Origin of the sequence: Staphylococcus kloosii (assembly GCF_003019255.1) — a bacterium.
GTDB classification, from domain to species: domain Bacteria; phylum Bacillota; class Bacilli; order Staphylococcales; family Staphylococcaceae; genus Staphylococcus; species Staphylococcus kloosii.
Genome location: NZ_CP027846.1, coordinates 576,716 through 807,401 on the forward strand (window position 1 = coordinate 576,716; position 230,686 = coordinate 807,401).

Here is a 230,686-nt window from a genome sequence, read left to right on the forward strand (position 1 = left end):
GTAGCAGCGCAAAATGAGTTTATGACAGATGGCAAATAATAGTAGCTAGAATAACAACCATACAATCTAACCGTTTTATCAAGGTGAATCGGGTGGATAACATAGGGAAAATGTTCTTAGTAACTTAAATTGCCATACAAACTCAAGTTGTAATGAAGCCGACAATTGTAATAGATGATTTCCATTTATTGCAAATTGTTGGCTTCTTTTTTATTGTGTGAAATGAATGGATCAGTCACGATATTACTTTTTAAAGGAGACAATTATATGTTCACATCGACTGCATTATTTACGCTTATGCTCGTCTTTATTATTACGCTTATCATCGCAAGCGCTAGTGGATTCATTTTTATTAATAAACGTGTGCCACTCTCTTATATACATATACATTTAATATTAGGAACTTTGCCAATTATTGTGTCTTTAATCGCACTTATACAAACGCGACAAAGCGTATTAATGGGGCCATTTCACTTTGATATTTTAGCGTGGTTGATGGCATTTTTTGTACTAGTTATTGGCTTGATTATTCAACGTTTTTCTATGCAATATTTAAAAGGTGATTTTAATTACAGAAAATATTTTGTCTTGTTTCAAGCAGTAACAAGTTTTGCATCTATTGCTTGGTTAAGTGACGATTTACGCCTTATGACCTTGTTCTGGGGTCTCACGTTAGTCTGTTTAACGTTATTAATGCGTTTGAATAGACGTTGGAAAGTTACGAAAGCGGCAGCTAAAGTTACTGACCGCTATTTCTTTTTAGGTTGGTTAGCATTGGCAGTTGCAGTGCTATGGTGCTACGTTATTACAGGTGAATGGAAATTTTCGACAGTGTTAACCGTATCACATTTATCTGCGATATCAGATTGGCAATATTTTGGTTTATCTATGTTAATTATTTTGGCAGTCATCGTTCCGGCAGCGCAGTGGCCGTTTCAACGATGGTTGATTGAATCTGTAGCAGCGCCAACGCCGGTTTCAGCGATTATGCACGCTGGTATTGTAAATGCTGGGGGCATCATGTTGACTCGTTTTTCACCAATATTTACGAGCGATGTAGCGGCAGTTATTTTGATTATTATTGCATGCTTCTCAGTGTTAGTGGGCTCAGGTATTAGTTTGGTACATGTGGATTATAAGCGCCAACTCGTAGGCTCAACGATGGGGCAAATGGGCTTTATGTTGATTCAATGTGCGTTAGGTGCTTATATTGCGGCAATTATACATTTAATATTACATGGATTGTTTAAAGCAACTTTATTCTTAAGATCGGGTTCGGCTGTGCAACATTTTGATGTACCAGCAAGAGCACGTGAACGCTTATCTTATATTTGGATTTTAATCGGACGTTTATTAGCTTGTGTGTTGGCTATAATCTTTTGGTGGACATCGCCAGAACAAGGTTATGGCATTGTAAGTGCACTTATTTTAGCATGGTCATTATCTGTATCGTGGACACAGCTCGTTGCATTCGGTGAAGGTGTTATTGGCCGTTTAATAGGATTAGGCGCATTAGTTATTATCGGTATTGTTTATTTAGGGGTACATCATTACTTCTATAGTTGGTTAACAGGTATTACAATTCATCAAAATCATCCGTCGCTTGCCGTCTTTATTGTAGTTGCTATTATTTTAATGCTAGGTAGTATTGCTAGTACTTGGGTGGCGCGCCATCGTTCATCGAAACTCTTTGCAAAAATTTATTTATGGCTCGTTCATGTTGGAGATGCTAAGACGCAAGCTATTGAACGACATCCTAACTATTTAAAGAAATTCTTATCGTAAAGGAGACGCAAATATGGTTAATACGAAAACGCAATCTCAAACAAATCAATCATCTTTAACTGATGCGGATATTGCACAGCTAATAGAGCAAGCGAGTAATGTGATAGTACCATTGTCTCCAATTTCTATTTTTGCGGCACGTCATCCGTGGGTGAATTTAGAAGATAAGAACTTTAAGCATGTAGTGCGTTGGCTAGATAATACAAGAGATGTTGATATTTATCCAGGTACTAAAACAATAAAACAAGCTTATCATAATGGTGAAATCAGTGACGCTATATTAGAAGATAAGTTATCTCAATGGTTAAACACTAATGATAGTAAGCTATCAACAGCAGAAAAGTATCGTTATTGTACTGGTGCTTTGAAATTTGAAGATTTATCAAAAGATATAGTGCAAACAGTAAAACAAAGTGAAATAGCTCCAGTGTCATTAAGTGAATTAATGGATGAAACGCATATAGTGCGTTCTATGCCACCAAGAAGTAAGCATATTAAATATAAAAATCCTCATACGTATTTACAATTACTCGACTATCATGTCATCAAATGGTGCAAATTATATCTAGATGAAAATCAATCTAGTTGGACGTTGCCTAACCGTGAACAAGGTTTCTTTTATGCGTGGAAAAAATTAGTCGTGCATGATCCCGCATTATCTAAAACAGAACGCCAAACTTTAGCAGCCTTACCGAATAATCCGTATGAAGTTATTGCTGAGGCGTTAACGTCGTTAGACATACCAGAAGCATCGAGACAAGGATATTTAGAAAGTCATTTGTTAGCATTACCGGGATGGGCTGGTATGTTGTTATGGCAAATGGAACAAACGCACAAAAAATCTCGTTTAATTACTGAATATTTAGCGATTCGACTTGCTTTAGAATGGTCGTTTATTAATCCATACCTACCAGTTGAAACGACACGTCCGCTTCCACGACGTTCGTTGCAAACTTTAGTAAGTGAATGGTGTGAATGGGGCGGCTTAGCCGTAACAGACTGGCAACAAATGTCATTGGAACAGCAACAAGAATATCTTAAATTTGCGCTCGCATTTGATGATAAAACACGACGACAAATGTGGTTAGAAGCGTGGGAAGAAACATATGAAAACCAATTAAAAGAGCAACTTTTAACGGATAATCAAGATCAACTAAAGAACCAAGTTAAAGCGCAGTTAGCGTTTTGTATCGATGTACGTTCTGAACAATTTCGTAGTCAATTGGAGAATGCGGGGCCATTCGAAACGATTGGTATTGCAGGTTTTTATGGCTTGCCGATTGCGAGTGCTAAGTTAGGAAGCAATCATAGTCATGCATCTTTACCTGTGATGAATGCGCCACAACATAAGATTAAAGAGTATGCACGTCCGCACGAAATGAAAACGTATCATGAACGTAAAAATTCCATTAGTGCGCTTATTTATACATTTAAGAAGATGAAACAAAACGTGTTACCTAGTTTATTATTACCGGAGTTAACTGGGTCATGGTTAAGTGCGCAAATGTTGTCACGTACATTTTTACCAAGACCTATCGGGAGATTTATTCATAAGTTCTATGCCCGTTGGTTGCAAAAACCAAAAACGTCATTAACGTTATCTCACGACAAGTTTGGCGTAGAAGAGGGACTACCTGTTGGTTTCTCTACACAAGAACAAATTGAATACGTTCATCAAGCCTTAAAATTGATGGGCTTAACAGAATCGTTTGCACCGTTAGTCGTTTTCTGTGGTCATGGGAGTCAAAGCGCTAATAATCCATATGCTTCATCATTAGACTGTGGTGCTTGTGGTGGTGCAGCAAGTGGATTTAACGCTAAAGTGTTAGCAATGTTATGTAATTTACCTGAAGTTAGAAAAGGTTTGAGTGAAGCGGGTGTCAATATTCCGACAGAAACAGTATTTACAGCAGCTGAACATAACACGTCTGTAGATAATTTGACGTGGATATATTTACCAACATTATCACGTGAAGCGAAAGCCTCTTATGAACATATAGAACAAGTAATGCCACAAGTGAGTAAACAAGCGAATAAACAACGTATGTTGACATTACCAACGTTAAAAAATAATATTGCACATCCAGAAGAGGAGGCGCATCGTTTAGCTAACGATTGGAGTGAAGTTAGGCCTGAATGGGGATTAGCACGTAATGCTTCATTTATTATTGCGCCTCGTAAATTGACTCAAAATAAAGATTTAGCAGGCAGAGCGTTTTTACACAATTATGATTGGCAACAAGATAAAGATGGTTCGATTTTAGGTAATATTATTGCAGGCCCAGCTACGGTTGCACAATGGATTAATTTACAGTATTACGCGTCGACAGTAGCGCCACATTATTATGGTAGTGGTAGTAAAACGACTCAAACTGTTACTGGTGGCATAGGCGTCATGCAAGGGAATGCAAGTGACTTATTAACTGGACTACCTTGGCAGTCGGTTATGAAATCAGACTTTGAAGCTTATCACGCGCCGTTGAGATTATTAATCGTTATTCAAGCACCCAATGCTTATATTGAACAATTATTAGATGCTAATAGTGACTTTCAACAAAAGGTTACTAACGGTTGGCTACAATTAGCGAGTATAGATAGTGACGGTACATGGCAACATTGGTCGTAATTTATAATTTGAAGCATTGTTTATACATTTAATGAATGAACATGTATAATGAAAGTGCATAGATTATTATAAGTTTTAAAGCCATAGGAGTTGTTTCTAAATGCCATTAACGAAAGGTGCTTGTGAATCTGATATCAGTAAAGCTATTACACAATGGGAAAAAGAATATTTAGGTAGAGGCTCATTGTCGGTAAAAACAGATATCGTAAAAGATATGATTATTGTTGATTTACAAGGTGTGTTAACCCCAGCTGAGTATACAGTATGTGAAACACAAGAAGGTTTAATTTCAATAAAAAGAACGAGAAATAAATTAGTCGAATCAGGTTCAGAAGATTTAAAAGACATCATTTTGCAACTGACTGGTGAAACTGTTAAAAGTGTGCATACTGATTTGAGCGCACGTACAGGTGAACGTGTCATCGTTTTTAAATTGAACAATGATCTAGCACAACAATTTAACAAAGAATAATTAGCAATTTAAAATTGAAATGTTATTATCAGTAAAACCATTTTCGTTTGCTCTAATGAGCTTAGCGAGAATGGTTTTTGATTATTCAAAGTGTAAGATTAAAAATATTGATAGTTAGTATTAAAAACAATCATTTTTATTAATGTTATTGTAGTATTATAATCATTTTATACAAAAAGAAAGGTGTGATTGTTTGGCTAAGCACGCTTATCGACAACTTGTGTTAGGAATGATTGCGTTATTTATAGTTATGGCAATTGGTCGTTTTGCTTATACGCCTATTTTGCCGTTTATGAAACATACTGGAATGATGAATGATCAAAGTGCAGGTTTGTTAGCAACTATAAATTATTTAGGTTATTTAATAGGAGCGATAATTCCTCTAGGTTTTATTTTTAAAAGTAAGGTTATTGATTTAAAGATTTATTTAATCATAAATATTTTGACGACGATATTAATGGGCTTTACAGAACAATATATTATTTGGTCTGTGTACCGTGTACTATCTGGTATTACGAGTGGAGCTGTATTCGTTTTAGCATCTAATGTTGTATTAGAAGCATTGAAACAAGGACGTCGTGAGAGTATCTCAGGTTTATTGTATAGTGCTGTTGGAATTGGGATATTTTCAAGTAGTATTTTTATTTACTTCTTTACAACAGATGCACGTTGGCAGGCGACTTGGATAATTTTAGGAATTTGTTCATTAATAGGTGGATTGCTTGTAGTGATAGGTATGACGGAGAATCAAACAGCGAAGCAAGACAATGATGGTCATAAGCATATACAGCAACAAGAACAAAGATTTCCGAAATTTATGCGTTATTTTTCTATTGCATATTTTTGTGAAGGCGCGGGCTATATAATTACGGGTACGTTTTTAGTTGCCATCGTTAAATCAATCCCTGCATTGGCTGATTATGCAGCGTTAAGTTGGATGTTTGTTGGCTTAGGTGCCATACCATCTACGGTAATATGGTCGATGGTTGCAGAAAGAATAGGTTATGATAAGGCGATATATGGTGGTTTTATATTACAGATTATTGGTATAAGTATGCCTATTTTCTCTCACAATAGCATTAGTTTAATTATGAGTTCTTTATTATTTGGTGCAACGTTTCTTGGGTTAACGACGTTATTTATGTCGAAAGGGCAACAATTAATGTATAAGGCGAACGGTAAAGCCAATTATGTGGCAACACTAACGGTTATTTATAGTGTTGGTCAAATGATTGCGCCATCTATTTCGGGGTTGTCAATCGGAGACTCTGGGAATTATAATGCAGCATTAATTTTTGCGACAATTATATTAGTAGTAGGTTTAATAAGTGCCTTAGTAAGTTTTAAAGTCACTGAACAGAAAGGTGATGTTAATGAATATTGATGATTTAAAAGCATTTAAAAAAGTATGCGAAGTAAAAAGTTTTACACGTGCAGCGGAAGAAATGAATTTTGTACAGTCTAATATTACGGCCAAGGTTAAAAGGCTTGAAAAACATTATCAAGCGCAGTTAATTTATAGAGATAAAAAGGCGATAACAGCGACGCCAGCAGGTCATGCCTTGCTAAATTATATTAATCAAATCTTAACGTTAGTCGACGCGGCCGACGCTGAATTAATCGATAATCCATATAGTGAATTACACATCGGTTCAATCGAAACAATTGCTGCTACACGTTTACCTAATGTACTAGAAAAATTTAGACAAACTAATAAACAAGCAAAGTTAAAAATAACTACAGCTTCAACTAATCAATTATTATCTAAAATTAAGTTACGTGAAATTGAAGGTGCTTTTCTTTCAGGTCCAGTTAATGATGAATCTATTGAGGCAGTGCCATTGTATAATGAACAAATGGTTGTTATTACACAGAAAGGCTATGGCGATCCTGCATATGAAACTAAAGGTCAAGCAATTATCGTCTTTGGAGAAGGTTGTTTTTACCGTAGTTATTTTGAAGAATGGTTAACTTACCATCAGATTACGATCGATAGTTTAATGACATTAAACACACTCGATGGAATCGTTGGCTGTGTTCAAGCAGGTTTAGGTATTGCCATGTTACCTCAATCAGTTACGCCAAAATTAGATTATGATAAATTAGATTTTTATCAAGTGACTACACCTTTTGAACATGTGCCAGTTAGTTTTATATATCGTAAAGATAGTGTGCAAACTTCAGTCTTTAACCAATTTAAAACGGTTATGTCAGCAATAAATAAATAACTTATGTTGAGTCTAAAATAAAAAAGCCTAGCAATACGTGAAATAACGTACTGCTAGGCTTTTTAGTTGTGTCGATAATTTATCTTGCTTTGATTGTTAAGGAAATAATAAATGCGATAACCATAAATAATACAATCATTAAAACAACGCCAGGCCAATAAATTAAACTATAGAAATAACCTGCCAATGTACCACCGACAGATGAGCCCATGTAATAGAATAATAAATAAAGGCTTGAGGCTTGTGCATTATGATGTTCGGACCGTCTTGCAACCACTGCACTTGCGATAGCATGTCCACTAAAGAAGGCATAAATACTAATAGCTAAACCAAGAATTTTAAACGTTAAAAATGGTAATAGCGTAACACAAATACCAACGGCTAACATGATAATACTGAATTTTAGTGCGTTTATAGAGCCTAATTTTTCACGTAATTTAGCATTTAACATAGAAGAAAGCATACCGATTAAAAATAGGAGATACACAAAACTAATCACACTTGGATGTAAGTGATAAGGTGCAGACTTTAATTCAAACGAAATATAATTAAATGCTGCGATATTGCTTCCTAAAAATAAAAAGCCTAGCATAAATGGTTTTAAGAGTCGGATGTTTCGTAAATGACTCCAGTAACTCATAATGAGTTCTTTAAATGAAAATTTTTGTTGTTCAAAATGCTGTGACTTAGGTAATAATATAGTGAATAAAACTGCGGCAATAACACTTAATACAGCAATAGATAATAAACCAGTTTGATAACCAAAAACACTGGAAATATAGCCGGTGAAAATACGACCAAATGCACCGCCAAATGCGTTACCACCTATATAAATGCCCATCGCTTCAGGTAAACTACTTGGTGAAATTTCTTCCCCGATATAAGCCATTGCTATAGAAGGAAGCCCCGCTAAACAAATGCCTTGTATTAATCTAACGATAAGAAAAGCACCGAAGTCAGTAATAAATGGTTGGACGATAGCCAATAATGACACTGATATAACTGAAAAAATCATTACTGGTTTACGTCCTACAACTTCAGAAATAGCACCGAAAAATAACATCGCAAAGGCTAAAGTTAAAGTCGTAGTCGATAACGGTAAACTGGCTGTAGTTTTATCGACGTGGAACGTTTCTGAAAAGTGAGGTATTAATGGTTGAACACTGTATAAAATCGAAAAGATTGTAAAGCCAGCAATAAATAAAGCGATATTAATTTTTAAATATGCTGGTGTCCCTTTTTCTACAAAGTCGTTGGTAATAGTTTGCATTGGTGAAATACCTCTCTTTTAAGTAATGATTTTATGTTAGCATGTAAATAACAAGAAATAAAATGCATAATTTTCATATAATTAATGCGTTAAACGCATAAGGGAGAGCTGAAAAATGGAGTGGCACCACTTAGAATATTTTAAGCTATTAGCAAAGTTACAAAATGTCTCATTATCAGCAAAACAATTAAATGTTAGCCAGTCTGCTTTAAGTCGTGCAATTAAACAATTAGAAGAAGAAGTGGGTGCGCCATTATTTAATAGAGTAGGGAGATCGCTGAAATTAAACAAATATGGCCAATCATTTTTAGTAACTGTTAATATGATTACCCAGGAAATGGATATGTTTAAAAGTGAAGTTACACAATCCATCGATATGTTAAATGGTGACATCACCATCGGTTTTTTACATTCTGTAGGGCCAACCTATTTATCCGACTTTTTAAAAACATTTAATTCACAATATCCTAATATTAGAGTGAAACTGTTACAAGACCATGCCAAAGGATTAATCTCTAAATTAGAGAGTGGGGATATAGATGTAGCTATTACAATGGTCGCACCTGCGAGTAATAGTGTATGCTTTATTCCGTTATTACAAGAACAATTGTTTATAACTCTAAATAGCACACACCCTTTAGCCAACGAACAAAGTTTAAATATTGCCGACTTAGTAAATGAACAGTTTATATTACTTAAAGAAAATTTTGTTTTAAGAGAACAAGTGGATCAAATTTTTTATGAACATAATATAAATAATGTGGAAATTAATTTTGAGAGTGATGAAACATTGACGATAGCAAGTTTCGTAAGTGCAGGCTTAGGTATTTCTATCTTGCCTAAATTAAAAAATATCCAGTTGCCTAACCTTACTCAAATTCCAATCAATAATTATAAAGCACAACGTACGATAGGTTTATGTTATTTAACTCAAGCCGATCAGTTACCTATTGTTAAAGTTACTAAAGAAACCTTATTGAATTATTTTAGTAATTACAATGAAGGGAAAGATTACAATAATAATTAATATAAAATATAAATTTTTAAGTCAACTGTAATCTTTTATTTATAATTGACATTAGCAAGACAAAAATAGATAATTGTTACATATAAAATAGAATTATCAAAATATTCACACATCATGATAGGGATGATAGATTATTGAAAATGTTACTGACATTTGTAAAAACTACACGACATTATCGCAAGAAGAAATAGCAGAAATTGTACAATTAGCTACACAATTACGGCGTATTGCAGATTTAAATAGGTCATATGTCTTTATCGATTGTTTTTTAAAAGAATCAAACCACCTTATCGTGGTTGCTGAAGCAGTGCCCTCAAGCGAAGCGACTTTATACCAAAATTCAGTAGTAACACAAAATGTGTATGAGAAATTTGAGCCTGCCGTTTTTCGTGCTTTACGCACTGATACAGATGTTCACCATCATAAGGCTGTAACTCAAGAAGGCCAAGTCGTTGAGCAAAATGTGACGCCTATTAAGGTGAAAGGCAACGTTATTGGCGCTTTAATCATGGAAAAAGACATAACACGACAAATTAAAAATGAAGAGAAGTTATATGTACTTTCAAGGGCGACCGAAACGATAAGTGAATTATTCAAATATCCAAGTAGTGAACAAATATTTGTGCCAGACATGATTGAAGAAGCGTTGTTTTATCTCGATACGTCATTCGTCGTACAGTATTACAATTTAAAAGGTGAGAAAATTGTTCAAGATTTAACCGACAAACAATGTGATTTGAACATCTCTATTTTAGATATTTTCCCGGATTTTGATTACATATTAAATGATGATAGAGTGATTGTGATTGAAAATAGGGCAATCCGCAATAAACACTTTCAAATCAAATGCGTTAAATTATTCACTGACCAACAACTCACTGGTTATCTGATGATGTTAAAAGATATTACAGATGCTAAAGAAAAAGAAAAAGCGTTAATTTCCAAAACGGTCGCAATTCGAGAAGTGCATCATCGTGTTAAAAATAACTTACAAACAGTGGCTAGTTTATTAAGGCTGCAAATGAGGATGGACGTACCAGAGGAAAGTAAACATTATTTTCAAGAAAGCTTGAATAGAATATTGTGTATTGCCTCGGTATATGAAGTTATCTTGAGTGAATCAGATTCGGATCACGTAAATATTGCTACACTTATCGAAAAAATAGGTAATGCCCTCGTCTATAGCGAAACTGCAGAGCAAGAGGTTAACATTAGTTACGATATAGATAAGCAATTATATTTACCGTCGCATTTAGCGATATCAGTGGCTTTAATAGGGAATGAAGTAATAACCAATAGTTTACAACATGCATTTAAACAATCTGCCCAAGGTAATATCGTAGTCACTTTATGCTATGAACAAAGAGCAGCATTATACACGTTAAAAGTTCAAGATAATGGCATTGGGCATGGTCATTATCCAAGTTCATTTGGTTTAAATATTGTAAGTACTATCGCTGAAAATGACTTAGATGGTAATTTTAATATTACTCAAAATGATACTGGCACATTGGCGCAACTCGTATTTCAATACAAAGGGGAGTAATTGAATATGAATAAAATTATGGTCGTTGAAGACGAATCCATCGTCAGACTTGATATAGTCGAAACGTTAAAAGAAGCTCAGTACAATGTTGTTGCTGCCGTGGGGAATGGAGAAAAGGCAATAGAATATACAGAAAAGACACAACCAGATTTAATTATAATGGATATTAAGATGCCTAAATTAGATGGTTTAAAAGCAAGCAAAATTATTAGTAAACGGTATGATATACCTATTTTAATACTGACAGCTTATAGCCAAAGTGAGTTTGTACAAGAGGCTAAACAATCCAATATTGTTGGCTATATCATTAAACCTATTTCAGAATCACAATTATTACCAGCCGTAGAGATTGCAATGGCGCAATCAGAACAAATGCGTAACTTAAAGCAACAAGTAACAGAGTCGTATGAAGCAATCGAACAACGTAAGCAAGTTGAAAAAGCGAAAGGCTTATTAATGCATAGACAAAATATAAGCGAGGAAGCGGCTTACAAGAAATTAAGAAAGTTAAGTATGAACCATCATACGAATATTCAACAAATAGCTATAAAGGTGATTGAACAATTAGGTTCATAGTTTTACCACTATACAAGTGAATACGCTCGAGCAAAGGTGCTTATTTGACAATCAAATAGGCATCTTTTTGCTTTCTATGAGGTTAATAAAAGGGGGACATTATCATGGAACATATAGGTACGGTAATTATATATATCATTATGATTTGTGCTGTTATTGGTGCGTTTGGTGCTATACGTAATCCCGAAATAGGAGTAGGTAAAGAATTTATGGAAGGTATCTTCACTATAGGACCGATATTTGCCAATTCAGCAGGTATTATGGCATCTATTCCATTTATTTCAAAATTTATCGAAAATGTTTTTGGACCGTTTTTTAATAAAATTGGTGCTGATCCGGCAATTGCGGCGACTTCAATATTGGCGACTGATATGGGTGGTTACCAATTAGCAGATGTGTTGAAGCATAGTTACGAAGGTTGGATTATGGCAATGATTGTAGGATTTATGGCGGGCGCGACAATCGTGTTTTCCATACCCTTGGGGTTACCTATGTTAGATAAAAGGGACCATAAATATATGGCTTTAGGTATTTTGTCGGGGTTATTAGCCATACCGTTTGGTGTGTTTATATCAACGTTTATCATCTTGATGAGTCATATGAAAATACGAACTGTAGTTGAAACGACTGGTGCTGCGACGCATGTCTTTTCCATTAGTCTGTCAACGGTATTTGTAAACTTGTTACCATTAATTATCTTTGTAGTTATTACGGCAATCGGATTATATTTCTTCTCAGACATTATGATCAAAATATTTATAATTTTTGGTAAGGTTTTAGACGTTTGTATTAAGCTCGTATTCGTATTTTCAGTAGTTCAAATCTTTACTGGATTCTTTACAAATGTATTTGGCGTTTGGGGCTTCGACCCAATCATGGCTGACAAAAAAGATAACTTTAGAGCATTAGAAAATGCAGGTAACATTGCAATTATGTTATCCGGGGCATTCCCGATGGTTTACTTAATACGTAAATACTTCTCTAATGGCTTAACTAAAATTGGAAGTAAGATTGGCTTGAGTGAAGTAGGGAGTGCAGGGATTATTGCTACGGTAGCGAATATTTTAGCGATGTTTAAGTTAGTAAAAGATATGCCACCTAAAGATAAAGTAATTAATATCGCATTTGGTGTATGTTCCGCCTTTCTACTCGGAGATCACTTGTCCTATACGGCTAACTTCCAACCAACATTAATTCCAGCAGTCATGATTGGTAAGTTTAGTGCTGGTGTATTAGCCGTTATATTTGCATACTTCTTATGTATACCGAAAGCTAGAAAATTAGAAGACATAGATAGAAGAGCGGGAATCATTGGGCCTGATGAATACTTAGAAAAAGAACGATTAGCAAATCCTCATCACGAACAGAAGCATGGTTAAACATAAAAAATCGACAAAGCCATCATTGGTTTTGTCGATTTTTTATATATAGCAAAATAAGTTAGAGCCTGAGACATAGTATGGTCTTCAGGCTCATTTATTAACGTTAGTGATGAGATTGATATTATTTTAGAAGTAATTTGCAGTAATACCGCCGTCAACATTAATGTTAGCACCATTAGTCCAGTCAGATTCATCAGAAGCTAAATACAATGCGCAATTTACAATGTCTTCAGGCTTACCAAATCTACCAGTAGGCTGTCTGTCTAAACGTTCTTTCTTAGCGGCTTCGTCAGATACAAGCCATTCCATTAATAATGGCGTTTCAATTGGGCCTGGGCTAATCGCATTTGTACGAATGCCTTTAGGTCTAAATTGAATCGCTAATGATTTTGTCAGTGATACTACCGCTCCTTTTGAAGCAGTGTAAGCATCTTGTGGTACTGAACATCCCATTTCTGCAACGAATGATGCGATATTAATAATTGATCCTGATTCATTTTTCTCCATTTCAGGGATTACATATTTTGTCATAAAGAATATACCTTTAACGTTAATATTCATTACTAAATCCCAAACTTCTTCAGAGGTATTGACGACAGAATTATCGGCAGAAGGCATAACGCCAGCATTGTTGTATAATACGTCGATCTTACCAAAAGTCTCTACAGTTTGTTCGACTGCTTCTTTAACTTGTTGTTCATTTGAAATATCAACTTGGAAAAATTTAGCTTCTCCACCGTTATGAACAATGTCATTAGCCGCTGTTTGACCAGCCAACTCGTCTCTTTCGAAAACTGCTACTTTAGCACCTTCAGCTGCAAATTTTTGTGCCGCAACGAGACCCATGCCTCCACCAGCACCTGTGATGATACATACTTTGTCTTTTAATCTCATAAATGTTACCTCCTAAATATCGATGAATTAGCTTTGTTCGAAATAGCGTGAACGTTCCCAAGTTGTTACAAAGGAATCAAAATCATTTTGTTCAGAACGTGCTGCATGTAGATAGTGTTTTGCTACATCTTCGCCTAATACTTCTTTTACTACATCACTATTTTTCCAATGATAAATAGCTTCATGTAAAGAAGAAGGGATGCGATCTACACTATCTTGTTCATAAGCATTACCTTTTAATTCGTCTTCAAGTGGGATTTTATGTTCGATACCATAAAGTCCAGCACCAATTAATGCAGAATATGCTAAGTACGGGTTCATATCTGCACCAGAAATACGAGATTCGAAGCGTAGTGCATTACCATGCCCAACCGTTCTATAACCAGCAGAGCGGTTATCGCGACTCCAAGCAATACTTACTGGTGCCCAAGAATTTGGCGCGAAACGTTTGTAAGAATTAACATAAGGCGCATACATTAAAGCAAAATCTTTAGTGTATTTGATAACACCTGCTAGGAAATGTTGCATTGTTTCAGACATTGGATTTTCTGCATCGTCGCCAGCGTAAAAGGCATTGTTAGAAGTACCTTTTTCCATCATACTAAGATGAATATGCCCACTTGAACCTGTCCATTCTGCATAAGGTTTAGCCATAAATGTTACGGCTTTGTCGTTTTGGATACAAATTTCTTTCATGCCGTGTTTAAACATAATATGTTGGTCAGCGGCTTTTAATGCATGATCATATTTTAGGTTGATTTCGTGTTGTCCTTTATAAGCTTCACCTTTGGAAGATTCAATAACGATACCCATACGATGCATTTGATGTCGGATTTCTTGGTAGATTGGTTCGTTTTTTGTACCTTGTAACAAGTTATAATCTTCGTTAAGGTGTCCTGCAGCTTCTAAATTGGCATAACCTTTTTTATCAATATTTTCGAATGAATCATTAAATAAATAAAATTCTAATTCACTCGCAAGGTGAGGAGATAAGCCATGTGCTTCTGCTTTTTTAATTTGACGTTGTAAAATTGATCGTGGTGCAATACAGATTTGTTCGCTACCATCTTCGGTAAATACGTCACAGAAAACCATTGCTGTTTTATCTAACCATGGCACAACTTTTAATGTGTCCCAGTCAGGTTTAGCTAAATAATCACCATAACCTTTATCCCAGTTCATATATTCATAGCCTTCATTTGTATCCATCTCGAAGTTAGTACCTAATAAATAGTTACAAAAATGAGTGCCTTCTGAAATATCATTTTCTAAAATAAAATCGCCAGTAATTCGTTTCCCCATTAAACGACCTTGCATATCACAAAAACCGAGTACTACAGTGTTAATTTTGTCTTCCTCGATAAGTTGTAGTAATTCATCTTTATCGATATTACCAGCTTTATCGTTAGGATTAATTTCTTTAAACATAACTTCCAACCCCTTAATTTATTTATTCATTTAATGTTAATGAAATATATTTTAATTCTAAGAAGCCATCTAAACCGTGATGTCCACCTTCTCTGCCCATACCGCTTTCTTTAATACCTCCAAATGGTGCTTGAGGTACGCTAAGTTGAGTGCCATTCACACCAATCATACCGAACTCGAGTTGTTCGCTAACTTTATGAATTGTATTCACATTGTTAGAGAAGAAGTAAGCAGCTAAACCATATGGAGAAGCATTAGCAATTTCGATTGCTTCTTGTTCGTCTGCAAATTCGATAATAGGTGCGACTGGGCCAAAAATTTCTTCTTGGGCGATAGACATATCTGGCGTAACGTTTGTTACTACTGTTGGTTCGTAAAATAGACCGAAATCAGAAATTGGGAGCTTCTTACCACCTGTAGCAATTGTTGCGCCACTATTTTGAGCTTCATTAACTAATTGTTCTACTTTGTTAATCGCGTCTGCGTTAATTAGTGGACCGACTTGAGCATTGTCATCAGTTGCTGGACCAACTTTAAGTTGTTTAACTCTATCGATGACTTTGTCCGTAAATTCGGCTTTAACATCTTTATGCACTAAAACAGTATTGATGCCGTTACACATTTGGCCTGTGTTTTCAAATTTATTGTCGACGATGGCATCTGCTGCTGCTTCTAAGTCTGCATCAGGTAAGACGATTGCAGGAGCATTACCACCTAGTTCAAGTGAAATGCGCGTAATGTGATTTGCGGCTTTTTGCATTAATGACTTACCGATATTAGTAGAACCTGTAAACGACATTTTCTTAACACGATGATCATTAAATAGTGTGTCTGATATTAAAGATGCACTACCAGTTAAAATGTTAGCTACGCCATCATCAATATCAGTTGCCATTAATTCATCGAATATTGCGATTGCAATTCTTGGTGTTTCGCTTGAAGGTTTAACAATTACAGTACAACCTGCTGCTAAAGCAGGTGCAACCTTTCTCGCTACCATGGCACCTGGGAAATTCCACGGTGTAATTAAGCCACAGACCCCAACAGGTTGTTTTAATACGGAAATACGTTGTTGAGGTGAGGAAGGTGGAATGATTTCTCCGTAAATGCGTTTGCCTTCAGCGGCATACCATCTAATGAATTTAGCACAGACACCAATTTCACCGTATGCTTCTGCGTATGGTTTACCTTGTTCTTCACACATGATTAAAGCTAAGTCGTGTTGTTTTGCTAATAGATTATTAGCCCATTGTTCTAAAATTTCACCACGATAATCTGCAGTATATTTAGACCATTGTTGGAATGCACCATGTGCAGCTTCTATACTTTGCTGAATATTTGCTTCGGTAACTTTCGGTACTTGGCCGACGATATCACCATTAGCAGGGTTAACAACTTCTAACGTATCAGTCGTTTGTAATTGTTGCCCATTAATCCAGTTATGATTTAAATCTTCACTCATAAAAGTGCCCCCTTTACATACAAAAAAGACGCCCAAGTAACTCACTTCGACATGAAGTTAAGAGTTACATAAGCGCCTTTGCTTAGTATATTCACTTAAAATTAATTGTAAAAATATTGGAGTTATACTCCAAGTTAACTTTATTGTATTAAATTATCTAAACCTTGTCAATATTCAGAAAATGACTTATACTTTTTTTCAAAATTAATAGACGGAGGGGTATAAGATGAGCAAAACAATAGAGTTACTACAACAATTAATTAAATACGATAGTTCTGATAAAACCGTCGCTAATGAAACAATCGACTTTTGTAAGCAGTGGTTGGCAAACGAAGGGCTCACTGCTGAGATCGTAACGAATAATGGTTTTAATATGCTAATTTGTGAAGTAGGACAAGGGGATAAAACATTAGTATTAAATGGACATGTCGATGTCGTAAGTGGTAAAGAAACGCAATTCGACCCTGTAATTGAAGATGGTAAGCTATATGGGCGTGGTAGTGCAGATATGAAAGCCGGTGTTGCGGCAATTATGGTTGCCATTTCCGAATTAAATAAACTGAATTTAAAACAAACTAAAGTCCAATTGCAGCTCGTAACTGATGAAGAAGTTGGTGGCGGTAATTGCGCTAATTATTTAACTAACGAAGGTTATTTAGGCGATTTCGTTATTTGTCCTGAACCAACGCAAATCGATATTGGTTTTCAGGCAAAAGGTATTTTGCAAATCGATATTGAATTGTCAGGTTCATCGGCACATGGTAGTCGTCCGTGGGAAGGTGTAAACGCTATTGCTAAAGCGTTTGAAGTTTATAACCAATTGTTAACATTACCGTTTGCGAGTGAAAGTACGGAATTTTACGACGGTCCGTCTATTAATTTAGCTAAAATACACGGTGGAGACGTTTATAATAAAGTGCCTGACGCATGTACATTATCTTTTGATATTCGTTATTTACCGACGCAAAATAAAGCACAAATATTAAAAGAAATAGAAAGCATTACCGATGGAAAAATACATATAAATCTTGAAGGACCACCGGTTATGAATGATAAAAATGAACCATATATTCAACAATTAGTCACTGCCATTAAACAACATACAAATAAAGATGAAGTGAAATTATTTGGACAACATGGTTTTGCAGATACGCGTTATTTCTCTCGATTTAATGTGCCTGCCGTCGAATTTGGACCAAGTGGTAACCATTGGCATGGAGATGGAGAATACGTTGAAGTTGAATCTGTCGACAATTATAAAGATATTATTGTCACATTCGCTCAAAATATTTAATTTAGAGGTACGTTAGACTGAGGGAATGCTATAAATAAAACGATGATGTAAATAAGTGTAAATATTTTAGAAATAAGCCAGTTTAAAATTAATGTAATTAAATTATATTATTTTGGAAATAAAAAGTGTTTATTTTTTGATTAATATAGATGCTTACATCATCGTGTTTATAGCCTTTTTATGCGCTTTTATATAGGGTTTAGCTTTTAAATTTGTATTGACATGTATATGTGCATCGGGTATGGTAATTAGCATAATTATTATTTTCTAAAAATTCTAAATTAGAGTTTTTGCTAGAGCCAATAATGTAGTAATTTAATAATGCGAGGGGGCCTATAATTTTATGACAGAAACAAAGGTTACCTATAATAATTTTACTTCCGACGTGTTTCAAGACATCGATATAGATAATGAAACTAAAGGCGCTTATGAAGTATTAAAATGGGCGTATGACAGTTACGGAGATAACATTATTTATTCTTGTAGCTTTGGTGCAGAGGGTATGATTTTAATAGATTTAATATCAAAAGTAAGACCCGACGCTAAGATAGTTTTTCTAGACACAGATTTACACTTTCAAGAAACATACGATCTCATTGACCGAGTGAAAGAAAGATACCCTGAGTTAAATATTGAACTTAAAAAACCGGATTTAACGTTAGATGAGCAATCTGAACAATATGGTCCAGCATTATGGAAAAAAGATCCTAATCAATGTTGCTATATACGAAAGATTAAGCCATTAGAAGAAGTGTTATCTGGTGCGACAGCTTGGGTTTCAGGATTACGACGCGAACAATCCCCAAGTCGACAAAACACTAACTTTTTAAATAAAGATGAGCGTTTTAAATCAATCAAAGTTTGTCCGTTAATCCATTGGACATGGGATGATGTATGGCAATACATTGAACGACATGATTTAACTTATAATGAACTACATGATTTTAATTATCCAAGTATCGGATGCATACCATGTACTTCAGCCGTTTCAGCCTCTGGAGATTCACGTGAGGGCAGATGGTCTGGCTTTGGTAAGACAGAGTGTGGGCTTCATACAGTAGATAATAATTCTAAGTAACAGACAGTGCTATTTTAAGATAGCTTATTTTTAAAAGCATAAAACCTAGTATTCTAATTGGAATTATACGTTTATAAATTTATAATATAAACATACCTATTTCTTAAGCAGTTTTTATAAGAATATTATATATTATATTTATAAAGCGAAATGACTAGAATTGATAGTTTTTTCGCACTATTCCAATTACAGTACTAGTCAAATATTAATATATGAGGTGAAATTCCCTTGCAATTTAGCGTAACGAACAGTCCATTTAATGAAGAACAAGCAGCACAATTAAATCAACTATTACAATCGTTGACACCTGAACAACGTCTGTGGTTGAGCGGTTATTTAGCTGCAAATCAACAAGCATCTACGACAAGTGATAATACACAACAGATACAACAAGTACCCGAAGCAGCACCAAGTGCTGAAGCCGTAAAACCAAGAGATATTACAGTGCTTTATGGTTCGGAAACAGGCAATGCACAAAGTCTTGCTGAATTATTAGACCAAAGGCTAACTGAAAATGGTTATACAGTAACACTATCTTCAATGGATGCCTTTAAAACGAAAGATCTGAAAAAAGTTGAAGATTTATTTATCGTTTCAGCGACCCACGGTGAAGGAGACCCACCAGATAACGCTATAACATTCCATGAATTTTTACATAGTAGAAAAGCGCCTAAATTAGAAGGGGTACGTTATTCAGTATTAGCCTTAGGTGATGAATCATATGAATTCTTCTGTCAAACAGGGAAAGACTTCGATGCACGCTTAGCTGAATTAGGCGGCGAACGTTTAACACATAGAGTTGATTGTGATTTAGACTTTGATGAACCAGCAGAAAATTGGATGCAAAATGTTTTAGAAGCATTGAGCGGTCCAAATGATAACCGTGCTACAGTGGCAGAAACTACTGAAACTGTACAATCTGCAAAAGAGAAAAAATATTCTAAATCAAACCCTTATGAAGCGGAAGTATTAGAAAACATTAACTTAACAGGACGCGGTTCTAATAAAGAAGTAAGACACGTTGAATTATTATTAGATAATTATGGTGAAGGATTTGAACCGGGAGATTGTTTAGCGATAATTCCTGAAAATGATCCAGTCATAGTTACACAACTTATCAGCTTACTTGGTTGGGATCCAGAACTGACAGTTGAAATAGATAACAAAGGAAACACGGCTTCCTTAACTGAAGCATTTACTGAGCATTTTGAGATTACTAAATTAACAATTCCTTTAGTGAAAAAATTAGCGGAATTAGTTGACGATGAATCATTAAATGCCAAATTAGCCGAAGATGGTTGGGTTCAAACTTACGTTGAAGGACGTGACTTAATCGATTTCTTCAAAGCGTATAATGCTTCAAATATTCAACCAAGCGACTTGCTAGAAGCGCTAAGAAAATTACCAGCTAGAGAATACTCAATCGCAAGCAGTTATAAGGCGAATCCTGATGAAGTGCATATAACAGTAGGTGCTGTAAGATATAACGCTCACGATAGAGACCGCGAAGGCGTTTGTTCAATTCAATTAGCTGAACGCGTGCAACCGGGTGATACTGTGAAAATGTATCTAAAGAAAAACCCGAATTTTAAATTCCCATTTGAGGAAGATAAAAAAGTAATTATGATTGGTCCGGGAACAGGCGTAGCACCATTCAGAAGTTATCTTGAAGAACGTGAAGAATTAGACTTAAAAGGTAACACTTGGTTATTTTTCGGAGAACAACATTTTACGACAGACTTCTTATATCAAACAGATTGGCAAACGTGGTTAAATGATGGCATATTAAGCAAATTAGACGTTGCCTTTTCTCGTGACACTGATGAAAAAGTATATGTTCAACACCGTATCGAAGAGAACAGCGAATTATTCTTCCAATGGTTAGAAGAAGGAGCTGCCATTTACGTATGTGGCGATGAAAAATATATGGCTAAAGATGTTAATGAAGCTATTCTTCGCGTCATCGCAAAAGAAGGTAACATGAGCGAAGCAGATGCAGAAGCATACTTGAATCAAATGAAAACAGAAAAGAGATATCAACGCGATATTTATTAAGATTAGAAAGGGATGAAAGCATGGCTGATTTTAATTCAGAGTTATTAGAAAAACTCGATGAAATGGAACGAATTAAAGCAGAGAGTAATTACCTTAGAGGAACTATCGCTGAAGGTTTAGAAGATCCAATAACTGGGTCAATTGTCGAAGATGATACAAAATTATTAAAATTCCACGGTAGTTACATGCAAGATGATAGAGACTTACGTGATGAGCGACGTAAACAAAAATTAGAACCGGCATATAGTTTTATGATTAGAGTCCGTGTACCTGGAGGTACTGCTACACCTGAACAATGGATCGCAATGGATGATATTTCAGACGCTTATGCTAATCACACAATTAAATTAACAACAAGACAAGCGTTCCAATTCCACGGCATATTAAAACGTAATCTTAAATCATCCATGCAAAGTATAAATAACGCACTAATGGATTCACTTGCAGCTTGTGGTGACGTAAACCGTAACGTTATGTGTAATCCAAACCCTTACCAATCTGGAGTACATGAGGAGGTAAATGAATACGCATCACAAATTAGTAATCATTTATCGCCACAAACAGGTGCTTACCATGAAATTTGGTTAGATGGTGAAAAAGTATTAAGCACGAGTGAAGAAGTAGAACCAATGTATGGTCACACATACTTACCACGTAAATTTAAAATTGGTATTTCGGTACCACCATCTAATGATGTAGATGTCTATTCACAAGACATTGGATTAATTGCCATAACAGATGAAGATGAAAAATTAATAGGCTTCAATATCTCCGTTGGTGGAGGTATGGGTATGAAACATGGTATGCCAGAAACTTACCCACAAGTAGGTAAATTGTTAGGCTATGTACCTAAAGATAAAATTATCGATGTATGTGAAAAGATATTAACAATACAACGTGACTATGGTAATCGTAAAGACCGTACAAACGCACGTTTCAAATATACAGTTGATAGAGTTGGCTTAGAGTGGGTACGAGAAGAACTTAACAGACGTCTAGGGTATGAAATTGAAGCAACACGTGATTTCCATTTTGAGCACAATGGTGACCGTTATGGTTGGACAGAAGGAAGCGGTAAATGGCATTTTACATTATTTATTCAAAATGGCCGTGTCAAAGATACAAAAGACTATAAATTAAAAACTGCGTTAAGAGCTATCGCTGAAATACACACTGGTGATTTCAGACTTTCTCCTAACCAAAATTTAGTTATAGCAAACGTTTCTGAAGAACAAAAACCAGCTATTCAAGAAATTATTGATGAATATGGAATTACTGATGGCGAAAATTATTCAGGTCTACGTCGTAACTCAATGGCATGTGTAGCATTCCCTACATGTGGTTTAGCAATGGCCGAATCTGAACGTTATTTACCATCATTATTAAATAAAATCGAAGGTTTATTAGACGAAGCAGGTTTACAAGAAGAAGAAATTACGATTCGTATGACTGGTTGTCCTAACGGTTGTGCGAGACCAGCATTAGCAGAAATTGCATTTATTGGTAAAGCACCAGGTAAGTATAATTTATATCTTGGTGGGGGCTTTATTGGAGATAGATTAAATAAATTATATAAAGAAAATATTGGCGAAGAAGAAATTTTAGAAACATTAGGTCCAATTTTCCTTCAATATGCGAAAGAAAGAGAAGAAGGCGAGCACTTTGGTGACTTCGTTGTTCGCGCAGGTATTGTTGAAAAAGTTACAGATGGCCAAAAATTTCATAGCTAATATATTTCAAAAATGAGGTGGCATAATGGGAAAAGTATTTTTAGTTGGAGCCGGGCCTGGTGACCCAGATTTAATCACGGTCAAAGGCGTAAAAGCAATAGAACAAGCAGATGTAATATTATATGATCGTCTCGTTAATCAATCACTATTAGATTACGCATCATCTGAAGCAAAGTTAGTGTATTGCGGTAAACATCCAAACCATCATTCATTGCCACAAGAAGAAATAAATGATTTACTCGTTGACTTAGCACAAAATGGTAATACTGTTACGAGGCTTAAAGGCGGAGACCCATTTATCTTTGGAAGAGGTGGGGAAGAAGCTGAACAACTAGCGGCAGCGGATATACAATTTGAAATTGTTCCTGGTATTACATCAGGCGTTGCTGCTCCAGCTTATGCTGGTATTCCAGTAACACATCGTGATTATAGTTCGTCCGTAGCCTTTGTTACAGGTGTAATTAAAGATAGTGTCGATGCTGATGATTATTGGAAAAGTTTAGTGCACGGTCCTGATACGTTATGTATTTACATGGGCGTTAAAAAATTACCAGATATTTGTAGCCTATTATTAAAGCACGGTAAAAACGAAGATACACCCGTAGCGCTTGTTCATTATGGCACTACAGACAATCAACAAACAGTTACCGGAACTTTAACAGATATAGTGAAACGTGCAGAAGGCATTAAAAATCCAGCAATGATTATCGTTGGAGAGGTTGTTAAATTAAGAGATAAAATTAGTTGGTTTGAATCAACGCAACTTCAAGATAATTTGTTAGAAGCAATAAGTTATTAAATATTGGAGGTAGCGTTATGCGTGGAGTATTATATGTCAGCCATGGAAGTCGAATTGCTGAAGCAACTGCTGAGGCAATTCAATTTATTGAAGCTGTACAACACAAGGTAGATATCCCATTACAAGAGATATGCTTTTTAGAATTAGCTGAACCTACAGTAGCTCAAGGTATTGAAACATTAGTAGAAAAAGGCGCTACTGAAATTTCAGTTATACCTGTCTTGTTACTTAGCGCAGGTCATTACTTTAAAGACATTCCAGCCGAACTAGATGAAGCTAAACAGCACCATCCAGAACTTACGTTTACTTATGGGCAACCATTAGGCGTGCAATCTAGACTTACACATATACTAAAAGAACGTATAGATGAAACAAACGTCGTCCCACATGATGACGCTAAAATTTTAGTCGTTGGTCGTGGAAGTTATAATCCACAAACCAAGATTGATATTGAGGCTATTGCACATGAACTAGGTAATATAACTGGTTTTAAAGATATCGATGTATGTTATCTTGCAGCATGTAAACCATCTTTTGAAGATGCACTTTCATCTGCATTAGATTCAGAATATTCTCGAATTTTCATTGTACCCTATATATGGTTCACAGGCGTATTAGAGAAACATATTAGGCAAACAGTAGATGATTCAAAAGAACACGGAGATATTATATTGTGTGATCATTTAGGACATCACGAAGCGATGAAAGAGGCATTAAAAGATCGCGTCTATGAAACATTAACAACAGCACCACAACAATAAAGAAAGGGGTAATGATAATGTCATTCATGCCGTTATTAATAGATTTGTCAGCAAAACATGTCGTAGTTATTGGTGGCGGTAAAATTGCAGAACGTAGAGTTAAAACGTTACTGCAGTATATCTCACATCTCGACATTGTCAGCCCTCATTTAACAGAAACGTTGGCATACTATAATGAACAAGGTTTCGTAACTTGGCATGCAAAAAAATATGAGTTATCTGATATAAATAATGCGGATTTTATCATTATAGCCACGAATAACAGAACAGTGAATAATGAGATTAAAGCACAAGCACCGGCACATGCGCTAGTTAATATGTCTAGTGAAGCTAATTCAGGTAATACAGTGTTTCCTGCAATCATTCAACGAAGCAAATTATCTATCGCCATATCTACGAGTGGCGCCAGTCCAAAACTTACTGCTGATATAGTTCGACAATTAAAGGAACAATATACAGAAGATTATGGAGCTTACGTAGATTTTTTATATGAATATCGACAAGCGGTAAAGCAACTTAATGTTAATGAACAGAAAAAGAATCAATTGTTAAAAGAAGTGTTAGCCGACGAATATAAACAACCGGCGCAGCAACAAAAAGCATTAAGTTGGCTCAATTCACAAATATGATAGACGAAAGGAAGACAGTGCTAAATGAAAAAATTATTAATATTTGCACTCGCTGGATTCTTTGCACAAATGATTGATGGATCATTAGGTATGGGCTTCGGTGCAACGTCATCTTCTATATTATTAACAGCAGGTATTACGCCAGCTATTGTTTCTGCGACTATCCATTTTTCTGAAATTGCAACTACAGCAGCTTCAGGCGTCTCACATTATAAATTTAAAAATGTAGATAAGAAGATGGTTGTGAAGTTAGCACTTCCAGGTTCGATAGCAGCATTTATTGGTGCAGCCGTATTGAGTAAGTTAGACAGTGGCCTAATTAAACCCTTTATTTCAATATTTCTACTAACGATGGGCTTGTTTATTATTTATCAATTCGTCTTTAGGAAGCAACATGAAAGAAAATTAAAAGGCGGCACATTTTCTAAATGGCAAATTATACCTCAAGGAATTATCGCAGGATTTCTAGATACTATAGGCGGTGGTGGTTGGGGACCAGTCAACACCCCATTGTTTTTATCACGTAACAAAATTGAACCACGTTACGTAATTGGTACAGTATCTGCAAGTGAATTTTTCATTACTTTATCGGCATCAATTGGATTCATTATTTTCTTAGGATGGCATCTTATTGATATTGGTTTAGTCATTGCATTAGCTGTCGGTGGTGCCATAGCAGCGCCATTTGCAGCATGGATTGTGAAAATTTTGCCTGTGTATTTATTAGCAGTTTGCGTTGGAGGTATTATTATTTTCACAAATATTAATACATTATTAAGTACTTTTGTAGACGATCCTGTAGTGGGTAACATCGTGAAAATTGTAGTTATCGCTTTATGGTTTGCTTTAGCAATATTTACGTTATACCAAAACAAACAACTACCATTCCTGTCCCCTAAAAAACAAACTAACAAAATTGATCAAGCCAATTAACTAAAAAGGAGTAGACAAAATGACATTATCAAAAGAATTACTTGAAAATACGATTAAGCCACACGGTGGCGAACTTGTTAATAGACAAGTTGAAGGAACACGTAAAGAACAACTTATTTCACAAGCACAGACATTTCCAGCGCTTACTTTAAATCCTTGGAGTTTATCTGACCTAGAGTTAATCGCTATCGGTGGTTTCAGTCCACTAACTGGATTCATGGGTGAAGATGATTATACGAATGTCGTTGAAAATCTACATCTTGCCAATGGTTTAGTGTGGAGTATTCCTATCACATTACCAGTTACTGAAGCTGAAGCCGATGCTTTTGAAATTGGGCAACAAATTGCACTATACGGTGAAGATAACCATTTATATGGTGTATTAACGCTTGAAGAAAAATATACTTATGATAAAAAGAATGAAGCTCAAAAAGTTTATGGAACTACTGAAGTTGCGCACCCTGGTGTTCAAAAAGTATTTGAAAAAGGTAATGTTTATTTAGCAGGTCCTATCGAACTTGTAGACCGTCCTAAACATGATGAGTTTGTTGACTTTCATTTAGATCCATCTGAAACAAGACAATTATTTGCAGATTTAGGTTGGAAAACAGTAGTAGGCTTCCAAACTAGAAATCCAGTTCACCGTGCACATGAATATATTCAAAAAGCAGCTTTAGAATCTGTAGATGGACTATTGTTAAATCCTTTAGTTGGTGAAACAAAATCTGATGATATTCCTGCCGATGTACGTATGGAAAGTTACCAAGTCATTTTGAAACATTACTATCCTGCAGAACGCAATAGATTAGTAATTTATCCTGCGGCAATGCGCTATGCGGGTCCAAGAGAAGCTATTTTACATGCGACAGTACGTAAAAACTATGGCTGTACACATTTTATCGTGGGTAGAGATCACGCAGGAGTAGGCGATTATTATGGTACATATGACGCACAAGAGTTGATTGCACAATACGAAGACGAATTAGGTATTCAAATATTCAAATTTGAACATGCGTTTTACTGCACGAAATGTGACAACATGGCGACTGCTAAAACTTGTCCTCACGATCAGTCTTATCACGTTCATTTAAGCGGTACAAAAGTACGTGAGAAACTACGTAATGGCGAACAACTCCCAAAAGAATTCTCAAGACCAGAAGTTGCGGATGTATTGATTAAAGGATTACAAGAGACAAAGGCATAATTTAGGAGTGAAACGAATGAGCGAAGCGACAAATATAACATGGCATGATTCGGAAGTAACGAAACAACAACGACAACAACGTAACAACCACAAAAGTGCTGTAGTGTGGTTTACTGGATTATCGGGTTCAGGTAAATCAACGGTTTCAGTAGCGTTAGAAAAAGCACTTTTTGAGCAACAAGTGCATACTTATCGACTAGATGGTGACAACATTCGACACGGTTTGAATAATAATCTTGGTTTTAGTCCAGAAGACCGTAAAGAAAATATTCGACGTATTGGTGAAGTAGGAAAATTAATGGTTGATGCAGGATTATTAACGATGACTGCTTTTATTTCACCTTATGAAGAAGACAGAGAGCAAGTACGTGCAACATTAGATGATGGTGAATTTATCGAAGTTTATACAAAATGTAGTCTAGAAGGTTGTGAATCACGCGATCCTAAAGGCTTATATCAAAAAGCACGTGCAGGAGAAATACAAGGTTTTACAGGTATCAATGCACCGTATGAAGAGCCTACAAATCCGGAAATTGTTATCGATACAGAACAATTGTCGGTTGAGGATGCTGTAGAACAAATTATAAATTACCTGAAGGAAAATAAATACTTATAAAAGTATAAAAAATAGAGTCTAAAGGCATAATATTGTCTTCAGACTCTATTTTTAATCCTGAGATTTTGCCGTGCATGCTTGCCTTGATTTAGGATAGTATGGTTCGAGCCTGTAGTCTCTCACTCATACAATTCCCCAAGGCGCGTCAGCACGGTGCAACATCTTTGCCGGAGCGGGACTATAAAATCTGCTTTTAACAATCAGATTTTTGTCCCGCTCCGTTTTCATTTTAAAGAAGTTGTTAAAGGAATTTGTATTTAGTTTTTAAATATTTTGGTAAAAGTATTTAAACTATAATTGATCGTTTTATTATGAGGTTTTGTTAAGAATATTATACTGCGAAACTTAATCTTGGTACGAATGTTTCGAAGTGAATTTTACTTTCAGGAACATTTAGAGTTTGTAAGTTCACAATCATAGAGTTAATAAATGATTGACCACCACATACATAAATTTCTGTATTTTCATCGATAAGTTGTTTTAAATCTTCTGCTTTAATATAACCGTCTGTATCGCGATAGTGTAATTGTAAGTTGCTGTTATCATCTTGTTGTTCAATTGTTTTTAACACTTCTTCAAATGCAACGTTATCGCTATCAGAAGTTACTTGAACGAAAGTTGAAGGTGTATGTTCAGAAACTGCTTGTCTAAACATAGATACTAATGGTGTTACACCTACACCAGAACCTAGGAATAGTTGGTTGTTTTCATTGTTTACAATGCCGAAGCCGCCAACAGGTGCTGAAAGTGAAATAGTATCTCCAATTTCGACGTCATCGTGAAGAATAGTTGATACTTCACCTTCATGACCTTCTGAAACGTCTCTACGTACGCCAAATGTTAAATAATCTTTGCCGCCGTCAACGATTGAATAGTGTCTTTTCGCATTATAAGGTAATTTAGGACTATCGATATCTACTGTAATATATTGACCTGGTGTAAATTGACTTAAATCGATATCGTCAGATTTTACTGTGAATGATTTAATAATGCTAGTTTCTTGGTTGATATTAGTAACTTCAAATGGTTTGAAACCTGACCAAGCCATTTGTTCGTATACTTGTTTTTCTAATCCTATGAATGCGTCAGCTATCTCTTGATAAGCTTTACCCCAAGTTTGGATAACTTCACTATCGTCAGTTAAACCAGTAACTTCTTTAATAGCCCATAATAAATTTTCACCAACGATAGGATAGTGTTCTGGAAGTACTTGTAACGCACAGTGTTTGTAAACTACTGGCATAATTACAGGTACGATTGGTGATAAATCGTCAATGTGTTCTGCAGCTGCTAATACTGCCATGGCTAAAGCTGATGATTGTAAACCTTTTTTTTGGTTTGTTTGGTTAAAGATATTTTTTAATTCAGGATGTTCAATAAACAATCTATTATAGAATTTTGAAGTGATTGTTTGACCGTGTTCTTTTAGTAGTGGTACCGTTTCTCTAATTGTCTGTATTTCTTTTTCTGTTAACATTTTGAATACCTCCTCATTGATTACAACTACATTATCAACCTAAATTATTTTATATACAACAATAATAAATTAATGTCACAAAAGGTTCAAAATAATTTGACAAAATTAAAAACTTAATAAATATTTCATCGAAGTAGTATAAATATTTAACTAATAAAATGGATTTATTGTGAATGAAATAAATTACTTAATCGTTAATATATTAATGATTAAATTGAGCTATATGGCACTAAAGTATGATTGTTAAAAGGGAGTAAATTTGTTTAACTGATGATACTACTCAATTTTTAACAACAATATATGTTTTACAGTCGACTTGCATGGTAATATAAACTTTTAGATGAGTTTACTACAATTTAATTAGAAATAAAGGAGCTCCACATAATGAAAAAGATTTTCGGGATGATTATCCTATATGTACTGTTGATTGCCTTATTAATTGCGATAATTACTGGTGGCATTAGTGGCATTGATCAAGCAGTATATCAAGCGTTACATAAGTATTTAGATAATGACTTTTTAAATCTTATTTTAAGTATGTTATCTGCTATATTTGAACCATTTAATTGTTTAATTATGGTCCTTATAATTTTAGCTATACTATTCTTCGTTAATAGAGCTAAATTTTGGTTACTAGGATTTTGGAGTTTTTGTGTATTCTTAATTGGTACTATTATGAAATATGCAATTGAAAGACCTAGACCATCTACACATTTTGATGGTTATAGTTTCCCTAGTATGCACGTATTAAGTGTTTGCTTAGTAGTTAGTTTAGTTATTTTAGTTACGCGTAGTAGCTGGGCTAAAGTGATTGGTGTGATACTAATTGCAGGTATTATCGTATCAAGAATCTTCGTACATGCGCATTATTTCTCAGACACAATCGGTAGTTTACTTGTTATCGGGGTTATGTTGTTAACGTTAAATCATCAACATTTAAATGCATTATCACGTAATAAAAATACCGAACCTGAGACCGACACTTATATTGAAAGATAATGTTATATTTTAAAAGAACAAATTAATAATAGTTAATAGCGGGACTGAAATCTTGATGGTTTTAGTTCCGCTTTTGCTATGTCTAATACAATATAAATCTACTGACTAAAGTGCTATGTAAACATGTTAGAATATTTATATGTAAAAAATATATGTTCATGTTTATGAAAGGTGTGTAACTATGACAATTGTAGTGTTAATCCTGATTGGGATGATATCAGCTATAATAGGTTCATTAATCGGTGTAGGTGGCGGTATCATTATCGTTCCGACATTGGTTTATTTAGGTTCTAAAACAGATTTGCTTACAGGTATTACGACACAAACAGCAGTCGGCATTTCATCGTTAACTTTAGTCTTTACAGGTCTGTTTTCGATCATAGCTTATCGTAAGAAAGGTAAAAATACGATTGATCTTAAAAATGGTTTTTTATTTTCAATTGGAATTATACCGGGTTCATTGGTAGGCGCGTATTTAAGTCGCTTTTTAAATGATGTCTACTTTAATATTATTTTTGGTATTTTTCTATTTATCATTTCAATCGTATTAATAGTGAAGGATTATTTAGCGGCTAAAAAATCTTCGGATGCTGAAAAAAAGGTCAACACACCGGTAGCAATAATCTTTTCATTCTTTGTCGGTATTAGTGCAGGGCTCTTCGGTATAGGTGGAGGCGTTTTAATGACGCCATTAATGATTATTGCATTTAATTTTTCACCACACGTGGCAGTGGCTACCAGCATGATTATTATCTTTACTTCAAGTTTGGCAAGTACGTTAGGGCACGTCGTTCAAGGACATGTTATCTGGCATTATGGTTTAGTATTAATCATTGCAAGTTATATCGGTACTAAAATCGGTGTGACGATTAACCGCAGTATTGATTCGGCCAAGCTTTCAAACTTACTTAAAATAGTATTGATATTAATGAGTATTTATTTAATTTATAAAGGTTTTAGCAGTTTATAAAAGATCAAGAGTATATGTAAAATAAAAAAAATAATTAAAGTGAGCTTAAATCATTGCAATATTTGCATGATATAATTATTATACTCTATGTGGAATTAAATTAAGTGTAATTTATTATTAGAAAGAAGGAAGTAAAGTGACTGTAAATAATAGTTTTAGTGAAGTGTTAAACGGAAGAAAATCAATTAAATTATTTGATGAAAATTATAAAATCCCCCACGAAGAAATGGAAGAAATGATTCGTAAAGCAACAATGGCGCCATCTTCTGTTAACTTACAACCATGGAGATTTGTAGTGGTTGAAAGTGACGAAGGTAAAGACAAATTACGTCCATTAGTTCAATTTAATACTAACCAAAATGATACTTCATCAGCGATGATCGTTATTTTTGGAGACAAAGAAAGTCATGAAAACAGTGAATTTATTTATTCACAAGCAGTTGAAAATGATTTGATGCCTGCAGATGTAAAAGAGCAATTATTATCTAAAATTAATGAAGTGTATCAAACATATTCAGAACAAAAAATTAACGATGTTGTAAAAATTGATAGCAGTTTAGCAGCTATGCAATTTATGTTAGTTGCGAAAGAACATGGCTATGATACAAACCCAATTGGTGGCTTTGAAGAAGATCAAATCGCCGAAGCATTAGGTTTAGATTCTGAACGCTATGTGCCAGTAGTTATCATTGCAGTTGGTAAAGCAGCAAGAGAAGCACGTGCTTCTTATAGAATGCCTGTTGATAAAGTTATGCAATACGTATAAATAATTAAATAATAAGGCTATAACCTCAATTAAGAGGCTATAGCCTTATTTTTATTGCAATCTATCTAAAGCGATATCTGTAAGAGATTTTGCAGCTACAAGTAGACAGTCTTCATTAACATCAAATTTTGGATGATGATTCATATAAGGGTCTTCAACGTCATAGGGCTTACTACCGACAATATAAAATGTGCCAGGTATTTTTTGAAGATAGTATGCAAAATCTTCAGAGCCAGTAACAGGGGGGATTTCCATTAAATGTTGGAAGTAATCTCCTTTACTTTCTGATAATACACGAGCAACATTATCTGTTTCAGTAGGGTGATTGTATAACACAGGATAACCAAATGTATAATCCAAATCATAAGTAACATCAAAACCAAGCGCTACACTTTGCGCTATTTTATCGATTTCTTGATACATAAACTGTTCTAGTTCAGCATCTAAATAACGTGCAGTTCCCTTAATCGTTACTGAATCTTGAATAACATTGCTCGCACCAGGTGCTTCAAATGCACCGATAGTTACGACACCCATTTGTAATGGGTCAATTCTACGAGAAACTATAGTTTGAATGGAATTGACAAAATTTGTACCGGCAACAATCGCATCGTGCGTTTTATGAGGGCTCGAAGCATGTCCACCTAAACCGTTGATTTTAAGTGTGAACGTTGAACTTCCAGAAAATGCATTGTTTTTATTGTAGAGAATTGTATCTGGTGTAACGGCAGGGACGATATGAATGCCGTATACTTCATCTAAATCATCTAAGGCACCCGACTCTATGATTTGCTTTGCGCCACCAGGTGGTTGTTCTTCAGCGTGTTGATGGATTATTTTAATCTTACCAATAAGTTGATCTTTAACTTCGATTAAAGCGTCTGCTACACCTAGTAGATAGGCTGTATGTGCATCATGCCCACAAGCATGCATAACGCCTTCGTTTTCAGATTTGAAAGGTACATCTGTTTCTTCATTAATTGGTAAAGCATCAAAATCAGCGCGTAGTCCAATCGTTTTACCAGGTTTACCACTGTCAATTTCTACGATGATTGCGTGCGCACCTTGCACTGGTTGTGTCAATGTTACATCTTTACCTTCATAGAATGACTTAATATACTTTGCAGTATTTTCCTCTTCAAATGATAATTCAGGATGACGATGTAGATGACGACGATGCCCAATCATCTCTTGCTCTTTAGCTTCTAAAATTTGAAATAACTGCTCTTTTAGACTCATAAACATACACTTCTTTCTTAATTATAAATTGAAGCCCTCTAATATAGATGAATCATAGTGTTCATGTTATAAAATTAACCTCATTTAAAGAATTTTAGATTAATTAAATATACAATTCAAATTAAATAGTAAATAATAGGAAAATAAAGTGGTAGCAATTTAAAAATTAAATCATTTTGAATAGAGAAGGATATAAGTTTTATTGGGAATTGATAGGAAATACTAACTTTATTTTTACTTAAATAAGATAAGTTAAATATAAAAATCCTCCTTACTATTTGTTCAACAGTAAGAGGATTAAAAAAGATGTTACAGAGAATATTTTAGTTGTCTAAATTTAATAATCTTATTAACTAAAAAAGTTTTGCATCTCAAATTGATGAACTTCATTATATAATATTAAATCATTATTACTATCTCGGTCTAAACTTACGTCATTACAGTATTTTAATAAAGTAGCAATAACACCATCATGAGTAACAAATAAATGGTCGTATTGTTCATCTACGTAATTTTTTATAAAATTTTTAAAAATATTCATAAATGCTTCATCAGTGAAATCATTCGGATGTACATTATTTAAAAGTTTAATAATCGATATATTTATATTACTTAGATCAAAATTTAATTGGTCGCAGTTATGCATACTACAAATTTTATGAGGAAAGGTTCTAGGGCCAAGAATATCTAAAATATTTAATTGTGCTGTACCACTGATTAACTGCGCAGATTCGATGGTTCTTACAGTAGGACTACACCAAATTTTAGTATTATTATTAAAAAGCATTCTCAATTTCTTAATTTGATTGATGCCATGTTTTGTTAATTTTGGATTTTTAAGATCAAAATTATGTGGTTCATTTAAATTATGTTCTGCTTGTCCGTGCCTAATAAAATACAACATTGTTATAACTCCTAAAATTATAAAGTTATGTATTAAATTCTATATCGTTATAAGCATTCGTCCAATGAAAGGGTTGTAGATCCAATAATGTTTTATATAATAAATCATTTTTTTCTGCAGTTACGCCAACTTTTACATTGTGTCCCCAATATAAAAGTCTTTCTTGACACGTACCACAAGGAGTGAGAATTTTAAAATCACTATTTTCATCATCTCTAACAACACATATAGAATGAGTGATAATATCATCATATTTATGTGCTTCTAAAATTGCACCTGTTTCAATACATAAAGCACTAGAAGCATTTATAATTTCTGGAGCAACTGATGTATAAATATTATGCTTTTTTGAATACATAGCAGCTGCGCCACCCCAGCCTATAGGATATCTTTTTTCTATTAGTGACTTTGCCTCTTCAAATAATTTTTGTTCAATATTCATAATATCCCCCATAAATTAATATTAATTTAAATTATCTATCTGGCTCATTACATGATGGTAAATTTGTTGTAACGGTAATTGTGTTCTATCAGCAATAGCTTGTAGATCACTAAATTCAGGTTTGGCTTTTATAACTTCGCCATTTAATATTCCTAATTTAATCGATACTTTACCATAATCCGTATTAATCGTTGTAAAATCGCGGTCTAAAATCGTTCTGCGTACGCTATAGCTTCTAACGCCTAAAGAACTTGTTTGGCGTAATATGTAATTTTCAAAAAAGCTTGCCTTTGATAATGGACAAATCACAGAAAGTTGTACTGCCGGTCTGCTTTTTTTCATCGTAATCGGCGTGTAGTAAACATCGAGGGCACCTTGAGAGAGTGCGTTTTCAATAATATGTCCAAGCATTTCGGCAGGCATATCATCTAATTGTGTTTCTAGTACTTGCACGTAATCTTGCGTATTTTGGTTTTCTTCAAATTGAATAATACGTAAGACGTTCGGAAAATCAAAGTCTTTTGTGCCAGCCCCATATCCAATTTCAGTCATCGTGCATGGTGGTAGCGGGCCAAATTGAGTAGCTAAACTTTTAGCAAATCCTGCTCCTGTCGGCGTGGTCATTTCACTAGCTACGTCTAATGAAACGAGCGGTATGCCCTTTAAGATTTCAGCTGTGGCAGGTGCTGGAACGGGATAAAGTCCGTGTGCAATATTAACTTTGCCGTGTCCGGTTGGAATAGGAGAACAATAAATATTATCAACATTTAAATCTTCAAGCGCTAAGCAACTACCGATAATATCGATAATTGAATCCATTGCGCCAACTTCATGAAAGTGAACATCGGCAACGGTCATGCCATGTATTTTAGCCTCAGCTTCGGCGATAACGTTAAAAATAGCAGTACTGCGTGATTTCACACGTTGGGGTAATGTACTATTTTCAATCATGCTAAAAATGTGTTGCGCAGTACGATGGTGATGACTTTCTTCTATATTAATTGATAAATGCTGAGCATTAATACCTTGTTTATTTACATGATTAAAAGATAAATCGAATGTATCTAGTGGTAATTTAGATAATTCTTCTGTGATGTAATTTGGATTAGCTCCTAAATCGATTAATCCTGCTAAAATCATATCGCCAGCTATGCCTGCGTGGCAATCTAAATAAATGGCTTGTGACATTTCAATCTCTCCAGTCTAGTTTGTTTCGAGCATGTTGATGACTTGAGCTGCATTATAACCACCGCCAAAGCCATTATCAATATTTAATACGCTTGTCCCAGGAGCACACGAATTAATCATTGATAACAGGGTACTGACACCTGCTAAATTAGCGCCATAGCCAATGCTCGTTGGAATAGCATAAACAGGATGATTCACTAATCCTGAGATTACGCTACATAATGCGCCCTCCATGCCTGCAACGACTACTGAAACTTTACTCTCTCTAATGTCATCTATATTCTCAAATAGACGATGGATGCCTGAGACGCCAACATCGTAAAAGCGTTTGACAGTAACGCCCATAACTTCAGCTGTTATTGCTGCTTCTTCTGCAATATGGATGTCTGAAGTACCAGCACTAATAATAGAAGCAGCATAGTTAGATTTTTTAATGTTAGCGATAGGCGAACAAACGATTTGTGCAGTAGGATGATGTTCTAAATTAGGATATATAGACATTATGTGGTTAGCCTTAGCATCGTCAATACGTGTTACTAATATTGTCTGATTACTATGGTTTAAACTATTAATAATCGAAACGATTTGTTCAGGGGTCTTGCCCTCACCAAAAACAACTTCTGGGAAACCTTGTCTTTGGGGGCGATGTAAATCAATTTTAGCAAAACCCAAATCATCATAATGTTTTAGTTTATCCTGAGCAGCTGCGATAGATAGCTCATTTTGTTGTACCTTAGTTAGTATTTCTTCAATATCGTTATTACTGTCTGACATTCTAAACACTGTCCTTCACTATTTAATTTGTTGCTTCAGCTGTAAGTACTTCATTCATACTTCCTGTACGGTAACCTTCAAGATCTATAGTTACATAGTCGAAATCTAGTGTTTTTAAATGCTCTATAATTTGTCTACGCTGTTGTACTAATTGGGCGATATCATCTTCAGCTACTTCTATACGAGCAATATTATTGTGGTAACGTACACGAACGTTAGTAATATCTAAACTTAAAATAAACTTTTCAGCTTCGTTAATTTTGTTAATTTTCGTTTCGTCTAAAGTTTCGCCATAAGGCACACGAGAGGCCAAACTACATAGGGCAGGTTTGTTCCATACTGGTAAGTCTAATTGCTTACTTAATTGACGTACATCTTCTTTAAATAATTCAACTTCTTGTAAAATACTTCTAACACCTAGTTCATCGCGTGCTTGTAATCCAGGACGGAAGTCTTCATTGTCATCCATAATCATACCGTCTAACACATGATTAAAGTGATAGGCTTCTTTAACACTTTCTAATTTTTTATATAATAATAGTTTGCTGTAGTACCAACTTTTTGGAGTGTTTTGAACAATGTGACGGTCTTCTAATTCTAAAATTTTAGTTTTAAGAATATGCGCACCCATTTGATGTCCTAAGTTAACAGCTTGATCGAATTCTTCGCTTCTAAATAATTCAGACTCTACAACGACACCAATAACGTTGTTTTCTCCTAATACGTCAATCGCCTTTTTTAATACTAGCGTACTATCAACGCCACCTGAAAATGCTACAACGACTTTCTTCATTTCTTTTAAAGTTTTTTCGAGTTGTTGTTCTTTTTCTTTTAATGTCAACATAATTAATCATTCTCCTTTTTAAGATTCAACGTAAGGTATTGTTAATGGACCTTGTGGCATAACGCCTATAGTTAAAGGTCTACCATATGATTTTTCTAATGATTTGAGTGTTTCTTCTATATTTGATGTAGGGTTTAACATAGCTTCTTCTAATTGTTGGTCAGTTAGTTTGGAATATACATAGACGTTCGCAAATACTTGGATGCTAGCTTGTTTTTGTACTTGCCATTGATCCATTTCTGCAAAATCGGGATCATGAATCATATCTAATAGTGCTTGTGGTGATTTAGCGCGTTTAAATATGTCGGCGAATTTGCCGTGATCAGGTAAACCGTCAGCACATTCGGAAACCATTATGATGGCGCCGCCTTCTTTAACGATCTTATGTGCAGCGCTCATGCCTTTTACTGTTTGATATAAATTTTGGTCAAGTGGATAACCTGAGTTAGAAGCTATAACAACATCGAAGCGGTCATCGCATCGGAACATGGCATGTTCTTTTACATAGGCACATCCAACATCATGCGCCTCATATAATTCGCCTGCAAAGACTTGTGTAATTAGTTTGTTTTTGTTTAATGCTACGTTGAGCATAAAGTCTGGCTTACACATGGCGTTGATTTCCCGCGTCATATTTTGCAATGGATTATCTTCCATATTTCCCCAAGTCGACCGTATGTCACCGATCATGCGTGCATTATGGAACGTCATTATTGTTTCAATGCCTGCAATTCCCGGCATAATGCCTTTAGGACCACCTGAAAAACCAGCGAAGAAATGTGGCTCTATAAAGCCAGTAACGATTTTAAAATCTGATTCGACGTAATCTTTATTTAAATAGACGTCGCAACCATATTCACTGTGACCGACTTTTACTAAGGAATCTTTATCGTGACAATGATTATGCACAATTTTAACTGTATCTACGATATCTTCACCCAACATTTGAATCAATTCCTCACGAGTCTGGTCTCTATGTGTACCTGTACCATTGATAATGACAAAATTTTCGCGAGGTACATGAGGTAGTGCATTTAAAATACAAGGTACTAAAATATGGTTTGGTGTAGGACGGGTAATGTCACTAATGACGATAGATACAGTATCATCCGATTTAACCATTTCCTTTAATGGTGGCGTGCCTATAGGGTTTTCTAATGCAGAATTTATTGCGGCTACATCATTATCTAGTGGCTCAATGTCTTGTGGCTCTATTAACGTACTACTATCTGGAACTTCAATCTCGATATTTGATTTACCGTATAAAATTTCTGTTTTCAAAAATAATCACTCCAGTAACAATTGGCAACTTATTTAATATTAATTTGTAAGCACTTTCATTATAATACGAAATACACGATTTTAAAAATATAGTAATGATTTGATAATGTTTAAGGAAAAGTAATTTTCAATATTTGAGTTTATAAAAGTAATTGTGTTCAATTTTTTTAAATAGTTTTATTGAATCACAGTACATGTTGCATTATACTGGTTGAGATTATTAAATGAAGGCGCTTAAAATTTTAGCGCTAAATATAAAGAGTAATGTGTGGTCTAAAAGGAGATAGTGACGTGGAATTTTCAAAAAAGCAGTGGCAAAATATAGATAGCTCAGTAGATATAAATTTGGAAGATCTCGATTTTGAAAGTTTATTAAGTTTAAATGACTATGCTACCAAACAAGAAATTAAAGCATTGTACTTTCCTTTAATAGAGATGTTAAGTGAAAAAACGCGTAGACATAAAGAATATATTAACTATATTCAACAAAAAATAGTAGATCGTAAACGTACGATACCATTTGTTATTGGTGTATCTGGTGGTGTAGCTGCGGGTAAAAGCACTGTTGCACGTTTATTAGCTGAATTGTTAAGTAAACATAATCCAGATTGGAAAGTTGATTTAATAACGACTGATGGCTATATTTTGCCGAAGAAAGAACTGTTGGCACAAGATATTATGTCAAAAAAAGGTTTTCCTGAAAGCTATGAATCCAACACATTGATTCAACATTTAAAAAGTATAAAAGATGGTGAGAAAGTTCCGACCTATACGTACTCACATTTAACATATGATCGTTTGAAAGATGATTTTCATTATGTGGATCAACCAGATATTCTAATCATCGAAGGGGTAAATATATTCCAAGTATATGGACATACAGAACAATTAGTAAGTGATTATATTGATTATAAAATATTCTTAGACGTTTCATTAGATTTAATGAAATCATGGTATATTCAAAGATTTTTAAAATTACAAGAAAGTGCCTTTCAAAAACCAGAGTCTCATTTTTATCAGTATAAAAATTTATCACGAGACGAAGCAATTAAATTAGCGACACAATTATGGACTGATATTAATGAACCTAATGTGATTAATAATATTTACCCAACTAAAAGCAGAGCGGATTTAATATTGCATAAAGCTGAAAACCATACGATTGATAATTTGATTTTTAATCAATTTTAGAGAGCGACAACAAAAAAATAATGGCTAATAACCTAACAGAATGAACTTTCTGTTAGGTCTTTTTTTTGTACTAAATGTTGATATATCAGTATTTAACTATAAAGTAATAAAAAAATAACGATATATCGTTGACGTATTTCGATATATCGTTTATACTTTCGATATATCGAAATAAAGAAAGGTGATTATAATGTTTAGAAAACAATTTGAGAAAAAAGCTCACCATATGAGAAGCAGAATGATGAATAGAGACGGATTTGGATTTGGCGGACACGGCCCAGAAGATATGGAACGTGCGTTTAGAGCGCGAGGTAAAGATCGATTCTTCAAAAAAGGGAACTTACAATTTGTCATTTTGAAAATGTTACAAGATGAATCAAAACACGGTTACCAAGTTATTAAAGACTTAGAAGAACGTTTCAAAGGATTTTATTCTCCAAGCCCAGGTTCTGTATATCCGATATTACAAATGTTAGAAGATAGAGAATTTGTCTCAACTTCAAGAGATGGTAAGAAAAAAGTATATACGATTACAGAAGACGGCGAACAATTTTTAGCAGATAATATGAAAAATGATGACATGTTACAACGCATGGAACAATTTAAAAATATGGACTTTGAAGCAATGAAAGCAATGCGTGGCGAGCTACAAGAATTATTCAAAAAATTTATGTTAGCTGGCAAAGAAGCGATGAATGATGATGACAAGAAAGAGCAATTTAAAAAATTTGTTGAACAAACAAAAGCAGATTTAGATAATTTATATAAATAAAGAAGGAATATGGAATGACTAGTAATAAAACGAATAAAAGTATTGCAATTATAGGTGGCGGCCCAGGTGGTTTAATGCTCGGCTTATTGTTACAACAACAAGGCTATGACTATACAATTTTTGAAAAAGCACATCCAACGGTGAATAGTGATCGAGGCGGTTCATTAGATATTCATGATGACAGTGGCCAGTTACCGATTATCGAAACGGGTATATATGAGCGTTTTAAATCTTTAGTTAGATATGAAGGTGAAGATACTAAAGTTATTGCTAAAGATGGTACGGTGATTTTTGAAGAAGATGCTGAAGGAGAAGGTGGCAGACCAGAAATTGACCGTGGCGAACTGTGTGACATTATATTGGAACAGCTAGACAAAGCACATATTAAATATGGCTATGCATTTGATTCTTTAGAACATCTAGCTAATAAAAAAGTAGCCGTATCGTTTACAAATGGTGAAGTTGAACAATTTGATTTAGTAGTAGGTGCAGACGGAGCATTCTCTAAAGTAAGACCATATTTATCCACTGCAGATATTGAGTATACAGGTATTTCAATGGTTGAAATAAATATTGATGATGTTAAAAATAATTACCCAGAGTTAGCTACTTATAACAAAAATGGTAAAGCAATGGCACTGGGTGGCAACCAAGCATTATTAGCTCAATTAAATGGAGATGGACGTATAAAAGTGTATGTGTCATATAGAGCGCCTAAAGAACAATTAGACACTTACAAACAATTATCTATAAGTGAATTAAAAGCTCAGTTACTAAGTGATTTTGATGACTGGCATGAAGATTTAAAAGCGTATATTCACGCTATGAGTGATGATGTTTTATTTAGAAGAATATATAAATTGCCTATCGGATTCAATTGGAATCATGATGCTCAAGTGACAATGTTAGGTGATGCGGCACATTTAATGAGTCCTTTTGCTGGAGAAGGTGTAAATACTGCTTTATATGATGCGTATATTTTTGTAGAAGCATTAAAAGCGAATGATGATTTTGATGAGGCAATACGCCAATATGAACAACAAATGCTAAGTTACGCACAAGACAGAGCACAAGAATCACAAGATAATTTAGAATTAATGTTTGCACCTGATGCTGCACAACAAATGGGAGAGTTCTTTAATTTTGTCGAAAGTGAAGCATAATAAATTTACCATTACTATCTATTCAAGGTAGTAATGGTTTTTTTGATATAAATTCAATAAAAATCGCAAATTCGTAAAATAGTATGACATATTAGTAAAAAAACAACACTATTTTTAATATTAAATAATGTATATAAAGTGCATTTTTAAAAGTTAACTAAATAAATATGGAAGGTCATAAAGTTGTCATTAATGTAATATCGCTAATATGACACACCTATAAAACGGCTTGATAACAATGTTTTTAAGAGCATAAATACCACATGTGAGTTATGAAAGTTGTATTTTACATTAAAAAAGTTTCGAAAAATTTATACATTTTAGTTGTTATTTAACAATTAATATGACATACTCATTAAAATTAGTATGACATATTAAAAATTAAAGAGGTGTTTAGTATGACGAAATTAATATACGCATTCGATGAAGGTAAAAAAGGCATGAAAGATTTATTAGGGGGTAAAGGTGCGAACTTAGCAGAAATGAAAAGGTTAGGGTTACCAGTGCCTGATGGATTTACAATTACGACGCAAGCTTGTATTGACTACCTTGAACAAGGAGGCACATTATCTGAAGCATTAATGTCTGAACTTCAAGATCAATTAGCGGCATTTTCGACACGTACGAATAAAGCATTCTCGTCTAATGACAACTTATTATTAGTATCTGTACGTAGTGGTGCCAAAATCTCAATGCCAGGAATGATGGATACTATTTTGAACTTAGGTTTGAATGATGACAATGTAGAAAAGCTTGCCCGCAAAACAAATGACGAGCGTTTTGCTTATGATTGTTACCGCCGTTTATTACAAATGTTTGGTGAAGTCGTCTATGACGTACCAATGACTGCATTTGATACATATTTTAATGATTATAAAAAGCAACATGGTTATGAAATTGATGCCGATATTCCAGCGGAAGGGCTACAAGAAATATGTGAACGCTATAAAGCAATATATGAAGAAAAGGTTGATAAACCATTCCCACAAGAGCCAATTGTACAATTAACCGAAGCAATTGAAGCGGTATTTAAATCTTGGGACAATGACCGTGCTCGTGTTTATAGACAATTAAATGATATTCCATATGACATAGGTACAGCAGTAAATGTACAAGAAATGGTTTTTGGTAATAGTGGAGATCGTAGTGGTACGGGCGTAGCATTTACACGTAATCCGGGGACAGGAGAAGCGAAATTATTTGGAGAATATTTACTAAATGCACAAGGCGAAGACGTAGTGGCAGGTATTCGTACGCCTAAAGATATAGCAACATTACATGACCAAATGCCTCATGTTCATCAGCAATTTGTCGAAGTGTCTCAAAGCTTAGAACAACATTATAAAGATATGCAGGACATTGAATTCACGATTGAAAATGAACAACTTTATATTTTACAAACAAGAAATGGAAAACGTACTGCTAATGCAGCAATTAATATCGCAGTAGATTTAGTGCGAGAAGGTGTTATTAGTAAAGAAGATGCGATTAAACAAGTAGAAGTAAAATCAATCGATCAATTATTGCATCCAAATTTTGACGAACAAGCATTAGCACAAGCAACTGTTATTTCGAAAGCCGGTTTACCTGCAAGCCCTGGAGCTGCAACAGGTAAAATTGTTTTCTCTGCAGAAGATGCTAAAGCTCAAGCAGAACAAGGAGAAAAAGTGATTTTAATGAGACCTGAAACGTCTCCAGAAGATATTGAAGGTATGGTAGCGAGTGAAGCAATCGTAACGACGCATGGCGGAATGACTTCACATGCGGCAGTTGTAGCGCGTGGTATGGGTAAATGTTGTGTAACAGGATGTGCAAATTTAGAAATTAATACGCAACAACGTACAGTTACGTTCCCACAAGGCGTCTTAAGTGAAGGTGACATTGTATCTGTAGATGGTGCGAACGGTGATATTTATGTGGGCGAAGTTGATACTATTAGTGCACAACGTAGTGAAGCATTTAGCCAGTTTATGCAATGGTCTGAAGAAATTGCTCAACTAAGTGTACGTATGAATGCTGAAACACCACAAGATATAGCAGCTGGATATCAATTTGATGCTACAGGTATTGGTCTTGTTAGAACGGAGCACATGTTCTTTGCTCCAGAAAGATTGGTTGAAATGCGTCGTTTTATTTTAGCGCATAACCACGATCAACGCGTCGCTGCATTAAATAAAATTAGTACTTATCAAACAGATGATTTTGAAAAGATTTTAAGACAATCTGAAGATAGACCGACAATAATTCGTTTATTAGATCCACCATTACATGAATTTTTACCTCGATCAGAAGAAGAAAAAGAAAGTGTGGCAATACAATTAAACGTTTCTACAAGAGAATTGAATCAGAATATTGAACAGTTACATGAAGTAAATCCAATGTTAGGTCATCGCGGGTGTCGTTTAGCAATTACATACCCTGAATTGTATGAGATGCAAGTTGAAGCCATTATGAATAGTGTAATTCGCTTAAAAGAACAAGGTATCGAAACGAATCCAGAAATTATGATACCTTTAGTGTCTACAGTCGAAGAATTTAAAACGTTAAAAGCAATGATTATTGATAAGATTGAAAGAATGGCACAAGAAAATGGTCATGAGCTTAATTATGCTATTGGAACTATGATCGAAACGCCTAGAGCTTGTTTAATTGCACATGAAATTGCTAAAGAGGCAGACTTCTTTAGTTTTGGAACGAATGACTTAACACAGTTAACTTACGGTTTTTCACGAGATGATGCCGGTAAGTTTATCAATGCATATGCTGATCAAGGCATCATGGAAATCGACCCATTCCAAACGCTTGATGTCGATGGTATCGGCCAACTTATTAAGCTAGCATCTGAACAAGCGAAAGCAGTCAATCCTAATATTAAAATTGGTGTGTGTGGTGAGCTAGGTGGAGACATGAAATCTATAGCATACTTTAATACATTGCCAATTGATTACGTATCTTGTTCACCATTTAGAGTGCCAGGTGCTATTTTAGCAACGGCACAAAGCGCAGTAGAAAGTGGGCGATTGAGTGTTAAATAGTAAGTATAACGACAAACTAACGATATTTGTCATTTCTGACTCTATCGGTGAGACGGCACAACGAATGATACATGCAACTTTGTCGCAATTTCCTGACTTACATCATATTGCTATAGAAAAATTTGCTTTCATTAAAAGTGAAGAAGAATTAATTGGCATACTAGATCGTGCTATTGCTAAATCAGCTATTGTCGTAACGACTTTAGTAAATCCAGATTTTAATAAAGTAGGGTCCGCTTATGCACAAGAAAAAGACATAGCGTATATCGATTATATGTCAGGGTTGATTGAATTTATACAAAATCGTACACACAGTGAACCTATTTTAGAAAGCGGCGCTTTGCGTAAGTTAGATGAGCAGTATTTCAAACGCATTGAAGCCATTGAATATTCTGTGAAATATGACGATGGTAAACATTTTACCGATATAGGCGAAGCGGATGCTTTAATCATCGGGGTGTCTAGAACTTCTAAAACTCCGTTAAGTATGTATTTAGCTAATAAAGGTTATAAGATAGCTAATATTCCACTAGTACCGGAAGTAGATATTCCAGATGAAGTTTATAAAAATAAAAAAATGAAGGTATTTGGATTAACAGCGAGTCCAAACTATATAATGAATATTCGTAGTGAGCGTGTGAAAGTATTAGGGTTAAGTGGTCCTACAAACTATAATAGTATGGAACGAATTAAAGAGGAATTAGCTCATGCAGAAGAAGTGTTCCATAAATTGAATGCGAATGTGATTAATACGGAATATAAATCAATTGAGGAATCTGCATTTTATATAGAAAAATTCCTAATCGATGAATCAATATAATTACTAAAGAGTGCTATTGCAACTTGCAATGGCACTCTTTTATGGTTTTTAGCATGAAATACGGGTAAAGAACAATCAAGTCGTTACATGTAAAGACTAATATATGCTTATCTTTATTAAATGTAACCAATATTATCTGAATATCATTATTTTTTGAAATATGTTTAAATAGTATTACATGTGACAACAAATAGATTTAAGTTGAACAAAACGAGGTGTTCTTTTTGCAAATACTGTTAGATGCGAGTGTAAGTCCTATTTATAGAGGGATTTTACTTTTTTTCTTTGGAATTAATATTATTTTAGCTTTCATCATTATCTTTTTAGATAGAGATAGAAGAGATGCAACGTCTACATGGGCTTGGTTATTACTATTATTCGTAATGCCAATTCTCGGTTTTATTTTGTACATTTTCTTAGGACGTACGGTAAAACTGAAAAGTTCTTATTACTCAAGTAAAGGCGATAACGTTGAAGATAGTAGACAACGTGCTAAAAATCAAATTGAAAAGTCGACAGGTCACGTTTCAGCTGACGATGATCCCATTACTAAAAAGCATGAAGGTATCGTGCATTCATTGCTAGTAAAAGATGAATCATTTTTAAGTAATAACAATCATGTCGATGTTTATACAGATGGACACGATTTATTTGATCAAATGAAAGAAGATTTACGTGATGCACAAAATTATATCCATATGGAATACTACATTTTAGAATTAGATGGTATCGGAAAAGAAATTGTTGAAATTCTAGAACAAAAGGCTAAAGAAGGCCTAGAAGTTAAATTATTATATGATGCAGTTGGCTCGAAAAATTTACACAAGTATAAATTTAAAGAGTTCCAAGAAGATGGTGGGCAAGTCGAAGCCTTCTTTAAAGCTCGATTTATACCTTTATTGAATTTTAGAGTTAATAACAGAAACCACCGTAAAATATTAGTTATTGATGGAAAAAAAGGTTACGTAGGTGGCTTTAACATTGGTGACGAATATTTAGGCTTAGACGAAAAAATTGGTTATTGGCGAGATTCACATTTAAGAATACAAGGTGATGGCGTCGATGCTTTACAATTAAGCTTTATTCAAGATTGGAATTCACAAACAAATAATGAACAACTTGGATTTGCGGATAAATACTTCCCAGACAATGCTTACCCTGGTGGTAACGTGATGTTACAGTTAGGTCTAAGTGGCCCGAGTGATGTATGGCATCAAATCGAATTTGGGTATTTAAAAATGATAATGAGTGCGAAAGAGTCTATTTATATTCATACGCCATATTTCGTACCGGACAAAGGTTATATCAATGCGTTACGTATTGCTGCTAAATCAGGTATAGACGTGCAAATGATTATACCGAATAAACCAGACCAACCACTAGTGCATTGGGCTACATTATCTAGTGTGGCAGAGTTGATTCAAGATGGTGTTAAAGTATATACGTATGAAAATGGCTTTATCCATTCTAAGATGATGATTATTGATGGCGAAGTTTCAAGTGTTGGTTCTGCCAATATGGACGTACGTAGTTTTGAATTAAACTTTGAAGTAAATGCCTTTATTTATAATGAAGGTATTGCTACTAAATTAACTGAGGCGTTTAAAGAAGACTTGAAAGTGTCTAAAGAATTAACGAAAGAACGTTATGATGAACGTTCTGGATGGGTTAAATTTAAACAATCAATCGCTAAACTCGCTTCACCAATTTTATAATATGTACAAAACCAGAAGAGCTACTCTTCTGGTTTTTTTATATGTAACGTATACATTTAATAGCAAGTAATGATAAGATAAATTCGATTATGTACAGTTATAGGACATGGATATAAAGGGATGCAACAGGATGTAACAGGGGGATGACTTATGAATCAAAATAACAATACTTTTATCTATCGAGAGTTATATAACAATTTGAAAGAAGATATTTTATCATTTAAATATGATAGTAATGAAAAATTACCTTCAAAAAGAGAAATGGCACAAAACCTCAATGTAAGTGTAAATAGTGTCAAAACTGCTTATGAACAATTACTTGAAGAAGGTTACATTTATACACTTGAACGTAAAGGTTATTTTATAGAACCGCTTGAAAAATTAATTGTCGAACCACAAACGACAAATACTTTAACTTCAACTACAGCACCACAAGAACAACAATATCGTTATTCTTTCTCTCATATGAGTACTGATATTACGCAATTTCCGGTTGATACTTGGACGAAATTAATGAAACAAGTGTTTAAAAATTATAGTCGTCGGTTGTCGGCGATTCCAGATTTGAAAGGGCCAATTGAGTTACGACAAGCGATTGCTAAACTCGTTTCCTATAAAAGAGGAATTCAATGCAATGCCGAACAAATCGTAATAGCATCAGGCACGAATGTCTTATTAAAACAAATTATGGACGTCATGCCCGATGATAGCAAAATAGCGGTAGAAAATCCTGGCTATTTTCGCTTTAGAGATATATTAAACAGAACTAAAAGAACGACGATTCCGATTGATTTAGACGATAAAGGCATTTCTATGTCTGCTATTAAGGCTGCTGCACCAGACTTAGTGATTGTCACGCCATCACATCAATTTCCGATGGGCACGATTATGCCGATTTCTAGACGTATTGATTTGTTAAATTGGTTAACTAAAACGAATGGTTATGTCATTGAAGATGATTACGATAGTGAATTTAAATATAATACAGACAATATTCCGTCATTATATAGTTTTGATAAAAGTGATCGCGTGATCTATTTAGGTACATTTTCTAAAACGCTGATGCCGGGTCTAAGATTAAGTTATATGATATTACCAACTTCATTGGTGGAGCAATTTGAACACATCAACAATAATGTTATACCAGATTTTTCTATGCTTAATGCCTTAACTTTATATTTAATGATTAAAGATGGTCATTATGAAAGATATATTAAAAAAATGCATCATTTATATGAAGCTAAAAGAGCACAATTGATTGAACAATTAAAAGAAACATTTCAATCTAAAATCAAAATTCATGATACACATGCCGGTTTACATTTTATAGTTGAAGTGGATACTGAATATAGTTACGACGAAATAGCAACACGTGCAAAAAGCCATGAAATCGAACTTTATACGATTAATCGTTTTACGGTAGCTCCGGTTAGTGACCAAACAAAATATAAAACTTTAATTATTGGATTTTCACAGTTAGAAATTGAAGCTATTCCAGAAGCGGTGAATATTTTGCGACAAGTATTAATTAATTAAATTGGTACCCTCTAAATTAAATAACTGGTCCTTTACACAATACCAACAATCAGATAAATTTTTACTAAATGTTAGAGCTACTTGTATGAAATAAACAAAGGGCTTTTCATGAAAGTGTATTTTAGTAATAGATAGACAAAATACACAATTAGTATGTAAAGGGTGGAGGTTTTCAGTATGTCTAATAATTTCACAAAATTCAAAGATAAGAGAGAACAATTTGTAGCTAGAGGAGTAGGGAACGGTAATTTACACGTTGCTGATAAAGCACAGGGGGCGACGATTACAGACGTCGATGGCAACGAATTTATCGATTTTGCAGGCGCAATTGGTACGTTGAATGTAGGACATTCACATCCAGAAATAACGGCTCATTTAAAAACACAGTTAGATAAATTTATTCATCCAGGATTTAATGTAATTATGTACGAAAGTTATTTAAATCTTGCAGAAAAATTAACGCAAATTACACCGGGTAATTTTGATAAAAAAGTAGTTTTACTTAATTCAGGTGCTGAAGCGGTAGAAAATGCCGTTAAATTAGCGCGTAAACATACTGGCAGACAAGCAGTAGTTTCATTTGTACGTGGCTTCCACGGTAGAACAAATTTAACAATGTCTATGACTAGTAAAGTTAGACCATATAAATTTGGTTTTGGACCTTTTGCATCAGAAGTATATCAAGCGCCATACCCAAATTTATCTGAAAAGCCAGCAAACGTATCTGAAGAAGAATTTGTAGCTCAAAGTATCGCACGCTTAAAAGATTTCTTTATTGAAACAGTAGATCCAGAAGAAGTAGCTTGTATCGTAATGGAACCTGTACAAGGTGAAGGTGGATTTGTTATCCCTCCTAAAGAATTTGTACAAGAAGTGAAGGCAATTTGTGAAGCAAATGGTATTGTATTTGTGGCCGATGAAATTCAAACAGGCTTTGCACGTACAGGTAAGATGTTTGCTATTGAACATTTCGATGTAGAACCAGACTTAATGACTGTTTCAAAATCACTTGCTGCGGGTTTCCCATTAAGTGGTGTTGTAGGTAAAAAAGAAATATTAGATAGTGCAAACCCAGGCGAAATTGGTGGCACATATGCTGGGAATCCGCTTGCATGTGAAGCTGCATTAAAAGTAATCGATATCATCGAAAAAGAACAATTGAATGCGCGTTCTGAAGAAATAGGTCAACAAATTGAAAATCAAATCAATACTTTAAGCGAAACATATCATTGTATTACTAAAACACGTCGATTAGGTGCGATGGTTGCTTTTGAATTAGTAGACGAAAAAACTGGGGAACCTAATAAAGCATTAACTGGCGAACTTGTCAAAGCTGCTAATGACAATGGTTTGTTATTATTGTCGGCTGGTATCAAAGGTAATGTGATTAGATTTTTAACACCATTAGTGATTACTGAAGACGAGTTAGAAAAAGGATTTGCAATATTAAATAAAGCGTTTGCTGAAATAAACGCTTAACAGTGGGTATAATATAAATAAGGTCACTTTGAAAATTTAATTATATTTTCGAGTGACCTATATTGTAATACCACAAAGAAGTACAACGATAGCGTATATATTGTGTAACTTGCAGTAGGTAGAAAGACCTTAAAACAAGGGGGATTTTTAAATGTCAAAATTATCAGTATTAAATCCGGCAACAAATGCCGTTATTAAAGAACTTGAATATACTAGTAATGAAGAGATTACTGCTCAAATTGATCGAGCATACGAAGCGTTTCAAGAGTGGAGAACTGTTGATGCGCATGAACGTTCAGCCAAGTTATTGAAATGGGCAGAATTAATCGACGCACATATCGATGAAATCGCTGAACTTATCACCTTAGAAGGTGGAAAACCATTAGCTGAAGCAAAAGGTGAAGTGGCTTACGCTAATTCTTATGTAAAATGGTACGCAGAAGAAGCAAAACGCATTTATGGACGCACAATTCCTGCTAATACGCCAGACAAAGAAATTTTAGTAGGTAAATTTCCTGTAGGTGTAGTTGGAGCGATTACGCCGTGGAATTTCCCAGCTGCAATGATTACTAGAAAAATGGCACCAGCATTAGCAGCAGGATGTACAATCGTTTGTAAACCAGCAGTACAAACGCCATTGACAACGATTAGACTTGTAGAACTTGCACATGAAGCTGGTTTCCCTAAAGATGCGATTTCTTTCATTATAGCGTCTGGTAGAGATGCTGGTGAGGCTTTTACAAGTCATGAAGCGATTCGTAAAATTACATTTACTGGTTCTACGCCAGTGGGTAAAACATTAATTAAAGATGCGGCAGATTCAGTGAAAAATGCCACAATGGAACTTGGTGGATTGGCACCGTTTATTATTCACAAAGATGCAGACATCGATGCTGCAGTTGAAGCGACAATTGCTTCGAAATTTAGAAATGCTGGCCAAACTTGTATTTGTGCAAACCGTATTTATGTTCACGAAGATATCGTTGACCAATATACCGAAAAATTAATGACTAAAGTACATGGCCTTAAAGTAGGTAACGGTATGGACGAAGGTACAGAAGTTGGTCCATTAATTAATCAAGGTGCTGTAGACAAAGTCTTAGACCAAATTACAGATGCTATGGGTAAAGGTGGACATGTGTCACGCTCATTAGATGAAGTAACTGAATTAGGTGGCAACTTCTTAAAACCAGTCGTTATTTCAAATGCCAAACAAGATATGAAAGTTATGAATGAAGAAACTTTCGGCCCGATTGCGCCAGTAATGGCATATAGTGACCTTGATGAAGCGATAAAAATTGCTAACGATACGCCATTTGGTCTTGCGGCATATTTCTATACTAATGATTATCGCACAGGACTTAAATTGTATAATGAACTAGAATACGGTGTGATTGGGTGGAATGATGGTGGACCATCAGCAGCACATGCGCCTTTCGGTGGCTTTAAAGAAAGTGGTTATGGCCGTGAAGGTGGTACTGAAGGTATTGAACCATATTTAGAAACTAAATATTTATCTATTAAAAAGTAAAATCACAAGCAAAAGCACCGGTACAAAGTACCGGTGCTTATTTTAATTTGAAAATTATTTATGCGTTTTTATTTACTGAAGCATCGTAAATTGAATCGATTGTATCACCTAAGATTTTGTCGAAGTCTGCTTCAGATTGATTAACGTTTAAGTCGTTAATTAAAGCACGAGAGAAGCTTGCAATTAAGTTGTCATTTTCTTTTAGTAAGTTGTTAGCATCTTCTCTGCTGTAACCACCTGATAATGCAACAACACGTACTACATTTGGATGCTCAATTAATGATTTATATTGATTAGCATTTGTAGGGATAGTTAATTTTAGCATTACAAGTTGATCTTCATTTAATTTATTTAGTTCAGTTAAAATTGATTCCGCTAAATAAGCTTCGATTTGATCTTTGTTTTCAGCGTTAATGTTAACTTCAGGCTCGATAATTGGAACTAAACCAGCTGAAATAATTTGTTTACCAATATCAAATTGTTGTTTAACGACTAAATCAATACCATCTTTGTTTAATTCTAAAATGTTAGAACGCATTTTAGTACCAAATATTTTATGGTCGTTAGCGCGCTGTAACAATTCGTCTAAGTCTGGGATAGGTTTCATTAATTGAACGCCATCTTTTTGTTCATCAAGACCTTTGTCGACTTTTAAGAAAGGTACGATACCTTTGTCAGCTAGGTAATCACCAGTGTGTTTACCTTCAACTTCACGGTCCATTGTTTGTTCGAATAAGATTGCACCAATAATTTTATCTGATGTAAATGCAGGTGAAGAAACAATACGAGTACGCATGTCATGAACTAATTTGAACATTTCATCTTCACTATTATATTGATCTTCTGCTACGCCATAATCTTTAAGTGCTTTAGGGGTACTTCCGCCACTTTGGTCTAGCGCTGCAATAAATCCTTTACCAGTTTTGATTTTTTCAAGTTGTTCTTTATTCATTACTTCCACTCCTTTTACTAGATTCATCTCTAGTATGATGAAAATTGAGCGAGAACGCAATCATTATACTAATAAAATGGAAATATATTTAATCTATAATGCGATAGATTCAAAGCAAAGAAGATTTAACTATAAGTAATATAAGGCTTGGGGCTTAGTGTTTTTACTATTTAATGAAGAAAAATAACTAAAATGACGATTATGTAAACTGCTTGATTTATTATGTTAACATTATCGATAAATAAATGACAAAGGGTGAAATTAGATGGAACAACGACATTTAGATTTATTAGCACAACTTATAGCACATCAAACGGAAAGTCCACCTGGAAGAAATACAGACCCACTTCAAGATGAGGTAGCGATATTGTTGCAAGACATAGGTTTTAACATTAAAAGAGAACCGTTATATGACAACGATAGCGTGATTATTGCAACATTAGAAGGACAGGACCCGAATGCACCTAAATTAATCTTAAATGGGCATATGGATGTTGCTTCTGTCGAAGATGATAGTAACTGGCAGTATCCTCCTTTTGAACTGACTCAAGTAGACGAGTGGTTGTATGGCAGAGGTGTAAGCGATATGAAAGGTGGTATGGCAACATTATTTTATGTGTTAGAACAATTATATCAGCAACAAATACGACCTAAAGGTGACATTATTGTTCAATCTGTCGTTGGCGAAGAAGTAGGTGAAGCCGGTACTAAATTAGCGTGTGAACATAGTCCGCAAGCTGACTTAGCATTAATACTTGATACCAGTGAGCAAAAAGCCTTAGGTCAAGGAGGTGTCATAACGGGTTGGATTACAATAAAAAGTAAAGAAACAGTCCATGATGGAGCGAGACATAGCATGATACATGCCGGTGGCGGAAAATTTGGTGCTAATGCAATTGAAAAGATGACGGTTATAATTCGCACGCTCAATGACTTAGAGAGACATTGGGCAGTAATGAAATCTTATGAGGGAATGACGCCGGGAGCAAACACGATAAACCCTGCTGTCATCGAAGGTGGTAGACACCCCGCATTCATCGCTGACGAATGTCGATTATGGATTACTGTTCATTATTTACCGAATGAAAGTTATGAAGAAGTCGTGGCGGAAATTGAAGATTATTTAAATAAAGTAGCACAAGCAGACTTATGGTTAGCACAAAATCCACTAACATTTGAATGGGGAGGAGCATCTATGATTGAAGATCGTGGCGAAATATTTCCGAGTTTTGTAGTGCCTACAGAGCATTCGGGCTATAAATTGCTTAGTGATGTACATGAACAAGTTCATGGTGCGCCTTTAGAGACAGGTCTAAGTACGACAGTGACTGATGGAGGGTGGACTGCTTATTTCGGTATTCCGACAATTTTATATGGTCCTGGTAGTTTAGAAGAAGCACATAGTGTCGATGAAAAAATAAGCGTAAATGAATTAGAAAACTTTAGTGAGGTATTATATAAATTTCTGAAAAATTGGTATAATCAACCGCAAAAATAAGTTGTTAATAATGAGTTGATTTTATTGGAAATGGTCACAAAAAAATACCGATTTTAGCAAAAAAAAGAATTTTTTGAAATGAATATTTATTATATTTTTGTGAATATAAATACAAAATGTTTACATTGTAAGATTTGTTCATTACGTTAAATTTAAATTTAACACTGTGATTATGGCGATTTTTATGACTTATTAAAATTAACTTTTTATATATTTATTCATTAAAAACAGAAAACAAAATTGTATGTAATTTGCATTATTATATAAAGTTCGTTAATCTCTTCATTATGAATTAAATCAATTGCATATGTTGCTAAATTTAGTAAGTTATGCACAATACATAATAATTCTATAATGGGGAGTGCTCGATTTTGAAAAAGAGAAAAGGAACGCTGATGGATTGGCCTACATTTATAGGTGCGTTTGCAATTTTACTTATTGCAGTTATACCGATGATGGCCTTTCCTAAAGCCAGCCAAGATATAATCACACAATTGAACGAAGTAGTAACGAGTTCTTTAGGTGTAGCTTATTTAGTTTTAGGCTTAGCCGTATTAGGATTCGTGTTATACATTGCATTTGGTAAATACGGCAATGTTACTTTAGGTAAAGCAACAGACAAACCAGAATTTAATACTTTCAGTTGGGCGGCGATGCTCTTCTGTGCTGGTATTGCATCTGATATTTTATATTGGGGATTAGTGGAATGGGCTTTCTATTATCAAGCACCACCACATAATGCAAAACCTTTTAGTCATGAAGCATTAGAATACGCTTCTATGTACGGTATGTTCCATTGGGGACCAATCGCATGGGCGACATTCGTTTTACCTGCATTGGCCATTGGATATCAAATTTTTGTAAAGAAAAAACCAGTTTATAAAATTAGTCAGACATTAAGACCAGTACTAAGAGGTCAAACTGATGGCTACGTTGGTAAAATTATAGACGTACTATTTATTTTTGGTTTAGTAGGTGGAGCTGCAACTTCACTTGCACTAGGTGTGCCAATGATTTCTTCCGGATTAGAAACATTGTTTGGTATTAATGGTAATAGCATTGTTACTAAAGGTGTCGTGCTATTTACGATTACTGTTATTTTCGCCTACAGTTCTTATTCAGGATTGAAAAAAGGTATTAAAGTACTAAGTGACTGGAACGTTATATTAGCATTTGTATTATTAGCATTTGTTCTTATTGCGGGTCCAACAATGTTTATATTAGAAAATTCTGTAACAAGTATAGGTAACTTATTTAAGAATTTCTTCGAAATGGCGACATACGCGCAACCATTAGGACAAATTAAAGGACAACCAGATAACAAATTCCCTGAACAATGGACAGTCTTCTATTGGGCATGGTGGTTAGTTTATGCACCGTTCATTGGTCTATTTATTGCACGTATTTCAAAAGGAAGAACGTTGAAAGAATTAGTACTAGGAACATTAATCTACGGAACATTTGGTTGTATGTTATTCTTTGGTATTTTTGGTAACTTTGCACTTTACTTACAATTATCAGGACAATTTGATGTTGTGCATTCCATTAATACAATTGGTACTGAACCCACGCTAATGAAAATATTAAGTCATTTACCATTTTCAAAAGTAGTCATCGCATTATTCTTAATTTCAGCATTTTTATTCTTGGCTACGACATTTGACTCTGGTTCATATATATTAGCAGCGGCTTCACAGAAAAAAGTTATAGGTGAACCATTAAAACCTAACCGCTTATTCTGGGCATTCGCATTATGTTTATTACCATTCTCATTAATGCTTGTCGGTGGTCAACGCTCATTAGAAGTACTTAAAACGGCTACGGTTGTTTCCAGTGTGCCACTGCTCGTCATATTTGTAATAATGATGGTCGCATTCTTGAAAACACTATCGAACGACAGATTGAAACTACAACGTCGTGCCGACCGTTATAAAGAAGTAGAAAGAAGATCATTACGTATCACACAAGTAAGAGAACGACAGCAAGATGAAAACTTAGACGATAACTTATAAAAATATTGAACAGCGAGGAATTCATAAAGAACAGAATTCTTCGCTGTTTTTTATAACAAGTTAAAAGAGATAACAAAAAAGCCTTATAGACGATGCATCTATAAGACTTGTTTAAGTTATGTTATTCAGGTTGACGAGGTTCAGGAATTGGGAAGTATTTAAATATTTCCCCTGAATCAATTGCGTCACTAAGATTTTCTAACCATTCATAGTATGGCAATGTGTCGATTAATTGGTTTTTAATTTTTGTAGCTTGTTGTTTCGTATCATCATCAGTTTGACTATCATCTAAGATTTTATCTAATAAGGATATCGCTTTATAGACACCGTCTCTGTTAATTTCAATTTCTCGGCTCCATTTTTGAGTGAAGAAATTATTAAAGAAATTGAAGAAGTCTTTTTCAGCAACGAAATGTTGTTTTCTACTGCCACGTGTAAACTGTTGTTTGACGATATGAAATTCTTGTAATCTTTTAACCCCAGCACTCATGCTTGGCTTGCTCATTTGTAGCTGTTGACGCATTTCATCTAATGTCATGCTATCTTCAAATAACATCGTGCCATACAAGTTACCAACACTACGATTAATGCCATATAAATCCATTGTCGCGCCAATTGCGTTAATAACAATATCTTTAGCTTGTTCTATTAAAGCTTCAGGTTGGTCTTTAGTCGACATGTAATGCACCTCCGAATCTGGTTTTTAAACTTAATTTTCTGTATGTAATATTTTTCTCAATATTAACATACTATAGCACAAACCTATATCAGTCATCTATAACGTTTTAAGAGAGATTTGACATAGCTTCAATTACTATGCTAACATAACTTTGTAAAATTCGTTAAATAAAAATTTAACAAACTTAACGGAGGTAATTTGATGCAACTTGTAAACAATTTATCTCGTCGTCAATACATTGATGGTGAGTGGGTAGACAGCTCAAACAAAGCAACACGTACTATTATTAATCCATATAATCAAGAAACAATATTAGAAGTAGCAGAAGGTACAGCGGAAGATTCAACACGCGCTATCTTAGCTGCTAGAAGAGCATTTGAAGACGGAGAATATTCACAACAAACAACAAGTGAACAAAGAGGACAAAAAGTAAGAGCTATCGCAGATGCGATTAAAAACAACAAAGAAGAACTAGCTAGATTAGAAACTTTAGACACTGGTAAAACTTTAGAAGAGTCTTATGCAGACATGGATGATATCCATAATGTATTTATGTATTATGCAGGACTTGCAGATAAAGATGGCGGAGAAATAATCGATTCTCCAATTCCAAACACTGACAGTAAAATTATTAAAGAACCAGTTGGTGTCGTAACACAAATCACACCTTGGAATTATCCTTTATTACAAGCATCTTGGAAAATAGCACCAGCATTAGTAACTGGTTGTTCATTAGTAATGAAACCAAGTGAAATTACACCATTAACAACAATACGTGTATTCGAATTAATGGAAGAAATTGGTTTCCCTAAAGGTGTTATTAACTTAGTGCTCGGTAAAGGTTCAGAAGTTGGTGAACCATTATCAGCACACGAAGACGTAGACCTTGTATCATTCACTGGTGGTATTAAAACTGGTAAACACATTATGAAACAAGCGGCAGATCATGTTACAAACATTGCATTAGAATTAGGCGGTAAAAACCCTAACGTAATTTTTGCTGATGCAGATTTCGATTTAGCTGTAGACCAAGCGCTTAACGGTGGTTTCTTCCATGCTGGTCAAGTATGTTCAGCAGGTTCAAGAATCATTGTGCATAACGACATTAAAGAAAAATTCGAACAAGCGTTAATCGAACGTATTAAAAATATTAAATTAGGTAACGGTTTTGATGAAGATACTGAAATGGGTCCAGTTATTTCACAAGAGCACCGTGACAAAATTGAAAAATACATGGAAGTTGCTAAAGAAGAAAATGCAACTATCGCTATCGGTGGTAAACGTCCAGATAGAGAAGACTTACAAGATGGATTCTTCTTCGAACCTACTGTAATTACAGACTGTGATACTTCAATGCGTATCGTACAAGAAGAAGTATTTGGTCCAGTAGTAACAATTGAAGGTTTTTCAACTGAAGAAGAAGCGATTGAATTAGCAAACGATTCAATATATGGTCTTGCTGGTGGCATCTTTACTACAGATGTTGGTAAAGCTGAACGCGTAGCAAGCAAATTGAAAATGGGTACTGTATGGATCAATGATTTCCATCCTTACTTTGCTCAAGCACCTTGGGGCGGTTACAAACAATCAGGTATCGGTAGAGAACTTGGTAAAACCGGTTTAGCTGAATACCAAATTGAAAAACATATCTTAAGAAATACACAACCTGAACCTGTAAATTGGTTTGGTAAACAATAAAGCAATTAGCAAACTCAGATTATAGTACGGGAGGACATATATAAATGAGAGAAGCATATGATTATATTATAATTGGTGGCGGAAGTGCCGGATCAGTTTTAGGAAGTCGTTTAAGTGAAGATAAATCAAAAAACGTACTTGTATTAGAAGCAGGTCGTAGTGACTATTTCTGGGATTTACTAATTCAAATGCCAGCAGCATTAATGTATCCAGCAGGTAACAAATTATACGACTGGATTTATGAAACAAATGAAGAACCATTTATGAAAGGCCGTAAAGTGGGACATGCACGTGGTAAAGTTTTAGGTGGTTCTAGTTCTATCAACGGTATGATTTATCAACGTGGTAACCCAATGGATTACGAAAAATGGGCACAACCAGAAGGTATGGATAATTGGGATTACGCACATTGTTTACCATACTTTAAACGTTTAGAAAAAACATTCGGTGCAACTAAAGACGATGAATTCCGTGGTCATCATGGTCCAATTAAATTAAAACGTGGACCAGCTACAAACCCATTATTCCAAGCATTTTTCAACGCCGGTGTTGAAGCAGGATATAATAAAACACCAGACGTAAATGGTTTCCGTCAAGAAGGTTTTGGACCATTTGATAGCCAAGTACACAACGGGAGACGTGTCTCAGCATCAAGAGCTTATTTACATCCAGCTATGAGACGTAAAAACTTAGATGTACAAACACGTGCATTCGTTACTAAAATTAATTTTGAAGGTAACAACAAAGTAACTGGCGTAACATTCAAGAAAAATGGTAGAGAACATACTATAAATGCTAAAGAAGTTATTTTATCAGGTGGTGCATTCAATACACCTCAGTTATTACAATTATCAGGTATCGGTGATTCAGAATTCTTAAAATCATTAGGTATTGAACCACGTATTCACTTGCCTGGTGTTGGTGAAAACTTTGAAGACCACTTAGAAGTTTATGTTCAACATAAATGTAAACAACCAGTATCATTACAACCAAGTTTAAATAAATTCAAAATGCCATTTATTGGTTTACAATGGATCTTTGCTCGTAAAGGTGCAGCAGCATCAAACCACTTCGAAGGTGGCGGATTCGTACGTTCAAACGACGAAGTTGATTATCCAAACTTAATGTTCCACTTCTTACCAATTGCTGTAAGATATGATGGACAAAAAGCACCTACAGCACATGGTTACCAAGTACACGTTGGACCAATGTACTCTAACTCACGCGGTAGCTTGAAAATTAAATCAAAAGACCCATTTGAAAAACCAGACTTTGTCTTCAACTATTTATCAACTGAAGAAGATAAACGCGAATGGGTAGAAGCAATCAAAGTTGCACGTAACATCTTATCTCAAAAAGCTTTAGATCCATATAATGGCGGAGAAATTTCACCAGGACCTGAAGTACAATCAGACGAAGATATACTAAACTGGGTTGCTAAAGATGGAGAAACAGCATTACACCCATCTTGTAGTGCTAAAATGGGACCAGCTTCAGACCCAATGTCAGTAGTTGACCCAGAAACTATGAAAGTTCATGGTATGGAAAATCTACGTGTCGTAGATGCTTCTGCAATGCCACGTACTACAAATGGTAATATCCATTCACCAGTATTAATGATGGCTGAAAAAGCTGCAGACATCATCCGTGGTAAAAAACCATTAGACCCTGAATATATTGATTATTATCGTCATGGCGTACATGATAAAGACGCTGGTACAATTAAATAATAAATATAGTCAATAACATAAAAAGGCAATTTCTATTTCGAAAATAGAAATTGCCTTTTTTATATTGTGTAATTACGTCACAACGAAACATAGAAATAAACGGTATTGCGAGACTCCGACGGGAACAGGACTAGGCGAAGACTACAGGCTGAGACAGTCCCCGAGGAAAGCGAGCAAGCGTTATAAAACATATTTGAATGTCATGAAAAAAGTTATAGATTTCATTACTAACCCAATACCAGTTATAAATAATAAACCCAAAGCAACCTAATGATATAATTCGACAGTTATATTTTGAGCAAGCGTCCAGATACAACTACGATCAAATCAAAGAGATAAGTGGTATTGCGAGACTCCGACGGGAACAGGACTAGGCGAAGACTACAGGCTGAGACAGTCCCCGAGGAAAGCGAGCAAGCGTTATAAAACATATTTGAATGTCATGAAAAAAGTTATAGATTTCATTACTAACCCAATACCAGTTATAAATAATAAACCCAAAGCAACCTAATGATATAATTCGACAGTTATATTTTGAGCAAGCGTCCTGACACAACTATTATCAAACAATGGAATAAATGGTATTGCGAGACTCCTACAGGAACAGGACTAGGCGAAGACTACAGGCTGAGACAGTCCCCGTGGAAAGCGAGCAATACTTATAAAAGATCCTGTAGAATAGCGCAGCTCAAAATAATTATTGATTTATAAGAAAAGTAAAAAAGCCAATCAACATGTATTAATCATCAACATGCTGATTGGCACTTTATAATTTAATTATTTAACAATATTATCTATCAAGGCATCATAGTTATCTTCAAGTATTGCCTTGAAATTAAAAGTAAATTCTAAATCGTTAATTAAAGTTTTATTATCAAAGTAATTAATTTGTTTAATATCATTAATGATAAGACCTATGCCATTTAAATCATCATGATACAAGTCGTTTTTGTGCGCAAGTTCTATTAAACTATCGGCAAGTTGTTTTACATAGTTATTATCATCAAGCGTTGCAAAACTACTATCAATAACTTTCTTATGCTTATCGATAATAACAAGTTTCGTTTCTTCAGCTCCGAATTGTGCGACAAAATAATTCATTACTATAAATTCCTCCTCAAATATGTGATTTAAAAATCACAATATTTGTTTACCCATCTCACAAGTTCTTATTCAATCGAGTCCAAAATTTAAGCATTAAGATTTTGCTAATGAACGTTTGTCAACGAACGTCATAATTAATACAATAACGCCAAGTGAAGCACAGAAAATACCGTCATTATGAATCCCTACTGTGATATCTCCACCTTTAAAGAAGATACCATTAGCTGTAGATGAAACGATTGCACCAATGTACATAAATGTTCTTAACAAACCAGCTGACATACCGATACTTTCTTTTGGTGCTTGATGATAAAGTGCGTTTTGATTAGCTAAGTTCATTAATCCTTGAGGTACACCGAATAATGCAGCTAATAAAACAAGTATTATTAATGAAGTTTGTGGATTAATTAAAGTAAAACTTACCATCGTAAAAATACCGGCTAGCGTACCAATATATAGTTTATTTTTAGAAGATAATGTACTGCCAGTATATTTAGAAGCAATAATTGCAATCACAAACATCGGTAACATTAACAATCCGGCATGACTAGGAGATAAGCCTCTGCCTTCTTCTAACCATTGTGTATAGCCATATAATACACTGTAAGAAATAGTTTGAGTTAATGTAGAACGTATATACGTATTATTTAATGAAGCATTATGCGCTAACAATCTAACATCGATAAATGGCTTTTTAGATTTTAATTCAACAAAAATGAAAATGATAAAAGTAACTATACCAATGATTAATAAATATAAGTTTTTAATTGATGGTTCTGTAAAATATATTATCCATGTTACTAAAGTGATTGTGAAAAATGTCATACCTATAAAATCAATATAAGTTCTAAGTGCAGTAATTTTACCTAAAGATTGTGTGACCTTAGGGAAATATAATACACCGAAAATGATACATAATATTGATAATGGGATATTAACGAAAAAGATTGCTTCCCAACCACCAAAATTAATTAATAAACCACCTAACGTAGGGCCAATCACAGACACAGTTTGGTTGGAAATGGCCAAGACGGTCAGTATACTACTTGGACTGTCTTTTCCAGTGCGTTCACCTTCGTATTTAATTAAATACATGGCTGAAGGGTAACCCGCACATGTACCAATACCTATTAAAAACCGGGCTAAAACGAGTCCGTAAAATGAAGGGGTCACAATCGCGAGTATACTTGCTAAACCAACTAAGCTAGTTGCGAATAGAAATAATCCTTTTGGTCCGAAGACGTCTATTAATTTACCAATAATAGGTTGGCCTATACTCGTAGCCAAATATAATGAAGTAACAAGCAATGCCGTTTGATAAAAAGGAATATTGAAGGCATGTGCTATTGGAATCATAGCTATGGCGATCATGGAAGAATTGATAGGATTGAGTATAGAGCCGAGTATCATTGGAGGGTATAATTTTTTGTTAAATGTGAGTTCATTTGACGAATTACCCATTTTAACATCTCCTTATCTACTCGAAGTCTCAACAACTATAATATGTTAGACTAATAAATTGAGAAAGACAAACGTTTGAACTTGTGGATTTTTATGACAATATATAGAAAGGAATGTCTTGATGCCAATTAATTTAGCTACTAAAAGTGATTTGAATGAAATATATAAAGTACAAACAAAAGCTTTTGAAGAGTCTATTGTGGTACCTCATCGATTAACAAAAGAAGAAATCCAAAATTTATCTCAAATGGCACTAGAAGACGGTGGTCATTATTATGCTTTAAAGGAAGACAATCAACTTATAGGATATACCATGCTAGCTGTGAAAGAAGATAATTTAACAGGCGATAAATATGGTTTTATTTATGAACTGTACGTTATGCCTAAATTTAGAAAACAAGGCTATGGTAAACAATTGATAACTTTTGCTAAACAACATTTTAAACAGTTAGGTTATGATAAAGTGCGCTTAAATGTTTATGTTGGTAATGAGGCGCAACAACTCTATAAAAGTTGTGGTTTTGAAGAGCGTAATATAACGATGCAATTGAAATTATAATTAAATAATGATGTTAAGTTGGATTAAGCGTAAATTAAATTATCAGAAAATTGTGTAATTGGTAACCGGTACATCGCTGATATAACAATAGTTAGGGTTCGATATTACTAATTCAGGGTAAAAATCAAATTGACAACGCTTTCAAATAGCGTTAAAGTTTTATTATTTAAGGATTCAAGTATATGTTCAAAGGGTGGGGAATATAAGATGAAGAATTATCGTTATTTTATCATCGTTATGATTATTGTTATGACTATGATAAATTACATTGACCGCGGAGGTATCTCTTACGCTCAAGAAGATATTATTAAAGAATTTGGCTTTGATAATGTTGCTTGGGGAGCTATCCTAGGTTACTTTGGCTACGGGTATATGTTAGGTTCACTATTTGGTGGTGTGCTATCTGATAAAAAGGGGCCGAAGTTCGTATGGATTGTTGCTGGAACATTATGGTCACTATTCGAAATAGCGATGGCTTTTGCAGGTGAATTAGGTATGGCTATTTTTGGTGGTTCAGCATTAGCAGGATTCGGTATGTTAAGAATTATATTTGGTTTTGCAGAAGGTCCAATCTTTTCAACAATTAGTAAAACAAATGCTAACTGGGCAGCACCTAAAGAGCGTGGCTTGCTTTCTGCTTTAGGTTTAATAGGGGTACCACTTGGTGCATTGATTACTGCACCAATCGTTTCAGGATTATTAACTATTACAAACTGGCGTGTATTATTTATATTAATGGGTGTTTTAGGATTAATTTGGGTTGTTATTTGGGCTAAGGTCTTTACAGACTATCCCGAAGACAATAAAAAAGTATCAGCTAGAGAAATTGAAGAAATTCGTTCAACTGAAGATACGATTAAAGGTGAGAAAACTGTAGAAACAGAACAAAATGCCCATGAAAAATGGTATCACTTCTTTAAAAGTCCGACACTCATTTTCAACACGATAGGTTACTTTGGTTTCCAATACATAAACTTTTTAATCTTAACTTGGACGCCTAAATATTTACAAGATGAGTATCACTTTGAAATCCATTCATTATGGTATTTAGGTATGATTCCATGGATAGGTGCCGTATTTACGGCATACTTTGGAGGTAAATTATCTGACTGGTTACGTCATAAAACAGGTAGTTTACGTATCGCAAGATCAGGTTTAGCTATTTTTGGAATGACGTTAGCGGCGATTTGTTTCCTTATCATTCCAACTACTGACAATATTGCCTTGATTTTAATATTAATGATGTTAGGTAATGCATGTGTGTTCTTACCTAATGCGGTATATTGGGCAGTTGTTATCGATACGGCACCAAAAAATTCAGGTACATTTGGTGGTATTATGCACTTCTTCGTAAACTCTGCGACAATTATTGCACCGACATTAACAGGTATTTTAGTATCTGCCTATGGTTATGGTTCTATGTTCGTATCAGCAGTTATTGCTGCTGTTATCGGTATTGTAGCAATGAGTTTCGTTAAACCAGGTCTGAAAAAAATCAAGACACAAACAAATTAATAAAGATAAAAAAGCTGGGACATGAAAAATGTCTCAGCTTTTTTTTGTGTGTAAATAACCATGAAGTAAAGTATAAGTTGTCGTAATAGTTGGTATAGCTAAATTATGCTTCTGACCTGTGCGATAAATATACCCTTGAATCGCTTCTACTTCTAATGGTCTCCCGGCACTAATATCATAATACATACTAGTACCCATTTCGTCTGGATAACCTTCGTAAATAGTCATGATTTGCGTCACGATATCTTTCGGTAAATTCACGCCTTCTGCTAATGCAATTTGAGCACCTTCGTCGATTAATTGGCGACATAAGTGATTTACTTTATCATCTTTAAGCACTTTAGCTGTCGACCTTGTTAATGCAGTAACAGTATTAATGCCTAAGTTAACGAGTAATTTATACCAAATTGTATCTGCTATGTGTTGTTCTAGTTTTAAGTCTAAGTTTGTTGGAGCTAATAGTTGGGCTAAATCACGCGTCTCTGGGCTATCTTGAACGTGTAGACGTTCATCTCTAAAATGAGTCACGGTATTTTGCTCTTTCTGACCACTAATATAAACGACTGCTTGATAGACGTTCGGCAATGCTAATGATTCTATATTTGTACGTCCATTTTGTGCTAACACTATAATGCTATCTTGGTGAGTAATACGTTTAATATCGTCTATAATGGTATCTAATTGATATGTTTTTACTGCTACAAATAAGACATCAACTTTTGTTGACGTTGTTGCTAAAGATTGTACTTGTAATTGGTGCATAGGCGTATGATTTCCTGGGTAATATGATAGTGTTGAGTTCTGTCTACCTAAGAGTAACGTATCGCTAAAGTGTTGTTGTAACTCAAAAGCGATAGTGGAACCTACTGCACCAGGACCTATAATGGCAAATTTTGTCATATTTAGTACTTCCTTTTTTCGTATGAATTCTATATACTATTGCTAATATTATAACAAATAAGGAGAATAATATTGAAAACTTTAAGTCAATTATTATCAATGAAAGATCAGAAAGAGAAAATTTCAATGATTACTGCTTATGACTACCCAAGTGCAAAACAAGCCGAAGCAGCAAGTATAGATACAATTTTAGTTGGTGATTCTTTAGGAATGACTGTATTAGGTTACGATAGTACCGTTGAAGTAACGCTTGAAGATATGATTCACCATAGTAAAGCAGTTCGTCGAGGCGCACCAAATACTTTTGTAGTAGTAGATATGCCGTTTGGTACGGTTGGTGTGAGTGACGCACAAGATTTATCATTAGCGAAACAGTTATATCAACAAAGTAATGCCAACGCTATTAAAGTTGAAGGAACGCATATTGCACCCTTTATCACGCGTTGTAGTAATATAGGTGTTCCAGTCGTGGCACATTTAGGTTTAACGCCTCAAAGTGTTGGTATTATGGGATATAAAATGCAAGCTGCTACTTTAGAAGCCGCTGAAAAGTTAATACAAGATTGCAAAAATATGGAACAAGCCGGTGCGGTGATGGTTGTTTTAGAAGCAGTACCAAGTGACCTTGCACAAAAGATCAGTGCAACGTTAACAATACCAGTCATTGGTATTGGTGCTGGCAATGGTACTGATGGGCAAGTACTAGTTTACCATGATGTTTTAAATTATGGCGTTGAACGACAAGCAAAATTTGTTAAACAATATGGTGACTTTAGCATTGGTATAGATGCACTGTCTCGATACCATCAAGAGGTTAAAGAAGGCGTATTCCCTTCAGCTGAACACACATATAAGAAAAAGGTTTGGGATGAGGTGACACCAGAGTGACAGAAGTAATTACTCGTATTTCAGAGATGCAAAAGATAACTTCTAATGTTAAAAGACAAGGTAAGACAATTGGTTTTGTTCCTACAATGGGAGCGTTACATGATGGTCATTTAACAATGATGAAACAATCTAAAGCAGAACAAGATATTACAATTATTAGCGTGTTTGTTAATCCGTTGCAATTTGGTCCAAATGAAGACTTTGATGCATATCCTCGTCAGATCGAACAAGACGTAGCAATGGTTAAGGATGTTGGCGTAGATTATGTATTTTATCCAGCTACAGAAGAGATGTACCCAGGAGCTATAGACGTTAACGTTACGGTAGGTAGATTGGCATCGGTATTAGAAGGTGAAAAAAGACCAGGGCATTTTGACGGAGTAGTTACAGTGGTTAATAAATTGTTTAACATAGTACAGCCGGTTGTCGCATATTTTGGCAAAAAAGATGCACAACAATTAGCGATTGTCGAAAAAATGGTCGAGGATTTTAATCATAATATTATAATTCGTGGCGTAGATATAGTTAGAGAAACGGATGGTCTTGCTAAAAGCTCACGTAATGTATATTTGACTGATAAGGAACGTAAAGAGGCACCACATTTGTATCAAAGTTTAAAACTAGCCGAACGTTTATTTCAAAACGGTGAGCGCAACAGTGATACAATTATAGCTGAAATTAAAAATTATTTAACACAAAATACAAGTGGCCATATCGAAGAGGTTGCGGTATATAGTTATCCTGAATTAATTGAACAACAGCTTATTTCAGGTAGAATATTTATATCGTTGGCAGTAAAATTTTCACAAGCTAGATTAATAGATAACGTTATAATAGGAGATAACTAATATGATTAGAACAATGATGAATGCAAAGATTCATAGAGCAAGAGTAACAGAATCCAATTTAAACTATGTAGGTAGTATTACAATTGATAAAGATATTTTAGAAGCGGTGGACATTTTACCCAATGAAAAAGTAGCGATTGTTAATAATAATAATGGCGCACGTTTTGAAACATACGTTATTGAAGGTGAACGTGGTAGCGGAAAAATTTGTTTAAATGGTGCAGCCTCAAGATTAGTAGAAGTTGATGATGTACTTATTATCATGACATATGTACAATTGAACGAAGAAGAATTAAGCAATCATACACCAAAAGTAGCAGTCATGGATGAACATAATGCTATAACGCAAATGATACACGAGCGTGAAAATGAAATTGTGTTATAACTAACTATAACAAAGGGAGCGGGACAGAAATCTTATTTTTATAAGAAGATTTTGTAGTCCTACCCCGGCAAGGATGACTAGAGTTGAAAAAATCTTGATATAAGCGTATTTTCAATTCAGTCATCTACTGCCAATGAAAAAATTAGAGCCTGAAGACACTTTAATGTCTCAGGCTGTTTTTTTGCTTATCAATGGAGGACTTTTTTAGCTAATGACGTAATATAATTAAAAAATGCATCATGTTCTACATGATTAACTACATTTATGTAACGTCCATGACTGTCGTCTATATAAGTTTTGCCTTGGCTAGGCCCGTTAGTTATGACAGAGGCTTTCACTTGTTGTTGTTTTACAAGGTCAGGTTTACCTACATAAGCAGTAGTTAATACATCCCATAAGAAATAAGTCGAATTGGTTTGGAAATGTGTAAGTGGTGGCACAGCAGCATAACTAACACCTAAGAAATCAACGCCGATATGATGTCGTTCTTGTGCCCACATCTGTCTTACTTGCCACGTTAAAGGTACCTGGTTCGTACTTTCTAACGCAATCATATCAATTTGTATCTTAGTGTTAAAAACAGTTGCCACTGCTTCTGGATCCCAAAATGCGTTCCATTCAGCAGAGCCATCATGTTCTGGTTCTTCAACGTTTCCTTTATTTAAAAATGTACCACCCATCCATACCAAGCGGTCAATTTTATCTTCAATAGAAGGTGCTATTGTTAAAGCCTTTGCTAAATCTGTCAGTGGACCGGTAAATAATAATGTAACTTTATTAGCCGATTGTTGTAACTTTTGAACAATATCTTCTGCTGCACTATGCGTTGTTTGAGATGATAATGTATTAGTCGATTCGTTTAAAATAGGTAATGCATCCATGAAAAAAGCATGCATTCGCCATTCTTTAGGAAAAGGATTCTTGCCTCGTTCGGTAGAAGCAGCCACGTCTAATATATCGTGGCCAAAGCGATTTATAATTTTCTGTGAGGCACTCGTAGCAGGTTCAACATAACTATCGGCACCAATAGCACTTACTCCTATAAGTTCAACATTCTCCATTTGTAATAATAAAAAGAGCGAAATTAAATCATCTACGCCACCATCGTGGTTGAAATAGATCTGCTGCATATATAAATCCTCCCTCAAGTTGTTGTTTATAATTTTATTATAGCATGACGTTTTTTCGAAAATTACGAAACAATAAATAAAAGCCTGAAACTTAATACAGTTTCAGACTTTTAAATATTATTTATTTCTATTAGTCATAATTTCAGTGATACCTTGCCAATATGGCGATGTTTGTTCTAAGTTCTCTACGTAATCGAAAGTACTATCTCCAAATAAACGGCGCGCTTCTCTTTCATAAGCTGTTTGACGTGCTTGTTTCATAGAAGCATTGTGATAAACTTCGTCTTTACTGAGGTCGGTAATTGCCATCATTTCTTTTAATGTCATTGGCATAGGTCCTGCGTGAGCTAAGAAATTAACCGAGTCGTCTAATTGTTGCATGTACTTAAATTTTTCAGTGTCTTCAGCAACTTGTTTCTTTAACATCACTGACACACTATGGTGATTAGCAATATTATTATTTACGTCATTTACAAATTGAGGTAATACAGTACTATCCGAGAATGTACCACCTAAATACAAGTCGTGTTGTTGATAATTGCTCTCTTTTATAATTTCTACTTGGCTTGTATCTCCATAAAAGAACCATTTTGCGACAGCTTCGCCTGAATGCCCATGATCTAAAGGACAGAATTTATCTTTAGCCGCCAAATATTGTGAAGAAGGCGTAGGGTCATCTAAACCTCTTTGAACGGCTTTCACAAGTTGTTCTGTATTCTTAGCAATAAATCCAGGTAATTCATCAGTAGATAAATTTAACCCTCTTGAAGCAACGTAGTCGTCTATGTCATAAATATAGTGAACGATAGGTCGTTCGGTTGGTATAAAATCAAAGAATACACTAGAGTAATCAGAAATAATTACGTCCGTAATGTTTAATAATTCATTCGTTGCTATGTCGTTCGGCGGCAAAATAATATTTTCAGGAAGTTTTATATTTTTTAACAATCCTTGCGTGATAGTATGACCACGGAATAATATATTGGCATCTAATTTAGCCAATTGTGATAAGTCATGCACGAGTTTGTCTGTATCGAAGCTGTTGCCTTTTTTATTTTCACCACGCCATGTCGGTGCATATAAGACAATTTTTTTAGTTTTATCTAAATTATTAATATGATTTTTCATATATTCTTGTAATTCTGCACTTGCATTTAACGTTACGTCGATACGAGGATAGCCTGCTTTAGCCATTTCCCCAGCATAAATACCTTCAATAGAATAAGCTGATTTTTGTTTTCCTACCATGAAGTCATTCGGTGACAGGATATGTGTAGCTTGTAAAAGGTTTCTCGTACTACCAGCGACACCTAGTTGTGTACCAGCGCTATCGCGACCAACAGTTTTATAAAAGACACCATGCGTCGTTTGTAAATATTTTTGTTCAGGCTTACGTGTAATAAAATCGCTAAATGTCGAGTTGCAAATCAGGTATTTAGCTGTAGAAATATATTTAAAATAAGCGTCTGAATTACGTTTTACAAAGATAATGTTATCTTTGTTTCTCAGCATTTTTGGAATGTTATTAAAGTTATTTACTACCCATACATGGGTGAAATCTTCAAAGTCTTTATGTTCTAATACATAATCAAAAACGCCAGCTGGATTACACATTACACGTGCACCACTTAAACTTTCATAGAAAACCATTTTGTCATCGACATTGTAGTGATTGTAACTAATACCGTAGCGAATAGATAATTTTTTAATATTTTTATCGTAGGTTGCTTTACCCATGTTACTTGGCATACTGAAAAGCTCAGCCTCATTATAAGATGCTAATGCTTGGTCGTATTTACCTAATTTATTGTAAATGCGTGCGAGTTTACGGTAATTACCAGGTCGATGTGTTTGTTGACGATCTATAGCACTTTCAAACCATCTTTCTGCATTTTTAAAATCACCAATATCTTCATAACTAACCGCTAAATTGTAATGCCATGGCGATAATACTTTATCTCTTTGTAAGGCTTGTTCAAAATAGTGAATCGCATTTTGAGGTTGTTTTAACTTTCTATAAAGTAATCCTATTTCGTAAATTAAATTGGCATCATCAGGTAACAAATCCAATTGCTTAATAAAGGCATCAATTGCTAATTGCCAATGTTTATGTTGTTCATGAATAACACCAACGCCCCAAATATGTGCTTTGTCGTTATCACTTAAATATACTGCTTCATTAAAGTGATGATTAGCAGCATTTGTGTCATTTAATTTAAGTTGAATAAGTCCGAGTTCATAATTGATAGTTGCCAGTTCTCTTGATGAATACTGATCTACATTGTTATGAATCGTGTGTTTATAATATTCAACGGCTTCTTGATAGTCATTCTGTTGTTCTAAATGTACTGCCAATTGGTATGATTTTACGACATCAGTCGGATGTGATGCTAAATATGTTTTTATATAAGGTACTGCTTTGTTATATTGTTTATTCTTTTTATAAGCATCAATGATTAATAATAAGGCATCAGAATTTGCTGTGAAACGTTTTAAATAATGGTTAGCATGTTGAATAGCTTCATTATATTGTTTTAGTTTTAAGTAATAATGCGCTATTTCTAAATTTAAATCATAGTCGTTAGGGTGTTGTGTTAAATATTGAGATAAATAACTAACCGCCGTTTTAGTATTATGAAGTTTTAAATGTGTTTGTGCTAATTTTAATAAAGATTGACTATCTTGAGGGTGAAACTTCAAGTATTCTTCTAACCATTTTATAAATTGGTCTTTATTATTTAGTTGTTCAAAAATAAAGGCCTTGTGTTTATAAAATAAATGTTGCTGTTCTTTAGTTTCGTGATCTATTGCCTTATTAATATAATGCAATGCTTCTTTCCATTTTTGTTGATTAAATGCTAGTTGTGAAAGTTCAGCATAATAGCCCGCTTGTTTCTTTAATAAGGGGTATAAATTTTTCAAACTATCATATTTAATTGCATCATCTGTAGTTCCTTTATGCGTCTTATATGAGTAGTAAGCCCCAGGTAGTTTCATAATGTTTTTTACTTTTTTTAAATTATTTTTAATAGGCACTTGCATACATCCTCGTCTCTAATACATTTTAGATATTTCTAAATAACTAATCGTATTTGATTTAATAGAATCTCAGACGAATTATACTACATTTTATGCAATATTAAAAAGTATGCAAAATAAATTTAAACAATATATAAAGTACTCATTATAATTATTATAATGAGTAGAAAAACTATAAAAACTTTATTTTAAATATAAAATTCATAGGGAAATTAAATAATCATGCGGAACTACATTTAATAAAATATCTGTAAAATTAAATTGTTTCTTTTGGCAATAATTTGTTTATTAAAACTTTAATAGGTTATGTGTTTAAATAGATACAAATAAGGGGTGTATTAATGTGAAATTTAAAAAGGAACATGTTAATTACGTCGATTCAGAGAAGACTACTAAAAGTGTCGTTGCTACAGGGATAGGTAATGCCATTGAGTGGTTTGACTTTGGATTGTATGCACAATTAGCAGTTATTTTAAGTCACAATTTCTTTGGAAATATGCCACAGGAAATTCAAATGGCATCAACATTCGCAGTTTTTGCGTTTGCGTTTATAGTCAGACCTTTGGGCGGCATATTTTTCAGTCATCTAGGGGATAAACATGGTAGAAAATTAGTTTTAGCGACAACGATTATACTTATGGCGTTGTCTACGCTAGCTTTAGGTTTATTACCAACTCAACAACACATAGGTATATGGGCGCCAATATTGTTGCTCATAGTTAGAATGATTCAATCATTCTCTACTGGTGGTGAATATGCCGGTGCAATGACATATATAGCCGAAACATCTCCAGATAAAACGCGAGGTAAATTAGGTAGTGGTCTAGAGATTGGTACGCTTAGTGGTAGTATTATGGCGGCTATATTGGCTGGTATAATGTACTCACTATTAAATGATCAGCAAATGCAAGATTGGGGTTGGAGAATACCATTTATTATTGCAGCGCCATTAGGTATTATTGGTCTTTTCTTACGTTCTACTTTAGATGAAAGTCCAGCTTATGAATCAACATTAGAAGAGAAAGAAGAACTAGAATATTCATATATAGATATTTTTAAATATTATTGGAAAGACGTATTAGTTTGTTTTACAGGAGTAGCGTTTTTAAATGTAGCTAACTACATGGTGTTATCATTTATGCCATCGTTCTTAAATAGTACACTTAACCTTGGTGGCACAACGAGTTCTATCTTAAGTACGATTACAATGGCCGTAATGATTCCAGCAGTGTTCTTCTTTGGTTGGTATAGTGATAAAATTGGTAATAAACGAGCGACTATGTTTGGCTTAGTAGGATTTAGTTTATTTTCAATTTTAGCATTTTACTTAATGAGTATACCGTCTATACCAGTAGTTATTATAGGGCTGTTTATCATTGCGTTATTTATGTCAACATTTGAAGGTGTTATGCCTTCTGTCTTACCTAGTATGTTCCATACAAAAGTAAGATTAAGAACATTATCATTAGTATATAACATTGGTGCTGCAGTGTTTGGAGGTTTAACGCCGTTTATTCTTTCTACACTAGTAAGTACAACGGGTCAAAAAATCGCACCTTCATACTATTTAATGTTTATAAACGTTGTAGGTTTGATTATATTTGCCTTTATGTTCAAGTCTACTTCAAACAAGTCTTTAAGAGGTGCTTACCCAAATGTCGAAAATCGTTCGGATTATGAAGAGGTAATTAGAAATCCGAAAGACGCATTATGGTGGGATAAAGAATAATAATTAAATTTTGAGTAGTAAGTCTATATTTGTGCAAGTTATTGCTTGTGCAAATATAGGCTTTTTTGTATTTACATGTATTCATATTAATAGGTGTTAAAAATTTAAATTTAATGTTACCATGACTTCTTGGTATTTGAGTTACATGAAAAAGTGTTACGGATAAGGTTGAAAGAAGGGCGTAATAGCAAAATTTCACTATATTAAAGAAAAAAATAAGTAAAGGTGTACAATTACAACAATATTTTTTGGAACTTTTAAAATACTATTAAATACTGATGTAGTGCGATTTGTAGAAGTGTTTTACTTAAAATTTCTTATAGTAATTTTATCCGTTAAATGAATAAATAAGTTACATTAGAAATTGCTATATTACTACAAATCAAACGGCTGAGAGTTCATTTACTTTACAATGACAAATATGCAAATAACGCTTATATAATGTATTAAAATACAAAAAATGTTATATCGAATTTCAATTTGACTGATTTGTAAATATGCGTATAATAACAGACTATACAATAAATTGAATATAGTTGTTGTACAACTTAAAATTTCGGTTTTTTAAAGACGAAAAGAGTAGGGGTTTTTATGGATAAAAAAGAAACGAATAGCAAGATTAATCTGCCACAACTTGTGCTATTAGGTTTAGGTTCACTAATAGGTTCAGGTTGGTTGTTTGGGGCATGGGAGGCTTCATCATTAGCTGGGCCTGCCGCAATTATTTCATGGGTTATTGGTTTTATTGTTATCGGAACGATAGCTTATAACTACATTGAAATAGGTACAATGTTCCCACAATCTGGTGGTATGAGTAACTATGCACAATATACCCACGGCTCTTTATTAGGGTTCATTGCCGCGTGGGCAAATTGGGTTTCACTTGTAACGATTATTCCTATTGAGGCTGTATCAGCAGTTCAATATATGAGCTCATGGCCTTGGGATTGGGCGAAACCTATGCACCATCTAATGGCAGGTGGATCGATTAGTAACATCGGTTTATTAGCAACATTTGTTATTATTATTATCTTTTCATTATTAAACTATTGGTCAGTTAAATTATTAACTTCATTTACAAGTTTAATTTCAATCTTCAAATTAGGTGTACCTTGTTTAACTATTATCATGTTAATGATTTCTAGTTTCGATACAGGTAACTATGGTCATACAGCAAGTACATTTATGCCATATGGTAGTGCACCTATTTTTGCAGCTACAACTGCTTCAGGTATAATTTTCTCATTTAATGCATTCCAAACAATCATTAATATGGGTTCTGAAATTACAAAACCTGATAAAAATATTGCACGTGGTATTGCAATATCATTAACGTTAAGTGCTGTATTATACATTATTTTACAGAGTACGTTTATCACTGCTATGCCATCATCAATGATCCATGATCATGGTTGGTCAGGTATTAACTTTAACTCTCCATTCGCTGACATTGCTATTTTACTAAGTTTAAACTGGTTAGCAATCTTGTTATATATCGAAGCGTTCGTGTCTCCATTTGGTACAGGTGTATCATTTGTTGCCGTTACAGGACGTGTATTGCAAGCAATGGAACAAAATAACCATATTCCAAAATTTTTAGGTAAAATAAATAAAAAATATCAAATTCCTCGTATTGCTATTATCTTTAATGCAATTATTAGTATGGTAATGGTATCGTTATTCCGTGATTGGGCAGTATTAGCGAGTGTTATTTCAACTTCCACATTGGTTGCTTATTTAACTGGACCAACGACGGTTATTGCTTTACGTAAAATGGGACCAAAAATGCATAGACCATTCCGAGCAAACATGTTGAAATTTATGGCGCCATTCTCATTCGTACTCGCTTCATTAACGATTTATTGGGCGAAGTGGCCAACGACTGCTGAAGTTATATTTATTATCATTTTAGGTTTACCAGTTTATTTCTTCTATGAATATAAAATGAATTGGAAAAACACTAAAAAACAAGTCGGCGGTAGTTTATGGATTATTATCTACTTAATTGCACTTTCATTACTATCATTTATTGGTAGTAAGGAATTTAATGGTATGAACTTAATACATTATCCATATGATTTCTTAGTGGTGGCTATTGTTGCACTTATATTCTATAAATTAGGTACAATCAGTCATTTCGAAAGTATCTACTTTAAACGTGCTAAGAAAATCAATAAAGATATGAAGCAAGACTTAGATGAACAACGTGCTATAGAAGAAGAAAATAATGAAGCAAAAGCTTAATCAATATTGAATAGTAAAAAGTACCAGTGGGCATTAATGCTCGTTGGTACTTTTTTTAATAATTTCCAAAAATGTATATGATACAGCGTACATACAATATGTTTGTATGTAATTGCATAAATTATGCATATCATATTCAATAAACATTTGGTGTTCAATATTATTTTTAAACATACAATCTTAAATAAAAATGTTGCTTTCTAGGTATTTTTAGAAATTGAAAAAAGAATGAAAAATATCAAAAACATGTTTGACTTATTAAAAAATGAGGTGTATGATAACGAATATTAATTCAAATTTCAGAATAAATAATTAAAAGGAAGAGGGTTATGATGAACGATTTAATCGCACATACAGATTTATATAGTTCAATCAACTATAGTCCGACAAAATTAGTACTAAGCGAAGGTAAAGGCTCTAAAGTTTGGGATATCGATGGTAAAGAATACATTGATTGTATATCTGGTTTTTCAGTAGTAAACCATGGTCATTGTCATCCTAAGATCATTGAAGCTTTTCAACAACAAAGCCAAAAAATAACAATGATTTCACGAGCGCTATATAGTGAAAATTTAGGACAATGGGAAGAAAAAATTTGTAAATTAACTAATAAAGATAAAGTGTTACCGATGAATACCGGAACAGAAGCGATAGAAACAGCTATTAAGATTGCGCGTAAATGGGGAACTGATGTTAAGGAAATTCCTGAAAATGAAACTGAGATAATTGCTATGAATGGTAATTTCCATGGGCGTACATTAGGCGCATTATCATTGTCTTCGCAAGATAGTTATAAGCAAGGTTTTGGCCCCTTACTTGATAATATACATTATATCGATTTTGGTGATGTTGAACATTTAAAGTCATTAATTAACAACAAAACGACTGCTATTATATTAGAACCGATTCAAGGTGAGGGTGGCGTTAATATACCGCCAGATTATTTTATTGAAACAGTTAGAGCATTATGTGATGAGCATAATATTTTATTTATCGCCGATGAAATTCAAGTTGGTTTAGGTCGAACTGGTAAAATGCTTGCAACAGAATGGGAAGGTGTAGAAGCTGATATATATTTACTCGGTAAATCTTTAGGTGGCGGACTTTATCCTATCTCAGCAGTGTTAGCTAATAAAGAAATTATGGAAGTATTAACACCAGGTACACATGGCTCGACATTCGGTGGTAACCCATTAGCATGTGCAGTATCAATGGCAGCACTTGATGTACTCGTTGATGAAGATTTAATTAATCGCTCGGCTGAATTAGGTCAAAAATTACTGAATCAATTACAACTCATCGATAGTGATTTGATTACAGATGTTAGAGGTAGGGGTTTATTTATCGGTATTGAACTTAATGAAAATGCTCAACCATATTGTTTAGAAATGATTGATCAAGGCGTGTTATGTAAAGAAACGCAAGGTAATATTATTAGAATAGCTCCGCCATTAGTTATTAGTGAAGAAGAAATCAATAAAGTAGTTGAAGTAATAACAAACGTACTAAAAAAATAAATTAAAAAGACCGAATATTCTGAAAGGGATGAATGAAATGATTGAAGTTGGCATAGTAGGTGGTAGCGGATATGGTGCCGTTGAATTAATCCGTTTATTACAACATCACCCAGAAGTGACAATTAAATACATCTTCTCACATTCAAAAGCTGACGAACCAGTAAGTCATACATTTCCGCATTTAAATCATTTAACATATCAATTTGTATCTATTGATGATACTGATGTGGATTGTGACGTTGTATTTTTCGCTACACCATCAAACGTAAGTAAACATCTTGCCCCTCACTTTTTAGAACAAGGGATTAAAGTTATTGATTTATCTGGTGATTTCAGATTAAAAGATCGTGATTTATACAAACAATTTTATGGTGAAGAAGCAGCGTCCCAAACATTATTAGATGAAGCGAATTATAGTATCGCAGAATGGTCTTCAACAAATGAAGCGAATCTTATTGCGAATCCCGGCTGTTTCCCGACTGCCACTTTATTAGGGTTACATCCTTTAGTTGAAGAACAATTAATCGATTTAAAATCTATTATTGTTGATGCTAAAACTGGCGTATCAGGTGCAGGAAGATCATTAGCGCAACATGTCCATTATGCCGAAATGAATGAAAATTTAAGTGCCTATGCGATAGGTAAACATAAGCATAAGCCCGAAATTGAACAATATTTATCTGAAATTGCAGGACAGCATGTTGGTGTGACATTTACACCGCATTTAATACCTGTGACGAGAGGTATTTTAGCTACTATATACGTAAATTTAAATAAAGATATGACAGTCGAAGCACTATACAACTTGTATCAAGATAAATATAATAATGCTGATTTTGTCAGAATTAGAAATATTGGAGAATTCCCAAAAACAAAAGAAGTTTATGGTAGTAACTATTGCGACATTGGCGTGTATGTAGATGAAACGAATAACCAAGCAATCATCGTGTCGGTTATTGATAATTTAGTCAAAGGCGCAAGCGGTCAAGCGATTCAAAATTTAAACAAGCTATTTAATTTAGAACAGATGACTGGATTAAACCAATTACCAGTTTATCCTTAAAGATTGGAGAGATGGGATGCAAGATATACAAAAAGTAGACGAAGAAAGTAAGTTTAAAATAGATCAATCTGGAGATGTAAGTTCGCCATTAGGTTTTATTTCTGGTGGTTTACATACAGGATTAAGAAAAAGTAAACATGATTTTGGTTGGATATATTCGACGACAGAGGCACAGGCAGCTGGTGTTTATACTTTAAATCGATTCAAAGCTGCCCCATTAAAATTAACTCAAGACAGTATTGCCGTTAATAATACATTACAAGCAATTGTTGTTAATTCTGCAATTGCTAATGCGTGTACTGGAGAACAAGGTATTAAAGATGCGCAAGATATGCAAAGTTGGGTGGCACAAAAATTAAACATTGTGAATAATAACGTTGGCGTTGCTTCGACAGGCGTGATAGGTGATTTCTTACCAATGGATAAAATTCAATACGGTGCCGAACATGTACTCGAAGAGCAATATAACTATGGTGAAAACTTTAATAAAGCTATATTAACTACTGATTTATTTCCAAAACATGTTGCTGTTGAAGTAGACATTGATGGCCAAAAGGTTACTATAGGTGGAACGGCAAAAGGTTCAGGCATGATCCATCCAAATATGGCTACCATGCTTGGGTTTATAACTACTGATGCAAATATAGCTTCTTCGAAGTTACAACAAGTATTAAAATCTGCGGTTGATTCTTCTTTTAATATGATTACTGTGGATGGAGATTGTAGTACAAATGACATGGTATTATTTATGGCTAATGGCCAAGTTAATCATAATGAATTAGATGAAAAGCATCCAAATTGGCAAGCTTTTGTAGCTGCAGTGAAGTATGTTTGTAACACTTTAGCTAAATCTATAGCTAAAGATGGCGAAGGTGCAACTAAATTAGTTACTTCTAAAGTGACTGGAGCAGAAAATATAGAAGAAGCACGTAAAATAGCTAAAAGTATAGTGTCTTCTAATTTAGTTAAAACGGCTATCCATGGCGAGGATGCCAATTTCGGTCGTATTGTAGCTGCGATAGGATATGCGTCAGAATTGGTTGATCCTAATGAAACCTTTGTAACGTTATGTGGTCTTCCAGTCGTTGATAAAGGCGTGTTTTTATCATTTGACGAAGAAGAGATGAAAAAGCGTTTGAGTGAAGACAATATAGCTATTAGTGCTCAAGTAGGTAAGGGTGAAGGTCAAGCGGTAGCATATGGTTGTGACTTGTCATACGATTACGTACGTATAAATGCATCGTATAGAACGTAAAGGAGAATCTTTATGAGTTATATAGTGATAAAAATTGGCGGTAGTACATTAACGAATTTAGATGATTCAATTATTGACGATATTTATAAATTAAAAGAACAAGGTTATAAACCGATTATCGTTCATGGTGGTGGACCATTTATCAATGAGGCATTGAGTCATTATAACGTTGAACCTGAATTTAAAGATGGTTTAAGAGTGACATCAGAGCAAGTGTTAGATGTTACTTGCCAAACATTGATTGGAAAAGTTAATCCTCAGATTGTAACTAAGTTAAACAAAAAAGGTCGAAGTGCAATAGGAATAAATGGTATGGATGCACAATTTTTCGATATTGAACCACTTGATAAAAAGTATGGTTTTGTAGGAACACCTACATTTATCAATACAGAATTATTGAGTCACTTAACTGCTCATTATATTCCTGTGATTGCGTCTATTGGTTTAAAACAAGGAACTACGCAACAATATAATATTAATGCTGATACATTAGCGTATAAAGTAGCAGAAGCGTTAGCTGCTCCGTTATATATATTAAGCGATATTCCTGGCGTCTTAATAGAAGATCAAGTGCAACATTCTCTTTGTGAAAATGATATAAAAAGATATATTGCAGAAAATCATATATATGGTGGCATGATACCTAAAGTACAAGATGCAGTATTAGCCATTAATAATGGATGTACAAAGGTGATAATTGCTGCAGGTTCAGAACAGCATATTGTTCAAAAAGTGCATGAAGGTCAATCTGTTGGTACTACAATTTATTAAAAAAGAGGTTAAGTTGCGACGTCAACGCGTCAGGACTTAACCTCTTTTTGCACTATAAAGCCGTATTATTTTGTATAATTTGTTAAAAGTTCTTTATAGAAATCAATAAATTGTAAATATTTTTCTTTGCTCACACATTCATCTAATTGGTGAGGGTTTTCACCAGGGCCAAATACTAATAATGGGAAAGATTCATCTTTACTTTTTAGTAAGTTAGATGCGTCTGTTACAGCAACAGTAGGTGATGCTATAAAATCTCTATTGAATAAACGATCACCAATTGATTTAGCGGTATCGATTAATGAGTTTTTGCCTGTTGTTAATACAGGGTCTAAATCTAAATAAAGATCACTTTCTAAAGAACCACCATTTTCATTGTGTTTAGATAAAGTTTCATTGAATAATGATTTAACTTGATTGTTATCATATTCAGGAATAGTACGAATATTAAAGTCTGCAGTAGCTGTTTCAGGGACTGAGTTGACTTGTACGCCACCGTTAATTAACGTATTGCTTATTACTAAACCACTTAAAACATCTTCAACATCGTCTTTAGTAACGTTGCTTGGTAATGTTTTATTAAAGTTTGAAATTAAGTTAGAGAAATCAAATGCTTCGCCTTTAACGTCTCTAGAAATTTGTTGTGCTGCATCATCAATATCTTGAATAAATTTAAGTAATGGTGTGATTGCATTTTTACCTATAATTGGCATAGAGCTATGTGCTGATACGCCATTAGATTTAATGCGATAGTCCATTGACCCTTTATGTGCATATACGAGCATATCTTGACAAGGTTCAGCAATGACAAGTGCTTCCACGTCATCCATATAACCTTTTTCGTATAAGCTTTGAGAACCTAATTGTTCCATTTCTTCACCGGTAGTGGCTAAAAATCTAATTTTACCATTAGTTAATGCATTACTATTGTGAATATCGATAAGTGAAATTGCTAGCGCAGCTAGGCCAGATTTCATATCTGCGGCACCTCTACCATATAAAAAACCATTGTCTTCAGTTAATTTAAATGGTTCATATGACCATTGAGAACGGTCGCCTTCAGATACAACATCCATGTGACCTGAAATACCGATGACTGGTCCTTGGTCACCAATTTCAGCGATTAAATTTGCACGACGTTCATCTACTTGATCGATTGTAGACTCAATGCCGTGTTGTTGGAAAAGGTTTTGAAGATATTTACAAACCTCAAGTTCATTATCATTAACTGTGTTCATTTCCACAATATCTGATAAAATCTGTACTTTTTCTTCGTTAGAAAATGTACTCATGTTATACCACTCCTTTGACAAACTATAATAAAGTATACACCCCTCAAATTAATTTGATAAGCAAAGCGTTTTGATAATGAATTAAATTTGTTTTCACATTTAATATTATTAGTTAACTTTTGGTAAATGACAATGTCATTTTGAAAATAGAAAGGTTACATTTAATGTATCGAATAAGGTGTCTTGAACATTGTTAAATCAACTTTTTAGACGTCCAGTAGTCTTATCCAGTGTCTAAAATTTTTAAGTTGTAAAGTAGTAAAACAATGTAGTTATTAAGTAAAAGAAAGGGACTTGTCAAATGTAAGTGAATAATGTATTAATTGATTTAAGGTGTTGAGTTAGGAAAGGAAAAAATTAATGTGGAAAAATTAGTACTAGGCATTGATATTGGGACGAGCTCAATCAAGACCTTAGCAGTTAATGACAAAGGTCATATAATTGCTTCTGCGAGTTCGCCATTAACGATTCAACATGCTTATCCTGGTTATAGTGAACAACAACCCGACGAATGGTTTTCGGTAACTATTGAGACGATGCGAGAAGTTATAAATGATTTGAAGCAAACGCATTCTAAATTTGAAATAAATGGCATATCATTTTCTGGTCAAATGCATGGTTTAATTGTGTTGGACGAGGCGTACAAAGTCATTAGACCTGCCATATTGTGGAACGATACACGGTCGACTGCCCAATGTGAAGAGATTAAATCACAACTAGGTGATATTGTGTTGGGCAATCCTGTGTTAGAAGGCTTTACATTAACTAAATTAATGTGGTTAAAACAACACGAACCAGAGCATTGGTCTAAGACAAAAGTATTTTTGTTACCTAAAGACTATGTGCGCTTCAAATTAACAGATACAATCAATATGGAATTGTCCGATGCGTCGAGTACATTATTATTAGATCCAGTGACGAACAAATGGTCAGAAGATGTAGGCAGACGATTTGATATTGCGAATATTTATCCACCACTCGTTACCTCGGATACACAAGTAGGCTATTTGAAACAGTCTATTGCCGAAGAGCTAGGCATTACGAATAAAGTTGCAGTGTTTGCCGGCGGTGGTGATAATGCTTGTGGGGCTATTGGTGCAGGTGTCATTGAACCTAATCAATCGTTATGTAGCATTGGTACATCAGGCGTAATTTTATCTTGTGAAGCAAAGCAAGATGCCGTATATGGTAACAATATTCATATGTTTAAACATGCTGTAAATAATTTATCGTATGCTATGGGTGTGACGCTCTCGGCTGGTTATAGTTTGAATTGGTTTAAACGTCATTGTGGTCAACATTATTCTTTTGCTGAAATTATGTCATGTGCCGAACAATCTAAAGTTGGTGCTCAAGGACTTATATTTGCACCATACTTAACCGGTGAACGCACGCCGCATGGAGATGCCAATATTCGTGGTAGTTTTATTGGATTAAGTGGCATGCATTCATTTGGTGACATGGCTCGTGCAGTCGTCGAAGGCATTACTTATTCGTTATACGAGTCTATAGCTTATTTGCGTACGCAAGGTAAGCACATAACAGAAGTTGTAGCTATTGGTGGTGGTGCGAAAAGTGATTTCTGGTTACAATTGCAAGCTGATGTATTTAATGCGAAAGTATATAAATTAAAACATGAAGAAGGGCCATCTATGGGTGCAGCAATGATCGCTGCTACAGGTTTGAAATGGTATGATGACATCGCCTCATGTGTTGAACATTTCATCCATAAAGATAAAATATTTGAGCCCGATAAAGAACGTCATGTTGCTTACCAAAGTTATTTTGATGTATATAAAGCAGTCTATAATCAAACGCAACCTCTAACTAAAAAGTTACTTGAGTTAACTAAAGAAAATGCACATCATTAATTTACAAAGTAGTTTGCAATTTCTAAAAACTTGAGTTACATTAACGTTATTGATTCATTGATTTTCACAACACAAAAATTAACAATTTTATATAAACCACTGGAAGTGCCTTTTTAAAAGGCTGAGATCGAAATCGTCATTTCGAAATTCCCCGAACCTGATCCAGTTCATACTGGCGTAGGAAAGTGGCGTTACTTAGACGATTTTTATATTTGACTATAAACGTTATTTTTCTATCCAGAAAAATAACGTTTTTTTTATTTTATATAGAGGTGAATACCAATGTTTGTAGCTATCACGCCATACAAAATATTAAATCAGCTAGATATTGAACATTACAAATCCATTTTAGAATATTACGATCACTTAATTATACGTACCCCTATGACGACGTCTCAACTGATAGATTGGATAACAGCAGCTATTGAACATGGTATTAGTAAAGATAAATTAACTGTGCATAGTAATGTAGATGTATTTATTGCTTGCGCTATGACGTCTATCCATTTCAGTGAATATCATAGTGCACTAAAAAATTTTAAAACTCAACATCCTCAAGCAATAGTAAGCATGTCTACACACAGTGAAGAAAGTGTCATTTATGCAGAACAACAGCAATGTGATTATGTATTGTTTGGTCATGTTTTTCCTACATCGTCCAAACCACATCAAGAACCTAGGTCGCAACGCGAAATTACGCAAGTACTAAACAAAGAAATTAAAGTTATTGCGCTTGGTGGCATAAATCTTCGTACTATAGCGCAATTGCCACGAGGTTTTGCTGGCATCGCTGGTATTTCATTATTTTATAACAGTGATAACCAAACTTTACGAAAATTTATAGAGGAGTGGTCAAATTATGTTTGATGTACTCATTATCGGTTCCGGTGTGATGGGCATGTCTGTCGCGCGTAATTTAAAACATCATAAGTTGAATATAGGCATTATTGATAGAGACATTGACGGCATGCATGCTTCTTATAAGGCAGGTGGTATGTTAGGCGCGCAAAATGAGTTTTCTAAAGATAGTCCGACGTATCGCTTGGCTTTGGAATCACAGCAATATTTCAAACAGTTGAGCGACCAGCTGCTCTCGGAAGTTGGATGTGATATTGAATATAAAGAAACAGGATTGATTAAATTAGCCTATAAAGCTCAAGACAATAACAAAGTGATAGCGCAACATAACTTTTTATCACGTGTTAATCCTGATGTAAGATTGTTAGAACAACAAGAAGCGCATCGCTTAACAGGTAATAATCTTAATATTGAAGAGATCATGGCATTGTATATTCCTAATGATCACCAAATAAATGCGAATAAGTATACAAAGGCTTTGTATCAATCGTTAAAAGTGAATAACATTGAACGTATACAACATACAGAAGTATTGGCAATTAAAAAAGGCAAAGGAATATATAAAGTAATGACGAATAAAGGTGATTATTACGCTCCAAAAGTTGTCGTTGCAGGTGGTGCATGGAGTCATAAATTAGTGCAAGCACAATTAAAAGATCGTCAATTAACAGGTGTAAAAGGCGAGGTTATATTGATGGAACAAGAAGGTTTGGGTTTGCAGTCGACAATATTTATGACAAATGGTTGCTACTTAGTTCCGAAAAATAAAAATAGAGTGCTTATTGGTGCTACAAGTTATTTTGATGACTATTCGGTGGGTGTCTCACAACGTGGTGTTGATTGGTTAATTAATAGCGCTACTCATCATATACCGAAACTAAAATATGCTCGTAAATTAAAGGAATGGTCAGGCGTTCGTCCGCATATTGCCAATGAAATTCCAATTATGGACGAAGTGGACGAAGGATTATTTGTTATTACCGGTCATTATCGTAACGGCATTTTATTATCTCCAATAGTCGGTGAACTTATGAGTAAATGGATGCTAACAAATATAAAACCGCAGATATTAAATGATTTTACAGTAAAAGGATGTGTGTTAAATGGAAGTCATGATTAATGGTGACACATTTAAATTTGGTGAACAATTAACATTATTAGAATTATTGCAACAACTCGAAATAGATGAACAACGCGTTATTGTTGAACATAATAGCAAGTTAATTAAGCAAGACGCATTTGCATCACAAGTAGTTTCAGCAAATGACAAATTAGAGTTATTAGAATTCGTTGGAGGCGGTTAATATGTTTAAAATTGGACAATTTGAAATAAAATCAAGATTATTGCTAGGTACTGGTAAATTTGAAAATGAAACAATACAAACACAAGCAATTAATGCTGCAGAAACTTCGGTTTTAACTTTTGCTGTAAGAAGAATGAATTTGTATGACAAAAACTTACCTAACCCACTAGCGAATATAAATTTACAAGACTACATTACTTTCCCTAATACAGCGGGAGCAAAAACAGCAGAAGAAGCGATTAGAATTGCCGAAATAGCTAATCACGCCGGCGTATGTGACATGATTAAAGTAGAAGTAATTGGGGATGATGAAACATTATTACCTGACCCATTAGCTACGTATGAGGCATGTAAAGTGTTGTTAGAAAAAGGGTACACTGTATGTCCTTATGTATCTAATGACGTCGTATTGGCGAAACGTCTCGTAGAGTTAGGCGTACATGCGATTATGCCGTTAGCATCACCTATTGGTACCGGAAGAGGCATTAATAACCCATTAAATCTACGCTATATTATCGAAAAAGTAGACGTACCAGTCATCGTTGATGCTGGCATCGGCTCTCCTAAAGATGCATGTCATGCGATGGAACTAGGGGCCGATGGCATTTTGTTAAATACTGCTATTTCAAGCGCACAAGATCCTGTGAAAATGGCCGAAGCTATGAAATTAGGTATTCAAGCCGGTAGATTAAGTTATGAAGCGGGCAGAATACCAGTTAAATATACTGCACAAGCTTCAAGCCCTGTAGAAGGTATTGGCTTCCTATGATAACTCGCTATAATCGTCAGACCCGTTATCAACGTTTTGGCGCACCAGGTCAACAATGCTTGCAGACAATGCATGTCATGATCTTTGGTGCAGGTGCGCTTGGTAGTAACATTGCAGAGATGTTAACGCGAATGGGTGTACATGAAATTTCGGTTATTGATATGGATATCGTAGAATTAAGTAATTTACACAGACAAGCATTATATGATGAAGCAGATGCGCAACAAATGTTGCCTAAAGTTGAAGCTTTAAAAAGTAAATTAAATAAAATTAACACGACAGTCAAAATCAATATTCTATATGAAGAACTGACTGCCACAAATATTGAAAAATTATTAAGCGACTCTAATCCAGATATTGTGATGGATGGTATGGATCATTTCGAAATTAGGTATCTTATCAATGAGGCTTGTCATAAATTACAAATTCCTTGGATTTATGGTGCGGCTGTAGGGAGCAAAGGTACGGTTTACGCTATTGATTATAAAGGACCGTGCTTAAAGTGTTTATTACAAGCAGTACCAAGTACTGGTGAAAGTTGTGCCATCAACGGCGTCTTACCACCAGTAATTAATCAAGTCGTTAGTATGCAAGTGTCAGAACTGATGCGTTATGTGGCCGGTGAAGGATTTTCAAAAAAGTTAATTACGATTGATACGTTTGATTTAAAACAACAAGCAATTAATATCGATAGCTTGAAAAATGATCGATGCCACGTTTGTAAACAAGGCGAATATGAATTGTTGAATAAAACTCGGTCTAGTCAAATCGAATCAATGTGTGGCGATGCATATTTATTTAGATTTAAGAGACAGGCATTTGATTATGCAACCTATTTCCCAGGTCATATTATTAAAGAAAATGCATTTGCTAAGTTAATTCAATATAAAGATGTGAATTGTACACTCTTTAAAGATGGGCGTATGAATGTGCATGGTATTGAAGATGATTCTACAGCACGACAATTATATGAAGAATTTAATAAACAATTAAAATAGATGAATATAAAAAGAGCGATAAGTAGCTAAATAAACTTATCGTTCTTTTTTATTGTGAAAATAATGAAATGGCAAAAACGAAAATAAATGAAAATAAACAAAAACAAGTTTGCATTATAAGAAAAAATGAAATAGAATATAATAAACAAATGAAAGCGTTTTCTAAAACAAGATAAATGCATAACTTTCTGTTATTTGGAAAACGTAAATGATAAAGGGGTGTCGTTACTTATGCATAATAAATTAGAAAAAATGGGTATGCCGCCAACATTACTTTGGGGATACATTGGCGTGCTTATCTTTATGATGGGTGATGGTTTAGAACTTGGTTGGATAAGTCCATATTTACAAGAACATGGATTATCGGTACAACAAACAGCAGCCTTAACTACGTGTTATGGTGTTACGATAGCGATTGGCTCATGGCTTTCAGGTGTTTTAGTGGAAGTTATAGGACCGAGAAAAGTTATGTTAATTGGGACAACACTATATATTATAGGACATGCGGTCTTTGCTGGTATTGCGGTACCTTCAGAAGAATTTGGGCTAATGATTCCTACATATGCGATTAGAGGGTTCGGTTATCCATTATTTGCATATTCATTCTTAGTTTGGGTAGCTTACCGTTCTCCACAAAAACGTTTAGGTGCAGCCGTAGGTTGGTTCTGGTTCGTCTTTACAGGTGGTTTAAGTGTATTAGGTTCATTCTATTCTTCATTTGCAATTAAACAAATTGGCTACTTTGGAACTTTATGGACTGCTATTATTTGGGTACTTATTGGAACAGTACTTGCCGTATTTGTAAATAGAGATAAATTTTCATTAGAAGATCGTGAAGGCGGCGCTAAAGAACATATGAGAGAAATCTTCGCGGGTATTTCTATTTTATATAGAGAGCCACGCGTAGCTGTGGCATGTATTGTGCGTATTATTAACCAAGCAGCACAATATGCATTTCCATTATTCTTACCACTCTATTTATCTAAAAGAGGAATTGAAACAACGACTTGGTTGAATATTTGGGGAACAATTTTTATCGCCAATATTATCTTTAATTTAATTTTTGGTGCATTAAGTGACAAAATTGGTTGGAAAAATACGATTAGCTTTATCGGTGGTGTAGGCTGTGCGGTCTTTACATTAGGCTTATACTTCTTACCAGATTTATTTACAGGCAATGTCTTTGTAGTCGGTCTTGTCGGCTTCTTATGGGGTATGTGTTTAGCAGGATTCGTACCAATCTCTGCATTAGTACCATCACTTGTTGGTGAAGGAGATAAAGGACCGGCTATGGCAATATTAAACTTGGGTGCAGGTCTATGTGTATTCGCAGGACCAGGACTTGTTTACTTATTCTATAGCACAATTGGTGTCAAAGGTATGATGTTCCTTATTTTCGGTCTTTATGCAGCTAGTGCAATTATGACACGGTTTTTAAAAACACCAGAAGAACGAGCTCGCAATAGTAAAAGAAAACAAGCAACTTCTTAATAAAATATTCAAAAAAGATGAGTGCCAACACTCATCTTTTTTATGTTTTGATGTATATAAAACTGTGTATTATAACACTTTGTTTATAATTAGTTGTTAACAAGAATGTTGTTATTAGCTGATTTGTATTGGAGTTTGACGAGACTCGTTTAAACATCTTTATTAAATAATATACAATAAAGAGTATAAATATACTTGATTTTTATAACTTCTATCGTTATGATAGTAAGTAATCTTACAAATATTGGAGAGTGATTTAGATGGGGCGTACACAACAACACTAAAACAATTGCAAGACTTTAAAGGTAAAAGCTTTTTAAAAACTTGTGATTTTACTTATGATGAATTAACTACATTAATAGATTTCACAGGTGAATTAAAAGAAAAGAAAAACAGAGGGATTCCACATCCATATTTAAAAGGAAAAAACTTAGCGCTACTTTTTGAAAAACCATCTACTCGTACACGTTCGGCATTCAGTGTTGCAGCATTTGATTTAGGTGCTACGGCTGAATACTTTGGTCAAGGTGATATTCATTTAGGTGCAAAAGAATCTACAGAAGATACTGCTAAAGTGTTAGGAAGAATGTATGATGGTATCGAGTTTAGAGGTTACAATCAATCTGATGTAGAAATGTTAGCGAAATATGCCAATGTGCCAGTATGGAATGGTTTAACAAATGAATGGCATCCGACACAAATGATTGCTGATTTCTTTACGTTGAAAGAAAATTGGGGCACTTTTGAAGGTAAAACTTTAACATATGTAGGAGATGCACGTAATAATGTAGCACATGACTTATTAGTTACTGGTGCAATCTTAGGTGTTAATATTAATATTGCTGCACCAAAAGATTTACAACCACACGATGATATTCAACAAATGGCGCAACAATATGCACAACAGTCTAATAGCAAAATATTAATTACTGAGGATATCAAAGAGGCGGTGTATCAAACTGATGCACTATATACAGATGTTTGGTTCTCTATGGGTGAAGATCACTCTGTATACCAACAACGTATAGAGCAGTTATTGCCATATCAAATCAATAGTGCGATGTTAGCCAATACATGTAATCCTGATATTATAGTGTTGCATTGCTTACCTGCTTTCCACGACTTGAATACACAAGTTGGCGCAGAAATTTTTGAAAAGTTTGGTATTAAAGAAATGGAAATTAGCGATGAAGTGTTCCGCGGAGATCATTCAGTAGTATTTGATCAAGCTGAGAATAGATTACATTCAATCAAATCAATTTTATCTGTAACATTAGGCGATGTTTTTTAAAGTTAAATAGTAAGTTAAAGGGTTCTGGGACATATTATTGTCTTCAGGCTCTTTTTTTATATTTGGTAGTAGATGAAAAAATTGAAAATGTGCTGGTATCAAGCCGCTTTCAACTCTAGTCATCATTGCCGGGACATGAATACAAATTATTCTTTTAGAATAAGAATTTTGTTTCACTACCTTTTTAATATTTCAATAAATAATAAATAATTTAATTTAAAAGTTAAAAAATGTACATCTATTTGTAAACGCTTACATAAAAGTGTAAAATATAACTATAAATCTAAGGAGATGATAGTTATGGTGAACTACAATAAAGAACGTATGAAGATTTATGTTTTAGACAATGGTCGCATGAAGATGGATAAAAATTTAATGATTGCCAATTCGAACCAAGCTACGTTAGATCATCCAGAAGCTCCTAATGAAATGCATGAATTTCCTATTTATACTGTATTTATTGATCATCCAGAGGCAAAGATATTATTTGATACTGCATGTAATCCTAATGCTATGGGAGAAAATGGTAGATGGATTAATGCCACACAAAAAGCATTTCCATATTTTGCCGACGAATCTTGTCATTTACCTAATAGATTAGAACAAATAGGGATTGACCCTAAAGAAGTAGATTTTGTAGTTGCGTCACATTTACATTTAGACCATGCCGGTTGTTTAGAGTATTTTACTAATGCAACAGTAATTGTACATGACGATGAATTAAGCGGTACTATGAAGACTTATGCACGTAACCAACAAAAAGGTGCATACATATGGGCGGATATAGATGCGTGGATAAAAAATAACTTAACTTGGAAAACAATTCAAAAAGAGGATGACAACATTAAATTAGTTGATGGCGTCAAAGTCTTAAATTTTGGGAGTGGACACGCATGGGGCATTATTGGCTTAGAGATAGAAAGTGCTGAACTAGGTACAATAATTTTAGCGTCTGATGCTATATATACTAAAGAAAGTATGGGCAATCCTCCTAAACCACCAGGCATTTTATATGATTCTATTGGCTGGACAAAATCAGTAGAAAAAATTAAAAAACTTGCCGACGAGAAAAATGCTCAAATTTGGTTTGGTCATGATGGTGAACAATTTGAAGGATTCCGTAAATCAACAGAAGGGTATTATGAATAGTAACATTCACTTTTATTAATGCTTGAAAAGGGAGAGATTGACTATGAAGACAAGAGCAGCAGTGCTACACGAAATGGGTGCCACTACGCCTTATTCAGAAAGTAAACCATTAACTATTGAAACATTAGAGTTAACTGAGCCACAAGAAAACGAAGTGTTAATAAAGATTAAAGCGACGGGTTTATGTCATTCTGACTTATCAGTAATTAATGGTAGTAGACCAAGACCTATGCCTATGGTATTAGGGCATGAAGCAGCTGGTGAAATTATTCAAATAGGTGACCGAGTAACTGACTATGAAGTAGGTGACCATGTAGTTTGTACATTTATACCAAGTTGTGGACATTGTATTCCATGTAAAGAAGGACGACCTGCTTTGTGTGAAACAGGTGCAGCGTCAAATGCAACTGGTGAAATGATAGAAGGTGGCTATCGTTTACAATCGGAAAATGATGATGTCATGCATCATCTATTAGGCGTAGCTGGATTTTCTGACTATGCTGTTGTTTCTACTAATTCTATTGTGAAAGTAGATAAAGATATTCCATTTGAAAAAGTTGCAATCTTCGGTTGTGCTGTTATTACAGGTATCGGAGCAGTAATTAATACAGCTCAAGTCCGTTCAGGAAGTACCGTTGCCGTAATAGGGTTAGGCGGTATAGGATTAAATGCGATTATGGGTGCCAAATTAGCTGGTGCAAGTGAAATTATTGCTTTAGATATTAATGAAGATAAATTTGATTTAGCTAAAAAGCTAGGTGCTACTGCGGTGTTTAACTCTAGCGATGATAATATTGTTGAAGCAGTTAAAGATTATGTACAAGGCGGAGTCGACTTTGCGTTCGAAACAGCTGGTGTGGTACCTGCCATGGATGTCGCCTACAAAATAACAAAAAGAGGTGGCACAACAACATCGACTGGATTACCTGACCCGAAACATGAATTTGCCTTTCCGCAAGTTACATTGGCAGCGGAAGAAAGAACGATTAAAGGTTCTTATGTCGGAAGTTGTGTGCCGGATAGAGACATTCCACATTTTATTAAATTATATAAACAAGGACGTTTACCAGTAGACCAATTACTAACAGATACATTGCCACTCGATGATATCAACGAAGGTTTCGATCGTTTGGCACGAGGTGAAGCGGCGCGTTTAGTCGTGACCATGGATAATTAATATATAACGGAGTCTGAGATCTAATATTATCTCAGACTTTTTTAGTGAAAAAGGCTAATATATTTAAATGTAAACTTAATTTTATTTTAAGTTTACATTTGTGCTATAATCTATATATCTTAAGGGGGAAGATATATGAATTTAGCTAATAATATTTTAGCAGGAGAACAGTTAACAAAAGAACAAGCCTATGAAATTTATACTAATCATGATATCGAAACAATGGAACTAGTAAATGAAGCTTATAAATTGAGACATCATTATTATGGTAAAAAAGTGAAATTAAATATGATTTTAAATGCCAAAAGTGGAATATGTCCTGAAGATTGTGGTTACTGTGGCCAGTCTAGAGACATGAAACATAAAGAGCGTTACGCTTTAGTCTCTCAAGAAGAAATAGAAAAAGGAGCCGCAGCTGCCGATGAAAATAATATAGGTACTTATTGTATTGTAATGAGTGGCAGAGGGCCGAGTAATAAAGAAGTTGATCATATCTCACGTACGGTAGAAAATATTAAACTCAATCATCCGCAACTTAAAATTTGCGCGTGTTTAGGTTTAGCTAATGAACAACAAGCGGCACAACTTAAGGCTGCTGGCGTAGATCGTTATAATCATAACCTTAATACGAGTGAACGTTATCATGGAGAAGTCGTTTCGACGCATACATATGAACAACGAGTTAATACTGTTGAAGTTATGAAACAAAATAATATTTCTCCTTGTTCGGGTGTGATTTGTGGCATGGGTGAAACTGATGAAGACAGAATAGATATGGCTTTTGCTCTAAAAGAAATCGACGCTGATAGCATACCGATAAATTTCTTACATCCAATTAAAGGGACAAAATTTGGAACTATGGACGAACTGACGCCAATGATTTGTTTACGCATTTTGGCAATGTTTAGATTAATTAATCCAACTAAAGAAATTCGTATTGCAGGTGGACGAGAAGTTAACTTACGTTCCTTACAATCAACAGCTTTATTAGTCGCTAATTCAATCTTCGTGGGTGATTATTTAATTACAGGTGGCCAACCTAATAAATTAGATTACGATATGATTCAAGATATGGGATTTGAAATTGATTATGGTTTTAACGAATTAGCACAACAAGAATAATAAAATCGAGTAGCTTAACGAATGCTTTATTCGCTAAGCTACTTTTTTAAATTAGTGAGACCAAATCAACGCATGGAACAAGGCTAGTGTTGCTGCGCCACGTGCACCATTTGTTACATCATAAGGAATGATGTCAAAATCAATCTCCGGTAAACCGTGGTATAAATTTTTATAACTTAAATACTCAGTCAAAATTTGATGCGTGATCATCTCGTTAAATAAAGGACCATGTAAATAAATCTTTGAGGTGTCTATTAACATTGATAAATTATTTAAAGTAATGACTACCGCATTAATCGCGTCTTCGATGATTTGTGTAATAGCCGTATCACCTAAGCGATATGCTTCAGCGATGTTAGAAAGTGTTATATCGGTAGAATCTGCGACTAATTTCTTTAAAATGGAATGTTGGTTTTGATGATAACTATGTTGTGCTTTTTTTATTATATTGAAGCCACCCAAATAATTTTGTAGGCAACCAAATCTACCACATTCACACTGCTCACCATGCGGATAGACAATCGTATGGCCGATTTCACCTACAGAGAAGTTGTTGACGCCATATAAACTTTCGTTATAAATACTTGATGAAAAAATCCCTTGTACGGCATGGAAAAACACAAAATTTTCCCCTTTATTAGTTGTAGAGATAAGGTGTTCATACAGACTCATACAATGGACATTATTTTCTAAAAATAGTGGTAACGGTGATTCTTTAATTAAACGACTTAAATCAAATTTTTGCCACTTAGCTGAAGAGGCAATGCATTGATTCTCTTTATCGAAATGGCCCGGTAATGCGATACCTACTGCTTCGATATTTATATTTTGATAGTTTGCTAAACAATTGTTTACTACAGATAATAAGTAATTTATTGCCTCAGCATTGGAATAATTTAAAATTTCAACTTCATGATGTTGTGTCGTTATTACTTCGCCAGCATTATTGATTAGACATAACGTTAAAAAATGACGAGATAATTCTATACCAATATAGTAACTATGATTATTAGTAATTGATAACGTTACTTTTTTGCGACCGGCACGATTTTTTGATTTTGAGTCGTTATCAGTTAAACTATTAGCTTCAATTACTCCTTCGCTTATAAGTTCGCCAGTTACTGCAGTAGTCGTCGCTGGCGTAATCCCAGTATTGTGGGCGATATCTTTTCGTGATATTGGTCCTCGTAAATATAATTCATTTAAAATTTTCCCACGGATTTCTTTTTGTTTGTCAGTCATAGTCATAACAATCCCACCATTATAGTATCGATATAGTTATTAAGATTATAACAGGATAAGTGTACATTGACACTTAATTAATTATAAAATATAATTAATTAAACTTGTGAAATCGCTTACATTAAGTGGAGGTGTATAGAATGAGTAAATTTAATGATGCATTAGAAAAACATTTGCTTCCGGTAGCTTCTAAATTAGGCTCGAATAAAATATTAATTTCTTTGCGTGACGGTATTATCGTAGCAATGCCATTAATTATTATCGGCTCTATCTTTTTAGTTATTAGCGGTATTGCTATTCCGGGGTGGATAGAATGGCTAACGTCTACGGGTATTTTAGAGTATTTAACAAAGGCAGTAAACGGAACATTTGGATTGATGGGCTTAGTAGCTTGTTTCGGTGTAGCGCATAGTATCGCCAAACAATATAATACTGATGGCGTATCGGCAGGAATCATTTCTATGGCTGCATTTTTAGTCGTTACACCTAATGTAATGACAGGTGGTAAAAAGCCAGAAGAAGCGATTCCACAAATTTATATGGGTAGTCAGGGATTATTTGTCGCTTTAATTATTGGTATTATTTCAGGACTTATTTTCCAATGGTTTATTAATAGAGACATTAAAATAAAAATGCCTGATCAAGTACCACCGGCAGTTTCTAAAAGTTTTAGTGCCTTAATTCCCGGTGCAGTCATTATCATTTTATGGCTATGTGTTTATGTGGCATTAGATTTATTGCCGTTTGGCAACATACACAAGTTGATTATTAATACGTTGGGTGTACCGTTAAGTTTCCTAGGTGGTTCACTAATTGGAACAATTATCTTAGTTGGACTTAATAGTATGTTCTGGTTCGTTGGTATACATGGTGCGAATGTCGTCAATGCTGTTATGCAACCGATTTGGTTAAAAAACATTGATGAAAATCGTTTAGCATACCAAGCACATCCTAACGGAGATTTGCCACATATTATTACGCAACCATTTATCGATAATTTTGTATTTATGGGTGGTAGTGGTTCGACAATAGGACTCATTGTCGTCATAGCTGTACTTGCTCTAAAACATCGTGCAAGTAAAGTAACAAAAATGATGGCGCCATTAACATTTATACCGGGTTTATTTAATATTAACGAACCTACGATGTTTGGCATTCCAGTCGTATTAAATATAAGACTTATCGTACCGTTTGTTTTGGCACCAATGATCAATGCGACGATAACTTATACTGCGATGTCGACAGGTTTAGTACATCTAACGAATGGCACAGCAATGCCTTGGACGATGCCCCCAATTTTAAGCGGCTTTTTAGCAACGGGTCATATTAGTGGTTCACTCGTACAAATTGTCTGTATAATTATCGATATTTTGCTATATTATCCATTTTATCGAGCGATGGAAAAATACAATATTATCGCTGAACAAGAAGAACAAAGCCAAGTAACTGAAGGAAATAAAAACAATTAACTTAAATTTTAGGAGGCTATTACAATGGTAAAAAGATTAATAAGCGCCAATGCATCAGAAATTTTACAAATGTCACCTACAGAATTGAAACAAAGTATTAAAGCTAGTGACGGTAGGGTTATTTTAGCGGAAAATGTTGTTACAAGAACGCCCGTAATTCCAGATATTACCAATGCTGAGTTATCTCGTGCTTTTGGAGCGGATTTAATTTTATTAAATGGGTTAGATGCCCTAGAACCAAAAGTGGTTAACGTCGATGAAGATAAACAGGTAGTTGAAGAGTTGAAACGTTTAGTAGGACGACCAATTGGAGTTAATCTTGAACCAGTTGATGAAGTAGCAAATATGGCTGAAGAAAAATTAAATATAGCTGAAGGACGTCAAGCGAATACGAAAACAGTACAAGCTATTGAGCAGTTAGGATTAGATTTTGTCTGTATGACAGGAAACCCAGGAACGGGTGTTACAAATGAAAAAATAGTAGGGGCAATAGACAATACACATAAACATTTCTCTGGATTGATTATAGCGGGAAAAATGCATAGTGCAGGGGTAGATGAACCAGTCATCACGACAGAATACGTAGAAAAATTTATTAATGCTGGTGCAGATATTATTCTTGTTCCATCTATTGGAACTGTACCTGGTTTTGATGAACATCAACTTAAAGAAATAGTTAAAGCGGTCCATCAAAATGGTGGCCTCGTGATGTCTGCAATAGGTACGAGTCAAGAAAGTTCTGATCCGAGCACAATTCGAGACTTTGCTATTAAAAACAAAATTTGTGGGGTAGATATTCAACATATTGGTGACGCTGGTTATGGTGGATTGGCTCCGGTTGATAATATTTTTGAAATGAGCAAAGCAATACGAGGACAAAGACACACTGTTTCCATGGTGGCACGTTCTATTAATAGATAAAGGATGGGATGAAGATGGCTGAAAAAACAATAATGTTAGTTTGCGCTGCAGGTATGAGTACAAGTATGTTAGTGAAGAAAATGGAAGAAGCGGCAAGTAACCAAGGTTTAGAACGTGAAATTTTTGCGGTGTCTACTTCTGATGCAGATGATCATATAAACAATAAAGATATAGATGTCTTGTTGTTAGGACCACAAGTACGATATAAAAAAGATGAATTTGAACAACGAGCAAGTGGGCATAATATTCCCGTAGAAGTTATACCTATGACAGATTACGGTACGATGAATGGCGAAAATGTTATTAAATTAGCAGAGCAATTGATGTCTCATTAAGGTGGTGTCTTAATTGGAAGAAAATAAAATGACGGAACAAGCAATGTCATTAATCGCATTTGGTGGTGATGCCAAAAGCAGTGCGATGGAAGCTATTTATGCTGCCAAAAAAGGTGATTTCGACAATGCCGAACAAAAAGTGGCACAAGCGCAACAATCACTAACGGAGGCACATCAAATTCAAACAACTATGCTAACAGAAGAAGCGCAAGGTCATCACCATGAACTTACGTTGTTAACGGTGCATAGTCAAGACCATTTAATGACAGCAATCGCCTTCAATGACATTGCTAAAGAAATGATTGATTTATATAAAGAAGTAAAAGGACAAAATTAAATAATTAGGGTGTATTTGAACAGCAATTTTATATGTCAGTAAAGACTATGACGTAACTATGTCATAGTCTTTTTTGATATATAATTATAAATAAGCGTAGCGTAACACCATTTATAACAATAAAATTTGTCTAAATAATTAAGCGCAATTAAAAAAGTTGTGTAATTTTTAAAAATTTTTGTTGACTATTTATATGGATGGGGCTAAAATATTTTTAATCTGATAAGAATAATAGGAATAGAGGTAATGTGATGAAGAAGATTCTTTTTGGTTTATTAGCTTTAGTTATTGTTGTGGCGGTAGCTGCTTGTGGTAATAATAGCTCTAATAAAAAAAGCAGTGAAACTAAAACAGTTGGTAAAGAAAAAACATTTGTCGTAGGGACAGAGGGAACATATGCACCATTCTCATACCATGATAAAAACGACAAATTAACTGGTTATGACGTTGACGTGATGAAAGCAGTAGCGAAAGAAATGGGTTATAAAGTTAAATTTAAAGAAACACAATGGGATTCAATGTTTGCAGGTTTAGATTCTGGTCGTTTCAATGTTATAGCGAACCAAGTTGGTATTAATGACGAACGTAAAGAAAAATATCAATTTTCAGAGCCATACACATATTCTGAAGCAGTATTAGTAGTGAACAAAAACAATAAAAATATTAAATCATTCGACGACGTTAAAGGTAAAAAATTAGCACAAACATTTACGTCTAACTATGGTAAGTTAGCGAAATCAAAAGGTGCTGAATTAACTAAAGTTGACGGTTTCAACCAAGCTATGGATTTATTACAATCTAACCGAGTTGAAGGTACATTTAATGACAATATTTCATATTTAGATTATAAAAAGCAAAAACCAAATGCTAAGGTTAAAGCAATCGAAGGCAATGCAGAAAAAAGCCAATCTGCACTAACTTTCACTAAAAAAGAAGATAAACAGACAATTGAAAAAGTGAACAAAGCAATTAAAAAGCTAAAAGATAATGGCGAATTAGCAAAAATAAGTAAGAAATGGTTCGGCGCAGATGTTTCTAAACCTTAACCATGAACAACAACACGCTTTAAACGCAGCAGGACAAGCATTTGGTCCTATGTTGGAAGGACTTGTAAAATATTCTATTCCAATTACGTTAGTTACTTTCGTACTTGGTTTAATTATCGCCCTATTTACGGCGTTGATGAGAATATCTACAAGCCGTGTGTTGAGAGGAATTGCTAGAGTTTACATTTCAATTATTCGCGGAACACCTATGATTGTACAACTATTTATTATCTTTTATGGTATACCTGAACTGGGTAGACTTATTACTAATAATTCCGATAGTCAGTGGACTTTAGCACCAGTAGTCGCGGCGATTATTGGCTTATCGTTAAATGTAGGTGCTTATGCTTCAGAGATTATCCGTGGTGGTATTTTATCTATACCTAAAGGACAAACAGAAGCTGCATACTCTATTGGAATGAATTACAGACAAACAGTGCAACGTATCGTATTGCCTCAAGCAATTCGCGTTTCTGTACCTGCACTAGGCAATACATTTCTAAGTTTAATCAAAGATACATCGCTCTTAGGTTTTATCTTAGTGGCAGAAATGTTCAGAAAAGCCCAAGAAGTTGCATCTACGACTTATGAATATTTAACAATATATATATTAGTAGCTTTATTATATTGGGTTGTATGTTTCATCATATCCATCATACAAAACTACTATGAATCTTATCTCGAAAGAGGGTATCGCTCATGATTGAATTACAAAATATAAAAAAATCGTTCGGCGATACTGAAGTAATCAAAGGCATTGATTTAACTGTAGAACAAGGTGAAGTTGTGACTTTAATAGGAAGATCTGGTTCTGGGAAGACAACATTATTACGTATGATAAATGCATTGGAATTACCTTCTTCAGGTGCGGTTTATGTCGACGGTAAAACATATAGTAATGACGACAAAAAATCACAAATTGCAGTGCGCCAAAAGTCTGGCATGGTTTTCCAAAGTTATAATTTATTTCCGCATAAAACGGCTTTAGAAAATGTAATGGAAGGGCTAATAACTGTTAAAAAGGTGAAAAAAGCCGAGGCAGAAAAACAATCTTTAGCACTATTAGCTAAAGTGGGTCTTACTGAAGTCAAACACCAACGACCTAATGCGTTATCGGGTGGACAACAACAACGTGTGGCAATTGCTAGAGCATTGGCAATGAATCCACAAGTTATGTTGTTTGATGAACCAACATCTGCATTGGATCCAGAGCTAGTTAATGATGTATTAAATGTTATAAAAGAACTAGCCAATGAAGGTATGACAATGGTAATAGTAACGCATGAAATGCGTTTTGCTAAAGAAGTATCTAATAAAATTGTATTTATCCACGATGGATATATTGGTGAACAGGGTGCACCGCAACAAATTTTAAATCATCCTCAAACAAATGAATTACAACGGTTTTTAAACGTTATAAGAGAAGTCTAGTGCAATGTCGCGCTAGGCTTTTTTATTTTGCTTATTTTATTACACTTATAATATAAATAACGTTGAGTAAAATGGATGTGCAATATTTCGGAAGTTTAAACGAACCACATTACACATCTATAAATATAAGTAAGCGTTTACAATATAAGTGTGAGGAGGCAATGCAGTTGCTAAGTATGAGACAACGACAAATTCTTGATTTTGTATCTACACAAGGACATTATGTTTCAGTTCATGATTTAGCTGAAAAGTTTCAAGTTTCAGAACGGGCTATCCAATATGATATTGAATTCATTGAATCTATGACTGACGTATTACATATAACTTTAGAAAGAGATAAAGCGAATGGTATTAAAATAGTTGCTATGCAACAACACATTCCTAATACTAAAACATCTCATAATAGGGTTATACATTATGCGAAAAATGAAAGGATACTATATATTATTTTAAAACTTTTTGAGTCATCACAACCTACGTCCTCACAAGCATTTGCGGAAATGGTGTCAGTTTCACGCAGAACTATCGTAGAAGATTTAAAAGATGTTCAAAAGTGGTTGGACGAACAATCATTAGCTTTAACATATGTAAAGAACAAAGGATTTATTATTGAAGGTGATGAGCACAACTTTAGAAAAGCGTATGCTGCCCGCGTAAATGAATATTTTGATACGCACACCCACCAAATTGGAAATCAATTGTTTTCCAGTCAAGATTTAAAACAAATTCGATTAACTGTTACTTCAATCTTAATGGAACATCAATATCAATTAGTTCAAAGTGCTATTGATGGTTTGATTTATCATATTTTGATTGCGATACATCGTACAAAAGAAGATTACACCTTTAAAATTCCAAAATCAGAATATGAGCGCCTCTCGCAAACTGATCAGTTTCAAATAGCAACAGTTATAGCACAGAAATTGGAAGCTATATTTGATATTCAATTTCCAACGAGTGAAGCAGCCTTTATTACATTGCATCTACTAGGTGCAAAGAGCGCTGAGGAAAATATGATGATTGAACGAACGGACAATTTAGAACTGTACATTCTCAAACTTATTGAGTATATGAGTGGCGAACTCGGCGTCGATTTGATGTCGGACAATAAATTGTTAAATGGTCTACTCGTACATCTGCAACCGGCAATTTATCGAATGAAGTTCAATATGAGTCATGACAACCCGTTGCTGGAAGAAATTCAAACACAGTATAGGCATATTGTGGACGCGTTAAATAGACATCTTAATGCGATTGAATTAGCATATGATATGCATTTCGATGATCATGAAATTGCTTATATTACATTACATTTTGCATCGGCTATCGAACGCGGTTCATCATTAAAAAGAAAATCGATAAAAGTCGTTTTATTATGCGGTTCAGGCATTGGAACTTCACAGTTGTTAAAAAGTAAAATCATCAATATTTATCCAGAATTAGAAGTCGTTGATGCATATTCTGTCTATGAAATTTCAGAGGAGCAATTAAGACATGAAGGTGTAGATTACGTGATTTCAACTGTGCCAGTAAAATCATTATCTGTGCCTGTCATTAATGTTAGTCCGTTTTTGGCCGCAGAAGATCGTCTTAAATTGAATAATATTATTAATGAAGCAAGAGAACAATATGTAAGTAGCATTAAATCAGTGGGTCCAACGTTGAATCAAGTTTTACCTCAAGCAAATATTTTAATTTCGCAGCCGAAAGTAGATCGAGACGCAGCTATTGTTCAAAGTGTAGATTTATTAGTAAAACAAGACATTGTCGGCGAGTCATATGCTAGTGCGATTATCCAACAACTAGATAAATTTGGACCGTATATGGTTATTAGTCCACAAATTGCACTTATCCATGCCAATCATGATCAAGTTAAGCAAGGTGTAGGATTTAGTCTAGTCCATTATGAAGAAGGTATTCGTTTTAATCATAAGCAATATGACCCGGTACGCATTGTAATAACTTTAGCTACCGAGCAACCAAAAATTCACTTAAACGCCTTGAGACAATTAAGTGAACTACTTATGGACGAACAAAAAAGAGCTTCATTATTGCAAGGTGATTTAGCTCAAATTATATCGAGCATTGATGAAGTAAGTAATAAATAGGGGGGAGCCGATGAGCTTAGAAATGTTAACGCCGGATAAAGTTCAAATTAAAGACCAAGTAAATGATTGGTCTGAAGCAATAGATATTGCCTCGCAACCGTTATTGCAGCAAGAGTATTTTGATGAACGCTATATACAAGCAATGATTGATAGTGTGCATAATTTAGGGCCTTATATCGTTATAGCTCCAGAGATTGCAATAGCACATGCAAGACCCGATGAATCGGTTAATAAAGTTGGTTTAAGTTTATTGAAGTTAGAAAATCATATCAATTTTTCTGCAGAAGGACATTATGCTTCATTGATATTTGTATTAAGTGCTGTAGATAACACGAAACACTTAGAAATATTAAAACAATTAGCTCAAGCTTTAGGCGACCAGCAAATTGTTGAACGATTATTACAAACAACAGATAAAAATAAATTAATAAGTATATTAAAAGGAGAATGATAAATATGAAAATTTTAGTAGTTTGCGGACATGGTTTAGGTAGTAGCTTTATGGTTGAAATGAATGCACAAGAGGCATTGAAAAATTTAAATGCCCCTTCAGATATTGAAGTAGAACACAGTGACGTTATGTCGGCAAGTCCAGATATGGCAGATTTATTTATTTGTGGCAGAGACCTTGAAGAAAACACAAAAAATCTCGGAGATGTTTTAGTACTAGATAATATTTTAGACAAAGAAGAGTTACAAACTAAATTAAATGACAAGTTGCAACAACTAGGTAAGTTATAAAAAATTAAACTGGAGGGGATGTTATGAAACCGATTCTAGATTTTATCGTTGATATTTTAAGTCAGCCAGCAATTTTAGTTGCTATGATAGCGTTAGTTGGCTTGATAGTTCAAAAGAAATCAGCTGTAGATGTAACATCAGGGACAATTAAAACGATTTTAGGTTTCCTTGTATTAAGCGCTGGTGCAAATGTAGTTACACAATCCTTAGAACCATTCGGAAAAATATTCCAACACGCTTTTGGTGTACAAGGGGTCGTACCCAATAATGAAGCCATCATTTCTATTGCGTTAAATAAATACGGCACTACAGCGGCATTAATTATGGTATTCGGTATGATTGTGAATATATTAATTGCCAGATTTACTAATTTAAAATATATCTTTTTAACAGGACACCACACTTTTTATATGGCAGCATTTTTAGCTATTTTATTATCAGTAGGCAAAATCACAGGTACTTTAACTGTGATCATTGGTGCAATTATATTAGGTTTAATTATGGCAGTCTTACCGGCGTTGGCACATCCGACGATGAAGAAAATAACGGGTAATAACCAAGTTGCATTAGGTCACTTTGGTACAATTAGTTACTGGGCTGCCGGAGTGGTCGGTAGTCTATTTAAAGGAAAATCTAAATCAACAGAAGACATCAAGTTTCCAAAAAGTTTAGGTTTCTTAAGAGAAAGTACAATTAGTATTTCTATTACAATGACCTTATTGTACTTTATAGCATCACTATTTGCAGGACCTGCATACGTTCATGCTGATATAAGTAAAGGACAAAACTTTATCGTCTTTTCTTTAATACAAGGTGTAACTTTTGCAGCAGGTGTGTTTATTATTTTAACAGGTGTACGTTTGATTTTAGCCGAAATCGTACCTGCTTTTAAAGGTATTTCGGAAAAACTCGTACCAAACACAAAACCAGCATTGGATTGTCCAATTGTTTTCCCTTATGCTCAAAATGCAGTGCTGATTGGGTTCTTCGTTAGCTTTATTGTAGGAGTTATTGGTATGTTTATACTATTCCTGTTCGGCGGAGTTATTATCTTACCGGGTGTTGTAGCACACTTCTTCTTAGGTGCAACAGCAGGCGTTTTTGGTAACGCAAGAGGTGGCATCAAAGGTGCAGTGGCAGGCTCGGCGCTTAACGGTATTTTAATTACTTTCTTACCATTATTATTCTTGCCATTTTTGGGAGATTTAGGAGGCGCTGCTACTACTTTCTCTGATACAGATTTCTTAGCAGTAGGTATAATATTTGGTAACATTGCAAAATACCTAGGCATTATCGGTATTGTAGTATTAGTTGTTATTATTGCGGCAGTGTCGATGCTAATTCAAAAACGTGCAGATCAAAAACAAGCAGAATAATATTTAATAAAAAGTCTGGGATATCTAAAAGATGCCCCAGACTTTTATTGTTCTACTAATTAATTTAACATCTCGTTATAGACGTTCAGATGTTGGTACGCAGAACGTAATAACGGCGCTTCGAAATTGTATTGATGAGCCAAGTTTAGCATATACCCTTGAATGTGATGACCTTCAATATTTAGACCTTTTTCCATGTCTCGTTGCATTGACGTTTTAAAATGATAAGACAAGTTATCTAATGACTTCATGTAATTGTTAACGATATTGTTTGAAATCGGCGCTTGATGTACACGCATTATTTGGGCGACTTCATTGTACATATCTTCAATATACGCTTTGCCACCTTCACTGTCCCTAATAGGTCCTATAGGAGCGTGCATTAACGTAGTAACACTAGACATGACAGTAATCATTAAATATTTATGCCACATATCTTTATTGATATTGTCACTTAATATAATTTTAGCTCGAGTACCGGATAGTGCACTTTCTATCTTTTTAGCACGTTCTGTTTCTTCACCATTCAATTCACCGAAAATGAGTTGATCGAAATCGCTTGTATGATTAACTTCACCTTGTGAATCTAATGTAGTTTCAATTATACATAAGCCGCCGAACACTTTATCTTCACCAAAAGCTTGTTGCAATTTGGCAACATGTGCAATGCCATTGAGTAAAGGTATGATGACTGTTTGCTCTCCAATAAATGGTCTCAAATCTTCAATAGCATTATCTAAGTGATATGCTTTTGTCGATAATAATACGACATCATACGGTTCGGCATTTTCTTCTTTTGTAATTAATTTAGGTGAAAAGACATAGTTACCATTGACGCTATTAATTACCAAACCATTTTCTTTTAATGATGCTTTACGTTTATCACGTACTAGAAAGGTAACGTCTTTACCGCTTTCTGCTAATCGACCGCCAAAATAACCACCGATACCACCAGCACCTAACACTAATATGCGCATGTAGAACACTCCTTTGTTATGTATCAAAAACTTATGCTACTCGTAGTTAACACACTTTTATTAGTTATTAAAATTATTATAATATTATTACCCGTAAAAATGAACAGTTTAACGTTTTTGTATAAATTGTTAATAGTAGGTTATTATTCCATGCACTAAATTTAGCAAGATAAGTTGCTTAAATAGTCTTAACTCATTAAAATGGTAAAGTGGAAAGCGTTTACAATGAGTAGCGATATTAAAAATTAGAATCATACTATTGATAGTATAAATTCACAGTTTAAAGACACAGAAGGAGTGAATGACATGCCATTATTTTTGAAACCTGTATTCCAAGAGCGTATATGGGGTGGCACGAAATTAACTGAATTTGGTTATGATATACCGTATGATAAAACAGGAGAATGTTGGGGCATCTCAGCACATCCAAATGGCGCAAACACGATTTTAAATGGACGTTATAAAGGTTATACGTTAGACCAAGTATGGCAAGAGAATCGTGCACTTTTTGGGAATGACAATAGAGCAGCATTTCCACTATTAACAAAAATATTAGATGCGCAAGATAAATTGTCAGTACAAGTACATCCTGATGATGCGTATGCTAAAGAACATGAAGGTGAATACGGCAAGACAGAGTGTTGGTATATATTAGACGCCGAAGAAGATGCTGAAATTATATATGGTGTTAATGCACAAGATCAAGGGACGTTAAATAAAATGATAGATAATCGTGAATTCGATGAATTATTTAATACTGTAAAAGTACAAAAAGGTGATTTTTACTATGTTCCAGCCGGAACGGTCCATGCTATAGGTAAGGGTATTATGATATTAGAAACGCAACAATCGTCGGATACGACTTACCGTATTTATGATTACGACAGAAAAGATAAAAATGGTGCACAACGTGCATTGCATTTAGACGAAAGTAAAGAAGTTATTGATTTGTCTCAAACTTCACCAAATTCCACGCCAAAAGTGTTAACTAGAGGCGATGAACAGTATACGCAACTCGTAACTAACGCATTTTTTACAGTCGAAAAATGGGATGTCTCACAACAAATTAATTTTGAAAAGCCACAAGAGTACTGTTTAGTTTCTGTTATAGAAGGTTCGGGTGAAATTATAGTAGATGATTACGCCTATGAGGTTGAAAAAGGGGAACATTTTATCTTAACTTCAGAAGATAATGCAATTCAATTTAATGGTGAACTTACTATGATTGTAAGTTATGTCTAAATCGTGGAAGGATGTATACAATGTATAAACTAGCAGTCGATATTGGAGGAACAAAGACAATTGTTGGTGTAATTGATGAGAACATGGAAATTATTGATTTCCAAACTTTTGAAACCATTGCGCCAAATCCTCAACAACAATTTGATAAGATTATTTCGTTAGCTAAAGAATATAAAAGTAACTATGATCAATTGGCGCCTCAAGCATTGAATATTGCTATGCCGGGGCCATGTGAATATAAAGAAGGCATCTTCTTAAATCCACCTAACTTACAACAATATAATGGCTTTAACGCAGGTGATTATATACGTAAACATAGTGATTTTGAACCTGCCTTTGTCAACGATACGGATGCGGCTATTAGAGCTGAATATAGAGACTTAGATGTAAATGAAGATTCATTTATATATTTAACGATAAGTACAGGTATAGGCTTAGCATATATGAATAATGGGAAACCATTAGCAGGCGTTGATGGGAATTTTGGAGAAATTGGTCATACGATTATAAAAACAGATAGTGATTATCAATGTCCTGTATGTAAACAATACGGATGTGTGGAAAATGAAATTTCAGGTTTAGCTATTAGTAGAAAAGCAACTGATATTATGGGCGAGGAAACGTCTACGCGACAAGCTATTGATATGTATATGAATGATGAACATAGTGGCATGACTGCAATGTTGGATGAAGTAATGAAAATGACTCAACAACTTTGTAATAACATTTATAGTTTATATAATGTGTATACAATAGTATTAGGTGGTGGCGTTACGAATAGTGCATTGCCATATAAAGAAAGTATTGAAAGTTATGCCAAAAAGCATAATTTAATGACAGAAGGGGAGTTTAAAGTGAAAATAAGTAACTTAAACTCAAATGTTTTGGCAGGATTATATGATGTAAAATAAAAAAAGATTGGGTATGACTGATGCGCGATTAAACAACGTATCTTACATACTCAATCTTTTTTATAATTTATTCTTTTTAACACGCCAGTATTTGGTAATGTTTAGCGTTTTTGATAACTGATCTGATAATAGTAAGCCTAGAGCGATTGAGCCTGCAATTAAGATAGCTCTAATAAATGTTGTGCCAGCACTAGTGAAATCTAGTGTTACTAGTTGTTGCGTTGCTCGAAAAGCTAAACTACCTGGCACCAAAGGAATAATTCCCGGTATCATAAAAATAACGACTGGAGATTTTAATAAACGACTTAATATTTGGCTAATTAAGCCTAAAGTTAAACTTCCAATTAAACTCGTATAAATAGTATCCATCTGCATGGTTTCAATAAAAATAAAATGTACCATATATCCTGAAGCACCTGCTAAACCGGCAGGTATAAATAATTTCTTAGGTGCATCGTAAATAAATGCGAAAAAGTATGAAGCGGTAAAACTAAAGAAAAAAGAGAATGCGAATGTCATTACGATACCTCCTTAATAAATTAAATACGCAATAGCTATACCGGAACCTATGGCAAATGCAATTACGAGTGCTTCTAGAAATTTAGCAGTAAACATTAACATGTGCCGGCTAAATAAATCTTGAATAGCAGTGGTAATTACGACACCAGGTACAATAGGCATGACTGAAGCAATAATGGAAGAACCTAAGTTACCACTGACACCCAATAGTTTTGACCCTAATATGGCAATGGATCCTAAAATAAAGGAACCAATAAATTCTGGGATAAACATTGTTAAGGATTTACTTTGCATGTATTCGACGATGAAATAACCGATTGACCCCGCAAGAAGTGTAATGATTACATATTGCCAAGTACCACCTAATAAATAAAGAAAACTTAAAGAAATTAAACCAGCGGCGATAACCTTTTTCCATAACGCACTACTTAAAGAGGTATGGTCGATAAGTTTTAAACTGTCATGTGCCTCATATATAGAAATGCGATTGCTCGTTAACTTTCTAGAAATTGAATTGACTTGGAAAATTTTAAGTAAATTCGTGATGTTTTTATCAATTCTTATAATTCGTGTGTCGTGATCAGAACTTAAAGAAAAGTTGATAAATACGTTGATAACGTATCCTTGGCTGTTGTAATATCCCATGCTTATCGCCATACGACGCATAGTATCTTCTACTCGAGAGACTTCTGCTCCAGAAGAAAGTAAGATTTTACCTGCCAAAAGAATAACAGTCATCGTAATTTTGTCTTTGTCATTATCCATTAGTATACCTCCAATCACGAGATTAAATTAATTATCCCAGTATCAAACTATAATTTCAAAGGGATTTAAATAAAAATATAAGTGTCAGTCTGAGGTTTGTCTAACGTCAGAATGAAGGGGAGTCTAATATACATATTTATAAGCCACAAAAGCACCTACACACAAAGGGAATTTGTATGTAGGTGTCATTGTTAGTATGCTTATTCAATGCCTACTTAAACTTTTGTTAATGCTTGTTCTAAATCGTTAATGATATCATCAATATTTTCTGTCCCAATAGATAAACGAACTAGTTCAGGAAGTACACCAGACGCTTGACGTTCTTCTTCTGATAATTGTAAGTGGGTCGTACTTGCAGGATGGATAACTAATGATTTAGAATCACCGACATTTGCTAAATGTGAGAATAGATGCAAGCCATCTACGAAATTTGAGATTTCGTTAACAGTGCCATCAATACCAAATGTTAATATAGCACCTTGACCGTTTGGTAAATAGTGTTGTGCTAAACTATGGTAAGGATTATCTTCTAATCCTGGATAATTTACCCACGTTACTTTAGGATGTTCATTTAAATATTGAGCGACCCGCAATGCATTTTCAGAATGTCGCTGCATGCGTAAATGTAACGTCTCTAAGCCGATTAAAAATTCATGAACATTAAATGGTGATACTGCAGAACCTAAGTCACGTAATAATTGAACTCGTGCTTTTGTGATATAGGCAGCAGCTCCAACATCATTTACATAAGAAATACCGTGATAACTTTCGTCTGGTTCAACTAAACCAGGATACTTGCCGTTATTCCAGTTGAAATTACCACTATCAACGATGACGCCGCCAATAGATGTACCGTGACCACCGATAAATTTAGTAGCTGAATGAACGATAATATCCGCACCAAATTCGAATGGTCTTAATAAATAAGGCGTAGGGAATGTGTTATCAACAATTAAAGGTAGTTCGTTAGCATGGGCAATTTTGGCTACGGCTTCAATATCTAGTACATCAATACGAGGGTTACCAATCGTTTCAGCATATACTGCTTTTGTTTTATCATTAATCGCTTGTTTAAAGTTTTCAGGGTTACTTGGATCTACAAAATGCACTTTAATTCCCAGTTTTTTAAACGTGACATTCAATAAATTGTAGGTACCACCATATAAATTAGAGGAGGCAACAATTTCATCACCAGTTTCTACGATGTTTAACAAAGCTAAATGTATGGCAGCTTGACCAGATGATGTTGCTAATGCACCTACACCACCCTCTAATGCAGTTAGACGTTCCTCTAAAACATTTTGAGTTGGATTCATGATACGCGTATATATATTGCCATTTTCTGCTAGTGAAAATAGAGATTGAGCATGATTAGTGTCATCAAATGTGTAACTTGATGTTTGGTAAATCGGAACTGCGCGTGATTTTGAAAAGTCATCGACCTCTTGTCCAGCATGTATTGATAGTGTATCTAAATGCCATTTTTGTTCACTCATTATAAGGCACTCCTTTTAGTAAGAATTTTCTGATAATTATAACTATACTATTTGCTTTTTTATAAATCAATATATCTTATTAAAAAGATAAGAATTAATGGTCTGATTGGTTGCTATTATTTGTAAACCTATTGTATAATACATATCGATTAAATAGGAATTGAATTGTATTTATTAGGTTTTGTACTTAACAGATGGAAGAGCAAATTCAAATAGAGATACAAAGGAGAATTTATAATGAACAAAAAGACTCAATTAATACATGGTGGTCATACAACAGACGATTACACTGGCGCCGTGACGACACCGATTTATCAAACTAGTACTTATATGCAAGACGGCATTGGTGATTTAAGACAAGGGTATGAATATTCACGTTCGGCTAATCCAACACGTTCTTCCTTAGAAAGTGTTATTGCAGAATTAGAACAAGGTAACTATGGCTTTGCTTTTGGTTCTGGTATGGCTGCGATTACAGCAGTTATTATGTTATTAGATGAAGGTGATCATCTATTAATTAACTCAGATGTTTATGGTGGTACTTATCGTGCCTTAACGAAAGTATTTACGCGCTACGGTATTAAAGTTGATTTTATAGATACGACACATGCCGATCAAATCGAACAACACATTACACCGCAAACTAAAATGCTTTATATTGAAACACCTTCAAATCCATTATTGCGTGTTACAGATATAAAAGCAGCTGTAGATATTGCCAACAAAAATGATTTAATTTCTGTAGTAGATAATACGTTTATGACACCTTATTTCCAAAATCCTTTAGCGATTGGTGTAGATATCGTGTTACATTCGGCTACGAAATATATTGGTGGTCATAGTGATGTTGTAGCAGGATTAGTTGCGACAAAACGTGATGATTTAGCTGAACGTATCGGCTTTATTCAAAATTCAACTGGTGGTGTATTAGGGCCTCAAGATAGCTATTTATTAATTAGAGGCATTAAAACATTAGGCTTAAGAATGGATCAAATTCAACGTAATACGTTAGCTATTATTGAAATGTTACAAAATCACGTTGCAGTTAACAATGTATTCCATCCGAGTATTCCTAGTCATTTAAATCATGATATTCATGAAAACCAAACTTCTGGTCATACTGGCGTAGTTGCTTTTGAGGTTGCAGATATAGAGAAAGCTAAAGAGGTCATCAAACAATCGCAATACTTTACTTTAGCTGAAAGTTTAGGCGCTGTTGAAAGTTTAATTTCAGTACCGGCACTTATGACTCATGCATCAATTCCAAAAGATGTTCGTGAAAAAGAAGGTATTGCAGATGGCTTAATTCGTCTGTCAGTTGGTATTGAGGACACAGAAGATTTAGTACAAGATCTACAACAAGCATTAGATGTAGTTAAATAATTTAATATATGTGTTTAATGGCGATACTGAAACTCTAAGTTTTAGTATCGCTTTTTTGTATTGACAAAGAACCGAAAAAGAGTAATATGTAAATAAAGTGAGTGGTCACTCATTTTATTGGCGTGAGGAGGAATACTTTATGATAGAGGTAAAAAATGTAAGTAAATCCTTTGGTAAACAACAAGTGTTGGATGATATTTCTATATCATTTAATGCTGGTGAAGTTGTGGGACTAATTGGTCCTTCAGGTACTGGAAAGACGACGTTAATACAGTGTATTTTAGGCATGGAGAAAACTGATGGTGGGCAAGTTACTATTCAAGAACATTCAATGCCGAATAGAAAGATATTAGCAAATATTGGTTATATGGCTCAAAATGATGCTTTATATAATGATTTAACTGGACGTGAAAATTTAACGTTTTTCGCAAGAATTTATATACGCAACAAAGAAGATATTAAAAAACGTGTGAACGTATGTAGTTCAATGGTTCAATTAGACAATGATTTGGATAAAAAAGTCGAAATGTATTCTGGTGGAATGAAACGACGGTTATCTTTAGCGATTAGCTTTTTGCAAAATCCTAATATCCTTATATTAGACGAGCCTACAGTAGGCATTGATCCTAAATTACGTCAGGCGATTTGGAAGGATTTAACTAAAGCAAAGGCAGAAGATAAATGCATTATAGTGACAACGCATGTGTTAGATGAAGCTACACGCTGTGACAAGCTCGTATTAATGAACCAAGGAAAAATATTGGCAATGGGTACACCTGATGAAGTGAAAAAACAATATCATACAGATACGATTGAAGGCGTATTTCTTAATATGGAGGGATAATATGAATTCGTTGCACATAGCAGGACGTATTTTCAAACAGACGATTCGAGATGTAAGAACGTTAGCACTATTGCTTATTGCACCTATATTAATATTATCGCTATTATATTATATTTTTACAGTTGCCGATAATACTAATGGCGTAACAGTTGGCGTTCACGATGTACCAGATTCATTAATTACTGAATTACATGATAAAGATATTCACGTTAAAAATTATAATAATAACAATGATATAAACGATAAAATAAAAGACGACAAATTAACAGGATTTTTACACAGCGATGGGCACAAAATATCAGTGACTTATGCTAACGATAATCCTACACAAGCTGGAGAGTTAACAGGTGCAAATCAAAAGTGGTTAATGAGTCATAATATGAATGCCATGAAAGATAATACTAATAAATTGCATCAAGCGTTAACTAAAATACAACAAAAAATGCCTGGGGATGGGGGAAACACGACTCATCAAGATATGGCTAAACCGTATAAACTGACGGCGCATTATTTGTATGGTTCTTCAAATTCTACTTATTTTGATATGATAAACCCTATATTAATCGGATTCTTTGTCTTTTTCTTTACGTTTTTAATTTCCGGTATTGGACTATTAAAAGAGCGTACTTCAGGTACATTAGAACGCTTACTGGCCTCTCCGATAAAGCGCAGTGAAATTATTTTTGGTTACGTCTTCGGTTATGGTAGTTTCAGCGTTATTCAAACTGTAGTTGTCGTATTATATGCAATTTATATTCTACACATTAATTTAGTAGGTTCGATATGGTTCGTGCTATTAACAGCAATATTAACAGCACTTGTCGCTGTGACATTCGGTATATTATTATCTACCTTTGCTTCCTCAGAATTCCAAATGATTCAATTTATACCATTAGTCGTAGTACCACAAGTATTATTTGCAGGGATTATACCAATTGAATCAATGAATAAAGGGTTACAATACTTTTCGCATATCATGCCGTTATTCTATACCGGGCAAACAATGCAAAATATTATGATCAAGGGTTATGGATTCAACGATATTTACATTTATTTAATTGTGTTATTCGCATTTTTCATATGCTTATTGATTTTAAATATTATAGGCATGAAAAGATATAGAAAAGTTTAGGAGGTCAATATGAACCAAGATATTAAGTCATTAGTTGAAACCATTGTTCCTCAACTTGAATATTTAAGCGATAAACAAAGACGTGTCATAGAAAGTGCTATTGCATTATTTAGTGAACAAGGATTTGATAAAACGAGTACTAAAGAAATTGCGCAACGTGCAAACGTCGCAGAAGGAACGGTATTTAAGCAGTTTAAAAGTAAAAGAATGTTATTATACGCAGGCTTAATTCCAATTTTAAGAGACCATATCGCACCTGTAGCTGTTAAACAATTTACAGATGAATTAAACGAAACAACCCATTTTGATGCATTTATAAATTTATTTGTAGAAAACAGATCTCAATTCATTTATGACAACAGACGTATTCTTAAAGTCATCTTAAACGAAGCAATTACTAATGAAGATTTCCAAAATATATTAGTTAATATTTTTACCCATAAATTAACGAGTAAATTGAAAGATAAAATTGAATGGTTTATCAATAATGGTGACATGCGCAACGTTAAACCTGAGTTTTTTATACGTACGGTCATCGCACAAATTTTAAATTTAAATATCCCAATAATTGTAAATAATGACTATACCAAGGGTGAAAATTATCAGCAGTTTGCGTTATTCGTAAAAGAAGGATTATATAGAATGTTTAAGCATGAATAGACATCATGCAAAATATAAAATAAGAGGTTGAGAAATCGTAGCTTCTCAACCTCCTCTTATTTTATTAGTTTACTTTTTTGGAATTCCTATAACGTGACCTACTTGTTTAGGTATTTCAAACTGTGGTTGTTGTGAATAATAGTCAGCAATAGTTTGATAAACCTTGTCTGGAAATGGGGCACTCTTGCGTGTTTCATTGCTTACGCTAATCATCATGACTTCGTATGTAGCAATTTTTTCATCTTGCTCATTAAACATAACTAAAATAAGATGCGTACGTTTGGCATCAAAATCATAGATATAAGGTCTTACATAAAAAGAATCACCTAAACGTAGTTCTTTTAAAAAAGAAATGTGTGATTCTAAGCTAAAAACAGTTACTGGTAAATCTTCTCGTTCAAATTCGTAACCAACGGCGTTAAAAAAGTACACGACACAATCGCTAAAAATAGAATAATATTTAGCGTCATGCATGTGGTCATTATGATCTATCCAAGATGTTTCAACCGTAAAGTTATATTCAAATGTAGCAGTCATTCAAAGTCCTCCAATAAATTTCTCTTTTACGCAATCACTCAATAACTTTAGTTTATAACACTTCATTAGGTTGTGTATAGAATAATTGTTCGAAATGCACAATTTTTTAAAAAATTGAGACTCAAAGCGCACTTTGAATCTCAATAAGGGTAATTAATATTTTCTTAAAAAATGAGTTTCTCTGTTATAAGTAGTACGTACAATAAAATCTTGAACATGCGCTAATATCTTTTCGATAACTTGAGTTTTTAACGACAATATACGGATTGTTAAACCATGCGTAGCCAATTTGGTAATACCGAATCGGCAATCATATTGTTGTGCAACGTGTTTGATTTCATCGTAAATACTATCAATATATTTTTGTGTCACTTCCGGATGGATGAAATAACATGAACCAATATGTGTATAACCTTCCATGTAGCCAATATCACTCACATTATTTTGTTCAGGTGATAACAATAAATTGTCATAAGCTACAAGTTGATTATCTACGTATATTTCATTTAGCAAATGCATATATTTATAACTAAAGAGTGATTCATCTTGCGCATAACCTGGTGTTAAGATGTCGCTATAAAATAGCGAACCATGCATATCCAAATTAAAAATATTATGCTGATAAAATTTAGCATTTGCATAGGCAATTACCGGATCAGCGACATATTCTAGATAACCGTTGTTACCTATTGTAAAAGTTTGGTATTGTTCTACTCTATCATTTAACGTTTTATATATTTTAGTAGCACCTTGAGAAGTAAGCGTTACCGCTGCTTCGTCTTTCACAGTGAAGTCCATTTTATAACGGTCTCCATCCAAATAGCCGCCCCCAACGTTTACAATATAAAAAGTTGGAATATCGGACTGATTTAAATAGATAGGGCGCATAACTTTTAACGCCTTATCAAAGTAAATATCTCTTGCTACAGATTTACGTCCATTATTGAACACGGTTAACTCAAGTTGACCAGTCCATTGTTGTTGTGTCATTATGCTAATCCTTTTAAGAATACATCATTATCTATCCAAGAAAGCACATTTTCTAACCCTTCGTCAGTTTTAAGATTTGTAAATGCAAATGGACGATTTTTTCTAAATGTTTTAGTATCTTCAGCCATTTGGTCTAAAGATGCACCAACATATGGTGCTAAATCAGTTTTGTTAATAACGAAAAAGTCTGATTTAATCATACCTTGTCCACCTTTACGTGGAATTTTTTCACCTTGCGCAACATCGATAATATAAATTGAAAAGTCGACCAATTCAGGGCTAAAAGTAGCAGCTAAATTGTCGCCGCCTGATTCTATAAAGATAAGTTCAATGTCGTCGTTGCGTTCTTTTAGTTCGTCTATAGCAGCGAAATTCATAGAAGCATCTTCACGAATTGCTGTATGAGGACAACCACCAGTTTCTACACCGATTATACGATCTTCAGGTAAAACGCCTGTATTAACAAGGATTTTTTCGTCTTCTTTGGTGTAAATATCATTTGTGATAACACCGATACTAAACTCTTTAGACAAACGTTTAACTAATTTTTCGATTAGTTGTGTTTTGCCGGCACCGACTGGACCGCCGATACCAATTTTTATTGTTTGTGTCATTTAATATCCTCCTATGAAATGAATATTCTTACATTAACATTTTCATGTTCCATTTGATTTAATTCTATGCCTGGTGCGGTAATACCTAATTGCGATTCATCTAATTGTAAAATATTATCTCTCACTTGAGTAATATTAGGGATCATATCATTAATGATTTTTTGACCAGCCGTCTGACCCAATGGTATAGCGCGCACGGCATTTTGAGTTAGACTAGCTACATTTTGATATAAATAATAGTCAATAATGGTTGCTATATCTACATTTAGGTAATGACCAAGCATCGTAAAACATATTGCAGGGTGCAAGTGTACTGACTTCTGTTCCATTTGAGTTTGGTACCATTGAAGCCAATCGCTGCTGTATAGTGAGTTTGCTAATTTAACCATACGATTTCCCATTTGTTTTGAACCTTGGCGTGTTTCACGCGGTAAACTTTGTACATACAATAAATTATCAAGTTTCATAATTTGGTTCGTATTTTCTTGTTCTAACGCCTCGTAAATTAAACGCATTGTTAATCCATCGCTATAACTTAACTGTTCATTCATAAACAAAGTTAACCAATTTGTAAATGTGTGTTCATCATGCACTTCATCGCGTTGAATATAAGTTTCCAACCCAAAAGAGTGACTAAATGCACCTGTAGGTACTTGAGAGTCACAAAATTGGAACAAACGAAATGCTTGCTGGTTAATCATGTGAATGACCTATATGACGGAATGCTTGGTTAACTTTTCGATCTTCACGTTGGTAGGGAATACCTAAATCTTTTAATAACGATTCAACCAAATAATCATATTGTACTAACATTTCTGTTTCTGTAAATTGTGCCGGTAAATGACGATTACCTAATTGATGAGCAATATCTCCCATTTCTTGCAATGTACGAGGCTGAATCACAAGTAAATCGTCTGAATTAACGTCGACAATTATCATATTGTTGTCATCTGAATATAAAATATCGCCATATTGTAAATCTATTGGTTGAGATAAGCGAATCCCGATTTCATTATTATGGTCAGTAGTGACACGTTGTATACGTTTCACTAAATCTGAGTTTTCTAAATAAACTTTCTCGACGTGCTTTTGTTTTTCTTCTGGTGATAAATTAGCAATATTGCCTTTGATTTCTTCTATAATCAAGTGCGTTCCTCCTAGAATAAGAAATATCTTTGAGTTAAAGGAAGTTCTGTAGCTGCTTGGCTTGTAATTTTTTCGCCATCTACAAATACTTCATAAGTTTGTGGATCTACATCTAATTTTGGTGTAGCGCTGTTGTTTTTCATATCTTTTTTACTTAATTTACGAATATTATGAACTGGGCGAACTTTGCATTTTAAGCCTAATTGTTGTCCAATATCGCTAGCATATGCAGTTTTAGAAACGAAAGTCATTGAAGTGGCAGCCATATTTGGACCGTATTGGCCATACATTTTACGATATTTGATAGGTTCAGAAGTAGGGATTGAACCATTAGCATCGCCATTTACAGCAGTATTAATTAAGCCACCTTTAATAATGACATCAGGTTTAACGCCGAAGAAAGCAGGGTCCCACATTACTAAATCTGCTAATTTGCCATCATCAATAGAGCCTACGTAGTCAGATATTCCATGAGTGATTGCAGGGTTAATTGTATATTTAGCAATATAACGTTTTATACGATTATTATCATTATATTCCGCATCGCCTTCTAGACTACCTCTTTGTTCTTTCATACGGTGAGCTACTTGCCAAGTGCGCGTAATAACTTCACCGACACGTCCCATTGCTTGAGAGTCAGAACTAACCATGCTGAAAACACCCATGTCTTGTAAAACATCTTCTGCGGCGATAGTTTCTTTACGAATTCTTGAATCGGCAAAAGCGATATCTTCAGGTATAGAAGCGTTCAAGTGATGAGTGATCATTACCATATCTAAATGCTCATCAATCGTATTTACTGTGTAAGGCAGCGTAGGATTTGTTGATGAAGGTAATATATTTGAGTAAGCAGCAGATTTAATTAAGTCTGGCGCATGACCACCACCGGCACCTTCTGTATGATACATGTGTAGTACACGGCCTTTGACCGCAGCCATAGTGTCTTCCATGAAACCTGCTTCATTTAATGTATCTGCGTGTAAAGCGATTTGAACATCATAATCATCAGCAACATCAAGCGCATGACTTAGTGCTGATGGTGTAGCACCCCAGTCTTCGTGGACTTTTAAGCCAACCACGCCCGCATGAATTTGTTCAATTAGAGCGGTATGGTTTACTGCTTGTCCTTTACCGGTAAATCCAATATTAAGCGGTAGAGATTCTGCAGCTTGTAACATACGGTGAATGTGCCATGGCCCAGGTGTTACAGTCGTAGCCTTAGCACCTTCACTAGCACCCGTACCTCCACCAATATGTGTTGTGATACCACTTTCTAATGCAACTTGAGATTGCTCAGGATTAATAAAATGAACGTGTGTATCGATGCCGCCAGCGGTAACAATTTTACCTTCAGCAGATACTACGTCAGTCGTAGCCCCAATAATAATATCTACGTTATCCATAATATCTGGGTTGCCAGCCTTACCAATTTTCATTATATAGCCGTTTTTCACACCAATATCGGCTTTAATAATTTTGTTATAATCGATAATCATAGCATTGGTTATGACGAGGTCGGCAACGTTTTTATCGTCACGTGTTACGTTAGGGTTTTGAGACATACCATCTCTAATTGATTTTCCACCGCCGAAAGCAGCCTCATCGCCATAAGTAGCGTAATCTTTTTCTACACGAGCAAATAAATTAGTGTCAGCTAATCTAACTGAGTCTCCTACAGTAGGACCATACAAACTAGTATATTGGGATTGCGTCATTTTAAAACTCATCGATCATACCCTCTTTCTTTGTTAGCATTTCCACTTTTTTTATCTTCTGGCTTAATAATTTCCTCATTTGAATTATCATCTTTTGCACGATAAACGCGCGATTCATCGATAGGTCCATTTACTTTTCCGTGGAAACCATAAATATGTCTACGTCCACTGTACTCAACGAGTTGGACTTCTTTTTCGTCTCCTGGTTCAAAACGTACCGCTGCGCCTGCCGGAATGTCTAAATGTTTACCATATGCTTTTTCACGTTCAAATTTTAGTGCAGGGTTTACTTCGAAAAAATGGAAGTGTGAACCTACTTGTACTGGTCTATCGCCTGTATTTTTCACTTCAATAATTGTAGCTTCATGACCTTTGTTAACTTCTATTTCGGTTCTTTTTACAATGATTTCGCCTGGTTTCATCCTGTTACCTCCTTAAACGATTGGGTGATGCACAGTTATTAACTTTGTACCGTCAGGGAATGTTGCTTCAATTTCCATTTCTGTAAGCATATCAGCAACACCATCCATTACATCATCCTCATTCAAAATTTGTTTGCCGTAACTCATAAGTTCAGCCACTGTTTTGCCATCTCTAGCACCTTCTAGCAGTTCATAACTAATAATAGCGACTGCTTCGGGATAGTTTAATTTCAGACCTCTATCTTGACGTCTGCGAGCTAAATCTGCTGCGATAACGAGCATTAATTTGTCTTGTTCACGTTGTGTAAAATGCACATGTATCCCTCAACTTTCTTTGTTAAATTTGAAATAATATATTGTTTTCACTTTTAATGTTATTCCTATTACTTTTATAAAACAAGAATTACCCATCGAAAAAAAATAAATTTCATAATAATTGTGGAAAACACTATTGGAAAATTTAAAATTAATAATATATAGTATTTAATTGAAGAGGTAATTAAATAGAAATCAGGTGCCAAATTGAAATATTTAAGTATTTTAATGAAAAATGTCGCTCAAGTGCTGTTATTAGAAAATGCGTGGACTGGATTATTAGTTATTGTTGCGCTGCTTATAGGCGATTGGAAAGTTGGATTAGTAGCATTAATTGCGAGTGTAATAGCGCTGTTATTAGCTAAACATACAAATTACAGTCGGACAGAAATTGACAGTGGATTGGCAGGATTTAATCCTGTTTTAACGGGTGTAGCGTTGACGTTATTTTTAGAACAAACATGGTATAGCTACATCATTATTATCGTGGCGATTGTTATTACGATGCCTGTGGGTGCTGCAATTAGAGAATTATTTAAGACATATGATGTGCCAATGCTCACAATTCCATATGTATTCGTAAGTTGGAGTGTTTTATTAATGTCATTCCAATTTAAATTTGTAAATGTAAACGTTAATATTTTACCGCAATCAGTTAAGAAGATTTCTTTTTCGCAAAATGCTATACATTTCATGAGCAGCTTTTTATCAGGCTTTAGCGAAGTCTTTTTATTGAAAAGTACATTAGCAGGATTACTAATATTAATCGGTATATTTGTGGCGTCTCGCAAAGCAGGATTTTTAGCAATAATGGCTAATTTAATTGGTTTTATTATGGTTTTATTGTTAGGTGCAAATCATAGTGAAATTAATGATGGACTATTTGGTTATAATGTTATCTTAACCGTGTTAGCATTAGGAGTAGCCTTTAAAACACGTATTAATCGGTATATTAATATCATATTGGGTATTTTGTTAACGATTTTCTTACACGCAGGTTTAACTACGTTATTAACCCCATTCGGTTTACCCGTCTTCACGCTACCATTTATTATTGCAACATGGACAATCCTTTTAGCAGGAACTCGAATGAAAAAACAAACAATTGAAGAACATGACGGAAAAAGTGCAACTTGATTATTTATGATAGAGAGAAGGAATAGGTATGAAAAAGTTGGTTGCTTTTATAAGTATTGCATCAATTATTTTAGCTGGATGTAGTGCTAATAATCAACATAGCAAAAAAGATACACTTAACGTGGAGTTACCATTAAAAACTACTACGTTAGCCCCCTATGAAACGGATGTACCAGTAAAAATTGGTGCGGTTGAAACTTTATTTAAATCAACTGCTAACGGCAAAATAGAAAAGGTATTAGTAGATTCTTATAAACAACCTTCAGCTAAAAAGCTAGATATAACGTTGAAAGATAATATTAAATTCCAAAATGGCAATAAATTAACTGCTAAGGCAGTAAAAGAAAGTCTTGAAGAGAGTAGTAATAAAAGTGATTTAGTAAAAGGTTCGTTACCAATTAAAAATATTACAGCACACGGGCAACATTTAACGATTACTACGAAACATAATTATCCAGAATTAGTTTCTGAATTGGCGAGTCCTTTTGCTGCTATATATGATGTAAACGCTAAAAACAGTGTGAATAAACAACCTGTTGGTACAGGTGCCTATTCCATTAAAAATTACAAGCAATCACAAAAAATTGCGCTTGATCGTAATAACAAATATTGGCAAGGTAAACCTAAAATGAAACATGTGAATGTTACATATCAAGAAGATGGTAATGTGAGAGCAAGTGATTTGAAATCAGGTAAGGCTGATGTTATTACTGATGTGCCAGTGGAAAAAGTTAAAACGTTAAAAGACAACGATAAAACAAAAGTTTCGGATACTTCTGGATTTAGAACGGGACTTATTCTTTACAATCACACAAGTAAAAAAATGACAAAACCAGTGAGACAAGCATTAGATAAAGTGATTGATAGACAAGGGATTACGAAGAAAATTTCAAAAGGCTATGCTAAACCAGCAGCTGGTCCATTCAATGATAAAGCTAAATATATTAATGAAGGACTACCGCAAAAACAAGATATACAAGGTGCTAAAAAATTATTGAGCAAAGCTGGATACGACAAGCAACATCCACTAAAAATAACGGTACCGACGTACAATGGGCGTCCTGAATTGCCTAAAATTGCACAAGTATTACAATCAGACGCTAAAAAAGCAAACATTGATATTGATATTCGAAATGTAGATGATATTGAAGGTTACTTGAAAGATAAAAAGCAATGGGATGCGTCAATGTATAGCTTTGGCACATTGCCAAGAGGTGATACAGGTTACTTCTTTAACCAAGCTTACAAATCTGGTGGTGCTATCAATAAAGGCGACTATCATAATGAACGCGTAAATCAATTAATTGATCAACTGAATGAGACTGTAAAAACATCAGAACGTCATAACTTATCTAACGACATCATCAAATTAACGGATAAAGATTATGCTAATAGTTATATTACTTATAACGATACGTTAGTTGGTTTAAATAAAAATGTTAAAAATTTAACAGCAACACCAGAAGGTATTTATTTAGTAGATTATAAGGTTGATAAAGCACATGATAATTAAAAATATACTCGCTAGAATTGGACAAATGATCATCGTATTATTTGTCCTTTCTACAATTACATTTATTTTAATGAAACTCACACCAGGTGACCCCGTAGATAAAATATTGCATCTTGATGTAAGTAATGTCTCGAGTAATCAAATTAATGATACAAAAGATAAGCTTGGTTTAAATGACTCTGTTTTTATGCAATATATTCATTGGTTAGGCCAAATTATTCATTTAGATTTAGGTAACAGTTATCAAACGGGGGAACCAGTAATTAAAGAATTGATATTTTATGCACCAACGACATTAATTATTGCAGCTTTAACTATAATATTTACGTTCTGTATCACTATCCCTTTAGGTATTATGGCGGCTAAATGTTATAAAACTTGGATTGATTCACTAATACGTTCGATAACATCGTTTACCGTGAGCATGCCCTCTTTCTTTATTGGTATTGTATTAATTTATATCTTTGCACAAAAATTCCAAATTTTACCGTCTTCTGGCATTGAATCAGTGACTGGTTATATTTTGCCAGTCTTGTCATTAAGTGTAGGAATGAGTGCTTATTATGTACGTTTATTACGTTCAACTTTAATCGATTTATACCAATCTCCTGTAGTCATTGCGTCAAGATTACGTGGTATGTCTGAGACTTATATTTTATGGAAAGATTCATTTAAGCCCGCATTAATACCACTTGTAACGATGCTTGGAATGTCTGTAGGCGGATTAATAGGTGGTACAGTAGTTGTTGAAAATTTATTTGGTATACCTGGGCTAGGATATTTTTTAATTGATAGTATTAGAGCCAGAGACTACCCGGTGATACAAGGTGCAGTATTATTTATAGGTACGCTTGTAGTTGTGGCAAATATCGTCAGTGATTTAGTGCTTTTATGGTTAGACCCAGAGCGTCGTTACAGTAACAGTAATAAGATTAGTGAACAGGAGCGTGATGTTTCATGACACAACAATTGAAACAGCGCACCGTATTAGTTGTTTTTATATTATATTTATTGGTTATTGTTGGCAGTCAGTTTATTGTTCATTATCACGATGCCATGGAAGTTCATTTAAATAATAGTTTGGCGATGCCTAATTTCCATCATTGGTTAGGAACGGATGAATATGGTAGAGATATGTTAAGTAGAATAATTGTTGGTGCACGTTATACATTGCTAGTGAGTCTATTAACTTTAATGTGTGTGTTAATTATAGGTTTGCCTCTTGGTTTAATAGCAGGTTATAAACAAGGGTGGTTAGACACAATTATAATGCGAATACTTGATATTGGTCTTAGCATTCCTGATTTTGTCTTAATGATTGCATTGGCGAGTTTCTTTAAACCTAGTATTTGGAATTTAGTCATTGCTATTACGTTGATAAAATGGATGAATTATACGAGATTATCACGCAATATTGTTAAAGGTGAAATGAACAAACCTTATATTAAAATGGCCAAATTATTACATGTTCCCAATAGAGTAATTATCATTAGACATATATTACCGAAAGTTTGGCCTGCTATGACAGTATTATTAATCGTTGATTTTGGGAAAATTATTCTCTATATATCTTCTTTATCTTTTTTAGGATTAGGTGCACAACCACCATCAGCTGAATGGGGCGCCATGTTAAATGCAGGGCGTTCTTATATAGAAAGTAATCCATTATTAATGATTGCACCAGCAGTGATGATAACAATCACGATATTAATTTTTAATTTCTTAGGTGACGCCATTCAAGATTATTTATTAGATAATAATAGGAAGCGGGATAGTAATGAGTAACTTATTGACTATGACAGGACTGACCATTTGCGATAATCGACACAACGAATTGTTACACAATATAGATTTTAGTATAGAAAAAGGTCTTGTAAACGTGCTTATTGGAGAAAGCGGTTCTGGTAAAACATTGACTGCCAAATCATTAGTTCAAAATTTACCATATAATTTGAAGTTACATTATCATTCTATGTCTATTAATGGTGAACAAGTAAATAATATTCATCCGTATCTCGGACAAACAATAGGCTTCATCTCTCAAGATTATGTTCATAGTTTAAACAGCCATACTAAAATCGGACAACAATTAATTGCAATTTATCGTTATCATTATCAAGTATCTAAGGCTAGTGCACAAAAATATGTGTTTGATGCCTTGTCACGAGTTCATTTAGATGTAGCAACAATAATGAAGCAATATACATTTAATTTATCTGGGGGACAATTAGCAAGAGTCCAAATTGCGAGTGTTATTATGTTGCAGCCACAACTCATAATTGCCGATGAACCTATAGCATCATTAGATGTAATCACTGGACGTAAAATTATGGAATTACTTAGTGAATTAGTAAAAGAACAAGACGTTACTTTACTAATAATTACGCATAATTTATCTCATGTTTTACGTTTTAGTGATGTGATACAAGTTATGCGACAAGGGACTATTGTCGATCGCTTTTATTTGAATGAAATGCAAGCACAACACTTAACAAATTATACGCAAAACCTTTTTAAACAACGAAGTAAAATCATAAAGGATGAAACTTATGATTCAATTAACTAATTTAAACTATCAAATTAAAAAGCATAATATTTTAAAAAATATTAATTTAGCTATTCAAAAAGGTGAAAAAGTTGGTATTATTGGAGAGAGTGGTGCGGGTAAAACGACGTTAGCGCAATTATTATTAGGTATTATAAAACCAACGAGTGGTTCTCGTAATATAAATGCCAAAACGATATTACCAATATTTCAGCACCCTTTAGAAAGTTTTAATCATGCTTATACGATTCAACAATCTCTAGATGAAGCAGTTCGCTACTTTAGCATTGAAAATAATGCAATCATAAGACAACGTTTGAAGCAATTGTTAAACGCTACGGACTTAAGCACACAACTATTAAATCGTTATCCTGATAAAGTCAGTGGGGGTCAATTACAAAGGTTTAATATTATTAGGTCTTTAATGTTAGAACCAGAAATATTAATTTGTGATGAAATAACCTCAAATTTAGATGTAATAGTTGAACAGAAAGTAAGTGCACTCTTAAAACAATACAATAATAATAATCAGCACACGATGCTATTTATATCGCATGACTTAGCTTTTGTTTCGCAAGTGGTCGATAGAATTATAGTAATGAAAAAGGGTTCGATTGTTGATGATTTTCCACGAACGCAACTTTTCAATGCAAATAGGGATGAATATACACAAGCATTATTAAATATGAATGAAATTGAAATAAAGAAATAAATTATTTATAGAGGGGTTTAGAAAATGAAAAAATTAATTGTCACATTAATTGCGATGTTACTTGTGTTAACGGCTTGTAGTAACGGTTCTGGTAATAAAAACGATAAAGAGGCAACGAAAAATTATAAACAAGATTCAGGGAAAACGATTAAAGTTCCTAAAAAGCCAAAACGTATCGTAGTTTTAGGTGCGACATATGCGGGTGGTTTAAAACAGCTGGATGCTAATGTAGTTGGTGTTGCTAAAATTGTAAACGACAGCAAAGTGTTAAAAAACAAATTTAAAGATGTGAAAAAAGTAGACCCAGAAAATGTTGAAAGTGTAGCCAAATTAAAACCAGATTTAATCATTGATTATAGCACTGATAAAAATATTAAAAAGTTACAAAAAGTAGCGCCTACTGTAGCATTTGATTATCAAAAACATGATTACAAACAACAACACATTGAATTAGGTAAACTTGTAGGTAAAGAAGATAAAGCGAAACAATGGGTTAAAGACTGGGATAAAAAGACAAAAAATGACGGTAAAGAAATTAAGAAAGCTATCGGTGACGATACATCAGTATCAATCATTAAAGATTTCGATAAAAAATTATATGTGCTAGGTAAAACTTATGGACATGGTAGTGAAGTATTATATGATTCCTTCGGTCTGAAAATGCCAGCTAATGTAGCTAAAGCAACTAAGAAAAATGACCTCGCCGAGATCTCAGAAGAAGATATTCCAAAAATGACTGGAGACTATGTAATTACTCCAGTAGCTAAAGGTGCTAAATTATCATTTGGCGATAAAGACGTTTGGAAAAATAGTAAGGCAGTAACAGAACATCACGATATCAAAGTCGATGAAGGTATTTATTGGTTAAATGATCCTTATTCATTAGACTATGAACGTAAAGATTTAAAATCAAAATTATTAAAACAACAATAATAAGTTACTTAATTACTAATAAATATGACTCCCATGATAGATTATTCTACTGTGGGAGTTATTTTTATTTAAATCAAAAGATACAGTACGTAGAACTTCAAATACTTGTACAAATCATATATACTTAAAAGACTGAAAAACTATATGATCAAATATTAAGGAGGTGTGAGTTGGATACATGAAACAAGATCAACAAATTGCACAGTGGTTGGAATTAACGCAATATGTGCATTATATTGAAACAATGATGGAGAAGAGTTTAAGACAACAATATAACCTCAGCTTAAAAGAATTTTATGTATTATATGAAATTAACAATGCTCAAGGTAATAAATATAAAATCAATGATTTAATTAAGGTAGTAGATTTAAGTCAAAGTGCCATGTCACGATTGATTAATAGGTTAGAAAGCTTTTCACCTAGTTATGTAACTAGAAATGAGTGTTTAGAAGATCATCGTGCTATGTACATTTATTTAACGGAAGCTGGTTCCGAAATTATAAACGATGCGAGTAATACGTATGCTAATCTTTTAGAAAAAGTTGATTTTAACCATATGCGTCAACTTACACAAGATTCAAAAAGTGAGGCTTAATCACTAAAACTGTTTTTATTTAACAAGGGGGATTTAATATGAAAATCACAGGGAATTGGTTAAATTTATGTGTTTCCGATTTGACACAAAGTGAAGATTTTTATAGCAAAATAGGTTTTGAAATTAAGAAAAATGAAGAAATGCTGGATAAAATGTTAGGTGTCCAAACAGCAGACGGTCATATTATTATGTTGATTGAACAACAACAATTTAAAAAAGCAGCAAATGTAAACGACACAACTAACAATGGCGCATTAGTTTCTGTATCTGTATCTACAAGTGATGAAGTTGATGAGCTGTTAGCTTTAGTAGATGATACCAATGGTAAGGTATTACAAAGAGGAACTAAATTAGAAGGTTTTTATGGTGGATTATTTAGTGATCCAGATGGCAACCGTTTTAATATTATCGCAATGTAACAGTTAATTAGCTTAAAATTTGTATTTTTTATTTATAACACTACGTTAACAATATAATTAAAATAAATATTTATAGCTAGTTTATGTAAATAATGCTATTTTGATAGAGTGGGCAATGAAATCTACTTTTGAGTCAGATTGTTGTCGCACTCTTTTTTGTTACTAATAATTAATGAAAGTAGGGATCTTTTGATTAAAGCAATAGCAGTAGACAAAGATGGAACATTTTTAAATTCAGAGCATTCATACGATAGAGCTTATTTTGATCGATTATTTACCGAAATCAAACGCCAAAACATAAAATTTATCGTTGCTAGTGGGAATCAATACGCACAATTACAATCATTTTTCCCAGGTAAAGACGAAGATATTACTTATGTAGGTGAGAACGGCGCTGTTACATACTTCAAAGATGAATTACTAAATGCGCATCATTTCGATGCTACTTTAATTGAAGATGTAGTTAAGTTTTTAGAACAAGAGCATCAAATAAAAAATATTATTTTAAGTGGTGTTAAAACGTCATATTTACGACATGATGCCCCTGAAGCATTTAAGGAATACGTTAAATTATATTATAAAGATATTACATATGTAGATAACTTCGATGATTTAAGTCACGATAAAATCGTCAAAGTCGCAATGCACATCGCTGATGAAACTTTATTGAATAATGTTGTTAAAGAATTAAACGCTAAATTTGGCCAGTCTATTCGTTCAGTGACGAGTGGATTTGATAGTTTAGACTTGTTGGTACCTCATGTTAATAAAGGGGAAGCCATTAAAGAGTTATTAGCAGAATGGGGTATTCAAGAAGACGAATTATTAGCATTCGGCGACGCTAACAATGATATCGAAATGCTACAATTAACACCACATAGTTATGCAATGGAAAGCTGCAGTCCAGAATTGGCAGAAGTTGCAAACCATCGTGCCCCTTCTAATGATGAATCAGGCGTTTTACAAGTAATCGAAAAGTATTTAAAAGAACAACAATAGTAGCTAGATGCAATAAATAAAAAATGGTTATCTCCACTATATGAAGGAGATAACCATTTTATTTTTGTACGTCGATAATCGTATGTAATAACTATCCAAAAATATTTATAACTTGTCGTAAAACTTTTTCATAATATAAAAACCGACGGCACTCAATGAAAGACCAACGATAATAATTAATGCAATAATCATGATAATATACCTCGATGATTGTAAAATTTTTATAATTATATCACATTATTTTATTTAAATAATACATCAATTACAGTATAGAATTAGTAGTAAAAAATAAGGAATAAATTGCCAAAAAATGGGCGGGGCAGCAATATTATTTGTATAAGATAATCTTGGAACCCTGCCACGGCAGAGATGGCCATATTTGAAAAAAGCTTGATATAAACCATTTTCAAATCAGTCATTTACTGACCGTATAAAAATAAAAACCTGAAGACAATATAATGCCTCAGGCTCTTATTTTGAGAATGAATATTTATGTTCCAGACTCTTTAATCACTTTAAATTATGCTAATTAACGATATGCACGGGAACAGGTGAATTGTTAGCTACCTTATGCGTAACATTCCCTAAGACGTTGCCTATGTTCGCTTTATCACGTTTGTTACTCATCACTACAACGTCATAATTATTATTTTCAAGTTCCCCTAAAATTTTACTTCGGATTGGACCAGAGCTAAATTTTATATTCACTTGTACGCCTGTAGCTTGCAGTTTTTCCACGAAGGGTTGTAAACGCTCTTCTTTTTTAGCTGTTAAGTCCTCAACGTGTTCATTGTCATACCGCACGGAGCTTTGTAATTCTGCATCAGAAATAACATTGTAAATAGTTACTGTCACATCATTTTGGCCACCACTAAGATTTTCAATTGCTTTAGGTACGTTCGTAAATGAGTTTTCAAAGTCATATGCTAATAAAATATTTTTATACATAACCTTTGCCTCCTTTATAATACGTATACCCTGTTTTTGAAAAAATATATGTCTTTATTGTTAAATAAATAAATTATGTTTATACATCTAATCCAATAATTTCACTAACGTTATTATAGTTGTGTTGAGCTAAATAGGCAGCCAACTCTTTATTTAATCTTTTCGTTAGTCCTGGGCCTTGTAATACGAGAGAACTGTATATTTGAACTAAAGATGCACCACTACGTAACATAGTTATGACATCTTCAGTAGTGAAAATACCGCCTGTACCTATAATTAAAAAGTCTCCGTTAGTTTCTTTATAAGTCCATTTGATAAGTTCTAAATTACGTTTAAATAATGGTTTACCACTTAAGCCACCAGTTTCGTTTTTATGTTGTGACGTCAAATTGTCTCTTTTTTGGGTAGTGTTCGCTAATACTATGCCATCAAAGGTCTCAACAATTGACGGTAATATATGTTTTAATTCTGATGTTTCTAGGTCAGAAGTTAGTTTAATAAAAATTGGAATTTGCAAATGCTGTTGTTCTTTATAATCAGTAATAGCTTGGCACAACATTGTAAATTCATCTTTATCATGAAAGTTTTGTAAGTTTGCTGTGTTTGGCGAACTAATATTAACAGTGAAATACGTCACATCATTTTTAAACGTATCAATAACTTTAATGTAATCTTGGTATCTCTCTTCATAAGGCGTGATTTTATTCACACCTACATTAAGTCCTATAGGTAATGAATAAGCAAAGCGTCTCAAATTACTTAATGCTTTATTCATTCCTAAATTGTTAAAGCCCATGCGATTTATTAATGCATCGTCTTCGAGTAAACGGTACATACGTGGTTTAGGATTACCATCTTGTGGCTTTGGTGTGATGCCACCAAGTTCTATTGCACCAAATCCTGCCATTTCTAGAGCTTTTGGTACTTCACAAGATTTATCAAAACCTGCGGCAAGTCCTATTGGGTTAGGGAATGTAATACCTTTAATATGTTGTGTTAGTGAGGCATGTTCATAATAAAAGAAACGTTTAATTGTTGATAAAAATAAAGAATGATTTTGTGTTAGTTTTAACACATTAATTGTTTTACCGTGCGCTTCTTCTGGATCCATTTTAAATAATAAAGGTTTCATTAATTTATACATTGATTACGCTCCAATAATTTGATTTTGAAATTACACTTTAGCTTTAATAATTATCTTTATTCTATAATAAAATGGAAGGTAAAATAAAGTTACTATAAGAAAATAGTGAATTTATCTTGTAAATGAAGTTGTCGCAATTAGATTAACAAGTGGGAAAACAGGTAATATTATAATTATATGACTTGAAAGAAAGTAGGGATGTTATGAATAAATCATGGCAAGAACAACTACCATTAAATAATATAAAAAATATTTCTCCGGTTAGTGGAGGAGATGTTAATGACGCATATATAGTTGAGACAGATAAAGAAACTTATTTTTTACTTGTACAAAAAAATAGAGATGCAGATTTTTATGGCGCAGAGATAGCCGGTTTGAAAAAATTTGAAGAAGCGGGTATCAAAGCACCTATAGTAGAAGGGAATGGTCAAATAGATAATGATGCCTATTTGTTATTAAGCTATTTACAAGAAGGTGGTCGTGGAGATCAACGAGATTTAGCAAAATTGGTTGCTAAAATGCATAGTCAACAACAACCTGATGGTAAATTTGGATTTGAAATGCCCCATGAAGGTGGCGATATTTCGTTTGATAATAGCTGGTGCGACACATGGCAAGAACTATTCGTTGAAAGACGTTTAGAGCCGTTGAAAGAGTCACTCGTGGACAAGGGTTTATGGATAGAAGATGACGTAAATACCTTTAATCAAGTGAAAGACGTCATCAATAAAGCTTTAAAAGAGCATAATAGTAAGCCTTCATTATTGCACGGAGATATGTGGGGAGGTAACCATATGTTTTTAACTAATGGAGAACCTGCTTTATTTGATCCAGCACCACTATATGGTGATAGAGAATTTGATATGGGTATTACTACTGTGTTTGGCGGTTTTAATCAAGCATTTTATGATGAATATAATAAACAATTTCCATTAGCTAAAGGTGCAGATTTCCGAATGGAATTTTATAAGTTATATATTTTAATGATTCACTTATTAAAATTTGGTGGTATGTATGCTACGAGCGTTGATCGTTCGATGGCCAAAATATTAAATTAGTATTGTTTAAGGTTGAGGTATCAGATGATATCTCAACCTTAATTTTATATAAACGAACATATAGGCGTAAAAATTGCAAAATTCATAAGTTAGTAGAATGATTATCTATGGAGTAATAAATATGAGGAGGTATTTTATGGATAGTAAAAGACTAAAAGAGACTTTGTTAAATAATTACAATGAACGTATTAAATCAGCCGAAGAAGATAATTTTGATATTAATAAAGAATTAGAAAATGTTTTAAATGGGATTGGCTATTCGACAAAAGACACTGGTGGCAAAGTTGAATTTTACGGTAAAGATCCTATACAACCGAGTACTTTGAAAATCGCTTCGCTAGCTGGAATTGGCTTGGCAGCTAAATCGGTAGCTATTGCATCTTTATGGAAGCAAAGAACAGGTGTTGGCCAAGATATTCAAGTAGATATAAGAAAAGCATTAAAAAGACTTTCGCCATTTTATGAAAAAAAGTGGGAAACAGTGAATGGTTTTGCGGCAAAAGCACAAATTTTTCCTAATAATCCTACACGTTTTGATTTCTACCAAACCAAAGATGGACGCTGGGTTATGCCGTTAAATCCTTATCCTAGTGCACAAAGACATACTTTAGAATTATTAAATGCACTGCCAAACAAAAAGTCTATTACGCATGCTATTAGACAATGGCATTCACATGATTTAGAAGAAAAAGCGGCTGAAAAAGGTGTTGTTATGCCTGTCGTACGCTCCGTTCCAGAATTTTTGAATGAAGAGCAATTTGAATATATAGCTCAAAATCCATTAGTGACAATTGAAAAAATTGGAGAATCCGAGCCGGAACCTTTTACTAGTAATCCTACCCAACCTTTAGACGGTATACGTGCGCTTGGAATGGGGCATGTTATTGCAGGTGCTGGACTGGGGCGTGGCTTAGCATTACATGGAGCCGATGTATTAAATGTGTGGCGCCCTTCTGAATTTGAAGAGGAATCATTACTTCTAACTTCTCATATTGGGATGCGTTCAACTTATTTAGATATTGATAACCAACGTGCACATCGCCAAAAATTTGACGAATTATTGCAAGATGCCGATATTTTCTTTTTAAATAAACGTAGCGGATTTATGACTGAAAAACACTTAACACCACACGAATTAGCGGAACAAAGACCTGGTATTATTCATTGTTCAGTAAGTTGTTATGGTGAGGCAGGACCATGGTCAGACAGAAATGGTTTTGATCAAACTGCGGGATGTGTGACAGGCGTCATGGATTTAGAAGGCACACCTGATAAACCCCAATTACCACCTATCGTTGTCGTCAATGACTATGTTATTTCTTGGTTAATGGAAACGGCTGCCATTAAAGCACTTGAAAGAAGAGCCCAAGAAGGTGGTAGTTATAAAATTCAAGTGAATCTAAGTCGTATATCATTATATCTTTTATCTTTAGGTATTTTTGATAAAAACTATGTAAATAGTACTTATAACTCTAGCGATGAACATACTATTGTAAGTCCAGAACAATTTGAAGACGATACGCCATTAGGTCATTATGTTGGCGTTACCGATCAAGTGAAAATGACTGAAACACCTGGAGAATATAAATATACTTTAACGCCAAGAGGTGCAAGTCAACCTGAATGGTTACCATTTTAAGCCTAGGTAATTAACCAAGGCGTAAATTTGGGAGTTAAGTATTATAATAGGGCCCGTACTTGGAGTAATAGTACGGACCATTTTTATAACATTTTAGGCAGATCATAATAATAAATATTAGTAGTTCTACGTAAATTGTTAAGTCTAATTCTATAGAAAGTAATTGTTTTTTGAAATTAATTTTAAAAAACAATTGATTATTTTCCGTATAAAATATAAATTAAATGTTAAGAAAAGGTAGGAGGTTTTTATTATGTCAAAAAAAGTCATAACAAGTTTGGCGACGGTATTAGCAATTACTTCCATAATTAATGTCAGTCATCATAATATTAAAGCTGCGACTAATAATGATACACAAAATACACAACAATCGGAGCAAACAAGTTTTAGGGTTATATTACCGAATGACGATAGACATCAAATATCTAACACTACGAGCGGTCATTATCAATCTTTAGGATTTGTTGATATGGGTAAAAATATTGCAACAGGAGTAGTAATTGGAAAAAATACTATTTTGACAAACAAACACGTAACCGATTTGTCTGACGGCAAAATGAAATTTGCGCCATCAGCATCCGATGAGTCTACATATCCATATGGTGAATTTGAAGAAAAAAGCAGTGAACAATACGACGGCGATGCTGATTTAGCAGTCGTTCATTTTAAAACTAATGATAAAGGGCAACATTTAGGTGATGTGGTTGATCCGGTGACTATCGGTGATCCAACACAAGGCCAAAAAGGAGATAATATTACAGTAACTGGCTACCCAGGAGATAAACCCATGGCGACAATGTGGGAAAGTAAAGGTAGAATTTTATCAAATAGTGCTTCAAGTATGACTTATGACGCAAGCACATATGGAGGCAATTCTGGCTCTGGCGTATTTAATGAAAACAATGAATTGATTGCATTACATTATGGTGGCGTTGAAAATGAAAGTAATAATGCTATACCTTTAACTGGAGATGTCCTAAAATTCATTAATGATAATAATAGTTAACTGAAGATAATTATTTACAATCACAATATCCTTGTTAAATAAAACAAGCGCATATTGTGATTTGTTATATTAGATAGAAAATAAGTTTAATTCGCCCATCATTAAAAATAAAAACAGTTTCTTCTATATAATATGTATATCGTTCGCATTTAATATAGTAGAAAAGTATACTTAATAATCCAATCTTATTTATATAAGGAATGATTAATTAAGTGAAAAGTATAATAAAAGTGTGTGTTTGGATTTTAATTGTAGTAGTGCCAATCATTATATTCACTTTTAATATTGGGAATGTTAAGCATCATTTATATGATACATTTCACAATAATGTCAGTATAAATAAAAAATCATCTGAATTTAATGACTTTATTTCTCGACAACGAAGTAGAGAAACTGAATCTTTTGGTGAATATAAAAACAAGCAACTTAGTAGTGAAGGTAAACATTATGGCATTGATTATGGTGTGCCAGAAGATACTAAAGTAAAAGCTGTGACGCATGGAACGGTTACACGAACTTTTGATAATGAGTTTGGAGGCAAAGTATTACAAATTGCAGAGGCAAATGGTCAATATCATCAATGGTACATGCACCTTAATAAATACAAGGTCAAAGTTGGAGACACAGTTAAACCAGGAGATGTTATTGCATTATCTGGTAACACAGGTAAACAAACTACAGGGCCTCACGTTCATTTTCAAAGAATGAAAAATGGGGTGGGCAATAAGTATGCTGAAGATCCTAAACCATTTATAGATAAACTCCCCGATAAAGAACGTAGCATTTACGAATTGTGATAGCACTTATCTTTAGTTATTGAGATAAAGGGTAAATATATTAGAACAGTAGCTAAGGGGGCTTCGTGTATGTCTGATATAAAAAATGTGCATCCACCAGAACAATTTAAATATAAAAATAGTGCAGTTAGAATCAAAAATTACTTTCAATTTACATGTGATAATCGAATATACTTTTCGAAAGTGAAGTATATTGATTTGACGAATCATCTTTATAAATTTGATGTTGAAATTTTATCGCCAATTGATGAATTAGGTTTGGCATTAGACTTTAATGAAGTTAATAAAATTTATAACGAACACATCGCGCCTTATTTAGATAAGCAATTAGTTAACGAAACGTTACCGACGATGAACACGACTGCTGAAAATATAGCTTTATGGATTTGGGATCAATTTGCTAGAGCTTTACCTAAAGGGAATAAATTAGAAAAATTAACATTTTTTGAAAATGAAACACAAGGACTAGTTCTTACAGCAGACGACATGGAGTAATATAAACTTTAGCCTATTACAAAATGAGCAACACTTTTTTTGTAATAGGCTAATATTTGGTGCTAATTTTGTATAAAAATTTTAATAACTATTTTTTTTATAAAAGATACGTGGTATATTATATCTTATATTTTACCATGGAGGTAGATTTTATATGGAAAAAGTCAGTCCTAAACAGTTTTTATACAACGTTTTATCGGGAGTAGCAATTGCGATTGTAGCAGGTCTTGTACCTAACGCAATTTTAGGTGAATTATTGAAATTTTTAGCAAGTAAAAATGCAATTTTTCAAACACCATTGCAAATCGTACTTGCCATTCAATTTACTGTACCATTATTAGTAGGAACTTTAATTGCCATGCGCTTTAAACTACAACCACTAGCCACAGCTGTCGTAGCAAGTTCTGCTTTTGTAGGTAGTGGTGTTGCACAATTTAAAAATGGAGCAGTTGTGTTAGTTGGTGTAGGTGATTTAATTAATACAATGATTACAGCGGCCATAGCAGTATTGTTTATTTTAGTAATTGGTGAGCGTTTCGGCAGCCTTGGATTAATATTTTTACCAACGATAGTCGGTGTTTCAGCAAGTCTAATAGGTGTCACAATACTACCTTACATAAAATTAATTACTACAGGCATAGGTAATCTTGTTAATACATTTACTGAATTACAACCTATATTAATGTCTATTTTAATAGCTATTGTCTTTAGTTTTCTTATTATATCTCCTATTTCAACAGTAGCGACTTCATTAGCTATAGGTATAACTGGCTTGGCGGCAGGTTCTGCATCAATAGGTATTGTGGCTTGTGAAGCGGCACTTGTAGCCGGCACGATTAAAATAAATAGGGCAGGCGTACCATTAACGATATTTTTAGGTGGCGTAAAAATGATGATACCTAATATGGTTCGTCATCCTATGATATTACTACCAATATTTACTACGGCGATTATTTCGGGTTTCGTAGGAGGTTTATTAGAAATTAGTGGTACGAAGGAATCGGCTGGGTTCGGCATAATAGGAATGATAGGTCCAATTAGTGCTTTTAAATTAATGGATGCAGATCCATTGATGCGTTTATTAGTAGTGTTTATAGCATTTTTTGTCGTGCCGTTTATTGTCGGTTTCGCGGTCAATGCTATCTATATGAAGGTCTTTAAATTATATGATAGAGAAATATTTAAATTTTTAGCGTAATCTTTGCGAATAATTCAAATAATATAGAATAAAAAGGACGTGCTCTATTAAGTTAGAGTACGTCCATCTCTTTAGCCAAAGTTAATTAATACTTTTAAAGTTACTTCATGCGTTCTAACATGACTAATTTTAGTGGTTTAATTAAATGATAGCTAGTATTTTTAGTGTTATCTTTTACTAATTCTTCTAACAAATCAATAAGTTCGATATCACTTTTATGACTATACCAATCATACAGTTGGTCGTCAGATAGTTGACTCAATTTGTACTTTTCAATGTCATAATAGCGATCGGCACCAAGTCCACCTTCATCAATCATTGTAGAAATTCGTGGAGACCGTGTTTCGTAAAGTTTGTCGATTCTTAAACGTGTATCATCATAAGTAGTCATAACAAAATCCTCCTTTCAAATGGTAACGTGGAGTCATTTCCAACTTGCTTAAATGCTGAATACTGTTCGTTAATATATGCTACAAACTATTATCTTCACTTATAGTGTATTATTACAAAACGGTTTACACAATATCTTTGCTCAAGTAATTCTATTTTTAAGTTTTTACTGTGGAATTCGACTGATTTATATTAAGGAACTTAATTTCAATGCAAATTTTTATATTACAACAATGTAATAAAAGTATGTCATGTAATTTTTCTGATAATAACAACAATTCTATTGAATACTGTTATAGAAGTCTATAAATAGGTAAAAAGCCTACTATTATGTTGATTTTAATTTAGCGACTAATGTTACAGAACGTTACAGAAACGGATTATTGTCATATAATTTACATGTTTTGTAAATGTTTTGTTATTAGTGTGTAATACAAATGAATATTTTTTGTGGTATATTATGTCTTGTCGAAAAAGCAATACATTATTTTTTTAAGTTAGCACATACGAAATTTATGAAATAAAAATATAGTTTTACCAAACAAAAATAACTGGAGGATTTTTTAATTATGAAAAAGACAGTATTAGCTTCATCATTAGCAGTAGCTTTAGGAGTAACAGGATACGCAGCAAGCAGTGACCATAACCAAGCACACGCTTCAGAAAACAACGTAAACCAAGCGCACTTAGCTGAATTAGCATTAAACAACTCATCAGAATTAAACGAGCACCCAGTACAAGCTGGCGCTTATAACTACAACTTCAACTATGCTGGTCATTCATTCAGCTTCCAATCAAATGGTAGCTCATGGACTTGGTCTGTAGACGGACAAGCTGATTCTCAACAAGATACTTCAGCTTCATACACTAACAACAACTCAGCTCAAGTTGCTCAACCACAACAAACAACTTCTAAACAAGCTGAAGTTAAAACTGTAGCAGCACCTAAAGCTTCTACTAGCCAAGCACAAACTACACAAACTACACAAACTACACAATCAACACAAACAACTAAAACAACAACTCAAAGCACTTCAAGTTCATCATCTTCATCAGCTTCAACTGGTGGATCTGTTAAAGCGCAATTCTTAGCTGCAGGTGGAACTGAAGCAATTTGGAACACTATCGTTTTACCAGAATCAAGCGGTAACCCTAACGCTGTTAACGAATTAGGATACAGAGGTTTAGGTCAAACTAAAGAATCTTGGGGAACTGGTTCAGTAGCTGAACAAACTAAAGGTTTACTTAACTACGCTAAACAACGTTATGGTTCAGTTGACGCTGCTGTAGATTTCCGTAACAAAAATAACTGGTGGTAAGATTTAGTTAAAATATATATTTTTTAAAGCTAGGACATAGTTAGATGTCTTAGCTTTTTTTATTTTTACTATATAAATTATAATAAATGTTACATAGAGCTGATTATGAAGTTGACACGTTAACGCTTTTTGTTAAACTTAACCTTAATTTGAAAGTTTAATAGAGCAAAATAGATGTAGAAAAATGTGGCATAGACATATGGTAAATATAAAGGAAGGGGTAGTTGTATTGATTATATCTGATAGATTAGTTCAAATACCAGAAAGCTATTTTGGTAAAACGATGGGGCGTGAAATTGAACATGGGCCATTACCGTTAATTAATATGGCTGTGGGTATACCGGATGGTGAGACGCCTAAAGGTATTTTAGATCATTTTGCAAATGCGCTATATCAACCCGAAAATCAAAAGTATGTAGCATTTCATGGTAAGGTTGAATTTAAACAAGCTATCGTAAATTTTTATCAACGACAATATGGTGTTGATTTAGATCCTGAAGCAGAAGTATGTATTCTTTACGGTACAAAAAATGGTCTAGTAGGTTTGCCTTCTTGTATAGTGAATCCTGGAGAAAATGTTTTATTACCGGATCCTGGATATACAGACTATCTAGCAGGCGTACAATTGGCTGATGGTATACCTAAGACTTTACCATTAGCTCCGCCGTATTATTTACCGGATTGGAAACAAATAAATTATGATACATTAATTAATACTAAGTTAGTTTATCTTACGTACCCTAATAATCCTACGGGTTCCGTGGCTTCTCAAAAAGTATTTGATGATGCCATAAAACAATTTAAAGGCACTAAAACTAAAATAGTGCATGATTTTGCCTATAGCGCATTCGGTTTTGATGCTAAAAATCCAAGTATTTTGCAAACTGAAGGATCTAAAGATTTAGCGATTGAAGTATTTTCACTTTCTAAAGGTTATAATATGTCTGGTTTTAGAGTTGGCTTTGCAGTTGGAAATAAAGAAATAATAAGGGCTTTAAAAAAATATCAATCGCACACGCATGCCGGTATGTTTGGTGCGTTACAAGATGCTGCGACTTATGCACTCAATAATTATGATGATTTTTTAGAACAACAAAATACTAAATTTAAAAAAAGAAGAGATTTTGTTCAAGCTCAGTTAGACGAGGCTAATATACCTTATGAACCAATGGCGGGCGGTATATTTTTATGGCTAAAAACACCACCTCATTATGATGGTGAACAATTTGTAGATTATTTATTACAAGAACAATCAATTCTTGTAGCGCCGGGTATTCCGTTTGGACTAAATGGTAAGCATTATGTCCGCATGTCGTTAGCATTAGACGACGAACAATTAGCAGCAGCGATTGCTAGACTTAAATCGCTACAATCTTTATATCATCAACAATAAAAATGCACGTTCCTATAATTATTGAGGAACGTGCTTTAGTGTGAATATTTATTTCACGTCATATCCTTGATCTTCTATAGCTTCAGTCATTGCCGCATCATCAACTTTGGCGTCATCGTAATTGACCTCAACTGTACCTGCTTCTAAATCAACATCGGCTTGTGATACGCCGTCTAAATTATTTAAAGCACCAGATACTGCACTTTTACAATGTTCACAGCTCATGCCTTCTACTTGAATTGTTTTTGTTGCCATATAAATCACCTCCCTTAAAGTATATGATTATAGTTTCATGCGTTTCAATCTTAAAGCATTCGTAACAACGCTGACTGAACTTAATGCCATTGCGGTACCTGCTACCCAAGGTGCTAACAAGCCAATTGCAGCAATAGGGATGCCCGCAACGTTGTAACCGAAAGCCCAGAATAGATTCTGTCTGATATTACGTATAGTATATTGGCTCACTTTTAACGCTTTAGGAATGAGTAATAAATCGCCACCTAAAATAGTAATATCTGCTGCTTCGATAGCAACTTCGGTACCTGTACCTATAGCAATGCCAGTTTGTGCTTGGACTAAAGCGGGTGCATCGTTAATACCATCACCGACCATTGCTACGCTGCGATTTTGTTGTTGCAATTGTTTTATTTCATTAGCTTTTTGTTCTGGTAAAACGCCAGCAATAACATGATCGATGCCGACTTGTTTAGCAATCGCTTTTGCAGTTAGCTCATTATCTCCGGTTAACATCACTGTACTAATATTTAATGCATGTAATTGCTCTATTGCTTGTTTAGCATTCGTTTTTACAGTATCAGCGACGGCTATAATACCAGCAAATTCACCAGATACTGCAATATACATCGCCGTTTTACCATCGTTTTCAAAGGAAGATAATTCCCTTTGTACATGATTTATGCTTATTTCATGTTTGTTCATTAATTTTAAATTACCTATCAAGATTTCTTTGTCACTTATTGTTGCTTGAATACCTAGACCTGGTATTGTTTCGAAATTTGTACTTTCAAGTAATGTTAGTTCTTTGCGAGTTGCATAATTTACAATAGCTTCGGCTAAAGGATGCTCTGAATAATATTCAGCACTTGCGACAAGTTGTAATGTTGATAAATTGCCTGTGAAATCAGTAACCTCGGGCTTACCATTGGTTAATGTTCCTGTTTTGTCAAAAACAATTGTATCTACTTTGTGCGCTTGCTCTATATGTTCTCCGCCTTTAAATAAAATACCACTTTGTGCCGCTTTACCCGTACCTACCATAATAGAAGTTGGAGTAGCTAAACCTAAAGCACAAGGACAGGCGATAACAAGTACAGATATTGTAGCGATTAAAGCAGGTTCAAATTGCCCAGTATTCACGACAGTTATCCAAATTAAAAAGGTAATAATAGCAATACCAACGACAATAGGAACGAAATAACTTGAAATAACATCTGCTAAACGCTGAATAGGTGCTTTAGAACCTTGTGCAGCTTCTACAGATTCAATAATTGAAGCAAGCGCAGTATCTTCGCCGACTTGCGTAGCTTCCATAGTAATAGCGCCATTTTTATTGAGTGTAGCACCTATAACTTTGTTATTTGCCGTTTTTTCAATTGGTAATGATTCGCCGGTAAGCATAGACTCATCAACCGCAGTTTGCCCTTTAGTTACAATACCATCTACTGGTATTTTTTCGCCGGGTTTAACTTCGATAATATCGCCAACGACAACTTCACTTACTGGTATCATTTGAACAGCGTCATTTCGAATAACGCGTGCTTCTTTACTTTGTAAACTTAGTAATTTGCTTAAAGCTTGTGTCGTGTGAGATTTTGCACGAGCCTCTAAATATTTACCGAAAAGTATTAGTGTAATTAATATGGCACTTGTTTCAAAATATAAATGAGGCGTAATATTTGGCTGAACCATCCATTTGATTGATTCGTAAATGCTATAACCATATGCGGCAGTTGTACCTAATGCTACAAGGACGTCCATGTTTGCTGAGCCACTTCGTAAACTTTTGTAAGCCCCAGTATAAAATTGCCAACCAATACCAAATTGTACAATAGTAGCTAATACAAATTGGAAATATGGATTCATAAATATATGAGGTAGCGGCAAACCAAATAGATGAACGAACATCGTCAATAGTAATGGTATGGATATAACAGCTGAAACAATGAGCTTAATTAATTTATGATGTAATTCTTTAGCTTTTTGAGAAGTTTTGTCTTTAGAGCTCGCTTTAAGCTGTGCGTCATAACCTATATTTTGAATCTTTTTAATTAAGTCATTTGGAGATATTATTTCAGGATTGAATGTAACTGTACTTAATTCGGTAGTTAAGTTAACGGTAGCCTGTTCCACACCGTGTGTACGTTTAAGTACTTTTTCAATACGTGTAGAGCAAGCAGCGCACGTCATACCAAATATATCTAATTCAATAGTATCTGTTACGACATCATAACCTGTTTTTTGTATCGTCTGTGTAATATCTGCTAATGAAGTTTGCTGGTTATTGTATTCAACAGTGGCTTTCTCGGTAGATGGATTTACCGTAGCAGTAACTTGATCTAATTTATTTAAATTTTTTTCTATTCTATTTGCACAAGCAGCACATGTCATACCCGTAATTGCGAGTGTGTCTTTTTTATGAGTGCTCATCAACTGACACCTCCTTATTAATTTAGCAACTTTCTTGGCTTAAATATACCCCTAGTAGGTATAAAAGTCAACGTAACTGTTTGGAAATTTTATAACGTTTTGTAAGGGAAATGATAAGATATAAACGATGAAATAAAATCTTAGCGTACATAAACGATGGACGAAGTGACAATTTTGTCATTTTTGTCAGCACATTTGTTAGGTCAAACGAACGTCATCCCAGCAAAATTTATTTACAATAAAATTAATAAATAGATAAAAGGAGTGTGTGTTATGTCTATATTAAAAGCAAATGGTTTAACTAAATCATATGGAAATAGACATCAACGTCAAGAAGTATTAAAAGGATTAGATTTCTCTATTGAAGAAGGGGAATTCGTGTCAATAATGGGGCCGTCTGGTTCGGGGAAAACGACGTTGCTCAACGTGTTAAGTTCTATTGATTATATTACAAGTGGAATAGTTGAGATTAAAGGTCAACAAATTAATAAAATGAGCAATAAAAAATTGGCTGATTTTAGAAAAAAAGAAATGGGCTTTATTTTTCAAGATTATAGCGTGCTTAATACTTTAACGGTAAAAGAAAATATTATGTTACCTTTATCGATACAAAATTTATCGAAAGCTACGATGATGAAAAATTATGACGAAGTTACACAAACTTTGGGTATCGACCATATTGGACATAAATATCCAAGTGGAATTTCGGGTGGACAACAGCAACGTACTGCAGCAGCACGTGCTTTCGTGCACAAGCCTTCAATTATATTTGCCGACGAACCTACAGGTGCATTAGATTCAAAAAGTGCACAAGATTTATTATTCAGATTAGAAGAAATGAATAAACAACTCAAGGCGACGATTGTTATGGTTACGCATGATCCGGTCGCTGCTAGTTATTCTAACAGAGTTATTATGTTAAAAGATGGTAGCATTCATTCAGAAATATACCAAGGCGAAGATACAAATAATGAATTTTACAAAAATATTATTCATATGCAAACTGCCTTAGGTGGTGTGACTAATGACGTTTAATCAAATAGTATTAAAAAACTTTAAAAAGAATATACAGCACTATGGCATGTATATCTTTTCATTGATTGTTAGTATCGTCTTATTCTTTAGTTTCGTTACATTAAAGTATACACATGGTATTAACAATGCTGATTCAACTGTTATTATCAAAAAAGGCGCTACGACAGGCGCATATTTTCTATTTATTATAATTATTATCTTTTTAATGTATGCGAGTCATTTATTTATTAAAAGACGTACAAAAGAATTTGCCATGTATCAACTTATCGGACTAACTAAAAAGAATATTATGCGTATGTTGATGCTTGAACAAATGGCAATGTTTGTTATTACAGGTGTGATTGGATTAATTGTTGGTATATTTGGCTCCAAAATTTTATTAATGATTGTTCTTAAAGTATTAAATATACACACGAGTGTGTCGATTAACTTCCATTCCCAAGCATTGTTACAAACTATTTTGATGCTCGTACTAGCATTTGTTCTAATCATGTGCCAAAGTTATTTATTTATTAAAAAGCGCAGCATTTTACAGATGATGAGTGACCAATCAAAATCAGATGTTAAAAATCCGAAAGTTACAATAGTAGAGACGGTATCAGGTGTATTAGGTATTGTAATGATTCTAATTGGTTATTACTTATCTACAGAAATGTTAGATAAATTCCTTGGGGCTGTAATGATATTACCATTTATTATTTTAGCTTTAACTGTCGTGGGGGCTTATTTATTCTTTAGAAGCTCTGTGTCACTCATATTTAAAACAGTTAAGCGTATGAAAAAAGGTAATGTGTCTATTACAGACGTCGTATTTACGTCATCAATTATGCACCGTATGAAAAAGAATGCCTTGTCACTTACAATTATTGCGACAATTTCTGCCGTGACAGTTACCATTCTATGTTTTGGTGCAATCAGTAAAGCGCAATTAGGCAATCAAATCGCTTCATCGTCTCCACAAGATTTTACATTTACGCAACAAAAGCAAGCTGATCAGTTTGCAGACCAATTAAAACAGCACGATATTAATTACAAGTTAAAATATAAAGAAGTTGCAACACCTAAGATGTTAAAAGATGATGTATTAAATGCACCTAAAACATACAGCAATGTTGAAACAATGATAGTAACGAGTAATAAATATTTCCATGATAAAGATGTTAAAGGTAATAATGCCAAACTAATTAACTTGGGAGCAATCGGACCAGAAATGAATCCTAAACTTAATAAAGATATTGTGTTACAAGGTTCAACAAAACATGCTTTTAAAGTTACATCTATAAGTGAAACGACTGAATTTTCAGCAGAAACGTCGTTTAACGGCCCGGTATTATTAGTAAGTGATGATCAATATAATGATTTAAAACAACATAGTAAAGACGTGAGAACGCAATCTGGATTTGATATTGTTAATCATAACCAAATGACACAAGCTGAAAAAATAGCACATAAAATCAATCCTAATATCCAATCTCAAAAAGAAGCTAAAAAACAAGCAGATCAAAGTACAGGTATTTTATTATTTGTAACAAGTTTCTTAGGGTTAGCATTTTTAGTTGCAGCAGGATGTATTATTTATATTAAGCAAATGGATGAAACTGAAGATGAAATTGGAAACTTCCGCATTTTAAGAAAAATGGGTTACACACATCACGATATGACATTAGGTTTGGCATTAAAAGTAGCATTTAACTTTGGTATGCCATTAGTGGTGTCATTATTACATTCATTATTTGCAGCCTTAGCATTTATGAAATTAATGGGATTAAACACATTAATTCCTGTTTATATTGTAATGGTAGCTTACTCAATTATTTACTGTATATTTGCGATAATGGCATTTATACATTCGCATAGAATAGTTAAACATTCAATTTGATAATTAGTATGTAGCGATGACTAACTTAAAATTTATTACTCCTCCAGAAAAATAAATATTATTACTTTTATATAAATGAGCCTGACCATTATAGTGTCTTCAGGCTCATTTTATATTGGCAGTAGATGACTGAATTGAAAATACGCTTATATCAAGCTGCTTTCAAATCTAGTTGTCCTAGCTCCCTTAATTTTTAGGCTATTGAAAAATAAAAAAAGACGTTAACTCATTGATAGTTAACGTCTTTTTTAAGTGTCATCAGTCTTTGCTTATATATGAAAAGTAAGTGAATAGGAGTTTAAAAACTTGTTTTCAGGTGCTGTATTCCCTTAATAAAATAAAGCTTTAAAAGAAGTCAGCTGGGTTTAAATCTTTAAAATCAATATTCTTTAGTGATTTGAAGTTGATATTTTCAACATTTTGCAAAATCTCGCCATTTTTAACTTGGTTGTAGTAATGATGAGCATCTTCAGTTACATTGTGTTCTTGGAACGTCTTGATAGCACCAAGTATTAATAATACTGCAATGGCACCTTTTAATAATGTTTTCATAATTAATAACTCCTTTAACTACTTGATATATATATTGTAACTGTTAAATGTAATGCTATCATGCGTCCTTAGTATAGAAGTTGTATCAAACCTTAGTAGTATATTGCTTTGATTTAAATACCAAAAGCGATTGGAAGCCAGAAATAAACGAATAATGAAATAATTACTATTGTAAATAAATTCAAAATAAATCCAGCTTTGATCATATCTTTCATTTCTAATTCGTCCGAACTAAACACCGCAGCATTTGGTGGCGTTGAAATAGGCAACATAAATGCACATGTAGATGAAAGTGCTACAACTGCCATGATAAAGAATGCATCTTGATGAATAGCAGCTGCGAGTCCTATACTAATAGGCATTAACATATTAGACACCGCAGTATTTGACATTACTTCTGTTAAGAATAAAATGGCTGTCGTTAAAATAATAACGATTAATACTAATGGTAATGGTTTAACAATATCTAATAGACCACCAATCCATTTAGTTAAACCTGAATCTTCAAACGCGGCAGCTAATGAAAGGCCACCACCAAATAGAATTAAGATACCCCAAGACAGTTTAGATAAGTCGTCCCAAACGAGTAAACCACCTTTTTTAGATTTAGCAGGGATTAAGAAAAGTAATACAGCACCACTCATAGAAATTACAGTATCTGATAAATGTAATGATGCTGGTAAAGCACTGCTAGAAATCCATAAAATACTGACGAATAGAAAGACGATGCCAGTAAGTTTTTCATCGGTACTCATTGGGCCTAACGCATGTAGTTCTTTTTTAGCAAAGTCAGAAGATACTTGATCTGCATCTTCGACTTTGAATAACCATTTAGTTAATAAGAAATATAAAACGACTAATAAAACGATTGTGATTGGTACGGCAAACAGCATCCATTGTGCGAATGATACTGTTCTATGTAAACTTGACGAAGCAACAGCCGCAAATACCGCATTCGGTACGGAACCTATTAATGTTGCCAATCCACCAATGGAAGCGGAATAAGCAACGGTTAATAATAATGCTTTAGAAAATTTATGTGTAGATTCAGGCGATAAAAACTTTGCTTCTTTAATTTCTTCGATAAGTGCTAATGCGATAGGTAACATCATCAAAGCAGTAGCGGCATTAGAAATCCACATTGAAATAAATGCGGTAGCAATCATTGTACCGAGAATAATACGGTTACTGTTTGAACCCATCATTGTTATTATCGTCATGGCAATACGTTTATGTAAGTTACATTTTTCTAGTGCAATGGCAATAATAAAACCACCCATGTACATGAAAACAATTGGATCAGCATAAGCAGAGGCTGCAATTTTTTCACTAGTACCACCAGTTAGTGGTAAAAGGATTAATGGTAATAACGAAGTTGCAGGAATTGGAATGGCTTCCGTAATCCACCAAGTTGCTACAAATAACGTAACAGCTAATACTGCTCTAGGTGCATCGCTAAGGCCTGTAATGCCAGGAATAAAATAGAAAATTAAAAATAAGGCTGGGCCAAGTATTAAACCGATTTTTTGTTTCATATAAAAAGTCCCCCTTTGTTTTATGAAACCTTATCAATAAGAATATCAATTAACGCTAGCCAGCACAATAATATTTGAATTATATTTAAAATATTCTGAAAAGTTGATTAAATACTAATACTCATTGATAATATAAAATAAATTAATTCAAACCATTGTAATCAATAAAAATAAAGAGGGTGAAGCTAATGGTATTAAATACGGTAATTGCGAAAGATGATACGTGGGTACTGTGGGCAATCATTATTATTTGGGCAACTGTAAGTTTATTTCTTGAACAACGCTATAAGTGGGCTAGTACTATATCGGGCGCAATCATAGCACTTGTGGGTGCGATGCTATTATCTAATTTTAAAATCATACCAACGAAGGCACCTGTCTATGATACCGTATGGGACTATATTGTGCCTTTATCCATTCCCTTGTTATTGTTCGGATCGAATATTATTAAGGTATGGAAAGAAAGTAGAAGATTATTAGTCATTTTTCTAATTGCATCAGTGGGAACAATGATTGGAGCAGTTGTTGCATTTTTAACTTTACATAGATGGATTCCATATTTGGAAAAAATTGGAGCCATGATGACAGGAAGTTATATAGGTGGAGGTGTGAATTTTGCGGCTATAAGTTCTAAACTAAACACACCTAAAGATATGATTTCATCGACTGTCGTTGCAGATAATAGCGTAATGGCGCTCTATTTTTTATTACTTATAGCGATACCTGCCATGCCATTTATCAAAAAGCATTTTAAAACGGATTATAACGGCGCTACAACCGAAGAAGAACAACAAGCTTTTTGGGAACCGAAGAAAATTCAAATTTTAGATATTGCGATTTCTGTGGCAACTGCCTTTACATTGGTAGCAGTAAGTTTTAAATTATCAGAGTTAATTCAACATTGGATTCCAAAGAGTAACGTCTTTTTGACGATTATTGTCTCATTCTTTGGTGATCAATATTTATTATTAACGACGTTTACTTTAATTGTGGTCGCAATTTGGGGAGACTTTTTTGAAAAATTAGCTGGTGCATCTGAAATAGGAACATTTCTAATATATATTTTCTTTGTAGTTATTGGGATTCCTGCATCATTTGCTACAATTATTCAAACAGCACCTTTATTATTTGTCTTTGTAATTATTATATTAATATTTAATTTAGGGCTTAGTTTAATAGTAGGTAAATTATTTCATTTTAAAATTGAAGAAATATTATTAGCGAGTAATGCTACTGCTGGAGGACCGACTACTGCTGCAGCTTTAGCAATAGGGAAACGATGGACCAATTTAATCGGACCTATTTTAATTATAGGTACGCTAGGTTATATTATCGGTAACTATGCGGGAACACTTATTTATCACTTATTACTGTCGTTGTAATGGCTGTTAGGGGGAATTGAAGTGGATGAAAAAGAGAAAATGTTAGCTGGTGAGTGGTATGATGCAAACTATGATAGTGCATTAACTAAAGAAAGAATAAAAGCTAAAGATCTATGTTTTGATTTGAATCATACGAAACCAAGTGATACAGAGGAACGACATAAAATATTGAGCTCACTCTTTAATAATGAATTTAGCAACATAGAAATATTAAGTCCTTTTATGGTCGATTATGGATATAACATAACGCTTGGCGATAACGTATTTATTAATCACGATTGCTATCTAATGGATTGTGCTCCGATATCTATAGGTGACAATACATTTATCGGCCCAAAATGTGGTTTGTATACGGCTAATCATCCATTAAATGCAGTAGCAAGAAATAAAGGGTTAGAACAAGCATTACCGATAACTATTGGCAACGATGTTTGGTTAGGTGCTAACGTTATTATTTTGCCTGGCGTGACTATTGGTAATGGCGTAGTCGTAAGTGCAGGTAGTATTGTGACGAAAAATATTAGTGATAATCAACTTGTTATGGGGGCGCCAGCAAAAGTTGTTAAAGCAATAAACAATAATGAGAATTAGAAAAAGCGCAATTTCATTTGAAATTGCGCTTTATTTAATGTGACATGTCACTGTCTCTTACGTCTGTAATAAACATATGTCCAGGAGCATGTGTAATCATTAATGAAGGTTTGGCTTCCAATGCTACTGACTGTGGTGTAACGCCACAACCCCAAAAAACAGGAACTTCATTATTATATATAGAAACAGCTTCTCCAAAATCTGGCTTATTAATATTTTCGATACCTATTTCTTGAGGATTACCAATATGAATAGGTGTCCCATGAACGTTTTTAAAATGAGTTGTAATCTCAGTCGCTTTAATCGCTTCTTGCATCGTCATAGGACGCATGCTTACGGTAATTGGGCCATTAAATACGCCACTAGATGCTGCAGGTATATTTGTGACGTACATAGGTACATTGTGCTGTTCTTCTATATGACGTACTGGAATTTTAGCATCTAATAAGGCATGCTCAAATGTAAAGCTACAACCGATTAAAAAGCTTACCAAATCATCATTATAAAGATGTGTGATATCACTAGGTGAAGAAACTAAAGTGCCGTTTTCATATACGTTATACTTTGCTACATCTGTTCTAATATCCGCCGAATGACCAAAGGTTGGAAATGATGGATCACCTACTTCAGATACATCTAATAATGGACATGTTTTAGGATTTCTAAAACAAAATTTTAAAAAATCATAGGCATATGCTGAAGGTAATATCACCACATTCGCTTGTACATAGCCTTTTGCTAAACCACTTGTGTGTCCTTGAAGTTGTCCTTCACGGATATATTGTCTAATTTTACTTGGCGACGCCTGACTTAAATCCATATTACCATCCCCCTTAATTGTATAACATTATTATATCAAATCCATGTGATGCTATGTGTGTTAAGGGCGTTAAGCGTTATTGCTATTCTTTATTTTCTTCCATTTCACGCTTTTCTAATGGGATAGAGTAATCCTTATCGTCTTCGATATAAGTCATTTCGAAATGTTCTATAGGCTCACGTCTTAAGGCTTTCATGATTGAGAACACCATAAGCAATAATATTATTGAGAATGGTAAACCAGTGACAACGGAAGCGGTTTGTAAACTTGTTAAACCACCAGCTAGTGTCATTGCAATTGAGACCGCGCCAATTAAGACGCCCCAAATAATTTTATGAATCGTCTTAGGATGCGTAAGACCGCCAGTAGCCATACTAGCTACTATATGGGTAGTAGAATCTGCGCTAGTAATAATGAATATATAAATGAGTGCTATTGCTAATGCACTTGTAATATCAGCCATAGGGAACTTAGATAAAAGTTCAAATAAAGCTATCGTATAGTCTTTGTCGACAAGTTGAGCAATATTATCATTTTGTGTTAAAGCAATTTTTAAGGCAGTACCACCAAATGCTGCAATCCAAGTGAACGAGATTAATGGTGGAATAATAAGCACGCAAATTACAAATTCTCGTATTGTTCTACCTCTAGAAACTCTGGCTACAAAACCACCAATAAATGGAGACCAAGAAATTACCCAAGCCCAATAGAATACAGTCCATTGTTGTATCCAAGCATTGTTACCGGTGTATGGACTAATTCGTAAGCTATATTCAACAAAGTGGCGTAAATAATCTCCGATAGCTAAAGTATAAGACTCTAAAATAAATCTTAAATCACCAAAAATAAGTATGAAAACAAGTAAAATAGCACCCAAACCAATGTTAATATTACTAAGCCATTTTACACCTCTATTTAAGCCAGTAATTGCAGAACCTAAAAATATAATAACCATTAATAGTGTTATGCCAATTTTTGTAAAGTTGTTATTTGGTACACCATAAACATGATGTAAACCACCGCTTATTTGCATAATTCCTAAACCTATTGATGTTGCAATACCCATTACCGTAGCGATAATTGCCAAAATATCAATAATATTACGGATAGGTCGTTTATAGCTTTCGCCAAATACGGGTTCCATTGCAGTCGAAATTAAACCATCACGCTTTTTTCTAAATTGGAAAAAGGCTACAGTCAATCCAGCTATCGCAAAAATCGACCATTGTGATATGCCCCAATGGAAAAATGTGTAACCCATAGCTAAACGTGCGGAAGCGGCTGATTCTCCTGATGCTTTGCTAGGAAAGGGGGAATGTAAATAGTGAGAAAGTGGTTCAGCCACACCCCAAAAGACAATACCGACTCCTAATCCAGCTGAGAACAACATGCCAATCCAAGACATGAGTGAGAATTCCGGTTCCTCATTGTCATCACCTAATTTAAATCTGCCATAGCGAGATACCGCTAAACTAATTAGGAAAATATCTAAAATAAAAATAATGACTAAAAATAGCCAACCAAACGTGTTAGTAATTACAGAATATAAAGATTGGGCATAAGTACCAAAAGGTTTTGGAAATATACCGGCAATTAAAGTAACTATTAAAATAATAGCTACTGAAATTGAATAAACTATATATTTATGTTTTGTTGCTCTATCGTTCATATTTACTATTCATTCCTTTATATATTTTATCGTTTTAAGTTCATTACCCTACACAATATAAACATATACATAATGTTTATATTTAATATTAAAAGTAGTGAAATTAATAGTTTGAAAACGTAAATTAAGGTTTAAATAATAAATATAAGCCACATAAGTTATTTTGCGTTATTTATATATCAACAGTTATAATTAACTATGAGCAAAGAATTTTGTTTGAGGAGGTACAAACATGAAACGTACAGCTGAGAAGGTTTTAACTTGGATAGGTATACTATTCCAAATATTGATGATTGCAGTAATGGCGTTGGCATTACCATTTTTAAATGACCCTAGCATTAAAAATGAGGCGATTAATCGTATTGAATCGATGAAAGCTAATGGAAGTTTAAATCAAGGTTTATCACAAGTCACACCTTCAGAATTATTCGATCTTGTAAAACACGGTGCGATTATTATCGTTATCATAGCTATTGTTTGTTTTATTTTAGCTATTATTATGACTCAATTAATGCGTCGCATACCTAAGACGATAAGTGTGTTATTAATACTAATGGCTATTGTTAACCTGTTGACAGGTAACTTAATTACATCATTATTATGGTTAATAGCCGGAATTATGTTAATGGCGCGTAGCGATAAAGCGAAGCAATATACTAAAAAACAAGCGAAACAAGTGAAGGACAGAGCGACTAAAAAAGGTTCGCAAAGTAGTCAACAATATAAACGTAGTAATAGAAAATAATTTTACGTTGGTATCTGTGGCGTAAATTAGATCTGTGTATATAAAAGCGAGCGCTAAAACTAGCGCTCGCTTTTTATATATTGGTTTAATCCATTTTACCTAGTTTATAACTTTCATAGACTTTTTCATGTTTAATATTACCAATGCCACCAACTACATATTTACCGAATTTAAATAGATTTAATAAATATGCTAAGCAAACAGCTACTGTCAATGTAATTATAAATGTGAAAACAATATTTCTTATCGCACTATCTTCACGTAACATCCCAAGTTGATTGACGAAAAAGTAGTGCAATAAGTAGATACAGAAAGAGTAATTACTTATAAACAATATAAATTTTGGCACGTATTTAATATACGAAGAAAATAAGAAAAACATTAAAATAACCATTGTGACATAGATAGGTATATCAAATCGTTTTGATTCTACCCAAGTACTTACGCCAAATACGTAGTTACAAATTAATAACCCAGCGGCTAATATGGTACCGATGATAATAGACGTAGTATATTTTTTAATATTTTTCATAAGTGTTTCATAATAAACACCAGTGTAAAAACCAAGGACAAAATAACTAATCCATCCGAGAAATAACATCCAGCCTTCACGTCCCCAAAACATCGAGACGATGTCGCCATGCGCAGGTGGTACATATTGTCTGAATGCCCAATATAGCGTGGCGAAAATAGTCGTGCCAATAACCATAGGGATAGGTTTCCATCTCACTAAATATTTAGCAAAAAAGAAATGTAATAAATAAAATTGCATAATTATCACAATAAAATATGTAACTGCTGCACCATGAAACATTGTGTCATTCAAGTGTCCTATAAAAGCTTTAAAAGAGTCAGGTTTAAAATAAAAGTAAGAAATACCAATATTTATAAACACATAGGGGATACCTAAATAAATTAACTTGTTTTTGAAAAATCCTTGCTTTATCGTTGTATGATAATTTTTAGCTAATAAAAATTCTGATATAAAAACAAACAAAGGCGTACTAAACATTAATAGCAATTGAACGATACGAATTAATGTACCTTTGCCTAAATTATCACTTTGGATAAAGGTAGTTGTTATAGAGTGAATGAGCACTATACTAAGACAAGCGATTGTGCGCATCCAAAAAATCACTGATGTGTATGTTTTCATTGTTAAGACTATACCTTTCTTAAAATGTTGTGCATTATATAAAAATAAATTTCAATTCAGTAAATATTCGAATAGAAATCATAACATATATAAATAAAATACAATATTAATTTATGTTCAATAAAGATTAAATTTTAATTACAAAATCAATGGACGCTGCTATATCAATGTTTTAGTTAGTGATTTTAAAGTTTTAGTGCTAATTAATTGATAGGGCGCAATACAAATTCGAAAAGTTAACTGGAAGCGTTTGCAATTATGATTAGAAGTCGCTAGAATATAAAAGGAATGGAAGAATCCATTTTTAAGTTTTTCTATTTACAAATGACATGGGGGTAGAAAAGATGGTAGTTAAGTATAGTTATGAACCTGGAATAGATTTTACAGATCCTAAAAATGTAGAATCATTCAAAGAGACCTTAAATAAAGTTAAAGGTGAATTGAATACAAAAATTCCTTTAGTAATAAATGGAGAAGAGTCGTTTACAAAAGATACGTATACGTCTATTAATCCAGCGAAAACTTCTGAAATAATCGCAGAAGTATCAAAAGCTTCTAAGAAAGAAGTGGATAAAGCTTTTGATGCGGCAAATAAAGCATACGAATCATGGAGAAAATGGTCTCATAGAGATCGTGCAGAACTATTATTACGTATTGCTGCAATTATTCGCAGAAGAAAAGAAGAAATCGCGGCAGTAATGGTTTATGAAGCAGGTAAACCATGGGATGAAGCTGTAGGCGATGCAAGCGAAGGTATTGACTTTATTGAATATTATGCAAGATCTATGATGGACTTAGCTGATGGTAAACCAGTATTGGATAGAGAAGGAGAACATAATAAATACTTCTATAAACCAATTGGTACTGGCGTTACAATTCCACCTTGGAACTTCCCATTTGCTATTATGGCTGGTACAACATTAGCTCCAGTCGTTGCAGGTAATACTGTATTATTAAAACCAGCAGAAGATACACCATTAACTGCGTATAAATTAATGGAAATTTTAGAAGAAGCAGGCTTACCAAAAGGTGTAGTTAACTTTGTGCCTGGTGACCCTAAAGAAATTGGCGACTATTTAGTTGATAGTAAACATACGCACTTTGTTACATTTACTGGTTCAAGAGCAACTGGTGTGCGTATTTTTGAACGTGCGGCTAAAGTACAAAAAGGTCAACAATTCTTGAAACGTGTTATCGTTGAAATGGGCGGTAAAGATGCGATTATCGTAGATAAAGATTGTGATACTGATTTAGCAGCAGAATCAATCGTGACATCTGCATTCGGTTTCTCTGGACAAAAATGTTCAGCATGTTCAAGAGCAATTGTACACAAAGATGTGCATGATGAAGTTTTACAAAAAGCAATCAAATTAACTCAAGAAATTGAAGTGGGTAACACTTTAAATAACACTTACATGGGACCTGTAATTAATAAAAAACAATTCGATAAGATTAAAGACTATATCGAAATTGGTGGTAAAGAAGGTAAGATTGAACAAGGTGGCGGCGCTGACGATGGCACTGGTTACTTTATCGAGCCAACTATTATTTCAGGTTTAAAATCTAAAGACCGTGTAATGCAAGAAGAAATCTTTGGACCAGTAGTAGGCTTTGTTAAAGGTTCAGACTTTGATGAGTTATTAGAAATTGCTAATGACACTGATTACGGTTTAACAGGTGCAGTAATCACTAATAATCGTGAGCACTGGATTAGAGCATGTCGCGATTATGATGTAGGTAACTTATACCTAAATCGTGGTTGTACTGCAGCAGTTATGGGGTATCACCCATTCGGTGGCTTTAAAATGTCTGGTACAGATGCCAAAACAGGAAGTCCTGACTACTTATTGAACTTCTTAGAACAAAAAGTAGTGTCAGAAATGCTTTAATATGCATAACAAAACTACCTATTAGCTTATATGGCTAATAGGTAGTTTTTTGTGTGTCGTTTAATGAGTATCTTCCTTAATTAAGTGTTTGATATCTCTAAATCCTTCGCGATGATCCGCAAGTTCTTCCATTATACGATACCAATCATTATCGCCTTCGCTAAAGATTTGGCGTAATAAATCGTTTTGTGCGCTATTGAGTTTTTCAACTAACTCGTGTCCTTCATCCGTAATAAATAATTGCTTTACGCGCATATCATCAGGATTAGGCTGTTCGATGATTAATTTTTTCTCTTTAAGTGTTTTCAATGTTGCGTGTGAACCTTGCTTCGAAATATCTAGCACTGCTAATAATTGCTTAATCGTAATACCAGGTAGTTTGTTGATGAAAAATAAAAAGCGATGGTGTTGGCGATTCATACCGGATTGTTCAATGATTTCGTCGGCTCTATTAATAAATGTTTTATAAGCGAAATAAAACAACATGTGTTCGTAATCACGATGGTTTGTCATTATAGTGTAACTTCCTTTAAATTAAATAGTTGCACCTATTATAGCAAAAAATGATTTGTTGTCATAATTAAGTCAATAAGGTTGACCTATTTTTAAAATGCAGTTATTATATTAATTGTAAGGCCAATTGTGAAAGGTGGAATGAATTATGAAAATGAGAGTAGGACAGTATTTAATTGATGCTATTCACAACGCAGGAGTAAACGAGATTTTTGGTGTTCCAGGAGATTTTAACTTAGCGTTTTTAGACGATGTTATTGAGCACAAGGACGTAAAATGGGTGGGCAATACAAATGAGCTAAATGCAAGTTACGCCGCAGATGGATATGCGAGAATGAATGGACTAGCTGCAATGATTACCACATTTGGCGTAGGAGAATTAAGTGCAGTAAATGGTATAGCTGGTTCTTACGCAGAGCGTGTACCAGTAATTGCTATAACAGGTGCACCAACAACTAAAGTAGAACAAGAACGTAAATTTGTGCATCATTCATTAGGAGAAGGCACTTTTGATGATTATAGAAAAATGTTTGAACATATTACTACGGCTCAAGGTTATATCACTATAGATAATGCTGTAGATGAAATTCCTAGATTAATCAATGCTGCTATTAACGAACGCCGTCCTGTACACGTACATCTACCAATTGATGTTGCAATGACTGAAATTGAAGTAGACAAAGCATTTCAACCGACTGTGAAAGAATCAACAATTAACGAACAAGTGGTTGAGATGATTTCACAAAAATTAAGTAGTGCATCACAACCAGTTATTATTACAGGACATGAAATTAATAGTTTTGATTTACATGAAAAATTAGAACAATTTGTTAATAAAACAAATATACCAGTAGCACAATTATCACTTGGTAAAGGTGCGTTTAACGAAGAAAATGAACATTACTTAGGTATATACGATGGTAGCGTAGCTGAAGAAAATGTTAGAAATTATGTCGATCAAAGCGATGCCATTTTAAATATTGGTGCAAAAATCACTGATTCAGCTTCTGCTGGCTTCTCATACAAATTTGATATCGACGATGTAGTGATGTTAAATCACCGTAATTTCAAAATGAATGAAACAAGACGTGATGATATTGATTTACCGACATTATTAGATAGCCTATTGGCAATTGAATATCATAATGACGCTACATTCCCTGAAATAAATCGTGAACTTGATGACAATTTTGAGTTAACGAGTGAGCCATTAAAACAAGAAACTTACTTCAAAATGATGCAACAATTTATTGGTTTAGATGATGTCATTTTAGCTGAACAAGGTACTTCTTTCTTTGGCGCATATGATTTATTGTTATATAAAAACAATAAATTTATTGGGCAACCACTTTGGGGTTCAATCGGTTACACTTTACCGTCATTATTAGGTACACAAATGGCAGACCAACAACGTAGAAATATCTTATTAATTGGTGATGGATCATTACAATTAACTGTTCAAGAATTATCAACTATGATTCGCCAACAAATTAACCCTATTATTTTTGTCATTAACAATGATGGGTATACTGTAGAACGACTAATTCACGGAGAACATCAACCATACAACGATATTCATATGTGGGATTACAAAGCTTTACCACAAGTGTTTGGCGGCGATAATGTAGGTATACATGAAGTAGCCAATGCGCAAGATTTAAAACATACTTTCGAAAACATAAAAGCGCAAGGCAATAAAATGCATTTTGTAGAAGTTAAAATGGCGCAAGGTGATGCGCCTGAAAAACTAAGAAGCATTAGTCAGGTATTTGCTAATCAAAATAAATAAATAAATAATATTACAATAAGGCTGTGACGCAATGTCATAGTCTTATTTTTGCTTTAATTGTAAATTTAAAAGATTGCAACTTGTATTATTATCGTGCAAGATAGGTTTATACATAAAAAGTGAAACATCTACCATAAATTATCAGACTATTCTAACAATGGCGTTGTTTTACTTTGGGGATTGTAAATTGGGAGGGAGCAAAATGATAGATAGTGAGACACATTTCTCAAAGGGTCAATTAATCACAGGGATAATGTTATCAATTTTGACATATTGGTTGTTTGCGCAGGCGTTTTTAAATATAGGACCCATGGTTCAACAAACATATCCAGTAAGTCCTGATATTATTAATATATCAGTAAGTTTAACATCATTTGTAACAGGCGTATTTATGGTTGTAGCTGGTAAAATTGCTGATCGTATCGGAAAGGTAAAGATGACCAAGTTGGCGCTTATATTAAGTATTTTAGGTTCTTTATCACTGATTGTTTCTAATCATATGGTTTTATTATTATTAGGGAGAGTGTTACAAGGATTTTCTGCAGCTATTATCATGCCGGCGACGATTGCCATGATAAATGACTTTTTCAAAGGTGCAGAAAGACAAAAGGCGTTAAGTTTTTGGTCTATAGGCTCTTTTGGTGGTACAGGTCTAGCATCATTTTTTGCTGGGTCAATTGCTACTGCAGCTACTTGGCAAACAATTTTTATAATTTCGATTATAGTAGCACTAATTTCATTATTCTTACTTAAAAGTATACCAGAGAGTAATTATGAGAGTAATAGACAAACAAGCTTTGATTACATAGGCTTAGTGATATTTATTATTATGATTGGTAGTATTAGTTTTATTATTACGCAAGGTTATAAAATAGGCTGGTTAAGTAACATTACAATAGCCCTGTTTATAGTGTTTGTAGTATTTAGTATCGTGTTTATTAAATATGAACGACATGTGAATACACCATTTATAGATTTAAGCTTATTTAAAAATCATTCGTATACAGGAGCAGTTTTAGCCAATTGTTTATTAAATACTGGCGTAGGGGTTATTGCATTAATAAATATATATGCACAAGCGGGGCACAGCCTTAGTGGTTTTAAGGCAGGTTTAATTACATTGCCATACCTTATTGCTTTATTAATTGTTGTTAGATTAGGTGAAAAAAGTATTAATAAATTTGGTGCTAAGCGAGCAATGGTTATAGGACCGATAATAACGGGAATAGGTGTATTGTTAATGTCTATCACGTTTTTACATACGGGTATGTATATTGGTTTAATGTTAATCGCAACTACTTGCTTCGGTGCAGGTACGGGATTTTTCGCTACACCTGCTTTAAGTACTGCAGTTTCAACGACGCCACCTGAGAAAATTGGTGTGGCATCTGGTATTTTTAAAATGGGGTCTACTTTAGGTGGTGCATTCGGTATTGCTATTATCACTTCGATTTATACAGCATTATCGTTAAGTGGTTTTAGTATTCATTTAGCTGCAAGTATCGCGTTCTTAGCTGGCGTTGTATTAATCTTTAGCGCCGTCGTTATAAGTGCATTCGTAATACCTAATCGTTCTAAAAACATGTGATAACTAACACTTATAGCAAAGGAAGATACTGATATTTATAAAGAAAGAAGGCAACATAAATGCAATATAAAATGACATATAAGTCACCGGTTGGGGATTTAACGATTACCACTGATGGTCAAAACGTAACGGGGTTATGGTTTGAAAATCAACAAAACTATGAGTCTTTGTTAAACGATATTGTAAAAGAACAACACCAACCTATATTTGATAAAGTGACGCATTGGTTAGATGAATATTTCTCAGGAAATAAGCCGGCAATCAATTTCCCACTTAAGCCAACTGGAACCGATTTTCGTATGACAGTATGGAAGAAGTTACAAGCAATTCCATATGGTGAGACTGTCACATATGGAGATATTGCACAACAAATTGCTGAAGATAGAGGGCGAAGCAAAATGTCTGCGCAAGCAGTAGGTGGTGCAGTAGGAAGTAATCCAATATCAATTATTATTCCATGTCATAGAGTTGTAGGTGCTAATGGGAGTCTTACAGGCTTTGGAGGAGGCATAGATAGAAAGATTAAATTATTGAAAAACGAAGAAGTCGACATGTCGTCATTTTATGTGCCAAGTTATAGTACAAAACCATAAAAATAGAGAGGTTAAGCATGCGCATTAAATAATTAATGTTTGTGCTTAGCCTCAATTTATTTTGTAGTGGAAAAAGATTAAAATATTAAGCATCTTTTCCAGTGATTTAAATTTTATTTTAAGGTATTATAATTACGGATATGCTCATTAATATCGTTTAAGTAAAAAATACCATGTTGGTCGTTTGTTAATTCGGTTTCATGATCGAATTCAAGATTATCGAAACGATTGAAGAAATGTTCATATTCCTCTACTGATAATTCAGTACGAGAGTTTAATAATGCTTTATGGTGCTCTACATTTAGCACTTCATTATAACCGTCAACAAGTTTACCACTAAAGAATTCGCCGACAGAACCTGAACCATAACTAAATAATCCAATAGTTTGACCAGCTTCTAAGTCGTGTGTTTCTAATAATGAGATTAAACTTAAATACAGTGAACCAGTATATATATTACCTACATATCTGTTGTAGTAAGTTGCAGCGTCATAACCTGAGGTTAATCGATTATGCGTTTCAGAATCAATATCTTCTGTTAAAATTGAATCAAGCGCTTTTTTGCCCATTTTTGTAAATGGTACATGGAAACATAAAGAAGCAAAATCTGAAAGTGATTTATTGTAACGTCTAGCATATTCATTCCAGCTTTCTTGGAATGATTGGATATAAGCATCTTTAGATAACGCACCGGCTACTAAAGGATATGATAGACCAGTTGGTCTCCAGAAATCATAAACGTCTTGTGTGTATGCCACGGCATCCTCATTTAATTCAAGGATACGTGGATTATGTGAAATTAACATAGCAACAGCACCTGCGCCTTGAGTCGGCTCACCACCAGAATGTAATCCGTAACGTGCAGTATCACTTGCAATGACCAATACTTTTTCATTTGGACGATTTGCTAAATAATCTTTTGCAAGTTGAATAGCAGGTGTAGCAGCGTAGCATGCTTCCTTCATTTCAAAACATCTTGCGAAGGGTTGAATACCTAGTAGATTATGTATTTGAACGGCTGATGCTTTAGCAGAATCTATCGCAGATTCAGTAGCAACAATTACCATTGAAATATTCTTTTTATCTTCTTCAGAGACGATATTTTTAGCAGCATTAGCACCCATTGAAACAATATCTTGGCTTACTGGGCTAACAGACATTTCTGTTTGACCTATACCAAGTAAAAATTTATTAGGTTCTACATTGCGTGCTTCAGCTAGTTTAGCCATATCTACATAAAATTGTGGAACGTAAAAATCAAGTTGATCTATACCGATAGTCATTATGTATCGACACCTTTCTATTTATAAATAAGCAACTGTATCATACCAAAATAGGCTTCATAAATACAATTATTTTAAAGTTTAAGAAATGGGGAATAACAATGAACAAAATAGCTATAGTTAGTGCCAAAAGAACACCGATTGGAAGATTCAGAGGAAAATTAAGCGATTATTCAGCCGTAGAATTAGGAACTACTGCACTTAAAGCAGCATTGGATGAAGTAAATATTAATCCAAATGAAATTGAACAAGTCATCTTTGGGAATGTCTTACAAAGTGGTAGTGGCCAAAATCCAGCTCGTCAAATAGGTATAAAATCAGGTATTCCTAATACGACACCTGCTATGACAATTAACGAAGTATGTGGCTCTGGTCTTAAATCTATTATTTTAGGCAAGCAATTAATTCAATTGGGAGAAGCGAAAGTCGTTGCGGTAGGCGGCGTTGAAAGTATGACCAATGCGCCTAAGTTACTTTTAAATGGCGATGAAGCACCTGTAGATAGCTTTATGCATGATGGTTTAACAGACGCGTTTCATCAAGTACCTATGGGCGTAACTGCAGAAAAAATTGCTCAAAAATATAATGTTACACGTGAACAACAAGATGAATTTGCGAATAACTCTCAACAAAAGGCTGCGCAAGCAACGCAACAAGGTAAATTTAATAATGAAATTGTACCAATGAAAGACAATGAAGGTGCAATGATGACTTCAGACGAAGGTATTCGAGCAAATAGCAGTGTTGAAAAGCTTAGTACGTTAAATACTATCTTTGACGAAAATGGTACTGTAACTGGCGGCAATGCATCAAGTATTAATGATGGTGCTGCTGCAATCATTTTAATGGATGAACAATATGCGAGAGAACACAACTATGATATTTTAGGCTTTGTAGGAGACTATGCAGAAGTTGGTTGTGACCCACAATTTATGGGATACGCACCGTATTATGCAGTATCACAATTGCTAGAAAAAACTGGTAACACGATTGGTAATATAGATGTTATCGAAATGACGGAAGCTTTTGCCGCTCAAAGTATACCTGTTAAAGCTAATTTAGGTATTACAGATGAGCAATTGAATTTATACGGTGGTGCAATCGCATTAGGTCATCCAATCGGCGCAAGTGGCACGCGTTTAGTAACTACACTAGTAAATATATTAGAACAAGAAAATAAATCTAAAGGTATTGCTACAGCATGTATAGGCGGTGGCTTAGGTATAGCATTATTAATAGAGAAGGGGCGTTAAGCAATATGAGCGCATTAGATAAATCATTTAGACATCTATCGAGGGAAGAAAAGTTAAATGAACTAGTATCTCAAGGTTTGTTGTCTGAAAAATACAAAGAAAATTTATTGCAAAATAAAGTGATAGACGAAGATATTGCCAATAGCCTTATCGAAAATGTTATAGGACAAGGTACAATCCCGGTCGGCATTTTACCTAATATTATAGTCGACCAAAAAAATTACGCAGTACCAATGATGGTGGAAGAACCATCTGTCGTAGCAGCCGCAAGTTATGGTGCCAAATTGGTAAATAATACGGGTGGCTTCAAAGTAGTCGCAAGTGAGCGATTAATGATTGGCCAAATCGTCTTTGATGATGTACAGGATACTGAAGCGTTAGCGACTAAAATTTACCAAATGGAAGGTCAGATTAAATCAATCGCAGACGAAGTATATCCTTCTATTATCAAACGTGGCGGTGGCTATCGTCGCATCGAAATAGACACTTTCCCAACTGAAAACCTATTGTCACTCAAAGTTTTCGTCGATACGAAAGATGCAATGGGCGCTAACATGTTAAATACTATATTAGAAGGAATTTCAGCACATTTAAAACTTGAACTCCAAGATAGTAATGTATTAATGAGTATATTGTCTAATCATGCTACAGCCTCTGTTGTTAAAGTTGAAGGCGAAATTGAAGTTTCTGACTTAGCTAAAGGTGATTTTGATGGCGAAACTGTAGCGCATCGTATGGAAAGGGCGTCAGTTTTAGCTCATGTGGATATTCATCGTGCTGCAACGCATAACAAAGGTGTTATGAATGGTATCCACGCTGTTGTCTTAGCAACAGGCAATGATACACGTGGCGCAGAAGCAAGTGCACATGCATATGCTAGTAAAGATGGGCAATATCGTGGTCTTGCAACATGGAAATACGATCGTGACAGACAACGTTTAGTTGGCTCAATAGAAGTACCGATGACTTTAGCAACTGTAGGTGGCGGTACAAAAGTATTACCAATTGCACAAGCTTCACTAGACATATTAAATGTAGCGAATGCCCAAGAATTAGGACATGTTGTTGCGGCTGTCGGTCTAGCTCAAAATTTTTCTGCGTGTCGTGCATTAGTATCCGAAGGAATTCAGCAAGGTCATATGTCATTACAATATAAATCTTTAGCGATTGTAGTAGGCGCTCAAGGTGAGGAAATCGGTTATGTTGCAGATGCATTGAAAAATGCAGCACAAGCTAACACAGCGACTGCAGAGCAGTTGTTAATGAAATATCGTAATAATAAATGATAAAAAATAGACAGTTATAAGTTCAAATGACATGACTTATAACTGTCTTTTAATTAATAGATGTACCGATATTTTTTGGCGGTACTTTTACTCAAAGTTCGTGTGCCATAAGCATGGGCACGACTGTAATTATACTCTGATATTTTAATGCTTCCGTTTCTATAGACAGTTTCTACAAATGCAACATGTCCATAATAACCAGCAGTTGATTGAAGAATTGCTCTTGGCACAGGTTTTGTCCCAACACGATAACCTGATCGTTTGGCGTTAGTATACCAATATTTTGCATTACCCCAACCATTTGGGATGGGTTTATGTACTTGCGCTCTTTTGTTGAATACATACCAAGTGCAGTTGTATTTTGCATAATAATTTTTAGCAGCTTGAGAAACATTCGTGTTGTTGATCATTTGAACAGAAAAGCTTGTCGTGAATAACAAAGTGAAGGCGATAGCGATGCGACACAATAATTTTTTCATCTTTATAAATTGTCCTCAGTTCTTTTATTATTAATACTTTTTAATAATAAAAGAAATAATTAAGTTGAACAATACACGTTACCTTAACAACAACAAGCTTTAATATAACAGCAATATATAAAATGTTACTGTAATATAATACAGTAATTAAGTTGAAAGTATACTTTATATAACGTGTGGCGGCACATTCATGATAAACTTTAATTACTATAGATAAATGAACAGGTAGGTGTAAAGAGCTGTGGATATTAAACAAATGAATTACTTTGTAGAGGTAGTAAATCATGGTGGTATGACTAATGCGTCGAAGGCACTTTATATAGCGCAACCAACGATTAGTAAAGCAATTAAAGATTTAGAAAATGAATTGTCGATGCCATTATTCGACCGCAGTAAAAGACAAATTGTACTAACGGACGCTGGTGAAATATTTTATAAGAAAAGTAAAGAAATTTTAGCCTTATATAATAATCTGCCTACTGAAATAAATAGTTTGTTAGGGCTTGAAACGGGGCATATAAGTATAGGATTGTCAGCAGTCATGAATATGAAGCAATTTATTAAATTATTAGGTGAATTCCATCAATTATATCCGAATGTGACTTATAATATGGTTGAAAATGGCGGCAAAATGATTGAAGCTCAACTATTTAATGATGAAATTGATATAGGCATAACAACTATACCTGTTGACAGTACCATTTTTAATTCTATTCCTTTGTATCAAGAAGATTTAAAACTCGTACTTAATAGTGAACATAGATTAGCTAATAATAGTACTGTATCTATGTCTGAATTAAAGGAAGAAGATTTCATTTTATTTAATGAAGATTTTTACCTAAATGACAAAATTAGAGAAACAGCAAAGAATGCAGGTTTTATACCTAAAACGATTTCCAAAATCTCGCAATGGAATTTCATAGATAATTTGTTAAATGCTCATTTGGGCGTTAGTATCCTACCTGAAAGTATTGTCCAAATGTTAGATAGCGATTTTAAAGCTATTAAATTTGATGATCCTTCAATGAAGTGGCAATTAGGCGTTATTTGGAAAAAAGATAAATATCTCAGTCATGCAACGCGAAAATGGATTGACTTTATGGAACAAAGATTATAAACCATATATAAATTTGACTGTATAATATAAGAGAGATGCAATAAGTGCACGAATGTTCAATTATTTTGGATTACTTAAATATAGTTTGTGGCTTATGTTAGCATCTCTCATATTATATTAAGTAATGTAAGTAATCGTTTTCATAGAAAAAAGTAATGGATAGTATGTAAAATCAATATTTTTATTATGAGAGCTTTGGGCTTACAATAATAACTGTAATCAAAACAACCACTGTTTAGAACCATTAAGAAAAGGGTGATTATTGAATGCAGTTAGCTTTAAAAGTAGTCAAAATTATAATTCAAATTGCTGTAATTTCAGGAATAACGTATTTAGGTAATGTCTTACAACAAGTATTGCATATACCGATTGCAGGTAGCATTGTTGGACTCGCACTATTTTTCTTATTATTACAATTCAAAGTAATTCCAGAAAAATGGGTTAAAGACGGCGCGAACTTCTTACTTGCAACAATGGTCTTTTTCTTTGTACCATCTGTCGTTGGTATAATGGATATTGCTTCGAATATTAATTTAAATTACATTGTATTTTTCTTACTAGTTATTGCCGGTACTTGTAGTGTGGCATTGATTTCAGGTTATATCGCTGAAAAAATGTTTAAAACTTCAGATGGCAATAGTGGGAGTCATTAGATGTTGATTTTACAAACATTCATCATGATTGCCTTAACAGTTGTAACTTATTTGATAGCCAAAAAGTTACAAGAAAAATATAAACATCCATTATTAAATCCAGCGTTATTATCCTCATTATTTATCATTATTATCTTACTAATATTTAGTAAAGATTATAGTGATTATATGACAGGTGGAAAATGGATTAATTACTTGTTAAATTCAACGGTCGTTTGTTTAGCGTATCCGTTATATAAAAATAGAAAAATGATTTTACAACACGCTAATATTATTTTTACGAGCGTTATTGCAGCAGTAGTAATTAATTTCTTTCTGCTATTTATTACTTTAAAGCTATTAGGTTACTCAAAAGAAGTTATCGTAACTTTACTTCCTAGATCAATCACAGCTGCAGTAGGCATTGAATTATCACACCAACTCGGTGGAACAGATACAATTACTGTTATGTTTATTATATGTACAGGATTAATTGGTAGTATTTTAGGGGCATACTTGCTAAAACTAGCGAAATTCCAAACATCTATTGCCCGCGGATTAACTTACGGAAATTCATCTCACGCATTTGGTACAGCTAAAGCACTTGAACTTGATATCGAATCTGGTGCATTTAGCTCGATTGGTATGATATTAAATGCTATATTAAGTTCAATTATCATACCTATATTATTGTTATTACTTTATTAAAACTATGAATTAAGCATTTATTTTGAAAGAAAAAAATCTAAATCGTATAATTTAAAACATTGAGTTTTTGAAAGGAGCTTTTTACTTTGGCAAAAATTAAAGGAAATCATGCATTAGTTAAAGCGCTACAAGCTTGGGACATAGATCATATTTATGGTATCCCAGGAGATTCAATCGACGCAGTCGTTGATAGCTTGAGAACAGAAAGAAATAATATTGATTTTCTACATGTAAGACATGAGGAAGTTGGAAGCTTAGCAGCTGCAAGCTACACAAAATTAACTGGTAAAATTGGTGTCGCGCTAAGTATTGGTGGACCAGGTGTCGTACACTTATTAAATGGTATGTATGATGCTAAGATGGATAATGTTCCTCAATTAATCTTAGCTGGCCAAACAAATTCAACTGAACTTGGAACTAAAGCCTTCCAAGAAACTGACATTTATAACATGGTTGAAGACGTATCTGTGTATAGACATCAAATTACTGAAAAAGATAAAGATATTTTTGGTATTGTCAATGAAGCTATTCGTACAGCATATGAAAAAAAAGGTGTAGCAGTACTAATATTACCTAATAACTTATTATCACAAAAAGTTAAAGACACTACGAATACAAAAGTAGATACTGCACCTCCTGCTCGTGTAGCTCCAAAACCACGCAGTATTAAAAAAGCAGCAAAATTAATCGATAAAAGTAAACGTCCGGTTATGATTATCGGTACTGGTGCTAAACACGCTAAAGATGAAGTAAGAGAATTTATTGAAGCGGCTAAAATACCTTCTATTATTACTTTACCAGCAAAAGGTATTTTACCAGATTCACACCCTTATAATTTAGGGAACTTAGGTAAAATTGGTACTAAAGTATCTTATCAAACAATACAAGATGCCGATCTATTAATCATGTTAGGTACTAACTATCCTTATGTTAACTATTTACCTAAGAAAAATATTAAAGCTATTCAAATCGACACTAACCCAGAAGCTATAGGCCATCGTTTTGATGTCAATGTTGGTATCGTTGGAGATAGTAAATATGCATTACAACAATTAACAGACTCTATTAAACATGTACCAAATAGAGACTTTATGACTAAAACATTAGAACGTAAAGCAACATGGGATTCTTGGATGGATAAAGATAAAGCTGACGAAAGCAGCCCGATTCGTCCAGAACGTGTTATGGATGCAATTAATAAAGTTAGAGACGATGACGCAATCTTCTCTATCGACGTAGGTACTTCTACTGTTTGGTCTACACGTTATTTAGATTTAACAGTAAATAACAAATTTATCGTGTCTAGTTGGTTAGGTACAATGGGTTGTGCGTTACCAGGTGCAATTGCTGCTAAACGTGCATATCCAAATAGACAAGTGGTAGGTATTGCTGGCGACGGTGCATTCCAAATGGTAATGCAAGACTTTGCAACAGCTGTGCAATATGATATGCCAATGACAATATTTGTAATGAACAACGAAGAATTATCATTCATTAAATATGAACAACAAGCTGCTGGCGAATTAGAATATGCAATCGACTTTACAGATGTTGACTTAGCTAAATTCGCTGAAAGTGCCGGCGGTGTAGGATATACATTGAAAGATCCAAACCGTATTGATGAAGTTGTAGAAGAAGCTATGGCACAAGATAGACCTACAATTGTTAACGTTTATGTTGATCCAAATGCTGCACCACTACCAGGTAAAATTGTGAAAGATGAAGCACTAAACTATGGTAAATGGGCTTATAGATCAATTACTGAAGATAAAAAATTAGACTTAGACGAAATTCCACCACTTTCAACAGCGGCTAAACGTTTCTTCTAAGTACAATATAATTAAATTTAAAAAGACAATCGTTAGTTAAACGGTTGTCTTTTTTTATAATATTTTAGGCTATATTAATTTACTTGGATTAATTTTTCTTTATTAGGTTATAATCTTAATAATCATTATAACTTTAAATAAAGGGGTTGATGTTATGAAAAAAATATTACGGTCTTTTAAAGTAAAGACACCACATACATATGCTTTATTAATGTTAATTATCGTAATTGCTTGTTTATTAACGTATTTAATTCCCGCAGGAACTTATGAGCGTGAGAAAAAGGGCGGGCAAACTGTCGTAGTGTCGGGTACATACGAGCAGATTTCGCAACACGGTGTCTCATTTTTTGATATTTTTCGTGCTATTCCAGAAGGGTTGTTAAGTGGTGGAGAAATAGTGTTTTACATTTTTTTAGTAGGTGGCGCTTTTGGTATTGTACATAAAACTGGAGCCTTTGAAAATGGTGTGAAACAAGCCATGAGAAAGTTAGGTAGTTTTCAAGTATTAATGATACCTATGACGATGACTGTATTTTCAATATTAGGCTTTTCAATAGGCCTTGCCGAAGAAACGATTATCTTTGTGCCAATAGGTATAATTATAGCGCGTACGTTAGGGTATGATGCTTTGACGGGGGCTTCGATGGTTATACTCGGTGCGGCTAGTGGGTTTATTGGTGGAATGTTAAATCCATTTACTGTCGGTGTAGCTCAAAAAGTTGCCGAATTACCCATGTTTTCTGGATGGGGTTTGCGCTCAATCATTTATGTTTTTATTTTGATAGCGGCGATTACTACGGTGATGCTCTATGCAAGAAAAATAAAACATGACAAGACGAAAAGTTTAGTTTATGAATTAGAACAAGAAGAAGCTTCTGCAATGCAAGATGAACATTTTGAACGATTTACTAAAAGACAAGCTGCTGGGTTAGCGTTTATTGTGTTGACTATTATACTGAATGTCTTTGGTATTTTTCGTTTTGGTTGGTCATTTAATGAAATGAGTGCCAATTTCTTGTTGGCGGGGTTATTAGCTGGTTTGGTAGGTGGATTGGGTATTAATGGTACTTTTGATGCATTAATAGAAGGCATGAAAGATATTTTATTTGGTGCCATGATTGTAGGTTTCGCAAAAGGAATTATTGTAATTTTAGAAAATGGCAAAGTTATAGATACTATAGTTCATGGCATGACTACGTTATTAACAGATGTTCCACCTGCATTCGTTATTATAATGATGTTTCTGTTGCAATTTATGCTAAACTTCTTTATTCCTTCAGGATCTGGTCAGGCATTAACTACGATGCCATTGATGGTACCTATTGCCGATTTGTTGCATATTAATCGCCAAATGACTGTTTTTGCATTCCAATACGGGGATGCAATAAGCAATGTATTATTCCCGACTTCGGCTATTTTAATGGGAGCACTTGCCGTTGCAAAGATTAGTTATGTCCAATGGCTAAAATTTGCTTGGAAACTTATCGTAGTATGGGTATTAATATGTATTATTGCTATGTCGATAGCTTTAATTTTACATTATTAGTAATATCAAAAAGCTAGAGTGTCAGTTGTTTGAAAGAGTTCTTTCGTATATAATATTTATGAAATTATCGAATACGCGTGTTACTGGTTAGGCAGGCATGAGCAAAGCAAACTATTTTTATTAATAGTTTTTTTGCTCATGCCTTTTTTTGTGCGCAATGTCGATAATAAATTAATGAAGGGATGTTAGATAACATGTTTAAACGGTTTTTTGGTCATTTGCAACGTATCGGTAAAGCTTTAATGTTACCTGTTGCCATATTACCTGCTGCCGGTATTTTATTAGCGCTTGGTAATGCTATGCACAATGAACAACTTGTGTCATTGGCACCTTGGTTAAAACATGAAATATTTACAGTTATTTCATCAATCATGGAAGTTTCGGGTCAAATTATATTTGAAAACTTACCATTACTCTTTGCAGTTGGGACGGCACTAGGTTTGGCTGGTGGAGATGGTGTAGCTGCGTTAGCTGCACTCGTAGGGTACCTAATTATGAATGCGACTATGGGTAAAATTTTAAGTATTACAATAGATGATATTTATAGCTATGCTGACGGTGCTAAAACATTGAGTCAAGCAAGCAAGGAACAATCACACGCGCTTATTTTAGGTATACCTACACTCCAGAGTGGTGTGTTTGGTGGTATCATTATGGGGGCTTTAGCAGCATGGTGTTACAATAGATTTTATAATATATCGTTACCACCATTTTTGGGATTCTTTGCAGGTAAGCGTTTTGTGCCAATTGTAACTTCTGTGGTAGCTATTTTAACAGGTGTTGCATTAACTTTTGTTTGGCCACCGATTCAAGATGGCTTAAACAATTTATCAAACTTCTTATTAAACAAAAACTTAACTTTAACTACGTTTATCTTTGGGATTATTGAACGTGCTTTAATTCCATTTGGTTTACACCACATATTCTATGCACCATTTTGGTTTGAGTTTGGTCAATATGTAAACTTAGCGGGCGATGTAGTACGAGGTGATCAACGTATTTGGATTGCACAAATGAATGATGGCGTGCCATTTACAGCTGGTGCTTTTACGACAGGTAAATATCCATTTATGATGTTTGGTTTACCAGCGGCAGCTTTTGCAATATATCGTTGTGCTCGTCCTGAAAGTAAAAAATTAGTAGCTGGTTTAATGTTATCGGCTGCACTTACTTCTTTTTTAACAGGTATTACTGAACCGCTAGAATTTTCATTCTTATTTGTAGCACCTGTACTTTATATTGTTCATGTATTTTTAGCAGGAAGCTCATTCTTAATCATGCACTTATTAGATGTAAAAATTGGGATGACTTTTTCAGGTGGATTTATAGATTACATATTATATGGTTTGCTTAATTGGGACCGTTCAAATGCGTTAATGGTCATACCAGTTGGTATCGTGTACGCAATCATTTATTATTTCTTATTCAGTATCGTTATTACTAAATTTAATTTGAAAACACCTGGTCGAGAGGACGAGGAAGTTAAGCAAGAACAGACGGCAATGTCTAGTTTGCCATCTAAAGTGCTGCACGCTATGGGAGGACAAAGCAACATTGCGCATTTAGATGCATGTATTACACGTCTCCGTGTAGAAGTGAATAATAAAAATATGGTTAACGTCGATACATTGAAATCATTAGGTGCATCAGGTGTGTTAACGGTGGGAAACAATATTCAAGCAATTTTTGGTCCTATGTCAGATCAACTTAAACATGATATGACGCGTATAATCAAAGGTGAGGTAGTAGACACTGCTGATTCTAACTACAATGAAGAACAGCAAGTTAAACCTAGTACATTGGCTAAGGGGCAAACCATTCAAATCTCGGCGCCATTTAAAGGACAACCTATTCCATTAGAGGATGTGCCAGATAAAGTATTTGCTACAAAAATGATGGGTGATGGTATTGGCTTCATACCTCAAAGTAATGTGGTAACAGCGCCAATTAATGGTAAAGTCAAAACAGTATTTCCGACTAAACATGCACTAGGTTTAGAGTCTGATGAAGGGTTAGAATTACTCATTCACATTGGTATTGATACTGTGAAATTAAATGGGCAAGGATTTGAAACTCTTGTAGAAGCAGATCAAATTATCGAACAAGGCCAACCGCTAGTTAAACTTGATTTAGAATATATCGAGCAACATGCGCCAAGTATTATTACGCCATTAATATTTACTAATTTGAAACAGCAAGATGTAGAACTTGTTACTACTGATAAAGTTAATGAAGGCGACTTAATTATAAATATTAAAATAAAAGACTGATTTTTCTAGCAAACTTAAATTAATGTACTTTCAATTTTAAAGGCTGAACATCATAAGATGGTTAGCCTTTATTTTTATGCTTACTAATTATCAAACTAGCAGTAATGCTTTAACTATTAGCTTTTCAGGGAATAGTATATTATAGCTTATTTAATAGAGGTGAAGTTTATGTCTATAACTAGAGGTATAAATCATATTGGATTAACAGTACCAAATATTGAAGAAGCAACAAAATTCTTTAAAGAAGCCTTAGATGCTAAAATAGCATATGATAGTCAAACAAAGGCTGATGATCCGCGTGCTGGTAACTTTGTAGAACATGTCTTAGGTTTAGAACGTGGTGCTAAAATAATTAAAAAAAGAATGCTCGTATTTGGTAATGGTCCTAACGTTGAAATGTTTGAGTTTAAGGATGCCCATCAATCAGGCGCAGAGAACTTACAAGATATAGGTTATACACATATATCATTTTATGTAGATCATTTTGATAAAGCATTAGAACGTGTGAAACGTGCAGGAGGCGTCCCTTTATCTGAACCGCATGAAAATACACGTTATGAAGATACAGAAGGTAATGCAACTGTGTACGTCAGAACGCCTTGGGGAAGTTTGCTTGAATTACAAACAATTCCCAATGGTTTTTATTATCCTGAAAGTAGTGAAGGTACTGTGTTTACACCTGAAGCTGATGAATGATAATAATATGTAGTAGCTAGATGAAATTTAATAATTTAACTTTTATAATAGAACTATAAATGTGGTTTTGAGGAGAGAAAATCATGACAGAGAGAATATTAGTAGCTGAAAGAGAATTAGAAGTAAATGGTTATGATATTGATGCTATGGGCATAGTAAGTAACATCGTATACGTAAGATGGTTTGAAGACTTGAGAACAGATTTTATTAATCAACATATGAGTTATTCTGAAATGATGAAAAGCAATATATCGCCAATTTTGATGAAAACGGAAGCGGAGTATCAAATGCCAATTACGATTCATGACAAACCAGTGGGACGTTGTTATTTAGTTAAAGCGAGTCGTTTAAGATGGGAATTTGAGTTTGAGATCGCTTCGGAACATAAAATGCATTGCATTGGTAAACAAAGTGGTACATTTTACAATTTACAAAAGCAAGCAGTAGAAAGAGTGCCAGAAGTTTTCCAAAACCTAATAAAATAGACATTTATGAAAAGAAAACATGCTACGTTATTTAATAATTTGTAAATGTTATAAAGAAGGTGTGAGTTTGAGGCAAGAGTTACATTCTCTAGAAGAATTTCACAATTTTATTGAAACACATCGCTTAGCATTTCTACATGTGATGCGAGATAACTGTAGTGTATGTCATGCCGTTTTGCCTCAGGTAGAAGATCTAGTAAAAGAATATGATGGTGTAGCCTTTGGGGTCATTAATCAAAGTGAAGTTGAAGCTATTGCAGGGGAACTTTCAATCTTTACCGTGCCAGTTGATATTATTTATATGGACGGTAAAGAAATGCATCGTCAAGGTAGATTTATCGATATGCAACAGTTAGAAAGACAATTGTCTCTTATGTATGACAGTTTAAATAAATAATGCTAAAGATAAATTAAAGCATATAGCAAAGATGAGGAGAAGTTACATTTTCCTCATCTTTTTTTATCAAATTGAGAAAAAAGTTTATTGTTATGCGTAGTTAGGTATAGTTAAAAATATATTAGATAAGTCACAATATTATTGTGTAATGCAATTGTGGCATGATAAATAAATCATAGGTGGGGGTTAGTAATGAGAGTCGAGCGCATTAATGCAGATGAAGCTATTAATTTATATCAATGCATGAAACAAATAGATAAAGAAACTCAGTTTATGCTTTATTTACCAGATGAACGTACTTTTGAAACATTAAAACTATACGAAGATATACAACACAATTATTACGTTGGCGTAAAAAAGAATGATGGCATGATTGTGGGTTATATTTCATTACATATTAGCAATATAGAAAAGGTGAAACATAAAGGTTATATAACGACGGGTTTAATGGAAGATTATCAACAACAAGGGTTCGCAACGAAAATGTTCGAAGAAACAATTGCTTGGGCAAGAAACCAAGGATTAAGACGTTTAGAATTAACTGTACTTACTCATAATAATCCAGCAATAAGCTTATATGAAAAAATGGGCTTTATGATAGAAGGAATTAAAAGAGAGTCTATTTATATGGAAGGCTTATATCATGACGAATTATACATGGCTAAAATGTTAAATAAAGAAGAGCCAATAGCAGAAATGAATATTTGGTAAAAGTATATACAATAATTTGCAATTGTTTTTACTAAAAATTTGTCGTTCTTTCATTTAAAATAATAGTAATAGCATTATGGAGGAATAACAATGATAAGAAAATTATTAACTATTGCAAGTGCGAGTGTATTAGCATCTTATGTTTATACTAAAGTAAAAGCTAAAAGGAGTTATCCTAGCTTTTTATTTGAGACAATGTTTAGACTAAATGGTATGAAAAAAACTTTCTCCAATATAGAGGATGCTCAAGCCTCACTTGAAAAAACTAAAGCAACAACTAAAGGTAAATATGACGGTACTAGTTATAATTTCAGCAATGACGTTGTTGTACATACAATCGATAAATCGAGTGTTTATGTTGTAAATGCGCAAGAGAATAGACAGCAGAACGTTATACTCTATATTCATGGTGGCGCATGGTATCAAGACCCATTAAAACAACACTTTGAATTTATTGATTTGTTAGCTTCATCAATGAATGCCAAAGTGATTATGCCTATATATCCGAAGGTGCCTCATGCCGATTATCAACAAACTTTTAATTTACTCATGAAAATTTATAAACAAATCATAACTACAGTTGAAAGTGCCCATCAAATCACGATTATGGGTGATTCTGCCGGCGGTCAAATTTCATTGTCCTTTGCACAATACTTAAAACAAGCTAAATTAATACAACCTAGCAATATCGTATTAATCTCACCTGTATTAGATGCTAGTTTTAGTAATCCAGAAGCGCTTGTATATGAAAAGATAGATCCGATGTTAGGCATAGAAGGCAGTAAATTCTTTACGGAACTGTGGGCCAATGATTTACCTTTAACAGATTGGAAAGTATCACCGATAAATGGTGATTTAGAAGATTTAGGTCATATTACGATAGTTATAGGTACAAAAGAAACGATCTATCCAGATAGTTTAAAGCTATCTAAAATGCTAAATAGCAAAAATATAAAACACGATTTTATTCCTGGATATAATTTGTTTCATATTTTTCCTATCTTTCCAATTCCTGAAAGACAGCAAACAATTGAACAATTAAAACGTATCATTAGTAGATATTAATGATATAAGACACTTGCTATTCAGTTTTATAGTGGGTGTCTTTTTTTATAAATTGATTGTTGTGTTTAATAAAATTTTTGAATAGCCTTATACCATAAATAAAAACAGCCCACCATAATTATGGTTGGGCTGCTAAACATTATTGACGGCTTTAATTCAATACTGTTATTTAAAGTTTTTAATATATTTAGGTAACATTTCAGTGAACAGGTCGATAAATGTAAGGTAAATGTCTTTCTCAACATGCTCATCAACTTGGTGGGCTTGGCTAATATGACCAGGGCCAAACATAATAAATGGGAAGTTTTCATCTTTATGTTCTAATAAATCCGAAGCGTCTGTAACGCCAGGTGATGAAAGTGCTTCTAATTCAGTATTTAAATATTTTCTACCCATCTCTTGTGCTAATGATACTAAACTATTTTTACCAGTTGTATAAACAGGATCACGAGACATGTATGTGTCTACTTCGATATCGGTATCTTCCGTTTCAACTTCTTTTAAAATTTCGTTGAAGTAAGATACAAATTGGTCATTATCATGTTCAGGTATTGTTCTAATATTAAATTCAGACTGCGCAAATTCAGGGATTGAATTAACCTGTGTACCACCATTAAACAAAGTAGCATTTAAAACAGGATCGCCTAATAAATCATTTGTTTTATCGAATTTTTTGAAGTTTTCATCTGCTTTATAAATAAATTTCACTAATGGAGAAATAGCATTAAATCCTAATTTAGGCATGGAACTATGTGCAGCTTTACCTGTAGAACTAACACGAATATCCATAGAACCTTTATGCGCATATATGATTCGATCTTGAGAAGGTTCAGCGATAACAAGCGCATCAACATCATCCATGTAGCCTTGGCTATGATAAAGTTTTGCACCTTCGCCGACAATTTCTTCGCCAGCAGTTGCAAGTAAGCGGATAGTACCTTCTTGTAATAAGCCTTGTTCATGAATATCGATAAGACTAATTACAAACGCAGCTAAACCGGATTTCATGTCGGCAGAACCACGACCATATAATTTTCCAGATTCTTCAGTTAATTGGAATGGATCATAAGTCCAATTATCGACATTACCGGCCGATACGACATCCATATGACCAGAGACACCTAACACAGGTTTACCTGAACCGATTTCTGCAACTAAATTCGCTCTTGTGTCACTAATGTTAATGATTTCAGAATAAATATTATGTGCTTTGAATAATTGATGTAAATAGTTACATACATCTAGTTCGTTGTCATTAACTGATTGTATATTAACCAAATCACTTAAAATCTGAACCTTTTCATCTTCTGAAAATTTACTCATAAAAAAACCCCCTTATTTTATCTCATCTTAATTGTAACTAAAAGTGTACTGCTTAATGAAATAAAAGGGTTTATAGTCATAGTTTTAATTATGAAATTGAAGGGATTTGAATTGGAAGTTTATATAAAGCATGTGTTAAATAATACTCTGATGGATTTGTTGCGAGTTGTAATTGTAAATTTTTAGAGAATTTATATAATTGTGAGTTATTGTTTGGTGTAGATGAAGTAGAACTTTTTACTTGTTCGGTGTGACTAACGTCAGTAACAGCACCTTTCATATCATTGCCTTGCACACTGCCGATTAATATTAAGATTAAATAACTGCAAGAGATGATTAAAATTGTCCCTAAATAAATACCGATGGCTAACTTTACAGGTTTACGCATAGTATACAACCTCCTAAATGGCTTATATCTGTGTACACTTACAAATTACCACGCGTTTATTAAGTAAATGTAAATTGAAAGTAAAAATTCAATGAAATAGCGCTTGGGATAGATATTATATAGTTCTCTATTGAAAAATAAGGTTACTATATTAAATTTTTATTGTTATTTAAGCCATGATTTCAGCTATCGTTTTTAATATTGAGTGTAAAGTTATATAATTAGTATAACTTAATGATCTTACGGTTGATTTAGGAGGCGATTAAAATTAACTATATCAAACATATAACATCGTCCGATGGAACGAATTTGTATACTAAAGTTAATGAAGGCTACGAAGAAGACAATAATGATCGCGTAAATATCATTATCGTCCATGGCCTTGCTGAACATCTAGACCGTTATGACGCATTGGCAGATAGTTTACAGATACATGGTTTCAATGTCATTAGATATGATCAAAGAGGTCATGGGCGTTCAGAAGGTGCACAAACGTATTATGATAATGATAGCCAGATTGTAGAAGACTTGCAGGCAATAATCTCTTTTGTACGAACAACATATGGTAATAATATATTTTTGATTGGTCATAGCATGGGTGGTTATACTGTAGCACTCTATGGAACGTTTTATCCTAATCAAGTACGAGGCATTATTACGTCTGGCGCGTTAACTCGTGATATTAAAGGATTATTTAGCGAAATTCTTGAGGACCGTACATTACCAAAAGATAGTTATATCGACAATGCTTTAGGTGAAGGCGTTTGTTCTGATAAAGACGTACAAGCCAAATATGAGCAAGATGATTTAGTAGCTAAGCATATTTCGAGAGGTTTAATATATAGCATTGATAGTGGTGTCGAGAAGTTAAAAACGCACGCAGAGCGCTTTGTTGATGATGTACTTATTATGCATGGGTTAAATGATGGCTTAGTGAGCTATGAAGATTCTTTACAATTTTTCAATGAAATAGGTTCTACAAACAAATCGTTACGTATTTATGATACATTGGAACACGAAATTTTAAATGAGCGTAAATATAATAGTACAATTTTCGAAGATATTATTGATTGGATTCAATTAAAACAATGCGAACATGAAGATTTAAACTAATTAATTTTTCGTAAGTGTTTAAATGTATATAAATAGAGGTAAATTAGATTGGTTGACTTGCATTTGTGCGCAATAGATATAACTAGAAATGATAAATGAAAATTGCTATTATATTACTCATAGCCAACATAATTCTTATAAAAATATAACTTTAAAATTAAAATGACGATTGCAATTTATGCAATAAAAAATATTTATAAATTTGTATTTAAATTAAACAGATAGATTGAATACTTAGGAGGACGATTAAATGATATATGCTGGAATATTAGCTGGTGGCGTAGGTTCAAGAATGGGCAACGTTCCGTTACCAAAACAATTTTTAGATTTAGATGGGAAACCTATTCTTGTACATACTGTGGAGAAGTTTCTATTAACAAGTGATTTTGACAAAATTTATATTGCTACTCCTCAAAAATGGATTTCACATACGAAAGACACACTTCGTAAACACGATATTACTGACGAAAGAGTTGTTGTCGTGCAAGGTGGTGCTGACCGTAACGAAACTATCATGAGCATCATTAATGCCATCGAAGCGGAAAATAAAATTACTGATGACGACGTTATTGTGACGCACGATGCAGTGCGACCATTCTTAACACGTCGTATTATTAAAGAGAATATCGATGCAGTCATTAAACATGGTGCAGTAGATACAGTCATTACGGCAACTGATACAATTATTAGCTCTAAAGATGGCGAAGCAATAAATTCTATTCCTGTTCGTGACGAAATGTATCAAGGTCAAACGCCACAATCTTTTAATATAAATTTATTAAGAGATAGTTACAATGCTTTATCAGAAGACGATAAAAAAATACTTACTGATGCTTGTAAAATTTTAGTCGTTGCTGATAAAAAAGTAAAACTCGTACTAGGCGAACTATATAACATTAAAATTACAACACCTTATGATCTTAAAGTCGCAAACTCAATCATAAAGGGTGGGATGCTGAGTGATTAACCAAGTTTATCAACTCGTAGCGCCAAGACAAATTGAAGTAACATACAATAATGAAAATATTAAAAGCGATAAAGTTATCGTACGACCTTTATATTTATCAATTTGTGCGGCCGACCAAAGATATTATACTGGTAGTAGAAACGAAGCCGTATTAGAAAAGAAATTACCAATGTCTCTTATTCATGAAGGTGTTGGTGAAGTTGTATATGATAATAAAGGTCAATACAAAACGGGTACAAAAGTAATCATGGTACCTAATACGCCAACAGAAACAGATGACGTAATCGCTGAAAATTATTTACCTACAAGTAAATTTAGATCAAGTGGATTCGATGGTTTTATGCAAGACTATGTCTTTTTAGACCATGACCGTATCGTTGAGGTTGAAGATGATATTGACTTAAGCACGATTGCTTTTTCTGAACTAGTTTCAGTTAGTTGGCATGCATTGCAACGTTTTGAACGTAAATCAATTTCCAACAAAAATAGTTTTGGTGTATGGGGCGACGGCAACTTAGGTTATATAACTGCTATTTTGCTGCATAAATTATACCCAGAAGCTAAAATTTATGTGTTTGGTAAAACAGATTATAAATTAAGCCACTTTTCATTTGTAGAGAATGTTTATCATATTCATAACGTACCAGAAGGCGTAACATTTGATCATGGATTCGAATGTGTCGGAGGCAAAGGTAGCCAATCAGCAATCGATCAAATTATAGATTTAATTTCACCCGAAGGTAGCATTGGCTTACTCGGTGTAAGTGAATACCCGGTTGAAATTAATACTCGTTTAGTTTTAGAAAAAGGGTTAACAATGATCGGTAGTAGCCGTAGTGGTGCACAAGATTTCCAAGACATAGCTACATTTTATAAAGAAAACCCCGATGTCGTTGAAAAATTATCCTTGCTAAAAGGAAATGAATTTGAAGTAAAAACAATCGATGATGCTGTTAAAGCCTTTGAAGCAGATTTATCTACTTCATGGGGCAAAACAGTAATTAAATGGACTATGTAATATAAATGATCATGAATGGTAAAAGAGAGGATTTTAAAATTGAGTAAATCGAAAATAATAATTGACGATATATACTGGGAACGTATCCAATTATTTATTGAAGGTCACGTTGAAGCACTGGAGATAAACAACAAAAATTTCATGTTAAGAAATTTAACTGAAACAAAAGAATTATATGCAAATGATGTAAAAATAGAAGGTAATAAATTCACAGCACGTTTTAATGTGGCTATTTTAGACGATGGAAACTACTTACCTAGTGGTGAATTTCTTCTAGTATATAAAGGTGATTTTGATTACATCGCAAATATTAATGAGTCACTTTTAGATCCATCTAATTATGAATTAGATGAAGAACAACTAGAAAAATATGAACTTATTGAAACTCAAAATGGTAAAAATAATTTCTTATTGGATCATTTTAAGTATGTGTTTAAAAGAGGCGGAAATTCTAAGAAAACAAATTATACTGTGAAACCTATGATTTCCAGTGAAGTAAATGAATTTGTTTTAAAAATAATTTTCAAAATGCCAGCACCGAAATTAAATCCAGTATCTAAGAAAATTATGGAATATCAAGTGAAATTTAATAAGTTTTCATATAATATTCGTAACTTTATGTTTAAAACAATATTTAATGTGACGAAATTTTTCCATATGAGAAAAGGTAATCTTGTTTTGTTCACTTCAGATTCAAGAGCTGAAATGTCTGGAAATTTTGAGTACATTTATGATGAAATGTTACGTCAAAACCTTGATAAAAAATATGATATCCGTTCTCTTTTTAAACATAATATTTCAGCACGTCGTAATTTCTTCGATAAATTTAGATTTCCGTATTTATTAGGTAAAGCAGATTATATTTTCGTCGACGATTTTCATCCCTTACTTTATACAGTGAATTTTAGAAAAAGCCAAGAAATTATCCAAGTTTGGCATGCTGTTGGTGCTTTCAAGACAGTAGGTTATAGCCGTGCTGGTAAAAGTGGTGGACCATTCTTCAATTCTGTAAACCATAGAAATTATACAAAAGCATTCGTCTCTGCGGAAAATGATATTCCGTTCTATGGTGAAGCATTCGGTATTAAAGAACGTAACATTATCCCTACAGGGGTACCTAGAACTGATATTTTATTCGATAAAGATTACGAACGTAAAATAACTGAAGAGATGGAAGAAGAATTACCGATTATTAAAGGTAAAAAAGTTGTCTTATTTGCGCCAACGTTTAGAGGACATGGCCACCATACAGCACACTATCCATTCTTCAAAATAGACTTTGCTAGACTCGCAAAATATTGTAAAGATAATAATGCAGTTGTGTTATTTAAAATGCATCCATTTGTTACGAATAAACTGAATATTCCTAGAGAGTACGAACAATATTTTGTCGATGTTTCAGATATTCGCGAAGTAAACGATATTTTATTCATTACTGATATTTTAATCAGTGATTACTCATCTCTTGTATACGAATTTGCTGTATTCAAAAGACCAATGCTATTTTATGCATTTGATCTTGAGGACTACATTACTTCAAGAGATTTCTATGAACCATATGAAACGTTTGTACCTGGTAAAATTGTACAATCATTTGATGACTTAATTACAGCGCTTGATAACGAAGATTTTGAACAAGAAAAAGTACCTCAATTCTTAGACAAACACTTTAAATATCAAGATGGCCGTTCAAGTGAAAGACTAGTAAGAACATTATTTGGTAGCTAATTAAAATAATATGAAAATATATGAACTGAGTGCAAAATAATATAAATTAAGTTAAGGTTTATTGCTTAAGTTAATCTAGTAGTGATTACATTTATTTTGAAACTCAGTTCATTTTTCTAGGAGTGGAATATAAAGCATGAAGTTTTCAATTATTGTGCCAACATACAACTCAGAAGCGTATATAGAAGAATTAATGAACAGCCTTAAAGATCAAACATACGATAGTAATGACTTTGAAGTCATTGTGGTAGATGATTGTTCTTCAGATGATACATTAAAAAAAGTGAAAAAATATAATAAAGATTTAAACCTAACTGTAAAAAAATTAGACACTAACTCTGGTGGACCAGGTAAACCTAGAAATACGGCGTTAGCTTTAGCCAAAGGTGAATATGTATTTTTTGTCGACTCTGATGACTATATCAATGTAGATACCTTGCAAGATGTATCTGACTTTGTAGATGAAAATAATTCTGACGTTGTTTTAGTAAAAATGGAAGGTGTTAATGGACGTGGTGCGCCACGCTCTATGTTTAAGAGAACAGAAGACGGTTTAACGTTAGCCCATTCACGCATTGTTTATACGCTAAGTCCTACTAAGTTTTATCGTACTGCTTTATTAAGAGAACATAACATCGATTTTCCAGAAGATTTAAAGAGTGCGGAAGACCAATTGTTCACGATGAAAGCTTATATTCATGCGGATAATATAGCAACGCTAGCCGATAAATCGTATTATTACGCTACGAAACGTGAAGGCGAGCATATGAGTTCGGCTTACGTGAAGCCTATAGATTTTTATAAAATCATGACGCTTATCGTAGAAGAAATATTGAATAGTGACTTAGAAGATAAAAATGAAATCATTGGACACTTTATAACACGACACTTTTCATTTTCGCGTACACGAAATTTCTCACTTAATGTAAAAGCTGACCAAACGGCAGTATGGATGGAAGCACTAGGTGATTTCGTGCAAACAGTGCCCAAAGAAGCAGATAAATTTGTAAATGAAGAAATACGACCATTATTATATTATGGTCGCAATAAAGACTTTAAACATTATAAAATTGTCGAACAAAGTTACAAAAATGGCGAATTTTTTAATTCAAAATTAGAAGACACTTCGTTAAAAATTCAGTTCGCTGAAAACGAGCCTTTCTTCTCATTTAAAAATATTTCAAAGCCTGACGTGAAGATGACGCAATTTGATTTTAATGAACAACTGCTTACTATTGAATTACGATTATTAAGAACGATATTTGATCCGAATCACGCTTCAGCTTCAATGAGAATTAAGTTGTTATCTCGTAATAAGAATGAAGTGATTTATGTTCCAGTATCTGTGAATAACCAAAATCGTTTTAAATTTGTTGCCAATCTGGATAATATGATGACGTATTTAACACAAGAAAAAGTGTGGGACGTTATACTTGAAATTTCACTAGGGGAAATGACTTTTGATAAACGCATTGGCAGTGATCGTAATGAATATAAATATAAAGCAGAAACTAGTACTATAGCTAAATATGGGGGGAAATATTTCAGATTTACGCCGTTTTTCACTAAAAATTACGATAATTTATCGTTCTATGTGACGCCAATTAAAGTTGATGAGATATTCACAGTGGCTACACAAGGTAAGCATAAATTAGAATTAACATGTAATGAATTCAACTACATTTTAACTGAAGGATTAACTTCTATCGTTATGAAAGATGGATTCACTTATGGTTATTTAACTAAAGTCAGTAATGAAGCAGCATTTAAGTATGTGATTGAACTACAAGATAAAGTTAAGGCAAAAATGTTCAAAGGCTCATTTAAATTAGAAGCACCAAATTTAACATTGAATTTTAATAAAGGACTATCACTGTAAGTTAATACATGAGGGTCACTACAACTGTTATGTAGTGACCCTCTTTTTTGGTAATACGAAGTGCAATCATAGCTAAAGCTTCAAATAATGTATTGTCCCTTTAGCTAATAGTAAGTCAAGCGTGGCGTTAGGTTCATGTATTTTTACGTAGTCAATTGGACTATTAACTTTATTAAAATTAAGTAATAACATTTTATCTGTTTTCAAAGTGTCTATAGAAGGCGTGTTAGAAAGAGATTTAGTAAATTGATTTGTTGATGCTTTTAATACACGATTGTACACTTGAAAACGTCGCGTGAACTGATGCTTGATTGTTATAAGATGTTGTAATGAATAATTCATAGTATTAGCGCCATCGTAAAATAATAGTTCACTGGTATTATCTTTAGTCATTAACAAACCTAAGTCATGAAATTGAATCTTTTGCCCCATAAACGGTAGAAGCATGCTATATATGTGAACGAGCGATAGACCGCTAGTCGATGTATTTAATATTGCAATATCATCATTGTCTTCTAGTAAGAAAGGGAAACCCAATCCTCCTATTTGTTGTGTTAATTCAATTAGAAAATGTGCGATTTTTACGGTAGTCATTTCTGTATAAGAATTGAAATAACTATTAATATCATTCACAGAAATACGGGTGAATATGAGTAACTTAGCATATTCTTTAAGGTCTTTGATAAATGACTGTAAAGCTTCACAATCGTTAGTATTGTGTGTCGTGTGAGTTAATTTGTAAATTAATGTAGAGAAATTTTGGTTAATTATATAAAAGTCTACATTTAAGTCACGCACTAAATTAGTAATGGACGCAAAGTTACTTTGTGGATGATTTATATAATTATCTAATTCAACACCTAAACTAATATTAGGATAACGATGACGTATAAGTTGTTTTAAATCTTCATGTTGTGTATCTGATAAGTCATCATTATGTATAACCAATTTAATAGCTTGATAATATGAGTAGTAAGTACAGTCATTAGCTATGATATTTAATAATTGTCGTTCGACTAATTGATAAAATTCTAAAGAATATATCGGCAATACTAAACAACAATCTTTGCTTTTTAGTTTAGGAAGTATTGCTAATATCAATTTTACATTGAAAGGTGTAAGGTCACTTGATTTCAGTTGTTCTATGTATATATGTGGCTTAGTAAAATGCGTTAAATTAAAATAAGCGTCTTGAATATGTATTAACTTACTTAACATCGCAATGTCTTTAATGGTGATAAACGTCATGGGTATAGGTAATACTTTAGTGTGCTCAGACGAGTTTAAATTTAATGTATAAGGTAATGGCGTAGTCGTTTTTTGTTGGTTATGTGTAATCAACTTATAATAATCCTTTGTTATTGAGTTGATGCTTAAAGAACTTTGACAAATGGACATTTGACTATTGAATTGATGAATATACACTTTAGGAGGGACGCTCAAGTATGTTTTGAAATGTTTAGTAAAGGTGCTTAAATTCATAAAGCTGTATGTTCTTGCGACGCTTTGTATGCTTTGGTTTGGTGACAACAAATCATATAATGATAGTGCTATTTTTAGACTGATTACATAATTTTTAAAATGCATGTGTATGATATTTGAAAATAATATGGAAATATAAGATTGTGAAATGAAAAAGTTTTGTGCGACGGTCTTAGTATGTATGTCATCGTTCAAGTGTTGATTAATATAAGTTAGTATATCATTCAACAATTTATGTTTTGCTGTAAACTGCGGTAAATATTGATGTGGCAAAGTACATTTCGCCTCTTTAAGTAATAGGGAAATTATGCTGCCAATGTCACCCGTTGAAATTGTTGTATTACTATAATGAATGCATAGATAACGCGTAAGAATGCTATGCAATATATTTGGATTATTGAGCGAATCAAAATCGAAATAACAATTTGCAAGTGACGGTTCACGTTCTATAAATAACGTTAAGGGAATTCTCAACTCAATAAGTTCATTAATGTGGAGATATTGGTAAAGATCACAATTATTAATTATAAGTCCATTTTGAATATTGTGGATGGTGCCATTTAAATTGACTACATTTGTTTCTGCAAGGGGTATTAAAATGATGACCTCATTAATGCAACGCTTAAGTGGCGTAGTAACATTATTAAGAATTGAAAGTGTACTCGTCATAATAAAACCTCATATAATTAGTTGTTTAATTTATTTTAACTGTTACGTTAACAATTATGGAGGCTAATAACTTATTATTAATTAGATAATGTGTAATAGTAATAAAATAAGAGGTCAGTTTTATATATTTTGAAGTAAACATAAATTTTAGTAATAAATATGCATGTAGAATGAATGAATATGGTAGGTCATTATATAATATTAACAATTAGAAATTATGCTAACGACGAAACGAACATGCACAAATTGATGGTAACAATTTTGTGTTGTAGCAAATGTATTGTTTCAAATTTTAAATAATGGCTAAATAAATAATAAGTATGTGTGTTTAAGAGGGGGCCAGTGATATGTATAAAGTAATCGTTTTTGATGTATATGGCACAATGTTTGATGTGAATTCAATTAGCAATTATCTTGAACAGTATGATGCTGAGCATGCACAAGAAATAGCTAATCTTTGGAGAAAAACGCAATTACACCACGCCGCATTAAGACAAGTGATGCAACGATATATTCGTTATGATGAAGTAACAAAAAACGCTTTGCGCTATGCTTTGGATGTTTATGAAGTTAAACATAGTAGAGAAGATATTAATAAATTATTCGATGGTTATTTACATTTAGATTATTTTAAAGAAATACCTAAGTCTTTTGTCGAATTAAAAAATAAAAATCTAGAATTGGCTATATTATCTAATGGTAATGATAATATGCTAAGAACTTTAGTTGATAATTCAGCTATATCAGAACATATCGATGCCATCATGAGTGTTGATGAAGTTAAACAATATAAACCGAGTCCAGCAAGTTATGCACTCGTATTAAAATATTATCAAGTTAAAAGAAGCGAAATTTTATTTGTTTCATCTAATACGTGGGACGTAAATGGTGCTGCAAACTTTGGCTTTGATACGGCATGGGTTAATAGAAATAATGAAATATTTGATGAAAATGGTGCGTCTCCAACGATTACGGTGAATAACCTTAATGAATTAGTAAAATGGTTAGAAATGAGAAAATAAAAAACCAGTAACATAGCTATCGATATGTACTACCGACTTAATGTACTGGTTAAAATATAGCGTTTGAATTATTCAGTTAGATCTAATTGATAGAAAGCTAAGTCTAACCATTGATTAAATTTATAGCCTACATTTGTGATTGTACCTGAATAAGAGAAATTGAATTTTTTATGCAGATGTATACTTTTATCATTTGTGGCATCTATTCCAGCTACAATGGTCTTATAGCCTTTAGCTTTTACATCAGTTAACAATTCAGTTAATAATTTTTGTGCAATGCCATTTCCACGATAGTCTTTATCAACATAAATTGAATGTTCAATTGTATATTGATATGCTGGCCAATCTCTAAATGAACCATAAGTTGCAAACCCGACCGCCTTATTGTCTAATTCATAGACAAAAATAGGCTCACTATTAGCTGTTTTAGTGTCGAACCATTGGACTCTGTTCTCAAGTGTTTGTGCCTCGTAAGTATATACTGCTGTAGTATTTAATATGGCATCGTTATATATTTCTAATATGGCAGGTAGATCTTCTTTAGTAGCAAAACGTATCATACTATCATCCCTTTGTTTTTATTTATTAATTTCTTTTTACAGGGAATTTATTATAATTGCAAATTAGTGTAAGCACTCTTAACATGTAAATAAACGAATTGTAGCTTAAAAAATTTTCTATATCGTGCTATATTTAATAATAACTAAATTGATAAAGGGAGTTATGCATGAAACGATGGACTAACAGAGCCATGACCGTCATAGGGGTTTTGCTAATTTTAGCGGCGATTGCCATTTTTATAAAGCCTCATATAGAAAATTATCTACAACAGCGTCATGATCAGCAACAAATTACGCAGTACGAAAAAAAGCATACACATCAGTCAAAGGTAACTATACCTAAAGATAAATCGCAGGCGGCAGGCGTTCTTTCTGTACCTGACGCTAAAATTAAAACGCCAGTATACCCAGGACCAGCGACACCTACACAACTTAATCGTGGTGTGAGTTTTGCAGAAGACGATGAATCACTCGATGATCAAAATATTGCCATTGCAGGGCATACTTTTACGGATAGAACGCATTACCAATTTACCAATTTACCGGCGGCCAAGAAGAATAGTAAAGTTTATTTTAAAGTAGGCAATCAGACAAGAAAATATAAAATAGTAAAAATATACGATGTAAAGCCTTCTGATGTACATGTACTCGATGAACATCAGGGACAAAAAAATCAACTAACACTCATCACTTGTGATAATTATAATAAACAAACAGGTGAATGGGATGATAGAAAAATATTTATTGCGCAAGCAATTTAAAAAGACTAGGACAAAGTAATGGCGTATCCATCGCTTTAATGTCCTAGTCTTTTTTCATTTTATTATTTTAGTTCATCAACAAAACGTTTTGTTATTTCTTTTGGTCTTGTAATTGCTCCGCCAACAACTGTGCAATGAACGCCTAATTCTGTAACTCTCGCAAACATTTCAGGCGTAATAACATTACCTTCAGCAATTACTTTCGTATTTACGGTTTCAAGCACTGATTTTAAAAATTCAAAATCATTGTCATAAAGCTTATGACTTTTTGTATATGAAGTATAACCTCTTAGCGTAGTACCTATATAGTCAAAGCCTAATTCTTCAGCATATTTTGCTTCTTCGATAGTAGAAATATCTGCCATAATTTCTACGTTTGGTGCTTCTGTTCTAATATAGTCTACTAATTCAGTTAATGTTTCTTTAGGGCGTTCTTGATCAGTAGCTTCAAGTGCTATAACTTCACATTGGCTTTCAATTAATTCATCAACTTCTTTAGACGTCGCTGTGATAAATACTTTTGAATTATCATAGTCTCTTTTAACAATACCAATAACAGGTAAGTCAACTGTGGACTTAATTGCACTAATATCTTCTTTCGTGTTTGCTCTAATTCCTACCGCTCCACCTTCGTAAGCAGCTAATGCCATTTTTGACATGATGAAAGACGAATGTAGAGGTTCGTCCGGTAAAGCTTGGCATGAAACTATAAGTCCCTGAGGTAACATAATATATACACGCTCCATTACATAGAATTTATAAAAATAGTGTTGTGCTTTTTACAATAAGTACAATATAACATTAAGAAAATAATAATCAATAGTTTGTCTTATAATGAAAAAGTTTTTCTTTTATATTACAATATATATAAATTAAAGGGGGATATCATAATGAAATTTGATAATAGAGTACAACGCTATAAACATTTATTTACAAAGACAGATAAACAAATAGTTGAATATATAAAAAGCAGTGAGTTTGACGATACATTCTCAACTATAAATTCATTGGCTCATGCTGTAGGTGCATCACCTGCTACGGTTACAAGGTTTTCTAATAAGTTAAAATATGAAAACTTTCAAGATATGAAATTTAATTTATTACAAGAGATGACGAATAATGAAATTGAAAACAGCCCATTAATACAAAAAATCCATAATTATCATCAAAACACGATTCAACAAACAGGTGAATTTATTTCTGATAGTAGTATTAAGAGTTTTGTAAATCAAATTATGCGTAGTAGACAAATTATATTTGCTGGCATAGGGAGTTCAGGACTTTCAGCAACAGAATTTTATTACAGAATAATGCGTATGGGATTAAAAGGAAATGTTTCTACTGATTCGCATCAAATGAAAATATTTGCTTCACTATTAACTGCTTCCGATACTTTCGTCGCCATTTCAAATAGTGGTGAAACGGACGAACTGATTACTGCTGCGAATATTGCACATGACAAGGGCGCTTTTGTCGTGGCAATTACTAACTACCAAGGTAGCGGATTAACTAAATGTGCAGATTTAGTATTAATTACGACTGATCAATCTAGAACGAATGATAGTCGCTTTGTTAATACACAAATAGCGACGTTATTTTTAATCGATATAGTTAGTTATTTATTATTAGATGATGCACATCTGCATAAAATTTATAACAAAACGACAGATGTTATTTTAAGTGATAAAAATCAATAATACAGAGTGCTTTAATAGAATATGATTATAATAATTGAAAATATTTTTCATATTATAAAAGTATATTGATAATAATTTTTGCTCGAGCTATATTATAGGTAATCAGGGGGTGGCAGAGTGAAAAACATTTTTGAAAAAGCTCAACAATTCGGGAAATCATTTATGTTGCCAATCGCTATTTTACCTGCGGCAGGTTTGCTATTAGGTATTGGCGGGGCATTGAGTAATCCTAACACAATAAAAGCCTATCCGATGTTAGATATTGGACTATTACAAAATATATTTACTTTAATGTCGTCGGCAGGCAATATTGTTTTTCAAAACTTAGCCGTTATATTTGCAGTTGGTGTTGCTATCGGCTTAGCAAAAAGTGATAAAGGAACTGCTGGTTTGGCTGCGATGTTAGGATTTCTAATCATGAATGCGTCAATGAATGGTTTGCTAAACATAACTGACACGCTAGCTAAAAGTAATTTACCAGAACATGGTCAAAGTATGGTCTTAGGTATTCAAACCGTCGAGACTGGGGTTTTTGGTGGTATTATTACCGGCGTTATGACTGCAAGTCTTCATAATAAATTTCATAAAATTGAGTTACCACCATATCTTGGTTTCTTTGGTGGCTCAAGATTTGTGCCAATTGTCACTGCCGTTGCTTCGATAGTATTAGGCGTTGTGATGTTCTTTATTTGGCCAACTGTTCAACATTGGATCTTTAATGTTGGGGGCTTAGTTAATAAAACGGGGGTAATCGGCACATTTTTCTTTGGATTTATATTACGTTTATTAGGACCATTTGGTTTGCATCATATTTTTTATCTGCCATTTTGGCAAACTGCACTTGGAGGCAGTATGGAAATTAAAGGTCATCTTGTACAAGGTACACAAAATATTTTCTTTGCACAACTTGGCGATAGTCATGTGACTAAATTTTATTCAGGTGTTTCTCGTTATATGTCAGGCCGTTTTATTACGATGATGTTTGGTTTATGTGGTGCCGCATTGGCGATTTACCATACTGCTAAACCAGAATATAAAAAAGTAGTAGGCGGACTGATGTTATCAGGTGCACTTACTTCATTCTTAACTGGTATTACGGAACCATTAGAATTCAGTTTCTTATTCGTTGCGCCAGTATTATATATTATTCATGCATTTTTAGATGGTTTAGCGTTTATGATGGCCGACATTTTTAACATTACGATTGGCCAAACGTTCAGTGGTGGATTTATCGACTTTCTATTATTTGGTGTTTTACAAGGCAACAGTAAAACAAACTATTTATTAGTAATACCTATTGGCATAATTTGGTTTATACTCTATTACGTTATTTTTAGAGTATTGATTGTGAAGTTGAATTTGAACACACCAGGTAGAGAAGAAAAAGCTGCAGTACAACAAGTTGATGCTACAGAACGTGCAAGAACAATTGTCGAAGGTTTAGGCGGCAAAGAAAATATCGAAGTCGTTGATTGCTGTGCGACACGCTTAAGAGTCACATTAAAAAGCAATGATGTCGTAGATAAAGAAAAACTTGAATCTACTGATGCAAGAGGTGTAGTACAAAAAGGGAATGGTGTACAAGTAATCTATGGACCTCATGTAACAGTTATCAAAAATGAAGTCGAAGAATTACTAGAGCAAAATAATCAATAATTAATATAAAGAAGTATAGTATAGATAATGTATAAGACATGAAGCTATATAAAATGGGTGGTATAAATATGAGAGTTATTAATTTAAAAGATAAACAATTAGCAAGTGAACATGTCGCTACAGAAATTGTAAAACTAATTATTTCAAAACCAAATACGGTATTAGGTTTAGCTACGGGTGGAACAATGACTGAACTATACCAATATTTGGTTGAGTTAATTAATGCTAATAATTTAGATTTGAATGATGTTGTAACATTTAATTTAGATGAATATGTAGGTTTAAGTCCCGAAGATAAGCAAAGTTATCATGAATATATGCAACAACGTTTATTTAAATATAACGATAGTTGGAACGACAATAATATTCATATACCTAGTGGTGTAGGTCCAGATTTAGAAGTGGAAGCATATAATTATGAACAAAAAATTGAGCAGTGTGGGCCAATAGATTTACAACTATTAGGTATTGGAGAAAACGGCCATATAGGATTCAATGAACCAGGTACTTCGTTTAATAGTCGTACACGCGTAGTTAATTTAACACCATCTACAATTCATGCTAATAGTGTAAACTTTGATAACGTTGATGATGTACCAGTCCAAGCAGTATCAATGGGCTTATCATCTATCATGGGAGCTAAACATATAGTATTATTAGCCTTTGGTGCTAAAAAGATAGACGCCGTTAAACGCTTATTACAAGGTGATGTTGCAACTGATTTACCTGCATCTATATTGCATCAACACCCAAACGTAGATATTTATGTAGACGATGTTATTTTTAATAAGTTAAAAGAAGATAATGAAGTATAAGTAACGCATTTATAAAGCATTAACGATAAAAATATGTAATAGGGAGCGTAGTTTTATAGTAGTGACTTTGTAATAAATAAGACGAGGCATCAATGGATGTCTCGTCTTTTTATATTTCACAATTATTTAAAAATTGAAAGAGTCTTTCATAATTAAAGCAAGTTAGCTATTGCACCAATAAGTGCTGCGTTATTTAGTGACAAAGCAGTTTGTATTTGTGCGTGACCATAATTATGTGGTAAATAGCATTCTAATTTAGGAACAATATAATTTAATAGATTGTCGCCCTGTGCTGATATTGCACCACCAATAAGAATGACGTCGGGATCATAAATAATTTGTATTTGTGCAATCCCTTCAGCTAAATAAGCGCTCCATTCGTTTAATATGTCGTTAGCCAATGTATCGCCTTGTTTAGCATCTTTAAAGAGCTGTTTTACATTTGAATCGTATGGATAATTTTTTACTTCCATTAGTTGTTTAAGGCCCGAAGTAGAAGCTCGCGTTTCGAAAGTCGTTTCACTATGACTGTCGTAAAGTAAATAACCAATTTGATTAGCACGGTGTCTGGCACCTGTATGAATCCCCAAAGTACGATTATAAAATGCACCACCGATACCAGTACCGATAGTTAAGCAAAAAATATTATCTTGTTGATAATTATGGTAAGTTAACTCCCCAAGTAATGCCGCGTTTACGTCATTAAGAACGGCAATATTAGAATATAACGGCGCCAAATAATCTTTAAAGTTTGTCCCTTTATAATTAGGTATAGTCGGACCACTATATACTACACTTCCTGCTGCGGAGTCAATCACGCCTGCACTTGAAATACCTAAATCTAAATTAGAGATGTCATATTTGTCTTTATAATATTTAACAATACGATAAACTTCGTCGATGATTAATTCTGTGTCATTGTTAGGTGTTGCCACACTGTTATTTTCGATAAATGATAAATCATTGGCGTTGATAACTGCCGATTTGATATTTGTGCCACCAATATCAACTGCCACTTTATAAATACTCATTTTGCTCCTCCTCAAAGGTGTTTTTCGCTTCGTTATGAAAAAAATTTTCAGAAACTTATCGTTTAATTGATTAATATTTTCAAAATTCTATTGATAAGTTAAATGTTAGCGTTTACAATTCAACCTGTAAAGTAAAAATTTTAACGAACTATTTATTGAATAGTTACGTTTCGACATTATGAAAGCGGAGGGTTTTATATTATGCGTGAAGAAATGAAAGGTTTATATGCAGCATTATTAGTTCCTTATGATGAACAAGGTCGAGTTAAAGAAAAAGCTTTAAAAGAATTTGCATTAAATGCTATAGATAATGAAGGTTTAGACGGCTTGTATGTTAACGGAAGTTCAGGGGAGAACTTTTTAATTAGTACTGCTCAGAAAAAGCAAATCTTCAAAATTGTTAAAGAAGCGGTTGGAGATAAAGCGCAATTAATCGCACAAGTTGGTTCTTTAGACTTAAATGAAGCAATCGAGTTAGGTAAATATGCTACAGAATTAGGCTACGATGCAATTTCTGCAGTAACACCGTTCTATTATCCTTTCTCATTCGAAGAAATCAAAGATTACTATTTCGAACTTATTAAAGAAACTCAAAATGACTTAATTATTTATGCGATTCCAGGATTAACAGGTGTTGATATTTCAATGGATCAATTCGAAGAGTTATTCTCAAACGAAAGAGTTATTGGCGTTAAATACACTGCTCCTGATTTCTTCTTACTTGAAAGAATTCGTAAAAACTTCCCAGATAAATTAATCCTTTCCGGTTTTGATGAAATGTTAGTTCAGGCAGCAATTTCAGGCGTTGATGGTGCTATCGGTTCTACTTACAACGTTAACGGTAAACGTGCACGTGAAATTTTTGAAAATGCACAACAAGGTAATATCGACAAAGCATATGAATTACAACATGAAACTAACGACATTATTGCACCTGTATTAGAAATGGGTCTGCATGGTTCATTAAAAGAAATTCTTGCTTCTAGAGGATTAGAAAGTGGTTTGCCAAAACGTCCATTTAAACCATTTAATGAAGACAATAGACAAAGATTAGAAACATTAATTAAACAATATAATCTATAGAATGTAGCAAAGGGGATGAGCTATTATGCAACAAGTGGGATTTGGCGCATGGAACTGGGTCGCGTTATTTATCTATCTGTTTATCATGTTATTAGTAGGTGCATACTTTACTAAGCGTGCAGGTAAAAATACCGAAAGTTTCTTTACTGCAAGTGGTAGATTACCATCTTGGGCTGTAGGTTTTTCTATTTACGCAACGACATTAAGTGCCATTACTTATATGTCTACACCAGAAAAAGCGTTTTTAACAGATTGGTCTTATATCGCAGGTAATGTAGCAATTATTGCTATTATTCCATTACTAATTTATTTTTATGTACCATTCTTTAAAAAACTTAAAATCACCTCAGCTTATGAATATTTAGAAGCACGTTTTGGACCGAGTATTCGAGTAATTGGATCATTACTATTTGTCCTGTTCCATTTAGGTCGAATAGCTATCGTAATTTATTTACCAACATTAGCTATTACTTCAGTATCTGATATGAATCCATATCTTGTAGTTACTTTAGTAGGTTTATTATGTATCGTTTATACCTTCCTTGGTGGTTTTGAAGGGGTCGTATGGAGTGACTTTATCCAAGGTGTTATTTTATTAGGTGGAGCAATTTTAATTATCGTTCTTGGTATTATTTATATGCCTGGCGGTTTCCATATAATGGCTCACGATGCAATAGAGCATAATAAAGTCATTAGTGCCGATAACTGGAAAATTAACAGCGCCGCAGCAGCAATACCTGTTATTTTTATTGGGAATATTTTTAATAATTTGCATCAATATACGGCGAGTCAAGATGTTGTACAACGTTATCAAGCATCACCTTCATTTAAAGAAACAGTTAAATCTTTATGGACAAACGGCGTATTAGTAATTATCTCTGCACCAATTTTCTATGGTATGGGTACAATGTTGTATTCATTCTATCGTCATGCGGATAGTCTGCCAAAAGGTTTTAATACATCTTCAATCGTACCGTACTTTGTATTAACTGAAATGCCTCCATTTGTAGGTGGAATTGTTATTGCTGCAATATTTGCTGCTGCACAGTCAACAATTTCATCAAGCTTGAATTCAATTTCAGCTTGTTTATCTGTTGATATTAAACATAGATTCTTTAGTAAAAGAAGCGAAAAAGAAGAAGTTAAATTTGCCAGATGGGTCATTATCATTGCAGGGATCTTTGGTTATGTAATGTCACTTTACCTCATCGCGTCAAATTCAAACGATTTATGGGATTTATTCTTATTAATTACTGGACTATTTGGTGTACCATTAGCAGGTGTGTTCGCCGTAGGTATTTTTACGAAACGTGCAAACAGCTTTGGTATTATCGTTGGTTTAATTTTAGGGGCGATAGTCGCATATACAATGAATAAATTTGGTGGAGATAACTCACCATTTATCGTTTCAATCTTATCATTTGTTATCGCATTTGGTGCCTCATACTTTGCTAGCTTCTTGGCACCAAAATATAATAAAGATATTACTGGACTTACAATCTATGAGAAAAATAAACCTTCAACATATATATCTAAAGTTAAAAATACAGAAGCGAAAGCTTAAGTTAAAATTTTCAGGCAAAAAATTATGCAAAAATGGTGTGGTTATGTAATATAGGTTGGTATTAATTAACTAACATAGAGAGGAAGAAATTAATGTCAACCTTAGTCATCATAACTCACCCAGATATTGATAATTCAACAGTAAACAAAGCTTGGAAAGAAAAACTAACAAATATTGGAGAATCTGTTACAATTCATGAGCTTTATGCTACTTACCCAGATGGGAAAATAGATGTTGCTAAAGAGCAAGAACGTTTAGCTGCTCATGATAATGTCGTTTTCCAATTTCCATTATATTGGTATAGTTATCCGCCATTATTAAAACAATACTTTGATGAAGTATTCACTTACGGTTGGGCATACGGCTCAACAGGTAACGCGTTGAAAGATAAAAAGTTTGCAGCTGCAGTTTCAATAGGATCACCCGAGTCGGCGTATACTACAGAGGGAAATGTACAATATACAATCGATACGTTGCTAACACCTTTAAAGGCAACAGCGAGATTCGTAGGTGCTCAATATGTCGCTACGCATAAACTATATAGTACTTTGAATATCGATTCAGAATTACTAGAAGCTAATCAGCAGGACTATGCTACTTTTGTCCAACAATTAAGCGAATAACTCATATGTCTAGATTAAGTATATTACTATGATGGTAATAACTTAATCTAGACTTTTTTTATTTCATGTATTGTTACTTTGAAAGCATATTTGAAATATATATAATGAACATAAATACAAAATAAAACTTTGAGGGGTAAATATGATAAAAGCAATCGCAGTTGATATGGATGGAACATTTTTAGATAGCAATAAGAACTATGATGAAACACGTTTTAATCGTATATTCCAACAATTACAACAACAAGGTACAAAATTTATCGCTGCAAGTGGTAATCAATATGCCAAATTATTATCGATATTTGGAGAACGTGATATGTTTTTTATTGCGGAAAATGGGGCGGTAATTTATAACGGAAATGAATTATATGATTATAAAGCTTTTGATTTTGATGTTTATAAAAATTTAATTGATTATATACATTTCGAACGAGGTATGTCAGAAATTATTGTTTGTGGTCTAAAAAGTGCTTACATATTAAAAAGTACAGATGATAAATTTAAAAAAGATGCACATTTCTATTATAGACAACTACAAGAAATAGATTCATTTGCCACGTTGCCTCAAGATGAATATGTTAAAGTTGCTTTTAACATTAATAGACAAACACATCCAAAATTAGACACAGAGTTACAAGAAAAATTTGAAAATGACATCGGTCTTGTTTCTAGTGGACGTGATAGTGTCGATGTTATTATTCCAAATATGACAAAGGGTAATGCATTAAAAAGACTGTTAGCTAAATGGGACTTATCTGCTTCACAATTGATGGCTTTTGGCGATGCAAATAATGATTACGATATGTTGGCACTTGCAGAATATAGTTACGTTATGCAAAACAGTGAAGATCAGTCATTATTTGATGTCTCAAATTATGTTGCACCTTCAAATGATGAACAAGGTGTGTTAACTGTTATCGAAACGCAAGTCCTCAAAAATAAATAAATATATGTTGAAACTATTGTGTATAAACATATTATTTTAAGCATACGTAATGTATCTATTATACTAACGATAGTTAAATTTAAACATGAAAGGATGGCAACAAAGTAATGACAAATATAAAAGAAACTATTTTAGATGCATTTCAATTCAGACATGCTACCAAACGTTTTGATGCAACTAAAACAGTAAGTGATGATGATTTTAATACTATATTAGAAACAGGGCGTTTATCTCCAAGTTCTTTAGGTTTAGAGCCTTGGAAATTTATAGTGATTCAAAATCGTGAATTACGTAATAAATTAAGAGAAATTAGTTGGGGTGCACAAGGACAACTAGACACAGCAAGCCATTTCGTTTTAATATTAGCGCGTAAAAATGTGACTTCTAAATCAGATTATGTGCAACATATGATTCATGATATAAAACAATACGATCCTGCAACTATTCCTGCAGTAGAGGAAAAATATGATAATTTCCAAACAAGTGCACACATTAATGATAATGAGCGTACATTAGTCGATTGGGCAAGTAAACAATCTTATATTGCTTTAGGTAACATGATGACTACTGCAGCATTTTTAGGTATCGACTCTTGTCCTATAGAAGGATTTGACTATGACGGTGTAACGGAATTATTAGCTAATGAAGGTATTCTTGATACGGAACACTTCGTACCTGCCACAATGGTAGCGTTTGGTTACAGAGAAACAGAGCCAAAAGCCAAAGTACGTCAGCCACAAGAAGATATAGTTGAATGGTATAACTAATTAAAACTGGCCTAGTCATAGGTCAGTTTTTTAAATGTAACATACAGGGTATAACATTACTAACAACATCAAAAAGGGGCAATAGTTATGAAGTTAAAATTATTTGATGTCGGTAATGATGAAGCGCCATTCGTTGAAAAGTGGGCAAACGAAAATAATGTAGAGGTAGATTATGTACCAGATTCACTTACCCGTGACAATATCAATGAGGTTTCTGGATATGATGGTTTATGCTTAAGTCATAATGGTCCATTTGATAATAGCTTACTAAAAGATTTAAATGATATGGGTATTAAACAAATAGCGCAAAGAAGCGCAGGATTTGATATGTATGATTTAGAGGAGGCAACAGCAAATAGTATTAAAGTTACTAACGTACCAAGTTATTCGCCGAATTCTATAGCAGAGTATGCTTTAACAGGAGCTTTATATTTTGTTAGAAAGGTGCCAACAGTACAACAACACGTTGCTAAACAGGATTTTAGATGGCAACCAACGATTATGGCGCGTCCAATTAAAGGACTCACTGTTGCAGTAATTGGTACTGGAAGAATCGGTTATATAGTTGCTGAATTATTTCATCATATGGGATGTGATGTTATCGGTTATGATATACAAATTAACCCACAAGCTGAAAAATTTATTACATATAAAGATACGGTACAAGAAGCGGTTAAAGATGCAGACATCGTAACATTGCATACACCAGCCACGAAAGATACTATAAAGATGTTCAATCAAGAGATGTTTAGTCATTTTAAAGATGGGGCAATTTTTATTAATTGTGCACGTGGCGTTCTTGTTGATACAGAGGCATTGATACAAGCATTAGATACTAATAAATTAAGTGGTGCGGTTATTGATACGTACGAAAACGAAGCAACTTATTTTAGGAAAGACTGGAGCTCTAAAGAAATTGAAGACGACTTATTAGCATCATTAATGGAACGAGATGACATACTATTGTCGCCACATATCGCATTTTATACTAATGAGTCCGTTGAAAATTTAGTAGAACGAAGTTTAAATAGTACGATGGAAATATTACGTCATGGGGATTCAGAATTTGTAGTAAATAAATAACAATATAAACAAGTGCTAGCAATCAACCTCTGATACGAGATGACATTGTTAGCACTTGTTATTAATTATTAGTTTGGCACTACCGACGTATTACTATGAAGAGTAACAGCAACGCCTTCAGGACTAGTTAAATTTTTATGAGTAGTGTTGGGTTTATAAATATCAATGTGAGTAAGTCCTAGACTTTGATCATTATCGATTCTTTTTTTGTTAGATTGCCAAGTGTTTACGGCAATATGATGATGATAATTATTCGTCGACATAAATAAAGCTTGTGGAAATTTTGAAATATGTTGAAGCCCTAACTCATTAATATAAAATTGACGAGCTTCTTCAAGATTCACCGTTTTTAAATGTAAGTGTCCTATTTGAGCTTCGTCTGGCATACCAGTCCAACCATCTACTGTACGTTGTGATAATAAATCTTCGACGTCTACTTGTAGCGTATCCATCTTTACAAAACCATCTTGCCATTGCCATGTTTCAGGGTTACGGTCGTAATATACTTCAATACCATTACCTTCAATGTCATTAAGGTAAAGTGCTTCGCTGACAAGATGATCTCCTCCTCCAATTTGTGCACCTTGTGAAGATGCATAATGTAAAAAATCAGCCAAATCAGCTTTAGTAGGCAATAATAGTGCGATATGGAACAAACCAGCTTCAGTTACAGATGGTCTACGAGGGTTGTCAATTTGTTGAAGCGTTAAAGTATGACCACCATTTCCTATTGCTAAGACTATGGTATTTGTTTGTTCGTCTATTATTTTTAAACCTAATAAGTTTGTATAAAATTGCGTCATTTGTTCTAAATTTTGTACGTTTAGTGTTATACCTGTTACTTGAGTAGCAGTTTTATCATGAAATGTCATATACATACCTCTTATCTATTTACTTGTATTTATTTTTGATACAAGTTAAATTTATAGCAATTAGGAAGTTTAGTCAATAAATAAGTTTGACTGGACAAAATGTTTTAATAAATATTATGTAATATTTTTTTAGTATTGAATAAAAATAAATGAGTAATTTAACTTTTTCGATTACTATTGTGATATTATGTAACATAATAAAGAGTAAAGGGGTGGGCGTATGGATGTGTTTTTCAAACTGGCTTGGTTTTTTAAAGCACAAAAGAAATATTATATTTTAGGACTTATTATGTTGCTCTTCATAGCATTATTAGAATTGTTACCACCTCAAATAATTGGTAAAACGATAGATGGTATTACGAAGAAAACATTGACGCCTCAATTACTAACAATATATTTGATTATTTTAGCTGTAGCAGCTGTTTTAATATACATAAGTCGTTATATTTGGCGTATTTCTATATTTGGAACGAGTCAAAAATTAGGCAATATTTTAAGAAGATATTTATATCATAAATATACCGAAATGAGCGCACAATTTTTCCAAAAAAGACGTACGGGAGACTTAATGGCTCATGCGACAAATGATATTAATGCAGTACAAAATGCAGCTGGAGCAGGAATTTTAATGATTGCTGATTCACTAATAACTGGCGGTATGGTTATTATTACGATGGCGATTACAATAAGCTGGCAATTGACACTTATTGTGTTAATTCCGTTACCAATTATGGTGTTGTTAACGCGGTATTATGGCAGATTACTGAGCAAAGGATTTAAAAAAGCACAGGCTGCTTTCAGTAGGTTGAATGATAAGACGCAAGAAAGTGTTGCTGGTATAAAAGTGACTAAAACTTTTGGTTATGAACAAGAGGACCAAGCAGATTTTCGTAATTTAAGTGATGATGTGGTTAAGAAAAATTTAACGGTTGCGAAAGTAGATTCGTTGTTCGACCCGACAATCATGTTAGTGTTTGGTACAAGTGAATTTTTAGCCATAGCCTTTGGTGCACATATGGTTTTTGCACAAACAATTACATTAGGACAACTTATTACCTTCTCTACATATCTAGGCATGTTAGTATGGCCTTTGCTTGCGTTAGGTCTCTTTTTTAATATAGTTCAAAGAGCAAAAGCTTCATACGAACGTATAGATAATATTTTAAATACACCGAATGCTATCGATACATCTTATACTTTAGATGATTTACCGCAAGGTAACATTCAATTCAATATTCCTACATTTCATTATCCTGGCTATGAATCTAGAGGACTGAAAGATGTCTATTTTACGATTGAAAGTGGGACTACAGTAGGTGTAGTGGGTAGAACCGGTTCAGGAAAAAGTACGTTGATTAAACTATTGTTAAGAGAATTTGATACGTTACGACCAGAAGATATCACATATAATGGCAAGCCTATATCTTCTTATAGTCGTAGTGCTTTAAGAACACAGTTTGGCTATGTGCCACAAGAGCACTTCTTATTCTCGACAACAATTCGAAACAATATTGCCTTTGGTAATATAGAAGTTCAAGACCAACAACTTTATCATGTAAGTAAGATGAGTCATATTCATGATGATATTAGTGCGTTTCCACAAGGATATGATACAGTTGTTGGCGAACGTGGTGTTTCGCTATCAGGCGGGCAAAAACAACGTATATCTATTGCACGTGCCTTATTGTTAGACCCAGAGGTGCTCATATTAGATGACTCCTTATCGGCAGTGGATGCACAAACTGAAGAAGCCATATTAACTAATTTACAAACATTAAGAAGCAAGAAAACAAATATTATTACTGCGCATCGTATGAGTGCAGTAAAAGATGCAGATTTAATTTTAGTTATGGATCAAGGAACAATAGTCGAAAGAGGTACGCATACACAATTAATGGACAATAAAGGTTGGTATTACGATACCTACACGGCACAAGCATTACAATCAAAGTATTCTCAAAACTTAGATGACTTGACGAAGGGGGATGGTCAAGATGAGTGAGATGATTAAGTTATCGGCTAAACAACAAAGTGCCACGATTAAACGATTGTTTAAGTATACCGTCCCTTACAAAGGTACTATTGCACTTGCGTTTATTATGCTTACTATTTCAACAGTAGCAAGTATGGCAGGACCTTATTTGATTAAAATATTTTTAGATAATTTTTTAACGCCAAGACATTTCCCGGGGAATAAATTGACGTTACTTATAGCGGCATTTATTATTGTGCAGATTTTGGGTGCAATAGCAACGTACTTAAATAGTTATATGTTTCAATACTTATCTTTTAAAGTAATACAACAATTAAGAATAGATGCATTTAATAAACTTGGAAAACTAGGGATGCGCTATTTCGATAAAGTACCCGGTGGTAGCATAGTTTCACGTTTAACGAACGATACAGAAACGATCGTAGATATGTTTATAAATGTATTTTCATCAGTATTAATGGCATTGTTTATGATGATTTCTAGCTATATTATGATGTTTGTTTTAGACGTAAAGCTCGCGTTAATTGCACTTGTGTTTATGCCAATTATTTTTCTATTATTGGCTATTTACCGTAAGTACTCGGCCATGCTTTTTAATAAATCAAGACAGTTATTATCTGACTTAAATACGAAGTTAGCAGAATCTATAGAAGGCATGAAAATTATACAAGCATTTAATCAAGAACGTCGACTCAATCGAGAATTTAATGAAATTAATGATGAACACTATAGTTATATGCTTAAAACTGTGAAATTAGACAGTATTTTATTAAGACCCGCTATTAGTATGATTTCAATTTTAGCTACTATCGTTATTTTGGCTTATTTTGGCATAATTAGCTTCAACACTTCTATAACTGCGGGTGTTGTCTTTGCCTTTATTCAATATATGGAACGCTTTTTTGAACCAGTCAACCAAGTGAGTCAAAACTTAAATGTGTTACAACAAGCACTCGTGTCGGCTAATCGTGTATTTAAGTTGATAGATGATGATACTTACGAACCAGCACAAGATACACAAACAAATTATACGATTACGGATGGTAAGGTTGAATTTAAAGATGTCAGCTTTAGTTATGATGGAGAGACACAAGTACTTAAAAATATTAGTTTTATTGTAAATCCTGGTGAAACTGTAGCATTAGTTGGTCATACAGGTTCGGGTAAAAGTTCAATTATTAATTTGTTTATGCGTTTTTATGAGTTCGAGCAAGGACAAATTCTAATAGATAATCAATCTATTAAAAAGTTAAATAAGGCAGAAATGAAAAATAAAATCGGTTTAGTATTACAAGACGCCTTTATATTTTATGGTACTGTCACATCAAACATTAAGTTGTATCATCCAACGATGACATTTGAGCAAGTAAAAGCTGCTGCAGAATTTGTTAGGGCTAATCAATTTATTGAAAGATTAGACAATCAATATGAGCATGCTGTTATTGAAAAAGGTAGTGCGTTCTCGAGTGGTGAACGACAATTAATTGCTTTTGCCCGTACTATTGCGATGGATCCTAAAATTTTAATTTTAGATGAAGCCACGGCTAATATTGATTCTGAAACTGAAGAACAAATACAACAATCATTGCGTCAGATGCGCCGAGGAAGAACGACTATTGCTATTGCACATAGACTTTCGACAATTCAAGATGCAGACCAAATACTCGTATTAAATCATGGAGAAATTGTTGAAAGAGGTACGCACGAACAACTCGTTGCTCAAAACGGTATATATAACAATATGTATAGATTACAAAACGGTTAAACAGAATAATTGGAAATAAATAAAAAACATAATGTGCAATATCATTTTCAGGAATCAATACTTCAATATTTAGTGATAGCGTTATTTGAGACATGTTATAATTTTTACATAAGGCACCTCGTTAATTTAGTTTAGTGATGTTTATTAAATTATACGAGCGTGCTTTATTTTTTGTATGAAATTGGAAATTTGTAACGATTTTGTAAAGTGCTGACGCCTGAGGGAATCGTATGAGTGAGAGACTACAGGCTCGAACCATACTATCCTAAATCAAGGCAAGCATGCACGACAAAATAGTAAATTAAAAAAATAGAGTCTGAAGACACAATTATGTCTCAGACTCTTAAAATATTTAGTATGATCAAGTAATGTATAGTTATTAACCAGCGTATACATCTTGATATTCGTCATTTTTCTCTATTACCTTTTTAGCAAATGGGCATGAAGCACTTACTTTTAAATTGTTTTCACGTGCATATTTAACAACTGATTCTACTAATTGTGATCCTATGCCTTGACCACCTAATTCATCAGGTACACCAGTATGATCAATATCAATTTGATTATCGTTTACTGTTACGTATGTGATTTGAGCTTGAGGGTCATTTTCGTTATCGCCAATGTAAAATTTGTTATTACCTTGTTTAATTTCAGCCATATGATTACCTCCTAATATAATTACTACTATAAGTATATCACTGATAGGCTCTTTTCAAACACAGATATATCGAAACTCAAGGTTAATATAAGTCTTACTATTGATATTATAAAAAAAGAGGTTTATAGTTTTAACGGAATAATAGCGAGTTGGAGGGGCAAATTTTGAGGAAAGTATTTCCACTTTTAGCTTTGGTACTGATGTGTGTCATATTAAGTAGTTGTAGTTCTCAAAGCAAACAGCATAAAACCATAACAAAAGATAACAAATTAAATATTTATACTACAGTGTTCGCTTTCCAAAGCTTCGCACAACAAATAGGTGGCAAATACGTGCATGCACAATCGATTTACCCACCAGGTGTTGATACGCACTCTTATGAACCAACACAGCGGAACATGATAGATATAGCTAAAAGTGATTTATTTATATACACAAGTGATGATTTAGACCCCGTCGCTCATAAAATAGCATCAGCTATTCGTAATAAAGGTGTTAAATTGCCTGTTGCACAAGGGTTGAATCATTCTGAATTATTACCGGGTGATGAAGATGATGAACACGAAGAAAGTCACGACGCACATCATCATGCAGGAGAGAGTAATGATCCTCATGTATGGTTAGATCCGGTGTTAGATCAACAGTTTGCGCTAAAGATTAAAAATAAGTTAGTGCAAAAAGACCCACAACATAAAACATATTATGAACACAATTACCGTCAACTTAAAAATGATTTAAAAGGTATTGATCAACAATTAAGTAAAGTTACTAAAGACCCTAAAAGGAAAACGATAGTTATTTCGCATGACTCATTAGGGTATTTAGCACAGCGATATCATTTTAAACAAGTGGGCGTGACGGGAATGAACAATGAAGATCCAAGTCAGCAAGAAATCATGTCAATTATTCATAATATTAAACAAACACGCCAACCATACGTATTATATGAACAAAATATCTCATCTAAATTGACCGATATTATTAAAAAGGAAACACAAACGAAACCTTTAAGTTTTAATAACTTAGCAACACGGAATAAGGATGACAACAACAACGTTAAATACCAAAAAATCATGCAGCATAATATTGAAACGCTAGATACTGCATTAAATAAATAACTATATTAAAAAACGCCACTCTTATTGATAACTCAATAGGAATGGCGTTTTTCTGTGGTTAAATTTTAATCATAGCGAATATAAGAAACGGTTGTATTATAATATTCTTCGAAACCGTGTATGCCATCTGCGCCACCTAAACCAGATTCTCTCCAGCCTGCATGGTAGCCATTCACTACTTCTTCGGCTTCGCAATTAGCATATACTTCACCGAATTTAAGTCGTTCCGTTGCAGTCATAACTTCTTTTAAATTTTCAGAGAAAATATAAGAAGAAAGTCCAGCATTCGTATGATTCGCTTCGTTAATTGCTTCTTCGAAATCATTATAAGTTACAATTGGAATAACTGGTCCGAAAATTTCACTTTTAAATGCTTCATCGTCTGGATTTACATTATCTAAAATAGTCGGCGCATAATAATAACCACTGCTATCAACTTTATTACCTCCCAACACCAACTTAGCACCATTGTCGACAGCTTGTTTAACTTTGCTATCGATACTGTCGAGTTGTTTTTGATTAATAATAGCACCATAATCAGTATTTTCATCAAATGGATCTCCAACTTTTAATGCTTGCATTTTTGCTGTTAATTTAGTCACAAAATCATCATGAACTTCGTCATGAACAAATATTCTTTCCGGACACGTACAAACTTGACCCGCGTTATTTATACGTGCAGCCACGATATAATCCACTGCTTTATCCAGATTGGCATTTGCAGTAACTAATACAGGTGCATTACCACCTAATTCTAAATTGACCTTTTTAACATTACTAGCACTATTTTCAAATACCGATTTACCAGCCTTCATACTACCAGTTAATGAAATAAGTTGTATATCAGGGTGTTGAGCTAATTGTGTGCCAACAGTTTCTCCAGTGCCAGGCAATATTTGTACTAGGCCAGCTGGAATTGTAGATTGTTTAAATAGTTGTGCTAATTTTAAAGTAAGCAATGATGTTTCCTCACTTGGTTTAATAACGACGGAACAACCAGTGATTAATGCGGGGATGACTTTACGCATTAACACCATAATAGGTGCATTCCATGGCACAATGCCGGCAGTAACTCCGATAGGCTTTTTCGTTAATTGTATCGTTTCATTTTCACGTGTGTTCTGCAATACTTCGCCTTTGTTAGACATACTTAAACTAGTCATATAGTCGATAAATTGAATCGCTTTATCAACTTCACCAATAGCCGAAGATAAAATTTTACCTTGTTCTTTTACATAGAATTCTGCTATTTCATTTTTGTTTTGTTCTAATAAAGGAATTAACATTTTTACGTGTTCAGCACGGTTGGGTTGTGTGACTTTTTCCCATTCTTGCTGAGCGTGTTTAGATTTTTCTACTGCATCATTTACTTCCTCAGCAGTAGCAAATGTAATCGTGTCAAATGCTTCTCCAGTCGCTGGATTTATTACGTCCATAGATTCTGTAGACTTGCTTTCGATAAATTCGTTGTTAATAAATAATTGGTTCATTTACGACACCTCCACATCATATAAATACCACGAAATAGCACATAGGAAACCGTAACAAATGAATAGTGACAGTTAACTAAAATTTGTTGATATATTTTTTATACTTAAATGTTGACTTTAATTTATAATCGTCATATAATTATCTCGAATTCGAAATAAATAGGAGGTTGATAATACAATGGATCGAACGAAAGCATCACTTAATTCATTTGTCGGTTTAAATCGCACTTTAGATTATTTAGAACAAATAGTTCGTGAAGATATTAAACAGTATGGTTTAAATGTGACGGAGTTTGCAGTTTTAGAGTTGTTGTATAACAAAGGAGATCAACCTATTCAACGCATACGTCAACGCGTTTTAATTGCAAGCAGTAGTATTAGTTATGTTGTTGATAAACTAGAAGAAAAGGGTTGTGTAGCACGTGTGAAAGACCCTAAAGATAAACGAATTTATAATGCTACTTTAACAGACAAAGGTCGCACATTAATGGATCAAATATTTCCACAGCACGCTCAAGCATTAACATCAACTTTTGCGGTGTTAACAGAAGAAGAGTTAGCGTCGTTACAACATATATTAAAGAAATTAAGTGCTCAGGCTAAATAAAGTCGTAGCACTTTAAAAAATAATTATTTATATCTCGAAATCGAGATAAATTTATGGAAGAAGGTTTTTTAAATGACAAACAATCAATTATTAGGTATTCATCACGTTACTGCAATTACAGACGATGCAGAACGTAATTATAAATTTTTCACTGAAGTATTAGGGATGAGACTAGTTAAAAAAACAGTTAACCAAGATGATATTTATACGTATCATACATTTTTTGCTGATGATGTAGGATCACCAGGCACAGACATGACATTTTTTGATTTTCCGAACGTACCAAAAGGTATAAGTGGTACAAATTCAATTTCTAGACCTTCATTTAGAGTGCCGGATGATAATGCGTTAGCGTATTATGAACAACGTTTCAATGACTTTGGAATCAAACACGACGGTATACAAACACTATTTGATAAAAAAGTATTGCCTTTTGAAGAAGCTGACGGACAAGTTTATCAACTTGTGTCTGATGAAAATAATACTGGCGTAGCACCTGGTAAACCATGGGCAGAAGGTCCAGTACCAACTGATAAAGCAATCTATGGTTTAGGTCCAATTGAAATAACAGTTAGTTATTTTGATGAGTTTAAACAAATTTTAGAAGGTTTATATGGTATGGTAACGATTAATGAAGATGAAAATGTCGCTTTACTTAACGTCGGAGAAGGCGGTAACGGTGGCCAAGTCATTTTAAGATATGATAAAGAAAGTGATAGCGCTAGACAAGGCTATGGCGAAGTGCATCACGTCTCATTTAGAGTGAAAGATCACGCTGCAATCGAATCATGGTTACAAAAATATCAAAACCAAAATATTGGAAATTCAGGTCTAGTGGATCGTTTTTATTTCGAAGCATTATACGCAAGAATTGGTCATATATTAATAGAGGTTTCTACAGATGGTCCAGGATTTATGGGTGATGAACCTTATGAAACGTTAGGAGAAGGATTATCGTTACCACCATTCTTAGAAGAACAACGTGATTATATAGAATCACAAATTAGACCATTTGATACTTCACGTAATCATGAATAAGTGAGGAGGAATTGTATGAAAGCAATACAACACATTCATCATATTTCAGCTATTGTGGGTAATCCAACAGAAAATATTAAGTTTTATAGAGATGTATTACAATTAAAATTAATTAAAAAAACTGTGAACTATGATGATCCATCAACATATCATTTGTATTTCTCAAATGACTCCGTTGATAATGGTACGATTTTGACGTTTTTTAATTGGCCTGATGCATACAAAGGTAGAGTGGGTGCAGGTCAAGTTAGTACGATTGCTTTTAGAATTCCTCAAGGTACGAGTGATGTTTGGGCACAACATTTAATAAATCATAATGTACACGTAACAAGAATGGAATTATTTGATAGTAATGCACTTATGTTCAAAGATACACATGGACTATCACTCGCACTTGTAGAAGATACTGACGTTAGGGACACAGCTGCAATTATTGGTTTTCATGGAGTGACAATGTTATCCGAGCAGCCTGAACAAACGATACAATTGCTAACAGCAGAAATGGGCTTAAAACAACTTAACGATAATCCAAATGAAACACATCTTGCTACTGTCGGAGAATGGCAACATCACGTTGTAGTAAAAAAAGTGTTTCCAAACGTTGCTGGAAGATGGGGCGTAGGCGTAGTACACCATATTGCATGGTCTGTGCCTGACAAACAAACACAATTAGCTTGGCGAACTAGCTTAGCAAATAAAGGATATAAACTGACAGACGTCAAAGAACGTTTTTACTTCAAAGCAGTTTATATGGCTGAACCTGGCAACATTATCTTTGAATTTGCTACAGTTGGTCCAGGTTTCACAATTGATGAACCATTCGACAAATTAGGGCGTAACCTTATGTTACCGCCACGTCTTGAGGAACAACGTGAAGAATTAGAAAGACAATTACCGACTATAAATATCTGATATGAAACTTTAGGAGATGATGTTAATGGAACACATTTTTAGAAAAGGTCAAGAAGGTGCCCCAACTTTCTTGTTATTGCATGGTACAGGTGGAGATGAAAAAGATTTATTGCCGTTAGCAGAATCATTAAATGCTGATTATAATGTTTTAAGTGTAAGAGGCGAAATTTCAGAAGGTGGTATGAACAGATTCTTTAAACGTCATGGAGAAGGTCAATATGACGTTGAAGATTTAAACTATCGCACGCAGCAGTTAATTGAATTTACAAAAGAAGCGGCCGAACAATATGATTTTGATATAAATAATATTATACCTTTAGGATTTTCTAATGGTTCTAATATTGCCATTAGTATGATGTTGAAAAGTGACATAGCGTTCAAAAAAGCATTACTTTATGCGCCGCTATATCCATTAGAAATCAGTAGTGATCATGATTTTAGTGCTGTAACTCTATTATTATCAATGGGTAAAAGTGATCCAATAGTGCCAGTTGAACAAAGCGAAAGATTAGAACGTATATTTACAGATTTAGGCGCTGACGTGAAAACAGTATGGGTCAATAGCCATGAATTAACGCCAGCTGGTGTGTATTTTGGCAAAGAAGTTTTAGAAAAATAAAGTTATTGTGCTGTTGATTTGGAATGTAATTCCATGTTGGTCTATAATTTAATATGATTTTAGAATTTATAAAAAAGGATGAGTTATATGCCACAAAATACAGCTTTATTAGTAATGGACATGCAAAATGGCATTGTGAATGGATTAGAAAACAAAGATAGTATTATCGAAGCTAACCAACGTGCAATCAAAAAGGCGCGCCAACAAGATATTCCAGTAATATTTGTACGTGTAGCATTTTCACAAGGATTATTAGAAATTGCAACGAATAATAAAATGTTTGGACCTATGCGTGAGAAACAAGCACCAATGGAAAAAGACAGTGAAGCGACTCAAATTCATCCAGAATTAAATAGACAAGAGCAAGAGCCAATTGTCACAAAACATCGTGTCAGTGCATTTACAGGAAGTAATTTAGAAGTGTTATTAAGAGGATTAGAAGTACGTCATATTGTGTTAACTGGTGTAGCTACAAGTGGTGTCGTATTATCTACTTCAGTAGAAGCGGCCGATAAAGATTTTGATATTACTATTTTAGAAGATGCAGTGGGCGACAGAGAGCAAGATAAGCATGAATTTTTAGTGGAACGAATTTTACCAAGATATGCAACTATAACAAGTGTTGAAAATTGGTAATTAAAATAAAAAGTGGGACTGAAATTTTTAGATTTCAGTCCCACTTTTTATGCGTTATTAGTTTAAGAAGCGGTCATGCATTAATTCTTTTAAAATTTTGATCTTTTCTTGAATTTGTTGACCAGTATTTGTATCACGTATTTGTTTACGATTCAATTCTTTATCGACGACACGACGAGTCGATAATTCATCTGCACCATTAAGCAACACGTGTTTTTTTGAATTGAAATGTTGGTGTGCGACAAGTTGCATACCGAAAGAGTTGTATAACAATGTGTAACCGGCAATACCTGTTGTTGATTGATAAGCTTTAGAGAAACCACCGTCAATAACGATCATTTTACCGTCAGCTTTAATTGGATTTTCACCATCTATTTCTTTAACTGGTGTATGCCCATTAATAATATGTGCTTCTTCAGGGTTTAAGCCGAAGTCTTTTAACATTTTTTTACACATTTCTACGTCTTCACGTAAATGGTAGTATGGGTTCTTAGTTTCTTTATGAGCTGCTTTGTCAGAAATAAAGTAACGTTCAAATGTTGTCATTGCACGTTTACCAAATAAGGAAGAATATTTACCAGTCCATAAATACCATACGAGGTCGGTAGCTAAATCGTCTTGAGTATCTTTGTCATCAAAAGCTTTACGTACATATTTTTCAAAATGGTCTAATAAATCGCGACCATAATGCTTTACGCCGTCTATTGTCATAGATTCCATTTCACCGTTTTCATCGACAGGGATACAACCATGAATCAATAAATTACCATTATATGGGAGGTATAAGTTACCTTTTTGCATTAAGAAAGTCATGTGACGTTTTAATTTTTCAGATTGTTGTACAGATAATAATAATTTATCAATAACCTCAGCTTCTTCATCTGTTAATTTATTAGGATCTTCTGGGTCAATTGTTTGGAAACATGTATGTTCTAAATCATACGTTTTGCCATATAAAGTAGCGCGATTATTGTCATAGTCTATGCTTTCTAATACTAGACGTTCATCCATATCGAAACATGGTCGACGTTTTATAATAGGTGCTTCTAATTTAAATTGAATAATAGCAATAGCTTGATGGATTTTAGTGATTTGATCAATTTCTCCAGGTGATGTTTGTTCATCGTCTGCTGTTTTATTTTTCGGTTTAAATGCCTTGTTATCACCACTGTAATGTTTTTCGGCAAAAGTTAATAATGGACGCAAGTTTATACCATAAGCATCCTCAATAATATCTAAATTATCGTAACGCGCGCATATTCTTAATAGATTTGCTAAACAAACTTTAGAACCTGCGTAAGCTCCAATCCAAAGCACATCGTGATTTCCCCATTGAATGTCAACAGAAGGGTAATTGATTAATGTTTCCATAATTTTATCTGGTTCAGGACCACGGTCATAAATGTCGCCAACAACGTGTAAATGGTCAACGACAAGATGCTGAACAGTAAACGATAAACCAATGATTAAATCATCTGATTGTTCTAATTCAATAATTTGATTAATTAACGTATCGTAGTAAGATTTTTTATTATTATATTTATTACTTTTATATAGTAACTCTTCAATGATAAATACGAAATTTTTAGGTAATGATTTACGCACTTTTGTACGTGTGTATTTAGATGATGCATATGTAACTAACTTGATTAATCTATGGATAGTCGTCACATACCACTCATTAAGTTCGTTTTTTGAAGAGAATGAATTTTTAACGAGTTTAAGTTTTTCTTCTGGATAGTAAACTAAAGCGGCAAAGTCATTAATTTCTTTGCGTGTTAACGTATCTTGGAAAATATCGTGGATTTTTGCTCGTACATTACCAGAACCGTTTCTTAATACGTGTTGGAAAGAATGGAATTCACCATGTAAATCACTCACAAAGTGTTCAGTACCTTTAGGTAATTCTAAAATAGATTCTAAATTTATAATTTCAGTTGCTAACGCTTCTTTATTGTCATAATTTGTCGCTAACAAGTCTAAATATCTACTTTTAATGCTTTTTTCAGTCGGTTTTTGCATTGTCGTCACTCCATTTACTTAGTTCAATTTATTTTAACATGATTAGTTAAACGCTTACATGTTTATTTTGTTCTTAATAATACTTATTATAAGACGAATTATCACTATTTTCTAAAAAAATAAACTAGGACATGAGAAAACTAGTTTATTATTATTAATTTTGTTTTTCAAATATATAGTAAGTTACATAATATTTGTGATGTTACTCAAATATAAAAATTCTTGTATTAAGGTAGTATTTTTTATAGATATTTTCAAATCGGAGAAAATTTATACATTTAAATTTTAATAAAAACATAAATAAATAGCAAAAATTTATTGTGTTTAAATGCTTTTATATCAATGTTTTTAGTGTGTTTCTACATCTTGGTCAAAATAGAATTTTACACATAAATTTGCAAAAGGTGTTTTAAAAAGGTGTATGCTTTTGTATAATAATGTCATGTAACAAAATTATAGTCAAAGGGGGATGTTGCTATGTTTACATTGGGAAGTACTTTAGCAAGTCAGGTTAACCCTGATTGGCGTACTTATATAATGTTATCAGTTTATTTCATTATCTTACTAGTTATTGGTTATTATGGATATAAACAAGCAACTGGAAACATTAGTGAATACATGCTCGGTGGTAGAAGCATAGGTCCATATGTTACTGCGCTTTCTGCTGGTGCATCCGACATGAGTGGTTGGATGATCATGGGGTTACCAGGTGAAGTTTATACGACAGGTCTTTCTGCTGCATGGTTAGCAATTGGTCTGACATTAGGCGCATACATAAATTATATCGTAGTTGCACCTAGACTGCGTGTATACACTGAAAAAGCAGGAGATTCAATTACCCTACCTGACTTTTTTAGAAATCGTTTAAATGATAAATCAAATGTTATTAAAATTATTTCTGGGGCCATCATTGTAATATTCTTTACATTATATACGCACTCAGGCATGGTTTCTGGTGGTAAATTATTTGATAGTGCATTTGGTCTAAATTATCATTTTGGTCTTATTTTAGTTGCAGCTATTGTAATTGCATATACATTCTTTGGTGGGTATTTAGCTGTATCAATTACAGACTTTTTCCAAGGTGTAATTATGTTAATCGCAATGGTAATGGTGCCAATCGTTGCTATGATGCAATTAAGTGGTTTAGACACTTTATCTCAAGCGGCTGATTTAAAACCAACAAACTTAGATTTATTTAAAGGTACAACTGTAATAGGAATAATTTCATTCTTTTCATGGGGATTAGGCTATTTTGGCCAACCTCATATCATTGTACGCTTTATGTCTATTAAATCAGTTAAACAATTACCTACGGCGCGTCGTTTTGGGATTGGTTGGATGGCAATTAGTTTATTAGGTGCCGTTCTAGTTGGTTTAGTAGGTATCAGTTTTGTTAACGACAGAAGTGTAGAATTAAAAGATCCAGAAACATTATTTATTTTAATGGGTCAAATATTATTCCATCCTTTAGTTGGTGGTTTCTTACTTGCAGCTATATTAGCGGCAATCATGAGTACAATTTCATCACAATTACTTGTAACATCTAGTTCACTAACAGAAGACTTCTATAAGTTATTCAGAGGTGAACAAGCTGCTAAAGAACACGAAAAAGAATTTGTGTTAGTTGGTCGTTTGTCAGTAGTGTTAGTTTCAATTGTTTCAATTGCTATTGCATGGTCACCAAATGACACAATTCTAAATTTAGTAGGTAATGCTTGGGCAGGTTTCGGTGCTGCTTTTGGACCGTTAGTATTGCTTTCATTGTATTGGAAAGGTTTAAGCCGTACTGGCGCTGTCAGCGGTATGTTAGCTGGAGCAATCGTCGTTATAATATGGATTGCTTTTGTAAAACCAATGGGTTCAGTTAATGATTTCTTTAATTTATATGAAATCGTACCAGGTTTCTTAGCTAGTTTAGTCGTGACAGTGGTTATTAGTAAAATTACTAAAAAACCAGATCTTGATGTTGAAGCTGATATGAATGATGTTAAAGAAACAATAAAAAATGCTTAATTTTGTTGCATATGGTGTTAAATGAATTAAAGGGGTTTAAATCTTTTAATGCCATTATCAGGGAGAAATTTATATAACTTGTGTGATTAAACGAACGTTTATATTGCTAAAATGTAAGGGGCATATTAGCAATTTATAACAAGTTTTGTGCATTGTTAGTAGCATTTATAATGTAAGCTAATGATTATAAATAACAGACAGTGTTTCAATTAAACAACCTAGCAGATAACTAATCTGTTAGGTTGTTTTGTTTTTTTTGAAATTAATATAGCCCAATACTTAAATTTTAATGAAATAAAAATTGATATCTGTTAAATTGATGTTATACATAATAATTAAATTATTTAAGAAATGAGGGGTACTATGGACAAGTTATTAGAAGTTAAGCATTTGCACAAAACGATGGCAAATTCAGAATTTCAAATAAAAGATATTTCCTTTGAAGTGAGTGAGGGGGAGACGGTAGCCTTAATTGGTAATAATGGTTCAGGTAAATCAACTACGATTAATACAATACTTGGGGATTACATTAAAGATTCTGGAATAATTAAATTTTTTGGAAATGAAATCGGCCAAGAGGATTATACATATAAAGATTACATAGGAGTTGTTTTTGATGAACTGAAATTGACTAAAAAATTACCTATCTTTAGAGTGAACTCAATAATGGACGCTATGTATCAATCGTGGGACTCTAAACAATTTTTTAAGTTACTTAAGTTCTTCAATTTACCTGAAAAACGACGTGTGGAAACTCTATCACGTGGCATGTCGATGAAACTCGCTATTGCGATTGCATTATCCCATAATAGTCGCTTACTTATTCTCGATGAAGCAACAGCAGGTCTTGATGCTTCGAGTAGAGAACAAGTGTTAGAACTTTTGGAAGACTTTGTTGATCAAGGCAATGGTATAGTTTTGTCCTCTCATATATCTGAAGATATCGAAACAATAGCAGATCGCTTAGTTTTTTTACGCGATGGAGCAATAGTTATGAACGTGAGTAAACAATATTTATATGATAATTATGGTGTGATAGAAATGACTGCTGACGAATTTAATAAGATAGATAGCAATAGTGTCTATGCATACAATGGGCGAAAAGGTTATGTTAGAGCCTTAGTTTATAAAGATAAAGCTGATTTTAAAGTTAACGATATTAATAACGTTGATCAAGTTACAAAAATATTAATGAGAGGTGAAACAGCATGAAGGCATTAATATTAAATCAATATTATTCGTCTAAGACGCAAATACTTATTTATACTGCTTTAACGATAGTAATAGCCATTTTCTTCACCTTTTTTAGTGACAATACTGTCGGGGCTGCACTGTTAACTTGCATTTATCCTGCTTTAGGAGCGATGGACTATTTAAAAAAAGAAAGTGCGAGTGACTGGTTAAAATATGCCATTATTATGCCTGTAACAAGAAGAACCATAGTAAATACGCATTTTTTAGTACATCTTTCGCTCGTCCTAATTGGCTTTATTATATCGCTCATTATTATATCTATTTATAAAGCTTCAATTGTAGAAGGTCTGAGTAATTCGTTTATTGGCGTAGGTTTTGCACTTCAAATGTCATTAATTTATTTATTAACTTATAAGTTTGGCTCTGAAAATTCTAATGGTATTTATTTTATTGCTATGGTATTTTTATTGGTTCTTTTTTTTATTTATATTATCACAACAGCTTTTCTTCACAATAATCAAAATGCATTACTTTCTGATTTTGCCTTGAATAGTTATTATTTAATTTTAAGTATAATCATTGGATTAATTGTTTATTATTTCAGCTTAAAACATTTTGATAATGCAGATTTTTAACTAAAGACCGGTTGGAATTATTGAATTTCAATCGGTTTATTATTTATTTTGAGCAGCCTTTCCTACGGGAAAGGCTCGAGCCTATGGTCTCGAAACACTTTCTATTCCGTTAGGAGTCGTGCTCATAATAAGAGTGTGTTAAAAAGGTTGGTGGCAACGGTGTTATTCGGTTAAGTCTTTCATTCATTTTTAATTTTATTAGGGAGAGGATTGTAAGTAATATATTTTGAGTAACGCTTTCCTATGGGAAGGGCTCGAGCCTATGGTCTCGAGACACTTTCTATTCCGTTAGGAGTTGTGCTCAAAATAAGTGAGTGTTAATGGAATGGAAGTAACAGTGCTAATCGGTTAGCCATTTCATTTATTATTATTTTAATTAGAAAGTATTTGGAAAAAATATATTTTGAGCAGTGCTTTGCCTTGATTGAAATAAAAGTATTTTAAATTAACAAATTAAAAAAGCAATTTCTATTTAATGTTAAATAGAAACTGCTTCAAAATTTTTAGTGATTGTTATTCAACTCTGCGTCGTTTTAATAAATGGTAAATGATATAAACGATAATAATAAATAAGATAATGTACATAACGAATGAATATGTGTGTAAAGCGTTCATTAGTATATCCCAACTACCGCTTAATAATTTACCTAAATAAATAAGTAAGAAATTCCAAACTGTAGTACCGACTAGTGATAAAAACATAAACTTTACTACATTCATTCTGTTAATACCAGCAGGAATAGTAATTAAAACTCTTAATACTGGAATAAATCTACATATTAAAACGGCCCATGCACCGTAATGTTTAAACCAATCATTTGCTTTAGCTACATCTTTGCCTCTAAGTTTAATCCATTTACCATACTTATCTACAAAACGATATAAACGTTGCTCGGAAACTAGTCTACTAATATAATATAATATTAATAATCCGAAGAAGGAAGATACTGTAGATATAATAAATAAGACCGGAATTGATAGATCGGATTTTTCAGATAGTAAACCTGCAAACGTTAAAATAATTTCCGATGGTATAAATGGTAATATATTTTCGAATAAAATTAAGATCGCTATGGCGGCATAACCCCATGAACGAATAAATTCAGTTATTATTTGTTCCATACCTTAATAAAAATCTCCTTTTAAAATTACATAAACAATAATAGTCAAACTTTGCCAACTATCCACTAATTATAAGCTATTTTAATATTAAATGTATAATATTATTGTTAATTAATTATAAAAATACAGTAAAGAAACTTTTCTAGTGCTAGCTATGCGAAATGTAAGAATTTTTATTAATAAACATGATTTTTTATTGAAAACTTATTGTAAACGCTTACACATTATGGTAATATCATAAAAAAAGAACAAACAATAGGTCATATGATGACTGGCCTAAAAGAAAGTTGGGTAACTATGAAAGAAAAAAGAAGTAACGTTAGATGGTATTTTGCCATCGCATTCTTTATTATAGGGATTATCGCTTATATGGATAGATCAAATATATCTGTTATAGCAAAACCGATGATGGAAGATTTACATATGAATAAGACACATTTCGGTTTATTGGCATCATTATTCTCATTAGGATATGCATTAATGCAAGTACCTTCAGGGTTCTTAGCAGAAAAATATGGTCCTAAAAAGATGTTATCTATTGCATTAGTTTGGTGGAGTGCCTTTACAATTTTAACGGGTGTTGTTAAAAACCACGGTTTACTTTACACAGTTCGTTTCTTATTTGGTGTAGGGGAAGCACCAATGTATCCATCAAATGCTGTATTTAACTCATTCTGGTTCTCTAAAGGTGAAAAAGGTAGAGCGTCGAGTATGTTACTCGCAGGTTCTTATTTTGGACCAGTTATTGCGCCAGTAATCACAATTGCAATTTATAATGCATTTGGTTGGCACGCAGTATTTTACATATTTGGTGTTGTAGGGTTATTAATTGCTGTTTTATGGGCAATTATTGCGAAAGACTTACCAGAACAACACAAAATGGTAAATGAAGCTGAAAAAGAATATATCATGAATAACCGTGACGTTGTTTCAACTGAAAAATCTGTAGCACCTTGGAACAACTTCTTAAGAAGATTTAGTTTTTATGCCTTAGCGGCTCAATATTTTGTAGTACAGTTCGTAATCTCATTATTCTTAATTTGGTTACCAACATACTTAACTGAGCAACACGGAGTTCAGCTTAAAGATTTAGGTCCAGCTTCTGGTGCTCCATGGCTAGTAATGTTTATCTTAATTTTAACTGCTGGTACTGTATCAGATAAAATATTACAAAAAGGTAAATCTAAATTTATGGCTAGAGGACTATTAGCAATTATAGGTTTCGTCGTATTCTGTATTGCACTATTCTTCGCATTAAAAACAGATAACCTTGTGGCTAATGTTAGTTGGTTGTCATTATGTTTAGGTGGAATCGGTATTTCAATGGGTATGAGTTGGGCTGCTGCTACTGACTTGGGCCGTAACTTTGCTGGTACTGTTTCAGGTTGGATGAACATGTGGGGTAACATTGGTGCCTTACTCAGTCCATTATTAGCGGGTTTCTTTGCAGATAGAATTGGCTGGAACAACACATTAATGCTTATCATGGTTCCAGTTGTATTTGCGATTATTATGTGGTTCTTCGTTAAACCAGATAACTCATTAGTACAAAATAAGACACAATAATTGATTATTTCTCACTTTGATAATAAGCTAGTGTAATAATTTAACACCTGTGAAGGAGGAACGTTTTATGATTACCGTAAACGCCATTATGAAAGTGAACCCAGACAAACGCGAACAATATTTAGAATTAGTAAGTCCCTTAATCGAAGCAGCAAATAAAGAGGAAGGTTCTTTATATTATGAACACTTCGAAAAAACGGATGAACCTAATACATTTGCAATGATTGAACGTTATAAAGATGAAGAAGCTGCACAAGCTCATAATAACTCTGATCATTTTAAACACTTTTTTGCTAATGTGCCTCAGTTGTTAGTTGCTAAACCAGACATTACAATAAGTACAAGTAAATAGTAAATAAGCAAAGACTTCTTTAAGATAGTAAAATCTTAGAGAAGTCTTTTTGTTATGCTTAAAATAGGGCATAAAAACATGAAATTATGATAAAGCATTATAACGATGTATAATTATATATGATGTATTTTATATTAAGTTATTCAAAATCAATTACCTCATATAAATTTACTTTTTAATAAGGAGTGATTACATGTTATACCAACATGGCACTTTAGGGACTTTGATGGCAGGTATGTTAGATGGTACAGCTAAAATAAGTGACATACTGCAACACGGTGATTTAGGGATAGGTACCTTAACTGGCTCTGATGGCGAGGTGATCATTGTCGATGGCATAGCATATCATGCGAATGAACATAATGAGTTTACAGAGTTAACCGGCAATGAAATGACACCATTTGCTACTGTGACGCCCTTTGATCCCGATTTACAATTTGACGTGCGTGTTATTAGTGATCAGGAGGCAGTGCTAAACGAAGTATTGCATCAAGTGAACAGCGAAAATATTTTTATAGCAGTGAAGATTACTGGTAAATTTGAAATGATGCACGTACGTATGATGCCTAAACAAGACAAACCCTACACTCGCTTAATTGAATCGGCAAAAAGACAACCAGAATATACTAAGGAACAAATTCATGGTACAGTCGTCGGTTTCTTTTCACCTCAATTATTTCATGGCATTGCAGCCGGTGGATTTCATTTACACTTTGTAGATGATGACCATACTTTTGGTGGGCATGTTTTAGATTTTGAAATGAATAGTGGTAGTGTAGAAGTGAGCAAGATAGAAACATTAGAACAACATTTCCCTACAGATAATGAAGAATTTTTAGAAGCGGATATAGACTATTCTAATATCAATGAAGATATTTCCGAAGCTGAATAATAAAAATTTTTAACACATTTATTTTTGAAGCATGTTAAACTAGAATAGAAGATAATAAATAAACTTTAGTGACAACAAATATAATAACTATTATAGCTATAAATAATAAACAGCCTCACAGTGAATTTTACGCTGTCAGGTTGTTTTCTTATTGTAGATTACATCAGGTTGTGTTTTATTTTATATTTCTAATTTTATACAGGGCACAATTTGGCAACTAAATTTAATTAAGACATGAAATAACGTGCCTTTTTACATGCTACTTTACAACTTTACGAGTTGTAATTTTCTTTCGATAGCATTCAATCCACTCAGTAAAACTTTTTAATAAATGTATGGTAAAGCGTACATAGTATATGCCACAAATTTTTATTAATTACAGAGAAAAAATAACTAGGAGATGAACAAACGGTGATTAATTATTTAAAATCATTAATCAAGTTCGATAAAATAAAAATCGATCCATTAAAGGGAACGAGACAAGCTATATTAATGTTTATCCCACTTATAATTGGTTATCTTATGGGTCAATTACAAATTGGTTTGTTAATGGCTACAGGAACATTAGCGCACATATATGTATTCGGAGGTTCTGCACGTTCCAAACTACGTATAGTTTTGTATTCAACTATAGGGCTATCCATTGCAATGGTTTTAGGTTCGCTTACAGTGACCCAACCCCTTATGTTTGGCATGTTATTACTCGTCGTAACAGTTGTACCTTATTTTATATTTAGCGCGTTAAATATACCCGGTCCATCATCCACTTTCTTCATAGTAGCCTTTAGTTTACCTATTAACTTACCGGTAGCACCCGAAGAAGCGTTGATGAGAGGTATAACGATGTTTGCTGGTGGTTTGCTAGCCACTTTAGTCGTTATTGTGAATATTTTAATTTCAAAAGAATCTGCAGAATTTAAAGCAGTTAAAAATGAATATTCAATTATTAAACAGTTAATTGCGCAATTTAATGATGAACAAGCATTTGCTACAACTTCTAGAAAAGCGGTTAATGTGTTTAAAAATGCAGATAATCAATTTATCGCAGCGAGTTTACCAAAAGGTAAGAAAACAATTAAATTTCAAAAGTTATTAATCTTACATAACTTAGCACAAGGTATGTATGCCGAATTGTTAGAATTAAATGCTAGGAATAATAGACCGTTACCTACTGAAATTGTAGAAATGGCAACATATATAAGTGATATGGTTACGAACAAAGGTCAAAATAATGAACTATGGCGTAAAGAAATAAGCGTGAGTCACGTTTATCAAAATTTAATTGACTATATTTTTAGAGTAGATGAAATTATGCATGCCAATGATAAAAAAATAGTTCATGAAATTGATATTAGAATACCAATTTATGGTCAACATATGTATCAAAATTTAACGTTAGATTCTATTATATTTAAGAATACTTTAAGATATATAGTCATAATGGGAGTTTCTATTTTTGTAGCTTTAATGTTCCACTTTGACAAGGCGTATTGGATTCCATTATCTGCACATACAGTATTAGTAGGTAGACATACAATGCATAGTCTCGAAAGAGCGGGTGCAAGGGGTATCGGTACTGTATTAGGCGTCGTGGCATTGTCTTTAATTCTAATAACTAATCCATCCGTACCTGTAGCGATCGCTTTACTTGCGTTGACTGCTGGTATTACAGAAATGTTTGTAGGTGCGAATTATTCTTTCGCTGTTATATTTATTACGATTCAAGTGTTATTGTTAAACGGTCTAGCGTCTCAACATTTAACACTATCGATAGCCTTACCGCGTATTACAGATGTTATGGTCGGCGTTATTATCGGTGCGATAGGATTAGTAATATTAGGTAGAAAGACTGCTTCGTCTATGTTACCTAACTCTATAGGTGAAGTGGTAAGAGCTGAAGCGAAAATATTCCATTACCTTTTTTCAACTAATAGTTATGACAAACAAGAAGAGGGCAAAAAAGAAATGTTATTGTTAAGCGTTAAACTAAATAATATGTCACGCGTATATGATAGTGCGAATGGTGAGATTTTTAATCATAAAATTGCAATTCAAAATTATTATCCAACTATCTATGCTTTAGAAGAAATTAGCTTTATGCTGACACGAGCTTTAAACAACAATAAGCGTATCCATATAGATGATGCGCAAATGGGAGAATATTTAGTCGCATTTGAAAATATTGCAAAACATTTTGATCATAATAATTATCTTTTTGTGAAAGACTTATCGACGTTACCGCAATATGTGTATATTACAGAGGCGTTAATGAATATTCAACATAATTGTACCCATACTAATAATGCGTAAAATAGACTTGTTAATAAGTTTTAGATAGTCAGTAAGTGGTAAAGCATTAGAAAAAGAAAGTGTGATGATAAAATGCCTTGGACTATGGAAGACTATCCACAAAGTTGGAAAAACTTTGATAAATTAGAACGTAAAAAAGCGATTGATATTGGCAATGCGATGCTTAAAGACGGTTACAGTGAAAGTGATACAATTCCAATTGCGACGAAACAAGCCGAATCTTGGTATAAGAATGCTTCACAACAAGAACTAGACGAATTAAAAAATAAAAAGATTACGCAGCATCAAAAAGATAGTGAAGCCAATCCGGAACTTAACGAACGTGACGTTCATGTATATTTTGAAGACGATAGTTGGAAAGTGAAAACAGATGGAGCCAAACAAGCGTCAGATCGTTTTGATAAAAAGGAAGACGCGATGAAAAGAGCACGTAATATCGCAGATAATAGAGATGTAGAAATAATAGAACATAAAAAAGATGAATAATTTAAAGACAGAGGCTGGCGACGATGTGATGTCGCCAGCCTTTGTCTTTTAGTATGTACAGTTATAATAGTCATACGAAGGGGTAAGTAAAATGTAAGTAATTATAGGGGAGGTGTGTACCATGTATATACCAAAATACTATCAAATGCACGATTATGAAGAAATTAAACAGTTTATGCGCAACAATAATTTTGTCACTATAATTACAACTGACGGAGTAAGACCAATAGCAACACATTTACCAGTGAATATTGAAGAACACAGTAATGTTTTATATATTTCAGGACATTTTGCGAGAGGTAATAAACAGTGGCAGACGATAAATAATAATGACAATATATTAATTATATTTCATGGTCCGCATGGCTATGTTTCTTCTACTTGGTATGAACAAGAAGACGTTCCAACGTGGGATTATGAAAGTATTCATACATATGGTGAAGGTCATTTGCTTAATGAAGAACAATTGGCTGTAGATTTAACAAAACTATTAAAGCAATACGAACAACACCGTGAAAATGGAGCAACTTGGGATAATTTGTCGGACCAAACGAAAAAACAAATTAAAGGTATTGTAGGGTTTAAAATAAAAGTAACAAATATTGAAGCAGCTTATAAACTAAGCCAAACACGTAGTGAACAAGAGAAGCGGAATATAGCATCACAGTTAAATAACAGCGATAACTCTATGGATCACATTTTAGCTGATGAAATAGAGAAGCAATAAAATGATATAAAAGATAAGCGAAGTGCGAATCAAAAAAGATTCGTGCTTTTGTTGTTGGTATAAAGGAGTTTTAGCGTATAATAATAATTGTACAAATACAAAATACAAGTGTATTACTTAAAAAATCACTTCAAATAAAGTATACTTAACTTAACAAAGATAAAACCAGGGGGAATGAAGGATGTATGTTGAACGCAAGCCTTCACTATATTTAGAAGAATTAAGAGAAGATTTTAAGCATAGTTTTAACAACTTTAACGATTCTGACGAAGCATTTTCGACACTTGTAGATTTTGTAAGTTTGGACCAAGTATACAGTTCTGCACTCAAAGAGATAAGTACGAAATTAGATATATTGGATGATAATTTCCAACATATTTATAAACATAATCCAATACATCATATGGAACGACGCGTAAAACAATTGAGTAGTGTAATTTCAAAATTACAGCGTAAGGGGTATGAAATATCAGCAACTTCGGCACGAGAAAACTTGCAAGACATTGCAGGGATACGCGTAATTTGTAATTATATTGAAGATATTTATGCGATAGAAAAAATGTTATTAAAACAAGGCGATATTGAATTGTTAAAACGTAAGGACTATATTGAATATCCAAAGAGTAATGGTTATCGCAGTTTACATTTAGTCGTAACTGTACCTGTATTTCTCGCAGATTTTGTAGAATATGTGCCGGTAGAAATTCAAATACGAACTATCGGCATGGATATGTGGGCAAGTTTAGAACACCAAATTAGATATAAAAATGAAGCTAACACTGAAAAATATCGCAGCCTATTAAAACAATGTGCCACACAAATTACCGATGTAGAACATACAATGCAAGATATACATTCCGAAGTTTTTGATCAACATTCATATAAATAAAAGTACAACAAAAATCAGCTATCTAATTAACGTTTACAGCGAAAATTAGATAGTTTTTTTATGCTTTAATGTCTTTAGTGCAGTGACGTTATAAGATAATAATTTAAAATTATTTCTTAGCTTAGGATAATTAAATTTAAAATTAAAAAAATTATTAAATGTGGAAGCGTTTGCAATTTTTGCAGATTTGTACTAATATACTTGTATACAAGTATATTAGATGTTTGTGAGGTGAGTGATTGTGGAATTTGAATATCCAGAACAATGGCTAGAAGGCGCATCGAAAGGTGAGATGATAGCAGCTGAAATTCGTTTGCAAATTGTTAAAGGAACCATTGAACCGGATACTTTATTAACGGAGAATCAAGTGGCTAAAACGTATAACGTTAGTCGTTCACCTGTACGTGACGCTTTTAAATTATTGAAACAAGATCAATTAATTCATTTGGAACGTATGGGAGCAGAGGTATTACCATTTGAAGAAAAAGAAAAGAAAGAATTATATGATTTACGTATAATGTTAGAGTCTTTTGCCTTTTCAAGATTAAAAGAACAACAACTTGAGCAGGTCGTTAAAGAATTAAGTAAACAGTTAGAAATGATGAAAGTTGCCGTCCAATTTGAAGATGCTGAGTCGTTTACAGAACATGATATTAAATTCCATGAAGTAGCAATTTTAGCTTCTAAACATCAGTATTTAAAAACTTATTGGAATAATTTAAGTCCGGTAATGGAAGCTCTCATATTATTGTCTATGCGTCATAGAATGCACAACGATAAGGAAGATTTTGAACGTATCCATTACAATCACCAAACGTTTATTGATGCGATTGCTACGCAAGATTCAACGAAATTAAGACATGCATTCCATTTAAACTTTGACGATGTCGGTGAAGATATTGAAAGTTTTTGGTTGAAATAGAAAAGTGTAAGTAATTTAGGAGATGACAAAATGAAATATATGATTGGTGTCGACATTGGTACAACAAGTACTAAGTCCGTATTATACGATGAGCAAGGTAACTTCATCTTAAAGCATAATATTGGTTACCCACTCAATACACCGAATGTAGATGTATCTGAAGAAAATCCCGATGAATTATTCGATGCTGTGTTAATGACAATCAAATATGTTATTAGAGAATCTGGAATTAACAAAGATGATATAAAATTGGTGTCGTTTAGTGCACAAATGCATAGTTTAATCGCGATGGATAGTAATCATCAGCGCTTAACAGAAAACTTAACTTGGGCGGATAATAGAGCAAGTAAGTATGCTGAACAAATTAATAATCAACATAATGGTGTTGAAATTTATCAAAGAACTGGTACACCTATCCATCCAATGTCCCCGTTATCTAAAATATTTTGGATGAAGCATGAACAACAACAAACATATAATAATACAGCTAAGTTTGTAGATATTAAAACGTATATCTTTTATCAATTATTTGAGCAATATGTAATCGATCAGTCAATGGCTTCTGCAACTGGCATGTTGAATTTAGAATCATTGCAATGGGATGCCGAAGCATTACAATTACTCGGAATTGATGAAAGCCAATTACCTGAAGTTGTTCCAACAACGCACATTTTAACTGGCATGAAAAAACGTTATGCAACGTTAATGGGACTGAATGAAGACACACCATTTGTAGTAGGTGCAAGTGATGGCGTGTTATCCAATTTAGGCGTTAACGCGTTTAAAAAAGGTGAAGTCGCCGTGACTATTGGTACTTCAGGTGCTATTCGTACTGTAATAGATAAACCACGTACTGATTACAAAGGACGTATTTTCTGTTACGTCTTAACTGAAAATCATTATGTTATCGGTGGCCCAGTTAATAACGGTGGTGTTATCTTGCGTTGGCTGCGAGATGAAATATTAGCAAGTGAAGTAGAAACAGCTAAACGCTTAGGCGTCGATACTTATGATGTATTGACACAAATTGCAAGTAGAGTGAAACCAGGTGCGGAAGGTCTTATCTTCCATCCTTATTTAGCAGGTGAGCGTGCGCCACTTTGGAACGCAGATGCCCGTGGTTCATTTTTCGGATTAACGCTATCACATAAAAAAGAACATATGATACGAGCTGCATTAGAAGGCGTATTATATAACCTTTATACAGTTTACTTAGCATTGATTGAAGTTATGAACGAAACACCAAGCACGATTAAAGCAACAGGTGGTTTTGCTAAAAGTAAGGTTTGGCGTCAAATGATGGCAGATATCTTTGATACACACTTAAGCGTCCCTGAAAGTTATGAAAGTTCTTGTTTAGGAGCTTGTGTATTAGGAATGAAAGCACTTGGCGAAATAGAAGATTTCTCAATTATTGAAGACATGGTTGGCACGACGAATGAACATGAACCTGATAAAGAGCAAGTACAAACTTATCAGCAATTGGTCTCAATATTTATTAATTTAAGCCGTTCTTTAGAAGAACGTTATGCTGAAATTGCAGATTTTCAACGTCAAAACATGACGACAGAGTAAAAGAGTTTATAGAGAATAGGTGACACAATAACAGTGTCACCACGCTATTCTCATTAAGTTAGCAACAAATTTTTTTGGGAGTAAAAGAAAGCGTTAACAATTATAGAAAAAATAAATCGTTCTTCGAGAGGGGATTAACTTATGTTTGAAACTATATGGCCACTTATTACCGTGGTAATTGGTATTGTATTTTTACTTGTACTTATTATCTTTTTGAAATTAAATACATTTATTTCTTTAATTATTACATCAATAGTTACAGCAATATTATTAGGTATGCCACTAGATAAAATACTCGATACAGTGGAAAAAGGAATGGGCAGCACACTCGGTCACATCGCTTTAATTTTTGGCTTGGGCGCAATTTTAGGTAAATTACTAGCAGATGGTGGCGGTGCAACTAGAATCGCTGATACATTAATTAATAAATTCGGACAAAAACATGTGCAATGGGCAATGCTAATTGCGGCATTCATTGTCGGTATTGCGTTATTCTTCGAAGTTGGATTAGTACTCTTAATTCCATTAGTGTTTACAATTGCCAAACGCGCTAATGTTTCTCAATTAAAACTTGGTTTACCAATGGTGACAGCACTTTCTGTTACACATGGTTTCCTACCACCACATCCAGGACCAGTTGTTATTGCTAAAGAATTACATGCAAACCTAGGTCATGTATTGTTATACGGTATTATTATTGCTATACCAGTAACGATTATTGCAGGACCAATTTTCAATAAAATGGCACAAAAACTTACACCTACTGCATATACAAGAGAAGGGGATATCTCAGCTTTAGGT

General features: G+C 33.7%; 208 protein-coding genes, 1 pseudogene and 1 riboswitch (1 of these 210 only partly in view). Of the genes and pseudogenes, 151 read left to right on the forward strand and 58 right to left on the reverse strand.

The window, feature by feature from the left end:
• Positions 1-267: 267 nt before the first annotated feature.
• The 5 genes from C7J89_RS02765 (at position 268) to C7J89_RS02785 (ending at position 7,111) form a co-directional block, all read left to right on the forward strand.
• A complete protein-coding gene (locus C7J89_RS02765; RefSeq protein WP_103294633.1) occupies positions 268-1,785 on the forward strand; it encodes an NADH dehydrogenase subunit 5 in 1,518 nt (505 codons plus the stop codon).
• Between the two features lie 13 nt (positions 1,786-1,798).
• On the forward strand, positions 1,799-4,411 hold the full coding sequence (locus C7J89_RS02770) for a DUF2309 domain-containing protein (RefSeq protein ID WP_103294634.1): 2,613 nt from the start codon (positions 1,799-1,801) through the stop codon (positions 4,409-4,411).
• Positions 4,412-4,511: 100 nt separating this feature from the next.
• The gene (locus tag C7J89_RS02775) at positions 4,512-4,883 is read left to right on the forward strand and encodes a Na-translocating system protein MpsC family protein (RefSeq protein WP_061853874.1); all 372 of its coding nucleotides are present in this window, start codon (positions 4,512-4,514) and stop codon (positions 4,881-4,883) included.
• 193 nt (positions 4,884-5,076) lie between these two features.
• Complete coding sequence (locus tag C7J89_RS02780; protein WP_233432444.1) at positions 5,077-6,267, forward strand: YbfB/YjiJ family MFS transporter; 1,191 nt, start codon at positions 5,077-5,079, stop codon at positions 6,265-6,267.
• The gene (locus tag C7J89_RS02785; protein WP_159031765.1) at positions 6,257-7,111 is read left to right on the forward strand and encodes a LysR family transcriptional regulator; all 855 of its coding nucleotides are present in this window, start codon (positions 6,257-6,259) and stop codon (positions 7,109-7,111) included. The genes C7J89_RS02780 and C7J89_RS02785 overlap by 11 nt, the downstream gene beginning before the upstream one ends.
• A gap of 79 nt (positions 7,112-7,190) precedes the next feature.
• Here the strand turns inward: C7J89_RS02785 and C7J89_RS02790 are convergent, their stop codons facing one another.
• Entirely contained in the window at positions 7,191-8,381 is a 1,191-nt protein-coding gene (locus tag C7J89_RS02790; protein WP_103294636.1) for an MFS transporter, read from the reverse strand.
• Positions 8,382-8,496: 115 nt separating this feature from the next.
• Between C7J89_RS02790 and C7J89_RS02795 the strand changes: the two genes are divergently transcribed.
• From C7J89_RS02795 to eutH, 4 genes are all read left to right on the forward strand, one after another.
• Positions 8,497-9,408: a LysR family transcriptional regulator gene (locus tag C7J89_RS02795; protein WP_103294637.1), complete on the forward strand. Its 912-nt coding sequence runs from the start codon at positions 8,497-8,499 to the stop codon at positions 9,406-9,408.
• 151 nt (positions 9,409-9,559) lie between these two features.
• Entirely contained in the window at positions 9,560-10,954 is a 1,395-nt protein-coding gene (locus C7J89_RS02800) for a sensor histidine kinase (RefSeq protein WP_103294638.1), read from the forward strand.
• A 6-nt stretch (positions 10,955-10,960) separates the two neighbouring features.
• Positions 10,961-11,530 carry an ANTAR domain-containing response regulator gene (locus tag C7J89_RS02805; RefSeq protein WP_061853869.1) on the forward strand — a complete coding sequence of 190 codons (570 nt, stop codon included), beginning with the start codon at positions 10,961-10,963 and terminating at the stop codon, positions 11,528-11,530.
• A 104-nt stretch (positions 11,531-11,634) separates the two neighbouring features.
• Complete coding sequence (gene eutH, locus C7J89_RS02810; RefSeq protein ID WP_061853868.1) at positions 11,635-12,909, forward strand: ethanolamine utilization protein EutH; 1,275 nt, start codon at positions 11,635-11,637, stop codon at positions 12,907-12,909.
• Positions 12,910-13,038: 129 nt separating this feature from the next.
• On the opposite strand, the gene C7J89_RS02815 is transcribed toward eutH, so the two are convergent.
• The 3 genes from C7J89_RS02815 to C7J89_RS02825 are packed head-to-tail and all read right to left on the reverse strand — an operon-like array spanning position 13,039 to position 16,696.
• A complete protein-coding gene (locus tag C7J89_RS02815) occupies positions 13,039-13,806 on the reverse strand; it encodes an SDR family NAD(P)-dependent oxidoreductase (protein WP_103294639.1) in 768 nt (255 codons plus the stop codon).
• A 27-nt stretch (positions 13,807-13,833) separates the two neighbouring features.
• The gene (locus tag C7J89_RS02820) at positions 13,834-15,234 is read right to left on the reverse strand and encodes a glutamine synthetase family protein (protein ID WP_061853866.1); all 1,401 of its coding nucleotides are present in this window, start codon (positions 15,232-15,234) and stop codon (positions 13,834-13,836) included.
• A gap of 22 nt (positions 15,235-15,256) precedes the next feature.
• Positions 15,257-16,696, reverse strand: coding sequence for an NAD-dependent succinate-semialdehyde dehydrogenase (locus C7J89_RS02825; protein WP_061853865.1), 1,440 nt, complete (start codon positions 16,694-16,696; stop codon positions 15,257-15,259).
• A 226-nt stretch (positions 16,697-16,922) separates the two neighbouring features.
• Here C7J89_RS02825 and C7J89_RS02830 point away from each other — a divergent pair, with 226 nt between their 5' ends.
• From C7J89_RS02830 to cysC, 10 genes are all read left to right on the forward strand, one after another.
• Positions 16,923-17,990: a M20 family metallopeptidase gene (locus tag C7J89_RS02830; RefSeq protein WP_103294640.1), complete on the forward strand. Its 1,068-nt coding sequence runs from the start codon at positions 16,923-16,925 to the stop codon at positions 17,988-17,990.
• Positions 17,991-18,333: 343 nt separating this feature from the next.
• The gene (locus C7J89_RS02835) at positions 18,334-19,068 is read left to right on the forward strand and encodes a phosphoadenylyl-sulfate reductase (RefSeq protein ID WP_061853863.1); all 735 of its coding nucleotides are present in this window, start codon (positions 18,334-18,336) and stop codon (positions 19,066-19,068) included.
• 228 nt (positions 19,069-19,296) lie between these two features.
• Complete coding sequence (locus C7J89_RS02840) at positions 19,297-21,123, forward strand: assimilatory sulfite reductase (NADPH) flavoprotein subunit (RefSeq protein WP_103294641.1); 1,827 nt, start codon at positions 19,297-19,299, stop codon at positions 21,121-21,123.
• 20 nt (positions 21,124-21,143) lie between these two features.
• Positions 21,144-22,853 carry an NADPH-dependent assimilatory sulfite reductase hemoprotein subunit gene (locus C7J89_RS02845; RefSeq protein ID WP_103294642.1) on the forward strand — a complete coding sequence of 570 codons (1,710 nt, stop codon included), beginning with the start codon at positions 21,144-21,146 and terminating at the stop codon, positions 22,851-22,853.
• A 25-nt stretch (positions 22,854-22,878) separates the two neighbouring features.
• The gene (gene cobA, locus C7J89_RS02850) at positions 22,879-23,652 is read left to right on the forward strand and encodes a uroporphyrinogen-III C-methyltransferase (RefSeq protein ID WP_103294643.1); all 774 of its coding nucleotides are present in this window, start codon (positions 22,879-22,881) and stop codon (positions 23,650-23,652) included.
• Positions 23,653-23,669: 17 nt separating this feature from the next.
• The gene (locus tag C7J89_RS02855) at positions 23,670-24,413 is read left to right on the forward strand and encodes a sirohydrochlorin chelatase (RefSeq protein WP_103294644.1); all 744 of its coding nucleotides are present in this window, start codon (positions 23,670-23,672) and stop codon (positions 24,411-24,413) included.
• Between the two features lie 17 nt (positions 24,414-24,430).
• The gene (locus tag C7J89_RS02860; protein ID WP_159031766.1) at positions 24,431-25,042 is read left to right on the forward strand and encodes an NAD(P)-binding protein; all 612 of its coding nucleotides are present in this window, start codon (positions 24,431-24,433) and stop codon (positions 25,040-25,042) included.
• A gap of 24 nt (positions 25,043-25,066) precedes the next feature.
• On the forward strand, positions 25,067-25,975 hold the full coding sequence (locus tag C7J89_RS02865) for a sulfite exporter TauE/SafE family protein (protein ID WP_103294646.1): 909 nt from the start codon (positions 25,067-25,069) through the stop codon (positions 25,973-25,975).
• A 19-nt stretch (positions 25,976-25,994) separates the two neighbouring features.
• Positions 25,995-27,179, forward strand: a complete 1,185-nt coding sequence (gene sat / locus C7J89_RS02870; RefSeq protein WP_103294647.1) for a sulfate adenylyltransferase — start codon at positions 25,995-25,997, stop codon at positions 27,177-27,179.
• 16 nt (positions 27,180-27,195) lie between these two features.
• Positions 27,196-27,795: an adenylyl-sulfate kinase gene (cysC, locus tag C7J89_RS02875; protein WP_103294648.1), complete on the forward strand. Its 600-nt coding sequence runs from the start codon at positions 27,196-27,198 to the stop codon at positions 27,793-27,795.
• 331 nt (positions 27,796-28,126) lie between these two features.
• Here the strand turns inward: cysC and C7J89_RS02880 are convergent, their stop codons facing one another.
• The gene (locus C7J89_RS02880; RefSeq protein ID WP_103294649.1) at positions 28,127-29,272 is read right to left on the reverse strand and encodes a globin domain-containing protein; all 1,146 of its coding nucleotides are present in this window, start codon (positions 29,270-29,272) and stop codon (positions 28,127-28,129) included.
• Positions 29,273-29,656: 384 nt separating this feature from the next.
• Between C7J89_RS02880 and C7J89_RS02885 the strand changes: the two genes are divergently transcribed.
• The 3 genes from C7J89_RS02885 (at position 29,657) to C7J89_RS02895 (ending at position 32,007) form a co-directional block, all read left to right on the forward strand.
• A complete protein-coding gene (locus C7J89_RS02885) occupies positions 29,657-30,271 on the forward strand; it encodes a phosphatase PAP2 family protein (RefSeq protein ID WP_103294650.1) in 615 nt (204 codons plus the stop codon).
• A 181-nt stretch (positions 30,272-30,452) separates the two neighbouring features.
• Positions 30,453-31,241, forward strand: coding sequence for a sulfite exporter TauE/SafE family protein (locus C7J89_RS02890; protein ID WP_061853853.1), 789 nt, complete (start codon positions 30,453-30,455; stop codon positions 31,239-31,241).
• Positions 31,242-31,377: 136 nt separating this feature from the next.
• A complete protein-coding gene (locus C7J89_RS02895) occupies positions 31,378-32,007 on the forward strand; it encodes a nitroreductase family protein (protein WP_061853852.1) in 630 nt (209 codons plus the stop codon).
• Positions 32,008-32,058: 51 nt separating this feature from the next.
• Here the strand turns inward: C7J89_RS02895 and C7J89_RS02900 are convergent, their stop codons facing one another.
• From C7J89_RS02900 to larA, 7 genes are all read right to left on the reverse strand, one after another.
• Complete coding sequence (locus tag C7J89_RS02900; RefSeq protein ID WP_103294651.1) at positions 32,059-33,246, reverse strand: amidohydrolase; 1,188 nt, start codon at positions 33,244-33,246, stop codon at positions 32,059-32,061.
• A gap of 349 nt (positions 33,247-33,595) precedes the next feature.
• Complete coding sequence (locus C7J89_RS02905; RefSeq protein ID WP_103294652.1) at positions 33,596-34,150, reverse strand: histidine phosphatase family protein; 555 nt, start codon at positions 34,148-34,150, stop codon at positions 33,596-33,598.
• Positions 34,151-34,175: 25 nt separating this feature from the next.
• Positions 34,176-34,592, reverse strand: coding sequence for a cytidine deaminase (locus C7J89_RS02910; RefSeq protein WP_061853849.1), 417 nt, complete (start codon positions 34,590-34,592; stop codon positions 34,176-34,178).
• Positions 34,593-34,613: 21 nt separating this feature from the next.
• A complete protein-coding gene (larC, locus tag C7J89_RS02915; protein WP_103294653.1) occupies positions 34,614-35,780 on the reverse strand; it encodes a nickel pincer cofactor biosynthesis protein LarC in 1,167 nt (388 codons plus the stop codon).
• Between the two features lie 15 nt (positions 35,781-35,795).
• Positions 35,796-36,554 carry a nickel pincer cofactor biosynthesis protein LarB gene (gene larB, locus C7J89_RS02920; protein WP_103294654.1) on the reverse strand — a complete coding sequence of 253 codons (759 nt, stop codon included), beginning with the start codon at positions 36,552-36,554 and terminating at the stop codon, positions 35,796-35,798.
• 22 nt (positions 36,555-36,576) lie between these two features.
• Positions 36,577-37,398 (reverse strand): ATP-dependent sacrificial sulfur transferase LarE, encoded by an 822-nt coding sequence (gene larE, locus C7J89_RS02925; RefSeq protein WP_061853846.1) that lies wholly within the window; start codon positions 37,396-37,398, stop codon positions 36,577-36,579.
• Between the two features lie 18 nt (positions 37,399-37,416).
• Positions 37,417-38,679 (reverse strand): nickel-dependent lactate racemase, encoded by a 1,263-nt coding sequence (larA, locus tag C7J89_RS02930; protein ID WP_103294655.1) that lies wholly within the window; start codon positions 38,677-38,679, stop codon positions 37,417-37,419.
• 291 nt (positions 38,680-38,970) lie between these two features.
• Here larA and coaA point away from each other — a divergent pair, with 291 nt between their 5' ends.
• The 9 genes from coaA (at position 38,971) to C7J89_RS02975 (ending at position 51,921) form a co-directional block, all read left to right on the forward strand.
• Entirely contained in the window at positions 38,971-39,870 is a 900-nt protein-coding gene (gene coaA, locus C7J89_RS02935; RefSeq protein ID WP_061853844.1) for a type I pantothenate kinase, read from the forward strand.
• 190 nt (positions 39,871-40,060) lie between these two features.
• Positions 40,061-40,642 (forward strand): PadR family transcriptional regulator, encoded by a 582-nt coding sequence (locus C7J89_RS02940; RefSeq protein WP_103294656.1) that lies wholly within the window; start codon positions 40,061-40,063, stop codon positions 40,640-40,642.
• Between the two features lie 14 nt (positions 40,643-40,656).
• Positions 40,657-41,805, forward strand: a complete 1,149-nt coding sequence (locus C7J89_RS02945; protein ID WP_103294657.1) for an FAD-dependent oxidoreductase — start codon at positions 40,657-40,659, stop codon at positions 41,803-41,805.
• Between the two features lie 398 nt (positions 41,806-42,203).
• Positions 42,204-44,840 carry a pyruvate, phosphate dikinase gene (gene ppdK, locus C7J89_RS02950; protein ID WP_103294658.1) on the forward strand — a complete coding sequence of 879 codons (2,637 nt, stop codon included), beginning with the start codon at positions 42,204-42,206 and terminating at the stop codon, positions 44,838-44,840.
• Positions 44,830-45,660 (forward strand): pyruvate, water dikinase regulatory protein, encoded by an 831-nt coding sequence (locus C7J89_RS02955; protein ID WP_061853840.1) that lies wholly within the window; start codon positions 44,830-44,832, stop codon positions 45,658-45,660. Before ppdK ends, C7J89_RS02955 begins: the two co-directional genes overlap by 11 nt.
• A 224-nt stretch (positions 45,661-45,884) precedes the next feature.
• Positions 45,885-47,375 (forward strand): cardiolipin synthase, encoded by a 1,491-nt coding sequence (cls, locus tag C7J89_RS02960; RefSeq protein ID WP_103294659.1) that lies wholly within the window; start codon positions 45,885-45,887, stop codon positions 47,373-47,375.
• Between the two features lie 150 nt (positions 47,376-47,525).
• Positions 47,526-48,911: a MocR-like transcriptional regulator GabR gene (gene gabR / locus C7J89_RS02965; protein ID WP_061853838.1), complete on the forward strand. Its 1,386-nt coding sequence runs from the start codon at positions 47,526-47,528 to the stop codon at positions 48,909-48,911.
• A gap of 177 nt (positions 48,912-49,088) precedes the next feature.
• Complete coding sequence (gene gabT / locus C7J89_RS02970) at positions 49,089-50,390, forward strand: 4-aminobutyrate--2-oxoglutarate transaminase (RefSeq protein WP_103294660.1); 1,302 nt, start codon at positions 49,089-49,091, stop codon at positions 50,388-50,390.
• 151 nt (positions 50,391-50,541) lie between these two features.
• A complete protein-coding gene (locus C7J89_RS02975; RefSeq protein ID WP_061853836.1) occupies positions 50,542-51,921 on the forward strand; it encodes an NAD-dependent succinate-semialdehyde dehydrogenase in 1,380 nt (459 codons plus the stop codon).
• Positions 51,922-51,979: 58 nt separating this feature from the next.
• On the opposite strand, the gene C7J89_RS02980 is transcribed toward C7J89_RS02975, so the two are convergent.
• Positions 51,980-52,873, reverse strand: a complete 894-nt coding sequence (locus tag C7J89_RS02980; RefSeq protein WP_061853835.1) for a fructose bisphosphate aldolase — start codon at positions 52,871-52,873, stop codon at positions 51,980-51,982.
• A gap of 265 nt (positions 52,874-53,138) precedes the next feature.
• On the opposite strand from C7J89_RS02980, the gene C7J89_RS02985 reads away from it, so the two are divergent.
• Together C7J89_RS02985 and C7J89_RS02990 are read left to right on the forward strand one after the other, a co-directional pair.
• Positions 53,139-54,371, forward strand: coding sequence for an acetylornithine deacetylase (locus tag C7J89_RS02985; protein ID WP_103294661.1), 1,233 nt, complete (start codon positions 53,139-53,141; stop codon positions 54,369-54,371).
• Positions 54,372-54,766: 395 nt separating this feature from the next.
• Positions 54,767-56,383, forward strand: coding sequence for a BCCT family transporter (locus C7J89_RS02990; protein WP_103294665.1), 1,617 nt, complete (start codon positions 54,767-54,769; stop codon positions 56,381-56,383).
• 121 nt (positions 56,384-56,504) lie between these two features.
• Here C7J89_RS02990 and cudC read toward each other — a convergent pair whose 3' ends face one another.
• On the reverse strand, positions 56,505-57,062 hold the full coding sequence (gene cudC / locus C7J89_RS02995; RefSeq protein ID WP_061853832.1) for a choline uptake/conversion transcriptional regulator CudC: 558 nt from the start codon (positions 57,060-57,062) through the stop codon (positions 56,505-56,507).
• 201 nt (positions 57,063-57,263) lie between these two features.
• Here cudC and betB point away from each other — a divergent pair, with 201 nt between their 5' ends.
• Positions 57,264-58,760, forward strand: coding sequence for a betaine-aldehyde dehydrogenase (betB, locus tag C7J89_RS03000; protein WP_061853831.1), 1,497 nt, complete (start codon positions 57,264-57,266; stop codon positions 58,758-58,760).
• A gap of 44 nt (positions 58,761-58,804) precedes the next feature.
• Complete coding sequence (gene betA / locus C7J89_RS03005) at positions 58,805-60,490, forward strand: choline dehydrogenase (RefSeq protein WP_061853830.1); 1,686 nt, start codon at positions 58,805-58,807, stop codon at positions 60,488-60,490.
• Positions 60,491-61,267: 777 nt separating this feature from the next.
• Here the strand turns inward: betA and C7J89_RS03015 are convergent.
• Together C7J89_RS03015 and C7J89_RS03020 are read right to left on the reverse strand one after the other, a co-directional pair.
• Positions 61,268-61,591 (reverse strand): hypothetical protein, encoded by a 324-nt coding sequence (locus C7J89_RS03015; RefSeq protein WP_103296021.1) that lies wholly within the window; start codon positions 61,589-61,591, stop codon positions 61,268-61,270.
• 96 nt (positions 61,592-61,687) lie between these two features.
• The gene (locus C7J89_RS03020; protein WP_103296020.1) at positions 61,688-63,055 is read right to left on the reverse strand and encodes an MFS transporter; all 1,368 of its coding nucleotides are present in this window, start codon (positions 63,053-63,055) and stop codon (positions 61,688-61,690) included.
• Positions 63,056-63,176: 121 nt separating this feature from the next.
• Here C7J89_RS03020 and C7J89_RS03025 point away from each other — a divergent pair, with 121 nt between their 5' ends.
• Together C7J89_RS03025 and C7J89_RS03030 are read left to right on the forward strand one after the other, a co-directional pair.
• Positions 63,177-63,614: a GNAT family N-acetyltransferase gene (locus C7J89_RS03025; protein WP_103296019.1), complete on the forward strand. Its 438-nt coding sequence runs from the start codon at positions 63,177-63,179 to the stop codon at positions 63,612-63,614.
• A 207-nt stretch (positions 63,615-63,821) separates the two neighbouring features.
• Positions 63,822-65,129 (forward strand): MFS transporter, encoded by a 1,308-nt coding sequence (locus tag C7J89_RS03030; protein ID WP_061853826.1) that lies wholly within the window; start codon positions 63,822-63,824, stop codon positions 65,127-65,129.
• Positions 65,130-65,162: 33 nt separating this feature from the next.
• Here the strand turns inward: C7J89_RS03030 and C7J89_RS03035 are convergent, their stop codons facing one another.
• Entirely contained in the window at positions 65,163-66,029 is an 867-nt protein-coding gene (locus C7J89_RS03035; protein ID WP_103296018.1) for an oxidoreductase, read from the reverse strand.
• Between the two features lie 72 nt (positions 66,030-66,101).
• Between C7J89_RS03035 and panB the strand changes: the two genes are divergently transcribed.
• The 3 genes from panB to panD are packed head-to-tail and all read left to right on the forward strand — an operon-like array spanning position 66,102 to position 68,150.
• A complete protein-coding gene (gene panB, locus C7J89_RS03040; protein WP_103296017.1) occupies positions 66,102-66,917 on the forward strand; it encodes a 3-methyl-2-oxobutanoate hydroxymethyltransferase in 816 nt (271 codons plus the stop codon).
• A complete protein-coding gene (panC, locus tag C7J89_RS03045) occupies positions 66,914-67,765 on the forward strand; it encodes a pantoate--beta-alanine ligase (RefSeq protein WP_103296016.1) in 852 nt (283 codons plus the stop codon). The genes panB and panC overlap by 4 nt, the downstream gene beginning before the upstream one ends.
• Position 67,766: 1 nt before the next feature.
• Complete coding sequence (gene panD, locus C7J89_RS03050) at positions 67,767-68,150, forward strand: aspartate 1-decarboxylase (RefSeq protein WP_103296015.1); 384 nt, start codon at positions 67,767-67,769, stop codon at positions 68,148-68,150.
• A 188-nt stretch (positions 68,151-68,338) separates the two neighbouring features.
• On the opposite strand, the gene C7J89_RS03055 is transcribed toward panD, so the two are convergent.
• Together C7J89_RS03055 and C7J89_RS03060 are read right to left on the reverse strand one after the other, a co-directional pair.
• Positions 68,339-69,280 (reverse strand): nucleoside hydrolase, encoded by a 942-nt coding sequence (locus C7J89_RS03055; protein WP_103296014.1) that lies wholly within the window; start codon positions 69,278-69,280, stop codon positions 68,339-68,341.
• A gap of 117 nt (positions 69,281-69,397) precedes the next feature.
• A complete protein-coding gene (locus C7J89_RS03060; protein ID WP_159031767.1) occupies positions 69,398-72,316 on the reverse strand; it encodes a CDP-glycerol glycerophosphotransferase family protein in 2,919 nt (972 codons plus the stop codon).
• Between the two features lie 346 nt (positions 72,317-72,662).
• Between C7J89_RS03060 and C7J89_RS03065 the strand changes: the two genes are divergently transcribed.
• The 6 genes from C7J89_RS03065 (at position 72,663) to argB (ending at position 80,898) form a co-directional block, all read left to right on the forward strand.
• Positions 72,663-74,048, forward strand: coding sequence for an MFS transporter (locus C7J89_RS03065; protein WP_103295799.1), 1,386 nt, complete (start codon positions 72,663-72,665; stop codon positions 74,046-74,048).
• Positions 74,049-74,639: 591 nt separating this feature from the next.
• Positions 74,640-76,292 (forward strand): APC family permease, encoded by a 1,653-nt coding sequence (locus C7J89_RS03070; protein ID WP_103295800.1) that lies wholly within the window; start codon positions 74,640-74,642, stop codon positions 76,290-76,292.
• Between the two features lie 332 nt (positions 76,293-76,624).
• Entirely contained in the window at positions 76,625-77,809 is a 1,185-nt protein-coding gene (gene rocD / locus C7J89_RS03075) for an ornithine--oxo-acid transaminase (protein ID WP_103295801.1), read from the forward strand.
• A gap of 37 nt (positions 77,810-77,846) precedes the next feature.
• Positions 77,847-78,872 (forward strand): N-acetyl-gamma-glutamyl-phosphate reductase, encoded by a 1,026-nt coding sequence (gene argC, locus C7J89_RS03080; RefSeq protein WP_103295802.1) that lies wholly within the window; start codon positions 77,847-77,849, stop codon positions 78,870-78,872.
• 16 nt (positions 78,873-78,888) lie between these two features.
• Positions 78,889-80,127 (forward strand): bifunctional ornithine acetyltransferase/N-acetylglutamate synthase, encoded by a 1,239-nt coding sequence (gene argJ / locus C7J89_RS03085; RefSeq protein WP_103295803.1) that lies wholly within the window; start codon positions 78,889-78,891, stop codon positions 80,125-80,127.
• A 12-nt stretch (positions 80,128-80,139) separates the two neighbouring features.
• Positions 80,140-80,898, forward strand: coding sequence for an acetylglutamate kinase (argB, locus tag C7J89_RS03090; protein ID WP_103295804.1), 759 nt, complete (start codon positions 80,140-80,142; stop codon positions 80,896-80,898).
• A gap of 65 nt (positions 80,899-80,963) precedes the next feature.
• Here argB and C7J89_RS03095 read toward each other — a convergent pair whose 3' ends face one another.
• A complete protein-coding gene (locus C7J89_RS03095; RefSeq protein WP_103295805.1) occupies positions 80,964-82,190 on the reverse strand; it encodes an ArgE/DapE family deacylase in 1,227 nt (408 codons plus the stop codon).
• Between the two features lie 362 nt (positions 82,191-82,552).
• Here C7J89_RS03095 and xylB point away from each other — a divergent pair, with 362 nt between their 5' ends.
• The 11 genes from xylB (at position 82,553) to bioB (ending at position 94,220) form a co-directional block, all read left to right on the forward strand.
• Positions 82,553-84,061 carry a xylulokinase gene (xylB, locus tag C7J89_RS03100; protein WP_103295806.1) on the forward strand — a complete coding sequence of 503 codons (1,509 nt, stop codon included), beginning with the start codon at positions 82,553-82,555 and terminating at the stop codon, positions 84,059-84,061.
• 91 nt (positions 84,062-84,152) lie between these two features.
• Positions 84,153-84,262: riboswitch (TPP riboswitch) on the forward strand.
• An 81-nt stretch (positions 84,263-84,343) separates the two neighbouring features.
• Positions 84,344-84,928: a thiamine phosphate synthase gene (locus C7J89_RS03105; RefSeq protein WP_103295807.1), complete on the forward strand. Its 585-nt coding sequence runs from the start codon at positions 84,344-84,346 to the stop codon at positions 84,926-84,928.
• Entirely contained in the window at positions 84,921-86,039 is a 1,119-nt protein-coding gene (locus C7J89_RS03110) for an NAD(P)/FAD-dependent oxidoreductase (RefSeq protein ID WP_103295808.1), read from the forward strand. The genes C7J89_RS03105 and C7J89_RS03110 overlap by 8 nt, the downstream gene beginning before the upstream one ends.
• Complete coding sequence (gene thiS / locus C7J89_RS03115) at positions 86,023-86,223, forward strand: sulfur carrier protein ThiS (RefSeq protein WP_061853809.1); 201 nt, start codon at positions 86,023-86,025, stop codon at positions 86,221-86,223. Before C7J89_RS03110 ends, thiS begins: the two co-directional genes overlap by 17 nt.
• 1 nt (position 86,224) lies before the next feature.
• Positions 86,225-86,992, forward strand: coding sequence for a thiazole synthase (locus C7J89_RS03120; RefSeq protein ID WP_061853808.1), 768 nt, complete (start codon positions 86,225-86,227; stop codon positions 86,990-86,992).
• Positions 86,992-87,990 (forward strand): ThiF family adenylyltransferase, encoded by a 999-nt coding sequence (locus tag C7J89_RS03125; protein ID WP_170066457.1) that lies wholly within the window; start codon positions 86,992-86,994, stop codon positions 87,988-87,990. Before C7J89_RS03120 ends, C7J89_RS03125 begins: the two co-directional genes overlap by 1 nt.
• Before the next feature lie 231 nt (positions 87,991-88,221).
• Positions 88,222-89,481, forward strand: coding sequence for an MFS transporter (locus tag C7J89_RS03130; protein ID WP_061853807.1), 1,260 nt, complete (start codon positions 88,222-88,224; stop codon positions 89,479-89,481).
• A gap of 244 nt (positions 89,482-89,725) precedes the next feature.
• On the forward strand, positions 89,726-90,772 hold the full coding sequence (gene argF / locus C7J89_RS03135) for an ornithine carbamoyltransferase (protein ID WP_170066438.1): 1,047 nt from the start codon (positions 89,726-89,728) through the stop codon (positions 90,770-90,772).
• Positions 90,773-91,072: 300 nt separating this feature from the next.
• On the forward strand, positions 91,073-91,921 hold the full coding sequence (ahlS, locus tag C7J89_RS03140) for an AhlS family quorum-quenching N-acyl homoserine lactonase (protein ID WP_106884386.1): 849 nt from the start codon (positions 91,073-91,075) through the stop codon (positions 91,919-91,921).
• A gap of 43 nt (positions 91,922-91,964) precedes the next feature.
• The gene (locus tag C7J89_RS03145) at positions 91,965-93,098 is read left to right on the forward strand and encodes a zinc-dependent alcohol dehydrogenase family protein (RefSeq protein WP_103295640.1); all 1,134 of its coding nucleotides are present in this window, start codon (positions 91,965-91,967) and stop codon (positions 93,096-93,098) included.
• Positions 93,099-93,233: 135 nt separating this feature from the next.
• The gene (gene bioB, locus C7J89_RS03150) at positions 93,234-94,220 is read left to right on the forward strand and encodes a biotin synthase BioB (protein ID WP_103295641.1); all 987 of its coding nucleotides are present in this window, start codon (positions 93,234-93,236) and stop codon (positions 94,218-94,220) included.
• Between the two features lie 51 nt (positions 94,221-94,271).
• Here bioB and C7J89_RS03155 read toward each other — a convergent pair whose 3' ends face one another.
• Positions 94,272-95,468, reverse strand: coding sequence for an ROK family transcriptional regulator (locus C7J89_RS03155; RefSeq protein ID WP_103295642.1), 1,197 nt, complete (start codon positions 95,466-95,468; stop codon positions 94,272-94,274).
• Positions 95,469-95,602: 134 nt separating this feature from the next.
• On the opposite strand from C7J89_RS03155, the gene C7J89_RS03160 reads away from it, so the two are divergent.
• From C7J89_RS03160 to C7J89_RS03210, 11 genes are all read left to right on the forward strand, one after another.
• Positions 95,603-96,931, forward strand: coding sequence for a PTS sugar transporter subunit IIC (locus C7J89_RS03160; protein WP_103295643.1), 1,329 nt, complete (start codon positions 95,603-95,605; stop codon positions 96,929-96,931).
• 24 nt (positions 96,932-96,955) lie between these two features.
• The gene (locus C7J89_RS03165; protein ID WP_061853801.1) at positions 96,956-97,852 is read left to right on the forward strand and encodes a DUF7916 family protein; all 897 of its coding nucleotides are present in this window, start codon (positions 96,956-96,958) and stop codon (positions 97,850-97,852) included.
• Between the two features lie 14 nt (positions 97,853-97,866).
• Positions 97,867-98,187 (forward strand): PTS sugar transporter subunit IIB, encoded by a 321-nt coding sequence (locus tag C7J89_RS03170; RefSeq protein WP_103295644.1) that lies wholly within the window; start codon positions 97,867-97,869, stop codon positions 98,185-98,187.
• Between the two features lie 28 nt (positions 98,188-98,215).
• Positions 98,216-98,524, forward strand: a complete 309-nt coding sequence (locus C7J89_RS03175) for a PTS lactose/cellobiose transporter subunit IIA (RefSeq protein ID WP_199184991.1) — start codon at positions 98,216-98,218, stop codon at positions 98,522-98,524.
• Between the two features lie 251 nt (positions 98,525-98,775).
• The gene (locus C7J89_RS03180) at positions 98,776-99,570 is read left to right on the forward strand and encodes an amino acid ABC transporter substrate-binding protein (protein WP_103295646.1); all 795 of its coding nucleotides are present in this window, start codon (positions 98,776-98,778) and stop codon (positions 99,568-99,570) included.
• Positions 99,554-100,273, forward strand: a complete 720-nt coding sequence (locus C7J89_RS03185; RefSeq protein WP_103295647.1) for an amino acid ABC transporter permease — start codon at positions 99,554-99,556, stop codon at positions 100,271-100,273. Before C7J89_RS03180 ends, C7J89_RS03185 begins: the two co-directional genes overlap by 17 nt.
• The gene (locus tag C7J89_RS03190) at positions 100,270-101,001 is read left to right on the forward strand and encodes an amino acid ABC transporter ATP-binding protein (protein WP_061853796.1); all 732 of its coding nucleotides are present in this window, start codon (positions 100,270-100,272) and stop codon (positions 100,999-101,001) included. Before C7J89_RS03185 ends, C7J89_RS03190 begins: the two co-directional genes overlap by 4 nt.
• Positions 101,002-101,162: 161 nt before the next feature.
• The gene (locus tag C7J89_RS03195) at positions 101,163-103,109 is read left to right on the forward strand and encodes a BglG family transcription antiterminator (protein WP_307725074.1); all 1,947 of its coding nucleotides are present in this window, start codon (positions 101,163-101,165) and stop codon (positions 103,107-103,109) included.
• A 10-nt stretch (positions 103,110-103,119) separates the two neighbouring features.
• A complete protein-coding gene (locus C7J89_RS03200) occupies positions 103,120-103,560 on the forward strand; it encodes a PTS sugar transporter subunit IIA (RefSeq protein ID WP_061853794.1) in 441 nt (146 codons plus the stop codon).
• Between the two features lie 5 nt (positions 103,561-103,565).
• A complete protein-coding gene (locus C7J89_RS03205; protein ID WP_103295649.1) occupies positions 103,566-103,850 on the forward strand; it encodes a PTS sugar transporter subunit IIB in 285 nt (94 codons plus the stop codon).
• 23 nt (positions 103,851-103,873) lie between these two features.
• Entirely contained in the window at positions 103,874-105,226 is a 1,353-nt protein-coding gene (locus tag C7J89_RS03210; RefSeq protein WP_061853792.1) for a PTS ascorbate transporter subunit IIC, read from the forward strand.
• Positions 105,227-105,285: 59 nt separating this feature from the next.
• Here the strand turns inward: C7J89_RS03210 and panE are convergent, their stop codons facing one another.
• Positions 105,286-106,203, reverse strand: coding sequence for a 2-dehydropantoate 2-reductase (gene panE / locus C7J89_RS03215; RefSeq protein WP_061853791.1), 918 nt, complete (start codon positions 106,201-106,203; stop codon positions 105,286-105,288).
• Positions 106,204-106,509: 306 nt separating this feature from the next.
• Here panE and manA point away from each other — a divergent pair, with 306 nt between their 5' ends.
• Complete coding sequence (manA, locus tag C7J89_RS03220; RefSeq protein ID WP_103295650.1) at positions 106,510-107,445, forward strand: mannose-6-phosphate isomerase, class I; 936 nt, start codon at positions 106,510-106,512, stop codon at positions 107,443-107,445.
• A 20-nt stretch (positions 107,446-107,465) separates the two neighbouring features.
• Positions 107,466-108,356, forward strand: a complete 891-nt coding sequence (locus tag C7J89_RS03225; RefSeq protein WP_103295651.1) for an ROK family protein — start codon at positions 107,466-107,468, stop codon at positions 108,354-108,356.
• Between the two features lie 60 nt (positions 108,357-108,416).
• Here C7J89_RS03225 and C7J89_RS03230 read toward each other — a convergent pair whose 3' ends face one another.
• The 3 genes from C7J89_RS03230 to C7J89_RS03240 form a co-directional block, all read right to left on the reverse strand.
• On the reverse strand, positions 108,417-108,875 hold the full coding sequence (locus C7J89_RS03230; protein ID WP_061853788.1) for a threonine/serine exporter family protein: 459 nt from the start codon (positions 108,873-108,875) through the stop codon (positions 108,417-108,419).
• A 12-nt stretch (positions 108,876-108,887) separates the two neighbouring features.
• The gene (locus C7J89_RS03235; RefSeq protein ID WP_061853787.1) at positions 108,888-109,640 is read right to left on the reverse strand and encodes a threonine/serine exporter family protein; all 753 of its coding nucleotides are present in this window, start codon (positions 109,638-109,640) and stop codon (positions 108,888-108,890) included.
• Between the two features lie 215 nt (positions 109,641-109,855).
• Positions 109,856-111,136: a homocysteine synthase gene (locus tag C7J89_RS03240; protein ID WP_103295652.1), complete on the reverse strand. Its 1,281-nt coding sequence runs from the start codon at positions 111,134-111,136 to the stop codon at positions 109,856-109,858.
• 237 nt (positions 111,137-111,373) lie between these two features.
• Between C7J89_RS03240 and C7J89_RS03245 the strand changes: the two genes are divergently transcribed.
• From C7J89_RS03245 to C7J89_RS03260, 4 genes are all read left to right on the forward strand, one after another.
• The gene (locus C7J89_RS03245; RefSeq protein WP_106884387.1) at positions 111,374-112,519 is read left to right on the forward strand and encodes a bifunctional cystathionine gamma-lyase/homocysteine desulfhydrase; all 1,146 of its coding nucleotides are present in this window, start codon (positions 111,374-111,376) and stop codon (positions 112,517-112,519) included.
• Between the two features lie 139 nt (positions 112,520-112,658).
• Positions 112,659-113,363 carry an ABC transporter ATP-binding protein gene (locus C7J89_RS03250; protein WP_061853784.1) on the forward strand — a complete coding sequence of 235 codons (705 nt, stop codon included), beginning with the start codon at positions 112,659-112,661 and terminating at the stop codon, positions 113,361-113,363.
• A gap of 1 nt (position 113,364) precedes the next feature.
• A complete protein-coding gene (locus tag C7J89_RS03255; protein WP_103295576.1) occupies positions 113,365-114,495 on the forward strand; it encodes an ABC transporter permease in 1,131 nt (376 codons plus the stop codon).
• Between the two features lie 9 nt (positions 114,496-114,504).
• Positions 114,505-115,155, forward strand: a complete 651-nt coding sequence (locus tag C7J89_RS03260) for a TetR/AcrR family transcriptional regulator (protein ID WP_103295575.1) — start codon at positions 114,505-114,507, stop codon at positions 115,153-115,155.
• Positions 115,156-115,224: 69 nt separating this feature from the next.
• Here C7J89_RS03260 and C7J89_RS03265 read toward each other — a convergent pair whose 3' ends face one another.
• The 8 genes from C7J89_RS03265 to C7J89_RS03300 form a co-directional block, all read right to left on the reverse strand.
• Positions 115,225-115,692: a thioesterase family protein gene (locus C7J89_RS03265; protein ID WP_061853781.1), complete on the reverse strand. Its 468-nt coding sequence runs from the start codon at positions 115,690-115,692 to the stop codon at positions 115,225-115,227.
• 153 nt (positions 115,693-115,845) lie between these two features.
• A complete protein-coding gene (locus C7J89_RS03270) occupies positions 115,846-116,682 on the reverse strand; it encodes an urease accessory protein UreD (RefSeq protein ID WP_061853780.1) in 837 nt (278 codons plus the stop codon).
• Complete coding sequence (gene ureG / locus C7J89_RS03275; RefSeq protein ID WP_061853779.1) at positions 116,682-117,296, reverse strand: urease accessory protein UreG; 615 nt, start codon at positions 117,294-117,296, stop codon at positions 116,682-116,684. Before ureG ends, C7J89_RS03270 begins: the two co-directional genes overlap by 1 nt.
• Before the next feature lie 11 nt (positions 117,297-117,307).
• Complete coding sequence (locus tag C7J89_RS03280; protein WP_103295574.1) at positions 117,308-117,997, reverse strand: urease accessory protein UreF; 690 nt, start codon at positions 117,995-117,997, stop codon at positions 117,308-117,310.
• Positions 117,990-118,442 (reverse strand): urease accessory protein UreE, encoded by a 453-nt coding sequence (gene ureE, locus C7J89_RS03285; RefSeq protein ID WP_103295573.1) that lies wholly within the window; start codon positions 118,440-118,442, stop codon positions 117,990-117,992. The genes C7J89_RS03280 and ureE overlap by 8 nt, the downstream gene beginning before the upstream one ends.
• Before the next feature lie 11 nt (positions 118,443-118,453).
• On the reverse strand, positions 118,454-120,169 hold the full coding sequence (gene ureC / locus C7J89_RS03290) for an urease subunit alpha (protein WP_061853776.1): 1,716 nt from the start codon (positions 120,167-120,169) through the stop codon (positions 118,454-118,456).
• Positions 120,166-120,579 carry an urease subunit beta gene (locus tag C7J89_RS03295; RefSeq protein WP_103295572.1) on the reverse strand — a complete coding sequence of 138 codons (414 nt, stop codon included), beginning with the start codon at positions 120,577-120,579 and terminating at the stop codon, positions 120,166-120,168. Before C7J89_RS03295 ends, ureC begins: the two co-directional genes overlap by 4 nt.
• Before the next feature lie 12 nt (positions 120,580-120,591).
• The gene (locus tag C7J89_RS03300) at positions 120,592-120,894 is read right to left on the reverse strand and encodes an urease subunit gamma (protein WP_061853774.1); all 303 of its coding nucleotides are present in this window, start codon (positions 120,892-120,894) and stop codon (positions 120,592-120,594) included.
• A 207-nt stretch (positions 120,895-121,101) separates the two neighbouring features.
• Here C7J89_RS03300 and yut point away from each other — a divergent pair, with 207 nt between their 5' ends.
• From yut to C7J89_RS03350, 10 genes are all read left to right on the forward strand, one after another.
• The gene (gene yut, locus C7J89_RS03305; RefSeq protein ID WP_103295571.1) at positions 121,102-122,031 is read left to right on the forward strand and encodes an urea transporter; all 930 of its coding nucleotides are present in this window, start codon (positions 121,102-121,104) and stop codon (positions 122,029-122,031) included.
• Positions 122,032-122,059: 28 nt separating this feature from the next.
• Positions 122,060-123,544 carry a nickel ABC transporter substrate-binding protein gene (gene nikA, locus C7J89_RS03310; protein WP_103295570.1) on the forward strand — a complete coding sequence of 495 codons (1,485 nt, stop codon included), beginning with the start codon at positions 122,060-122,062 and terminating at the stop codon, positions 123,542-123,544.
• Entirely contained in the window at positions 123,534-124,505 is a 972-nt protein-coding gene (gene nikB, locus C7J89_RS03315; protein ID WP_103295569.1) for a nickel ABC transporter permease, read from the forward strand. The genes nikA and nikB overlap by 11 nt, the downstream gene beginning before the upstream one ends.
• Positions 124,502-125,329, forward strand: coding sequence for a nickel transporter permease (nikC, locus tag C7J89_RS03320; protein ID WP_103295568.1), 828 nt, complete (start codon positions 124,502-124,504; stop codon positions 125,327-125,329). Before nikB ends, nikC begins: the two co-directional genes overlap by 4 nt.
• Complete coding sequence (locus C7J89_RS03325) at positions 125,322-126,110, forward strand: ATP-binding cassette domain-containing protein (protein WP_103295567.1); 789 nt, start codon at positions 125,322-125,324, stop codon at positions 126,108-126,110. The genes nikC and C7J89_RS03325 overlap by 8 nt, the downstream gene beginning before the upstream one ends.
• Positions 126,094-126,801, forward strand: a complete 708-nt coding sequence (locus C7J89_RS03330; RefSeq protein ID WP_103295566.1) for an ATP-binding cassette domain-containing protein — start codon at positions 126,094-126,096, stop codon at positions 126,799-126,801. Before C7J89_RS03325 ends, C7J89_RS03330 begins: the two co-directional genes overlap by 17 nt.
• Before the next feature lie 24 nt (positions 126,802-126,825).
• Positions 126,826-127,734 (forward strand): ABC transporter substrate-binding protein, encoded by a 909-nt coding sequence (locus C7J89_RS03335; RefSeq protein WP_103295565.1) that lies wholly within the window; start codon positions 126,826-126,828, stop codon positions 127,732-127,734.
• A gap of 178 nt (positions 127,735-127,912) precedes the next feature.
• A complete protein-coding gene (locus C7J89_RS03340) occupies positions 127,913-128,329 on the forward strand; it encodes a MarR family winged helix-turn-helix transcriptional regulator (RefSeq protein WP_103295564.1) in 417 nt (138 codons plus the stop codon).
• Positions 128,330-128,367: 38 nt separating this feature from the next.
• Complete coding sequence (locus tag C7J89_RS03345) at positions 128,368-128,748, forward strand: VOC family protein (protein WP_103295563.1); 381 nt, start codon at positions 128,368-128,370, stop codon at positions 128,746-128,748.
• A gap of 189 nt (positions 128,749-128,937) precedes the next feature.
• Positions 128,938-129,747 carry a Cof-type HAD-IIB family hydrolase gene (locus C7J89_RS03350; RefSeq protein ID WP_103295562.1) on the forward strand — a complete coding sequence of 270 codons (810 nt, stop codon included), beginning with the start codon at positions 128,938-128,940 and terminating at the stop codon, positions 129,745-129,747.
• A gap of 525 nt (positions 129,748-130,272) precedes the next feature.
• Here C7J89_RS03350 and C7J89_RS03355 read toward each other — a convergent pair.
• Both C7J89_RS03355 and C7J89_RS03360 read right to left on the reverse strand, forming a co-directional pair.
• A complete protein-coding gene (locus C7J89_RS03355; RefSeq protein WP_103295561.1) occupies positions 130,273-130,695 on the reverse strand; it encodes a universal stress protein in 423 nt (140 codons plus the stop codon).
• A 79-nt stretch (positions 130,696-130,774) separates the two neighbouring features.
• Entirely contained in the window at positions 130,775-131,839 is a 1,065-nt protein-coding gene (locus C7J89_RS03360) for a quinone-dependent dihydroorotate dehydrogenase (protein ID WP_103295560.1), read from the reverse strand.
• A gap of 203 nt (positions 131,840-132,042) precedes the next feature.
• On the opposite strand from C7J89_RS03360, the gene C7J89_RS03365 reads away from it, so the two are divergent.
• The 6 genes from C7J89_RS03365 to C7J89_RS03390 all read left to right on the forward strand — a co-directional run bounded on the left by C7J89_RS03365 (position 132,043) and on the right by C7J89_RS03390 (position 138,032).
• A complete protein-coding gene (locus C7J89_RS03365; protein WP_103295559.1) occupies positions 132,043-132,897 on the forward strand; it encodes a fructosamine kinase family protein in 855 nt (284 codons plus the stop codon).
• 136 nt (positions 132,898-133,033) lie between these two features.
• Complete coding sequence (locus C7J89_RS03370; protein WP_103295558.1) at positions 133,034-134,536, forward strand: CoA transferase; 1,503 nt, start codon at positions 133,034-133,036, stop codon at positions 134,534-134,536.
• A gap of 253 nt (positions 134,537-134,789) precedes the next feature.
• Entirely contained in the window at positions 134,790-135,542 is a 753-nt protein-coding gene (locus C7J89_RS03375; protein WP_061853760.1) for a trypsin-like serine peptidase, read from the forward strand.
• 212 nt (positions 135,543-135,754) lie between these two features.
• A complete protein-coding gene (locus C7J89_RS03380) occupies positions 135,755-136,339 on the forward strand; it encodes a M23 family metallopeptidase (protein WP_103295556.1) in 585 nt (194 codons plus the stop codon).
• 69 nt (positions 136,340-136,408) lie between these two features.
• Positions 136,409-136,834 carry a 6-pyruvoyl trahydropterin synthase family protein gene (locus C7J89_RS03385; protein ID WP_103295555.1) on the forward strand — a complete coding sequence of 142 codons (426 nt, stop codon included), beginning with the start codon at positions 136,409-136,411 and terminating at the stop codon, positions 136,832-136,834.
• Positions 136,835-136,988: 154 nt separating this feature from the next.
• Complete coding sequence (locus C7J89_RS03390) at positions 136,989-138,032, forward strand: PTS sugar transporter subunit IIC (RefSeq protein ID WP_103295554.1); 1,044 nt, start codon at positions 136,989-136,991, stop codon at positions 138,030-138,032.
• A gap of 100 nt (positions 138,033-138,132) precedes the next feature.
• Here the strand turns inward: C7J89_RS03390 and C7J89_RS03395 are convergent, their stop codons facing one another.
• A complete protein-coding gene (locus C7J89_RS03395; protein ID WP_103295553.1) occupies positions 138,133-138,423 on the reverse strand; it encodes a hypothetical protein in 291 nt (96 codons plus the stop codon).
• 568 nt (positions 138,424-138,991) lie between these two features.
• Between C7J89_RS03395 and C7J89_RS03400 the strand changes: the two genes are divergently transcribed.
• Both C7J89_RS03400 and C7J89_RS03405 read left to right on the forward strand, forming a co-directional pair.
• Positions 138,992-139,741, forward strand: a complete 750-nt coding sequence (locus C7J89_RS03400; protein ID WP_103295552.1) for an aggregation-promoting factor C-terminal-like domain-containing protein — start codon at positions 138,992-138,994, stop codon at positions 139,739-139,741.
• A 229-nt stretch (positions 139,742-139,970) separates the two neighbouring features.
• On the forward strand, positions 139,971-141,134 hold the full coding sequence (locus tag C7J89_RS03405; RefSeq protein WP_103295551.1) for an aminotransferase class I/II-fold pyridoxal phosphate-dependent enzyme: 1,164 nt from the start codon (positions 139,971-139,973) through the stop codon (positions 141,132-141,134).
• A 48-nt stretch (positions 141,135-141,182) separates the two neighbouring features.
• On the opposite strand, the gene copZ is transcribed toward C7J89_RS03405, so the two are convergent.
• Entirely contained in the window at positions 141,183-141,389 is a 207-nt protein-coding gene (gene copZ / locus C7J89_RS03410; RefSeq protein WP_103295550.1) for a copper chaperone CopZ, read from the reverse strand.
• Positions 141,390-141,416: 27 nt separating this feature from the next.
• Positions 141,417-143,804: a heavy metal translocating P-type ATPase gene (locus C7J89_RS03415; protein ID WP_371860679.1), complete on the reverse strand. Its 2,388-nt coding sequence runs from the start codon at positions 143,802-143,804 to the stop codon at positions 141,417-141,419.
• Between the two features lie 270 nt (positions 143,805-144,074).
• On the opposite strand from C7J89_RS03415, the gene C7J89_RS03420 reads away from it, so the two are divergent.
• Positions 144,075-144,836 (forward strand): ABC transporter ATP-binding protein, encoded by a 762-nt coding sequence (locus C7J89_RS03420; RefSeq protein WP_103295548.1) that lies wholly within the window; start codon positions 144,075-144,077, stop codon positions 144,834-144,836.
• Complete coding sequence (locus C7J89_RS03425; protein WP_103295547.1) at positions 144,826-146,715, forward strand: FtsX-like permease family protein; 1,890 nt, start codon at positions 144,826-144,828, stop codon at positions 146,713-146,715. The genes C7J89_RS03420 and C7J89_RS03425 overlap by 11 nt, the downstream gene beginning before the upstream one ends.
• A 345-nt stretch (positions 146,716-147,060) precedes the next feature.
• Here the strand turns inward: C7J89_RS03425 and C7J89_RS03430 are convergent, their stop codons facing one another.
• Both C7J89_RS03430 and C7J89_RS03435 read right to left on the reverse strand, forming a co-directional pair.
• The gene (locus tag C7J89_RS03430; protein ID WP_061853749.1) at positions 147,061-147,267 is read right to left on the reverse strand and encodes a cell wall inhibition responsive protein CwrA; all 207 of its coding nucleotides are present in this window, start codon (positions 147,265-147,267) and stop codon (positions 147,061-147,063) included.
• A 113-nt stretch (positions 147,268-147,380) separates the two neighbouring features.
• Positions 147,381-148,802 carry an SLC13 family permease gene (locus tag C7J89_RS03435; RefSeq protein ID WP_103295546.1) on the reverse strand — a complete coding sequence of 474 codons (1,422 nt, stop codon included), beginning with the start codon at positions 148,800-148,802 and terminating at the stop codon, positions 147,381-147,383.
• Positions 148,803-148,990: 188 nt separating this feature from the next.
• On the opposite strand from C7J89_RS03435, the gene C7J89_RS03440 reads away from it, so the two are divergent.
• Complete coding sequence (locus tag C7J89_RS03440; protein WP_061853747.1) at positions 148,991-150,184, forward strand: DUF819 family protein; 1,194 nt, start codon at positions 148,991-148,993, stop codon at positions 150,182-150,184.
• 21 nt (positions 150,185-150,205) lie between these two features.
• Positions 150,206-150,775, forward strand: a complete 570-nt coding sequence (locus tag C7J89_RS03445) for a sugar O-acetyltransferase (RefSeq protein WP_103295545.1) — start codon at positions 150,206-150,208, stop codon at positions 150,773-150,775.
• A 34-nt stretch (positions 150,776-150,809) separates the two neighbouring features.
• Here the strand turns inward: C7J89_RS03445 and C7J89_RS03450 are convergent, their stop codons facing one another.
• Together C7J89_RS03450 and C7J89_RS03455 are read right to left on the reverse strand one after the other, a co-directional pair.
• Positions 150,810-151,595 (reverse strand): putative hydro-lyase, encoded by a 786-nt coding sequence (locus C7J89_RS03450; protein ID WP_103295544.1) that lies wholly within the window; start codon positions 151,593-151,595, stop codon positions 150,810-150,812.
• Between the two features lie 82 nt (positions 151,596-151,677).
• Positions 151,678-153,264: a BCCT family transporter gene (locus C7J89_RS03455; RefSeq protein ID WP_103295543.1), complete on the reverse strand. Its 1,587-nt coding sequence runs from the start codon at positions 153,262-153,264 to the stop codon at positions 151,678-151,680.
• A gap of 232 nt (positions 153,265-153,496) precedes the next feature.
• Here C7J89_RS03455 and C7J89_RS03460 point away from each other — a divergent pair, with 232 nt between their 5' ends.
• Positions 153,497-154,009 (forward strand): DUF4064 domain-containing protein, encoded by a 513-nt coding sequence (locus C7J89_RS03460; protein WP_103295542.1) that lies wholly within the window; start codon positions 153,497-153,499, stop codon positions 154,007-154,009.
• 85 nt (positions 154,010-154,094) lie between these two features.
• Here C7J89_RS03460 and C7J89_RS03465 read toward each other — a convergent pair whose 3' ends face one another.
• On the reverse strand, positions 154,095-155,165 hold the full coding sequence (locus C7J89_RS03465; protein ID WP_061853742.1) for an acyltransferase family protein: 1,071 nt from the start codon (positions 155,163-155,165) through the stop codon (positions 154,095-154,097).
• Between the two features lie 344 nt (positions 155,166-155,509).
• On the opposite strand from C7J89_RS03465, the gene pruA reads away from it, so the two are divergent.
• A complete protein-coding gene (pruA, locus tag C7J89_RS03470) occupies positions 155,510-157,054 on the forward strand; it encodes an L-glutamate gamma-semialdehyde dehydrogenase (protein ID WP_103295541.1) in 1,545 nt (514 codons plus the stop codon).
• A 60-nt stretch (positions 157,055-157,114) separates the two neighbouring features.
• On the opposite strand, the gene C7J89_RS03475 is transcribed toward pruA, so the two are convergent.
• On the reverse strand, positions 157,115-157,570 hold the full coding sequence (locus C7J89_RS03475; RefSeq protein ID WP_371860680.1) for a MarR family winged helix-turn-helix transcriptional regulator: 456 nt from the start codon (positions 157,568-157,570) through the stop codon (positions 157,115-157,117).
• A gap of 145 nt (positions 157,571-157,715) precedes the next feature.
• On the opposite strand from C7J89_RS03475, the gene C7J89_RS03480 reads away from it, so the two are divergent.
• The 3 genes from C7J89_RS03480 to C7J89_RS03490 all read left to right on the forward strand — a co-directional run bounded on the left by C7J89_RS03480 (position 157,716) and on the right by C7J89_RS03490 (position 161,537).
• Positions 157,716-159,356, forward strand: a complete 1,641-nt coding sequence (locus C7J89_RS03480) for an alpha-keto acid decarboxylase family protein (RefSeq protein ID WP_103295540.1) — start codon at positions 157,716-157,718, stop codon at positions 159,354-159,356.
• A gap of 202 nt (positions 159,357-159,558) precedes the next feature.
• Complete coding sequence (locus C7J89_RS03485; RefSeq protein WP_103295539.1) at positions 159,559-160,944, forward strand: MFS transporter; 1,386 nt, start codon at positions 159,559-159,561, stop codon at positions 160,942-160,944.
• A gap of 59 nt (positions 160,945-161,003) precedes the next feature.
• On the forward strand, positions 161,004-161,537 hold the full coding sequence (locus C7J89_RS03490; RefSeq protein ID WP_103295538.1) for a methylated-DNA--[protein]-cysteine S-methyltransferase: 534 nt from the start codon (positions 161,004-161,006) through the stop codon (positions 161,535-161,537).
• Positions 161,538-161,650: 113 nt separating this feature from the next.
• On the opposite strand, the gene C7J89_RS03495 is transcribed toward C7J89_RS03490, so the two are convergent.
• Positions 161,651-162,820: a hydroxymethylglutaryl-CoA synthase gene (locus C7J89_RS03495; RefSeq protein ID WP_061853736.1), complete on the reverse strand. Its 1,170-nt coding sequence runs from the start codon at positions 162,818-162,820 to the stop codon at positions 161,651-161,653.
• 101 nt (positions 162,821-162,921) lie between these two features.
• On the opposite strand from C7J89_RS03495, the gene C7J89_RS03500 reads away from it, so the two are divergent.
• The gene (locus tag C7J89_RS03500) at positions 162,922-164,073 is read left to right on the forward strand and encodes a thiolase family protein (RefSeq protein ID WP_103295537.1); all 1,152 of its coding nucleotides are present in this window, start codon (positions 162,922-162,924) and stop codon (positions 164,071-164,073) included.
• Positions 164,074-164,078: 5 nt separating this feature from the next.
• A complete protein-coding gene (locus C7J89_RS03505) occupies positions 164,079-165,359 on the forward strand; it encodes a hydroxymethylglutaryl-CoA reductase, degradative (RefSeq protein WP_229294237.1) in 1,281 nt (426 codons plus the stop codon).
• Between the two features lie 53 nt (positions 165,360-165,412).
• Here the strand turns inward: C7J89_RS03505 and C7J89_RS03510 are convergent, their stop codons facing one another.
• A complete protein-coding gene (locus C7J89_RS03510; protein ID WP_103295535.1) occupies positions 165,413-165,844 on the reverse strand; it encodes a CHAP domain-containing protein in 432 nt (143 codons plus the stop codon).
• A 235-nt stretch (positions 165,845-166,079) separates the two neighbouring features.
• On the opposite strand from C7J89_RS03510, the gene cidR reads away from it, so the two are divergent.
• From cidR to C7J89_RS03565, 11 genes are all read left to right on the forward strand, one after another.
• Positions 166,080-166,955 (forward strand): cidABC operon transcriptional activator CidR, encoded by an 876-nt coding sequence (gene cidR / locus C7J89_RS03515; protein WP_103295534.1) that lies wholly within the window; start codon positions 166,080-166,082, stop codon positions 166,953-166,955.
• 266 nt (positions 166,956-167,221) lie between these two features.
• A complete protein-coding gene (locus C7J89_RS03520; protein ID WP_061853731.1) occupies positions 167,222-167,608 on the forward strand; it encodes a CidA/LrgA family protein in 387 nt (128 codons plus the stop codon).
• Positions 167,609-168,295: an LrgB family protein gene (locus C7J89_RS03525; protein ID WP_061853730.1), complete on the forward strand. Its 687-nt coding sequence runs from the start codon at positions 167,609-167,611 to the stop codon at positions 168,293-168,295.
• A gap of 86 nt (positions 168,296-168,381) precedes the next feature.
• Positions 168,382-170,124 (forward strand): pyruvate oxidase, encoded by a 1,743-nt coding sequence (locus tag C7J89_RS03530; protein WP_103295533.1) that lies wholly within the window; start codon positions 168,382-168,384, stop codon positions 170,122-170,124.
• Positions 170,125-170,278: 154 nt separating this feature from the next.
• Positions 170,279-171,670, forward strand: coding sequence for a YfcC family protein (locus C7J89_RS03535; RefSeq protein WP_061853728.1), 1,392 nt, complete (start codon positions 170,279-170,281; stop codon positions 171,668-171,670).
• Positions 171,671-171,864: 194 nt separating this feature from the next.
• The gene (gene ptsG, locus C7J89_RS03540; protein WP_103296027.1) at positions 171,865-173,940 is read left to right on the forward strand and encodes a glucose-specific PTS transporter subunit IIBC; all 2,076 of its coding nucleotides are present in this window, start codon (positions 171,865-171,867) and stop codon (positions 173,938-173,940) included.
• Between the two features lie 168 nt (positions 173,941-174,108).
• A complete protein-coding gene (locus tag C7J89_RS03545; protein WP_103296028.1) occupies positions 174,109-174,636 on the forward strand; it encodes a VOC family protein in 528 nt (175 codons plus the stop codon).
• 80 nt (positions 174,637-174,716) lie between these two features.
• Positions 174,717-175,121 (forward strand): acyl-CoA thioesterase, encoded by a 405-nt coding sequence (locus tag C7J89_RS03550; protein ID WP_232138449.1) that lies wholly within the window; start codon positions 174,717-174,719, stop codon positions 175,119-175,121.
• Between the two features lie 67 nt (positions 175,122-175,188).
• Positions 175,189-175,518 (forward strand): thioredoxin family protein, encoded by a 330-nt coding sequence (locus tag C7J89_RS03555; RefSeq protein WP_103296030.1) that lies wholly within the window; start codon positions 175,189-175,191, stop codon positions 175,516-175,518.
• 192 nt (positions 175,519-175,710) lie between these two features.
• Positions 175,711-176,229: a GNAT family N-acetyltransferase gene (locus C7J89_RS03560; RefSeq protein WP_103296031.1), complete on the forward strand. Its 519-nt coding sequence runs from the start codon at positions 175,711-175,713 to the stop codon at positions 176,227-176,229.
• Between the two features lie 90 nt (positions 176,230-176,319).
• Positions 176,320-177,294, forward strand: coding sequence for an alpha/beta hydrolase fold domain-containing protein (locus C7J89_RS03565; RefSeq protein ID WP_103296032.1), 975 nt, complete (start codon positions 176,320-176,322; stop codon positions 177,292-177,294).
• Between the two features lie 165 nt (positions 177,295-177,459).
• On the opposite strand, the gene C7J89_RS03570 is transcribed toward C7J89_RS03565, so the two are convergent.
• Positions 177,460-178,617: an ArgE/DapE family deacylase gene (locus C7J89_RS03570; RefSeq protein ID WP_061853721.1), complete on the reverse strand. Its 1,158-nt coding sequence runs from the start codon at positions 178,615-178,617 to the stop codon at positions 177,460-177,462.
• An 88-nt stretch (positions 178,618-178,705) separates the two neighbouring features.
• Entirely contained in the window at positions 178,706-179,005 is a 300-nt protein-coding gene (locus C7J89_RS03575; RefSeq protein WP_103296033.1) for a hypothetical protein, read from the reverse strand.
• Positions 179,006-179,272: 267 nt separating this feature from the next.
• On the opposite strand from C7J89_RS03575, the gene C7J89_RS03580 reads away from it, so the two are divergent.
• The 5 genes from C7J89_RS03580 (at position 179,273) to C7J89_RS03600 (ending at position 185,710) form a co-directional block, all read left to right on the forward strand.
• The gene (locus tag C7J89_RS03580; RefSeq protein WP_061853719.1) at positions 179,273-180,118 is read left to right on the forward strand and encodes an alpha/beta hydrolase; all 846 of its coding nucleotides are present in this window, start codon (positions 179,273-179,275) and stop codon (positions 180,116-180,118) included.
• Positions 180,119-180,368: 250 nt separating this feature from the next.
• Positions 180,369-181,085: a D-ribitol-5-phosphate cytidylyltransferase gene (locus C7J89_RS03585; RefSeq protein WP_061853718.1), complete on the forward strand. Its 717-nt coding sequence runs from the start codon at positions 180,369-180,371 to the stop codon at positions 181,083-181,085.
• Positions 181,078-182,103, forward strand: coding sequence for a ribitol-5-phosphate dehydrogenase (locus C7J89_RS03590; RefSeq protein WP_061853717.1), 1,026 nt, complete (start codon positions 181,078-181,080; stop codon positions 182,101-182,103). The genes C7J89_RS03585 and C7J89_RS03590 overlap by 8 nt, the downstream gene beginning before the upstream one ends.
• 39 nt (positions 182,104-182,142) lie before the next feature.
• Entirely contained in the window at positions 182,143-183,831 is a 1,689-nt protein-coding gene (gene tarL, locus C7J89_RS03595; protein WP_106884388.1) for a teichoic acid ribitol-phosphate polymerase TarL, read from the forward strand.
• A 136-nt stretch (positions 183,832-183,967) separates the two neighbouring features.
• Positions 183,968-185,710: a glycosyltransferase family 2 protein gene (locus tag C7J89_RS03600; protein ID WP_103295662.1), complete on the forward strand. Its 1,743-nt coding sequence runs from the start codon at positions 183,968-183,970 to the stop codon at positions 185,708-185,710.
• Positions 185,711-185,782: 72 nt separating this feature from the next.
• Here the strand turns inward: C7J89_RS03600 and C7J89_RS03605 are convergent, their stop codons facing one another.
• Positions 185,783-187,051, reverse strand: a complete 1,269-nt coding sequence (locus C7J89_RS03605) for a hypothetical protein (RefSeq protein WP_103295661.1) — start codon at positions 187,049-187,051, stop codon at positions 185,783-185,785.
• A gap of 87 nt (positions 187,052-187,138) precedes the next feature.
• A pseudogene (locus tag C7J89_RS13555) lies at positions 187,139-187,861 on the reverse strand (helix-turn-helix domain-containing protein); the annotation flags it as partial.
• Between the two features lie 347 nt (positions 187,862-188,208).
• On the opposite strand from C7J89_RS13555, the gene C7J89_RS03610 reads away from it, so the two are divergent.
• Positions 188,209-188,883 carry a haloacid dehalogenase type II gene (locus tag C7J89_RS03610; RefSeq protein ID WP_061853713.1) on the forward strand — a complete coding sequence of 225 codons (675 nt, stop codon included), beginning with the start codon at positions 188,209-188,211 and terminating at the stop codon, positions 188,881-188,883.
• Positions 188,884-188,951: 68 nt separating this feature from the next.
• On the opposite strand, the gene C7J89_RS03615 is transcribed toward C7J89_RS03610, so the two are convergent.
• Positions 188,952-189,443 (reverse strand): GNAT family N-acetyltransferase, encoded by a 492-nt coding sequence (locus tag C7J89_RS03615; RefSeq protein WP_103295660.1) that lies wholly within the window; start codon positions 189,441-189,443, stop codon positions 188,952-188,954.
• Positions 189,444-189,610: 167 nt separating this feature from the next.
• Between C7J89_RS03615 and srtA the strand changes: the two genes are divergently transcribed.
• The gene (srtA, locus tag C7J89_RS03620; RefSeq protein WP_061853711.1) at positions 189,611-190,204 is read left to right on the forward strand and encodes a class A sortase SrtA; all 594 of its coding nucleotides are present in this window, start codon (positions 189,611-189,613) and stop codon (positions 190,202-190,204) included.
• 62 nt (positions 190,205-190,266) lie between these two features.
• Here the strand turns inward: srtA and C7J89_RS03625 are convergent, their stop codons facing one another.
• Positions 190,267-190,950, reverse strand: coding sequence for an N-acetylmannosamine-6-phosphate 2-epimerase (locus C7J89_RS03625; RefSeq protein ID WP_258027135.1), 684 nt, complete (start codon positions 190,948-190,950; stop codon positions 190,267-190,269).
• Between the two features lie 144 nt (positions 190,951-191,094).
• Between C7J89_RS03625 and C7J89_RS03630 the strand changes: the two genes are divergently transcribed.
• The 3 genes from C7J89_RS03630 (at position 191,095) to nagB (ending at position 194,372) form a co-directional block, all read left to right on the forward strand.
• Complete coding sequence (locus tag C7J89_RS03630; protein WP_103295659.1) at positions 191,095-191,901, forward strand: MurR/RpiR family transcriptional regulator; 807 nt, start codon at positions 191,095-191,097, stop codon at positions 191,899-191,901.
• A gap of 117 nt (positions 191,902-192,018) precedes the next feature.
• Positions 192,019-193,557, forward strand: a complete 1,539-nt coding sequence (ptsG, locus tag C7J89_RS03635) for a glucose-specific PTS transporter subunit IIBC (RefSeq protein ID WP_106884390.1) — start codon at positions 192,019-192,021, stop codon at positions 193,555-193,557.
• Positions 193,558-193,625: 68 nt separating this feature from the next.
• The gene (gene nagB, locus C7J89_RS03640) at positions 193,626-194,372 is read left to right on the forward strand and encodes a glucosamine-6-phosphate deaminase (RefSeq protein ID WP_061853708.1); all 747 of its coding nucleotides are present in this window, start codon (positions 193,626-193,628) and stop codon (positions 194,370-194,372) included.
• A gap of 152 nt (positions 194,373-194,524) precedes the next feature.
• Here the strand turns inward: nagB and C7J89_RS03645 are convergent, their stop codons facing one another.
• The gene (locus C7J89_RS03645) at positions 194,525-195,403 is read right to left on the reverse strand and encodes an ROK family protein (protein ID WP_172458999.1); all 879 of its coding nucleotides are present in this window, start codon (positions 195,401-195,403) and stop codon (positions 194,525-194,527) included.
• 201 nt (positions 195,404-195,604) lie between these two features.
• Between C7J89_RS03645 and C7J89_RS03650 the strand changes: the two genes are divergently transcribed.
• The 6 genes from C7J89_RS03650 (at position 195,605) to C7J89_RS03675 (ending at position 201,469) form a co-directional block, all read left to right on the forward strand.
• Positions 195,605-196,486 carry an N-acetylneuraminate lyase gene (locus C7J89_RS03650; RefSeq protein WP_061853706.1) on the forward strand — a complete coding sequence of 294 codons (882 nt, stop codon included), beginning with the start codon at positions 195,605-195,607 and terminating at the stop codon, positions 196,484-196,486.
• 25 nt (positions 196,487-196,511) lie between these two features.
• The gene (locus tag C7J89_RS03655; RefSeq protein ID WP_103295694.1) at positions 196,512-198,050 is read left to right on the forward strand and encodes a sodium:solute symporter family protein; all 1,539 of its coding nucleotides are present in this window, start codon (positions 196,512-196,514) and stop codon (positions 198,048-198,050) included.
• A gap of 92 nt (positions 198,051-198,142) precedes the next feature.
• Entirely contained in the window at positions 198,143-198,673 is a 531-nt protein-coding gene (locus tag C7J89_RS03660) for an NAD(P)H-dependent oxidoreductase (protein WP_103295695.1), read from the forward strand.
• Positions 198,674-198,815: 142 nt separating this feature from the next.
• Positions 198,816-199,619, forward strand: a complete 804-nt coding sequence (locus C7J89_RS03665; RefSeq protein ID WP_061853703.1) for a Cof-type HAD-IIB family hydrolase — start codon at positions 198,816-198,818, stop codon at positions 199,617-199,619.
• A gap of 107 nt (positions 199,620-199,726) precedes the next feature.
• Entirely contained in the window at positions 199,727-200,386 is a 660-nt protein-coding gene (locus C7J89_RS03670; protein WP_061853702.1) for an NAD(P)H-dependent oxidoreductase, read from the forward strand.
• Between the two features lie 87 nt (positions 200,387-200,473).
• The gene (locus tag C7J89_RS03675; protein WP_103295696.1) at positions 200,474-201,469 is read left to right on the forward strand and encodes a D-2-hydroxyacid dehydrogenase; all 996 of its coding nucleotides are present in this window, start codon (positions 200,474-200,476) and stop codon (positions 201,467-201,469) included.
• Between the two features lie 68 nt (positions 201,470-201,537).
• Here the strand turns inward: C7J89_RS03675 and C7J89_RS03680 are convergent, their stop codons facing one another.
• Positions 201,538-202,341 carry a VOC family protein gene (locus tag C7J89_RS03680; protein ID WP_103295697.1) on the reverse strand — a complete coding sequence of 268 codons (804 nt, stop codon included), beginning with the start codon at positions 202,339-202,341 and terminating at the stop codon, positions 201,538-201,540.
• A gap of 220 nt (positions 202,342-202,561) precedes the next feature.
• Between C7J89_RS03680 and C7J89_RS03685 the strand changes: the two genes are divergently transcribed.
• The gene (locus C7J89_RS03685; protein WP_103295698.1) at positions 202,562-204,343 is read left to right on the forward strand and encodes an ABC transporter ATP-binding protein; all 1,782 of its coding nucleotides are present in this window, start codon (positions 202,562-202,564) and stop codon (positions 204,341-204,343) included.
• Positions 204,336-206,099 (forward strand): ABC transporter ATP-binding protein, encoded by a 1,764-nt coding sequence (locus C7J89_RS03690; RefSeq protein ID WP_103295699.1) that lies wholly within the window; start codon positions 204,336-204,338, stop codon positions 206,097-206,099. Before C7J89_RS03685 ends, C7J89_RS03690 begins: the two co-directional genes overlap by 8 nt.
• A 379-nt stretch (positions 206,100-206,478) precedes the next feature.
• On the opposite strand, the gene C7J89_RS03695 is transcribed toward C7J89_RS03690, so the two are convergent.
• Complete coding sequence (locus C7J89_RS03695; protein WP_103295700.1) at positions 206,479-206,757, reverse strand: GNAT family N-acetyltransferase; 279 nt, start codon at positions 206,755-206,757, stop codon at positions 206,479-206,481.
• Between the two features lie 164 nt (positions 206,758-206,921).
• On the opposite strand from C7J89_RS03695, the gene C7J89_RS03700 reads away from it, so the two are divergent.
• Positions 206,922-207,875, forward strand: a complete 954-nt coding sequence (locus C7J89_RS03700) for a metal ABC transporter solute-binding protein, Zn/Mn family (RefSeq protein ID WP_103295701.1) — start codon at positions 206,922-206,924, stop codon at positions 207,873-207,875.
• A gap of 65 nt (positions 207,876-207,940) precedes the next feature.
• Here the strand turns inward: C7J89_RS03700 and aldA are convergent, their stop codons facing one another.
• The gene (aldA, locus tag C7J89_RS03705) at positions 207,941-209,365 is read right to left on the reverse strand and encodes an aldehyde dehydrogenase (protein WP_103295702.1); all 1,425 of its coding nucleotides are present in this window, start codon (positions 209,363-209,365) and stop codon (positions 207,941-207,943) included.
• A 178-nt stretch (positions 209,366-209,543) separates the two neighbouring features.
• Between aldA and C7J89_RS03710 the strand changes: the two genes are divergently transcribed.
• The 5 genes from C7J89_RS03710 to C7J89_RS03730 all read left to right on the forward strand — a co-directional run bounded on the left by C7J89_RS03710 (position 209,544) and on the right by C7J89_RS03730 (position 213,177).
• Positions 209,544-209,972 carry a MarR family winged helix-turn-helix transcriptional regulator gene (locus C7J89_RS03710; RefSeq protein ID WP_103295703.1) on the forward strand — a complete coding sequence of 143 codons (429 nt, stop codon included), beginning with the start codon at positions 209,544-209,546 and terminating at the stop codon, positions 209,970-209,972.
• A 72-nt stretch (positions 209,973-210,044) separates the two neighbouring features.
• Positions 210,045-211,010, forward strand: coding sequence for a ring-cleaving dioxygenase MhqE (gene mhqE, locus C7J89_RS03715; protein ID WP_103295704.1), 966 nt, complete (start codon positions 210,045-210,047; stop codon positions 211,008-211,010).
• 15 nt (positions 211,011-211,025) lie between these two features.
• Positions 211,026-211,922, forward strand: a complete 897-nt coding sequence (locus tag C7J89_RS03720; protein ID WP_103295705.1) for a VOC family protein — start codon at positions 211,026-211,028, stop codon at positions 211,920-211,922.
• A 25-nt stretch (positions 211,923-211,947) separates the two neighbouring features.
• Positions 211,948-212,541: a methylhydroquinone degradation carboxylesterase MhqD gene (mhqD, locus tag C7J89_RS03725; RefSeq protein WP_103295706.1), complete on the forward strand. Its 594-nt coding sequence runs from the start codon at positions 211,948-211,950 to the stop codon at positions 212,539-212,541.
• A gap of 87 nt (positions 212,542-212,628) precedes the next feature.
• The gene (locus tag C7J89_RS03730) at positions 212,629-213,177 is read left to right on the forward strand and encodes a cysteine hydrolase family protein (RefSeq protein WP_061853691.1); all 549 of its coding nucleotides are present in this window, start codon (positions 212,629-212,631) and stop codon (positions 213,175-213,177) included.
• Between the two features lie 57 nt (positions 213,178-213,234).
• Here C7J89_RS03730 and C7J89_RS03735 read toward each other — a convergent pair whose 3' ends face one another.
• Complete coding sequence (locus C7J89_RS03735; RefSeq protein WP_061853690.1) at positions 213,235-215,199, reverse strand: fructose-bisphosphatase class III; 1,965 nt, start codon at positions 215,197-215,199, stop codon at positions 213,235-213,237.
• 477 nt (positions 215,200-215,676) lie between these two features.
• Here C7J89_RS03735 and putP point away from each other — a divergent pair, with 477 nt between their 5' ends.
• The 3 genes from putP to C7J89_RS03750 all read left to right on the forward strand — a co-directional run bounded on the left by putP (position 215,677) and on the right by C7J89_RS03750 (position 219,044).
• A complete protein-coding gene (putP, locus tag C7J89_RS03740) occupies positions 215,677-217,215 on the forward strand; it encodes a sodium/proline symporter PutP (RefSeq protein WP_061853689.1) in 1,539 nt (512 codons plus the stop codon).
• A gap of 363 nt (positions 217,216-217,578) precedes the next feature.
• Positions 217,579-218,427: an ABC transporter ATP-binding protein gene (locus C7J89_RS03745; protein WP_103296145.1), complete on the forward strand. Its 849-nt coding sequence runs from the start codon at positions 217,579-217,581 to the stop codon at positions 218,425-218,427.
• Positions 218,424-219,044 carry an ABC-2 transporter permease gene (locus tag C7J89_RS03750; RefSeq protein ID WP_103296146.1) on the forward strand — a complete coding sequence of 207 codons (621 nt, stop codon included), beginning with the start codon at positions 218,424-218,426 and terminating at the stop codon, positions 219,042-219,044. Before C7J89_RS03745 ends, C7J89_RS03750 begins: the two co-directional genes overlap by 4 nt.
• A 513-nt stretch (positions 219,045-219,557) precedes the next feature.
• Here C7J89_RS03750 and C7J89_RS03755 read toward each other — a convergent pair.
• Positions 219,558-220,166 carry an undecaprenyl phosphate transporter UptA gene (locus C7J89_RS03755; RefSeq protein WP_061853686.1) on the reverse strand — a complete coding sequence of 203 codons (609 nt, stop codon included), beginning with the start codon at positions 220,164-220,166 and terminating at the stop codon, positions 219,558-219,560.
• Positions 220,167-220,463: 297 nt separating this feature from the next.
• Between C7J89_RS03755 and C7J89_RS03760 the strand changes: the two genes are divergently transcribed.
• The 10 genes from C7J89_RS03760 to C7J89_RS03805 form a co-directional block, all read left to right on the forward strand.
• A complete protein-coding gene (locus C7J89_RS03760; RefSeq protein WP_103294952.1) occupies positions 220,464-221,732 on the forward strand; it encodes a pyruvate MFS transporter in 1,269 nt (422 codons plus the stop codon).
• A gap of 67 nt (positions 221,733-221,799) precedes the next feature.
• The gene (locus C7J89_RS03765; RefSeq protein ID WP_061853685.1) at positions 221,800-222,084 is read left to right on the forward strand and encodes a putative quinol monooxygenase; all 285 of its coding nucleotides are present in this window, start codon (positions 221,800-221,802) and stop codon (positions 222,082-222,084) included.
• A 193-nt stretch (positions 222,085-222,277) separates the two neighbouring features.
• Positions 222,278-222,976, forward strand: coding sequence for an acetolactate decarboxylase (gene budA / locus C7J89_RS03770; protein ID WP_061853684.1), 699 nt, complete (start codon positions 222,278-222,280; stop codon positions 222,974-222,976).
• 411 nt (positions 222,977-223,387) lie between these two features.
• Positions 223,388-225,286 carry an FUSC family protein gene (locus C7J89_RS03775; protein ID WP_061853683.1) on the forward strand — a complete coding sequence of 633 codons (1,899 nt, stop codon included), beginning with the start codon at positions 223,388-223,390 and terminating at the stop codon, positions 225,284-225,286.
• Between the two features lie 72 nt (positions 225,287-225,358).
• Positions 225,359-225,772, forward strand: coding sequence for a DUF2188 domain-containing protein (locus C7J89_RS03780; protein WP_061853682.1), 414 nt, complete (start codon positions 225,359-225,361; stop codon positions 225,770-225,772).
• 121 nt (positions 225,773-225,893) lie between these two features.
• On the forward strand, positions 225,894-226,499 hold the full coding sequence (locus C7J89_RS03785; RefSeq protein WP_103294925.1) for an FMN-binding negative transcriptional regulator: 606 nt from the start codon (positions 225,894-225,896) through the stop codon (positions 226,497-226,499).
• A 181-nt stretch (positions 226,500-226,680) separates the two neighbouring features.
• The gene (locus C7J89_RS03790) at positions 226,681-227,388 is read left to right on the forward strand and encodes a GTP pyrophosphokinase (RefSeq protein WP_103294926.1); all 708 of its coding nucleotides are present in this window, start codon (positions 226,681-226,683) and stop codon (positions 227,386-227,388) included.
• A gap of 241 nt (positions 227,389-227,629) precedes the next feature.
• Positions 227,630-228,310, forward strand: coding sequence for a GntR family transcriptional regulator (locus C7J89_RS03795; RefSeq protein ID WP_103294927.1), 681 nt, complete (start codon positions 227,630-227,632; stop codon positions 228,308-228,310).
• Between the two features lie 30 nt (positions 228,311-228,340).
• A complete protein-coding gene (gntK, locus tag C7J89_RS03800; RefSeq protein WP_103294928.1) occupies positions 228,341-229,885 on the forward strand; it encodes a gluconokinase in 1,545 nt (514 codons plus the stop codon).
• A 141-nt stretch (positions 229,886-230,026) separates the two neighbouring features.
• Positions 230,027-230,686 carry the start of a gluconate:H+ symporter gene (locus C7J89_RS03805; protein ID WP_103294929.1) on the forward strand. 699 nt of this gene lie beyond the right edge of the window, so the window shows 660 of its 1,359 coding nt (coding positions 1-660); its start codon is at positions 230,027-230,029; the stop codon falls past the right edge of the window.

Bases quoted from the DNA above. Each gene is read 5' to 3' on its own strand.
- C7J89_RS03665 (WP_061853703.1), top strand. From the start codon at position 198,816: ATGATAAAAGCAATCGCAGTTGATATGGATGGAACATTTTTAGATAGC.
- C7J89_RS02845 (WP_103294642.1), top strand. From the start codon at position 21,144: ATGGCTGATTTTAATTCAGAGTTATTAGAAAAACTCGATGAAATGGAA.
- C7J89_RS03145 (WP_103295640.1), top strand. From the start codon at position 91,965: ATGAAGACAAGAGCAGCAGTGCTACACGAAATGGGTGCCACTACGCCT.
- C7J89_RS03565 (WP_103296032.1), top strand. From the start codon at position 176,320: ATGATAAGAAAATTATTAACTATTGCAAGTGCGAGTGTATTAGCATCT.
- C7J89_RS03430 (WP_061853749.1), bottom strand. From the start codon at position 147,267: ATGAAAACATTATTAAAAGGTGCCATTGCAGTATTATTAATACTTGGT.
- pruA (WP_103295541.1), top strand. From the start codon at position 155,510: ATGGTAGTTAAGTATAGTTATGAACCTGGAATAGATTTTACAGATCCT.
- C7J89_RS03600 (WP_103295662.1), top strand. From the start codon at position 183,968: ATGAAGTTTTCAATTATTGTGCCAACATACAACTCAGAAGCGTATATA.
- C7J89_RS03785 (WP_103294925.1), top strand. From the start codon at position 225,894: ATGTATATACCAAAATACTATCAAATGCACGATTATGAAGAAATTAAA.
- C7J89_RS02795 (WP_103294637.1), top strand. From the start codon at position 8,497: ATGGAGTGGCACCACTTAGAATATTTTAAGCTATTAGCAAAGTTACAA.
- C7J89_RS02905 (WP_103294652.1), bottom strand. From the start codon at position 34,150: ATGTTGTATTTTATTAGGCACGGACAAGCAGAACATAATTTAAATGAA.
- C7J89_RS03225 (WP_103295651.1), top strand. From the start codon at position 107,466: ATGTATAAACTAGCAGTCGATATTGGAGGAACAAAGACAATTGTTGGT.
- C7J89_RS02820 (WP_061853866.1), bottom strand. From the start codon at position 15,234: ATGTTTAAAGAAATTAATCCTAACGATAAAGCTGGTAATATCGATAAA.
- C7J89_RS03325 (WP_103295567.1), top strand. From the start codon at position 125,322: ATGAGTAACTTATTGACTATGACAGGACTGACCATTTGCGATAATCGA.
- C7J89_RS03185 (WP_103295647.1), top strand. From the start codon at position 99,554: ATGTTTCTAAACCTTAACCATGAACAACAACACGCTTTAAACGCAGCA.
- C7J89_RS03390 (WP_103295554.1), top strand. From the start codon at position 136,989: ATGGAAAAAGTCAGTCCTAAACAGTTTTTATACAACGTTTTATCGGGA.
- C7J89_RS02865 (WP_103294646.1), top strand. From the start codon at position 25,067: ATGAAAAAATTATTAATATTTGCACTCGCTGGATTCTTTGCACAAATG.
- C7J89_RS03110 (WP_103295808.1), top strand. From the start codon at position 84,921: ATGTTTGATGTACTCATTATCGGTTCCGGTGTGATGGGCATGTCTGTC.
- C7J89_RS03235 (WP_061853787.1), bottom strand. From the start codon at position 109,640: ATGGATAATGACAAAGACAAAATTACGATGACTGTTATTCTTTTGGCA.
- mhqD (WP_103295706.1), top strand. From the start codon at position 211,948: ATGGAACACATTTTTAGAAAAGGTCAAGAAGGTGCCCCAACTTTCTTG.
- C7J89_RS02880 (WP_103294649.1), bottom strand. From the start codon at position 29,272: ATGTTAACAGAAAAAGAAATACAGACAATTAGAGAAACGGTACCACTA.
- C7J89_RS03745 (WP_103296145.1), top strand. From the start codon at position 217,579: ATGGACAAGTTATTAGAAGTTAAGCATTTGCACAAAACGATGGCAAAT.
- C7J89_RS03750 (WP_103296146.1), top strand. From the start codon at position 218,424: ATGAAGGCATTAATATTAAATCAATATTATTCGTCTAAGACGCAAATA.
- C7J89_RS03345 (WP_103295563.1), top strand. From the start codon at position 128,368: ATGAAAATCACAGGGAATTGGTTAAATTTATGTGTTTCCGATTTGACA.
- C7J89_RS03480 (WP_103295540.1), top strand. From the start codon at position 157,716: ATGAAAATGAGAGTAGGACAGTATTTAATTGATGCTATTCACAACGCA.
- nagB (WP_061853708.1), top strand. From the start codon at position 193,626: ATGAGAGTTATTAATTTAAAAGATAAACAATTAGCAAGTGAACATGTC.
- C7J89_RS02815 (WP_103294639.1), bottom strand. From the start codon at position 13,806: ATGAGATTAAAAGACAAAGTATGTATCATCACAGGTGCTGGTGGAGGC.
- C7J89_RS03160 (WP_103295643.1), top strand. From the start codon at position 95,603: ATGAGTAAATTTAATGATGCATTAGAAAAACATTTGCTTCCGGTAGCT.
- C7J89_RS03615 (WP_103295660.1), bottom strand. From the start codon at position 189,443: ATGATACGTTTTGCTACTAAAGAAGATCTACCTGCCATATTAGAAATA.
- C7J89_RS03295 (WP_103295572.1), bottom strand. From the start codon at position 120,579: ATGAAACCAGGCGAAATCATTGTAAAAAGAACCGAAATAGAAGTTAAC.
- larB (WP_103294654.1), bottom strand. From the start codon at position 36,554: ATGTCAGACAGTAATAACGATATTGAAGAAATACTAACTAAGGTACAA.
- C7J89_RS03335 (WP_103295565.1), top strand. From the start codon at position 126,826: ATGAAAAAATTAATTGTCACATTAATTGCGATGTTACTTGTGTTAACG.
- C7J89_RS03695 (WP_103295700.1), bottom strand. From the start codon at position 206,757: ATGGCTGAAATTAAACAAGGTAATAACAAATTTTACATTGGCGATAAC.
- C7J89_RS03780 (WP_061853682.1), top strand. From the start codon at position 225,359: ATGCCTTGGACTATGGAAGACTATCCACAAAGTTGGAAAAACTTTGAT.
- C7J89_RS03765 (WP_061853685.1), top strand. From the start codon at position 221,800: ATGATTACCGTAAACGCCATTATGAAAGTGAACCCAGACAAACGCGAA.
- C7J89_RS03355 (WP_103295561.1), bottom strand. From the start codon at position 130,695: ATGTATAAAAATATTTTATTAGCATATGACTTTGAAAACTCATTTACG.
- C7J89_RS02770 (WP_103294634.1), top strand. From the start codon at position 1,799: ATGGTTAATACGAAAACGCAATCTCAAACAAATCAATCATCTTTAACT.
- C7J89_RS03035 (WP_103296018.1), bottom strand. From the start codon at position 66,029: ATGACAAAATTTGCCATTATAGGTCCTGGTGCAGTAGGTTCCACTATC.
- C7J89_RS03400 (WP_103295552.1), top strand. From the start codon at position 138,992: ATGAAAAAGACAGTATTAGCTTCATCATTAGCAGTAGCTTTAGGAGTA.
- betB (WP_061853831.1), top strand. From the start codon at position 57,264: ATGCAACTTGTAAACAATTTATCTCGTCGTCAATACATTGATGGTGAG.
- C7J89_RS02885 (WP_103294650.1), top strand. From the start codon at position 29,657: ATGAAAAAGATTTTCGGGATGATTATCCTATATGTACTGTTGATTGCC.
- C7J89_RS02975 (WP_061853836.1), top strand. From the start codon at position 50,542: ATGTCAAAATTATCAGTATTAAATCCGGCAACAAATGCCGTTATTAAA.
- C7J89_RS02790 (WP_103294636.1), bottom strand. From the start codon at position 8,381: ATGCAAACTATTACCAACGACTTTGTAGAAAAAGGGACACCAGCATAT.
- C7J89_RS03570 (WP_061853721.1), bottom strand. From the start codon at position 178,617: ATGAGTAAATTTTCAGAAGATGAAAAGGTTCAGATTTTAAGTGATTTG.
- C7J89_RS03735 (WP_061853690.1), bottom strand. From the start codon at position 215,199: ATGCAAAAACCGACTGAAAAAAGCATTAAAAGTAGATATTTAGACTTG.
- C7J89_RS03685 (WP_103295698.1), top strand. From the start codon at position 202,562: ATGGATGTGTTTTTCAAACTGGCTTGGTTTTTTAAAGCACAAAAGAAA.
- C7J89_RS03200 (WP_061853794.1), top strand. From the start codon at position 103,120: ATGAGCTTAGAAATGTTAACGCCGGATAAAGTTCAAATTAAAGACCAA.
- C7J89_RS03025 (WP_103296019.1), top strand. From the start codon at position 63,177: ATGCCAATTAATTTAGCTACTAAAAGTGATTTGAATGAAATATATAAA.
- C7J89_RS03240 (WP_103295652.1), bottom strand. From the start codon at position 111,136: ATGAGTGAACAAAAATGGCATTTAGATACACTATCAATACATGCTGGA.
- C7J89_RS03575 (WP_103296033.1), bottom strand. From the start codon at position 179,005: ATGCGTAAACCTGTAAAGTTAGCCATCGGTATTTATTTAGGGACAATT.
- C7J89_RS03425 (WP_103295547.1), top strand. From the start codon at position 144,826: ATGACGTTTAATCAAATAGTATTAAAAAACTTTAAAAAGAATATACAG.
- C7J89_RS03170 (WP_103295644.1), top strand. From the start codon at position 97,867: ATGGCTGAAAAAACAATAATGTTAGTTTGCGCTGCAGGTATGAGTACA.
- larE (WP_061853846.1), bottom strand. From the start codon at position 37,398: ATGTTGACATTAAAAGAAAAAGAACAACAACTCGAAAAAACTTTAAAA.
- C7J89_RS02765 (WP_103294633.1), top strand. From the start codon at position 268: ATGTTCACATCGACTGCATTATTTACGCTTATGCTCGTCTTTATTATT.
- C7J89_RS03455 (WP_103295543.1), bottom strand. From the start codon at position 153,264: ATGAACGATAGAGCAACAAAACATAAATATATAGTTTATTCAATTTCA.
- thiS (WP_061853809.1), top strand. From the start codon at position 86,023: ATGGAAGTCATGATTAATGGTGACACATTTAAATTTGGTGAACAATTA.
- C7J89_RS03435 (WP_103295546.1), bottom strand. From the start codon at position 148,802: ATGAAACAAAAAATCGGTTTAATACTTGGCCCAGCCTTATTTTTAATT.
- C7J89_RS03560 (WP_103296031.1), top strand. From the start codon at position 175,711: ATGAGAGTCGAGCGCATTAATGCAGATGAAGCTATTAATTTATATCAA.
- C7J89_RS03280 (WP_103295574.1), bottom strand. From the start codon at position 117,997: ATGATTAACCAGCAAGCATTTCGTTTGTTCCAATTTTGTGACTCTCAA.
- nikC (WP_103295568.1), top strand. From the start codon at position 124,502: ATGACACAACAATTGAAACAGCGCACCGTATTAGTTGTTTTTATATTA.
- C7J89_RS03670 (WP_061853702.1), top strand. From the start codon at position 199,727: ATGACAAATATAAAAGAAACTATTTTAGATGCATTTCAATTCAGACAT.
- argB (WP_103295804.1), top strand. From the start codon at position 80,140: ATGAGTTATATAGTGATAAAAATTGGCGGTAGTACATTAACGAATTTA.
- C7J89_RS03675 (WP_103295696.1), top strand. From the start codon at position 200,474: ATGAAGTTAAAATTATTTGATGTCGGTAATGATGAAGCGCCATTCGTT.
- aldA (WP_103295702.1), bottom strand. From the start codon at position 209,365: ATGAACCAATTATTTATTAACAACGAATTTATCGAAAGCAAGTCTACA.
- budA (WP_061853684.1), top strand. From the start codon at position 222,278: ATGTTATACCAACATGGCACTTTAGGGACTTTGATGGCAGGTATGTTA.
- C7J89_RS03535 (WP_061853728.1), top strand. From the start codon at position 170,279: ATGAAAAAAATATTACGGTCTTTTAAAGTAAAGACACCACATACATAT.
- C7J89_RS02860 (WP_159031766.1), top strand. From the start codon at position 24,431: ATGTCATTCATGCCGTTATTAATAGATTTGTCAGCAAAACATGTCGTA.
- gntK (WP_103294928.1), top strand. From the start codon at position 228,341: ATGAAATATATGATTGGTGTCGACATTGGTACAACAAGTACTAAGTCC.
- C7J89_RS03680 (WP_103295697.1), bottom strand. From the start codon at position 202,341: ATGACATTTCATGATAAAACTGCTACTCAAGTAACAGGTATAACACTA.
- C7J89_RS03720 (WP_103295705.1), top strand. From the start codon at position 211,026: ATGAAAGCAATACAACACATTCATCATATTTCAGCTATTGTGGGTAAT.
- C7J89_RS03180 (WP_103295646.1), top strand. From the start codon at position 98,776: ATGAAGAAGATTCTTTTTGGTTTATTAGCTTTAGTTATTGTTGTGGCG.
- ppdK (WP_103294658.1), top strand. From the start codon at position 42,204: ATGACGAAATTAATATACGCATTCGATGAAGGTAAAAAAGGCATGAAA.
- C7J89_RS03505 (WP_229294237.1), top strand. From the start codon at position 164,079: ATGAGCGCATTAGATAAATCATTTAGACATCTATCGAGGGAAGAAAAG.
- C7J89_RS02890 (WP_061853853.1), top strand. From the start codon at position 30,453: ATGACAATTGTAGTGTTAATCCTGATTGGGATGATATCAGCTATAATA.
- gabR (WP_061853838.1), top strand. From the start codon at position 47,526: ATGAATCAAAATAACAATACTTTTATCTATCGAGAGTTATATAACAAT.
- panE (WP_061853791.1), bottom strand. From the start codon at position 106,203: ATGCGCATATTAGTGTTAGGTGCTGGTGGTATCGGTGGTTATTTTGGC.
- C7J89_RS03485 (WP_103295539.1), top strand. From the start codon at position 159,559: ATGATAGATAGTGAGACACATTTCTCAAAGGGTCAATTAATCACAGGG.
- C7J89_RS03760 (WP_103294952.1), top strand. From the start codon at position 220,464: ATGAAAGAAAAAAGAAGTAACGTTAGATGGTATTTTGCCATCGCATTC.
- C7J89_RS03370 (WP_103295558.1), top strand. From the start codon at position 133,034: ATGGATAGTAAAAGACTAAAAGAGACTTTGTTAAATAATTACAATGAA.
- sat (WP_103294647.1), top strand. From the start codon at position 25,995: ATGACATTATCAAAAGAATTACTTGAAAATACGATTAAGCCACACGGT.
- C7J89_RS03270 (WP_061853780.1), bottom strand. From the start codon at position 116,682: ATGACACAACAACAATGGACTGGTCAACTTGAGTTAACCGTGTTCAAT.
- larC (WP_103294653.1), bottom strand. From the start codon at position 35,780: ATGTCACAAGCCATTTATTTAGATTGCCACGCAGGCATAGCTGGCGAT.
- C7J89_RS02775 (WP_061853874.1), top strand. From the start codon at position 4,512: ATGCCATTAACGAAAGGTGCTTGTGAATCTGATATCAGTAAAGCTATT.
- ureC (WP_061853776.1), bottom strand. From the start codon at position 120,169: ATGAGTTTTAAAATGACGCAATCCCAATATACTAGTTTGTATGGTCCT.
- C7J89_RS03650 (WP_061853706.1), top strand. From the start codon at position 195,605: ATGCGTGAAGAAATGAAAGGTTTATATGCAGCATTATTAGTTCCTTAT.
- C7J89_RS03245 (WP_106884387.1), top strand. From the start codon at position 111,374: ATGAACAAAAAGACTCAATTAATACATGGTGGTCATACAACAGACGAT.
- bioB (WP_103295641.1), top strand. From the start codon at position 93,234: ATGAATTTAGCTAATAATATTTTAGCAGGAGAACAGTTAACAAAAGAA.
- C7J89_RS03070 (WP_103295800.1), top strand. From the start codon at position 74,640: ATGGATAAAAAAGAAACGAATAGCAAGATTAATCTGCCACAACTTGTG.
- C7J89_RS03630 (WP_103295659.1), top strand. From the start codon at position 191,095: ATGAAATTTGATAATAGAGTACAACGCTATAAACATTTATTTACAAAG.
- argJ (WP_103295803.1), top strand. From the start codon at position 78,889: ATGCAAGATATACAAAAAGTAGACGAAGAAAGTAAGTTTAAAATAGAT.
- C7J89_RS03420 (WP_103295548.1), top strand. From the start codon at position 144,075: ATGTCTATATTAAAAGCAAATGGTTTAACTAAATCATATGGAAATAGA.
- C7J89_RS02990 (WP_103294665.1), top strand. From the start codon at position 54,767: ATGGATTGGCCTACATTTATAGGTGCGTTTGCAATTTTACTTATTGCA.
- C7J89_RS02985 (WP_103294661.1), top strand. From the start codon at position 53,139: ATGGAACAACGACATTTAGATTTATTAGCACAACTTATAGCACATCAA.
- C7J89_RS02830 (WP_103294640.1), top strand. From the start codon at position 16,923: ATGAGCAAAACAATAGAGTTACTACAACAATTAATTAAATACGATAGT.
- C7J89_RS02980 (WP_061853835.1), bottom strand. From the start codon at position 52,873: ATGAATAAAGAACAACTTGAAAAAATCAAAACTGGTAAAGGATTTATT.
- C7J89_RS03055 (WP_103296014.1), bottom strand. From the start codon at position 69,280: ATGCAGCAGATCTATTTCAACCACGATGGTGGCGTAGATGATTTAATT.
- C7J89_RS02785 (WP_159031765.1), top strand. From the start codon at position 6,257: ATGAATATTGATGATTTAAAAGCATTTAAAAAAGTATGCGAAGTAAAA.
- C7J89_RS02835 (WP_061853863.1), top strand. From the start codon at position 18,334: ATGACAGAAACAAAGGTTACCTATAATAATTTTACTTCCGACGTGTTT.
- C7J89_RS03625 (WP_258027135.1), bottom strand. From the start codon at position 190,950: ATGGAGCGTGTATATATTATGTTACCTCAGGGACTTATAGTTTCATGC.
- manA (WP_103295650.1), top strand. From the start codon at position 106,510: ATGCCATTATTTTTGAAACCTGTATTCCAAGAGCGTATATGGGGTGGC.
- C7J89_RS02945 (WP_103294657.1), top strand. From the start codon at position 40,657: ATGACTAGTAATAAAACGAATAAAAGTATTGCAATTATAGGTGGCGGC.
- C7J89_RS03460 (WP_103295542.1), top strand. From the start codon at position 153,497: ATGAAACGTACAGCTGAGAAGGTTTTAACTTGGATAGGTATACTATTC.
- ureG (WP_061853779.1), bottom strand. From the start codon at position 117,296: ATGACACAAACAATAAAAATTGGTATCGGCGGTCCAGTCGGTGCCGGC.
- C7J89_RS03205 (WP_103295649.1), top strand. From the start codon at position 103,566: ATGAAAATTTTAGTAGTTTGCGGACATGGTTTAGGTAGTAGCTTTATG.
- C7J89_RS03365 (WP_103295559.1), top strand. From the start codon at position 132,043: ATGAATAAATCATGGCAAGAACAACTACCATTAAATAATATAAAAAAT.
- C7J89_RS03385 (WP_103295555.1), top strand. From the start codon at position 136,409: ATGTCTGATATAAAAAATGTGCATCCACCAGAACAATTTAAATATAAA.
- C7J89_RS03440 (WP_061853747.1), top strand. From the start codon at position 148,991: ATGGTATTAAATACGGTAATTGCGAAAGATGATACGTGGGTACTGTGG.
- C7J89_RS03015 (WP_103296021.1), bottom strand. From the start codon at position 61,591: ATGAATTATTTTGTCGCACAATTCGGAGCTGAAGAAACGAAACTTGTT.
- C7J89_RS03360 (WP_103295560.1), bottom strand. From the start codon at position 131,839: ATGTATAAATTAATGAAACCTTTATTATTTAAAATGGATCCAGAAGAA.
- gabT (WP_103294660.1), top strand. From the start codon at position 49,089: ATGTCTAATAATTTCACAAAATTCAAAGATAAGAGAGAACAATTTGTA.
- ahlS (WP_106884386.1), top strand. From the start codon at position 91,073: ATGGTGAACTACAATAAAGAACGTATGAAGATTTATGTTTTAGACAAT.
- C7J89_RS03030 (WP_061853826.1), top strand. From the start codon at position 63,822: ATGAAGAATTATCGTTATTTTATCATCGTTATGATTATTGTTATGACT.
- C7J89_RS03755 (WP_061853686.1), bottom strand. From the start codon at position 220,166: ATGGAACAAATAATAACTGAATTTATTCGTTCATGGGGTTATGCCGCC.
- ptsG (WP_103296027.1), top strand. From the start codon at position 171,865: ATGTTTAAACGGTTTTTTGGTCATTTGCAACGTATCGGTAAAGCTTTA.
- C7J89_RS03175 (WP_199184991.1), top strand. From the start codon at position 98,216: ATGACGGAACAAGCAATGTCATTAATCGCATTTGGTGGTGATGCCAAA.
- C7J89_RS03375 (WP_061853760.1), top strand. From the start codon at position 134,790: ATGTCAAAAAAAGTCATAACAAGTTTGGCGACGGTATTAGCAATTACT.
- copZ (WP_103295550.1), bottom strand. From the start codon at position 141,389: ATGGCAACAAAAACAATTCAAGTAGAAGGCATGAGCTGTGAACATTGT.
- C7J89_RS03395 (WP_103295553.1), bottom strand. From the start codon at position 138,423: ATGACTACTTATGATGATACACGTTTAAGAATCGACAAACTTTACGAA.
- C7J89_RS03465 (WP_061853742.1), bottom strand. From the start codon at position 155,165: ATGAAAACATACACATCAGTGATTTTTTGGATGCGCACAATCGCTTGT.
- eutH (WP_061853868.1), top strand. From the start codon at position 11,635: ATGGAACATATAGGTACGGTAATTATATATATCATTATGATTTGTGCT.
- putP (WP_061853689.1), top strand. From the start codon at position 215,677: ATGTTTACATTGGGAAGTACTTTAGCAAGTCAGGTTAACCCTGATTGG.
- C7J89_RS03020 (WP_103296020.1), bottom strand. From the start codon at position 63,055: ATGGGTAATTCGTCAAATGAACTCACATTTAACAAAAAATTATACCCT.
- C7J89_RS03450 (WP_103295544.1), bottom strand. From the start codon at position 151,595: ATGGATTTAAGTCAGGCGTCGCCAAGTAAAATTAGACAATATATCCGT.
- C7J89_RS02900 (WP_103294651.1), bottom strand. From the start codon at position 33,246: ATGAGTCTAAAAGAGCAGTTATTTCAAATTTTAGAAGCTAAAGAGCAA.
- C7J89_RS03610 (WP_061853713.1), top strand. From the start codon at position 188,209: ATGTATAAAGTAATCGTTTTTGATGTATATGGCACAATGTTTGATGTG.
- C7J89_RS03130 (WP_061853807.1), top strand. From the start codon at position 88,222: ATGCATAATAAATTAGAAAAAATGGGTATGCCGCCAACATTACTTTGG.
- C7J89_RS03490 (WP_103295538.1), top strand. From the start codon at position 161,004: ATGCAATATAAAATGACATATAAGTCACCGGTTGGGGATTTAACGATT.
- betA (WP_061853830.1), top strand. From the start codon at position 58,805: ATGAGAGAAGCATATGATTATATTATAATTGGTGGCGGAAGTGCCGGA.
- C7J89_RS02940 (WP_103294656.1), top strand. From the start codon at position 40,061: ATGTTTAGAAAACAATTTGAGAAAAAAGCTCACCATATGAGAAGCAGA.
- C7J89_RS02805 (WP_061853869.1), top strand. From the start codon at position 10,961: ATGAATAAAATTATGGTCGTTGAAGACGAATCCATCGTCAGACTTGAT.
- C7J89_RS03190 (WP_061853796.1), top strand. From the start codon at position 100,270: ATGATTGAATTACAAAATATAAAAAAATCGTTCGGCGATACTGAAGTA.
- C7J89_RS03495 (WP_061853736.1), bottom strand. From the start codon at position 162,820: ATGACTATCGGTATAGATCAACTTGATTTTTACGTTCCACAATTTTAT.
- rocD (WP_103295801.1), top strand. From the start codon at position 76,625: ATGAACGATTTAATCGCACATACAGATTTATATAGTTCAATCAACTAT.
- C7J89_RS03660 (WP_103295695.1), top strand. From the start codon at position 198,143: ATGTCAACCTTAGTCATCATAACTCACCCAGATATTGATAATTCAACA.
- C7J89_RS03525 (WP_061853730.1), top strand. From the start codon at position 167,609: ATGTTGATTTTACAAACATTCATCATGATTGCCTTAACAGTTGTAACT.
- C7J89_RS03260 (WP_103295575.1), top strand. From the start codon at position 114,505: ATGAACCAAGATATTAAGTCATTAGTTGAAACCATTGTTCCTCAACTT.
- C7J89_RS03250 (WP_061853784.1), top strand. From the start codon at position 112,659: ATGATAGAGGTAAAAAATGTAAGTAAATCCTTTGGTAAACAACAAGTG.
- C7J89_RS02855 (WP_103294644.1), top strand. From the start codon at position 23,670: ATGCGTGGAGTATTATATGTCAGCCATGGAAGTCGAATTGCTGAAGCA.
- C7J89_RS03500 (WP_103295537.1), top strand. From the start codon at position 162,922: ATGAACAAAATAGCTATAGTTAGTGCCAAAAGAACACCGATTGGAAGA.
- C7J89_RS03655 (WP_103295694.1), top strand. From the start codon at position 196,512: ATGCAACAAGTGGGATTTGGCGCATGGAACTGGGTCGCGTTATTTATC.
- C7J89_RS02825 (WP_061853865.1), bottom strand. From the start codon at position 16,696: ATGAGTGAAGATTTAAATCATAACTGGATTAATGGGCAACAATTACAA.
- nikA (WP_103295570.1), top strand. From the start codon at position 122,060: ATGAAAAAGTTGGTTGCTTTTATAAGTATTGCATCAATTATTTTAGCT.
- srtA (WP_061853711.1), top strand. From the start codon at position 189,611: ATGAAACGATGGACTAACAGAGCCATGACCGTCATAGGGGTTTTGCTA.
- argC (WP_103295802.1), top strand. From the start codon at position 77,847: ATGATTGAAGTTGGCATAGTAGGTGGTAGCGGATATGGTGCCGTTGAA.
- C7J89_RS03710 (WP_103295703.1), top strand. From the start codon at position 209,544: ATGGATCGAACGAAAGCATCACTTAATTCATTTGTCGGTTTAAATCGC.
- C7J89_RS03645 (WP_172458999.1), bottom strand. From the start codon at position 195,403: ATGAGTATTTATAAAGTGGCAGTTGATATTGGTGGCACAAATATCAAA.
- cudC (WP_061853832.1), bottom strand. From the start codon at position 57,062: ATGTCGACTAAAGACCAACCTGAAGCTTTAATAGAACAAGCTAAAGAT.
- C7J89_RS03155 (WP_103295642.1), bottom strand. From the start codon at position 95,468: ATGACTATGACTGACAAACAAAAAGAAATCCGTGGGAAAATTTTAAAT.
- C7J89_RS03690 (WP_103295699.1), top strand. From the start codon at position 204,336: ATGAGTGAGATGATTAAGTTATCGGCTAAACAACAAAGTGCCACGATT.
- C7J89_RS02910 (WP_061853849.1), bottom strand. From the start codon at position 34,592: ATGAATATTGAACAAAAATTATTTGAAGAGGCAAAGTCACTAATAGAA.
- C7J89_RS03165 (WP_061853801.1), top strand. From the start codon at position 96,956: ATGGTAAAAAGATTAATAAGCGCCAATGCATCAGAAATTTTACAAATG.
- C7J89_RS03585 (WP_061853718.1), top strand. From the start codon at position 180,369: ATGATATATGCTGGAATATTAGCTGGTGGCGTAGGTTCAAGAATGGGC.
- mhqE (WP_103295704.1), top strand. From the start codon at position 210,045: ATGACAAACAATCAATTATTAGGTATTCATCACGTTACTGCAATTACA.
- C7J89_RS03195 (WP_307725074.1), top strand. From the start codon at position 101,163: ATGCAGTTGCTAAGTATGAGACAACGACAAATTCTTGATTTTGTATCT.
- C7J89_RS03520 (WP_061853731.1), top strand. From the start codon at position 167,222: ATGCAGTTAGCTTTAAAAGTAGTCAAAATTATAATTCAAATTGCTGTA.
- C7J89_RS03210 (WP_061853792.1), top strand. From the start codon at position 103,874: ATGAAACCGATTCTAGATTTTATCGTTGATATTTTAAGTCAGCCAGCA.
- panD (WP_103296015.1), top strand. From the start codon at position 67,767: ATGATTAGAACAATGATGAATGCAAAGATTCATAGAGCAAGAGTAACA.
- C7J89_RS03105 (WP_103295807.1), top strand. From the start codon at position 84,344: ATGTTTGTAGCTATCACGCCATACAAAATATTAAATCAGCTAGATATT.
- C7J89_RS03340 (WP_103295564.1), top strand. From the start codon at position 127,913: ATGAAACAAGATCAACAAATTGCACAGTGGTTGGAATTAACGCAATAT.
- C7J89_RS03265 (WP_061853781.1), bottom strand. From the start codon at position 115,692: ATGACTGCTACATTTGAATATAACTTTACGGTTGAAACATCTTGGATA.
- C7J89_RS03255 (WP_103295576.1), top strand. From the start codon at position 113,365: ATGAATTCGTTGCACATAGCAGGACGTATTTTCAAACAGACGATTCGA.
- cobA (WP_103294643.1), top strand. From the start codon at position 22,879: ATGGGAAAAGTATTTTTAGTTGGAGCCGGGCCTGGTGACCCAGATTTA.
- cysC (WP_103294648.1), top strand. From the start codon at position 27,196: ATGAGCGAAGCGACAAATATAACATGGCATGATTCGGAAGTAACGAAA.
- C7J89_RS03330 (WP_103295566.1), top strand. From the start codon at position 126,094: ATGATTCAATTAACTAATTTAAACTATCAAATTAAAAAGCATAATATT.
- C7J89_RS03545 (WP_103296028.1), top strand. From the start codon at position 174,109: ATGTCTATAACTAGAGGTATAAATCATATTGGATTAACAGTACCAAAT.
- C7J89_RS03120 (WP_061853808.1), top strand. From the start codon at position 86,225: ATGTTTAAAATTGGACAATTTGAAATAAAATCAAGATTATTGCTAGGT.
- C7J89_RS03230 (WP_061853788.1), bottom strand. From the start codon at position 108,875: ATGACATTCGCATTCTCTTTTTTCTTTAGTTTTACCGCTTCATACTTT.
- C7J89_RS03730 (WP_061853691.1), top strand. From the start codon at position 212,629: ATGCCACAAAATACAGCTTTATTAGTAATGGACATGCAAAATGGCATT.
- C7J89_RS03790 (WP_103294926.1), top strand. From the start codon at position 226,681: ATGTATGTTGAACGCAAGCCTTCACTATATTTAGAAGAATTAAGAGAA.
- nikB (WP_103295569.1), top strand. From the start codon at position 123,534: ATGATAATTAAAAATATACTCGCTAGAATTGGACAAATGATCATCGTA.
- C7J89_RS03095 (WP_103295805.1), bottom strand. From the start codon at position 82,190: ATGAGTACATTTTCTAACGAAGAAAAAGTACAGATTTTATCAGATATT.